At 70.8% G+C, this 226,646-nt stretch carries 214 protein-coding genes, 1 other RNA gene, 1 pseudogene and 1 riboswitch (1 of these 217 cut by a window edge); of the genes and pseudogenes, 140 read left to right on the top strand and 76 right to left on the bottom strand.

Features of this window, described 5'->3' with window-relative positions; translation table 11 throughout:
* Both SHK19_RS08915 and SHK19_RS08920 read right to left on the bottom strand, forming a co-directional pair.
* Positions 1-3 carry the 5' end (the start) of a DUF2252 domain-containing protein gene (locus SHK19_RS08915; RefSeq protein ID WP_322938432.1) on the bottom strand. 1,320 nt of this gene lie to the left of the window's left edge, so only the first 3 of its 1,323 coding nucleotides appear in the window; its start codon is at positions 1-3; its stop codon lies off the left edge, out of view.
* A 50-nt stretch (positions 4-53) separates the two neighbouring features.
* Positions 54-1,511, bottom strand: a complete 1,458-nt coding sequence (locus SHK19_RS08920; protein ID WP_322938433.1) for a phospholipase D family protein — start codon at positions 1,509-1,511, stop codon at positions 54-56.
* Between the two features lie 112 nt (positions 1,512-1,623).
* On the opposite strand from SHK19_RS08920, the gene SHK19_RS08925 reads away from it, so the two are divergent.
* On the top strand, positions 1,624-2,097 hold the full coding sequence (locus SHK19_RS08925) for a GNAT family N-acetyltransferase (protein ID WP_322938434.1): 474 nt from the start codon (positions 1,624-1,626) through the stop codon (positions 2,095-2,097).
* A gap of 207 nt (positions 2,098-2,304) precedes the next feature.
* On the opposite strand, the gene SHK19_RS08930 is transcribed toward SHK19_RS08925, so the two are convergent.
* Both SHK19_RS08930 and SHK19_RS08935 read right to left on the bottom strand, forming a co-directional pair.
* Positions 2,305-2,772 (bottom strand): pyridoxamine 5'-phosphate oxidase family protein, encoded by a 468-nt coding sequence (locus SHK19_RS08930; protein ID WP_322938435.1) that lies wholly within the window; start codon positions 2,770-2,772, stop codon positions 2,305-2,307.
* A 292-nt stretch (positions 2,773-3,064) separates the two neighbouring features.
* Positions 3,065-4,543 (bottom strand): CYTH and CHAD domain-containing protein, encoded by a 1,479-nt coding sequence (locus SHK19_RS08935; RefSeq protein WP_405030466.1) that lies wholly within the window; start codon positions 4,541-4,543, stop codon positions 3,065-3,067.
* 130 nt (positions 4,544-4,673) lie between these two features.
* Between SHK19_RS08935 and SHK19_RS08940 the strand changes: the two genes are divergently transcribed.
* The 4 genes from SHK19_RS08940 to SHK19_RS08955 all read left to right on the top strand — a co-directional run bounded on the left by SHK19_RS08940 (position 4,674) and on the right by SHK19_RS08955 (position 8,455).
* Positions 4,674-5,792 (top strand): Nif3-like dinuclear metal center hexameric protein, encoded by a 1,119-nt coding sequence (locus SHK19_RS08940; protein WP_322938437.1) that lies wholly within the window; start codon positions 4,674-4,676, stop codon positions 5,790-5,792.
* Complete coding sequence (locus tag SHK19_RS08945; RefSeq protein ID WP_322457368.1) at positions 5,789-6,532, top strand: zinc ribbon domain-containing protein; 744 nt, start codon at positions 5,789-5,791, stop codon at positions 6,530-6,532. Before SHK19_RS08940 ends, SHK19_RS08945 begins: the two co-directional genes overlap by 4 nt.
* 1 nt (position 6,533) lies before the next feature.
* Positions 6,534-7,754 carry a bifunctional RNase H/acid phosphatase gene (locus SHK19_RS08950; RefSeq protein WP_322938438.1) on the top strand — a complete coding sequence of 407 codons (1,221 nt, stop codon included), beginning with the start codon at positions 6,534-6,536 and terminating at the stop codon, positions 7,752-7,754.
* Between the two features lie 65 nt (positions 7,755-7,819).
* Positions 7,820-8,455: a hypothetical protein gene (locus tag SHK19_RS08955; protein WP_322938439.1), complete on the top strand. Its 636-nt coding sequence runs from the start codon at positions 7,820-7,822 to the stop codon at positions 8,453-8,455.
* A 17-nt stretch (positions 8,456-8,472) separates the two neighbouring features.
* On the opposite strand, the gene yaaA is transcribed toward SHK19_RS08955, so the two are convergent.
* The gene (gene yaaA / locus SHK19_RS08960) at positions 8,473-9,252 is read right to left on the bottom strand and encodes a peroxide stress protein YaaA (RefSeq protein ID WP_322457365.1); all 780 of its coding nucleotides are present in this window, start codon (positions 9,250-9,252) and stop codon (positions 8,473-8,475) included.
* 115 nt (positions 9,253-9,367) lie between these two features.
* Between yaaA and SHK19_RS08965 the strand changes: the two genes are divergently transcribed.
* The gene (locus SHK19_RS08965; protein ID WP_322938440.1) at positions 9,368-10,804 is read left to right on the top strand and encodes an RNB domain-containing ribonuclease; all 1,437 of its coding nucleotides are present in this window, start codon (positions 9,368-9,370) and stop codon (positions 10,802-10,804) included.
* The gene (locus SHK19_RS08970; protein WP_322457363.1) at positions 10,797-11,327 is read left to right on the top strand and encodes a bifunctional adenosylcobinamide kinase/adenosylcobinamide-phosphate guanylyltransferase; all 531 of its coding nucleotides are present in this window, start codon (positions 10,797-10,799) and stop codon (positions 11,325-11,327) included. Before SHK19_RS08965 ends, SHK19_RS08970 begins: the two co-directional genes overlap by 8 nt.
* Here SHK19_RS08970 and SHK19_RS08975 read toward each other — a convergent pair.
* Positions 11,324-12,091 carry an adenosylcobinamide-GDP ribazoletransferase gene (locus tag SHK19_RS08975; RefSeq protein ID WP_322938441.1) on the bottom strand — a complete coding sequence of 256 codons (768 nt, stop codon included), beginning with the start codon at positions 12,089-12,091 and terminating at the stop codon, positions 11,324-11,326. The genes SHK19_RS08970 and SHK19_RS08975 overlap by 4 nt on opposite strands.
* Positions 12,088-13,146: a nicotinate-nucleotide--dimethylbenzimidazole phosphoribosyltransferase gene (gene cobT, locus SHK19_RS08980; RefSeq protein ID WP_322457361.1), complete on the bottom strand. Its 1,059-nt coding sequence runs from the start codon at positions 13,144-13,146 to the stop codon at positions 12,088-12,090. The genes SHK19_RS08975 and cobT overlap by 4 nt, the downstream gene beginning before the upstream one ends.
* Before the next feature lie 294 nt (positions 13,147-13,440).
* On the opposite strand from cobT, the gene SHK19_RS08985 reads away from it, so the two are divergent.
* From SHK19_RS08985 to SHK19_RS08995, 3 genes are all read left to right on the top strand, one after another.
* Positions 13,441-13,977 (top strand): 2'-5' RNA ligase family protein, encoded by a 537-nt coding sequence (locus tag SHK19_RS08985; RefSeq protein WP_322938442.1) that lies wholly within the window; start codon positions 13,441-13,443, stop codon positions 13,975-13,977.
* Between the two features lie 88 nt (positions 13,978-14,065).
* The gene (locus tag SHK19_RS08990; RefSeq protein ID WP_322938443.1) at positions 14,066-14,275 is read left to right on the top strand and encodes a hypothetical protein; all 210 of its coding nucleotides are present in this window, start codon (positions 14,066-14,068) and stop codon (positions 14,273-14,275) included.
* Entirely contained in the window at positions 14,272-14,412 is a 141-nt protein-coding gene (locus tag SHK19_RS08995) for a hypothetical protein (RefSeq protein ID WP_322457358.1), read from the top strand. The genes SHK19_RS08990 and SHK19_RS08995 overlap by 4 nt, the downstream gene beginning before the upstream one ends.
* A gap of 865 nt (positions 14,413-15,277) precedes the next feature.
* Here the strand turns inward: SHK19_RS08995 and rnpB are convergent.
* Positions 15,278-15,645: RNase P RNA component class A (rnpB, locus tag SHK19_RS09000), an RNA gene on the bottom strand.
* 74 nt (positions 15,646-15,719) lie between these two features.
* On the opposite strand from rnpB, the gene SHK19_RS09005 reads away from it, so the two are divergent.
* From SHK19_RS09005 to SHK19_RS09025, 5 genes are all read left to right on the top strand, one after another.
* Positions 15,720-16,139 carry a tetratricopeptide repeat protein gene (locus SHK19_RS09005; RefSeq protein ID WP_322938444.1) on the top strand — a complete coding sequence of 140 codons (420 nt, stop codon included), beginning with the start codon at positions 15,720-15,722 and terminating at the stop codon, positions 16,137-16,139.
* A 47-nt stretch (positions 16,140-16,186) separates the two neighbouring features.
* Positions 16,187-16,369, top strand: a complete 183-nt coding sequence (locus tag SHK19_RS09010; RefSeq protein WP_322938445.1) for a hypothetical protein — start codon at positions 16,187-16,189, stop codon at positions 16,367-16,369.
* 3 nt (positions 16,370-16,372) lie between these two features.
* Positions 16,373-16,681, top strand: coding sequence for a hypothetical protein (locus tag SHK19_RS09015; RefSeq protein ID WP_322938446.1), 309 nt, complete (start codon positions 16,373-16,375; stop codon positions 16,679-16,681).
* A 256-nt stretch (positions 16,682-16,937) separates the two neighbouring features.
* Positions 16,938-17,564: a TetR/AcrR family transcriptional regulator gene (locus SHK19_RS09020; protein ID WP_322938447.1), complete on the top strand. Its 627-nt coding sequence runs from the start codon at positions 16,938-16,940 to the stop codon at positions 17,562-17,564.
* Positions 17,565-17,638: 74 nt separating this feature from the next.
* Positions 17,639-18,097 carry an SRPBCC family protein gene (locus SHK19_RS09025; RefSeq protein ID WP_322457353.1) on the top strand — a complete coding sequence of 153 codons (459 nt, stop codon included), beginning with the start codon at positions 17,639-17,641 and terminating at the stop codon, positions 18,095-18,097.
* A 1-nt stretch (position 18,098) separates the two neighbouring features.
* Here SHK19_RS09025 and SHK19_RS09030 read toward each other — a convergent pair whose 3' ends face one another.
* Together SHK19_RS09030 and SHK19_RS09035 are read right to left on the bottom strand one after the other, a co-directional pair.
* Positions 18,099-19,694 carry a phytoene desaturase family protein gene (locus SHK19_RS09030; RefSeq protein ID WP_322457352.1) on the bottom strand — a complete coding sequence of 532 codons (1,596 nt, stop codon included), beginning with the start codon at positions 19,692-19,694 and terminating at the stop codon, positions 18,099-18,101.
* On the bottom strand, positions 19,691-20,872 hold the full coding sequence (locus SHK19_RS09035; protein ID WP_322457351.1) for a zinc-dependent alcohol dehydrogenase: 1,182 nt from the start codon (positions 20,870-20,872) through the stop codon (positions 19,691-19,693). Before SHK19_RS09035 ends, SHK19_RS09030 begins: the two co-directional genes overlap by 4 nt.
* A 190-nt stretch (positions 20,873-21,062) precedes the next feature.
* On the opposite strand from SHK19_RS09035, the gene SHK19_RS09040 reads away from it, so the two are divergent.
* The 10 genes from SHK19_RS09040 to SHK19_RS09085 all read left to right on the top strand — a co-directional run bounded on the left by SHK19_RS09040 (position 21,063) and on the right by SHK19_RS09085 (position 31,634).
* Positions 21,063-21,710 (top strand): hypothetical protein, encoded by a 648-nt coding sequence (locus SHK19_RS09040; RefSeq protein ID WP_322457350.1) that lies wholly within the window; start codon positions 21,063-21,065, stop codon positions 21,708-21,710.
* 25 nt (positions 21,711-21,735) lie between these two features.
* Positions 21,736-22,296 carry an HhH-GPD-type base excision DNA repair protein gene (locus SHK19_RS09045; RefSeq protein WP_322457349.1) on the top strand — a complete coding sequence of 187 codons (561 nt, stop codon included), beginning with the start codon at positions 21,736-21,738 and terminating at the stop codon, positions 22,294-22,296.
* A 71-nt stretch (positions 22,297-22,367) separates the two neighbouring features.
* Positions 22,368-23,054 carry a TetR/AcrR family transcriptional regulator gene (locus SHK19_RS09050; protein ID WP_322457348.1) on the top strand — a complete coding sequence of 229 codons (687 nt, stop codon included), beginning with the start codon at positions 22,368-22,370 and terminating at the stop codon, positions 23,052-23,054.
* Positions 23,051-23,857 (top strand): alpha/beta fold hydrolase, encoded by an 807-nt coding sequence (locus SHK19_RS09055; protein ID WP_322457347.1) that lies wholly within the window; start codon positions 23,051-23,053, stop codon positions 23,855-23,857. Before SHK19_RS09050 ends, SHK19_RS09055 begins: the two co-directional genes overlap by 4 nt.
* Positions 23,854-25,299, top strand: coding sequence for a flavin-containing monooxygenase (locus tag SHK19_RS09060; protein ID WP_322938448.1), 1,446 nt, complete (start codon positions 23,854-23,856; stop codon positions 25,297-25,299). Before SHK19_RS09055 ends, SHK19_RS09060 begins: the two co-directional genes overlap by 4 nt.
* On the top strand, positions 25,299-26,969 hold the full coding sequence (locus tag SHK19_RS09065; protein ID WP_322457345.1) for a GMC family oxidoreductase: 1,671 nt from the start codon (positions 25,299-25,301) through the stop codon (positions 26,967-26,969). The genes SHK19_RS09060 and SHK19_RS09065 overlap by 1 nt, the downstream gene beginning before the upstream one ends.
* Before the next feature lie 11 nt (positions 26,970-26,980).
* The gene (locus SHK19_RS09070; RefSeq protein ID WP_322938449.1) at positions 26,981-27,520 is read left to right on the top strand and encodes a DUF4334 domain-containing protein; all 540 of its coding nucleotides are present in this window, start codon (positions 26,981-26,983) and stop codon (positions 27,518-27,520) included.
* A gap of 3 nt (positions 27,521-27,523) precedes the next feature.
* Entirely contained in the window at positions 27,524-28,324 is an 801-nt protein-coding gene (locus SHK19_RS09075) for an enoyl-CoA hydratase/isomerase family protein (protein ID WP_322938450.1), read from the top strand.
* Positions 28,325-28,441: 117 nt separating this feature from the next.
* On the top strand, positions 28,442-29,941 hold the full coding sequence (locus tag SHK19_RS09080) for an RNA polymerase sigma factor (RefSeq protein WP_322457342.1): 1,500 nt from the start codon (positions 28,442-28,444) through the stop codon (positions 29,939-29,941).
* Between the two features lie 1,150 nt (positions 29,942-31,091).
* Positions 31,092-31,634, top strand: a complete 543-nt coding sequence (locus SHK19_RS09085; RefSeq protein ID WP_322938451.1) for a hypothetical protein — start codon at positions 31,092-31,094, stop codon at positions 31,632-31,634.
* 9 nt (positions 31,635-31,643) lie between these two features.
* On the opposite strand, the gene SHK19_RS09090 is transcribed toward SHK19_RS09085, so the two are convergent.
* On the bottom strand, positions 31,644-32,474 hold the full coding sequence (locus SHK19_RS09090; RefSeq protein WP_322938452.1) for a DMT family transporter: 831 nt from the start codon (positions 32,472-32,474) through the stop codon (positions 31,644-31,646).
* A 67-nt stretch (positions 32,475-32,541) separates the two neighbouring features.
* Positions 32,542-32,772, bottom strand: coding sequence for a DUF7455 domain-containing protein (locus SHK19_RS09095; RefSeq protein WP_322457339.1), 231 nt, complete (start codon positions 32,770-32,772; stop codon positions 32,542-32,544).
* 210 nt (positions 32,773-32,982) lie between these two features.
* Between SHK19_RS09095 and SHK19_RS09100 the strand changes: the two genes are divergently transcribed.
* Complete coding sequence (locus SHK19_RS09100) at positions 32,983-35,100, top strand: DNA gyrase/topoisomerase IV subunit B (protein WP_405030492.1); 2,118 nt, start codon at positions 32,983-32,985, stop codon at positions 35,098-35,100.
* 18 nt (positions 35,101-35,118) lie between these two features.
* Here SHK19_RS09100 and SHK19_RS09105 read toward each other — a convergent pair whose 3' ends face one another.
* The 5 genes from SHK19_RS09105 to SHK19_RS09125 form a co-directional block, all read right to left on the bottom strand.
* Positions 35,119-35,991, bottom strand: a complete 873-nt coding sequence (locus SHK19_RS09105) for a helix-turn-helix domain-containing protein (protein WP_322457338.1) — start codon at positions 35,989-35,991, stop codon at positions 35,119-35,121.
* A 175-nt stretch (positions 35,992-36,166) separates the two neighbouring features.
* On the bottom strand, positions 36,167-36,661 hold the full coding sequence (locus SHK19_RS09110; protein ID WP_322457337.1) for a beta-class carbonic anhydrase: 495 nt from the start codon (positions 36,659-36,661) through the stop codon (positions 36,167-36,169).
* 9 nt (positions 36,662-36,670) lie between these two features.
* Entirely contained in the window at positions 36,671-38,413 is a 1,743-nt protein-coding gene (locus SHK19_RS09115) for an MFS transporter (RefSeq protein ID WP_322457336.1), read from the bottom strand.
* 13 nt (positions 38,414-38,426) lie between these two features.
* Positions 38,427-39,179 carry an LppX_LprAFG lipoprotein gene (locus tag SHK19_RS09120; protein WP_322938453.1) on the bottom strand — a complete coding sequence of 251 codons (753 nt, stop codon included), beginning with the start codon at positions 39,177-39,179 and terminating at the stop codon, positions 38,427-38,429.
* 4 nt (positions 39,180-39,183) lie between these two features.
* The gene (locus SHK19_RS09125) at positions 39,184-41,673 is read right to left on the bottom strand and encodes a DNA gyrase/topoisomerase IV subunit A (RefSeq protein WP_322938454.1); all 2,490 of its coding nucleotides are present in this window, start codon (positions 41,671-41,673) and stop codon (positions 39,184-39,186) included.
* Between the two features lie 408 nt (positions 41,674-42,081).
* On the opposite strand from SHK19_RS09125, the gene SHK19_RS09130 reads away from it, so the two are divergent.
* The 3 genes from SHK19_RS09130 (at position 42,082) to SHK19_RS09140 (ending at position 45,297) form a co-directional block, all read left to right on the top strand.
* Entirely contained in the window at positions 42,082-43,323 is a 1,242-nt protein-coding gene (locus SHK19_RS09130) for an HNH endonuclease signature motif containing protein (protein ID WP_322938455.1), read from the top strand.
* Positions 43,324-43,398: 75 nt separating this feature from the next.
* Complete coding sequence (locus SHK19_RS09135) at positions 43,399-44,052, top strand: DUF4304 domain-containing protein (RefSeq protein WP_322938456.1); 654 nt, start codon at positions 43,399-43,401, stop codon at positions 44,050-44,052.
* Positions 44,053-44,823: 771 nt separating this feature from the next.
* Positions 44,824-45,297 carry a VOC family protein gene (locus SHK19_RS09140; RefSeq protein ID WP_322938457.1) on the top strand — a complete coding sequence of 158 codons (474 nt, stop codon included), beginning with the start codon at positions 44,824-44,826 and terminating at the stop codon, positions 45,295-45,297.
* Between the two features lie 5 nt (positions 45,298-45,302).
* Here SHK19_RS09140 and SHK19_RS09145 read toward each other — a convergent pair whose 3' ends face one another.
* On the bottom strand, positions 45,303-45,539 hold the full coding sequence (locus SHK19_RS09145; RefSeq protein WP_322457330.1) for a hypothetical protein: 237 nt from the start codon (positions 45,537-45,539) through the stop codon (positions 45,303-45,305).
* A 109-nt stretch (positions 45,540-45,648) separates the two neighbouring features.
* Between SHK19_RS09145 and SHK19_RS09150 the strand changes: the two genes are divergently transcribed.
* The 7 genes from SHK19_RS09150 (at position 45,649) to SHK19_RS09180 (ending at position 53,843) form a co-directional block, all read left to right on the top strand.
* Positions 45,649-48,357 carry a bifunctional acetate--CoA ligase family protein/GNAT family N-acetyltransferase gene (locus tag SHK19_RS09150; RefSeq protein ID WP_322457329.1) on the top strand — a complete coding sequence of 903 codons (2,709 nt, stop codon included), beginning with the start codon at positions 45,649-45,651 and terminating at the stop codon, positions 48,355-48,357.
* Between the two features lie 51 nt (positions 48,358-48,408).
* Positions 48,409-49,002 (top strand): DUF5998 family protein, encoded by a 594-nt coding sequence (locus SHK19_RS09155; RefSeq protein ID WP_322457328.1) that lies wholly within the window; start codon positions 48,409-48,411, stop codon positions 49,000-49,002.
* Positions 48,999-50,135 carry an alkaline phosphatase family protein gene (locus tag SHK19_RS09160; protein ID WP_322938458.1) on the top strand — a complete coding sequence of 379 codons (1,137 nt, stop codon included), beginning with the start codon at positions 48,999-49,001 and terminating at the stop codon, positions 50,133-50,135. Before SHK19_RS09155 ends, SHK19_RS09160 begins: the two co-directional genes overlap by 4 nt.
* A gap of 97 nt (positions 50,136-50,232) precedes the next feature.
* The gene (locus tag SHK19_RS09165) at positions 50,233-50,766 is read left to right on the top strand and encodes a SigE family RNA polymerase sigma factor (protein ID WP_322938459.1); all 534 of its coding nucleotides are present in this window, start codon (positions 50,233-50,235) and stop codon (positions 50,764-50,766) included.
* On the top strand, positions 50,763-51,929 hold the full coding sequence (locus tag SHK19_RS09170; protein WP_322938460.1) for a hypothetical protein: 1,167 nt from the start codon (positions 50,763-50,765) through the stop codon (positions 51,927-51,929). Before SHK19_RS09165 ends, SHK19_RS09170 begins: the two co-directional genes overlap by 4 nt.
* A 24-nt stretch (positions 51,930-51,953) precedes the next feature.
* The gene (locus SHK19_RS09175) at positions 51,954-52,610 is read left to right on the top strand and encodes a thymidine kinase (protein WP_322457324.1); all 657 of its coding nucleotides are present in this window, start codon (positions 51,954-51,956) and stop codon (positions 52,608-52,610) included.
* A gap of 60 nt (positions 52,611-52,670) precedes the next feature.
* A complete protein-coding gene (locus SHK19_RS09180) occupies positions 52,671-53,843 on the top strand; it encodes a hydroxymethylglutaryl-CoA reductase (protein WP_322938461.1) in 1,173 nt (390 codons plus the stop codon).
* An 11-nt stretch (positions 53,844-53,854) separates the two neighbouring features.
* Here the strand turns inward: SHK19_RS09180 and SHK19_RS09185 are convergent, their stop codons facing one another.
* On the bottom strand, positions 53,855-55,576 hold the full coding sequence (locus SHK19_RS09185; RefSeq protein ID WP_322938462.1) for a BspA family leucine-rich repeat surface protein: 1,722 nt from the start codon (positions 55,574-55,576) through the stop codon (positions 53,855-53,857).
* A gap of 101 nt (positions 55,577-55,677) precedes the next feature.
* Between SHK19_RS09185 and SHK19_RS09190 the strand changes: the two genes are divergently transcribed.
* Complete coding sequence (locus tag SHK19_RS09190; RefSeq protein ID WP_322938463.1) at positions 55,678-57,702, top strand: M3 family metallopeptidase; 2,025 nt, start codon at positions 55,678-55,680, stop codon at positions 57,700-57,702.
* 11 nt (positions 57,703-57,713) lie between these two features.
* On the opposite strand, the gene SHK19_RS09195 is transcribed toward SHK19_RS09190, so the two are convergent.
* Both SHK19_RS09195 and SHK19_RS09200 read right to left on the bottom strand, forming a co-directional pair.
* Positions 57,714-58,520 (bottom strand): LLM class flavin-dependent oxidoreductase, encoded by an 807-nt coding sequence (locus tag SHK19_RS09195; protein WP_322938464.1) that lies wholly within the window; start codon positions 58,518-58,520, stop codon positions 57,714-57,716.
* Complete coding sequence (locus SHK19_RS09200) at positions 58,517-59,332, bottom strand: alpha/beta fold hydrolase (protein ID WP_322938465.1); 816 nt, start codon at positions 59,330-59,332, stop codon at positions 58,517-58,519. Before SHK19_RS09200 ends, SHK19_RS09195 begins: the two co-directional genes overlap by 4 nt.
* Positions 59,333-59,406: 74 nt before the next feature.
* Between SHK19_RS09200 and SHK19_RS09205 the strand changes: the two genes are divergently transcribed.
* Complete coding sequence (locus SHK19_RS09205) at positions 59,407-60,303, top strand: LysR family transcriptional regulator (RefSeq protein WP_405030467.1); 897 nt, start codon at positions 59,407-59,409, stop codon at positions 60,301-60,303.
* Positions 60,304-60,306: 3 nt separating this feature from the next.
* On the opposite strand, the gene SHK19_RS09210 is transcribed toward SHK19_RS09205, so the two are convergent.
* From SHK19_RS09210 to SHK19_RS09220, 3 genes are all read right to left on the bottom strand, one after another.
* Complete coding sequence (locus SHK19_RS09210; RefSeq protein WP_322457317.1) at positions 60,307-61,491, bottom strand: PQQ-dependent sugar dehydrogenase; 1,185 nt, start codon at positions 61,489-61,491, stop codon at positions 60,307-60,309.
* A gap of 88 nt (positions 61,492-61,579) precedes the next feature.
* Complete coding sequence (panB, locus tag SHK19_RS09215) at positions 61,580-62,407, bottom strand: 3-methyl-2-oxobutanoate hydroxymethyltransferase (protein WP_322938467.1); 828 nt, start codon at positions 62,405-62,407, stop codon at positions 61,580-61,582.
* Positions 62,408-62,528: 121 nt separating this feature from the next.
* Complete coding sequence (locus tag SHK19_RS09220) at positions 62,529-63,023, bottom strand: VOC family protein (protein WP_322457315.1); 495 nt, start codon at positions 63,021-63,023, stop codon at positions 62,529-62,531.
* A 61-nt stretch (positions 63,024-63,084) separates the two neighbouring features.
* Between SHK19_RS09220 and SHK19_RS09225 the strand changes: the two genes are divergently transcribed.
* The 7 genes and pseudogenes from SHK19_RS09225 (at position 63,085) to SHK19_RS09250 (ending at position 71,307) form a co-directional block, all read left to right on the top strand.
* A complete protein-coding gene (locus SHK19_RS09225) occupies positions 63,085-65,142 on the top strand; it encodes an NAD(+) synthase (RefSeq protein ID WP_322938468.1) in 2,058 nt (685 codons plus the stop codon).
* A 20-nt stretch (positions 65,143-65,162) separates the two neighbouring features.
* Complete coding sequence (locus SHK19_RS09230) at positions 65,163-66,500, top strand: glutamine synthetase family protein (protein ID WP_322457313.1); 1,338 nt, start codon at positions 65,163-65,165, stop codon at positions 66,498-66,500.
* A 166-nt stretch (positions 66,501-66,666) separates the two neighbouring features.
* Positions 66,667-66,744, top strand: a pseudogene (locus SHK19_RS22100) (hypothetical protein); the annotation flags it as partial.
* A gap of 52 nt (positions 66,745-66,796) precedes the next feature.
* Positions 66,797-67,183, top strand: a complete 387-nt coding sequence (locus SHK19_RS09235; protein ID WP_322938469.1) for a type 1 glutamine amidotransferase — start codon at positions 66,797-66,799, stop codon at positions 67,181-67,183.
* Entirely contained in the window at positions 67,180-70,152 is a 2,973-nt protein-coding gene (locus tag SHK19_RS09240; RefSeq protein WP_322938470.1) for a bifunctional [glutamine synthetase] adenylyltransferase/[glutamine synthetase]-adenylyl-L-tyrosine phosphorylase, read from the top strand. Before SHK19_RS09235 ends, SHK19_RS09240 begins: the two co-directional genes overlap by 4 nt.
* Before the next feature lie 127 nt (positions 70,153-70,279).
* Positions 70,280-70,840, top strand: a complete 561-nt coding sequence (locus tag SHK19_RS09245) for a manganese efflux pump MntP (protein ID WP_322457303.1) — start codon at positions 70,280-70,282, stop codon at positions 70,838-70,840.
* A 344-nt stretch (positions 70,841-71,184) separates the two neighbouring features.
* Positions 71,185-71,307, top strand: a complete 123-nt coding sequence (locus SHK19_RS09250) for a hypothetical protein (RefSeq protein ID WP_322457302.1) — start codon at positions 71,185-71,187, stop codon at positions 71,305-71,307.
* A 10-nt stretch (positions 71,308-71,317) separates the two neighbouring features.
* Here the strand turns inward: SHK19_RS09250 and SHK19_RS09255 are convergent, their stop codons facing one another.
* Positions 71,318-72,691, bottom strand: coding sequence for a helix-turn-helix domain-containing protein (locus SHK19_RS09255; RefSeq protein WP_322457301.1), 1,374 nt, complete (start codon positions 72,689-72,691; stop codon positions 71,318-71,320).
* A gap of 156 nt (positions 72,692-72,847) precedes the next feature.
* Here SHK19_RS09255 and SHK19_RS09260 point away from each other — a divergent pair, with 156 nt between their 5' ends.
* Together SHK19_RS09260 and SHK19_RS09265 are read left to right on the top strand one after the other, a co-directional pair.
* Complete coding sequence (locus SHK19_RS09260; protein WP_322938471.1) at positions 72,848-73,726, top strand: Gfo/Idh/MocA family protein; 879 nt, start codon at positions 72,848-72,850, stop codon at positions 73,724-73,726.
* Positions 73,727-73,767: 41 nt separating this feature from the next.
* Positions 73,768-74,223, top strand: a complete 456-nt coding sequence (locus SHK19_RS09265; RefSeq protein WP_322938472.1) for a DUF4383 domain-containing protein — start codon at positions 73,768-73,770, stop codon at positions 74,221-74,223.
* 1 nt (position 74,224) lies between these two features.
* Here the strand turns inward: SHK19_RS09265 and SHK19_RS09270 are convergent, their stop codons facing one another.
* The 3 genes from SHK19_RS09270 to SHK19_RS09280 form a co-directional block, all read right to left on the bottom strand.
* Entirely contained in the window at positions 74,225-75,268 is a 1,044-nt protein-coding gene (locus SHK19_RS09270) for an NAD-dependent epimerase/dehydratase family protein (RefSeq protein ID WP_322938473.1), read from the bottom strand.
* Positions 75,269-75,304: 36 nt separating this feature from the next.
* Entirely contained in the window at positions 75,305-76,018 is a 714-nt protein-coding gene (locus tag SHK19_RS09275; RefSeq protein WP_322938474.1) for a hypothetical protein, read from the bottom strand.
* A gap of 62 nt (positions 76,019-76,080) precedes the next feature.
* The gene (locus SHK19_RS09280) at positions 76,081-77,037 is read right to left on the bottom strand and encodes an NAD(P)-dependent alcohol dehydrogenase (protein WP_322938475.1); all 957 of its coding nucleotides are present in this window, start codon (positions 77,035-77,037) and stop codon (positions 76,081-76,083) included.
* 144 nt (positions 77,038-77,181) lie between these two features.
* Between SHK19_RS09280 and SHK19_RS09285 the strand changes: the two genes are divergently transcribed.
* From SHK19_RS09285 to SHK19_RS09320, 8 genes are all read left to right on the top strand, one after another.
* On the top strand, positions 77,182-78,324 hold the full coding sequence (locus SHK19_RS09285) for a serine hydrolase domain-containing protein (protein WP_322938476.1): 1,143 nt from the start codon (positions 77,182-77,184) through the stop codon (positions 78,322-78,324).
* Between the two features lie 64 nt (positions 78,325-78,388).
* A complete protein-coding gene (locus SHK19_RS09290; RefSeq protein WP_322457294.1) occupies positions 78,389-78,970 on the top strand; it encodes a DUF6529 family protein in 582 nt (193 codons plus the stop codon).
* A 185-nt stretch (positions 78,971-79,155) separates the two neighbouring features.
* Complete coding sequence (locus SHK19_RS09295) at positions 79,156-80,043, top strand: LLM class flavin-dependent oxidoreductase (protein WP_322457292.1); 888 nt, start codon at positions 79,156-79,158, stop codon at positions 80,041-80,043.
* On the top strand, positions 80,040-80,534 hold the full coding sequence (locus SHK19_RS09300; protein ID WP_322938477.1) for a DUF3108 domain-containing protein: 495 nt from the start codon (positions 80,040-80,042) through the stop codon (positions 80,532-80,534). Before SHK19_RS09295 ends, SHK19_RS09300 begins: the two co-directional genes overlap by 4 nt.
* 69 nt (positions 80,535-80,603) lie before the next feature.
* A complete protein-coding gene (locus SHK19_RS09305; protein WP_322938478.1) occupies positions 80,604-80,984 on the top strand; it encodes a cupin domain-containing protein in 381 nt (126 codons plus the stop codon).
* Positions 80,981-81,355: a hypothetical protein gene (locus tag SHK19_RS09310; protein ID WP_322938479.1), complete on the top strand. Its 375-nt coding sequence runs from the start codon at positions 80,981-80,983 to the stop codon at positions 81,353-81,355. Before SHK19_RS09305 ends, SHK19_RS09310 begins: the two co-directional genes overlap by 4 nt.
* A 65-nt stretch (positions 81,356-81,420) precedes the next feature.
* Complete coding sequence (locus SHK19_RS09315; RefSeq protein ID WP_322938480.1) at positions 81,421-83,103, top strand: hypothetical protein; 1,683 nt, start codon at positions 81,421-81,423, stop codon at positions 83,101-83,103.
* A gap of 41 nt (positions 83,104-83,144) precedes the next feature.
* The gene (locus SHK19_RS09320) at positions 83,145-83,960 is read left to right on the top strand and encodes an isocitrate lyase/PEP mutase family protein (protein ID WP_322938481.1); all 816 of its coding nucleotides are present in this window, start codon (positions 83,145-83,147) and stop codon (positions 83,958-83,960) included.
* 28 nt (positions 83,961-83,988) lie between these two features.
* Here the strand turns inward: SHK19_RS09320 and SHK19_RS09325 are convergent, their stop codons facing one another.
* A complete protein-coding gene (locus tag SHK19_RS09325; RefSeq protein WP_322457286.1) occupies positions 83,989-84,330 on the bottom strand; it encodes a metallopeptidase family protein in 342 nt (113 codons plus the stop codon).
* A gap of 68 nt (positions 84,331-84,398) precedes the next feature.
* Here SHK19_RS09325 and SHK19_RS09330 point away from each other — a divergent pair, with 68 nt between their 5' ends.
* On the top strand, positions 84,399-84,740 hold the full coding sequence (locus tag SHK19_RS09330) for a DUF1801 domain-containing protein (protein WP_322938482.1): 342 nt from the start codon (positions 84,399-84,401) through the stop codon (positions 84,738-84,740).
* A 19-nt stretch (positions 84,741-84,759) separates the two neighbouring features.
* Here SHK19_RS09330 and SHK19_RS09335 read toward each other — a convergent pair whose 3' ends face one another.
* Entirely contained in the window at positions 84,760-86,718 is a 1,959-nt protein-coding gene (locus SHK19_RS09335) for an acyl-CoA dehydrogenase family protein (protein ID WP_322938483.1), read from the bottom strand.
* A 176-nt stretch (positions 86,719-86,894) separates the two neighbouring features.
* On the opposite strand from SHK19_RS09335, the gene SHK19_RS09340 reads away from it, so the two are divergent.
* The 8 genes from SHK19_RS09340 (at position 86,895) to SHK19_RS09375 (ending at position 94,771) form a co-directional block, all read left to right on the top strand.
* Positions 86,895-87,116 (top strand): hypothetical protein, encoded by a 222-nt coding sequence (locus tag SHK19_RS09340; RefSeq protein ID WP_322938484.1) that lies wholly within the window; start codon positions 86,895-86,897, stop codon positions 87,114-87,116.
* Positions 87,117-87,215: 99 nt separating this feature from the next.
* Positions 87,216-88,016, top strand: coding sequence for an SDR family NAD(P)-dependent oxidoreductase (locus tag SHK19_RS09345; RefSeq protein WP_322457282.1), 801 nt, complete (start codon positions 87,216-87,218; stop codon positions 88,014-88,016).
* Positions 88,017-88,036: 20 nt separating this feature from the next.
* Positions 88,037-88,885 (top strand): DUF72 domain-containing protein, encoded by an 849-nt coding sequence (locus SHK19_RS09350; protein ID WP_322457281.1) that lies wholly within the window; start codon positions 88,037-88,039, stop codon positions 88,883-88,885.
* Between the two features lie 20 nt (positions 88,886-88,905).
* Positions 88,906-89,694 (top strand): ammonia-dependent NAD(+) synthetase, encoded by a 789-nt coding sequence (gene nadE / locus SHK19_RS09355; RefSeq protein ID WP_322938485.1) that lies wholly within the window; start codon positions 88,906-88,908, stop codon positions 89,692-89,694.
* Between the two features lie 85 nt (positions 89,695-89,779).
* A complete protein-coding gene (locus SHK19_RS09360; RefSeq protein ID WP_322938486.1) occupies positions 89,780-90,769 on the top strand; it encodes an iron-containing redox enzyme family protein in 990 nt (329 codons plus the stop codon).
* Complete coding sequence (locus tag SHK19_RS09365; RefSeq protein ID WP_322457278.1) at positions 90,766-90,945, top strand: CDGSH iron-sulfur domain-containing protein; 180 nt, start codon at positions 90,766-90,768, stop codon at positions 90,943-90,945. The genes SHK19_RS09360 and SHK19_RS09365 overlap by 4 nt, the downstream gene beginning before the upstream one ends.
* A 54-nt stretch (positions 90,946-90,999) precedes the next feature.
* Positions 91,000-91,215, top strand: a riboswitch (cobalamin riboswitch).
* A 206-nt stretch (positions 91,216-91,421) separates the two neighbouring features.
* Positions 91,422-93,758: a ribonucleoside-diphosphate reductase subunit alpha gene (locus SHK19_RS09370; RefSeq protein WP_322938487.1), complete on the top strand. Its 2,337-nt coding sequence runs from the start codon at positions 91,422-91,424 to the stop codon at positions 93,756-93,758.
* The gene (locus SHK19_RS09375) at positions 93,755-94,771 is read left to right on the top strand and encodes a ribonucleotide-diphosphate reductase subunit beta (protein WP_322457276.1); all 1,017 of its coding nucleotides are present in this window, start codon (positions 93,755-93,757) and stop codon (positions 94,769-94,771) included. The genes SHK19_RS09370 and SHK19_RS09375 overlap by 4 nt, the downstream gene beginning before the upstream one ends.
* Positions 94,772-94,931: 160 nt before the next feature.
* Here the strand turns inward: SHK19_RS09375 and SHK19_RS09380 are convergent, their stop codons facing one another.
* A complete protein-coding gene (locus SHK19_RS09380) occupies positions 94,932-95,849 on the bottom strand; it encodes a LysR family transcriptional regulator (RefSeq protein ID WP_322938488.1) in 918 nt (305 codons plus the stop codon).
* 83 nt (positions 95,850-95,932) lie between these two features.
* Between SHK19_RS09380 and SHK19_RS09385 the strand changes: the two genes are divergently transcribed.
* A complete protein-coding gene (locus tag SHK19_RS09385) occupies positions 95,933-97,183 on the top strand; it encodes a nuclear transport factor 2 family protein (protein WP_322938489.1) in 1,251 nt (416 codons plus the stop codon).
* Between the two features lie 423 nt (positions 97,184-97,606).
* Here the strand turns inward: SHK19_RS09385 and SHK19_RS09390 are convergent, their stop codons facing one another.
* Genes SHK19_RS09390 through SHK19_RS09400 form a run of 3 tightly spaced genes read right to left on the bottom strand, consistent with a single transcriptional unit; the run spans position 97,607 to position 99,543 of the window.
* Positions 97,607-98,728 carry a calcium:proton antiporter gene (locus SHK19_RS09390; RefSeq protein ID WP_322938490.1) on the bottom strand — a complete coding sequence of 374 codons (1,122 nt, stop codon included), beginning with the start codon at positions 98,726-98,728 and terminating at the stop codon, positions 97,607-97,609.
* Positions 98,729-98,786: 58 nt separating this feature from the next.
* Positions 98,787-99,155, bottom strand: a complete 369-nt coding sequence (locus SHK19_RS09395; protein WP_322457271.1) for a hypothetical protein — start codon at positions 99,153-99,155, stop codon at positions 98,787-98,789.
* Between the two features lie 25 nt (positions 99,156-99,180).
* Positions 99,181-99,543 carry a nuclear transport factor 2 family protein gene (locus tag SHK19_RS09400; RefSeq protein ID WP_322457270.1) on the bottom strand — a complete coding sequence of 121 codons (363 nt, stop codon included), beginning with the start codon at positions 99,541-99,543 and terminating at the stop codon, positions 99,181-99,183.
* A gap of 106 nt (positions 99,544-99,649) precedes the next feature.
* Here SHK19_RS09400 and SHK19_RS09405 point away from each other — a divergent pair, with 106 nt between their 5' ends.
* Positions 99,650-100,762, top strand: a complete 1,113-nt coding sequence (locus tag SHK19_RS09405) for an acyl-CoA dehydrogenase family protein (RefSeq protein ID WP_322938491.1) — start codon at positions 99,650-99,652, stop codon at positions 100,760-100,762.
* Positions 100,763-100,774: 12 nt separating this feature from the next.
* On the opposite strand, the gene SHK19_RS09410 is transcribed toward SHK19_RS09405, so the two are convergent.
* Entirely contained in the window at positions 100,775-102,103 is a 1,329-nt protein-coding gene (locus SHK19_RS09410; protein ID WP_322457268.1) for an FAD-dependent oxidoreductase, read from the bottom strand.
* A 69-nt stretch (positions 102,104-102,172) separates the two neighbouring features.
* Here SHK19_RS09410 and SHK19_RS09415 point away from each other — a divergent pair, with 69 nt between their 5' ends.
* The 14 genes from SHK19_RS09415 (at position 102,173) to SHK19_RS09480 (ending at position 115,560) form a co-directional block, all read left to right on the top strand.
* Positions 102,173-103,744 carry an MFS transporter gene (locus tag SHK19_RS09415; protein WP_322938492.1) on the top strand — a complete coding sequence of 524 codons (1,572 nt, stop codon included), beginning with the start codon at positions 102,173-102,175 and terminating at the stop codon, positions 103,742-103,744.
* A complete protein-coding gene (locus SHK19_RS09420) occupies positions 103,737-104,537 on the top strand; it encodes an SDR family NAD(P)-dependent oxidoreductase (protein WP_322938493.1) in 801 nt (266 codons plus the stop codon). Before SHK19_RS09415 ends, SHK19_RS09420 begins: the two co-directional genes overlap by 8 nt.
* A 79-nt stretch (positions 104,538-104,616) precedes the next feature.
* Positions 104,617-105,405, top strand: a complete 789-nt coding sequence (locus SHK19_RS09425) for an enoyl-CoA hydratase/isomerase family protein (RefSeq protein WP_322457265.1) — start codon at positions 104,617-104,619, stop codon at positions 105,403-105,405.
* Positions 105,406-105,407: 2 nt separating this feature from the next.
* Positions 105,408-105,812 (top strand): Zn-ribbon domain-containing OB-fold protein, encoded by a 405-nt coding sequence (locus SHK19_RS09430; RefSeq protein WP_322457264.1) that lies wholly within the window; start codon positions 105,408-105,410, stop codon positions 105,810-105,812.
* Positions 105,809-106,960: a thiolase family protein gene (locus SHK19_RS09435; RefSeq protein ID WP_322938494.1), complete on the top strand. Its 1,152-nt coding sequence runs from the start codon at positions 105,809-105,811 to the stop codon at positions 106,958-106,960. Before SHK19_RS09430 ends, SHK19_RS09435 begins: the two co-directional genes overlap by 4 nt.
* A gap of 1 nt (position 106,961) precedes the next feature.
* Positions 106,962-108,155, top strand: coding sequence for an acyl-CoA dehydrogenase family protein (locus SHK19_RS09440; protein ID WP_322938495.1), 1,194 nt, complete (start codon positions 106,962-106,964; stop codon positions 108,153-108,155).
* Positions 108,152-109,120 carry a phosphotransferase family protein gene (locus tag SHK19_RS09445; RefSeq protein WP_322938496.1) on the top strand — a complete coding sequence of 323 codons (969 nt, stop codon included), beginning with the start codon at positions 108,152-108,154 and terminating at the stop codon, positions 109,118-109,120. Before SHK19_RS09440 ends, SHK19_RS09445 begins: the two co-directional genes overlap by 4 nt.
* Before the next feature lie 48 nt (positions 109,121-109,168).
* Positions 109,169-110,392 (top strand): acyl-CoA dehydrogenase family protein, encoded by a 1,224-nt coding sequence (locus SHK19_RS09450; RefSeq protein ID WP_322938497.1) that lies wholly within the window; start codon positions 109,169-109,171, stop codon positions 110,390-110,392.
* The gene (locus tag SHK19_RS09455; RefSeq protein WP_322457259.1) at positions 110,389-111,162 is read left to right on the top strand and encodes an SDR family NAD(P)-dependent oxidoreductase; all 774 of its coding nucleotides are present in this window, start codon (positions 110,389-110,391) and stop codon (positions 111,160-111,162) included. Before SHK19_RS09450 ends, SHK19_RS09455 begins: the two co-directional genes overlap by 4 nt.
* The gene (locus tag SHK19_RS09460) at positions 111,162-111,929 is read left to right on the top strand and encodes an SDR family NAD(P)-dependent oxidoreductase (protein ID WP_322457258.1); all 768 of its coding nucleotides are present in this window, start codon (positions 111,162-111,164) and stop codon (positions 111,927-111,929) included. Before SHK19_RS09455 ends, SHK19_RS09460 begins: the two co-directional genes overlap by 1 nt.
* A complete protein-coding gene (locus tag SHK19_RS09465) occupies positions 111,926-112,981 on the top strand; it encodes an alcohol dehydrogenase catalytic domain-containing protein (RefSeq protein WP_322457257.1) in 1,056 nt (351 codons plus the stop codon). The genes SHK19_RS09460 and SHK19_RS09465 overlap by 4 nt, the downstream gene beginning before the upstream one ends.
* Before the next feature lie 34 nt (positions 112,982-113,015).
* Positions 113,016-114,530 (top strand): class I adenylate-forming enzyme family protein, encoded by a 1,515-nt coding sequence (locus tag SHK19_RS09470; RefSeq protein ID WP_322938498.1) that lies wholly within the window; start codon positions 113,016-113,018, stop codon positions 114,528-114,530.
* A 54-nt stretch (positions 114,531-114,584) separates the two neighbouring features.
* Positions 114,585-115,202, top strand: a complete 618-nt coding sequence (locus tag SHK19_RS09475) for a TetR/AcrR family transcriptional regulator (protein ID WP_322457255.1) — start codon at positions 114,585-114,587, stop codon at positions 115,200-115,202.
* A 25-nt stretch (positions 115,203-115,227) separates the two neighbouring features.
* Entirely contained in the window at positions 115,228-115,560 is a 333-nt protein-coding gene (locus SHK19_RS09480; RefSeq protein WP_322457254.1) for an EthD family reductase, read from the top strand.
* A 23-nt stretch (positions 115,561-115,583) separates the two neighbouring features.
* Here SHK19_RS09480 and SHK19_RS09485 read toward each other — a convergent pair whose 3' ends face one another.
* Positions 115,584-116,357: an SDR family NAD(P)-dependent oxidoreductase gene (locus SHK19_RS09485; protein ID WP_322938499.1), complete on the bottom strand. Its 774-nt coding sequence runs from the start codon at positions 116,355-116,357 to the stop codon at positions 115,584-115,586.
* A 60-nt stretch (positions 116,358-116,417) separates the two neighbouring features.
* On the opposite strand from SHK19_RS09485, the gene SHK19_RS09490 reads away from it, so the two are divergent.
* From SHK19_RS09490 to SHK19_RS09555, 14 genes are all read left to right on the top strand, one after another.
* Positions 116,418-117,449, top strand: coding sequence for an NADP-dependent oxidoreductase (locus tag SHK19_RS09490; RefSeq protein ID WP_322938500.1), 1,032 nt, complete (start codon positions 116,418-116,420; stop codon positions 117,447-117,449).
* 30 nt (positions 117,450-117,479) lie between these two features.
* Complete coding sequence (locus SHK19_RS09495; protein WP_322938501.1) at positions 117,480-118,670, top strand: acyl-CoA dehydrogenase family protein; 1,191 nt, start codon at positions 117,480-117,482, stop codon at positions 118,668-118,670.
* Positions 118,667-119,686, top strand: coding sequence for a phosphotransferase family protein (locus SHK19_RS09500; RefSeq protein ID WP_322457250.1), 1,020 nt, complete (start codon positions 118,667-118,669; stop codon positions 119,684-119,686). The genes SHK19_RS09495 and SHK19_RS09500 overlap by 4 nt, the downstream gene beginning before the upstream one ends.
* A gap of 246 nt (positions 119,687-119,932) precedes the next feature.
* Positions 119,933-121,009 carry an ABC transporter permease gene (locus tag SHK19_RS09505; RefSeq protein WP_322938502.1) on the top strand — a complete coding sequence of 359 codons (1,077 nt, stop codon included), beginning with the start codon at positions 119,933-119,935 and terminating at the stop codon, positions 121,007-121,009.
* 1 nt (position 121,010) lies between these two features.
* On the top strand, positions 121,011-122,558 hold the full coding sequence (locus tag SHK19_RS09510; protein WP_322457248.1) for a sugar ABC transporter ATP-binding protein: 1,548 nt from the start codon (positions 121,011-121,013) through the stop codon (positions 122,556-122,558).
* A 65-nt stretch (positions 122,559-122,623) separates the two neighbouring features.
* Positions 122,624-123,466 (top strand): mycofactocin-coupled SDR family oxidoreductase, encoded by an 843-nt coding sequence (locus SHK19_RS09515; RefSeq protein ID WP_322457247.1) that lies wholly within the window; start codon positions 122,624-122,626, stop codon positions 123,464-123,466.
* 97 nt (positions 123,467-123,563) lie between these two features.
* Positions 123,564-124,694: a sugar ABC transporter substrate-binding protein gene (locus tag SHK19_RS09520; RefSeq protein WP_322938503.1), complete on the top strand. Its 1,131-nt coding sequence runs from the start codon at positions 123,564-123,566 to the stop codon at positions 124,692-124,694.
* A 111-nt stretch (positions 124,695-124,805) separates the two neighbouring features.
* On the top strand, positions 124,806-125,813 hold the full coding sequence (locus SHK19_RS09525; RefSeq protein WP_322938504.1) for an alpha/beta hydrolase: 1,008 nt from the start codon (positions 124,806-124,808) through the stop codon (positions 125,811-125,813).
* A gap of 145 nt (positions 125,814-125,958) precedes the next feature.
* Positions 125,959-127,512 carry an aldehyde dehydrogenase gene (locus tag SHK19_RS09530; protein ID WP_322457236.1) on the top strand — a complete coding sequence of 518 codons (1,554 nt, stop codon included), beginning with the start codon at positions 125,959-125,961 and terminating at the stop codon, positions 127,510-127,512.
* Between the two features lie 10 nt (positions 127,513-127,522).
* The gene (locus SHK19_RS09535) at positions 127,523-128,428 is read left to right on the top strand and encodes an alcohol dehydrogenase catalytic domain-containing protein (protein ID WP_322938505.1); all 906 of its coding nucleotides are present in this window, start codon (positions 127,523-127,525) and stop codon (positions 128,426-128,428) included.
* Positions 128,429-128,430: 2 nt separating this feature from the next.
* Positions 128,431-128,634, top strand: a complete 204-nt coding sequence (locus SHK19_RS09540; protein WP_322938506.1) for a hypothetical protein — start codon at positions 128,431-128,433, stop codon at positions 128,632-128,634.
* An 89-nt stretch (positions 128,635-128,723) separates the two neighbouring features.
* The gene (locus SHK19_RS09545; RefSeq protein ID WP_322938507.1) at positions 128,724-130,664 is read left to right on the top strand and encodes an oxidoreductase; all 1,941 of its coding nucleotides are present in this window, start codon (positions 128,724-128,726) and stop codon (positions 130,662-130,664) included.
* Between the two features lie 65 nt (positions 130,665-130,729).
* On the top strand, positions 130,730-131,200 hold the full coding sequence (locus tag SHK19_RS09550; RefSeq protein WP_322457233.1) for a nuclear transport factor 2 family protein: 471 nt from the start codon (positions 130,730-130,732) through the stop codon (positions 131,198-131,200).
* Positions 131,201-131,306: 106 nt separating this feature from the next.
* On the top strand, positions 131,307-131,927 hold the full coding sequence (locus SHK19_RS09555; protein ID WP_322457232.1) for a TetR family transcriptional regulator: 621 nt from the start codon (positions 131,307-131,309) through the stop codon (positions 131,925-131,927).
* A gap of 8 nt (positions 131,928-131,935) precedes the next feature.
* Here SHK19_RS09555 and SHK19_RS09560 read toward each other — a convergent pair whose 3' ends face one another.
* The 3 genes from SHK19_RS09560 to SHK19_RS09570 all read right to left on the bottom strand — a co-directional run bounded on the left by SHK19_RS09560 (position 131,936) and on the right by SHK19_RS09570 (position 134,962).
* On the bottom strand, positions 131,936-132,136 hold the full coding sequence (locus tag SHK19_RS09560; RefSeq protein ID WP_322938508.1) for a ferredoxin: 201 nt from the start codon (positions 132,134-132,136) through the stop codon (positions 131,936-131,938).
* On the bottom strand, positions 132,133-133,380 hold the full coding sequence (locus SHK19_RS09565; RefSeq protein WP_322457230.1) for a cytochrome P450: 1,248 nt from the start codon (positions 133,378-133,380) through the stop codon (positions 132,133-132,135). Before SHK19_RS09565 ends, SHK19_RS09560 begins: the two co-directional genes overlap by 4 nt.
* Before the next feature lie 922 nt (positions 133,381-134,302).
* Positions 134,303-134,962, bottom strand: coding sequence for a hypothetical protein (locus tag SHK19_RS09570; RefSeq protein ID WP_322938509.1), 660 nt, complete (start codon positions 134,960-134,962; stop codon positions 134,303-134,305).
* Positions 134,963-135,136: 174 nt separating this feature from the next.
* On the opposite strand from SHK19_RS09570, the gene SHK19_RS09575 reads away from it, so the two are divergent.
* Positions 135,137-136,231 carry a sensor histidine kinase gene (locus tag SHK19_RS09575; protein ID WP_322938510.1) on the top strand — a complete coding sequence of 365 codons (1,095 nt, stop codon included), beginning with the start codon at positions 135,137-135,139 and terminating at the stop codon, positions 136,229-136,231.
* 11 nt (positions 136,232-136,242) lie between these two features.
* A complete protein-coding gene (locus tag SHK19_RS09580) occupies positions 136,243-136,887 on the top strand; it encodes a response regulator transcription factor (protein WP_322938511.1) in 645 nt (214 codons plus the stop codon).
* Positions 136,888-137,057: 170 nt separating this feature from the next.
* Here SHK19_RS09580 and glnA read toward each other — a convergent pair whose 3' ends face one another.
* Complete coding sequence (glnA, locus tag SHK19_RS09585) at positions 137,058-138,476, bottom strand: type I glutamate--ammonia ligase (protein WP_322457226.1); 1,419 nt, start codon at positions 138,474-138,476, stop codon at positions 137,058-137,060.
* Between the two features lie 227 nt (positions 138,477-138,703).
* Between glnA and SHK19_RS09590 the strand changes: the two genes are divergently transcribed.
* On the top strand, positions 138,704-139,144 hold the full coding sequence (locus SHK19_RS09590) for an RDD family protein (protein WP_322938512.1): 441 nt from the start codon (positions 138,704-138,706) through the stop codon (positions 139,142-139,144).
* 9 nt (positions 139,145-139,153) lie between these two features.
* On the opposite strand, the gene SHK19_RS09595 is transcribed toward SHK19_RS09590, so the two are convergent.
* From SHK19_RS09595 to SHK19_RS09610, 4 genes are read right to left on the bottom strand one after another with little or no spacing between them, the layout of a single operon-like run.
* Positions 139,154-139,864 (bottom strand): DUF4191 domain-containing protein, encoded by a 711-nt coding sequence (locus SHK19_RS09595; RefSeq protein WP_322457224.1) that lies wholly within the window; start codon positions 139,862-139,864, stop codon positions 139,154-139,156.
* A 51-nt stretch (positions 139,865-139,915) separates the two neighbouring features.
* Complete coding sequence (gene lipA / locus SHK19_RS09600) at positions 139,916-140,863, bottom strand: lipoyl synthase (RefSeq protein WP_322457223.1); 948 nt, start codon at positions 140,861-140,863, stop codon at positions 139,916-139,918.
* Between the two features lie 42 nt (positions 140,864-140,905).
* Positions 140,906-141,892, bottom strand: a complete 987-nt coding sequence (locus SHK19_RS09605; RefSeq protein WP_322457222.1) for a hypothetical protein — start codon at positions 141,890-141,892, stop codon at positions 140,906-140,908.
* Positions 141,889-142,827 (bottom strand): ABC transporter ATP-binding protein, encoded by a 939-nt coding sequence (locus SHK19_RS09610; RefSeq protein ID WP_322938513.1) that lies wholly within the window; start codon positions 142,825-142,827, stop codon positions 141,889-141,891. The genes SHK19_RS09605 and SHK19_RS09610 overlap by 4 nt, the downstream gene beginning before the upstream one ends.
* Positions 142,828-142,951: 124 nt before the next feature.
* Here SHK19_RS09610 and SHK19_RS09615 point away from each other — a divergent pair, with 124 nt between their 5' ends.
* Positions 142,952-143,521, top strand: coding sequence for a DinB family protein (locus SHK19_RS09615; protein ID WP_322457220.1), 570 nt, complete (start codon positions 142,952-142,954; stop codon positions 143,519-143,521).
* A 6-nt stretch (positions 143,522-143,527) separates the two neighbouring features.
* Here the strand turns inward: SHK19_RS09615 and lipB are convergent, their stop codons facing one another.
* Positions 143,528-144,259, bottom strand: a complete 732-nt coding sequence (gene lipB / locus SHK19_RS09620) for a lipoyl(octanoyl) transferase LipB (protein ID WP_322938514.1) — start codon at positions 144,257-144,259, stop codon at positions 143,528-143,530.
* 86 nt (positions 144,260-144,345) lie between these two features.
* On the opposite strand from lipB, the gene SHK19_RS09625 reads away from it, so the two are divergent.
* Positions 144,346-144,960: a hypothetical protein gene (locus SHK19_RS09625; RefSeq protein ID WP_322938515.1), complete on the top strand. Its 615-nt coding sequence runs from the start codon at positions 144,346-144,348 to the stop codon at positions 144,958-144,960.
* Here SHK19_RS09625 and SHK19_RS09630 read toward each other — a convergent pair.
* The 3 genes from SHK19_RS09630 to lpdA all read right to left on the bottom strand — a co-directional run bounded on the left by SHK19_RS09630 (position 144,906) and on the right by lpdA (position 149,264).
* Positions 144,906-145,802 (bottom strand): TIGR01777 family oxidoreductase, encoded by an 897-nt coding sequence (locus tag SHK19_RS09630; RefSeq protein ID WP_322938516.1) that lies wholly within the window; start codon positions 145,800-145,802, stop codon positions 144,906-144,908. The genes SHK19_RS09625 and SHK19_RS09630 overlap by 55 nt on opposite strands.
* 152 nt (positions 145,803-145,954) lie before the next feature.
* Positions 145,955-147,769: a 2-oxoglutarate dehydrogenase, E2 component, dihydrolipoamide succinyltransferase gene (sucB, locus tag SHK19_RS09635; protein ID WP_322938517.1), complete on the bottom strand. Its 1,815-nt coding sequence runs from the start codon at positions 147,767-147,769 to the stop codon at positions 145,955-145,957.
* A gap of 52 nt (positions 147,770-147,821) precedes the next feature.
* The gene (gene lpdA, locus SHK19_RS09640; protein ID WP_322938518.1) at positions 147,822-149,264 is read right to left on the bottom strand and encodes a dihydrolipoyl dehydrogenase; all 1,443 of its coding nucleotides are present in this window, start codon (positions 149,262-149,264) and stop codon (positions 147,822-147,824) included.
* 130 nt (positions 149,265-149,394) lie between these two features.
* Here lpdA and SHK19_RS09645 point away from each other — a divergent pair, with 130 nt between their 5' ends.
* Complete coding sequence (locus SHK19_RS09645) at positions 149,395-149,754, top strand: hypothetical protein (RefSeq protein ID WP_322457214.1); 360 nt, start codon at positions 149,395-149,397, stop codon at positions 149,752-149,754.
* Here SHK19_RS09645 and SHK19_RS09650 read toward each other — a convergent pair.
* Positions 149,751-151,253, bottom strand: a complete 1,503-nt coding sequence (locus SHK19_RS09650; RefSeq protein WP_322938519.1) for a leucyl aminopeptidase — start codon at positions 151,251-151,253, stop codon at positions 149,751-149,753. The genes SHK19_RS09645 and SHK19_RS09650 overlap by 4 nt on opposite strands.
* Positions 151,254-151,309: 56 nt before the next feature.
* Between SHK19_RS09650 and gcvT the strand changes: the two genes are divergently transcribed.
* From gcvT to SHK19_RS09670, 4 genes are read left to right on the top strand one after another with little or no spacing between them, the layout of a single operon-like run.
* A complete protein-coding gene (gcvT, locus tag SHK19_RS09655) occupies positions 151,310-152,437 on the top strand; it encodes a glycine cleavage system aminomethyltransferase GcvT (protein WP_322938520.1) in 1,128 nt (375 codons plus the stop codon).
* Positions 152,437-152,706 (top strand): hypothetical protein, encoded by a 270-nt coding sequence (locus SHK19_RS09660; protein WP_322457211.1) that lies wholly within the window; start codon positions 152,437-152,439, stop codon positions 152,704-152,706. The genes gcvT and SHK19_RS09660 overlap by 1 nt, the downstream gene beginning before the upstream one ends.
* Before the next feature lie 39 nt (positions 152,707-152,745).
* Positions 152,746-153,540: a thymidylate synthase gene (locus SHK19_RS09665; RefSeq protein ID WP_322457210.1), complete on the top strand. Its 795-nt coding sequence runs from the start codon at positions 152,746-152,748 to the stop codon at positions 153,538-153,540.
* Entirely contained in the window at positions 153,537-154,043 is a 507-nt protein-coding gene (locus SHK19_RS09670; RefSeq protein WP_322457209.1) for a dihydrofolate reductase, read from the top strand. Before SHK19_RS09665 ends, SHK19_RS09670 begins: the two co-directional genes overlap by 4 nt.
* 164 nt (positions 154,044-154,207) lie before the next feature.
* Here the strand turns inward: SHK19_RS09670 and SHK19_RS09675 are convergent, their stop codons facing one another.
* Positions 154,208-155,566 (bottom strand): pyridoxal phosphate-dependent decarboxylase family protein, encoded by a 1,359-nt coding sequence (locus SHK19_RS09675; protein ID WP_322938521.1) that lies wholly within the window; start codon positions 155,564-155,566, stop codon positions 154,208-154,210.
* A gap of 55 nt (positions 155,567-155,621) precedes the next feature.
* Here SHK19_RS09675 and SHK19_RS09680 point away from each other — a divergent pair, with 55 nt between their 5' ends.
* On the top strand, positions 155,622-156,566 hold the full coding sequence (locus SHK19_RS09680; RefSeq protein WP_322938522.1) for an LLM class F420-dependent oxidoreductase: 945 nt from the start codon (positions 155,622-155,624) through the stop codon (positions 156,564-156,566).
* An 18-nt stretch (positions 156,567-156,584) separates the two neighbouring features.
* On the opposite strand, the gene SHK19_RS09685 is transcribed toward SHK19_RS09680, so the two are convergent.
* Complete coding sequence (locus SHK19_RS09685) at positions 156,585-158,048, bottom strand: sulfatase-like hydrolase/transferase (protein ID WP_322938523.1); 1,464 nt, start codon at positions 158,046-158,048, stop codon at positions 156,585-156,587.
* Positions 158,049-158,176: 128 nt separating this feature from the next.
* Here SHK19_RS09685 and dapA point away from each other — a divergent pair, with 128 nt between their 5' ends.
* Together dapA and SHK19_RS09695 are read left to right on the top strand one after the other, a co-directional pair.
* Complete coding sequence (dapA, locus tag SHK19_RS09690) at positions 158,177-159,067, top strand: 4-hydroxy-tetrahydrodipicolinate synthase (protein ID WP_322457205.1); 891 nt, start codon at positions 158,177-158,179, stop codon at positions 159,065-159,067.
* The gene (locus SHK19_RS09695; RefSeq protein ID WP_322938524.1) at positions 159,064-160,749 is read left to right on the top strand and encodes a ribonuclease J; all 1,686 of its coding nucleotides are present in this window, start codon (positions 159,064-159,066) and stop codon (positions 160,747-160,749) included. The genes dapA and SHK19_RS09695 overlap by 4 nt, the downstream gene beginning before the upstream one ends.
* An 84-nt stretch (positions 160,750-160,833) precedes the next feature.
* Here SHK19_RS09695 and SHK19_RS09700 read toward each other — a convergent pair whose 3' ends face one another.
* Entirely contained in the window at positions 160,834-164,016 is a 3,183-nt protein-coding gene (locus SHK19_RS09700) for a M4 family metallopeptidase (RefSeq protein WP_322938525.1), read from the bottom strand.
* Positions 164,017-164,248: 232 nt separating this feature from the next.
* On the opposite strand from SHK19_RS09700, the gene SHK19_RS09705 reads away from it, so the two are divergent.
* The 7 genes from SHK19_RS09705 (at position 164,249) to SHK19_RS09735 (ending at position 179,946) form a co-directional block, all read left to right on the top strand.
* Complete coding sequence (locus SHK19_RS09705) at positions 164,249-166,837, top strand: DNA translocase FtsK (RefSeq protein ID WP_322938526.1); 2,589 nt, start codon at positions 164,249-164,251, stop codon at positions 166,835-166,837.
* A 1-nt stretch (position 166,838) separates the two neighbouring features.
* Positions 166,839-168,587, top strand: coding sequence for a helix-turn-helix domain-containing protein (locus SHK19_RS09710; RefSeq protein ID WP_322457201.1), 1,749 nt, complete (start codon positions 166,839-166,841; stop codon positions 168,585-168,587).
* A gap of 207 nt (positions 168,588-168,794) precedes the next feature.
* Positions 168,795-170,174 carry a 30S ribosomal protein S12 methylthiotransferase RimO gene (gene rimO / locus SHK19_RS09715; protein ID WP_322938684.1) on the top strand — a complete coding sequence of 460 codons (1,380 nt, stop codon included), beginning with the start codon at positions 168,795-168,797 and terminating at the stop codon, positions 170,172-170,174.
* Positions 170,171-170,824: a CDP-diacylglycerol--glycerol-3-phosphate 3-phosphatidyltransferase gene (gene pgsA / locus SHK19_RS09720; RefSeq protein WP_322938527.1), complete on the top strand. Its 654-nt coding sequence runs from the start codon at positions 170,171-170,173 to the stop codon at positions 170,822-170,824. The genes rimO and pgsA overlap by 4 nt, the downstream gene beginning before the upstream one ends.
* A gap of 221 nt (positions 170,825-171,045) precedes the next feature.
* Positions 171,046-179,007 (top strand): ExeM/NucH family extracellular endonuclease, encoded by a 7,962-nt coding sequence (locus SHK19_RS09725; protein WP_322938528.1) that lies wholly within the window; start codon positions 171,046-171,048, stop codon positions 179,005-179,007.
* 75 nt (positions 179,008-179,082) lie between these two features.
* Complete coding sequence (locus tag SHK19_RS09730) at positions 179,083-179,574, top strand: CinA family protein (RefSeq protein ID WP_322457198.1); 492 nt, start codon at positions 179,083-179,085, stop codon at positions 179,572-179,574.
* 63 nt (positions 179,575-179,637) lie between these two features.
* On the top strand, positions 179,638-179,946 hold the full coding sequence (locus tag SHK19_RS09735) for a helix-turn-helix domain-containing protein (RefSeq protein ID WP_438862049.1): 309 nt from the start codon (positions 179,638-179,640) through the stop codon (positions 179,944-179,946).
* Positions 179,947-180,073: 127 nt separating this feature from the next.
* Here SHK19_RS09735 and htpX read toward each other — a convergent pair whose 3' ends face one another.
* Genes htpX through SHK19_RS09750 form a run of 3 tightly spaced genes read right to left on the bottom strand, consistent with a single transcriptional unit; the run spans position 180,074 to position 186,356 of the window.
* Positions 180,074-180,961: a zinc metalloprotease HtpX gene (htpX, locus tag SHK19_RS09740; RefSeq protein ID WP_322457196.1), complete on the bottom strand. Its 888-nt coding sequence runs from the start codon at positions 180,959-180,961 to the stop codon at positions 180,074-180,076.
* A 43-nt stretch (positions 180,962-181,004) separates the two neighbouring features.
* Positions 181,005-181,799, bottom strand: coding sequence for an Fpg/Nei family DNA glycosylase (locus SHK19_RS09745; RefSeq protein ID WP_322457195.1), 795 nt, complete (start codon positions 181,797-181,799; stop codon positions 181,005-181,007).
* 15 nt (positions 181,800-181,814) lie between these two features.
* Positions 181,815-186,356, bottom strand: a complete 4,542-nt coding sequence (locus tag SHK19_RS09750; protein ID WP_322938529.1) for an ATP-dependent helicase — start codon at positions 186,354-186,356, stop codon at positions 181,815-181,817.
* 71 nt (positions 186,357-186,427) lie between these two features.
* On the opposite strand from SHK19_RS09750, the gene SHK19_RS09755 reads away from it, so the two are divergent.
* The gene (locus tag SHK19_RS09755) at positions 186,428-186,841 is read left to right on the top strand and encodes a VOC family protein (protein WP_322938530.1); all 414 of its coding nucleotides are present in this window, start codon (positions 186,428-186,430) and stop codon (positions 186,839-186,841) included.
* A gap of 9 nt (positions 186,842-186,850) precedes the next feature.
* Here the strand turns inward: SHK19_RS09755 and SHK19_RS09760 are convergent, their stop codons facing one another.
* Complete coding sequence (locus SHK19_RS09760) at positions 186,851-187,183, bottom strand: TfoX/Sxy family protein (RefSeq protein WP_322457189.1); 333 nt, start codon at positions 187,181-187,183, stop codon at positions 186,851-186,853.
* Between the two features lie 67 nt (positions 187,184-187,250).
* Between SHK19_RS09760 and SHK19_RS09765 the strand changes: the two genes are divergently transcribed.
* Both SHK19_RS09765 and SHK19_RS09770 read left to right on the top strand, forming a co-directional pair.
* Positions 187,251-187,904, top strand: coding sequence for a class F sortase (locus tag SHK19_RS09765; protein WP_322457188.1), 654 nt, complete (start codon positions 187,251-187,253; stop codon positions 187,902-187,904).
* Between the two features lie 14 nt (positions 187,905-187,918).
* On the top strand, positions 187,919-188,323 hold the full coding sequence (locus tag SHK19_RS09770; protein WP_322938531.1) for a VOC family protein: 405 nt from the start codon (positions 187,919-187,921) through the stop codon (positions 188,321-188,323).
* On the opposite strand, the gene SHK19_RS09775 is transcribed toward SHK19_RS09770, so the two are convergent.
* Genes SHK19_RS09775 through SHK19_RS09785 form a run of 3 tightly spaced genes read right to left on the bottom strand, consistent with a single transcriptional unit; the run spans position 188,310 to position 189,780 of the window.
* Positions 188,310-188,894, bottom strand: coding sequence for a TIGR03086 family metal-binding protein (locus SHK19_RS09775; RefSeq protein WP_322938532.1), 585 nt, complete (start codon positions 188,892-188,894; stop codon positions 188,310-188,312). The two genes, SHK19_RS09770 and SHK19_RS09775, sit on opposite strands and share 14 nt — an antisense overlap.
* Positions 188,891-189,394, bottom strand: a complete 504-nt coding sequence (locus tag SHK19_RS09780; protein ID WP_322457185.1) for an SRPBCC family protein — start codon at positions 189,392-189,394, stop codon at positions 188,891-188,893. Before SHK19_RS09780 ends, SHK19_RS09775 begins: the two co-directional genes overlap by 4 nt.
* Positions 189,391-189,780, bottom strand: coding sequence for an ArsR/SmtB family transcription factor (locus SHK19_RS09785; RefSeq protein ID WP_322938533.1), 390 nt, complete (start codon positions 189,778-189,780; stop codon positions 189,391-189,393). Before SHK19_RS09785 ends, SHK19_RS09780 begins: the two co-directional genes overlap by 4 nt.
* A gap of 187 nt (positions 189,781-189,967) precedes the next feature.
* Here SHK19_RS09785 and SHK19_RS09790 point away from each other — a divergent pair, with 187 nt between their 5' ends.
* Positions 189,968-190,639: a Type 1 glutamine amidotransferase-like domain-containing protein gene (locus SHK19_RS09790; RefSeq protein WP_322938534.1), complete on the top strand. Its 672-nt coding sequence runs from the start codon at positions 189,968-189,970 to the stop codon at positions 190,637-190,639.
* Positions 190,640-190,704: 65 nt separating this feature from the next.
* Here the strand turns inward: SHK19_RS09790 and pdxR are convergent, their stop codons facing one another.
* On the bottom strand, positions 190,705-192,033 hold the full coding sequence (pdxR, locus tag SHK19_RS09795) for a MocR-like pyridoxine biosynthesis transcription factor PdxR (protein WP_322938535.1): 1,329 nt from the start codon (positions 192,031-192,033) through the stop codon (positions 190,705-190,707).
* 68 nt (positions 192,034-192,101) lie between these two features.
* Between pdxR and SHK19_RS09800 the strand changes: the two genes are divergently transcribed.
* Together SHK19_RS09800 and SHK19_RS09805 are read left to right on the top strand one after the other, a co-directional pair.
* Positions 192,102-192,782: a pyridoxamine 5'-phosphate oxidase family protein gene (locus SHK19_RS09800; RefSeq protein WP_322938536.1), complete on the top strand. Its 681-nt coding sequence runs from the start codon at positions 192,102-192,104 to the stop codon at positions 192,780-192,782.
* The gene (locus SHK19_RS09805; RefSeq protein ID WP_322938537.1) at positions 192,779-194,104 is read left to right on the top strand and encodes an APC family permease; all 1,326 of its coding nucleotides are present in this window, start codon (positions 192,779-192,781) and stop codon (positions 194,102-194,104) included. Before SHK19_RS09800 ends, SHK19_RS09805 begins: the two co-directional genes overlap by 4 nt.
* Here the strand turns inward: SHK19_RS09805 and SHK19_RS09810 are convergent.
* The 5 genes from SHK19_RS09810 to SHK19_RS09830 form a co-directional block, all read right to left on the bottom strand.
* On the bottom strand, positions 194,036-194,434 hold the full coding sequence (locus tag SHK19_RS09810) for a hypothetical protein (RefSeq protein WP_322938538.1): 399 nt from the start codon (positions 194,432-194,434) through the stop codon (positions 194,036-194,038). The two genes, SHK19_RS09805 and SHK19_RS09810, sit on opposite strands and share 69 nt — an antisense overlap.
* A complete protein-coding gene (locus tag SHK19_RS09815; protein WP_322457178.1) occupies positions 194,421-194,615 on the bottom strand; it encodes a helix-turn-helix transcriptional regulator in 195 nt (64 codons plus the stop codon). Before SHK19_RS09815 ends, SHK19_RS09810 begins: the two co-directional genes overlap by 14 nt.
* Positions 194,616-194,822: 207 nt before the next feature.
* Positions 194,823-195,536 carry an NUDIX hydrolase gene (locus tag SHK19_RS09820; protein ID WP_322457177.1) on the bottom strand — a complete coding sequence of 238 codons (714 nt, stop codon included), beginning with the start codon at positions 195,534-195,536 and terminating at the stop codon, positions 194,823-194,825.
* Positions 195,533-196,108 (bottom strand): isochorismatase family protein, encoded by a 576-nt coding sequence (locus tag SHK19_RS09825; RefSeq protein ID WP_322457176.1) that lies wholly within the window; start codon positions 196,106-196,108, stop codon positions 195,533-195,535. The genes SHK19_RS09820 and SHK19_RS09825 overlap by 4 nt, the downstream gene beginning before the upstream one ends.
* The gene (locus SHK19_RS09830; RefSeq protein WP_322938539.1) at positions 196,105-197,415 is read right to left on the bottom strand and encodes a nicotinate phosphoribosyltransferase; all 1,311 of its coding nucleotides are present in this window, start codon (positions 197,413-197,415) and stop codon (positions 196,105-196,107) included. The genes SHK19_RS09825 and SHK19_RS09830 overlap by 4 nt, the downstream gene beginning before the upstream one ends.
* Before the next feature lie 99 nt (positions 197,416-197,514).
* Between SHK19_RS09830 and SHK19_RS09835 the strand changes: the two genes are divergently transcribed.
* Entirely contained in the window at positions 197,515-198,984 is a 1,470-nt protein-coding gene (locus SHK19_RS09835) for an N-6 DNA methylase (protein WP_322938540.1), read from the top strand.
* Positions 198,981-199,343 (top strand): VOC family protein, encoded by a 363-nt coding sequence (locus SHK19_RS09840; protein WP_322938541.1) that lies wholly within the window; start codon positions 198,981-198,983, stop codon positions 199,341-199,343. Before SHK19_RS09835 ends, SHK19_RS09840 begins: the two co-directional genes overlap by 4 nt.
* 105 nt (positions 199,344-199,448) lie before the next feature.
* Here SHK19_RS09840 and SHK19_RS09845 read toward each other — a convergent pair whose 3' ends face one another.
* The gene (locus SHK19_RS09845) at positions 199,449-199,961 is read right to left on the bottom strand and encodes a TOPRIM nucleotidyl transferase/hydrolase domain-containing protein (protein WP_322938542.1); all 513 of its coding nucleotides are present in this window, start codon (positions 199,959-199,961) and stop codon (positions 199,449-199,451) included.
* A gap of 55 nt (positions 199,962-200,016) precedes the next feature.
* Here SHK19_RS09845 and SHK19_RS09850 point away from each other — a divergent pair, with 55 nt between their 5' ends.
* From SHK19_RS09850 to SHK19_RS09865, 4 genes are all read left to right on the top strand, one after another.
* On the top strand, positions 200,017-201,012 hold the full coding sequence (locus tag SHK19_RS09850) for an ABC transporter ATP-binding protein (protein WP_449867067.1): 996 nt from the start codon (positions 200,017-200,019) through the stop codon (positions 201,010-201,012).
* Positions 201,012-201,827 (top strand): ABC transporter permease, encoded by an 816-nt coding sequence (locus SHK19_RS09855; protein WP_322457171.1) that lies wholly within the window; start codon positions 201,012-201,014, stop codon positions 201,825-201,827. The genes SHK19_RS09850 and SHK19_RS09855 overlap by 1 nt, the downstream gene beginning before the upstream one ends.
* A 70-nt stretch (positions 201,828-201,897) precedes the next feature.
* A complete protein-coding gene (locus SHK19_RS09860) occupies positions 201,898-202,722 on the top strand; it encodes an ABC transporter permease (RefSeq protein ID WP_322457170.1) in 825 nt (274 codons plus the stop codon).
* Positions 202,723-202,735: 13 nt separating this feature from the next.
* On the top strand, positions 202,736-203,314 hold the full coding sequence (locus SHK19_RS09865; RefSeq protein WP_322457169.1) for a DM13 domain-containing protein: 579 nt from the start codon (positions 202,736-202,738) through the stop codon (positions 203,312-203,314).
* Here the strand turns inward: SHK19_RS09865 and ligD are convergent, their stop codons facing one another.
* From ligD to SHK19_RS09895, 6 genes are all read right to left on the bottom strand, one after another.
* A complete protein-coding gene (ligD, locus tag SHK19_RS09870; RefSeq protein ID WP_322938543.1) occupies positions 203,315-204,883 on the bottom strand; it encodes a non-homologous end-joining DNA ligase LigD in 1,569 nt (522 codons plus the stop codon). It lies immediately after the preceding gene.
* Positions 204,884-205,275: 392 nt separating this feature from the next.
* Positions 205,276-206,007, bottom strand: coding sequence for a DinB family protein (locus tag SHK19_RS09875; RefSeq protein ID WP_322457167.1), 732 nt, complete (start codon positions 206,005-206,007; stop codon positions 205,276-205,278).
* Between the two features lie 130 nt (positions 206,008-206,137).
* Positions 206,138-206,971, bottom strand: coding sequence for an NHL repeat-containing protein (locus tag SHK19_RS09880; RefSeq protein WP_322938544.1), 834 nt, complete (start codon positions 206,969-206,971; stop codon positions 206,138-206,140).
* 284 nt (positions 206,972-207,255) lie between these two features.
* Positions 207,256-208,005 (bottom strand): IclR family transcriptional regulator, encoded by a 750-nt coding sequence (locus SHK19_RS09885; RefSeq protein WP_322938545.1) that lies wholly within the window; start codon positions 208,003-208,005, stop codon positions 207,256-207,258.
* Positions 208,005-208,985 (bottom strand): TIGR03086 family metal-binding protein, encoded by a 981-nt coding sequence (locus SHK19_RS09890; RefSeq protein ID WP_322457164.1) that lies wholly within the window; start codon positions 208,983-208,985, stop codon positions 208,005-208,007. The genes SHK19_RS09885 and SHK19_RS09890 overlap by 1 nt, the downstream gene beginning before the upstream one ends.
* Complete coding sequence (locus SHK19_RS09895) at positions 208,982-209,284, bottom strand: ArsR/SmtB family transcription factor (RefSeq protein ID WP_322457163.1); 303 nt, start codon at positions 209,282-209,284, stop codon at positions 208,982-208,984. Before SHK19_RS09895 ends, SHK19_RS09890 begins: the two co-directional genes overlap by 4 nt.
* A gap of 121 nt (positions 209,285-209,405) precedes the next feature.
* Between SHK19_RS09895 and hutH the strand changes: the two genes are divergently transcribed.
* The 5 genes from hutH to hutI are packed head-to-tail and all read left to right on the top strand — an operon-like array spanning position 209,406 to position 216,127.
* Entirely contained in the window at positions 209,406-210,965 is a 1,560-nt protein-coding gene (gene hutH, locus SHK19_RS09900; RefSeq protein ID WP_322938546.1) for a histidine ammonia-lyase, read from the top strand.
* Positions 210,962-212,623 (top strand): urocanate hydratase, encoded by a 1,662-nt coding sequence (hutU, locus tag SHK19_RS09905; RefSeq protein ID WP_322938547.1) that lies wholly within the window; start codon positions 210,962-210,964, stop codon positions 212,621-212,623. Before hutH ends, hutU begins: the two co-directional genes overlap by 4 nt.
* Positions 212,620-213,789, top strand: coding sequence for an allantoate amidohydrolase (locus SHK19_RS09910; RefSeq protein WP_322938548.1), 1,170 nt, complete (start codon positions 212,620-212,622; stop codon positions 213,787-213,789). Before hutU ends, SHK19_RS09910 begins: the two co-directional genes overlap by 4 nt.
* Entirely contained in the window at positions 213,786-214,940 is a 1,155-nt protein-coding gene (locus SHK19_RS09915) for a formimidoylglutamate deiminase (protein WP_322938549.1), read from the top strand. The genes SHK19_RS09910 and SHK19_RS09915 overlap by 4 nt, the downstream gene beginning before the upstream one ends.
* 11 nt (positions 214,941-214,951) lie before the next feature.
* Entirely contained in the window at positions 214,952-216,127 is a 1,176-nt protein-coding gene (gene hutI, locus SHK19_RS09920) for an imidazolonepropionase (protein ID WP_322938685.1), read from the top strand.
* On the opposite strand, the gene SHK19_RS09925 is transcribed toward hutI, so the two are convergent.
* Both SHK19_RS09925 and SHK19_RS09930 read right to left on the bottom strand, forming a co-directional pair.
* Positions 216,105-216,641, bottom strand: a complete 537-nt coding sequence (locus SHK19_RS09925; protein ID WP_405030468.1) for a GNAT family N-acetyltransferase — start codon at positions 216,639-216,641, stop codon at positions 216,105-216,107. The two genes, hutI and SHK19_RS09925, sit on opposite strands and share 23 nt — an antisense overlap.
* A 36-nt stretch (positions 216,642-216,677) precedes the next feature.
* A complete protein-coding gene (locus tag SHK19_RS09930) occupies positions 216,678-217,448 on the bottom strand; it encodes a class I SAM-dependent methyltransferase (protein ID WP_322938551.1) in 771 nt (256 codons plus the stop codon).
* Positions 217,449-217,579: 131 nt separating this feature from the next.
* Here SHK19_RS09930 and SHK19_RS09935 point away from each other — a divergent pair, with 131 nt between their 5' ends.
* Entirely contained in the window at positions 217,580-218,806 is a 1,227-nt protein-coding gene (locus SHK19_RS09935) for a TolB family protein (RefSeq protein WP_322938552.1), read from the top strand.
* Here the strand turns inward: SHK19_RS09935 and SHK19_RS09940 are convergent.
* Positions 218,781-219,950 carry a helix-turn-helix transcriptional regulator gene (locus SHK19_RS09940; RefSeq protein ID WP_322457154.1) on the bottom strand — a complete coding sequence of 390 codons (1,170 nt, stop codon included), beginning with the start codon at positions 219,948-219,950 and terminating at the stop codon, positions 218,781-218,783. The genes SHK19_RS09935 and SHK19_RS09940 overlap by 26 nt on opposite strands.
* Before the next feature lie 180 nt (positions 219,951-220,130).
* Between SHK19_RS09940 and SHK19_RS09945 the strand changes: the two genes are divergently transcribed.
* Together SHK19_RS09945 and SHK19_RS09950 are read left to right on the top strand one after the other, a co-directional pair.
* Positions 220,131-220,478 (top strand): hypothetical protein, encoded by a 348-nt coding sequence (locus tag SHK19_RS09945; RefSeq protein WP_322938553.1) that lies wholly within the window; start codon positions 220,131-220,133, stop codon positions 220,476-220,478.
* A gap of 69 nt (positions 220,479-220,547) precedes the next feature.
* Positions 220,548-221,399: an SHOCT domain-containing protein gene (locus SHK19_RS09950; protein ID WP_322938554.1), complete on the top strand. Its 852-nt coding sequence runs from the start codon at positions 220,548-220,550 to the stop codon at positions 221,397-221,399.
* A gap of 25 nt (positions 221,400-221,424) precedes the next feature.
* On the opposite strand, the gene SHK19_RS09955 is transcribed toward SHK19_RS09950, so the two are convergent.
* Positions 221,425-222,306: a carbon-nitrogen hydrolase family protein gene (locus SHK19_RS09955; protein WP_405030469.1), complete on the bottom strand. Its 882-nt coding sequence runs from the start codon at positions 222,304-222,306 to the stop codon at positions 221,425-221,427.
* A gap of 250 nt (positions 222,307-222,556) precedes the next feature.
* Here SHK19_RS09955 and SHK19_RS09960 point away from each other — a divergent pair, with 250 nt between their 5' ends.
* The 6 genes from SHK19_RS09960 to SHK19_RS09985 all read left to right on the top strand — a co-directional run bounded on the left by SHK19_RS09960 (position 222,557) and on the right by SHK19_RS09985 (position 226,646).
* Positions 222,557-223,108 carry a DinB family protein gene (locus SHK19_RS09960; RefSeq protein ID WP_322457150.1) on the top strand — a complete coding sequence of 184 codons (552 nt, stop codon included), beginning with the start codon at positions 222,557-222,559 and terminating at the stop codon, positions 223,106-223,108.
* Positions 223,105-223,299 carry a DUF3046 domain-containing protein gene (locus tag SHK19_RS09965; protein ID WP_322457149.1) on the top strand — a complete coding sequence of 65 codons (195 nt, stop codon included), beginning with the start codon at positions 223,105-223,107 and terminating at the stop codon, positions 223,297-223,299. The genes SHK19_RS09960 and SHK19_RS09965 overlap by 4 nt, the downstream gene beginning before the upstream one ends.
* On the top strand, positions 223,296-224,585 hold the full coding sequence (locus SHK19_RS09970) for an MFS transporter (RefSeq protein ID WP_322938556.1): 1,290 nt from the start codon (positions 223,296-223,298) through the stop codon (positions 224,583-224,585). Before SHK19_RS09965 ends, SHK19_RS09970 begins: the two co-directional genes overlap by 4 nt.
* 218 nt (positions 224,586-224,803) lie before the next feature.
* A complete protein-coding gene (recA, locus tag SHK19_RS09975) occupies positions 224,804-225,856 on the top strand; it encodes a recombinase RecA (RefSeq protein ID WP_322457147.1) in 1,053 nt (350 codons plus the stop codon).
* A gap of 29 nt (positions 225,857-225,885) precedes the next feature.
* Entirely contained in the window at positions 225,886-226,410 is a 525-nt protein-coding gene (locus SHK19_RS09980) for a regulatory protein RecX (RefSeq protein ID WP_322457146.1), read from the top strand.
* Between the two features lie 98 nt (positions 226,411-226,508).
* A complete protein-coding gene (locus SHK19_RS09985; RefSeq protein ID WP_322457145.1) occupies positions 226,509-226,646 on the top strand; it encodes a hypothetical protein in 138 nt (45 codons plus the stop codon).

Here is a 226,646-nt window from a genome sequence, read left to right on the forward strand (position 1 = left end):
CATCCACTCAGCCTAGGAGCCCGCTGAACAATCCGCCCATGGCCGTCGTCGCCTCAGAAGTGCGTCGTGCCGCGCAGCTTCCGCGGCCTCCCGTCGGGGTCGTAGAGCGTGCGGTACGCCGCTCGTGCCCACAGCCGGGTGCGGGCCGGGAGCACGCTCGGTACGTGCGGCCGGATCCGGCTGCCGGGCGCGCCCACCTGGCCGTTCCACAGGTCCATCGCCCCGGCCAGGTCGGTCAGCCGCGGGTCGTCGTCCCGGAGGCCGAGGTGCTCAGCCCACAACGACGCACGGACGCTGCGCGGCAGCTCGCCGTCCGGATCGACGATCGCGCAGGTGAGCTCCGAGTCGTGGGTCCAGGAGCGCAGGTTGAGGTTGTCGGAGCCGATGGTCATCCAGTGGTCGTCGACCACGCACACCTTCGCATGCACGTAGATCGGCGTCCCGGCGGCGTTCTCGATGTCGAACATGGCGAACCGCTCACCGCCCGCGGCGTTCAGCGCCTCCCACGCCTCTCGTTGGCCGTAGATCATCGGCGGCCCGCCGATCCGGTTGTCCTCCTCCGGATAGCGCGGGATGACGGCGATCACGTGCAGGTCCGGCTCGCGTCGGAGGGCGTCCGCGAGCGCGGTGGCCACGACCTCGGACCAGAAGTACTGGTCCTCGATGTAGATCAGCCGCCGGGCCCGGTCGAAGGCGCGCGAGTAGCCCCGCGCGATCGTGCGCTCTCCGTCGGGCGCGAAGGGGTACGGCGGCCGCTTCGACGGATAGGTGCGCAGGAGCTGGACCTGGTGCGGGCCGACCTCGGGCGGCGGGTCCCACCGCTCCGGAAGTTGCTCGGGGTGCCGTGGCATCTTGACCAGCCGGTGCATGACCGCGCGGTAGGGGTTGCGGTGGTCGAGCGGCGTGGGGTCGTCCCAGCGCTCAGCGAAGGTGTCGAGCACGTGCGCCACCGCGGGTCCGCGGATCTCCGCCATCGCGTCGTGCCATGGCGGGGTCGGGCCGTACCGCTCGTCCAGCGGCGGTGCCTGGGGATCCCCTCCGTGCTCGGCGTCGTCACGACGACCGTGACAGAGATCGATGCCGCCGACGAACGCGACGTCCTCCTCCGGCCTGCCCTTCCGCCGCATGACGAACAGCTTCTGGTGGTGGGACCCGCCTCGGCGGATCCTCTCGTCGAGGAGCGCCTCGCCGCCGGCCTCGTTGATCACGGCACCGAGGTGGTCGTTCTCCTCGCTGTTGAGCTTGCCCGGGTGCGAACGCCAGAGCAGCGCCCGGACCTCGACGCCGCGCCGCGACGCAGAGGCCAGGACATCGCCGACGGTCGGGCCGTCCTTCGTCATCTTCTCGTCCGCGTCGCCGCGCCAGTCGGTCAGGAAGATCCGGTCTCCGGGCTCGGTCGCCCCGATGACTTCCAGCAAACGTGCGAAGTAGTTGGCCCCGTGCACGTGCGGCACCACGAGATTCCCGGAGGTCCATGCGCGCTCCGCTGTGGGAAGGAACCAGTCACTCACCCGCTCAGGTTCGCAGCAACGGTAAAGATCGTCCACGGCAAGGTGTGAGAAGGCGCACGAACGGCGGGTGTGATTGGCCAGCGCGCGGTCGATCCCCGTAGCGTCGCGAGCAATGAGCCCAGTCGAAAATCCTGTCATCCGCCCGATTGAGCACCACGACCTCGACCCGATCGTCGATCTGAACCAAGCCGCCCTGGAGGGCGTCGGCCCGCTGGACCACGAGTCCCTGGCACTCCTGGTGAAGAAGTCCGACCAGGCACTCGTTCTCGACGACGGCGGCCAGATCGGCGGCTTCGTGATCACCTTGCCGACCGGCGCCACCTACGACTCGAGCCGTTACGAGTGGTTCGAGGACCGGCTCGAGGAGTACGTCTACCTCGACCGGATCGTCGTCGCGGAGACGCACCGCCGCAAGGGAGTCGCGTCGCGGCTGTACGACGCGGTGGAGACCGACCTGCCGGTCGCCCTCGAGGTCTACGACACCAACGCGCCGTCGCTGGAGTTCCACCGGCGCCGCGGGTACCAGAAGGTCGGAGAGCTCGAGCACGCCGGCAAGCGGAACCTGATGCTGCTCAAGGCCAGCTGACCGCGACCTCGGTCGGGAGCACTACTTCTGGTGCTGGGCGATCAGGTCCTCGACCGCCTTCGGGATCGTGGTCTCGAAGTCGAGGAGCCTGGCCCATGTGTCGGTGTGATCGTGATCCGGGCCATCTGCTGCGGCGCTCTCACGGAGGGGGACGGAGCTGATCCGTGGATCTCGACATCGGTGTCCAGTCATCGGGTCGCTCGGCGCTCAGAGCCGGACCGGCACCCGCTGGTCACAACCGGAACCGTCGCCGAAGTCACGCCCGCGCACATGGGTCTCCGCCGCCGTGATCCGCGCCTGGTAGAGCACGAACGGCTGGTCCCGCAGGGACTCCGGAGTGAAGGACAGCTCGGGTTCGACGCCCTCGAACGCCCGGGCGCAGGCCCCCGCGAGCTCGTCCTCCGGAACCCGCCCCGCCGTCGCCTCCAGGTAGACGGCCTGACCGGTGTGCGGAGCGGCGCTCGAGTCGAACACGACGATGCTCACCTCTGGACGGTCCTGGACGTTTCGGGAGTGGTGGGCACCGGGCGACGAGAGCCAGTACACCTCTCGGTGGTCGACCAGAGAGAACCACACCGGGGACACCCGCGGCCGACCGGACGGGTCGACCGTCCCGAGCACCATGAACCTGTTGCGTGCGAGTGTCGTGCGCGCCAGCTCTTCGAGGTCAGTCATCGCGCCAGTCTGGCTCATCGGCCACCCGCATCTGCACCGCCTTCAGCCCGTGACGTCGCCACCGCCGGTGACGTTGTCAGGGAGCCTCGCGCTGGTCAGCGGACCCGGACCTGCACGGGCGCGGCAGGCCAGGCAACCAACCTGGCCACGCCGGGTCTCGCATCGACGGGTACGGCGACGGTCCACGTCACTCGTCCGGCGCGGCGCATGCTTGGTGGGACGGTCGGGTCGAATGTCTGGTTCCGTCGAACCCGGGTGCGCGCGGTTCTGCAAGACGGCACCCGAACGGCGCTCACCGCAGCCAGCGGCGCCGCTTCTTGGCCTTCGCGCGCGACCAGGCCTCGTGGTAGCCGGCGCGCAGGCTCGCGGCCAGCGCCTGCTGGCGGCCGTGCAGGCGGCCGTAGGTGAATGCGTTGTCGCCGTCGAGATGGGCCTGCACTGCCAGCTGACGCAAGGTCGGCTGGGTGACCACGGCGTCCTGGTAGTCACCGAGGACCGACTGGAGCTTCTTGGTCGCCTTCACGAATCGCTCGGCGTCCCGGCCGACGACGGGGACGAGCGGCTCGGCGGCGTACCGGGCGCGCTTGGCCGCCTTGCGGACCTCGTGCAGGCGGTGGTCGCGCGTCTGCCGGTCCGGCGCCTCCGCCACGGCGTCCACCCGACGACGCAGCCGCTTGAACGCCTTGGCCACCCGCGCGGGGAGTACGTCGGCAGCGGGCTGCCGGGCCCGGCTGGTCCACCGCGGGTTGGTCACCAGGGCGTCGAGGTCGTCGATCAGGGCGTAGTACCGCGGTGACTCGATCGCCTCGACCGCGCGCCGGTGGGCGAGGCGGTAGGCAGCCGCGAGCTGACGGTCCACCCGCTGTGCGACCGGGCCCATCACGAGCTCGACCGGCTCCTCGGAGATGAGACGCGAGAGCCGTGCCTGCATGACCTCGGTGTCCCGGGCGTCGCCGAGGACGCCCGCGATCCACTTCAGCTCGTCCCGGCGGGGTTCCGTCCGGTTGCGGTCGAGCAGGGGCCGGTACGAGGCCAGGTCGCTGCGAAGCCGCCGCATCGCCACCCGCATCCGGTGCACGGCGTCCGGCGCGTCATGGCGGACCAGGGGGTCGCGGTACTTCAGCTCGGAGACCTGCTCGCGCAGCCGGGCACCGAGCACCTCGGCTGCCGAGCTCTTCGGGCCCGGCGGCTCGTCGGGGTGGATCAGGCTCTTCGGGATGCGGTTGCCGAGGGCGCGGGCCAGCTTCGACGGCCCCGCTGCGGGACGGGCGCCCGTCGCCTCCAGCAGCGCACCGGCCGTCTCCAGCAGTGCCTCGTCACCGTCGACGAGCTCGACCTCCCACTCACGCCACGACGACGCGCTCCGTCCGTCCAGGTCTCCCGGGGTGTCCGCGGTGACCAGGTCGTCGCACAGCTCCGCCATGGTCCGTCCGTCGGCATCGCAGAGGCGGTGGATCCGGCGTCGGGTGCGGATCTCGGCCACGGGGCGCAGGGTCTGGCCGCGGGCGTAGAGCTGGACCGCCCGTTCCAAGGAGGTCGGCACCACGTCCGCGGCGTGGCCGCCCACCGGCTCCCGCAGCTCGTCGAGACCGCCGTCCGGGGACGGGACCTTCAGGTGCCAGCCCGCGTCGCCGCCGCCCGTGCGCCGTCGCAACGTGAGGCCGGCGGCGGCCAGCGCCAGGCGGTCGGTGTCGAAGTACGTCGCGCCCAGCTCCTGCGTCTCCGGGCCGGCCACGCTCGCGATGCCGTCCAGCGCCGTGAGATCGGGCATTTCAGCTTCGGCAGCCGGCTCGTACTTGCCTTCGAGCTCTCGCACCACCGCTCCCATGGGGATGCGCTACCCACTCCGGCCACGGGGACACGGAGCCGGCCCGTCAGCCGTGGCCAGTAGCCTGACCAGCATGCCCAGACTCGCGGACATCGTCAGCCTGATCCACGGGTGGTACCCCCCGGCCACTGCGGAGGAATGGGACGCGGTCGGCCTCGTGTACGGCGATCCGGAGCAGCAGGTCAGGAAGGTGATGTTCGCCGTCGACCCGTCACCGGCGGTCGCGGCGGAGGCGGCCGACTGGAGGGCCGACCTGCTCGTCGTCCACCACCCGCTCTTCCTCAAGCCGGTGCACGGGTTCGCGGCGACCACGCCGAAGGGCCGCACGCTGGCGACCCTCGCGGGCGCCGGCTGCGCCCTGCTGACGGCGCACACCAACGCCGACCAGGCTGCGGGTGGCGTCTCGGAGGCCCTGGCCCAGGCGCTCGGTCTGAGCGACCTCGAGCCGCTCGTCCGGGGCATCGGCGAGCCGATCGACAAGCTCACCGTCTTCGTGCCCGAGGACGCGGCGGCCCCGGTGCGGGCGGCTCTCGCCGAGGCCGGCGCCGGCCGGATCGGCGACTACGACTTCGCGTCCTTCACCAGCCACGGCGAGGGTCGGTTCCGGCCGCTGGCGGGAGCGGAGCCGATGATCGGCACCGTCGGCGAGATCGAGACCGTCGCCGAGGTGCGGATCGAGGCGGTCCTCGCCCGGCACCTGCGGCGTGGGGTGGTCGAGGCGATGCTGGCCGCACATCCCTACGAGGAGCCGGCGTACGACCTCGTCGAGCTTGCCGACCCCGGCATCCTCACGACCGGCACCGGGCGGGTCGGCACCATCCCGACACTCACCCTCGCGGAGTTCGCCAAGGCCGTGGCCGACGCGCTCCCGGAGACGCAGCACGGCGTGCGGGTGGCCGGTGACCCCGAGCGGACGGTGCGGAAGGTCGCCGTGTGCGGGGGAGCGGGCGACTTCCTCCTCGACCAGGTCGCGGGGTCGGATGTCGACGTCTACCTGACCAGCGACCTGCGGCACCACCCGGCGGCGGAGTTCATGGAGAAGAACGGTCCGGCCCTGGTCGACGTCGCCCACTGGGCAGCCGAGTGGACCTGGCTGCCTGTGGTCGCCGCGCGGCTGGAGGAGGCGCTCGGTAGCGACGTGGACACCCGGGTGAGCACGCTCTGCACGGACCCCTGGACAATGAGGTTATGAAGGCCGACCCTGACGCCCAGCTGAAGCTGCTCGACCTCCAGAAGCTCGACGCCGCGGCCGACCAGCTGCGCCACCAGCGCGCCCACCTCCCCGAGGACACCGAGGTCTCCGCGCTCGACGTCCGCCGCGCCGACGTGCTCGGCCGCAGCCGCGACCAGCAGATCGTCGTCGACGACCTCACGGCCGCCCAGGAGAAGGCGGACGCCGACGTCGAGCAGGTGAAGGCGCGGCGCAAGCGCGACCAAGACCGGATGGACCAGGGACTGATCGGCAACCCCAAGGACCTCGAGCGGATGCAGCACGAGCTCACCTCACTGGAGCGTCGGATCGCGACCCTCGAGGACGAGGAGCTCGAGGTCATGGAGGACCTCGAGGCCGCGCAGACCGAGCTCACCGCGATGCGCAACGACCTCGCCGAGACCGAGGAACGGCTGGCCAAGGTCACCGAGGCGCGCGACCGGAGGTATGCCGAGATCGATGCCGAGCTCGCTCGCATCGCCGGTGAACGCGAGCCGGTCGTGGCCGCGGTGCCCGCCGACCTGCTCGCGCTCTACGACCGCCTGCGCACGAGCAAGGGCGGCGTCGGCGTCGCCGAGCTCCGCGCCCGCCAGTGCGGCGGGTGCATGCTCAGCCTCGACAACGCCGACCTCGCCGACATCCGCAGCAAGGCAGACGACGAGGTCATCCGTTGCGAGCAGTGCCAGCGGATCCTGGTCCGGACGAGCGAGAGCGGTCTCTGACGTGCCGGATCGGTCGTCCGGTCCGAGGTCGGTGATCATCGAGGCCGACGGCGGCTCCCGCGGCAACCCGGGGCCGGCGGCGTACGGCGCGCTGCTCAAGGACGCCGACACCGGCGAGATCATCGCGGAGGACGGACAGACGATCGGGGTGGCGACCAACAACGTCGCGGAGTACTCCGGTCTGATCGCCGGCCTCAAGCTCGCCGAGCTCTATGCGCCGGGCGCCGACATCGAGGTCCGGATGGACTCCAAGCTGGTGGTCGAGCAGATGAGCGGCCGCTGGAAGATCAAGCACCCGGACATGCGCCCGCTCGCGATGGAGGCCAACCGGCTGGCTCCCTTCGGTACGACGTACACGTGGGTGCCGCGCGAGCAGAACAAGCACGCCGACCGGCTCGCCAACGAGGCGCTGGACGGCAAGCGCGACGGGGTCACCGTCGCCGCGGTCGAGCCGGGTGACTCCGGTGAGTCCCTCATCGAGGAGATCGAGAGCCCGGCCGCGACGGCCGCGGTCGACCAGGCCGGGGAGGCGCCGCCGTCGGGCGACGCCCCGACGACGCTCATCCTGCTGCGCCACGGAGTCACTCCCCACACGTCCGGTCGCCGCTTCTCCGGCGGCCTGGGTGGGGACAACCCCGGTCTCAGCAACGAGGGCCGCGAGCAGGTCCGGGCAGCGGCCGCGTGGCTGACCGAGCTGAAGGACAAGATCGACGCCGTCGTGTGCTCGCCGGTACGGCGCACCCGCGAGTCCGCCGAGATCGTGGCTGCCGAGCTCGGACTGCCGCTGGAGGAGGAGCCCGGCTTCGCCGAGATGGAGTTCGGCGCTTGGGACGGGCTCACCTTCATGGAGGTCGCCGAGGAGCACAAGGAGACCTTCGAGGCGTGGCTGGGAGACCTCGACACGGCGCCTCCCGGGGGCGAGTCGTTCAACGTCGTCGAGGCTCGGGTCCGGGCCGGGCTCGACCGGGTGCTCGAGCAGCACGCGGGACGGACCGTGGTGGTGGTCAGCCACGTCACGCCGATCAAGACCCTGGTCGCCAACGCGCTGAAGGCGCCGCTGGAGGCGGTGTTCCGGATGGAGCTGAGCCCGGCGTCGGTCTCGGTCATTTCCTTCTACCCCGACCGCTCGGCGACCGACGGCACCGGCTGGCACGGATCGCTGCGTCTCTACAACGCCCTGCCGCCGGGTGATCGCACCCTGCTGGAGTCCGGGCGCTGGTGAGCCGGGCCTCCGCCGGAGGGCTTTCCCTCTGACGGCGACCGGAGATCAGCCCTAACCTCGAGAGCATGAGCTACCCGCCGCCGCCGCCTGGCCAGCCGGGACCCGGTGGACAGCCGCCCTACGGGCAGCCGCAGCCGCCCTACGGGCAGCCGGCGCCGTACGGGCAGTATCCGGCGACACCGAGCAAGAAGGGCAAGGGCTGCCTGATCGCCGGGATCGTGGTGTTCGTCGTCCTGCTCGTCGTCTGCGGCGTGGGCGGCTTCCTCGTGTGGAAGCTCTACGACACTGTCAAGGACAGCGTCCCGGGCCTGGGCGGCGCGGAGTGCCCCACCGAGGACGAGGTCTCGGACGTCGTGGGCTCGGACGTCGAGCTGCTCCTCGACGCCGACATCGTCGTCGCCGCCGGGTGCAACTACAGCGGCAGCGGCGTCGGGGTGGTCATCGCCGAGGGCGCCGGCGTCATCGCCGATGAGGAGATCGAGGCGTTCCGCACCGAGGCCCGGAACGCAGGGACCGAGGCCGAGTCGATCGATGCCGGAGACGACGGGCTCGCCTTCGGGTCGTCCCAGCGCAGCCAGGCGATCGCGAAGAACGACGGCACGGTGGTCGAGGTCGAGATCTTCGGGGAGAACGGCCAAGGCATCGGCAACCAGAAGGACGCGGCCGTCGAGCTGCTGGAGCTGTACATCGACGTCAACTGAGGGGCCGCCGTCCGGGATCAGACCTCGCTGACGACCACGTCGAGCTGGGTGCCCCTCTTCGTCGGCTCGCCCGGCTCGACCCGCCAGCCGAGGTCGGTGAGAAGGGTCGCCAGCCCGGCAGGCGTCCGCGGGTCCGCCCCGTCCTCGAGGAGGTCGCGCACGAGGCGCCCCTTGGTCGCCTTGTTGAAGTGGCTCACGACCTGGCGGCGGCCGGCGACCTCGTGGAGGACCCGTACGGTGGCGACCCGGGGTGCGAGCTCGGCAGGCGGGCGCCAGAAGCCGGCGTACATGCTGGACCGGAGGTCGACCAGCAGGCCCCGGCCCATGGCGTCGAGCACAGCAGGACCGAGCGAGTCGCGCCACAAGCCGGCCACCGGGCCGAGGCCGGGCACGGTCGCGTCGCCGGAGAGCCGGTAGGCCGGGATCCGGTCACCGACCCGCACCAGGCCGAACAGGCTGGACGTGATCGCGAGCCGCGACGCCGCTCGCCGCTTGGCCGGGGGAGTGAGCGAGTCGAGCCCGAGTGCGTCGTAGAGAACGCCGTCGTAGATCCGGTCCGCTCGTGCGGTCGGGGCGTCGTTCAGCGTCGCGTTGCGGGCGACCAGGTCGAGCTGGGTGCGGGAGAGACCGAGCACGGTGGCCGCGTGGTCCGGATGGTCCCGGCACAGGGCGACCAACGCGTCGAGAACCCGCTCCCTGGCCGGAGTCAGCGACGGCAGCGACATCGTCGTCAGCTCGAGCGGCTTGCCCCGTCCAGGGGCGGCTTTGCCCTCGCTCGGTGGCAGCAGGATCAACATCGGGACCCAGCGTAGTAGGCGGACGTCAGCCGTCCATGGGGTGATCCGTCAGTGAACACATGCCGTCCGGCCGGCTCCCGGTCCTGGCTCCCCGCCACCCGGTTAGGGTCGGAGCATGCCGAGCAACCTCGTGGTCCGGGTGGGGGACAGCTCCGATGCCCTGCGGGATGCGCTGGCAGAGGTCGAGCGGGAGCTGGAGCTGCCGGGCGAGTTCCCTGTCGAGGTGCAGCAGGCAGCCGAGCTGGCTGCGGCGGCGCCGACGCTGCCCGAGCTCGACCGCACCGACATCGAGCTCCTCACCATCGACCCCGAAGGCTCGATGGACCTCGACCAGGCCCTGCACCTCGAGCGGCACGGCGACGGCTACCTGGTCCACTACGCGATCGCCGACGTCGCGGCGTTCGTGCGGCCCGGCGACGCGGTCGACCTGGAGGCGCACGCCCGCGGCGAGACCCTGTACGGCGCCGGCAGCCGGATCCCGCTCCACCCGCCGGCGCTCTCCGAGGGCGCTGCGTCCCTGCTGCCCGACCAGACCCGACCGGCGGTGTTGTGGTCCATCACGATCGACGGGGCCGGCACCACCACGAACGCCGCGGTCGAGCGGGCGATGGTGCGATCCCGCGAGCGGATGACCTACGACGGCGCGCAGGCGGCACTCGACGCCGGCACCGCCGGCGAGGTGCTGCAGCTGTTGCGCGAGGTCGGGCAGCTGCGCGAGCAGCAGGAGGGGGCCCGCGGTGGGATCTCGCTCCCGCTCCCCGAGCAGGAGGTCGACGTCGCCGACGAGGGCACGTTCCACCTCGAGTTCCGCCGGCAGGTGCCGGTCGAGCTCTGGAACGCCCAGATCTCCCTGCTCACCGGGATGGCAGCCGCAGGCCTCATGATCGCGGGCGAGGTCGGGCTGCTGCGCACCCTGCCACCCGCCGACCCGCGCGACGTCGCCCGCCTGCGCCGGGTCGCCAAGGGGCTCGGGATCGAGTGGCCCGAGTCGACGACGTACGACGCCCTCATCCGCTCGCTCGACACCGGCCAGCCGTCCCACCAGGCGATGGTGGTCGCCTGCACCCGGCTGCTGCGCGGGAGTGGCTACGTCGCGTTCGACGGCGAGGTGCCGACCGAGCACGAGCACGCCGCGATCGCCGCGCCGTACGCCCACGTCACGGCACCGCTCCGCCGTCTCGGCGACCGCTACGCGCTCGAGGTGTGCCTCGCTCTGTCCGCAGGTCGGTCGGTGCCGGAATGGGTGCTGGCTGCGCTGCCCGACCTGCCGAAGACGCTGGAGGAGTCCGCCCGCCGCGCCGGCTCCTACGAACGGGCGGTGCTCGACGTGATCGAGGCCGGTCTGCTGGCCGATCGGGTCGGCGAGGAGTTCGCGGGTGTGATCACCAGCGTCCGTGAGGACGACCCGCGCAAGGGCGTCGTCGTGCTGTCCGAGATCGGGGTCGAGGCGCCGGTCACCGGAGACCGCGACCTGCCGGTGGGGACGGAGGTCCGGGTCCGGCTCGAGACCGCGGACCTGGCGGCGCGGAAGGTGGCGTTCCGCCTTGGCTGACGGACGGGTCCTCGTCACCGGCGGCGTCCGGTCCGGCAAGTCCGCGCACGCCGAGGGACTGCTCGCCGACCAGCCGACCACGACGTACGTCGCCGCCGGCCCCTCCTACGACGACGCCGACTGGCAGGCGCGCATCGCCCGCCACCGCGAGCGCAGACCAGCGACCTGGTCGACGCTCGAGACCGTCGACCTGGAGGTCGCCCTGGCCGAGATGACCGGTCCGGTGCTCGTCGACTGCCTCGGCACCTGGCTCGACGCGATCATCGGCGGAGCCGGGCTGTGGGAAGCGCCGGTCGACGAGGTCGAGGACTACGTCGCCACCCGCACCACCGGACTCACCGCGACCCTCCGTGCCGCCGTCAATCCCGTCGTGATCGTGACCAACGAGGTCGGCCTCGGGGTCGTCCCGGAGCACCGATCGGGGCGGCTGTTCCGCGACCTGCTAGGCACCATCAACCAGCGCGTTGCCGCCGTCTGCGACGAGGTGCACCTCGTGGTGGCCGGGCGGGTGCTGCGGCTCTAGTTGTGATGCCCAGCCAGCGCCAGGAGCAAGGTCGCCAGCGCCAGCTCGATCGTCGCACCGAAGACGTCGCCGGTGACCCCGCCGAACCGGCGGACCGCGCGCACCACCAGGAGGAGCACGACGAACGCGGCCAGGCCGACGGCCAGCGGACCGCGCCACGGGTGGACCAGCGCTGCGGCGCCGGCCAGTGCGGCCCAGCCGAGCAGCGTCCACCAGACCGGCGCCCGGCGGGTGAAGGTCGAGCCGAGCCCGTCCGGCCGCGCCGGTGGCACGGGACCGGCGCAGGTGATCCACAGCGCCGCCCTCGAGGCGCACACCGCGGTACCCGCGATCACCGCCGATCGGGCACCGCCCACGAAAGTCGCGAGGGCCGCGGCCTGGACGCCGAGCACCAGCACCACGGCAACGACACCTGCCGGGCCCGCCGTACCCCCCTTCATCACGGCGAGCGACCGCTCCCGGTCGTAGGACGCCGTCAGTCCGTCGGCGACGTCGGACAGGCCGTCGAGGTGCAGGGCGCGGCTCCCGAGCGCGAGGAGTGCCAGCGCGACGAACGCGACCGCCAGGGACGGGACCGGCGTCTCGCCGCCTGCCCACACGGCCAGGCCGACCAGCGCGCCGAGCGGCAGCACCGCGAGCGGAGCGAGCACCAGGGCACCGGTCGCGACGCCCGGGGTGACCCGCAGCACCGCGGGCACCGGGAGCGCAGTCAGCGTCCCTAGCGCCAGCCGCAGGCTGCGGCCGACGACCGCCGGCCGGCTCACCGGGAAGGAAGCAGGTCGGCGAGCAGCGCGACGTCGCGGAGCACCGCGACCGCCGACCGCAGCACCGGGACCGCCGCCACCGCACCTGACCCCTCGCCCAGCCGGAGCCCCAGATCGAGGACCGGCTCCAGGCCGAGCTTCGCGAGGGCCAGCGTCTGCGCGGGCTCGGTGGAGCGGTGGCCGGCGGCGAACCACGCCGCTGCGCCCGGCGCCAGCCGGTCGGCGGTCAGAGCGCAGGCGACGGACATCAGGCCGTCGAGGAGGACGGGTACGCCGCGCTCGGCCGCGCGGGCGAGGTAACCGGTCGCAGCTGCCAGGTCCGCGCTGCTCAGCGCGGTCAGGGTCTCGACGGGGTCCAGCGCCCGGTCGCCGGCACGGTCGAGCGCCGCCTGGACCACCTCGACCTTGCGATTCCACGTCGCGTCGTCGATGCCGGTGCCGCGGCCGGTGACCTCGCTGGCGGGCAGCCCGAGCGCGGCGGCGACGAGCGCGGCCGCCGGGGTGGTGTTGCCGATGCCCATGTCACCGCTCAGCAGGAGCTGCGCGCCGGCGTCGATCTCCTCGTCAGCGACGGCGCCGCCGGCGTCGAGTGCGCGTCGGGTCTCGTCGGGGGAGAGGGCGTCCTCGAGGTGGATGGCGCCGCTGCTGCGGCGTACCTTGCGTGCCCGGACGTCGGCGGGCACGCCCGCGAGGTCGTCGTCGACGCCGAGGTCGAGGACCCGCACGCGGACGTCGTGCGCCGCGGCCAGCGCCGAGACCCCGGCCTTGCCGGCGACGAAGGTGCGGACCATGGCCGCGGTGATCTCCGGGGGGTACGCCGAGACCCCGTGCCGCGCGACCCCGTGGTCCCCGGCGAAGATCACCAGCCGGATGTCGGTCAGTGGTATCGGCGGCACCTGACCCTGGGCGGCGGAGAGCCAGACGGCCAGGTCGCCGAGCCGACCCAGCGCACCAGTGGGCGTTGCGAGACCGGCAAGCCGTTCGGCCGCTGCGGCGGCGACGGCCGGGTCCGGCGGGGGTACGGGGGATCCGGTCGGGGAGGGGCGGCCTGCCATGGGGGGAACCTACCGCCCCGCCGACCCGGTCAGGCGAACAGCAGGACCAGCACGAAGAGGAACGCCATGACGGAGACGACCAGCACGATGCCCGGGAGCTCCGAAGGCTCGCTCGACTCGTCGACCTCGTTCGCATTGGCCGTCATCTGACCTACCCCATGTGTTGCAACCCGAGATGCCGTCGCGCGCCCGTGCGCTTGACTCCGGAGTGTCGACCTCTGTGGGACATTTCGGGCGAAAATGCGAAAGGTTGCCGGATTCGAGAAGCGCACCCCCGCCTGCGATGCTGGCGCGGTGACAACCGGCCGGGGACACACCGTGCTGCTCGTCCCTGTCCCCGAGCTCGAGCCGTTCGCCCGGGACCGCTGGGCGCACTACCTCGCGAGCTGGATCTCCCGCGACCCGGCGTTCACCCACGCCCACATCACCGCGCTGGCGCCATACCTCCCCGACCCGACGGCCGCCGACCTCGCGCAGGTCGCCGCCATCGCGCGCGCCACCCCGGCCTTCGACTACGTGCTGCGTGAGGTCGAGGAGCTGCCCAACGGGTTCATCCAGGTGGCGCCGGAGCCCGCCGCGCCGTTCACCGCGCTCACCGAGGCGCTGTGGGACGCGTTCCCTGCGTGCCCGCCGTACGCGGGGGAGTACGCCGCCGCCCCGCACGTCACCCTCGACCAGCGCTCGGAGTCGGTGTCGGTCGCGAGCACGCGCGCGCTGCTCGGCCACCTGCTGCCGGCGCGGTGCCGGGCGGACCGGCTCGAGCTGCACTGGTACGAGGAGGGCAACTGCCACGTGCTCGCCGACTGGAAGCTCGGCAGCGCATCGGTCTGACTCGGCCCTGTGGTGAGTCTCACCACGTGAGAAGGACGGGCGAACCCGTATGGGCCGACGCGTGCGGGGCATTCGACTCTCCATGTTCATGGGACTCGGCACCGGCCTGATCGTCGTGGGACTGATCATCGCCCTCGACCTCCTCACCGTCGACCTGGCGTTCGTCGACGACGGCGCGCTCGGAGCCGTCCTCCTCGTCGCAGGCCTCCTGCTCCTCGGCCTGTCTCTGCTCTACGCACCGCCGCACCGCCGGGTGATGTACGTCCAGAGCTCGCGCGACGACAGAACCGCGCGATGAACCGGCCAGCGGGTGCCGCGGTGGCGCCCGCGGAGCACGACCATGCCTGGCAGCTGGTGAGCGTCGAGAGCGACGGCGGGGTCGAGGTGCGGGAGCTGCTCTGCACCACCTGCCAGGAGGTCCGGATCACCGGTTAGCCGGGGACGGGCCGACCTGTAAGCCGGGATAAGGTCCCGCGTGAGTGACACCGTTGGTCAGCGTTGGCTATACGCGTCTCTTCTCGGGAGACGGGCAGCAGGCTAGGGGCATCGAGACGATCGTGTCGAGCGGCATGCGTGAGGTGGCCCCGGGGGCCGGGCGGTTACGCCAAGCTTGCTGGGGCGAGGACGAGCGCTGGGAGCCACTCGGTAACGATCCTGCCGTCGACCTCGTGACTGACAAGGCCCTCCCATACGGCGCCGCGCCGACGCCACCTCACCACTAGACCGTCGCTGCCGTCGGCGCTCTCAGGCCGGTCGACGATGACTTCGTGTACGCCAGAAAAGATGTCTTGATCCGCCATGATGGCCGGTCCCTAGTGAGCCTCTGATGGCTCTGGCTTCGCCGCAATAGGCGGCATTGGTGCCGGGGGACGAACCGGGGTCTCGGGCCAGTCGGGCGACTTGGACTTTCGACTGTACGCCTACTCGCCGGATGGAGGGTCAGGGGTCGGGTACTGCTCAGCCAGCCAGCCCGCACTTGCGCGCACCGTCGACGGGCCCGGGGCCGGCTAGGTCCCGGAAGGTTCAGACGAGTTGCCCCCGGGACCGCCCGGCGGCTTTCATGGGGCGCACGCCGCGCAGGCTCACTCAATGACGCGAAGGTGGCCGCCCGCAGCCTCGTGGGCGTCCAACAGGGTCGCCTCCATGATGCCCCGGCCGAACACGGCGAAAATCTCGTCGGCGTCTTCTCCCGCCGCCAGCGACGCGGGATGCGATCGACAGCGTTCTCGGGACTGCTGCGGACTCCCTGCGGACTGGTGGAGGTTGAAATGTGCTCCATCGCAGGTCAGAGAGGGGGTAGGGGACGGGCCGACCTGTAAGCCGGGTTCTGTGATCGGTGACCATCCATCTACGACCGCCGTTGCCGGCGGCCTCCAGCGGCCTACCCGTGTGCTCGGGCGAGCAGCCCTCGAGCGCACACTGTCTGGCCTTGCTCCAAGTGGGGTTTGCCGAGCCGTCCCGGTCGCCCGGGGCGCTGGTGGTCTCTTACTCCACCGTTTCACCCTTACCCCGTCCCTCGAGAGGGACGAGGCGGTCTGTTCTCTGTGGCACTGTCCCGCGGATTGCTCCGGGTGGGTGTTACCCACCACCTTGCTCTGTGGAGCCCGGACTTTCCTCGGGACCCGACCCTGTCGCCAGGGCAGGTCACGCGGTCACCCGGTCGGCCCGTCCACGACCCAGGGTAGTGCTTGGGAGATGAGTACGGCGGAATCACCGCCTCCGTGGCATCGTTGTCCACACCCATGAGCGAGCCGGAGATCCCCCTGCGAGCCCCGGGCGTCGTGTTCCCGGCAGCGGTCGCGCGTCCCGAGAGCGCCTACCGGACCGCCCACGACCTGCTCGAGCGGCGCGCGCCCAGTGAAGCGCTCAAGGTCCTCGAGCCCGCGCTGGAGCAGGAGCCGGCCAACCGCGGCCTGCGGCTCCTCCGGGCCTGGGCCTACCTGATGCGCGCGCAGCTGGTGAAGGCCTCCGACGAGCTCGCCGAGCTGGTCGAGGACGACCCGTCCGACGTCTGGGCCCAGCACGCGCTCGGTCGCGCACTCGAGCGGCAGTCCCGGCACCGCGAGGCCCTGCCGCACCTCCGACTGGCCGCGGCGATGAGCGGCGACGTCGAGCACGAGCTCGCCGTGCTCCGGGTGGAGCGGCTGGCGGGCGACCTGTAGGCGCCCTGCGCTCGCACCTCGGCCGGCGGCGGCGATAGGTTCACGGCATGGCGTACTGGTTCTGTCTGACGCACCACGTCGTGGAGCCCGACGAGGGCTGTCCCAACAAGGACCGGCTCGGGCCCTACGAGACCGAGGCCGAGGCGGCGCGCGCGATCGAGAAGGCGGCAGAGCGCACCGAGGCCTGGGACGAGGACCCGATCTGGAACGACGACGTCGAGGACAAGTAGGCGTTGGCCGCCTTCCAGCGCCGGCGCCGGATCAAGCCGGTCGCCGACGGTCCGCGGGGTGAGGTCTCGTTCACCCCGTGGCTCGGGATGATCCTGATCGTCTCGTCGTTCTTTCTCTACGCCGCCAGCGGTCTGATCGCCCCGTGGTGGGGCGTCGTCGTCATGGTCGTGATCTGGCTGGTGCTCTTCATCCTCTGCTGCGTGTGGTGGAGCCCGCATCCCAGGCGCCTGGTCTGGATCGGCGCGCTGTCGTACCCGCTGTGGTTCTGCCTCATCGTCGGCGGTGCGATCGCCTTCGGCTGGCAGGCCTAGCGAGCCGCCTGTGACCCGCTCGGGCCACAAAAGCAGGACTGCGGAGGACGAACGGATCTTCGAGGTGGCTCCAACACCTCAGACGATCAACGCCCGACCCCCGCAGTCCAATCGCGTCACGTGGTTGGGGGACCAGTTCATGACGAGCACATTTCAGCGGCACACCTTGACGTGTGTCAAGTTCCGACTGGTCAGGTGACCAAAGTTTTCTGTCCGGTTGTCACAATTGTCAGAAGAATGGGATTACGCTCCCGTCATGGGGAATGCGTCGGGTCGCAGATCGCCAGCTGACAAGTACGACGAACGCCGTCGAGCGCTCGCCGAATCGGCGCTGAAGACGCTGGGTCAGCTGGGCTACGCCCGGGCGAGCCTCCGGGAGATCGCCCACAACTCCGACTTCAGCCACGGCGTCGTCCACTACTACTTCGAGGACAAGCACGACCTCATCGTCTACTGCGTCCGGGAGTACAAGACGATGTGTGTGCGCCGCTACGACGGCGTGGTCGCCGAGTCCACGACGCCCGAGGAGCTGCTGGAAGGCTTCGCCGACCAGCTGGTCCTGACCCTCGAAGAGGACGCCGCGATGCACCGGCTCTGGTACGACGTCCGCACGCAGGCCATGTTCGAGGCGCGTCTGCGCGACGTCGCGGTCGAGATCGACGGCTGGCTCGAGGCCATGATGGCGCGGATCGTCTCCCGTTATGCCGAGCTGGCCGGCGGCCAGCCGGCGATGAGCCCGCCCATGGCCTACGCGATCTTCGACGGCATGTTCCACCAGGCGCTGATGAACCTCACCCTCGGGAATGACGAGGCGCTCGACCAGATCCGCACCGTCGTGCACCAGCTGCTACCGACGATGATCGAGGCTCCCGTCAGGGTCTGAGCCGTTGCGCGTCCGCGGGGCGGGTATCGGGGGTCCATGACCCGAGTCGTGTCGACCACCGCCGAGGACCGCGCATGAGCGACTTCGAGAAGAAGGCAATTTCCGTCAGCCGCGAGGTCGACGCCTCGCCGAGCGACGTGTGGGCCGTGCTGAGCGACGGCTGGCTCTACCCGTGCTGGGTGGTCGGCGCCGCTCGTATGCGCGACGTCGACCCCCGCTGGCCGGAGAGGGGATCACTGCTGCACCACTCGGTGGGGAACTGGCCGTTCCTCATCGACGACAAGTCGGAGGTGCTCGACATGGTGCCGGAGAGGTCGCTCCGGCTGCGGGCGCACGGGTGGCCTGCCGGTGCGGCCGAGGTCCTGATCGAGATCGAGGAGCAGGGCGACGGTTGCCTGCTGACCATCCGCGAGGACGCGGTGGAGGGTCCTGCGACGCTGGTTCCGCGCCCGGCTCGACAGGGAACCATCGCGCCCCGCAACCGCGAGGCGCTGCGCCGGCTCGGCTTCCTCGCCGAGGGACGCCGGCGCTGACTCAGCGTCCGGGTCGCTCGAGGAGCCGCGCCCAGGCCGTGCTCAGCAGCCGCTTCCGGACGATGCCCGAGCCACCGAGGGCGGACCGCGCGGCGTTCCACCCGCACGCACCGTGCACGCCCCCGCCGGGGTGCGCCGAGGCACCGGCCAGGTAGAGGCCCTCGATCGGTGTCTCGGGACGGCCCAGCCCGGGGGTCGGTCGGAAGATCAGCTGCTGGTGGATCCCCGACGTGCCGGCGTTGAGCGCCCCGTCGACCAGGTTGGAGTCGGCCTCCTCGAGGTCGTGCGGTCGTTGCACCTGCTCGGCGAGGACGGTGTCCGCGAATCCCGGTGCGTGGGTCTCGATCAACTGGCGCACCTGCTCCGCCACCGCGTCGACCGCGTGCGGGTCGCTGGCGACCCGGTGCGGGAGGTGGGTATAGGCCCAGGCGCTCTCGGTGCCCGGCGGTGACCTGGTCGGGTCGGCGGTGCTCATCTGGCCGAAGAGGACGAACGGCGCACGCGGCGCGCGCTGGTTCGACAGGTCGGCCGCGAAGTCCACGAACCCTGCCTCGTCGACCCCGACGTGGACGGTCCCGGCGCCGCGGGCTCCGGCCGCGGTCCACGGCACCGGCTCGCGGAGGGCCCAGTTGAACTTGAGGGTGGGGTTGTCCCAGTGGAAGCGCTCCAGGGCGGCGAGGAACCGCGCCGGGAGGTGCTCTGCATCGACCATCTCGCCGTACAAGGTCGGGGCGTCGACGTCGGCCAGCACGGCCCGCTTGGCGTCGACACGAGTGCCGTCGGCAAGACGTACGCCGGTCGCGCGCCCGCCGCTGACCTCGATGTCGGTCACGCGGGTGCCCGTCAGCAGCTCGCCGCTGTTCGCGCGGAAGCGGGACGCGAGAGCGTCGGCCAGCCGTTGCGCGCCGCCCTGCGGGACGGGGAACCCGACGTCCTGGCCGAGCATGCACAGCAACCAGCCGTACATCCCGCTGCCGGCCGAGTCCGGGCCGACGTCGGAGTGCATCGCGTTGCCGGTGAGGAGGACCGCAGCGCCTTCCCCGTTGAACCGCTCGTCGGCCAGGCGATGGACCGGGAGCACTGCCTGCCGTAGCAGGTCGAGCGCGTCCGCTGTCCCGAGCGCGCGCAGCAGGCGCACGCTCGGGCGGATCGGCGGGAACGGGGTGAAGAGTGCGTCCAGGAGCGGATCGCGCACTCGTTGCCACTGCTCGCAGAGCTCCAGCCAGGCGTCGCCGTCCCCGGCTGCGAACTCCTCGAGACCCGCGGCCGTGTCCTCGGGTCGGCGATGGAGCACCGCCGCCCGGTCGTCCGGCAGCACGTGGGTGAGGACGTCGGGCGCCTGCGTCCACTCGAGACCGTGTGCCTGCAGGTCGAGGCCCTGGATCACCGGAGATGCCGCCGCCAGCGGGTAGAACGCGCTGAACAGGTCGTTGCAGAACCCTGGTGCGGTCACTTCCGCGCTGCGGACGGCACCGCCGACGACGTCGTTCGCCTCGACCAGCAGCACCTCCCAGCCGGCGTCGACCAGGGCGTTGGCGGCGACCAGCCCGTTGGGTCCGGCTCCGATGACGACCGCGTCGACCGGGCCACGGGTCATGGCTTGAAGACGACCTTGATCATCCCGTCCTCCTTGTCGCGGAACTTCGCGTAGGCCTCGGGGGCATCGGTCAGGGGGAGTCGATGGGTCGCGAAGGTCTCGGTGCCTAGAGGATCGCTGTCATCGGTGAGCAAGGGCAAGATGTCGTCGCTCCAGCGACGCACGTTGGCCTGACCCATCCGCAGCTGGATCTGCTTGTCGAACATCTGCATCATCGGCATCGGGTCGGTGGCGCCGCCGTAGACGCCGACGACCGACACCGTGCCGCCGCGGCGGACCGCGTCGATGGACGCGTGCAGCGCCGCCAGCCGGTCGATGCCGGCGTTCACCATCAGCTTGCGGGCAGCGACGTCGGGAATCAGTCCGACCGCCTTGATCATCGTCTCGGCCACCGGGTTGCCGTGCGCTTCCATGCCGACGGCGTCGATCACGGAGTCGGCCCCTCGGCCAGAGGTGCGGTCGCGCACCTCGGCCGCGAAGTCGTCGACCTCGTCGATGTCGATGGTCTCCGCGCCGACCTCGCGCACCCGCTGCAACCGCTCGGGCACGCGGTCGGCGACGATCACGCGGTGTCCCTCGTGCAGGGCGATGCGAGCCGCCATGTCGCCGATCGGACCGGCACCCATGACGAGGAGCACGCCGTCGTCAGGCAGGTCGGCGTAGCGCACCGCCTGCCACGCCGTCGGCAGCACGTCGGACAGGTAGACGAACCGGTCGTCCGACGGGCCCTCGGGGACCTTGATGGGGAGGAAGTTGGCGAACTGTACGCGGAGGAGCTCGGCCTGTCCGCCCGGAACCTGGCCGTAGAGCTTGCTGTAGCCGAGCAGGCTCGCGCCCGTGCCGGACTCCCGGTTCTGGGTCGTCTCGCACTGGCTGTGCAGTCCCCGCCGGCAGGTCCAGCACTCGCCGCAGCTGATGTTGAAGGGGACGACCACCCGGTCGCCCACCTTGATCTCGGTGACCTCCGACCCGATCTCCTCGACGATGCCCATTGGCTCGTGGCCGACGATGTCGCCGGCCGTCATGAACGGCCCGAGCGGGTCATAGAGGTGGAGGTCCGAACCGCACAGGCCGGTCGTGGTGACCCGGATGATCGCGTCGGTCGGCTTCTCGATCGTCGGGTCGGGGACCTCCTCGACGCGCATGTCCTTCGGTCCCTGCCAGGTCACTGCCTTCACCGGTCGTCCTCCTGGTTGTGGTGCTGAAGCTCTGGATGTCCGGTCGTTACCCGGTTTCCCGGTCGCTAGTGGACTCCTCTCCGAACCGGCACGCGTGGCCACGGAACATCGTTCCGCGGCAAAGGAACGCCTTCAGGACATGAACCACATCCAGCGGCGCTGGTGCGGCGCCACACGAGAGGAGATCGTCATGTCGGACACCGTGATCAAGGAGTGGGCAGCCGCTCATGCCACCCGCCTCAGCCTGCGGTCCGTCGCGGTCGTCGTCGCCGCCACCTCGATGCTGCTTGTCGGCTGCTCCTCGGAGCCCGAAGATCGGACGAGCCCCACCGTGGGCTCTACGGAGCCGGACACCACAGAGGCCTCGGAGGCCCCGGAGGTCCCGCCGACCTCCGCGCCCGCGCCGACCTCCGCGCCCGCGCCGACCTCCGAGCTGGAGGGAACCTGGCGGGCCGGCCCGCTCTCACTCGAGGACACCGAAGCCACCATCCGCCGCTACGGGCTGGGCCGGTACGTGCAGGACTACCGGGAGAACGCCCCGTTCTTCGGCGACGACACCATGCTGACGCTCACCATCGAGCATGGCGCCTGGGATCTGTACGGCGAGTCGGGTGGCGGACAGCCGGTACCGATCGACTACAACGCGGAGTACGAGATCGACGGCGAGTCCGTGGTCTTCCACCACTCCGACGGCTCGAACACCTACCGCTGGCAGGTCCACAACGACACCCTGATTCTCCACTTCGTCAGGTCGACGTTGCCCGGCTATCGGGGGATCCCGGACGAAGTGTTCCAGCGCGCGCTGTACATGACCGAGGTGTTCTCGAGACAGCGCTGAGGGTCCGGTCGGGCAGGATGTCTGCATGACCATCCAGATCGCCCAGGACCCCGCCGCCGACAAGGTCTTGTCGGACGACTCGTTCGCGCTCCTCACCGGAATGCTGCTGGACCAGCAGTTCCCGATGGAGCGGGCATTCGCCGGCCCGGCGAAGATCCTCGACCGGTTCGGCACGCTCGACCCCGCCCGGATCGCCGCGGCCGATCCGGAAGCGTTCGCCGATCTCTGTGCGACCCCGCCCGCCATCCACCGCTACGGCCGATCGATGGCCGGCCGGGTGCAGGCCCTGGCCGCCCAGGTCGTCGAGGAGTACGGCGGGGACGCGAGCCGGATCTGGCGGGAACCCGCGAGCGGCGCCGACCTCCTCAAGCGGCTCCAGGAGCTGCCGGGCTTCGGCAAGCAGAAGGCGCAGATCTTCGTCGCCCTCGTCGCCAAGCAGCTCGGCGTACGTCCTGACGGGTGGGAGCAGGCGGCCGGCGACTACTCGTTGGACGGCTACCGCTCGGTCGCCGACGTGGTGGACGCGGCATCGCTCCAGAAGGTCCGGGAGTTCAAGCAGGCGAAGAAGGCCGCCGCGAAGTCCTAGTCCGAATTCCCGAAGGTAAAACCGGGAATCAACTGCTTCCGGGAATCGGGTGATTCCTGTATGGTCGGGTCATGGCCACCGAGACCATCGCCCCTGCCGCGGGGTCGGGCCGCCTCTGGCAGGGCCAGACACCCGATGCGCGGGCGGCCGACCGCCGGCAGCGTCTCGTCGAGGCCGGCCTCGAGCTGGTCGGCACCCAGGGCGTGACGGCGCTGACGATGCGGGCTGCGTGCCGGGAGGCGGCAGTCGGTCCGCGCTACTTCTACGACCTGTTCGCCGACCGCGACGAGCTGCTGGCCGCCGTCTACGACGAGGCCGTCGAGCGGATCCGTGAGCCGATCCTCGCGGCCGCCGTCGCGGTCAATGCCACCGACGGCGTCGCCGCAGCGCTCCTCGAGGCCTTCGACACCGCGGTCGCGGTGGTCGAGGACGATCCCAGGATCGGACGCGTGCTCTTCCGTGAGTCGGCTGCCGACGAGACGTTGCGGCCCCGGTCGCAGGCGGCGATGCCCGAGTTCGTGCTGTCCGTGCTGGCCGAGCTGGTGCCCGAGGAGGCCGAGGCGTTGCGGCAGCCGTCGCGGGCATGGACGGTGATCGGGTTCTCGGCGGCGATCTTCGCGCTGTTCCTCGCCTGGAGCGAGGGTGCCCGGCACACCCCCCGCGCCGAGTTCGTGCACCACTGCGCCCGGCTCGCGGTGGACCAGCTCGGGCTCGACATCGAGCTGCCGTCGGTCGCCCGGTCAGGCGGTCGGCGTTGATCTCCGTCGACCGCCGCGGCGCAGGCGACCCGATCGTGCTGGTCCACGGCATCGGCAGCCGCTGGCAGAGCTTCGAACCGGTCCTCGACCGACTTGCCGAGCACCACGAGGTGATCGCGATCGACCTCCCAGGTTTCGGCGCCTCCCCGCTCGTCGACGGCGTGCGGCCCGGCCCCCGCGGCTATGCCGACTGGCTCGCCGGCTGGCTCGCGGCCAACGACGTCGCCCGTCCGCACCTGGTCGGCAGCTCCATGGGCGGCGGGGTCGCCCTCGAGCTCGGCCGCGCGGGAGTCGCGTCCTCGGTGACGGCCTTCTCGCCGGTCGGGTTCTGGGGTACGGCGGGTCTGCGCTGGACCCAGAGCCTGCTGACCGGCCTGAGGACCGGTGCCCGGACCGCCGCACCGGTGCTGAACCGGATGCTCGACCACCCGGCCGGTCGCGCCGTGCTGCTGAGCAACATGTTCGGCCATCCGACGCGGATCCCGCCCGAGGTCGCGCGCGCGGACCTCGCCGGGCTGGCCGCGGCAACGGGGTTCGCCGCCGCGCGGAAGGACTTCGGGAGCTACTTCCTCGGCTCCGACGACGACCCGGGCGCGCTGGTCGACGTCCCGGTCACGATCGCCTGGGGCACGCGCGACGTCGTCCTCATCCATCGCTCGCAGAGCGCCCGGGCCCGCGAGGTGCTCCCGTTCGCCCGCCACGTCGACCTCGCCGGTTGCGGGCACCTGCCGTTCAACGACGATCCCGCGCGGTGCGTCGGGCTGATCCTCGAGAACGCCGCAGCCACGAAGGAGACGCGATGAACCCCTCTGTCGCCGTCATCGGCACCGGGTTCGGTGGCCTGGCCGCCGTCATCGAGCTGAAGAAGCGCGGCTTCGACGACATCGTCGTCTTCGAGAAGGCCGAAGACGTCGGCGGCGTCTGGCGCGAGAACACCTACCCCGGCGCCGCGTGCGACGTGCCCTCGCCGTTCTACTCGTTCTCGTTCGAGCCCAACCCCCGCTGGCCGCACCGGTTCTCCCGCCAGCCGGCGATCCTCGGCTACATGCGCCACGTCGCCGACAAGTACGACGTCCGTCGGCACGTCCGCTTCAGCACGGAGGTCACCGGAGCGTCGTACGACGCCGCCGCCCTGAAGTGGACGGTCGAGCTCAGCTCCGGCGCCCAGGTCGTCGTCGACGTGCTGGTGTCCGCCGTCGGGCAGCTCTCGCGGCCGTCCTACCCGGAGATCGAGGGCGCCGACTCCTTCGACGGGCCGATGTTCCACTCCGCCGAGTGGGACCACGACGTCGACCTGGCGGGCAAGCGGGTCGCGGTGATCGGCACCGGCGCGAGCGCCATCCAGTTCGTGCCGGAGATCCAGCCCGAGGTCGAGCACCTGACGGTGTTCCAGCGCACCCCGCCCTACATCATCCCCCGCTTCGACCGGGAGTTCTCCGGCACGCACCACAAGGTCTTCGAGCGGCTGCCAGCGACCCAGCTGGTCGAGCGCGGCACCTGGTACGGCGTCGTCGAGGGGCTCAGCGTCGCGTGGGTCTACTCCAAGCCGCTCGCCAGGACCATCAAGGCGATCTCGAAGTGGCACATGCGGCGGCTCACCAAGGCGAAGCCCGGGCTGTTCGAGAAGGTCTGGCCGAAGTACCAGATCGGGTGCAAGCGGATCCTGTTCTCCAACGACTACCTGCCGACCCTGGCCCAGCCCAACGTCGACGTCAGCACCCAGCGGATCACCGGGATCGTCCCCGCCGGGGTGCGGACGGTGGACGGAAAGGTGCACGAGGTCGACGTAGTCATCTGGGGCACCGGCTTCAAGGCCACCGAGTTCCTCGCGCCGATGTCGATCAAGGGCAGCGAGGGTCGCGACCTCCACGACGAGTGGCGCGGCGGCGCCCGCGCCTACTACGGCATGACCGTCCCGCACTTCCCCAACCTGCTCGTCATGTACGGCCCCAACACCAACACCGGCGGCGGGTCGATCATCTACTTCCTCGAGGCGCAGGCGAAGTACCTCGGCGACTACGTCGAGCACCTCGCCGCGGCCGGCGCCCCGCTCACCGTCAGGCCCGAGGTCGAGCAGGAGTACGACGACCGCATCCAGGGGCTGCTCTCCGAGAGCGTGTGGACCCAGTGCTCGTCCTGGTACCGCAACGAGGACGGCCGGATCACGACGAACTGGCCGACGCTCGGGGTCCAGTACAAATCGCAGGCGAAGTTCGACCCTGCCGACTACGAGGTGGTGTCCTGATGACTCCCTACGACTACGACGTGATCGTTGTCGGGTCCGGCTTCGGCGGCAGCGTGACGGCGCTGCGGCTCACCGAGAAGGGCTACCGCGTCGGCGTGCTCGAGGCCGGCCGCCGCTGGGACGCCGACAACCTCCCGAAGACCAACTGGAACGTCCGCAAGTCGATCTGGGCCCCCCGGCTGGGGTTGACCGGCCCTCAGCGGATCAGTGCTCTCGGCAAGTGCCTGGTCTTCAGCGGGGCGGGTGTCGGCGGCGGTTCGCTGATCTACGGCAACACGCTCTACGAGCCGCTCCCGGAGTTCTACCGCGACCGGGCGTGGGCACACATCACCGACTGGCGCGACGAGCTGGCGCCCTATTACGACCAGGCGAAGCGGATGCTCGGCGTGGTCGAGAACCCGCGGACCGGTCCCAAGGACGACCTGCTGCTGCAGGTCGCGCGCGACCGCGGGGTGGCCGAAACCTTCCACAAGACCCAGGTCGGCGTCTTCTTCAACGAGGGCAGCGAGGGCGAGGAGGTCGACGATCCCTACTTCGGCGGGGCCGGACCGCGCCGGGCCGGCTGCATCCACTGCTCGGACTGCTTCACCGGCTGCAAGCACAACGCGAAGAACACCACGACGATGAACTACCTCTACCTGGCCGAGGAGCACGGCGCCGAAGTCCACCCGCTCACGACCGTCACGTCGGTGGAGCCCGACGGGGCCGGCGGCTACGTCGTCGAGACCGAGCGCTCCAACGGCAAGCTGCGGAACGGGCGTCGTACCTTCACTGCGGAGCACGTGGTCTTCGCCGCGGCCGCGCTCGGTACCCAGAAGCTGCTCCACAAGCTGCGTGACGACGGGACCCTCCCCGGCCTGTCGCCGCGGCTGGGCGAGCTGACCCGCAGCAACTCCGAGGCGATCCTGGGCGTGCAGAGCCGCAGCCGCGACGACTTCGCCCAGGGCGTCGCGATCACGTCGTCCATCCATCCCGAGCCGCAGACGCACGTGGAGGTGTGCACCTACGGCAAGGGGCACAACTCGCTGTTCGCGCAGACCGTGCCGATGGTCGACGGAGGGGCTTTCCGGTTCCTGCGGTTCCTGCTGACCATCGTGCTGCACCCGCTGCTGTTCCTGCGGTCGCTGAACCTCAGGAGCGCCTCCGAGCGGTCCGTCATCCTGCTGGTCATGCAGTCGCTGGACAATTCGCTGACGTCCTACCTCAAGGGCGGCCAGCTCAAGACGAAGCAGGGGAAGGGCGAACCGAACCCCGACTGGCTCCCGATCGCCCACGAGATCGCCAGGGAGTACGCCGCCAAGGCCGATGCCGACACCGGCAACATCGCCACCGACATCTTCAACATCCCGGCCACCGCGCACTACATCGGAGGCTGCACGATCGGTGACTCCCGCGACACCGGCGTGATCGACCCCTATCAACGGGTCTACGGCCATCCCGGGCTCCACATCGCTGACGGAAGCGCGATCACCGCCAACCTCGGCGTCAACCCGTCGCTGTCCATCACCGCCCAGGCCGAGCGCGCGATGGCGTTCTGGCCCAACAAGGGGGAGTCGGACGCCCGGCCGGCCCTCGGTGCGCCGTACCAGCGGATCGCGCCGGTCATGCCCAACCACCCCGTCGTCCCCACGTCGGCGCCCGGCGCGCTGCGGCTCCCGGCGAGCGCCTGAGAGGAACCACGATGACCACGACGAACCCAACCGGCCGGCTCGAGGCGCTCGGAACCGCGTGCGACGCGGCCGAGGCGCAGGCATTGTTCGACAGCCTCTCGGCCGTCCGCCCGGAGGAGCTCACCGGCCGGTTCAGCGGCCGTGAGCTGGCGACCGGCCACCCGATGGACGGGCTCCTCGAGGCATCCGGGTGGTACGGCAAGCAGTTCGACGGCGTCGACCACGTGCACCCGCTGCTCTTCCGTGATCTCGGCGGCGCGATCTTCCCGGTCGAGCCGCGGAAGGTGCCGCTGGGCATCGTGCCCAAGCTGCCGGCGGCCGTGGTCGCCCGGTCAAGGGCCGCGGTCGGGGCCCTCAAGCCGGTGCTGCGCACGAAGAAGCACCGCGCCCGGCTCCGCGCGGTCGAGCACCGTGGCGTGGTGACGGCCGCGATGGTCTACGACCACCTGCCGATCATCGACGTCTTCCGCCGGGTCGACGCCGACACCCTGCTGGGCGTGATGGACCTGCGAGGCGCCCCGCCGTACTACTTCGTCCTGACGAGGGACTGAGGCATGACTCCTGCGGAGCTGAGCCACGCCGACCTGCGCCTCGAGGTCGGGGGTGGGGTCGCGACGATCACGCTGGACCGGCCCGGCGTGCGCAACGCGCAGCGGCCCCGGATGTGGGCGGGCCTCGCGCGGATCCTGGACGAGCTCGACGAGTCGGTGCGGGTCGTCGTGCTGCGCGGTGCGGGCGGCACGTTCTCGGCCGGGCTCGACCTGTCACTGCTCGACCCGGCGCAGCCGGACGAGGAGGGCAATTTCGTCGCCACCCTGGCGCTGGACGACCGGGCGATCATCGACCAGATCGACGTGTTCCAACGGCCGTTCGCGATGCTGGCGGACCCGCGTTTCATCACCGTCGCGGTGGTCGAGGGCCACGCCATCGGCGCCGGCTTCCAGCTGGCGCTGTGCTGCGACCTGCGGATCGCCACCGACGACGCCCGGTTCTGCATGAAGGAGCCCGCCCTCGGGCTGGTGCCCGACCTGGTCGGCACCAAGCCGCTGGTGGCGGCCGTCGGCTATGCCCGCGCGCTGGAGATCTGCGCGACCGCGCGGACCGTCGCCGGCACCGAGGCGGGCGAGATCGGCCTGGCCCAGGTGGTCGTCCCCGCCGCGGAGCTGGACGCTGCCCTCGCGGCGACCGTCCACGCGCTCACGGCGCACCCGCACGGCGCGGTCAGCGCGACCAAGGCGCTGCTCCAGGCGGCCCCCGCGCGGAGCCTGGACGATCAGCGTCTCGCGGAACGGACCGCCCAGGTCGCGCGCTTCCGCGACCTCGCCGCCGCGTTCGCGCCGGCCGCGGGGGAGTGAACGGTCACACCGCGCCCGGTGTGCGGACGATGTCCAGGTGCGTGGCAGAATGGCCATTGCGGTCTTGACGCCTCCGGGCTGTGCCGCGCCCTACTGCCAGTTCTGCCGTATCGAGAGGTGTTCGTGTCGTCGAACGCACGCAAGGTCCCCGCTGCGGTGCTCGCGCACCCATCCATCGTCGCCCTGGTCGATCGGGCCACTCCGATGGGCAGTGTGAGTCCCGAGGAAGTGCGGCAGGCGTGCGCCGACGCTGACGTCGCCGCGCCGCACCTGAAGTCGCTCCTGGGCCATCTCGCGGGCCTCGGCATCACCGTTGCGATGCCCGCCAGTGGACGCGCCGTAGCCGCGTCCGGCAGGAGCAAGACCGCGACCAGCCCCGTGAAGAAGGCGCCCGCCAAGAAGGCACCGGCGAAGGCCGCCGCTGCCAAGTCGGCCGCGCCGGCCAAGAAGGCCGCCCCGGCGAAGAAGGCCGCGCCGGCGAAGAAGGCCGCTGCGAAGGCTGGCGAGGCCGCTCCCGAGTCTGCCGCTCCGGTCATCGGCCCCGACGGCAAGAAGATCCTGCCCGATCTCCCCGACGAGCAGTTCGAGAAGGACGTCAAGGCCGACCCGACCATCGTCGAGGACGAGAAGGAGGCTGCGTCGGCGTCGTTCGTCGTCTCGGCCGCCGACGACACCGACGAGCCCGAGCAGCAGGTCATGGTCGCCGGCGCGACCGCCGACCCGGTCAAGGACTACCTCAAGCAGATCGGCAAGGTGCCGCTCCTCAACGCCGAGATGGAGGTCTCGCTCGCCAAGCGGATCGAGGCCGGTCTCTTCGCCGACGAGAAGCTCGCGCGCGGCAACAAGATGTCCGCCAAGCTGCTCGAGGAGCTGGAGTGGATCGCCGAGGACGGCCGGCGTGCCAAGAACCACCTGCTCGAGGCCAACCTCCGGCTCGTCGTCTCGCTGGCAAAGCGCTACACCGGCCGCGGGATGCTGTTCCTGGACCTGATCCAGGAGGGCAACCTCGGTCTGATCCGGGCGGTCGAGAAGTTCGACTACACCAAGGGCTACAAGTTCTCGACGTACGCCACCTGGTGGATCCGGCAGGCGATCACCCGCGCGATGGCCGACCAGGCCCGGACCATCCGGATCCCGGTGCACATGGTCGAGGTCATCAACAAGCTCGCCCGTGTCCAGCGCCAGATGTTGCAGGACCTCGGCCGCGAGCCGACCCCGGAGGAGCTCGCCAAGGAGCTCGACATGACTCCCGAGAAGGTCGTCGAGGTCCAGAAGTACGGGCGTGAGCCGATCTCCCTGCACACTCCGCTGGGCGAGGACGGCGACTCCGAGTTCGGTGACCTGATCGAGGACTCCGAGGCGATCGTCCCGGCGGACGCGGTCAGCTTCACGCTCCTGCAGGAGCAGCTGCACGCCGTGCTCGACACGCTGTCCGAGCGCGAGGCCGGCGTGGTCTCGATGCGGTTCGGTCTGACTGACGGACAGCCGAAGACGCTCGACGAGATCGGCAAGGTCTACGGCGTGACCCGCGAACGGATCCGTCAGATCGAGTCCAAGACCATGTCGAAGCTGCGGCACCCGAGTCGGTCCCAGGTCCTGCGCGACTACCTGGACTGACCGCCTGGGGCGTGTCGGCCTGTTGTCCACGACAGAGCGCTACCAGATCCGGCGCGCTCGACACCCGTGCGTGATGCGCGATCGCTCGGACCTGCATAACGTGGGCGTCGCGACAGAGGGGCTTCGTTTGGAGCGCGGACCCCTGCCGCGGCCCAGCTTCTCCCTTGTCCTGGTGCTGCTGATCGCGACCGAACCGGTCGCGGCGCTCAGGACGTCCCCCCCAGCCGCCGGAGCGCCGCGGCTGGGGGCGCTCTCTTCAGGACCGGTTGTCTACGCCGGTTGCGATCCGTTCGCAGATCTGGCACCGCGCGTTTCCCGATTCGGTGGGGGCGGCGGCCCAGTCGGCCATACCGTCGGTATTTCGGGAGACGCCCCACCTGGTCACCCCCACCCGGTCATGCCGGGACCAGGTGGGGCACGTCTGCGTCAAAGTCTCGCCGACCCCCATGTGGGTCTGGCGTGGAGGGGCGGTCCCCCGGCGAGGGCTTCTGCGCGCGGCACGTGGCGAACCGGGTCAGGTCCTCAGCGATGTCAACCATCGGAGGCAAACCTTCTGTGCAAGCACCTGGAGCGACCCGCTTCTCCGGAGGTCTTGGTGCGGGTTCCAAACTAAGCCCGCTCGACCCGTCCGCGAGACTCCGGCGACATCGCTAGTGCGGTTTGGAGTTCCGACCTAGGCGATGCGCGCCGGACGCGTCGTGCGTCCCCAAGCTGCACGGCGCGGGTTGGGCCTCGCAGCGCCGTCAGCGTCTCGATGGCGTCGGTCACGACCCGCACTCAGTTCCTGTTCGTGAGACGTGGCTCGGCCTGCTGGCGTACCGTCTGCCGCACGCTAGTTCTCGTAGGCGCCTACGAATTCTCGCGAGGCCCCGTCGGTTCACAAGCCAGCCGCGGGGCCGCCCGCATTTCCGACCGGAATCACCTGGCACTCGTCGGGTACCGGACATGCGACCGCCCCGCCCGGCAGAGCTACCGGGTGGGGCGGCCTCTGGTCCCGGTCGAGGTTCGGTGTGCGGCGCCGAGCGGATTGGTCCAAGATGGCAGCAGTCCCGGGATCGCTGTCTCGGGTGGTCCGACTGCGACCCGTTGCAACCCGAAGGCTCCCGGTCGCGTCTCCTGTTCGCCAACACTCGCACCTGAGGAGATCACGATGAACAAGCTGATCCGGGCTGCCGCGGTCCTTGCTGCCGGCGCTGCGCTTCCGCTCCTGCACAGCCCGTCCGCCCACGCCGAATCGGTGGCAGTCGCCGATCCCGCCGACGCGGCTGCGTCGGACGCGGACATCCGCAAGGTGCGGGTCAACCACGCCGCGCGCACGGTCTACACCCGGATCGAGGTCGAGGACCTCGACATCGCGTCCTCGCAGGCAGGCGTGACCATCTGGTTCGACGCCGACGGGAGCCGCCCCGGACCCGAGTACCAGATCGGCGTACCGCTCTTCGAGGGTGCGGACTGGGCGGTCACCCGATCGAGCCGCTGGCAGTCCGTCGGTGAACCGCGCAGCTGTCGCTCCGACCTGACCTTCCTCCCCGGCCAGGATGCGGTGCGCGTCGAGGTCGGTCGCGGCTGCCTGGGCAGGCCCAACAACCTGCGCGTCAGCGTCCGGATGACCGAGCAGGTCTCCCCGTCCAACGTGGTGAGGGACTGGGTGCCGTCCCGCCGCCACTTCCTGCCCTGGGTCGTCAGGGACTGACCCCTCCGGTCAGCCGGAGGCGACGAAGGCGACCGCCGCGCCGCAGAGGACGAGGCCCAGACCCTGGGCGCGGTAGATGTGCTCGCGGAGCACGACGGCTGCGAGCAGGATCGTGAACGCGGGGTAGAGCGACGTCAGGACGGCGGCGACCGTGAGCAGGTCGGTCTGGGTCGCGAGGAGGAACATCAGCACCGCCGCGGTCGCCACGAGGCCGGCGACGGCTCCCCACAGCTCTGAGCGCGCGGTCGGGAGCCACGGCGCCCGGAGCGCGACGGCGATCGCGCAGATCGTGACCAGGGCAGCGGCCTGGCTCGCCGCCAGCGGCCAGAAGCCGGCGCCGTCCGGCACCTGGCCCAGTGCGACGAAGAGCACACCGAATCCGAGGCCGGCGAGGAGGCCGTCGGCGAGGCCGCCGGTCCGGTCGTCCCCGGCCGTGTCGGGCACGCGTGCGACCAGCCAGATGCCCGGCATCGCGACGGCGATGCCCACCGCGACCAGCGTCGAGGGGCGCTCGCCGGAGGCGATGCCGACCACGACGGGCACGACGGCCGCACCCACCGCGGACACCGGCGCCACGACCGCCATCCGGCCGTTCGCGAGCCCGCGGTAGAGGAAGACCGTGCCGACGCCGCTACCGAGCCCGGACGCGGCGCCCCAGAGCAGGTCGGCGGTGGTCGGGTCTCCCACCACCACCAGCGACAGGACCGAGGCGCCGGCCAGGGCGCCGATGGCCCCGAGGAGCGCAACCGGCCACGGCGTCGTACGCCGTGACGCGAGGCCACCGATGAAGTCGGACAGGCCGTAGGCCATCGCAGCGCCCAGAGCCAGCACGATCCCCATCAGCAGGCACCAAAGGCAAAGGCCCCGGACAGGTGTCCGGGGCCTTCGACGAGGTAGGGGGAGCGTCTCAGCGCTCGTCCTCCGAGGCGACGGCCGGCGTGCTCGCGAGCTTGTGCGTCTCGTCGTGGACCACGATCGCGACCTGCTTCAGCTTGTCGCCGTGCTCACGGGCGTGGTGGGCGCAGAACAGGAGCTCGCCGCCGGAGGCGAGCTCGACGCGAAGATAGGCTTGGGCACCGCAACGGTCGCAACGATCTTCGGCGGTCAGGGGTGCGCTGGGGGCAACAGCAGTGTTCATGTTGTGCCTCTTTCTTCGGTCGGTGCCTGATCAACGTAGCGAGTGGTCCCAAGATTCCCGCTCACGTGTGGTCCACGGCACTTCCATCCTGTCACGGCATCCACTTTGCCGATCGGGATTTCCACGCCCCGAAACATCCTTGTTACCAACGGCATCTGCTGCTCACATCGTTGCCCTGCGCAAGACCGTGTGCCTGCATCGAACCCCGGCGTGTCGCGGGTAGATTCTTACCCAGATCGCCGCAGTTTCAACCAGGAGCACGCCATCACCGACAAGACCTACAACGCCGCCCACCTGCTGGTCCTCGAGGGCCTCGAGGCCGTCCGCAAGCGGCCGGGCATGTACATCGGGTCCACCGACACCCGGGGCCTCATGCACTGCCTGTGGGAGATCATCGACAACGGCGTCGACGAGGCGCTCGGCGGTCACGCGCGCCGGGTCGAGGTGACGCTCCACCCCGACGACTCGGTCGAGGTCTACGACGACGGCCGCGGCATCCCGACCGACAAGGAGCCCAAGACGGGTCTGCCCGGCGTCGAGGTCGTGGCGACCAAGCTGCACGCCGGCGGAAAGTTTGGCGGCGGGTCCTACAACGCGTCCGGCGGTCTGCACGGCGTCGGGTTGTCGGTGGTCAACGCCCTCTCCTCACGCATGGACATCGACGTCGACCGGTCGCCGTCCCAGCAGGGCATCTCGTTCCAGCGCGGCATTCCCGGAGTGTTCGACGGCAACGGTCCGAAGGCGGCCTTCCAGCCGAAGTCAGGGCTCAGCCGCAAGGGCAAGCGGGTCGGCAAGGACCGGTCGGGCACCCGGATCAGGTTCTGGCCGGATCGCCAGACCTTCACCAAGGACGCCCGGTTCGAGCTCGACGGCCTGGTCGGGCGCGCCCGGCAGACGGCCTACATCGTGCCCGGCCTCGAGCTGGTCGTCCGCGACCTGCGCGGACCGGAGCTCTTCGAGGAGAAGATCCGCCACGACGGCGGCATCTCCGAGTTCGCCGAGGCGCTCAGCCACGGTGAGCCGGTCACCGACGTGATCCGGATCACCGGCACGGACACCTTCACCGAGACCGTTCCGATGCTCGACGAGCAGGGTCACATGACGCCCCAGGACGTCGACCGGGAGCTCACGGTCGACATCGCAGCCCGGTGGGACACCGGCTACGAGACGGAGGTCCGCTCGTTCGTCAACGTCATCGCGACCCCGAAGGGCGGCACCCACGTCGCGGGGTTCGAGGCAGCGCTGACCAAGACCTTCAACGACGCGATGCGCGCCTCGAAGGCGCTCAAGGTCAACGACGACGACGTGATCAAGGACGACATCCTCGAGGGCCTCACCGCGATCGTCACCGTCCGGCTCGCCGAGCCCCAGTTCGAGGGCCAGACCAAGGAGATCCTCGGCACTCCCGCCGTACGCGCGTCCGTGCGCAAGGTGGTCGCGGCCCAGCTGAAGGACTTCCTGACCTCGACGAGGCGTGCCGAGAAGGCCCAGGCGAGGCTGCTGATGGAGAAGGTCGCCGGCGCCGCCAAGACGCGGATCGCGGCTCGCCAGCACAAGGAGACCCAGCGCCGTAAGAACGCGCTCGAGTCCTCGACCCTGCCGGCCAAGCTCGCCGACTGCCGTGCGTCGGGCGCCGATCGCAGCGAGCTGTTCATCGTCGAGGGAGACTCGGCGCTCGGCACCGCCAAGCTGGCGCGCAACTCCGAGTTCCAGGCGCTGCTCCCGATCCGCGGCAAGATCCTCAACGTCCAGAAGGCGTCCATCGGCGACATGCTCAAGAACACCGAGTGCGCCTCGATCATCCAGGTCGTCGGCGCCGGCTCCGGCCGCACGTTCGACCTCGACGCCGCCCGCTACGACCGGATCATCTTCATGGCCGACGCCGATGCCGACGGCGCCCACATCCGGTGCCTGCTGGCGACCCTGTTCTTCAAGTACATGCCGCAGCTCGTGGAGAAGGGCCGGGTCTACACCGCGGTGCCGCCGCTCCACCGGATCGAGATCTCCAACCCGCGCAAGGGGCAGGACAAGTACATCTACACCTACTCCGACGACGAGCTGCAGCGGAAGCTGGCGGAGCTGAAGAAGAAGAACGTGCGGTGGAAGGACCCGGTCCAGCGCTACAAGGGCCTGGGTGAGATGGACGCCGACCAGCTGGCCGAGACGACCATGGACCCGCGGCACCGCACCCTGCGCCGGCTGACCGTCGACGACGCGGAGGAGGCGGCCCAGGTGTTCGAGCTGTTGATGGGTTCCGAGGTCGCCCCGCGCAAGGAGTTCATCGTCCAGGGCGCCTACGAGGTCGACGTCGAGGCCCTCGACGCGTAGCCGGGGCCAGAGAGACGCTCAGCCCGACTGACGCTGCGCGTGGGCGACGCGCCGGATCCGCAGCAACATGGCGGCGGACGGGATCACCCGACCGTTGACGTAGGTCGAGAGCCGGGAGGGCGAGGTCCCGATCAGGGAGGCGAACTGGCGCTGGGTGAGTCCGCTGATGGCGACCAGTCGCCGGATCTCGCGCGCGATGGCGTCACGCTCCCGCTGCTCCTGGCGGTGTCGGTAGACCTTCCGGCACTCCTCGAGGACCTCCGCGATCACGTCGAGCTCGGCTTCCTTGACGAGCCGGAGGATGTGCGTGCCGTACGGCCCCCAGGGGCTGTCGATCAGCGGCAGCAGGGCTGCCCGCCAGCGGCGGGCGTTTCCGTGGTGGATCAGGTCCATCAGCTGGTCGGTGGTCCGGATCGTGGGCGTCCGGGGCAGGTCCTCGGCGCCGGCGAGCAGCAGCCAGAACGTCTGGTGGTGGGTGCGCGTGACGATCGCCGAGACCTTGGCCGCAGACAGGCCGGTGCGCGCGAGCCGCTCGCGGAGCTGCGCGACGTCGCCGAGCAGGCGCAGCGCGGCGGTGGTGATCGGAAGGTCGGGGCCGAGGCCGAGCAGCTCGTCGAGCTCGCCCTGGATCGCCGCGGTCCGCTCCGCACCGATCGACCGGATCAGCGAGTCGAGGGTCACGATGTCCTCGGCCTCGCCGTACAGGACCAGGGCGACGAGGTTGCTGAGCACGGCACTCCGGGTCTTGTCCTTCTGCCAGGCCGGAGTCGTCGTCAGGGCGAGGAAAGGGGTCCAGATCGCGCCCGCTTCGGCGTGTGCTGCACCGTCGGATCGAGCTGCGAGACGGGACTGCGCCTGGCTGATCCGATCGATGTCGTCCCGCGCGGGCATGGTCCTCCGAGCCGCTTCCCCCTCAGTCAGTTGGAGCCCGACCAAGGTCCGTCCGTGCGGCAGCGGACGGCCTAGGAAAATCAGGCTACCGGGGGGTAGGCACGCGGTCGTAGGAAGCCAGCGGGTGAGGCTCTCAGATCTGGCAACGTTGTCAGCTCCGAGAAGCCGCTGCGGGTCAGACCTTCTGCGTGAGCAGACCGGTGTCGACGTCGTAGAGGAAACCGCCGACCTCGACCGTGTCCGGGATCAGGGGGTGCGACCGCACCTTCTGGACGTCCTCGGCGAGCGCCTGGGCCTGGTCCTCGATCACGTGGAAGGCCTGCCACGAGGCGTCCTGCCCGGCCGACGCGGACACTCGTGCGCGGAGCTCGCCCTCGGAGCTGGTGGCGACGGCGCACCGGGTGTGCGGCACCACCATGATCCGGTCGACCTCGAGCAGGTGGACGCCGAGGACCAGGGCCTCCAGCGCCGCCTCGGTGACCCGGGCGCCGGGGTTGCGGAAGATCTTCGCGTCGCCGGGCTTGAGCCCGATCATCCGCAACGGGTCGATCCGCGAGTCCATGCAGGTGACGATCGCCAGTCCGGCGTGCGCGACACCGTCGAACCCGCGAAGATCGAAGTCGACCGCGAAGTCCCGGTTGGCGGCCAGCAGGTCGTCGAAGTTGCCCATGGGGCCAATTTATCCTCCGGTTCGGAGGACCTCCGCCGTGTCCAGGCCTCGGGTGGGTGCCCGCCGGAACAGCACGAGGGCGAGCGCGGCGGCGAGCACCGCCGCCACCGCCGCCCCGGTGAAGACCGACTGCTCCTGCACGATCGCAAGGTCGACCAGCCCGAGGTCGGGGTTCCTCTCGTGCTCTCGGTGCAGCTGGTGCAGACCCCAGGTGGTGAGCACGGAGATGCCGACCAGCATGCCGACCATCCGCGCGACCACGACCAGCGCGCTCGCGAGCCCGTGCGTGTCGTGGGTCGTGGTGGACAGGATCGCCGCGTTCACGGGCGCCAGCGCGAGGCCGAACCCGAGCCCGCCCACGATCAGCGGCACGTTGGACGCGAACCCGTCGAGGCTGGTCGCGTCCCACTGGGCCATCCAGAAGAACCCACCGGCCGCCAGCAGCATCCCGACCGCGGTGATGACCCCGGCCGGCAGTCGCCGGACGAGGTAGCCACCGACGACGGCCCCGACAGGCAGCGCGGCGAGGAACCGGAGCAGGACCAGGGCCGCACCCAGCTGGGAGTCGCGGTGGGTGGTCGTGCGCGCGAAGAGCGGGATGTCGACCAGGGCGGCGATCAGCGCCCACCCGACGAGGAAGCTCACCAGGAGCGAGCCCCACGCCGGCACCGCGGCCATCGCGGCGCGGGGGATGATCGGTGCGTCGGCTCGGACCAGGTGCACGACGAACGCCGCCGCCGCGAGGCCGGCGCCGAGGAGGAACCAGCCGCCCTTCGGGTTGAACACGGCCACCTCGGGGTCGGCACTCGCGAAGGCGAGGACGATGCCGCCGAGCGCCACCGCCAACAGGGTGGCTCCGACCAGGTCGGCCTCCTGTGCGGAACGGAACCAGCCGCGGACGTCCACGAGCGGGTGGCGGGCGAAGACGCACCGGAGGGCGAGGATCACCGCTGCGCCGACGGCGATGACGCCGACCGGCGTCACCCAGCGGCTGCCTCCGTCGACGTACGGGATGAAGAGCTGGCCCCAGGTCAGGTCCCGCTTGAGCTCCGCGGGCTGGAGGAAGACGAGGAATCCGGCCGCCAGGAGCACGACGGCCGCGACCCAACCGAGCAGATCGGTCCTACGCTTTGCCGCCTCCGCAACCCCAGGGTGCGGAATGGGCTGGCGCCACAGGATACGGACGGCCACGACCAGAAGCACACCGACCGCGAGGTTGATCGCGAAGATGGTGCGCCAGGTCCCGAACGAGAGCACCAGGGCACCGAAGAGCGGACCGAGCACGCTGCCGATCTCCTGGACGCCCGACACGATCCCGAGCGGCAGACCGCGCCGCTCCACGGGGTAGAGGGCGGCGACGAGCGCCATCGTGGCCGGCACCAGGCCGCCGCCGCCGGCGCCCTGGAGGAACCTGCCGATCACCATCGTCGTGAGGTCGTAGGAGATCGCCGTGAGGAGGGAGCCGACCGCGAACACGGCGAGCGACGCCGCGAGCACCGGGACCTGGCCGCGGAGGTCGGCGATCCGTCCGATGAGCGGGAGCATCGCCACGTAGCCGAGCAGGAAGCCGGAGACGATCGGCGCGGCGCGCTGGAGCTCGTCGACCGGGATGTCGACCGCCGCCATCATCTCCGGCAGCGCCAGCACCACGACATAGGTGTCGATCGCGGCGAACGCGACGGCGGCCGCGCAGAAGCCGAGCAGCAGGCGGGACCGCCTGTCCAGCCCCATCATCGGGTCGGGCCCCGTCATGCCGAGCTGGTCATCAGGGAGCCGTGATCTCCTGCTCGACGCCGTAGTCCTGCACCTCGATCACGTAGGTGATCTCGTCCATGCCCGCGAAGAACTCGCCGGTGAGCTCGGCCTCGGTGAGGTAGCCGTCCGCGTCGATCCGGTAGGTGGCGTCGAAGTCGTCGCCCTCGGCGCAGGGGAGGATGTTGCGCACGGCGTCGCCCGGCAAGGTGCCCGTGAACGGCGTCACCGTCTCGTCGTTGTCGTCGCCGCCGAGCTCGCTCTCGCCCTCCTCCAGGTCCTCTGTCTCGGTCAGGATGGGGGAGACCCCGTTGTCGGGGTCGAGCAGCATGCCGGGGTCGGGGGCGCAGAACTCGTCGGGGTCGAGCTCCTGCCAGCCAACGACCGGCACCTCGACGTAGAGGTTGCCGTCCGCGGAGATGACGGCGATGTCGCTCGCGTCGGTGCCCATGACCCGGCCGGCGACCTCGCCCTCGAACGACGGCGGGTCGGCGATGAGGGTGCCCGCGGCCGACGCCAGGAAGTCGCCATCGTCGGGCTCGTCGTCGGTGCTGAGGGTGATCTCGACACCGGTCGTCTCGTCGAGCTTGGCCTTCGCGGCGGCCATCACCTCCTCGGGCGAGACCTCCCCGTCGCCGTCGTCGTCGAGGTCCTTGTTGTCGGTGACCGGGTCGTCGCCGCCGGAGCAGGCGGCGACCGAGACCACGCTCAGGGCCCCGACGAGGGCGGCCGCGGCCAGACGACGGAGGGGATGCGCAAGCGTCATGGCGTCACCCTGACACAGCCGCGGTGAGCACCGCCGCGAGCGGTCCGGCGCACGCGGCCAGTGGCTGGCTGCCGGGGACGCCCGAGCCGTCACGTCGTCCGGTCGCGGGTGGCAGGTCGACCGGTGCGCCGCTGGCGGCCGCTGCGCGGGCCGGTGTGGGGCCGGCCCAGGCGAAGACGAGGGCGTCGTCGCCCTTGAGGAACCGGTGGCAGCGGACACCGCCGGTGGCCCGGCCCTTGGGCGGGTACTCGGCGAAGTCGGTCACCTTGACCGCGCCGGGCTCGGTGCCGGGGAGCGCGGTGGACGAGCCGGAGGCGGTGACCAGCACCGCGCCGTCGTCGTACGACGGGAGGTCGAGGGCCCCGAACCAGACCACCCGCTCGCCGGTGGTCACGCGGACGCCTGCCATGCCGCCGCCCGAACGGCCCTGCGGGCGGACCCCGGACGCGGGGTAGTGGAGCAGCTGGGCGTCGGAGGTCACGAAGCAGAGCTCCTCCTCGCCGGTGCGCAGCTCGATCGCGCCGACGACCTCGTCGCCCTCGGCGAGACGGATGACGTCCCACTCGTCCCTCCCCAGCACCTCGGGGTTGACCCGCTTGACCACGCCCTGGCGGGTGCCGAGCGCGAGGCCCGGCCCGTCGGTGGCGAGGGTGCACAGCGCGAGCGCGCGCTCACCGGCGCCGAGCGAGAGCAGCTCGGACAGCGGGACCCCGCCCTGGAGGTTGGACTCGTTGGCCGACGGCGGGATGGCCGGCAGGTCGAGCACGCCGAGACGGAGGAGGCGACCCGCCGACGTGAGGACGCCGATCTCTCCGCGCGCGGTCGTGCGGACAGCGGAGACGACCACGTCGTGGTTGGCGCGGGCGCCGCCGGTTCCGACCGGCTCGGCGCTGTTGGTGCGGGCGAGGAGGCCGGTGGACGAGAGCAGCGCGAAGCAGGGGTCGTCGGGCACCTCGAGGGGCGCGGCGGACGCGGTCACCGCGCCGGTGCCGGCCGACTGGAGGAGCACGGTGCGGCGCGGCGTACCGAACGTCTTGGCGACCTCGCCCAGCTCGTCGCTGACGACCCGCTTGAGGAGGCCCTCGTCGGCGAGGATCGCTTCCAGCTCCTCGATCTCCCGGCGGAGCGTCTCCTGCTCCTTCTCGAGCTCGATCCGGGAGAACCGGGTGAGCCGGCGCAGCTGCATCTCGAGGATGTAGTCCGCCTGGGCCTGCGACAGGTCGAAGACCGAGATCAGCCGCTCCTTCGCAGCCGCCGAGTCGTCGCTGGTGCGGATCACCTGGATCACCTCGTCGATGTCGAGGAGCGCGATCAGCAGTCCGTCGACCAGGTGCAGCCGCTCGGCCTTCTTGTTGCGGCGGAACTCCGAGCGGCGGCGTACGACGTCGTAGCGGTGGTCGAGGAAGACCGTGAGCATCTCCTTGAGGCCCAGCGTGCGCGGCTGGCCGTCGACGAGCGCGACGTTGTTGATGCCGAAGGTGTCCTCCATCGGCGTCTGCCGGTAGAGCTGCTCGAGCAGCGCCTCGGGCACGAAGCCGTTCTTGACCTCGATCACCAGCCGCAGGCCGTGTGAGCGGTCGGTGAGGTCCTTCAGGTCGGCGATGCCCTGCAGCTTCTTGCCCTGGACGAGGACCTTGATCCGCTCGACGACCTTCTCGGTGCCGACGCCGTAGGGCAGCTCGGTGACGACGATGCCCTTGCGTCGGCCGACGGTCTCGACGCGAGCGGTCGCGCGCATGCGGAAGGTGCCGCGGCCGGTCAGGTAGGCGTCGCGGATCCCGTCGAGCCCGACGATCTTGCCGCCGGTCGGGAGGTCGGGGCCGGGGATGAAGCGCATCAGGCCGTCGACGTCGGTGCCCGGGTGCTTGATCAGGTGGCGCAGCGCCTGCACCACCTCCACCAAGTTGTGCGGCGCCATGTTGGTGGCCATGCCGACCGCGATGCCGGTGGTCCCGTTGACGACCAGGTTGGGGATCGCCGAGGGCAGCACCGACGGCTCCATCTCGCGGCTGTCGTAGTTGGGCCGGAAGTCGACGGTGTCCTCGTCGATCGACTCGGTCATGACCGCGGCCGGCGGTGCCATCCGACACTCCGTGTACCGCATGGCTGCCGGCGGGTCGTCGCCGCCGGGGGAGCCGAAGTTGCCGTGGCCGTCGACCATCGGGAGCCGCATCGCCCACGGCTGCGCCATCCGCACCAGGGCGTCGTAGATCGCGCCGTCACCGTGGGGGTGCAGCCGACCCATCACCTCACCGACGACCCGGGCGCACTTGACGTGGCCGCGATCGGGCCGGATGCCCATGTCGTTGAGCGTGTAGAGGATCCGGCGCTGCACCGGCTTGAGGCCGTCGCGCGCGTCCGGCAGCGCGCGGGAGTAGATGACGGAGTAGGCGTACTCGAGGAACGACGACTCCATCTCGTCGCGGATGTCGGTGTCGAGGATGTGCTCCTCGAAGTCGTCCGGAAGGTCCTGCTTCGTGGTACGCCGTGCCATGCGGGCCATTCTCCCCGGCGGCCCCGACGGGCGAAGGGAGGGCTCGCCGACCTGGGCCGGGAGAGTGCGAATGCTCGGGTCGCAGAGCGTCGTTCCGGAGCCCCGGTGGCCGTGACGAAACCACTCGTGGCAGCGGGTTGCGCGACGCGGGGGTTGCGACCGAAAGGCTTAGGACGGGGAGCGGAGTCACGGGTCGAGCGCCGCGCCCATCTCACGGATCCAGATGGAGAAGCCTGAAAACCAGCCCGATCGTTCAAGTTCAACTTGTCAGGATAGTCGAACTGGTGTACGATTGACCGTAGGTCGCAAGACCCATGTCGTCCACGAGACTCAGCTCTAGGACACCCCGGCACCAGGCCACCGGACACACCCATTCACGTGTGCCCGAGCAGCCGAGAGGGGGTCCGGATGACCAGCCTGCCGCAGACCGCCCACCCGATCGTGGGTGCGGTCGCGACGGCCCGGGACGCGTTGAAGACCGTCCGCGACGTGCAGCCGACGTTCATGGCACCGGCCCAGAAGCAGGCCGCGGTCCTCGAGCTCGACGCGCTGGAGGCGACGCTGGCCGAGCTGCGGCTCCGGGTGCTTGCGAGTGCCGCCGATGCCGCCGAGGAGGCCGGTGCCCGCGACGTCGGTGCCTGGACCGCGCAGCTGACCCGCGCCGATGTGTCGTCAGCCCGGGCCGATGCGCGGTTGGCCGAGGCCCTGGACCGCCGGTGGACCCAGGTCGCGGCCGGGATGGCCGACGGCAAGGTCTCGCTTGCCCAAGCCAGAGTCATCGCCCACGCGTTGGAGGCGCTGCCCGCCGATCTGGACCCCCGCCTGGTCCTGGACGCGGAGGCGCAGATGGTCGCCTACTGCGCGGAGTTCAACCCCACCGAGCTCCGCCGGCTCGGCCGCTACCTCCTCGAGGTCGTCGCCCCGGACATCGCCGAGGCCGAGCTGGCCAAACGGCTCGAGGGTGAGGAGCGCCGGGCGCGGGAGAAGACCAGCCTGCGATCCCGGCTGATCGGCGAGGGCCTGGCCCGGACCACCATCGTCCACCCCGTCCTGGACCGAGACCGGCTGCTGACCTACCTCGAAGCCTTCACCTCACCCCGCAAACACCACGACGCCCTCAGCGGGGAGGAGGACCGGATCCCCTACCCCCGCCGCCTCGGCCAAGCCTTCTGCGCCCTCCTCGAACACCTCGACCCGACCAAGCTCCCCCAACACGGTGGCGATGCGACCACGGTGATGGTCACCATCGGCCTCGACTCCCTCCGCGCCGAACTGGGCGCCGGCAGCATCATCGGCGGCGAACCCCTCTCCGCCACCCAAGTCCGGCGACTGGCGTGCAACGCGGACATCATCCCCGTCGTCCTCGGCGGGAACGGCGAGATCCTCGACCTCGGCCGCACCCGGCGGTTGTTCTCACCCGCCCAACGCAAAGCCATGCGGCTACGCGACCAACGCTGCCGGAGCGAGGGCTGCACCGTCCCCGCCGCCTGGACCGAAGCCCACCACCTCAAACCCTGGGCCACCGGCGGGAACACCGACCTCGACGACGGCATCCTCCACTGCAACTACCACCACCACCTCGCCCACGACCCCAACCACACCACCGAACGACTCCCCAACGGCGACATCCGCTACCACCGCCGCACCTAAACCGACGACTCCGTAGGAACGCCCCCATTGCCGAGAAGCGGTCGGGCGCGTCGGCGGCGTGGCATCGTTCTGCCGGTGACTGCCCAGGACGCCCTCAAGTCCGCCCTTCGTGAGGTCCTGAGTCCGGTTGCCCGTGACCACGGCTACAAGGGGTCGTCCCCCAACTGGCGCAAGTCGTCTGCTGCCGGCGACTGGGCAATAGTCAATGTTCAGTCTTCATCATCGAGTAGCGCCCGCAGTTTGTCCTGCGTCATCAATCTCGCCTTCGCTCCAGAGCCGTGGCTCAGGTGGCACCGATCCCGGCGCGCCCACATGCCGAAAGCAATACCTGAGTCTCTCGGCCTCTACCGGCAGCGCCTCGGGCCAGTCTCAGGACCCACTAGCTCCAGAGGTTGGTGGGAGGTCGTCGACGCCGAGTCGGCCGGAGCTGTCGTCACGGACATGTGCGCCCAGTTGGACCGCGCTGGATGGCCGGTACTGGACGAGATGTTCTCTCGAGAAGCACTGAAGACTCGGCTCGAGGAGGGCGACCTCGGGTTCATCAAACGTGCGCACTTCGAGTACCTCTTCTCGGACGCGGAAGCACTCCTACTCATGGACTCCGGCATGTCAGACGAGTTGGAGTCGCGGCTCGACTCGGCAATGAGCCACGTACCGCGCGAGAAGCGAGACAGTACCCTTCAGTTCGTCGCGTGGGTGCGCTCGCAGGCGGTACGCGGACACGGGTAGGTCGCCCGCTAATTGTGATGCCCTGCGTGCGCGCGCAGCGGCACGCTGTTGCCGCGAGGCGCGCGCGCTCGCGTGTCAGTCGACGCTGACCCGATTCAAGACGGTCACCGCACGCCGCGGTGAAACCCCGCCCCATCCGATGAGCAGGTCGCATCCTTCGGCTTGGCCGGGCACCGGCCATAGGACGTGAGTCAGTCGGCCAAGCACCTGGGTCGGCGCCGAGTAGAAGAGGTCCGCTGTGCTTCCCTGGATTCTGACTTCGCGGTGGGTGCCGCGAGGTCCGTCGCCCTGTAGAGCGTCCCTCCCCGTCAGCGCCACCCAGAACTGGATGTGTCCGTTTGCTCGGTAGCGCGTGTAACTGGACCTGGGGAAGCCCTGGAGCGGCTTGTCGAATCCGGACTCCTGAGTCCACCCAGGGACGTCCGGCACGTTCACGTTGGGGCACTCAGCGCGTCGCGAGGCCGCGCTGCTGGGCGCAGCGGTTGGGGAACCGCTGTTGCCGCTTTCAGAGTCGTCGGAAGGTTCGGACCCGCTGCAACTAGCGGTCAGCAGGGCGACCGCCACGACGCCGACCACCGGTACTCGCATGCCCACGACCTCCACTCGTTCATCAAGTGTGACGCTTCATTGCGCCCCTCGGTTGCACCGCAACGTCCGCTACCGCTGCGCTGAGCGCGCACTCGTGCCGACATCGCCGATGAGTCGGCTGCGGCCGCGCGGTCGGTCTTGGCAACGACCCTCGACGGGAGGGTCCGTCACGAGGAGGTCTCAATGCCATCGGTACGCACCCACCTGTGGTTCGGGAACGACAAGGCCGTCGAGGCGGCGAACTTCTACGCGGAGAACATTCCGGACTCGGCCGTCAACCGGGTCTTCACGGCACGAACCGACCCCGACAGCCCGGTCGCCGAGGTCGTCGAGTTCACGGTGGCCGGGCACGAGGTCGTCGGGCTCAACGCGGGGCCGGAGTTCCACCTCGACGAGGCGTTCTCGTTCTATCTCCGTGTCGACGGACAGCAGGAGGTCGACCACTACTGGGCGATCCTCACTGCCGACGGCGGCGAGGCGGGCGCGTGCGGCTGGTGCAAGGACAGGTACGGCGTGTCCTGGCAGGTCATCCCACGCGAGCTGGAGGAGCTCTCCGGCGACTACAGCACCGAGGCCAACCGGCGGGTCTGCCAGGCGATGCTGAAGATGGGCAAGATCGACGTCGCCGAGCTCCAGGCCGCCTATGACGCCGCCTGATCAGGTCAGGAGTAGCGGTGGCTCTTCGCCGCGTGCCCGTGCTCGCGGGTGCAGGTGCGGCCGTTCATCGAACGGTGTCCGCACAGCTGGTCGGCGGGGGAAGCCGGTGCGACGGGGTCGGTCGGCTGCGGCTCCACCGCTCGGAGCGCTGGTCTGGCGGGCCGAGCGGCCGCGGTCGATCTGGTCGCCCGTTCGTTGTAGCGGGCCTCTCGCATCGCGCGCAGGGCGGCTTCCTTGCTCATCGTCGCTTCACCCGACTCACTCTAGGCGGGACCTCCGACGGATCCGGGATTTGCCCGGCGGTCCTCATCCGGAAGGTCTGCCTTCACCGTTAGCCACTAGCCTCGTCGTGTGACCGAGTCCGGGACACCCACCGAGGAGATCGGGCCGCCGCCCACCCACTGGGAGGCCGACGTCCTGCTGCGCGACGGTCGTACGGCGCACATCCGGCCGATCCGGTCCGACGACGAGCAGCTGATGGTCGAGTTCTACGCGCGGGTCTCGGACGAGTCGAAGTACTACCGGTTCTTCTCGCCGATGCCGAAGCTGTCGGAGCGCGACGTGCGGCGGTTCACGCACGTCGACCACCGCGAACGGGTGGCGCTGGTGATGATCCTCGGCGGGCGGATGATCGCTGTCGGCCGGTTCGACGTGGTCCGACCGTCGGAGGCAGAGGTCGCCTTCCTGGTCGAGGACCAGCACCAAGGCCGCGGCATCGGACAGCTGCTGCTCGAGCACCTCGCCCAGGCCGGCCGGGAGCGCGGGGTCGAGCGGTTCGTCGCCGAGGTGCTCCCCGACAACAGCCGGATGATCCAGACCTTCCGCGACGCGGGCTACCGCGTGGCGAGTGAGTACGCCGACGGCGTGGTCACCCTCGAGTTCCCCATCGACCCCACCGACACGGCCATCGGCGTGATGCACGACCGCGAGCACGTGGCTGAGTCGGCGTCCATCCACCGCTTCTTCCACCCGGAGTCGGTCGCGATCATCGGCGCGAGCCGCCGGCAGGACACGATCGGCCAGCTGCTCGTCCGCAACCTGGTGACGGCGGACTTCACGGGCCGGGTCTACGTGGTGAACCCGTCGGCCACGGCGGTCAGCGGCATGCCGGCGTACAAGTCGGTCAACGAGATCCCCGACGACGTCGACGTCGCGATCGTCGCCGTACCCGCGGAAGCCGTGACCGACGTGGTGCTCGACTGCGCGGCCAAGGGCGTGCACGGCCTGATCGTGATCTCGTCCGGCTTCGCCGAGACCGGCGAGGAGGGCCGGCACCGGCAGCGGCACCTGGTCGGGCTGTCCCGTTCCTACGGACTCCGGCTGATCGGGCCCAACTGCCTCGGCGTCATCAACACCGACCCCGGTGTCTCCGTCAACGCGTCGCTCTCGTCGGTGATGCCGGCACGTGGTCGGGCCGGGTTCTTCTGCCAGTCCGGTGCCCTCGGCTCCGCGATCCTGGAGAAGGTCAAGAACCGCGGCCTCGGCATCTCGACGTTCGTCAGCGCCGGCAACCGTGCCGACGTCTCCGGCAACGACCTGCTCCAGTACTGGGAGGAGGACGAGGCCACCGAGGTCGTGATGATGTACCTCGAGTCGATCGGTAACCCGCGCAAGTTCTCCCGGATCGCCCGGCGGGTCTCGATGCGCAAGCCGATCGTCGCCGTGCGGTCCGGCCGCACCACCCAAGGCGTCCCGATGGGCCACACCGTGCGTCAGATCTCCGCTCCTCAGGCTGCCGTCGACGCGATGTTCCGCCAGGCCGGGATCATCCAGGTCGACACCCTCGAGGACATGTTCGACGTCGCGCAGCTGCTCGCCCACCAGCCGCTGCCACGCGGACGCCGGGTCGCGATCGTCGGCAACTCCGACGCGCTCGGACTGCTCGCCGCTGATGCCGCCTCCGCGGTCGGCCTGCTGGTCAACCGCTCGGTCGCACTCGGGTCCGACGCGACCGCCGAGGACTTCGAGGACGCGCTCGACGAGGCGATCGACGACCCTGACATCGACTCCGTGATCGCCGTCTACATCCCGCCGCTCAACGTCTCCGGCGACGAGGTCGCCAACGTGCTCGCCGCCGTGGGGGAGCAGTCCGACAAGCCGCTCGTGTCGTCCTTCCTCGGCGCCGAGGGCATCCCCGAGCTGCTCCGCGTGCCCGACGTCGCCGGCTCGACGGCCGGCAGGGGATCGGTGCCGTCGTACCCGGCGGTGGAGGCCGCGGTGCGCGCGCTCGCGCTGGTGGTCGAGTACGCCGTGTGGTTGCGCGCTCCTGACAGCCTGCCGTCCGACCCGGGCGACGTGCAGCCGGCCGTCGCCCGGCAGATGGTGCAGCGGTTGCTCGTGGACCGGCAGGAGGAGGTGCAGCTCGATCGGGACCAGGTCACCGAGCTGCTCGCTTCGTACAACATCGACCTGTGGCCGGCCGTCCCCATCTCGTCCCTCAAGGAGGCGAACGCCGCCGCTAAGCGCCTCGGGTGGGACGTCGTGCTCAAGGCGACCCGGGAGTCGGTGCGGGAACGACCCGACGCCCAGCACGTCTGGCGCAACATCGACAGCACCACGGAGATGAAGGAGGCGTGGGGGACCCTCAACGGAATGGTCCCGGACCCTGCCGACGCGGCGTTCGTGGTGCAGAAGACCGCGCCGGCCGGCGTGCCGGTCTCGATCCGGTCGTTCGAGGACCCGCTGTTCGGGCCGGTGGTCTCCTTCGGCATCTCCGGCCCGATCGTCGAGCTGCTCGGCGACTGGTCCTACCGGATCCCGCCGTTGCGGGAGCACGACGTCGCCGCGATGGTGCGCGAGGTCAAGAGCTCACCGCTGCTCTTCGGTTACCGCGGTGCCGAGCCGGTCGACATCGGGTCAATCGAGCGACTGATCACCAAGGTCGCGCACCTCCAGAACGACCTGCCGGAGGTGAGCGCCCTCGAGCTGTCGCTCGCGCTGGCGGGCGTCGACGGGGTGACCGTGCTGACGGCGGCCGCAAGGCTGGCGCCGGTGCGTGACCCGCGCCCCGACTCGCTGGTGCGGCGGCTGCCCGACGTCACCCTCACGCTGCCTGGGTGAAGAACCGGCCGTGCTGTGGGTGGTCGCCCGTTGCCGTGACAGGATGCGACCATGCCTGACGTCCGTTCCCGAACCTCCGAAGACCGGGACCGCGCGCCCGAGCTCCGCGAGGCGCTCGACCGCACCGGCTACTACCCGGAGGTGGTCGCGGACGCGGTGGCGGAGGCGGTCGGGGGCGAGCACGTCGTGTCCTTCTACGTGCACCACGAGCCGACGTTCGAGCGCGACGAGGTACGCCGTCACCAGAGCGTGATCGTCCTGACCCCGAGCCGGCTGATCCTCGCCCACACCGACGAGCACGCCGGCGACGACCTGCTCCCGGAGCCCTACACCTCGACCTCGACGGAGGCGGTCAATCTCAGCGCGGTGTCGTCGGTGGTCGTGACCCGGATGACGGCCAACCCGACCGCGGGCCCGCAGCCGCCGGTCGAGGCGGTGCTCACCATCGGATGGGGCGCCGTGCACCGGGTCGACCTGGAGCCTGCCGGCTGCAACGACCCCCAGTGCGAGGCCGACCACGGCTACACCGGCACCCTGTCCTCGGACGACTTCTCGCTCCGGGTGTCGGCTGCCGCGGACGGCTCGGACGCCGTCGGTGGCCTGTTGTCCTTCGCCGCGTCGCTCTCCGCCCGTACCCGCGGATGAGCGACATCCGGACGATGGAAGAGTTCTGCGAGCCCGCCTACGGCGAGCGCTCCCTCGGCGACGTGGTCCCGGCGGTGGCGGCCGCGCTCGGCCACACCCTCGACGGCGATCCGCGCGGGCTGGACCTGCCCGGTGCGTCGTCGTACGTGGTCTTCCTCATCGACGGCCTCGGCGCCAACTTGTTGCGTCGGCACGCGGAGGTGGCGCCGTACCTCGCCTCGCTGCTGCCGACCTCGACCATCGGCACCGCCGGCGTGCCGTCCACCACCTCCACCAGCCTGACCTCGTTCGGCACCGGGCTGGTGCCCGGCGGCCACGGCCTGGTGGGATTCACCACCCGGGTGCCCGGCACCGAGAACCTCCTCAACGCGCTGATCTGGGACGCCGACGTGGATCCCATCGAGTGGCAGCCGCACACGACGACGTTCACGCGGTTGCAGGCACTCGGTGTGCGGGTCAGCGTCGTCAACAAGCGGGAGTTCCTCGGCAGCGGGCTCACGGTGGCGGCCCACCGCGGCGCCGACTACGTGGGCGTCGATCGCGTCGGGGAGCGGATCGCGGCCGTGGTGGCGGCGTCCGCCGAAGCCCCTTCGTTGACCTACGTGTACGACGGCGACCTCGACTGGACCGGGCACCGGTGGGGCGTCGACTCCAGCCACTGGCTGCAGCAGCTGGCGATGATCGACCACGAGGCCGAACAGCTTCGTGAGGCGCTGCCGGCCGACCGTCGGCTGCTGGTCGTGGCCGACCACGGCATGGTCGACGTGCCCCAGGACGACCGGATCGACGTCGCCGCGGACGATGCGCTCGGCTCGGGGATCTTCCTGATCGGCGGCGAGGCGCGTTTCCGCCACCTCTACTGCGTCGGCGGAGCGGTGGCCGACGTGGTGGACACGTGGCGGGCCACTCTCGCCGACCGCGCCGAGGTGCTGACCCGTGCGGAGGCGATCGGCCGCGGGTGGTTCGGCCCGGTCGACCCGGTGGTGCTGCCGCGGATCGGTGACGTCGTCGTGGCCTGTCGCGGCACGTCGGCGGTGCTCTCCACCGACGGCTTCCCCTACGAGACCCGGCTGATCGGCATGCACGGCTCGCTCACCGACGACGAGATGCTGATCCCGCTCCTCGTCGACTGACAGCACCGGACCTGGGCAACGAACCTTTCCGACGGGTGGCGTCGTCAGGGAGGGTGAGCAGGGCGGCACGGAGCCGCCCTCGGGAGTCGGAGGCACGATGGCTGCTCGGGACAGGTCCGCTTTCGCGGAGTTCGTCGCGGCCCGGTCGGGCGCGCTGCACCGTGCCGCCTACCTGATGGTCGGCGACGTCGGGCTGGCCCAGGACCTGGTCCAGGAGGCGCTCACCAAGACCTACGTCGCGTGGCCTCGGCTGCGCGACCCCGCCAATGCCGAGGCCTACACCCGCAAGGCGATCACCACCACGGCGATCACCTGGTTCCGCAAGAAGAGCTGGTACGGCGAGCGCACGGCCGAGCACGTGCCGGAGACCGCCGACGCGGGTCATGCCGACGCGGTCGCCGCACGGACCTCGCTGATGCAGGCGCTCGCGCAGCTGCCGCCCCGGCAGCGCGCGGTCATCGTCCTCCGCTACTACGAGGACCTCACCGAGGCGCAGACCGCCGCGATGCTCGGCTGCGCCGTGGGCACCGTGAAGAGCCAGGGCTCCGCCGCGCTCAGCAAGCTGCGTGACCTGATGGGCGACCAGCTCGACGTCACCGACCTGATCAACAACGAGGAGGTGCCGGCATGACCGAGCAGCTCAAGACCATGATGGATCGGGCGGCCGACCAGGACTTCGCCGCGGTCGACCTCGACGCGATCACCGGTGCCGGGGAGCGGACCCTCCGCCGCCGGCGCGTCGCGACCGGCGTCGCCGGTGTCGCCGTACTGGCGGTCGTCGCCACGGTCGCTGCCGTCTTCGGAGGTGACGACGGCGACCGCAAGACCGACTTCGTCGACGAGCCGTTCCGCACGGACGTGCCGATGTGGACCGAGGGCAGCACCCTCCACACACCGGAGGCGACGTACGACCTCGGTGTCGACGTCGCCAGCTTCGTCCGCACCAGCGAAGGCATCGTGTTCCTCGGGTGGGACGGCAACCGGGAGGGGCGGTTCGGCGTCTACTCGTTCGCGGGTGAGGGTGAGCCGAAGCAGATCGGCGAGACCCAGGACTCGCGGCTGCGGTCCGACCCGGAGGCGCCGTATGTCGGCTGGCTCGATGGGACCGGTGACGATCCCGAAGCTGTTGTCTTCGACGTGAGCGGCAACGAGCTGGTCTGGAGCGAACCAGCCGGGATCGAGGAGAACTTCCCGTTCGTCGCCGTGGACGGCGACCAGACCTACCTGGAAGGCTCCCCGCTCCGCGTCGTCGACCTGACGTCCAGGACCGTCACCGAGCTACCGGACGTGGCGGCGTGGACTGAGGTGGTTTCGATCGAGGACGACCTGGTTGCTCGCGCGGAGGGCACCCGCGACGAAGGCGAGGGGACACTTCTCGTAGGCCCCGGTGGCGAGGCGCGGGTCAGGATCCCTGGCGTCGCGACCGAGGCCGGTCTCCTCTCGCCCGATGGTCGCTGGATCAGCGTGTTCGACGAGCAGGTGCAGGTCTACGACACCCGGACGGGGGAGCGGGTCGCGGTCGACGCCGGTCATCCCGCCGGTCTCGGGTACGACTGGTTGGACGGTGACACGCTGCTGGCGATCGCCGGCGCGGCGAACCCCGAGCAGATCGACCTGCTCCAGTGCGAGATACCTGCGGGCGGCTGCGAGCAGGTCGCCTCCCTCGGCGGGTTCGAGGCCGGCGAGCTGTACTCCATCAGCTTCGGGGAGGCGATCTGGGGGATCGCGGCTTCAGCCGAGGGCTCGGACGTCGACGTCACCTCCACCGTCAGCACGGCAGAACCACCCGAGTAAGCGCCGTCTGGCATCCTTCACCGGGTGGCGGAGCTGACCTTCTGGACGGGCACGATGGACGCGGGGAAGTCGACGCTCGCCCTGCAGACCAACCACAACCACGCCGCGCGTGGTCGGGTCGGGCGGCTGTACACGTCGCACGACCGGGCAGGGGTGGCGACGGTGTCGTCCCGGCTCGGTCTCACCGCCGAGGCGCACGAGGTCACGCCGGACTTCGACTTCTGGCGGACGACGGTCGACGCGCTCACCCAAGGAGCGCGGATCGACTACTTCGTGTGCGACGAGGCGCAGTTCTACACCCGTGACCAGATCGACCAGCTCGCCAAGATCGTCGACGAGCTGCAGATCGACGTCTTCTGCTTCGGGATCCTCACCGACTTCCGCACCAAGCTGTTCGAGGGCTCGGCCCGGCTGGTCGAACTCGCCGATCGCACCGAGGTGCTCCAGGTCGAGGCGCTGTGCTGGTGCGGCAAGCGCGCCACCCACAACGCCCGCACCGAGGACGGCGCGATGGTCACCGAGGGTGAGGTGATCGTGGTGGGCGACGTCGACGTACCACCGGTCGACGAGCCGACCGTCGTGTCCTACGAGGTGCTCTGCCGCCAGCACCACCGCCGCGGGCTCACCGCGGCCCGGGCGCGTGCAGTCTCGCTGGCACCCGACCCGCTCCCGTTCGGCTGACCTGCTGGGGTCTCGAGACAGTCGCTGCGCGACTTCCTCGACCACCGGTTTACTAGGGGCATGGCTGACCTGAGGATCCCGCGGGACCGGGACGACGACTACTCCGCCGCCGCGATCAAGGCCCGGCAGGAGCTGGTGCGCTCCCGCACCGGCAGCGCGGTCGAGCACGTCGGGAGCTACTCGCTGGATCCGTCCACGCTTCCCGGCAACATCGAGAACTTCTTCGGCGTCGCGCAGGTGCCGATCGGGCTGGCCGGTCCGCTGCTGGTCAACGGCGAGCACGCTCAGGGGGAGTTCCTGGTCCCGCTCGCAACCACCGAGGGCACGCTGGTGGCGTCGTACAGCCGGGGCATGAAGCTGTGCCGGGAAGCCGGTGGGGTCACCACGACGGTGCTCGACGACCGGATGCAGCGAGCGCCCGTCTTCAGCTTCGAGAGCGCCCGCGAGGCGAAGGCGTTCTCTGCCTGGCTCGACGACAACTTCGAGCCGATCGCCGCCGCTGCCCAGACGACGACCAGCTCGGGCAGGCTGGTCGAGATCCAGAAGTTCTCGGTCTCCAAGCTGCTCTACACCCGGTTCAACTACACGACCGGCGACGCGGCCGGGCAGAACATGACGGGCAAGGCGACGTTCGCCGCGTGCGCGTGGATCAAGCAGAACTACCCGGGCGAGCTGCACTTCCTGCTCGAGGGACAGTTCGCCACCGACAAGAAGACCTCGGTCGTCAACATGCTCCACACCCGCGGCAAGCGGGTGGTCGCCGAGATCACGCTCCCTGCCGGACTCGTCGAGGAGCAGATGAACGTCACGACCGACAAACTCTGGGCGGCGCGACTCCGGGGCCAGCTCGGCGCGATCATGTCGGTGACGAACAACAACGGCAACCACTCCGCCAACGGCATCACCGCGATGTTCATCGCGACCGGACAGGACGTCGCCAACGTGGCCGAGTCATCCGCCCTCTACGGGTTCTCGGAGCTGCTGCCGAACGGCGACCTCTACGCCTCGGTCACGCTGCCGTCACTCATCATCGCGACGTACGGCGGCGGCACCGGGCTGGCCACGCAGCGCGAGTGCCTCGAGATCATGGACTGCTACGGCACCGGCAAGGTCCGAAAGCTCGCCGAGATCATCGCCGCGACCGTGCTCGCCGGCGAGCTGTCGCTCGGGTCGGCCGTCGTCGCGGAGGAATGGGTGCAGGCGCACGACGACCTTGGCCGCAACCGCCCTTAGCCACCCTCCGGTCAGGAGACCGTGACCTCCCGCCAGGGGCGTGGTTCGGCGTTCGCGATGCCCCAGGTGTCCTTGACGAAGAGCGCGACGCCGTACCGGCCGGGAGGCAGTGCGCGACGGATCTTCCACGCGGTGGAGGTCGCTCCCGGGTCGGTGAGCACCGTCCAGATCTTCTCGTAGGCACCCCACGTCCCGTCCCGGTGCAGCCACTGGCCGGTCGCGAGGTCCCGGATGCCGACCGCGACGGCTTCGACCCCGTGGTCGGGAGCCGTCGCCGTGCCTTCCGCCACGATGGCGCCGCCGTCGTCGGTGACCGACGTGAACGTCCCGGCCGGCCGGTAGTCCGGGTTGCCCGGGCAGGTGCCCCAGACGGGACGGGGGAGTACCCAGGCAGTCGCGAAGCTGTCGAACTCCCGCGGGGCTGACTTGATCGAGGGGACGCACCAGCCCGACAGGTCCCGGTTGAACTCCCGCGCGCCCTCGAAGACCTCCTGCATGTCGCCCTCGTACCTGATGCCCGACACGTCCCAGTTGCCGATCGGCTGGTTGAAGCGCGAGCCGGCGAACATCCCGGTCATCTCGGTCAGCCCAGACGTGTCCCAGTCCGCGATGGGCTGGTTGAACGGCGACCAGCCGAACATGTAGACCATCCTGCTCACGTTGGAGACATCCCAATCGGCGATCGGCTGGTTGAACCGCGAGAAGAGAAACATCCAGGTCGTGTTCGTGACGTTGGAGACGTCCCAGTCGCCGATCGGTCGGTTGAAGACCGACCGGTTGAACATGGAGGCCATCGACACCACGTTCGACACGTCCCACCCGCCGATGGGCCGGTTGAACCGGTTCGTCACCTGGTCGCCCCCGCCGAGGTTGTTGCCGCTGAACATGCCGGTCATGGACGTCACGTTGGAGACGTCCCAGTCGCCGATGAACCGGTTGAAAGAGGAGCCCTCGAACATCCCGCTCATGTCGGTGACGTTCGAGACGTCCCAATTCCCGATCGGCTGGTCGAACGAGTTGTAGCCGCCGTTCCCGCTGAACATCGACGCCATGTCCGTGACCTGCGAGACGTCCCAGGACCCGATCGGTTGATCGAACGGCGATCCGGCGAACATCGCAGACATGTTCCTGACGCGGGAGACGTCCCAGGTCCCGATGGGTTGGTTGAAGGAGCTCTCCGCGAACATCCCCTCCATGTCCTTGACCCGCGAGACGTCCCAGTCGGCGATCGGCTGGTTGAAGTCGTCGGCGGCGTAGAACATGTGGTCCATGTCGATGACACCGGCGGGGATCTCCGCGACGTTGGTGAGGGACCTGGCCTCGGCGAACGCGCCGGACAGGTCGGTCGTGCCCGTCGGGCCCCACTCGTCGACGGTCAGGAGCCCGGTCGGGACGAAGTCGTAGTTGATCGGGAACCGGCCGAAGCGGGTAAAGGTGCCGGTGACGACCACTTCGGCCCGACCGACAGCCGGATCGTAGGTGTGCTGGACCGGGGGGTGCGTACGCGGCAACCGTTCGCCGGAGACCACGGTCTGCGTGCCGTCGCCCCAGTCGACCGTGACGTCGACGCTGCCGTAGAGGTGCAGCGCGACCCGGTGGTGGAACGAGGTGTTCCAGGTGGTGACGAACCGACCACCCGCAGCCGCTTCGGACGGCGTGGCCGGCGCGAGCGCGACCAGTGGTGCGATCAGCAGTGCGGACAGGGCGCTGACGGCAGCGCGACGTAATGACATGGCGATCCCCTTCGGCCGACGGGTGTTGGAGCCACGGCGTCGGGCCCTGCGATGGTCACACGGGTCTCCTTTACTCGTCAACGCGCACGTAGGGTTTCGTCATGCACCCACTGCTCCTCCCCAGTGACCTTCCCTACCAGCTGCCGAGGTTCTCCGACTTCACCGACGACGACTTCGCCCCGGCCCTCGACGAGGGGATGGCTGCCCAGATCGAGGCCGTCTCCGCGATCACCGCGAACCCGGAGCCGGCCACCTTCGACAACACCCTGGTGCCGCTCGAGCGGAGTGGCGAAGGGCTGTCCCGCGTGCTGCGGATCTTCTCGAACAAGGCGAGCGCCGACACCAACGAGCAGGTCGACGAGCTGCGCGCGGCGTACGCCCCGAGGCTGGCGGCGCACTCCGACGCCATCGCGCTCGACCCCGACCTCTACCAACGGCTGCTGGCCGTGCACGAGCAGCGCGACGCGCTCGACCCCGAGGCGCGCTACCTGGTGGAGCGCTACGTCGTCGAGTTCACCCTCGCGGGTGCGGCGTTGGGGGAGGACGACAAGGCCCGGCTGCGCAAGCTCAACGAGCAGATCTCGGCGCAGGAGACGGCCTTCGAGATCACGCTCCAGGCCGACACCAACGATCTCGCCGTCGTGATCGACGACGAGTCCGAGCTCGCCGGGCTGACGCCGGGCGAGATCTCCGCCGCGGCTGCCGCGGCGGCATCCCGCGGCCTTGACGGCAAGTGGCTGCTCACGCTGGTGCTGCCGACCGCGCACCCGCACCTGGCGGCGCTCACCGACCGCGACGTACGTCGCCGGCTGTCCGAGGCCCAGCGGGCACGGGGGAATCGCGGCGGCGCACACGACACCCGGCAGATCGCGCTCGACATCCTGCGGTTGCGCGCCGAGCGGGCCCAGCTGCTCGGCTTCGCCAACCACGCGGAGCTGGTCACCAAGGACAACACCGCAGGCACCCCGGCCGCGGTACGCGGGATGCTCGCCCAGCTGGCGACGCCTGCTGCCGGCAACGCGAGACGTGAGCAGGCAGCCCTCTCCGCCCAGGCCGGATTCCCGGTCGAGGCGCACGACTGGGCGTTCTACGCCGAGCAGGTGCGCTCGGCCGAGTACGACGTCGACCTGGCCGCGCTGCGCCCCTGGTTCGAGGTGGAGCGGGTGCTCCGCGATGGCGTCTTCTTCGCTGCCAACCGGCTCTACGGGTTGACCTTCGCCGAGCGCAGCGACCTTGAGGGCTACCACCCCGACGTCCGCGTGTTCGAGGTCGCCGACGAGGACGGGGGCCCGGTCGGCCTCTACCTGCTCGACCTCTACACCCGCGACTCGAAGCGGGGCGGCGCCTGGATGAGCAGCTTCGTCAACCAGTCCGAGCTCCTCGGCATCGACACCGCGGTGGTCTACAACAACCTCAACGTGCCCAAGCCGGCCCCGGGTGACGCGACGCTGCTGACCTACGACCAGACCCGCACCCTCTTCCACGAGTTCGGCCATGCGTTGCACGGCCTGCTGGCGCGGGCGACGTACCCCCGGTTCGCCGGCACCGCCGTCTTCCGCGACTTCGTCGAGTACCCCTCGCAGGTCAACGAGATGTGGATGCTCTGGCCCGGGGTGCTGGCCAACTACGCGGTCCACCACGAGACCGGCGAGCCGATCCCGGCCGAGGTGATCCAACGGATCGAGGCGTCCTCGACCTTCAACGAGGGCTTCGGGACCAGCGAGTACCTTGCCGCCGCTCTGCTCGACCTCGCCTGGCACGAGCTCGGTCCCGACCAGGTGCCGACCGACCCCGCCGAGGTGCTGCGCTTCGAGGCGGCGGCGCTCGCGGCGGTCGGGCTCGACAACCCCGCGGTGCCGTCGCGTTACTCCACGCCCTACTTCGCGCACAGCATGAGCTCGGGCTACGCGTCCGCGTACTACTCCTACATCTGGAGCGAGGTGCTCGACGCCGACACCGTCGCCTGGTTCAAGGACAACGGAGGACTCACCCGCGAGAACGGCGACCTCTACCGGAAGCACGTCATCGGCATCGGTGGCACCAAGGATCCGCTCGCGTCGTACGTCGAGTGGCGCGGGCGGCCGGCGCCGATCGAGCCGCTCCTGGAGCGGCGCGGGCTGGTGTAGCCCCGACGCAGCTACCTGAACGGTCCGTCGGCGATGAGGCCGCGCACGGTGTCGAGGGTCAGGCCTTCCGCCTCCGTGTCGGTCACGCACCAGGTGGCGCCGGCGTCGGCGTACGGCGAGGGGTCGGCGCCGGGCGCGACCGCCGCGATGACGTCGTACGGCGCCGTCGGGTCGTCGCGCAGCGCCGTGACGGCGGCGACCTCCTCGGCGAGCTGGTCGGGGTCGGCGAGGTTGACCGGGAAGAATCCGTCGTTGCGCGCTGCCCGCTGTCGCGGACGGGCCTTCCCGGGGAACCCGGCCACCCAGATCGGGATGGTGCGCTGCGTCGGCCGGGGGAGGAAGCGCACACCGTCGACGGCGTAGTGGTCGCCGCGATGGTGCACCGGCTCGCCGGACCAGGCGCCGCGCAGGATCTCGAGCGCCTCGTCCAGCATGGCCGCCCGGGCGCGTTCGTCGGTCTCTTCGCCGAAGAGGGAGAACTCACCGCCGAACCGGTCCGACCCGAGGCCGACGCCGAGGCTCACCCGCCCACCGCTCAGCAGGTCCAGAGCCGCGGTCTCACGCGCCAGCTTCGCCGGACGGCGGCGCGCGACCGCGGTGACCAGGGTGCCCAGCCGGATCCGATCCGTCGCCGCTGCGATCGCTGCGAGCGCGACCCACGGATCGCCCGCGCTGACGACCGGCTCGTGCCAGCGGAGGTGGTCCCACACGAAGAAGCCGTCCCATCCGGCCTCCTCGGCGGCGACCGCGAGGTCCACCGCGACCCGGGGATCGGCGAGGTCGTCGAAGAGCGGCACCCACACCGCGGACCGGGTCATGACGTGTGCTCAAGGAGCGCGGGGACGAACAGGTCCCAGACCGGTGGCGGGACGTCGTGGCCGGTGGCCGGCAGCACGAGCAGCCGCGCGCCGGGAACGGCGTCCCGGAGTGCCTCACCATGGGAGAGCGGAAAGGCCGGGTCGATCTCCCCGTGCACGACGAGCGTCGGCACCGCGACGTCGCGGAAGCTGCCGTTCCTCGGCGCGTCGAAGTCGATGAGGTAGTGGTTCAGCATGGTCGACGCGGCCGACTTGCCGCGAGCGACGTCGCGCTCGGCGAGAGCGCGAGCGGCCTCGGGGTCGAAGTGGGGCGATCCGCCGGCGTACGCCGCCACTGCGGCGACCACGTGGTCGACGACCTGTTGGACGTCGTCGTAGTCGGGCGGTGGCGGGAACGCGACCTGTCCCATCTCGAGCTCGCCGGTCGTGGTGGTCACGAACGTGACGGTCTCCACCCGAGCAGGATGATCGACGGCCAGGGCCAGCGCCGTTCCACCGGCCATCGACCGACCGACGACGTGCGCCGTCTCGACGCCGAGCGCGTCGAGGACGCCGACGGCGTCGGCCACCATGTCGCTGAAGGCGTACCCGGGCTCGCCCGCCGGCCAGTGCGTCGACCGTCCTGTGTCGCGGTTGTCGAACCGGATGACGAACCGGCCGCCGTCTGCCAGGCGCCCGCACAGCTCGTCCTCCCACCACAGCATCGACGCCGATGCGCCGTGGATCAGCAGGATCGCGGGGTCCGTGGGGTCGCCGAAGGTCTGCACACACAGCTCGACGCCGTTGATCTCGAGGAGTTGCTCTGGGTTCATGGCCTCGACGCTAGGCCTCGTCGACGTTCGTGAAAAGCGATCAATAGCGATCAAGAAGATCGGGCGATACGATAATGTTCGTGATCGAGCTCCGCCACCTCGCCGCCCTGGACGCGGTGGTCGCCGAGGGTACGTTCGGCCGGGCCGCAACCCGCCTGGGGTACACGCAGTCCACGCTCAGTCAGCAGATCGCAGCGCTGGAGCGGTCCGTCGGCGGCGCCGTCTTCGACCGCCCCGGCGGGCCGCGGCCAGTGCGGATCACCCCACTCGGGCGCGTCGTGCTGGAGCACGCTCAGGGGATGCTCCGCTCCGCGGCCGACGCCGACGAGGCGATCGCTCGGTTCCACGCCGGCGGCGGCAGGGTCGACATCGGCACCTTCCAGACCGTCACCAACGTCGTGCTGCCGCCGGTGGTCGCCGCCGCCCGGGCCGAGCACCCCGACTGCGACATCCGGCTGGTCGAGGACGAGTCCGAGGAGCCGTCCCTGACCGGGCTCGACCTGATGTTCTTCGACGGCCCGGGAGGCCCGGATCTCGATCGGGTCCGACTGCTCGCCGACGAGCACGTCCTGGTCGCGCCGCGCTCGCTGTTCCGTCGCGGCCCGGTCGCAGTGGAGCGGCTCGACGGCGCCCCGATGATCGGGCTGCCGCGGATCTGCGACCAGCGGCGGGTCGAGGACAGGTTGGCCGAGCTGGGTGTCCGCCCTCGTTTCGTGTTCCGGACGGCCGACAACCAGGCAGTCGTCTCGATGGTGCGGGGCGGGCTCGGGTGCGCGGTCCTCCCGGTACTGGCGACGAGATCGGTCGGGAGGGACGAGGAGGTGGTCCTGCACAAGATCCGACCGGCCCTGCCGCCACGCGAGATCTACCTGCTCTGGCAGGGCACCCTGTCGCCGCTGGCCGCCCGCGTGCGCGACCTCAGCATCGACGCCAGCCGAGCGCTGACGTCCTCGGGCGCGTGCCGGCTGTGACGGTCAGCGGACCGGCCGGACCCGCAGGATCCGGTCGTCGCCGCCGCCGTTCGACGTCGTGACGAGCAGCGATCCGCGATAAGCGGTCACGCCGCGCAACCGGCCGGGGTTGCGGAGGCGTTCGGGCGCCCGGGTCCACCGCAGGTCGCCGCTGGCGTCGAACTTGACGAACATCAGCCGTTCGCCGGCGAGGCACGCAACCGCGAGCGTGCCGGCGTACGAACCCCAGCCCCGCCCGCTGACGAAGGCGGCGCCTGACGTCGCGATCGTGGGATTGCCGGACCGCCACTTGGCGCTCCACTGCCGCCCGGGCAGGGAGTGGTCGGTCATCGGCACCGACTCGTCGTAGCCGGGGACCGGGTTCCAGCCGAAGTTGCGGCCGCGGCCGAGCTTGTTGATCTCGTCGTCGCGGAAGCTCCCGTGCTCGACCGACCACAGGCTGCCGTCGCGTCGCTGGGCGAGGCCCTGCACGTTGCGGTGGCCGTAGGTGTAGATGTAGCGCTTCCTGCCGTCCGCGCCTGCCCACGGGTTCGTCGGCCACGGCCGTCCGGTTGCAGGGTCGAGGCGCAGCGTCTTGCCGCCGAACGAACGCAGGCTCTGCGGGTTCCTGCCGACGGCGGCGTCACCCGTGCCGACGAGGAGCGCGCCGTTGCGGGCGATGAGCAGCCGGCATCCGCCATGCCGGCCGGAGGTGGTCGGCAGGCCCTTGAGCAGCACGTCAGGACGGCCGACCGCGGTGAGGCCGGGATCCAGCTTCCATCCGATCACCCGGATGTCGTGCCTGCCGCCCGGCAGCTTCCAGCCCTGACAGGTGTAGATCCGCCGGTTCTCGGCGAAGTCGGGATCGACCGCAAGACCCATCAGCCCGGTCTCGCCGGACACCCACACCCGCCGGCTGGGGAACGCGACCCGGCGCTTGTCGCCGTCGGCCTGGATCAGCGTGAGGTTTGCTCGGTCGCGTTGGGTGAACAGCAGCCGACCGTTGCCCACGGGGCGCACGTCCCACGGGTGGTCGAGGTCGTTGGCGACCGTCGTCACCCGCAACGCGGGCGCGGCACGGCGCGGGCTGTCGTCGTAGCCGGCATCCCGGTCGCGGATCGGCGATGCGGGCGACCCGGACGCCGGGGAGGACGCGAGGGTGGTGAGCAGAAGGGCCAGGGCGGCGAGGGGGGCACCGAGTTTGCGCATGGCCACCAACCTAACGCCGTGCGTCGCGGGCCGTCCAAGGGTGTCGAAGCGTGTCGAAGGCCGTCGATCGGGTGTCGAAGGGCCAGGGTCAGAACGTGTGCTCCGGTCCGGGGAACTCGCCGGTCTTGACCTCGGAGTCGTAGGCGCGGGCGGCGTCGAGCAGGACCGACCGGACGTCGGCGTACTGCTTGACGAAGCGCGGCATCCGCCCGGTGCGCAGGCCGAACGCGTCCTGCCACACCAGCACCTGGCCGTCGCACTCCTTGCCGGCGCCGATGCCGATCGTCGGGATCTGCAGCTTTCGCGTGACCTGGGCGGCGACGTCGCCGGGGACCATCTCCATGACGACGGCGAAGGCCCCCGCCTCCTGGACCGCCTCGGCGTCGCGCAGCACCCGTTCCGCCGTGTCGCCGCGACCTTGCACCCGGTAGCCGCCGAGCGCGTGCTCCGACTGCGGGGTGAAACCGATGTGCGCCATGACCGGGATGCCACCACGGGTCATCCGCTCGATCTGCGGGGCCATCTCGACCCCGCCCTCGAGCTTCACGCAGTGCGCGCGGCCCTCCTTCATGAACCGGACGGCCGTGAGGTAGCCCTGCTCTGGCGACGCCTGGTAGGACCCGAAGGGCAGGTCGCCGACGACCATCGCCCGCTCGACCGCGCCGCTGACTGCGCGCGTGAGCGGGATCAGCTCGTCGACGGTCACCGGCAGCGACGTGGCGTTGCCGAGGACGTTGTTGGAGGCGCTGTCGCCGACGAGCAGGATCTCGATGCCTGCCTCGTCGAAGACCTGCGCGGTGAGCATGTCGTAGGACGTCAGCATGGAGAAGCGCTCGCCGCGCTCCTTCATCTCACGCAGGTGGTGCGTGCGGATCCGCTTGATCGTCGGTCCGTACGGCGCGGTTTCCTCGCTCATCGTCGAGCTCCGTCTCCTCGTGACTCGCGGCCCTGGTGAAGGGTCCACGTTCCTGGATGGACGAACACGAGGCTAGCCCCGGAGCAGCCGGATCCGCGCTGTGTGCTGCATCACTCAGGCTTCAGCTGACGGCGGCCGCGTCCGCCGCCGCCTCGAGCTGGGCGATGACGATCCGGCGCATGCCGAGCATCGCCTGCGTCGCGGCCTGCGCCCGCACCGGGTCGGGGTCGGACACCAGCTCGTAGAGGCGGGTCGGGACGATCTGCCACGACAGGCCGTACCGGTCCTTGAGCCAGCCGCACACCGACTCCTCGCCGCCGTCGACCAGCGCGTCCCAGTAGTAGTCGACCTCCGTCTGGTCGCGGCAGGCCACCGAGAACGAGACGGCCTCCGAGAACGCGAACGGCGCGGACCCGCCGTTGATGCCGCGGAAGGTCATCCCGTCGAGCGTGAACTCGCCGGCCATCACCGTCCCGGGCTTCCCGGGTCCGGCGTCGTTGTAGCGGGTGAGGTGGCCGATGGAGGAGTTCGGGAAGATCCCGGTGTAGAAGCGGGCAGCTTCCTCGAGGTTGTCGTCGAACCACAGGCAGGGCGAGATGCTGGACGCGATCGTCATGTCGATGATGACCAGCCCGCAGCGTCGTACTCATCGGAAGCCCGATCCCTAGACTCCCTCCGTGGACTTCTACTCGGCCTATGCCCACGGCTTCGCTCGGGTCGCGGCCGGCACGGTGCCGGTCGCGCTCGCGGATCCGGCGACCAACGCGGCACGGACGCTCGAGCAGGTACGAGCGCTGCACGAGCAGGGGGTCGCGGTGGCGGTGTTCCCCGAGCTCGGGCTGACCGGCTACGCCCTCGACGACCTGTTCCTCCAGGACACGCTGCTCGAGTCCGCCCGTACGGCGATCGACGAGCTCGTCGATGCGTCGGCCGACCTGCGCACGGTGATGGTGGTCGGGGCGCCGCTGGAGCACGGCAACCGGGTCTACAACTGTGCCGTCGTGATCCACCGCGGCCGCGTGCTCGGGGTGGCGCCGAAGTCCTACCTCCCGAACTACCGGGAGTTCTACGAACGTCGCTGGTTCGCGCCGGGCGACGACGTCCGCGGAGAGACGGTCGAGCTCGCCGGCCAGGAGGTGCCGCTGGGGCCGGACCTGATCTTCACGGCGACCGACGTCCCCGGCCTCCACCTGCACGTGGAGATCTGCGAGGACATGTGGGTCCCCGTGCCGCCGAGCGCACAGGCCGCTCTCGCCGGCGCGACCGTGCTCGCCAACCTCAGCGCCAGCCCGGTCACGGTTGGTCGCGCCGAGGGGCGGCGGCTGCTCGTCCAGTCGGCCAGCGTCCGCTGCAGCGCTGCGTACATCTACACGGCCGCCGGCCAGGGGGAGTCGACGACCGACCTCTCGTGGGACGGCCAGTCGATGGTCTACGAGTGCGGCGACCTGCTCGGAGAGAGCGAGCGGTTCCCGGACGGCCCGCGGGCGATGGTCGTCGACGTCGACCTCGACCGGCTGCGCCAGGAGCGGCTGCGACAGGGGAGCTTCGACGACAACCGGCGCGGCGTCGGTGTCGTGACCGACGACTACCGCCGGGTGGAGTTCGTGCTGGACCCGCCGACCGGTGACATCGGGCTGCTCCGCAAGGTCGACCGCTACCCGTTCGTCCCCGACGACCCCGCCCGGCTGGCGCTCGACTGCTACGAGGCCTACAACATCCAGGTCTCCGGGCTGGAGCAGCGTCTCACCTCCATCGGTCAGCCGAAGGTGGTCATCGGCGTCAGCGGCGGTCTCGACTCGACGCACGCGCTGATCGTCGCCGCCAAGGCGATGGACCGGCTCGGCCGCCCCCGCAGCGACATCCACGCGTTCACGCTGCCGGGCTTCGCGACCGGCGACACGACGAAGTCCTACGCGACCCGGCTCGCGACCGCCCTCGGCTGCACCTTCGCCGAGATCGACATCAGGCCGGCCGCCGAGCAGATGCTCAAGGACCTCGACCACCCCTACAGCGAGGGTGACGCCGTCTACGACATCACCTTCGAGAACGTGCAGGCCGGGCTGCGCACCGACTACCTCTTCCGGATCGCCAACCACCGCGGCGGCATCGTGCTCGGCACCGGCGACCTGTCCGAGCTCGCGCTCGGCTGGTGCACGTACGGCGTAGGCGACCAGATGTCGCACTACAACGTGAACGCCGGCGTCCCGAAGACGCTGATCCAGCACCTGATCCGGTGGGTGATCGACAGCAAGCAGCTGCACGGGGGCGACTACGACGACCAAGCGGATGCGGTGCTGCGCGAGATCCTCGAGCAGGAGATCACCCCCGAGCTGATCCCGACGACCGAGGGCGTCAAGCCCCAGGCGACCGAGGACTCGGTCGGCCCCTACGCGTTGCAGGACTTCACGCTCTTCCACGTCATCCGGCTCGGCTACACCCCGAGCAAGATCGCGTTCCTCGCGTGGCACGCGTGGAAGGACCCGGCGGCGGGGGATTGGCCACCGGGGTTCCCGGAGGAGGCGCGTACGTCGTACGACCTCGCGACCGTGCGGCGTTGGCTCGAGGTCTTCGTCAAGCGCTTCTTCGCCAGCCAATTCAAGCGCTCGGCGCTGCCCAACGGGCCGAAGGTGAGCAACGGCGGCACCATGTCGCCGCGCGGCGACTGGCGGATGCCGTCGGACGCCAGCGCGGCCGCGTGGCTGGCTGAGATCGAGGCCAACATCCCTCGCGACTGATCAGCCCCTAGGCTCTCCCCATGGGCAAGCAGGAAGACTTCGTACTCCGCGCTCTCGAGGAGCGTGACGTCCGGTTCGTCCGGCTCTGGTTCACCGACGTGCTCGGCTTCCTGAAGTCGGTCGCAGTGGCGCCGGCGGAGCTCGAGGGCGCGTTCGCGGAGGGCATCGGGTTCGACGGCTCGGCGATCGAGGGCTTCGCGCGGGTGTACGAGTCCGACATGCTGGCGAAGCCCGACCCGGCGACGTTCCAGATCCTCCCGTGGCGGGGCGAGGGACCGTCGACCGCCCGCATGTTCTGCGACATCGTGATGCCCGACGGCTCGACGTCGTACGCCGATCCCCGCAGCGTGCTCAAGCGCACGCTCGGCAAGGCAGGGGAGCAGGGCTTCACGTTCTACACGCACCCCGAGATCGAGTTCTACCTGTTCAAGGACGACCCGCAGCCGGGGGTCGAGCCGGTGCCGATCGACCGCAGCGGCTACTTCGACCACGCCGCCCACTCCGACGGCTCCGACTTCCGCCGCGAGGCGATCACGATGCTCGAGGCGATGGGGATCTCGGTCGAGTTCAGCCACCACGAGGGCGGTCCGGGCCAGCAGGAGATCGACCTCCGCTACGCCGACGCGCTGTCCACGGCCGACAACATCATGACCTTCCGCACGGTGATCCGGGAGGTCGCGCTCGGCCAGGGCATCTGGGCGACGTTCATGCCGAAGCCGTTCACCGACCAACCGGGGTCCGGGATGCACACCCACGTCTCGCTCTTCGAGGGCGACCAGAACGCCTTCTACGAGCCAGGCGCCGAGTACCAGCTGTCGAAGATCGGCCGCCAGTTCATCGCGGGCGTGCTCCACCACGCGGGTGAGATCAGCGTCGTGACCAACCAGTGGGTCAACTCCTACAAGCGGATGATGTTCGGCGGTGAGGCTCCGTCGTACGTCTGCTGGGGCCACAACAACCGGTCCGCGATGATCCGAGTGCCGATGTACAAGCCGCTCAAGGGCCAGTCGACCCGCATCGAGCTGCGCACCATCGACGCTGCCTGCAACCCCTACCTCGCGTTCGCGGCCGTGCTCGCGGCCGGGCTCAAGGGCATCGAGCAGGGTTACGACCTGCCGCGCGAGGCAGAGGACGACGTCTGGGCGCTGACCGAGGCCGAGCGCCGGAGCCTCGGTATCGCACCGCTGCCCAAGAACCTCAACGAGGCGATCGAGATCGCCGAGCGGTCCGAGCTGCTCGCCGAGACCCTCGGGGAGCAGGTCTTCGACTACTTCCTCCGCAACAAGCGCGCCGAGTGGGACGAGTACCGCGGCCAGGTGTCGGCGTTCGAGCGTGACCGCATGCTGCCCGTCCTGTGAGATGAGGGTCCTGGTCGTCCAGCACGAGGACGGCTGCCCTCCTGCCCGGCTCGGGGTATGGCTGGTCGATGCGGGCTGCGAGCTCGACGTACGACGGCCGTACGACGGGGAGGGCTTGCCCGGTGGCCTCTCCAGCCACGATGCGATGGTCGTGCTCGGCGGCGAGATGGGCGCCGACGACGATGCCGTGCATCCGTGGCTGACCCCGACGAAGGAGCTGCTGCGCCAGGCGGCCCGCGACGCCGTGCCGACGCTCGGAGTCTGCCTCGGCCACCAGCTGGCCGCCGTCGCCCTCGGTGGGCCGGAGCGCCCGCGGCCGCCAGATCGGCGTACTGGAGGTGGGGTGGACCGGTGCGGCCGCCACCGACCCGCTCGTGGCGAGCCTCGCCACGCCCCGCCGAGCTATCCAGTGGAACGAGGACCTGGTGCTCGATCCGCCTCCCGGAGCAGTGCTGCTGGCTGCGACGGCGCTCGGCGAGATCCAGGCGATGCGATTCGCTCCGACGGTGTGGGGCGTTCAGTGGCACCCCGAGGCAACGCTGGAGATGATCAAGAGCTGGGCGGCGAACGAACCCGGCCCACGCGCGGACGCGGGACTGATCGCAGTCCGGGATGCCGAGGCCGAGCTCGAGCTGTCGTGGCGCGATCTGGGCAAGGCGTTCGCCGCTACCGTGACCGCATGAACCGGGCGACGCTGCGCAGCGAGCTGCGCCGGCACGGGTTCGTCGAGGTCGATCGGGCGCTGGAGGAGCTTGCCGAGCTGGGCACTGCCGGGCAGGAGCTGGTCGCCATCCTCGGCAGGACGGCCGAGCCGAGCGCCGCGTTGTCGGCCCTGGTGCGGCTGGCCGAAGCCGTCGACGACCGCGACGGCCTGCTCTCGGCGCTCGCGGCCGACGAGGGCACGGCGATGCGCCTCCTCTGCATCCTCGGCGCCAGCGCCGCGCTGGCCGACCACCTCGTCGGCCACCCGGACCACTGGCGGATGCTCACTGACCCGACGCTCGGCACCACCCGTCCGGCCGCGTGGGCGCTCCGGGCGGCGCTGCTGGAGGCGGTGGGTGCGGACCCCGGCGACCCGGCGCCCGTGGCGACCCTCCCCGAGGCCGAGGCGGTGGATGCGCTGCGGGTCACCTACCGCCGGCTGCTGCTGCCGCTCGCAGCGCGCGACCTCGCCCACGATCTCGGCGTCGACGACATCGCTGCCGAGCTCTCCGACCTGGCGGCCGGCACCCTCGACGCCGCGCTCGCGGTCGCCCGCGCCCAGCTGGGTCAGGAGTCGGCGCTGGCCCGGCTCTCGGTGATCGCGATGGGCAAGTGCGGTGGGCACGAGCTCAACTACGTCTCCGACGTCGACGTCATCTTCCTCCACGAACCTGCGAACGGCGCGGACGACGTAGCGGCGGCCCGCGTCGCTGCCCGCCTCGCCTCGGGCTTGATGAACGTCTGCTCGGCCCACACGGCCGAAGGCACGATCTGGCCGGTCGACGCGGCGCTCCGCCCGGAGGGCAAGGCCGGCGCGCTCAGCCGCACCCTCGCCGGCTACCGCGCCTACTACGAGCGCTGGGCCGCGGCCTGGGAGTTCCAGGCGCTGCTCAAGGCCCGCCCTGTCGCCGGCGACATCGAGCTCGGCCGGGAGTTCGTCGCCATGGTCTCCCCGATGGTCTGGTCGGCGGCCGATCGGGAGGGCTTCGTCGACGCCGCCCGCGCGATGCGACGTCGCGTCATCGACCACATCCCGGCCAAGGAGGCCGACCGTCAGCTGAAGCTCGGCGAGGGCGGACTGCGCGACGTCGAGTTCGCCGTCCAGCTGCTCCAGCTCGTGCACGGCCGGGCCGACGAGCAGGTCCGGCCACCGGCGACGTTGAGCGCGCTCGCGCAGCTGACCGAGGCCGGGTACGTCGGGCGTGAGGACGGCGAGGCCCTGCACACCGCCTACGCCTTCCTCCGCCAGCTCGAGCACCGCATCCAGCTGCACCGGTTGCGGCGTACCCACCTGGTGCCGGACGACGACGCCTCCCTGCGGCGACTCGGTCGCAGCCTCGGCTTCACGAAGGAGCCCGATCGACGACTGGTCCGCACCTGGCAGCACCACCGGCGCGAGGTCAGCCGACTGCACCAGAAGCTCTTCTACCGGCCGCTGCTCTCGGCGGTCGCCCGGATCCCCGGCGACGACGTCCGCCTGTCGTCCGAGGCGGCGCAGGCCCGGCTCGCTGCGCTCGGGTACGACGACCCGGCCGCGGCGCTGCGCAACCTCGAGTCGATGACCGCCGGTGTCACCCGTACCGCCAACATCCAGCGGACGCTGCTGCCGGCGATGCTGCAGTGGTTCGCCGACGGCGCGGACCCGGACGCCGGCCTGTTCGGGTTCCGGAGGATCAGCGAGGCCCTCGGCCGCACCCCGTGGTTCCTCACCACGCTCCGCGACGAGGGCGAGATCGCCGAGCGACTGGCCCACCTGCTGGCGACCTCCCGCTACTGCTCGGACCTGCTCGAACGCGAGCCGCAGGGGATCAAGCTGCTCGGCGGCGAGCTGGCGCCGCAGTCCTCCGACGTGCTCACCGAGGAGATGCTCGCGACCGCCGGGCGACAACCCGACGCCGACAAGGCGGTCCGCGCGGTCCGCGCCGTCCGGCGTCGCGAGCTGCTCCGAACAGCCGCAGGCGACGTGCTCGGGCTGACCGACGTCGCGGACGTCGGCAACGCGCTGTCCCGGATCACCGACGCCACCCTCGAAGCCACGCTCGCGGTGGCGGGCGAGAGAGTCCGGCTGGCGCGCGAGCTGGACGCGCCACCCACCCGGATCGCGATCATCGCGATGGGCCGGTACGGCGGGTTCGAGCTCTCCTACGGCAGCGACGCCGACGTCCTCTTCGTGCACGACCCCGAGGACGGGGTCGACCAGCACCAGGCAGCGTCGTACGCCCAGGCGGTTGTCGAGGAGGTGCGCCGCACGCTGGCGCTTCCCGGCGGCGACCCCCCGCTCGTGGTCGACGCCGACCTGCGCCCGGAGGGGAAGCAGGGACCACTGGTCAGGACGCTCGACGCCTACGAGGCCTACTACGCCAAGTGGTCGAAGGTCTGGGAAGCACAGGCGCTGCTGCGGGCGGACGCCGTCGTCGGCGACCTCGACGTCCGCGAGCGGTTCACCACGATGATCGACCCGCTGCGGTACCCGGCGGCCGGACTCGCCGAGGACGACATCGTCGAGGTGCGCCGGATCAAGGCGAGGGTGGACAACGAGCGGCTCCCGCGTGGCGCGGACCCCGCGTTGCACTTCAAGCTCGGCCGCGGCGGCCTCGCCGACATCGAGTGGACGGTCCAGCTGCTGCAGCTCCGGCACGGCGCCGAGGTCCCCGGCCTCCGCACCACCCAGACCCTCGCGGCGCTGGCTGCGGCGACCGAGGCCGAGCTGCTTGCCGCCGACGACGCGGACGTGCTGGCGGAGGGCTGGCGCACCGTCAGCAAGGTGCGGAACGCGGCGACGCTCGCACGCGGAAAACCGGTCGAGCAGATGCCGCGGCCGTCGCGTGAACGCCGCGCCGTGGCAGGGATTCTCGGCTATCCGCTCGACCAATCCGACGCGATGGTGAACGACTATCTGCGGGTCACCCGGCGCGCCCGCGCGGTCGTCGACAGGGTTTTCTGGGAATGACCGATGAGGGTCGCGGGGGAGTGACAGGTCCCGCTCCGGGGTGTGTACTGTTGGGCCAGTCGGGCCGTGGCCGACCCCCCCAGAGGTCACGGTCCGGCGTCTATTTCCCGGTTAGAACGGTGCTCTCGTGACTCCCGCCGAGGTCGTCGTGCTGGCGTTCGCGCTGGCGATGGACGCGGTCGCGGTGTCGTTGGCGGAGGGCCTCCGGCTGCGTCGCCCGCGCTTCCGTGACGCGTTCCTCATCGCCGGGATGTTCGGGCTCTTCCAGGGTCTGATGCCGGTGCTCGGGTGGCTGCTGGCCTTCGGGTTCGCCGACGCCGTGAGCTCGGCGACGCCGTGGATCGCGTTCGGCATGCTCGCCCTGATCGGTGCCCACATGATCAAGGAGTCGTTCGAGGACGACGACGACCACGGTGCGACGTCGGTGGTCACCGTCCGGACGGTGACGCCGCTCGCGATCGCCACCTCGATCGACGCCGCCGCCGTCGGAGTGACCTTCGGCGTGCTCGAGGTCCAGGTCGCGCCCGCGGTCGCCGTGATCGGGGTTATCACTTGCGTGCTGTCGCTCGGAGCTGTCTACGTCGGCGCGCGCGTGGGGGAGCGCCTCGGCCGCTGGGCGACGCTGGTCGGCGGCGTGATCCTGGTCCTGATCGGCCTCCGGATCCTGCTCGCCCACCTCCTCGGCTAGGCAGGCAAACCGCCTTCGTGAGTGGCACGGACGCCCGCTCCAGGCGTCTTGACGCCGCCAGGAGTTATCGGAACCGGTGCCTAAAAACTGTCGACCCCCTGCCGGCTCCAACGGCAGGGGGTCGATCTCCGGACTGGGGGAATAGCCCGGCCGGAACAGCCTACTCCGCGTAATCGCACGCCCGCGGGGGGAGCGCTGACGGCGATCGTTGGAGGCTTTCCGTTCCGATGAAGCAGACGCTAGCACGATTTGACTTGCCAATGTGACCAAATGTGACAGTCTTTAGCCATGGCTCGGAAAAATTTCGGGCTCCACCCATCGCTCCAGCACAGGGGGAAGTTCAAATGAACAAGACCATCAAGCTCACCGTGGCAAGCCTCATCGTCGCGCTGGCCACCACCGTTGGTATGGCCGCGCCGGCTGACGCTGCTAAGTCGCCGACCAGCAGCAGGGTTCTTTGCTGCTGACCTGTTCGGGTTAGGTCTTCACCGCCGCGTTGCTGGTGGCTGCATGACGGCTCGCACGATGCCGTGGGGAGAGTCCGCTGGTCGCGGCTGCACTTCGGTAGGCCTCGCGAGCACCGTCCAGATCGCCGACCTCTTCCAACAGGTCTGCGAGCTCGAACCACAGTTGCGCCGCGTCACGGTCCGCGCCGGCGCCTGACAGGACATGGACGGCGTCGACGTACGACCGCCGTGCCTCTTCCTGGAGACCCATCGCCGCGTGTGCCTGCCCGCGCACGACGATCGCGCCGGCCCTGACCAGGTGACCGCTCGGACCAGCCATGGTTTCGGCCAGGTCGGCAGCCTCGAGCGCGCGATGCGGGTCGCCGGACATCAGATGCGCATGCGCCATCGTCACTTCGTTGTAGGCGCGGTCCACGTCGCTCGCGCTCGACGACACCAGCTCTTCGCGTGCCTGGGAAAGCTGGGCGAGGGCGAGATCGATCTCCGGTGGGTCGGACTGCAGCTGCAGCTCTCCCACCCGGATCCGCAGGCGGGCGAGGTTTCGACCGTCTCGTCCTTCGGCGAGGATCGAGAGCGCACGCGAAGCCATCGGCAGCGCACCCTGGACGTCGCCGCGCTCGGACAGGATGTAGCTGGAGTTCCAGTACGCGCCGGCACGGGCACCCGGGGTGGCCAGCCGCTCCGCGCGCTCGATCGCGGTCATGCAGATCCGGTTGGCGCGATGGAGATCGCCGCGTTCGATGTACGCCGCGGCGACCGTGAGAGAGAGCTGGACGGCTTCGTCGGTCGCGTCGAGCCCGGTCTCGGCGATGGCAGCCTCGATCCGCTCGCCTGCTTCGATCGCGAGCGCGAGGTCACCGGTCTCGCGGTAGCAACGGCTCAGCGCGATGCCGCCCTGGATGAGATAGAGGCCCGAGGCGTCCTGAACGAGTTCTTCGAGCTGGAGAATGGCCGCGTCGAGCTCTCCGTTGGCTTCGAGCGCGCGGGCATACAGGTACCGGCCTCGGCTCCTGAGTTCGGGGAGTGAAGCCTGGACCGCGATGCCGAGGTACTTCTGCGCCTGCCGCTCGGCGTCGAGCGCCTCGCCCGTCTCGAGCGCGAGCTCGGCGTAGTCCAGTCCGAGGCGGATCTCGTCATACTGACTCGCCGTGACGCCTTGGAGCAGCTGCTCGATCGGGGTCTCCAGGCGAGAGGCAAGACTGGTCAACACCGCCAGGTTGGGCCGGCGGGTGCCGCTCTCGATACGTGAGACGTAACCGACGGAGATCTCTTCGCCGGCGAGATCGGCCTGGGTCCAGCCCCGCGCGACGCGCGCCGCTCGCACGCGCGACCCGAGAGTCTTCAGGTCGACCGAGTGCAAGAGTTCGGCGTTGCTCGGATGCATGTGACTCATTGTGACCCATATCTGGCTATTTCGGTCAAAGAGGATGCCAACCAACTTATCCGAATGGGAAATTTGACTGTTTCGACAAACGTCCCATTTCTGTCGACGGTTCACGCCTGCGCCGGCCCGTGGGCACCGGTGCGGAAGAGTGGGGACATGCGATTCGGACTGATCGGCACCGGACCCTGGGCGCAGCGCGTGCACGGTCCGGCGCTGGCGGCGACCCCGGACATCGAGCTCGTCGGAGTCTGGGGACGGTCGGAGGAGCGTGCCGCGACGCTCGCGACGGCGCTGCGGACCACGGCGTACACCGACCTCGACGCGCTGGTCGGCGACGTGGAGGCAGTGGCGTTCGCGGTGCCGCCCGACGTGCAGGCCGAGCTCGCGATCCGGGTGGCGGGAGCGGGACGGCACCTGCTGCTCGAGAAGCCGGTCGCGACCGATCCGGGTCGGGCGCGGGAAGTGCGCGACGCCGCGGCCCTCTCCGGCGTGAGCTCCGTCGTGTTCTTCACCGACCGCTTCGTCGAGGCGCAGCGCTCGTGGTTCGCGGAGGTCAAGGAGCACGAGCTGCGCGGCGGGTGGCTGCGCTGGTTCAGCGACCTGCACGCGGCCGACAACCCGTTCGGAGCCTCGCCGTGGCGTCACGAGCAGGGCGCCCTGTGGGACATCGGCCCGCACGCGATCTCGACGCTGACGGCAGCCCTGGGACCGATCGAGACGGTGTGGGCGACCGGGGGAGAGCGCGACCTGGTCATCCTGGCGTTCACGCACGCGTCCGGCGCGACCAGCACGGCGACCCTGTCGGCCTACGCGCCGCCGGCGGCCGTCGGGTTCGAGGCGGCGGTCTGGGGCGAGCACGGCGTACTCCCGATGCCACCTCGCCCCGAGGGCGCCGCGGTCGACGCGTTCCGGACGGCAGCACGCGAGCTGGTGGCGGCCGCCGGGTCCGGTACGCCGCACCCGCTCGACGTGGCGTTCGGCGTGCACGTCGTCGAGCTCCTGGCAGACGCCGCGGAGCAGGTCACGACTCGGTGACGCGCCCGTCTCGGAATACCGGGTACGGGTACCGCCGGGGCATGACTCACCAAGTAGAGGGCGCCTCGTCGACCCTGTTGCAGAAGGCCGCGCTTGCTGTGGCGGCCACCTTCGCCCTCGTCGGCATCCTCGGCTTCATCCCGGGAGTGACGACGAACTTCGACAAGATGGAGTTCGCGGGCCACCACTCCGGCGCCGAGCTGCTCGGCGTCTTCGCGGTCTCCGTGCTCCACAACATCGTGCACCTGCTGTTCGGGATCGTCGGATTCCTGCTCGCTCGCACGTGGAGCGGCGCCCGCGCGTTCCTGATCGGCGGCGGCGTCGTCTACCTGGTCCTCACGGTCTACGGCCTGCTCGTCGACCGGCACGACAAGGCCAACTTCGTCCCGCTCAACGACGCGGACAACTGGCTCCACGTGGTGCTCGGGCTGGCGATGATCGGGCTCGGTCTCGCGCTCGGGAAGCCGGTCCACGACCGGGCCCACCACCGGGTCTGAGTCACGGACGGGCGCCGATCCCGGTCCGAAACTCGTGGCTACGGAACCGGCCGCTCGTGCCCGGCGCGAGCGGCGGGTTCGGGCCGCCCTCCGCTGACTGGAACCCCTCCCACAACGTCATGAAGGTCGCGAAGGCGTCGAGCTCCGGCTCCCAGCCGAGCTCTGCCCGAGCGCGGTCCGTCTTCATCACCGGGATCTGCGCGAGCAGGTCGAAGAGGCCGGGGGAGGCCGGCACCAGCCGGGCACCCCAGGCAGCCGCAACGGCTCGACGGGTCAGTCCCTTGGGCACGCGGAGCACCGGCCGGCCGAGCAGGTGTCCGATCGAACCGACGTTCAGCGTGGGATCGGTGGCGATGTTGAAGGCGCCGTCGACCTTGCGGACCAGCGCGAGCCGGTAGGCCTCCACGACGTCGTCGGTGTGCACCACCTGCAGCGTCACCCCGGGATCGGGGAGGGCAGGTGGGCCCACGCTGGCGAGCAGCTTGGTCGGCGCCAGCGGTCCGGCGAACAGGCGCCGCTGCTGAACCGCCGACTCGCGGCGGAAGATGAACGCCGGGCGCAGCCGGACGACCCGCGTCGCGGGATGCCGTGCCTCGAAGGCGTCGAGCATCCGCTCGACGTACGCCTTCTCCCTGCTGTACGCCGCGGTCGGGACGCCGTGTGTCGGCCACGACTCGTCGACGGGGTACGCCGGACCCGGGCTGTAGGCGCCGACGGACGAGGCCTGCACGAAGACAGGGACGCTCGCCTCGGAGACCGCGTCCAGGAGGCGGCCGGTGCCGGTGACGTTCGCCTGCCAGGTCATGGCGGGGTCTCGCGTCGGCTGGAACAGCCAAGCCAGGTGGACCACGGCGTCGGCGCCGCGGAGCAGGTCGGTCGGGACGCTCTCCCCGACGTCGACCCGCCGCCAGTCGGCGCCCTCGGGCAGGGCGTCCGGCTCCCGGCGGGACACCCCGAGGACGTGGCTGACCTCGACGTCTCCGGCCAGCCGCTCGACCAGCCGGGACCCGACGTTGCCGGTCGCTCCGGTGACGACTACTCGCATCGAGGACCGGTTCCCGATCCGCGGGGGAGCAGACGGTTACCGGCCGGTCGCCCGACCGCTCGCATCGCGCGCCGCGTGGTAGGCGGGCTCCCGGAGCCGCTGGACCCATCCGTAGAACTCCAGCCCGGGAAGGGGATTGCGCACCGGGTCGAACGAGATCGCCGGGTCCGGTCCTGCGGCGTCGGACACCGTCAGGCGGGCGAACGGCACCCACTCACCCAGACCGCGGGACCACAGGAGGTCGAACGAGAGGGCCGGGTCGACCGGGTCGGACAGGTCGACCGGGTCGGCCGCCGCGCGCGCGGCGACGAGCACCGGCCCGTACGGGCCTCGATAGGGCAGAAGGGTGGTCAGTGGTCGCCGCCCGACGTCGAAGCCCGCCGTCAGGACGAATCGCGTGAACCGGCCGAGTCCGGTGCTCGCCAGCAGCAGGTCGGCGAAGCGGTCCTCCACCGGGATGCGCACCGCGATCCCGTGGATGTCGGGTAGCGCGCGCGGCAGCCCGATAGCCCGCGAGATCCTGACGAGCACCTCGTCGTCGCCGGGCGAGTCCAGCCACGGGACGCCGGCGGGCTCGTCGCCCCCGGTCCGGACCAGGCGTCCCGTCACCACGTCGCCTTCGGGGTGGAGCGGTTTCCGCGACCCACGCGACCAGGTGATCGCGCGGGACGCCCCGGCCAGGACGCTGCCCGCGGCGGAGGCGGCACCCTCGGCGAGCGCGGACACCTTCGAAGCGGGGACCTGGTTCATGCCTGCGTGGTACCCGACCGGCCCGCCATGATGTCGTGCCTCCGCGCCTGAGCCTTCCGACCTCAGGGATGGATGACCAGGTCGCCCACCTTGCGACCCGAGTCGACCCGCGCGTGCGCGGCGACGAGCGCCTCCAGCCCGTCCTCGGCGACGGCGTCGTCGATCACCGCAGTGAGGTGCCCGTCGGCCACCAGGCCGAGCAGCTCCGCGAAGTCCTCGGCCCGCTCGGGAGGCGTACCCGCCTTAGCGTTGCCGCGTGCCCGGAGCAGGTCCCAGAAGTCGGCGACGACGAGCAGCAGCACGCCGTGCTCGGTGAGGAGCCGCCGGCCCGCGGCCAGACCGATGTTGCCGACCGCGTCCATGACGACGTCGTACTTCGTGGTGAGCTCGGCGGCCGGCGTGGCGGTGTAGTCCACGACCTCGTCGGCGCCGAGCTTGCGGACCAGCTCGACGTTCGCGGTGCTCGTCACCGCGGTGACGGTCGCGCCGAGGTGCTTGGCCAGTTGGACGGCGGCACTGCCGACGGCGCCGGAAGCACCGTTGACGAGGACGGTGGCGCCCGGTTGCACGGCGGCCTTGCCGCGGAGATAGGCCAACGCAGTGCTGCCACCGAACAGCACAGCGGCCGCCTCGTCGTGGCTGACCCCTGCCGGCTTGGGCACGACCTTGGTGGCCGCGACGGCGACGTACTCCGCGTGTGCGCCCATCCCGAAGCCGGTCATGCCCGCCACCGCGTCGCCCACCGATAACCCCTGCACCTCGGAGCCGAGGGCCTCGATCGTCCCCGAGAACGCCATGCCGAGGACGGGGCGGCGCGGCCGGAGGATGCCGAAGGCGGCGCGGGCGAACGGCGTGAACCCGCGCGGGTATCGCGAGCCGCGCACCCGGGCGTCGGCCACCGTCACGGCGACCGACCGCACCCGCACGAGCACCTCGCGCCGCCGCGGCGCCGGCATCGGCATCTCGACGATCCTGACGACCTCGGGTGGTCCGTAACGCTCCGCGACTGCTGCCCTCATGGTTGCTCCCCTTGCTCGGTGTCCGTGGACCTCCACCCTAACCTTACGGCGTAAGGAAGCAAGCCGTCGTCACAGGAACCAGGGGTGGCTCAGGGATGTCCCTGACGGTCCCGGTCATTCACCGACCTCTGTCATGGTGGAGCGGTGACCTCGTTGCAACCTCTGGTCGACGCCGCGTGCGTGTCCCCGGCGATACCCGGCGCGGTCGCGCTGGTGTCCCGCGGTGGCGAGACAGAGGTGGCGATCACCGGACAGCGCACGCTCGGCGGTGAGCCGATGACACGCGACACGGTCTTCCGGATCGCCTCCCTCACCAAGCCGATCACGGCCGCGGCCACGATGGTCCTCGTCGAACGTGGTCGACTCGGTCTCGACGAGTCGGTCGCCTCGTTGCTGCCCGAGCTCGCACGGCCGTCCGTGCTGCGATCGGTCACCGGTCCGGTCGACGAGCCGAGCAACCTGGTGCCGGCGAAGCGCCCGATCACGGTGCGCGACCTGCTGACGTTCCAAGCGGGACACGGCATGCCCGACAGCTTCGACGCTCCGATCGTCAGCGTGCTCTCCGAGCGGTTGGGCGAGGGACCGCCCCGCCCGCAACAGCGCCCGGCGCCGGACGAGTGGATGTCCCGCCTCGCCGGGGTGCCGATGGTGCACCATCCCGGCGAGGGCTGGACCTACAACCTCGGTTCGGAGATCCTCGGCGTCCTCCTCGCCCGGGCGAGTGGCCGGACGCTGGGCGAGGTGCTGACCGACACGGTCCTCGGTCCGACCGGGATGGACGACACCGCCTTCTGGACCGACCGGACCGACCGGCTCGCGTCGCTCTACCTCCGCGACGGGACCGACCTCGAGCTGGTCGACCCACCCGAGGGGCAGTGGTCACGCTCGCCGCCGTTCGAGTCCGGCGCCGGCGGGTTGGTGTCGACCGTCGACGACTGGCACGCCTTCGGCCGGATGCTGTTGGCCGGCGGCGTCCACGACGGGCACCGCGTCCTCGCGGAGGAGTCCGTCACCGCGATGATGACGTCGTACATCGACGGCGGGCCGGGCCATCCGTTCCTCGGCGGCCAGGGGTGGGGCTTCGGAGGGTCGGTGGACATCCGGCAGATCGACCCCTGGAACGTGCCCGGCCGGTACGGCTGGGTCGGTGGCACCGGTACTGCCGGCTACGTCATCCCGTCGTCCGACACGGTCGTGGTGTGGTTGACCCAGGTCGAGCTCCGGAGTCCCGAGGACTTCACCGCGATGGGTGAGGTCCTCACCTACGCCGCCGATCCGGACGCCTGAGCGAGGGTGCGCTCACCCGTTCGGGCCATTCACAACCGGGCGGGCTGCAGTGGATGCTGGTCCGATGGCAGAGACCGTTGACACCGCTGACCGGAAGAGCATCGCGATCCCCCTGGGCGCCTTCGCCGCGGGCGCGGTCGTGGCGTTGCTGCTCGGGGTGTTCAGCAAGGTGCACGACCCGACCCTCGACGGCACGACGACCCTCGGCTTCAACGACGTCCGCGACATGAAGGTGGTGGTGTCGACGGTGATCGGGGTGCTGGCCGTCGGCCAGCTCGTCGGAGCGCTCTGGATCTACGGCAAGCTCGGGATCAAGGCGCCGTCCTGGCTGGGCACGGCGCACCGCGCCTCAGGGGCGCTCGCCCTCCTGCTCGCGGTGTTCGTCGGCTATCACTGCATCTGGGCCTTCGGCTTCCAGACCGGGACGACGGCGCACGGCTACGAGGTGCCCGCCCGGGCGATCGTCCACGAGGTCCTCGCGTGCATGGTGTTCGGTGCCGTCGTGGTGAAGGTCGTCGCCGTCCGCTCGAGGCGCGCGCCGGGGTGGTTCCTGCCGATCGCCGGAGGACTGCTGTTCTCGCTGCTCATCGTCGTCGTGCTGACCTCGGCGGGCTGGTACATCGACGAGAAGGGCTGGCCGAGCTAGGCGGCACCAGCGGGCGCTACGCCGTCCGCGGCCTCGGTCTGGGCTGCCGGGGCAAGCGCGTAGCCCGGACGATGCACACCGAGTTCGTGGTAGTCCTCGTGGCAGCCGCAGGCATTGCGCGGATCCATGACGATCCACTACCCAGCCCGCTGAAAGTCACTCCCAGAAAAGCCGAGAGGATCCGTATGCAGATCGGTGTCGCCCTGCCGCAGATGGCTCGCGACTACGGCCCGGGGACCACGGTGGAGTGGTCGAGGGCCATCGACGAAGGACCGTTCTCCAGCGTCTCCGCGGGGGAGCGGGTGACCTTCTCGAACCCCGAGATGGTGGCGTCCCTGGCGGCGGCGGCCGCGGTCACTCGCCGGGTGCGGATCATGGCCAACGTGTGGGTGCTTCCTGCGCACCCGGCGGCGATGGTGGCCCAGCAGGTCGGCACCCTCGACCAGCTCGCTCCGGGCCGGCTCTCGCTGGGCGTCGGGGTGGGCGGGCGCGAGCACGACTACCAGGCGCTCGGGGCTCCGCTGGATGCCCGGCACGCCCGGCTGGACACCAAGGTCGCAGAGCTCCGACAGCTGCTGGCGGGCGAGCCGCCCTTCCCCGGTGCCGACCCGGTGGGTCCCGCGCTGACCGGGGCGATCCCCGAGATCCTGGCGGCGGCGATGGGCCCGAAGTCGATGGCCAGGGCCGCCCGGTGGGCCGACGGGGTCACCGGGTTCACGGTGACGGGGCGTCGAGCCGAGATGGAGTCGACCAACCAGCGCGCCGACGAGGCCTGGGCGGCCGCGGATCGACCGACGCCTCGCAAGGTGACCGGGTGCTTCGTCGCGCTGGGCATCGACGATCCCCAGGCCACCCTCCGGGACTACGTGTGCCGCTACCTCGCCTTCGCCGGCGACGAGATCGCGGCGGCGATGGCCGACGAGGTGACGATCAGCTCGCCGGACGCAGTCGCCCGGCTGCTCGACGACGCCGAGGGCGCCGGCTGCGACGAGCTGATCCTGGTCCCGGCGACCGCCGACCGCCGCTGCCTGGATGCGATGGAGGCGCTGGTCAGCCGGCGCGGCGGAGCATGACGTCGCGTTCGGAAGGCGGAGACCCGCACGTCCTCGCGCCCGGTCAGGCGCCCACCCCGTTCACCGCCGCCGAGATCCGTGAGCGGTGCGCGGTCGGGAAGACGATCCGGGTCCTGGTCGAGATCGAGGGCGAGGCGCCGTACCACCGGGTGACGACGTACGTCGAGTGCGACGACTCCGGTGCCACCATCCGGCGATCAACGCTCGCGCTCGACCACTCACCCCTCGCCGAGCCCGAGATCGAGCACGTGACCTGGCTCGGTCTCCAGAGCCACGCGTCGTTCCCCGCCGCCGACACCACGATCGAGTCCGAGCGCATCGAGACCGCGCTCGGTGAGCTGGACTGCCTGCGCTACACCGTCCGCGAGGGCGAGGGCGAGAAGGTCCTCTGGTTCGCGAAGGACCTTCCCGGCATGCCGGTCCGGTTCCTGACCCGCGCCGGCGGCGAGGTCGTGATGACGGTGTCCGTGGTCGAGAGCAGCTTGCCCTGAGGTCACGGTGTGATTCGAGAAGTCACGCCTCCTGGGTGAGTTCAGCTCCAACCAAACCAGGAGGTAGTCGTGCCCAGTGCCAACAAGATGACCACGCCGGTGAGCGTGGACCTGCCGGTCCTCAAGGGCCGGTACGCCGAGCTCGACGGATACACCGTCGGGTTCGAGTCCTACCCGGAGGACGTCGATCCGGCTCCGCTCTTCGCCGGGCTGCCGGAGGACCGGTGCCAGTGCACCCATTGGGGTGTGGTCCAAAGCGGTCAGGTGACCTTCCGCTGGGCCGACCACGAGGAGACCTACGGCGCCGGCGACGCCTACCACGCGCCGCCCGGTCACCTGCCGTTGATCTCGGGCGGCACCAGTCTCGTCGAGTTCAGCCCGACCGACGGTCTCGAAGCGACCATGGCCGTCATCGAGGCCAACCTCGCGACGGCGGGTGACCTGTCATGACCACCATCGCGAGCGAGATTCCGGCCCACGTCCGAGCTAGCGTCGACCGGCTCGTCGTGTTCCTCGAGACGGGCGCGACCGACGGGCTGTTCGCACCCGACGTCTTCGCCGACATCACGCTTCCGCACTGGCGGGTCCAGGCGCACGGCGCCGAGGATGTTGCGTCTTCGAAGACACAGTCCCACCCACCGTCCGGGCGGACCCGGGTCGAGAAGGTGCTGGCCGGAGCCGACGGTTACACGGTCAAGGTCGAGGAGCGGTGGGAGGACGGGGGGGCAGCAGTGGTACTGCCGCGAGGCGTTCGTCTGCGATCTCGACGAGGAAGGCCGGATCACCGAGATCAGCGTCTACTGCACTGGCGACTGGGATGAAGCGGCCGTCGCGCGGCACGCCGAAGCAGTGACGCTGCTGCGGCCCTGATGTCACGATGACCGCCATGGACGCTGACGAGGTCGAGGCGCGCACGCAGGCGGCGCTCGACCTCGCCAGGACCTATGTGTTCGGCACCGATCCGGGCCGCATTCCCGCCGTCCTCTTCGAGGCATACGTCGCCGGCGCTGCTGACCTGGACCGCGCTCTCCTCGGTGCCGCGCTGGCCCGCTGCTGGGCCTACGCGGGGGAGCACAAGCGTGCCGTGCCGTTCGCCATCGCTGCCGTGAAGCATGCCGAGGCCACCGGCGATCCGGCTGTCCTGGCCAGCGCGCTCGACGCCGCGCTCGCCACACACTGGGGGCCGGACGAGCTCGAGGTCCGGGTGGATCTCGCCGGCAAGCTCGCCGACGCGGCGGCGCACCTCGGCGACGCCGACGCGCGCACGACCGCACACCTGTGGCTGCTGACCGTGGCCGCCGAGACTCTCGACCTGTCCGAGCTCAACCGACAGCTGCACGCTCTCGAGCGGCTGGGCGAGGAGTCGAGGAAGGCCCTCTTCTTCGCCGCTACCCGGCGGTTGATGCTCGACCTCATGCGGGGCCGGACCGACACCGTAGCGCCGCTGGTGTCGCTCGCCGAGGAGACGATGGATGAGCTTCCCGACGGCTACTTCGTGGTGAGTGCGCTCATCGGCTATTGCGGTGTCCAGGCCGGCGACCGGAGCGAGCCTCTCGTCGCGCGGATGCGCGAGGGCGAGGCAATCGCGGAACGAGAGGGGATCCGCGAGATCTACGCCGAGATCGCGTGGCTGTATCGCGAGATCGGGCTGGTCGACGACGCTCGACGCCTCGCCTCGATGTTCGACGACCGAGTGCTGGCCAAGCTGCCCCGCGACCACAACTACCTCCTGGTCCTGCATCTGCTGCTCGATGTCGCTCTTGCGACCGGCCTCGACGACATGGTCGAAACGATCACTCCGCTCCTGCTCCCGTACGCCGGCCGGTCCGTCATCAACGCTGGAGCGGTGACGTTCCACGGGGTCACCGACGACACCCTCGCCCGGGCCTGCGCACGTCTCGGCGACGCCGAGCGGGCAGCTGCACTACGTGAGAAGGCGCTGACGACGTACCGACGGATCGGCGCGACCTGGTGGCGCGAGCGTCTCGAGGCGGCTGCGCCGGCCGCGGTCGAGGCCTTCCGGTCCACCAGAATGACCCTGCGACCCGGACCCGCCGGAGTGTGGCTGGTCGGGCGTGGAGTCGACGAGGCGGCGATCCCGGCGCGCCGCGGGCTCGAGCACCTGCACGTCCTGCTGTCGAGCCCGGGCCGAGAGGTGTCCGCACTGCGTCTAGCCGGCGGAGGGGAGACGGTGGAGCAGTCTGGGCTCGGGGAGGTCGTCGATGCGCAGGCGCTGGCGTCCTACCGCCGCCGCCTCGCGGATATCGACACCGAGCTCGACGAGGCCGACGTGTCGGGCGACGCAAGGCGCGGCGAACAGCTGACCGCCGAGCGGCAAGCCCTGCTGGCGGAGGTCTCCGCTGCCACCGGCCTCGGCGGTCGACCACGCAGCGCCGGCAGCGGCGCAGAGCGCGCCCGGATCGCGGTCCGCAAGGCCATCGCCACCGCGCTGAACGCGATCCACAGCGCCGACCCGGTGGTCGCGCGCCATCTCACTTCCCGCGTGCGTACCGGCCTGTGGTGCAGCTACGAGCCTGACCCGGACGCCCAGGTCGACTGGCGACTGTGATTCCGGCGCGGGTCGCTCCCGCGCGGGTGATGATGGGGACCATGGACGACCACCGCGACCGGATCTCCGCATTCCACGACCTGCACACCGCGGGTTGCTTCGTGATGCCGAACCCGTGGGATGTCGGCACCGCGCGAGCCCTGGAGCGGCTGGGCTTCCCGGCGCTGGCGACGACCAGTGCCGGCGCGGCCTGGACGCTCGGGCGCACGGACAACGAGCTGACCCTGGAGCAGTCGCTCGCGCACCTGCGGGCGATCGCCGGGGCGGTCACGGTGCCGGTCAACGCCGACTTCCAGGGTGGGTTCGCGGTGGAGCCGGACCAGGTCGCCGAGAACGTCAAGCTGGCCGTAGCCACCGGGGTCGCCGGTCTCTCCATCGAGGACTCGTCCGGCGACGAAGCGGATCCGCTCTACGACTTCGACCTCGCGGTGGAGCGAGTCCGCGCGGCGCGGCGCGCGATCGACGAGACCGGCACCGGCGTGCTGCTGACCGGCCGGTCCGAGGGCTTCGTGTGCGGCCGGCCCGACATCGACGAGGCGATCCGACGGCTGCAGGCGTACGCCGCAGCCGGCGCGGACTGTCTCTACGCCCCTCGGATCGAGTCCGCCGAGCACGTCACGGCCATCATCGGCGCCGTCGCGCCCAAGCCGGTGAACCTCCTGATCAACGCGCCGTTCATCTCCGTCGCCGAGGCCGCTCGGCTGGGAGCCCGGCGGATCAGCGTCGGCGGCACGCTCGCCCGCGTTGCCTGGGGCGGGGTGCTCGAGGCCGCGAAGGAGCTCGTGGAAGCCGGCACGGTCTCCCGGTTCGTCGACCTCCCGAACGTCGACGCGCTCTTCGAGGCGGACGACGCCTGACGGCTCGTCCGGAGACCTCCGCGCGTCGTCACCAACCGAACTCGCGCAGGCGCGCGTCGCCGATCCCGAAGTGGTGGCCGACCTCATGGATGACGGTTCGGCGGACCTGTTCGACGACCTCCTCCTCGGTGGAGCAGCGGGCGCAGATCGCCCGCCGGTAGATCGTGATCCGGTCCGGCATGACGCCGGCGTAGGACGAGGTGCGCCGCGTCAGTGGGATGCCCTGGTAGAGCCCGAGCAGGCCCGGCCTGCCTCCGTGGAGGTCGACGGTGACGGCGACGTTGCTCAGGATCTGACCCAGGTCCGCGGGCAGTCCGTCGAGCGCCGAGCGGACCATCTCCTCGAACCGCTCTGGCTCCACCTCGATCACGAGACCAGTCTCCTGCGGAGCACCAAAACTGAGCGGTCCGCCCGGGGGAGCGCAGGTATGGTCCCGGCATGGCGGATGACTGGCGGAGCGACATGGTCGACCGGCTGCGTGCCCTCATCACGAAGGCCGAGCCCGACGTCGTCGAGGAGGCGAAGTGGCGCAAGGAGTCGAACCCTGACGGCGTGCCGACCTTCTCCCGTTCGGGCCTGATCTGCACTGTCGAGACCTACGGGGATAAGGTGAAGCTCACCTTCGCCAGGGGTGCCGCGCTGGACGACCCCGCCGGGCTGTTCAACGCCAGCCTCGATGCCGGCACCAGGCGGGCGATCGACATCCATGAGGGGGACGAGATCGACGAGGACGCTTTCGTCGCCCTCGTCCGCGAGGCGGTCGACCTCAACCAGTCATGAGGCTGCTCGGTCCTGGTCGTCAGCGGTAGCTGCGGTGGACCGTCTCGTGCTCGCTGGGTCCTGCCGCCCAGGGCGCGATCCACGGACCGGTGCCCTCCGACTGGTCGATCACGCCGTCCTCGACCCAGGCGTAGTCACCGTCGAGCACCTGGCGGGCGACCCGTCGGTCGGTGTCGTCGGTGTTGGCCCACAGTCGGTCGAACAGGTGCTCCGCGCGCAGGCGGGCCTGCTCGCAGAACGCATCGGCGAGCGCGAACGCCGCGTCCCCCTGCGACGGATCGTCGGCGCGGATCATCGCGGCCCGCGAGCACGCGGCAGTCATGGCGAACAGCTCGGCACCGATGTCGACGATGCGGCCGAGGAAGCCCTGCTTGTGCTCGAGCTTCGCCTGCCACCGTGACATGCCGTAGAACGTCTGCCGGGCCAGCTTGCGCGAGGACCGTTCGACGTACCGCAGGTGGCCGGCGAGCGGTCCGAACTCGCCGTACGCACCGGGGACGGTCCCCTTGCCGACCGCGAGCTGCGGCAGCCACCTCGCGTAGAAGCCGCTCGCCTTGGCCGCGGCCCTCGCCTTGCGCTGGGCACTCGCATCAGCCACTGCCAGGTCGCCGGCAGCGGCGAGGTGGGCGTCGACCGCCTCGCGAGCGACGATCAGGTGCATGATCTCGGTCGAACCCTCGAAGATCCGGTTGATCCGCAGGTCCCGCAGCACCTGCTCGGCGTTGACCGCTCGCTCGCCACGCGCCGCGAGTGACGCAGCCGTTTCGTAGCCACGGCCCCCGCGGACCTGGACCAGCTCGTCGGCCACCCGCCACGCCATCTCGCTGGACCACAGCTTGGCGAGCGCGGCCTCGATCCGGATGTCCTTCGAGCCGGCGTCCGCGAGCTCCGCGGACAGCTCGAGCACCGCCTCCAGAGCGAACGTCGTCGCTGCGATGAACGAGATCTTCTCCGCCACCGCGCCGTGCTGACCGACCGGCTTTCCCCACTGCACCCGCTCGGCCGACCACTCACGAGCGATCTTCAGCGACCACTTGCCGGCGGCTGCGCACATCGCCGGGATGGACAGTCGGCCGGTGTTGAGGGTGGTGAGCGCGATCCTGAGCCCGTCACCCTCACGACCGAGCAGGTTGCCGGCCGGCACCCGCACCTGGTGGAACCGGGTCACGCCGTTCTCGAGACCCTTGAGGCCCATGAACGAGTTGCGCCTCTCGACGGTGATGCCCTCGGACGCGGCGTCGACGACGAAGGCGCTGATCCCGCCGCGACCGCCCTCGTGCTCGGGCACCCGGGCCATCACGACGACCAGCTCCGCGATGACGCCGTTGGTGGTCCACAGCTTGACGCCGTCGAGGAGGTAGCTGCGGCCGTCCTCGGAGAGCGTGGCGGTGGACGACATCCGGGCCGGGTCGGACCCGACGTCGGGCTCGGTCAGGAGGAAGGCGGTGATCGCGCCTCCGGCGCAGCGCGGCAGGAACTCCTGCTTCTGCTGCTCGCTCCCGAACATCTTCACCGGCTCCGGGACCCCGATGGACTGGTGCGCGGAGATCAGGGCGCCGAGGCTCGGGTGGACCGACCCCACCAGCATCAGTGCGCGACCGTAGTAGGCCATGGTGAGCCCGAGCCCGCCGTACTGCTGGGGGATCTTGATGCCGAAGGTGCCGATGTCGGCGAGCGCCGCGAGGTAGTCGTCGGGGATCCGGTCTTCGCGCTCGATCCGCTGACCGTCGAGCGTCTCGCACACGGCGCGCAGCCGGTCGAGATACGCCTCTCCCCGCTCGACGTCCGCGGCTGCGCCGCGCGGGTGCGGGTGGACCAGGGAGAGGTCGAACCGGCCGAGGTAGAGCCCCTTGGCGAAGCTCGGCCGGCGCCACTCCGCCTCGCGCGCGGACTCCGCCAGCTCGCGAGCCTCGGCTTCGGTCGCGTGCACGCGGGTGCCCGGTGCATCGGTGGCGTTGTCGGTCAGGTGTGAAGTCATCCGGGCCTCCGGTTCTCGGGCCCCCCAGTGTTGCTCCGAAGTAGTGAGCGAGGGAAGAGGGAGGAGCTCCGATCGCGGGGCGGGGCCCGCGAGCGTCGGTCGGCTCCGATACTGTGCAACGGCCACCGCGTCGAGAACAGGCGCTCGGGTGGCCGTGCGCGGCGGAGGATCTCCTCTTGGCGAAGTATGTGCGGGTGACGGTCCATCACGTGGACGGGCCCGTGATCGGACTGATTCTCGACTGGCGGAAGGTCGACGGTGCCCTCCAGGGCCTGGTGACCTACGAGCTGCGGGACCGGGTCGTCACCGACTGGGTGCCGGCGATGTCGCTCTCGGTGGTGGACGACACCTCGTGGGACGAGGAGAGCGACGGAGACGCCGTGCCCTCGCCGGGGTAGCCGGAAGCAGCGCCGGCACGCCGGCTGCGGTCCTGGACGTGACTGACTCCACCGGGCCCGGGTACCGACGGAGCATCGATCGACTTGTGAAGGAAACGCATGAACCACACCGCAGCTCGACCACCGCTCGCTCTCGTCACCGGCGCATCGACCGGCATCGGTCGCGCCCTTGCGCGTCAGTTCGCTGAGCACGGGTACGACGTCGTGGTCGCCGCCGACGAGCCGGAGATCGAGCGGACCGCCGACGAGATCGCCGCCGTCTCGGGCCAGCTCGTGACACCGGTGCAGGTCGACCTGAGCACGGCCGACGGGGTGCAACGGCTCTACGAGGCGGCGACCGGCAGCGACCGGGCGCTGGATGCCGTCGCGCTGAACGTCGGCACCGGTGTGCACGGCCGCTTCGACACCACGGACCTCGACGAGGACCTCCGCCTGGTCGACCTCAACTGCCGTTCGACGGTCCACCTCGCCAAGCTCGTGGTCCGCGACATGGTCACGCGGGGCGAGGGACGCGTTCTCGTCACCGCGTCCATCGCGGCCAGGGCGCCCGGCCCGTTCCATGCGACGTACGCGGCGTCGAAGGCGTTCGTGCACTCGTTCGCGGAGGCGGTCCGCCACGAGCTCGACGGCACGGGGGTCACCGTCACCTCACTGATGCCGGGGCCCACGGACACAGCCTTCTTCGAGCGCGCACACTACGAAGACACCCAGGTGGCCACCGGTCCCAAGGACAGCCCCGACCAGGTGGCCGCGGACGGGTTCGCGGCGCTCATGGCAGGACGGGCCCACGTCGTCCCCGGCTCGCTGAGGAACAAGGTCATGGCGGCGGGGTCGGCCTTGGTGCCGGACGCGCTGGCGGCCAAGGTCGCGGCACGCCAGACCAAGCCCGGGTCGGCCTGACGCACGGGAGCAGATGGGTGATGTCCGGCCGGTCGAAGAGCGTCCGTGATGTCCGCATCGGTCTCTCGGGCTGGGACTACCCCAAGTGGCAGGGGGACTTCTACCCCCCGACGCTTGCTGCGCGACGGAGGCTGGAGTACGTCGGCCAGCACTTCGACACCGTCGAGGTGAACGGCTCCTTCTACTCGCTGCAGCGGCCGACGTCCTACCAGCGGTGGTACGACGCTACGCCCGCCGGCTTCGACCTCGCGCTCAAGGGCGGACGGTTCATCACCCATCTCAAGCGCTTGCGCGATGTGGAGCAGGGGCTCGCGAACTTCTTCGCGTCCGGTCCTCTCGTCCTGGCCGAGAAGCTCGGCCCGGTGCTGTGGCAGCTGCCGGCCACCATCACGTTCGACGAGGCGCTGATCGACGGGTTCCTCGCCCGGCTGCCGCGCACGACCACTGCTGCCGCCGACCTGGCCCGGCGGCACGACGCCAAGCTGCGCGGCCGGGTGGCGCTGGATGCCGGCGACGAGCGGCCGATCCGGCACGCGCTCGAGGTCCGGCACCGCTCGTTCGACGACCCGCGCTTCTACGACCTCCTGGCCCGCCACGACGTCGCGAACGTGGTGTCCGACAGCCCGACCTGGCCGATGCTGGATCGCCGGACGACCGACCTGGTGTACGTCCGGCTGCACGGCCACACCGAGCTCTACCACAGCGGCTACAGCGGCGCTTCTCTCGACGCCTGGGCACGTCGCTGCCGGGGCTGGGCCGAGCACGGGCCCGTCTACGTCTACTTCGACAACGACGCCAGGGGTCGAGCACCGCACGACGCCCTCGGCCTCCGGCGGCGGCTGGGGCTGGAGAGCCGTCTGGCGGGCTGAGAGCGGGGTACCGCGAGGCCATGACCAGTCAGGCGTCCATCCGGCAGGCCCTCGGCGTACCCGACGACTTCGATGCTGCGGCCGACGCAGAGCGCCGCATCCAGTTCCTCTCCGACTACCTGGAGGAGAGCGGCGCGACGGGCTACGTGCTGGGGATCAGTGGGGGGCTCGACTCGACCGTCGCCGGACGACTCGCCAGCCTCGCGTGTCAGCGCGTCGGCAAGACGTTCACCGCGATGCGCCTGCCCTACGGGCAGCAGAGCGACGAGTCCGACGCCGCCGAGGCGATCGCCTTCATCGAGCCGTCCGAGACGGTGACGGTCGACATCAAGCCGGCCGTCGATGCACTGCACGAGGCGACGACGAGCGCGGACCTCGACCCCGCGAAGGCGGACTTCGTCAAGGGCAACATCAAGGCGCGCCAGCGCATGGTCGCGCAGTACGCCGTCGCCGGCCGCTGGGGCGCCCTGGTCGTGGGGACGGACCAGGCGGCCGAGGCGGTGATGGGCTTCTTCACGAAGCACGGCGACGGAGCATGTGACGTCGTGCCGCTGGCCGGCCTCACCAAGAGCCGGGTGCGCGAGGTCGGCCGTCAGCTCGGGGCGCCGGACCGCCTCGTGGAGAAGATCCCGACCGCTGACCTGGAGGAGCTGCGCCCGTCCCTCCCCGACGAAGAGGCCTACGGCGTCACCTACCAGGAGATCGACGCGTACCTGGTCGGCGACCAGGTCAGCGACCACGCCCAGGACGTCATCGAGACCGCCTACCGCAAGACCGCGCACAAGCGCGCGCTCCCGCCCGGGCCGTGACGACGCCGACACCCAGCCAGCCACCGGGCGATGTCATGCCCGCACGCGCAATGGGTATCGAAGGCGCACACGAGACGGAGGTGACATGGAGCTGCCTGAGCCCCGCGGAACACTCAGCGCCGAGCTGACGACGGCGCTGCGCGACGGGATCACACGCGTGTCTCGCGCCGCGCCCGACGACGACGAGGACCTGCACCTCAGCCTGTGGATGCTCTACGAGCTGCACTACCGAGGCTTCGCCGGGGTGGACGAAGCACGAGAGTGGGACCCCGACCTGATCGCGGTGCGCGGGCGCCTGGAGGCCCAGTTCGAGACCGAGCTCCGGGCCGCCTGCCAGCCGATCATCGCGCTGGCCGACGACCAGGGGACGGTGCCGGACCAGCTGGTCGCCATCACCGCGTACGACACCGGGATCTCGCTCCCGCAGTTCCTCCAGCGTGAGGCCACCACTGCTCAGTACCTCGAGTTCCTGGTCCAGCGCAGTCTCTACCACCTCAAGGAGAGCGACCCCCAGGCATGGGCGCTCCCTCGCCTCGAGGGTCCGGCCAAGGTCGCACTCGCCGAGCTGTTGTACGACGAGTTCGGGGGAGGCCGTCCGGAACGGCTGCACAGTCGCCTCTACGCCGAGGCCCTCCAGGCGGTCGACCTGGATCCGTCGTACGGCGCCTACGTCGACCGGGTGCCGGGCTACACGCTCGCCGCCAACAACGCGATGTCGCTCTTCGGTCTGCACGGCAGGCTGAGAGGCGCGGCGATGGGCCACCTGGCGGCCTTCGAGATGACCAGCTCCCTGCCCTGTCGCCGGTTCCTCCAGGGGGCACGGCGGCTCGAGCTCGGGGGTCCCGTCGAGCGGTACTTCGACGAGCACGTCGAGGCCGACGCCGTGCACGAGCACCTCGCGGCGCGCGCGATCTGTGGTGCACTGGTGGACGCCGAACCGCAGCTCCGGTCCGCCGTCCTGTTCGGTGCGGCTGCATGCGTCCACCTCGATGCCGTCGCGGCAGACCAGGTGATCGGCGCCTGGACCACCGGACGCTCCGCGCTGCTGCCGGCTCCCGACCGGGAGGTCGCGTGAACGAGTGCCAGGTCACCGTGATCCCGGACGGCCCGGCGCTGATCCGCGGAGCAGACCGCATCCTCGACGACGAGGGCCGCGCCCACGAGGTGGAGCGACCGGTGGTCGCGGTGTGCCTGTGCGGCTTGACCCAGCGCCCGCCGTGGTGCGACGCGACCCACAAGGTCGCCCAGTGAGAGCAACACGCCGACACCAGATGTAGGTCCCACAATTCTGCGTTGCCCCTACATATGGTGGCGCACGCAGCTGGTTCGACCGGTCAGCCAGATCGGTGGAGGCAAGAGGGAACCCGGTGTGAGTCCGGGACTGCCCCGCAGCGGTGAGTGGGAACGACCGTCGTCATCAGCACTGGATCGGTACGACAGCGATCTGGGAAGCGGCGACCAGTAGGCGTCCGACAGGACGGGCCCGCGAGTCCGAAGACCTGCCAGCGCGCCGCACCCGCCGGGTGCGGTGGTCCGAGGCCTCGTGGGACGGCTGACGGCTGGTACGACGGGGCTCCCGCGCTCGACCACAGGGACAGCCCGCCCGACGTACGACCGTCTCCGCTCGCGACCGTCCGGACCCGAGGACCGAGTCTCGCGAGGAGAGAGCAATGACGGTCACGATTTCGGCAGGCTCAACCAGTAGTACGACGCGCGCCACGATGACGGTGCGCAAGCGAAACGGCGACACGGAGAACGTCGACGTCACCAAGATCGTCCGTGCGGTCGACCGCGTCAGCGGCGACCTGGCGGACGTCGACCCGATGCGGGTGGCGACCCGCACCATCAGCGGGCTCTATGACGGCGCGACGACGGCAGAGCTGGACCGGCTGTCGATCCAGACCGCGGCCGAGCTGATCAGCGAGGAGCCGACGTACTCGCGGCTCGCTGGGCGGCTGCTGGCCGGTTACATCGACAAGGAGGTCCGCAACCAGGGCGTCGCGTCGTTCAGCCAGTCGGTGTCGCTCGGCCACGCGGAGGGCCTGATCGGTGACGAGACCGCGCGCTTCGTGAAGGACAACGCCCGCAAGCTCGACTTCGCGATCGATCCCGCCGCCGACCGGCGCTTCGAGTACTTCGGGCTGCGCACGGTCTACGACCGCTACCTCCTGCGCCACCCCATCAGCCGCCAGGTCCTCGAGACACCGCAGTACTTCCTGCTCCGTGTCGCGTGCGGACTCGCGCAGAGCCCGTCGAAGGCGATCGACTTCTACCGGCTCATGTCCCGGCTCGCGTACCTCCCGTCGAGCCCGACGCTCTTCAATTCCGGCACCCGCCACACCCAGATGTCCTCTTGCTACCTGGTCGACAGCCCGCGGGACGACCTGGAGTCGATCTACGGGCGGTATGCCCAGGTCGCGAAGCTGTCCAAGTTCGCCGGCGGCATCGGGCTCGCGTTCTCCCGGGTGCGGTCACGCGGCGCGCTGATCCGCGGCACCAACGGCCAGTCCAACGGGATCGTGCCCTTCCTCCGAACCCTCGACGCGAGCGTCGCCGCGGTCAACCAGGGCGGTCGGCGCAAGGGAGCGGCGTGCGTCTACCTCGAGCCGTGGCACCCCGACGTCGAGGAGTTCCTCGAGCTGCGGGACAACACCGGCGAGGACGCGCGGCGAACCCACAACCTCAACCTCGCGAACTGGATCCCGGACGAGTTCATGCGCCGTGTGGAGGCGGACGAGGAGTGGTCACTCATCGACCCCGACGTCGCCCCGGACCTGCCCGACCTGTGGGGCGAGGCGTTCGACCGTCGCTACCGTGAGCTGGAAGCCGAGGGTGCTGTCGTGCGCACCATGAAGGCGCGGGACCTCTACGGCAAGATGATGCGCACGCTCGCCCAGACCGGCAACGGCTGGATGACCTTCAAGGACACCTCCAATCGGCTGTGCAACCAGACCACCGATCCTGTCCTGGGATCGGCGGGCGGCCCGGTCGTGCACCTCTCCAACCTGTGCACGGAGATCGTCGAGGTGTCCTCCGACGCGGAGACCGCGGTCTGCAACCTCGGCTCGATCAACCTCGCCCAGCACCTCGTGGGCCAGGGCATCGATTGGGACGCCCTGCGAGCGACGGTGCGTACGGCGTTGCCGCTGCTCGACCGGGTGATCGACATCAACTACTACCCGAGCGCGGAAGCCGCGCGGTCGAACCCGCGATGGCGGCCGGTCGGCCTCGGCCTGATGGGCCTCCAGGACGTCTTCTTCGCACTCGGGCTGCCTTTCGACTCCGAGGAGGCGCGTGAGCTGTCGACGCGGGTGCAGGAGGAGATCTACCTGACTGCGTTGGAGGTGTCCGCCGACCTCGCGGAGGAGTACGGCGCGCACCCTGCGTACGGCGAGACCCGTGCGGCCGGCGGTGCGCTGCAGCCCGACCTGTGGGGAGTCACGCCCACCCAGACCGAGCGCTGGGATGCGCTGAGGGCCCGGGTCGCGGAGCACGGGCTGCGCAACTCGCTGCTCATCGCGATCGCGCCGACGGCGACCATCGCGTCGATCGCCGGCTGCTACGAGTGCATCGAGCCGCAGGTGTCCAACCTGTTCAAGCGGGAGACGCTGTCCGGAGAGTTTCTCCAGGTGAACTCTGCGCTGGTGCGGGAGCTCAAGTCCCGGGGGCTCTGGACACCGGAGGTGCGCGAGGAGATCAAGAAGGCGGAGGGGTCCATCCAGGGGATCCCCGCGATCCCGGAGGACATACGCGAGCTCTACCGGACTGCATGGGAGCTGCCGCAGAAGGCGCTGATCGACATGGCGGCCGCGCGGGCGCCGTACATCGACCAGAGCCAGTCCCTGAACCTGTTCCTCGCCGGTCCGACCATCGGGAAGCTGTCGTCGATGTACCGCTATGCCTGGCAGTCGGGGCTGAAGACGACCTACTACCTGCGGTCGCGTCCGGCGACCCGGATCCAGCAGGCGACCGTCGCCGTCGCCGAACCCACCACGACCGTGAGCGATGAAGCGGCGATCGCCTGCTCGCTCGAGAACCCCGAGACCTGCGAGGCCTGCGAATGAGCACCCAGAACGAGCAGATGTTGCTCGACCCCGGCATGAACCTGACGCTGCGCCCGATGCGGTACCCGCACTTCTACGAGCGCTACCGCGACGCGATCAAGAACACCTGGACCGTCGAGGAGGTCGACCTCCACTCCGACCTCAAGGACCTCCACCGGCTCACGGACGCAGAACGCCACCTCGTCAGCCGGCTGGTCGCGTTCTTCGCCACCGGCGACACCATCGTGGCGAACAACCTGGTGCTCAATCTTTACCAGCACATCAACTCTCCGGAAGGCCGGCTCTACCTGAGCCGCCAGCTCTTCGAGGAGGCGGTGCACGTGCAGTTCTACCTGACCCTGCTCGACACCTACGTGCCCGACGAGAAGGAGCGGAACGAGGCGTTCGCCGCGGTCGACAACATCCCGTCGATCAAGCACAAGGCGGACTTCTGCTTCCGGTGGATCGACTCGGTCTTCGACAAGCAGGAGCTCGAGGACCGGGACGACCGGAGAGCGTTCCTCCTCAACCTCATCTGCTTCGCGGCCGTGATCGAGGGCCTGTTCTTCTACGGCGCGTTCGCCTACGTCTACTTCCTGCGGTCGCGCGGCCTGCTCAACGGCCTGGCGTCCGGGACGAACTGGGTGTTCCGCGACGAGTCGATGCACATGGCGTTCGCGTTCGACGTGGTCGACACGGTGCGGAAGGAGGAGCCGGACCTGTTCGACGACGAGCTCGCCGCCCAGATCCGCCAGATGCTGGTCGAGGGGGTCGACGCCGAGGCGCAGTTCGCCGAGGACCTGCTCGGTCACGGTGTCGCGGGCCTCTCTGCCGCCGACATGCGCAGCTATCTCGAGCACGTCGCCGACCGACGAATGCAGCGGCTCGGCCTGGAGCCGATCTACGGATCGCCGAATCCGCTGGCGTTCATGGAGCTGCAGGACGTCCAGGAGCTCTCGAACTTCTTCGAACGCCGGGTCTCGGCGTACCAGGTCGGCGTCACGGGATCGGTGGGCTTCGACGAGGACTTCTGACCCGGAGCGGGGCACACCCTGGTCGCCGAGGTTTAGGACCCGGTGCTCCTGGGGAGACTCTTGTCTGGCATCTGTGCTGGCGCCGGTCGGTGATCCCCTTTCCGATCGGCGCCGCGGCTGGGGTGGACCTCGTTGGAGCCGGGGGACGTCTGATCTCGGGCTAGCCCGCCGCCTTCCCGACCATCGGGTCAGCATCGCTGACCGCGATCCTCAGGGCGTCGATCATCGCGCGCACGAGCGTTCCGGCTGGAGCGGGTCCGCGCGGAGTGACGGCGTAGACGCCGCGGGTCGGCGCGTCCTCGATGGCCACCGCGACGACGTCCCTGCGCAGCGCGCGGCCCAGCAGGCCGGGTACGAGCGCGACCGCGTGGCCCGCGGCGACCATCGCCGCCTTTCCGGTCAGGTCGGCGGCGGTGACGTCGATCCGGGGGTCGAAGCCGGCGCGCGCTGCGGCGGTCCGCAACAGGATCTCGGATCCTTCGTTGTCCTCGACCCAGGTCGCGTCGGCGAAGTCGGCCAGTGACAGCGGCCCGCGGGCGGCTCTGGCGGGATGCTGCTCGGGGACGATCACGCACATCGCGTCGGTGCCGAGGGGATTGCGCTCCACGCGGTCGTCGTCCGGCAGGCCGGGCGGCGCATCCGTCACCACGGCGACGTCCAGCGTGCCGGCCGCGACGGCTTCGGTGAGCTCGCGCGTGAGCCCGGTGACGAGCGTCCACCTCACCGCGGGGTGCTCGTCCCGGACGGTCCGAAGTGCCGACGGCACCACTCCGGCAGCGGCCGACGGGGTCGCGCCGAGGGCGATGGGCGCGGTCGTCGTACGAGCATCGCGCGCGGCACGCACCGCCCGATCGGCCTCGGCGGCGATGGCCCGGGCGTGGTGGCGGAACGCGTCGCCGGCAGCAGTGGGTACGACGCCTCGGGACCGCCGCTCCAGCAGCGGCACGCCGACGTACTGCTCGAGGGCTGCGACCTGGCGCGACACCGCTGACTGGGTGTACCCCAGCTCCGCCGCTGCGCTCGACAAGGACCCGAGACGACAGACCGCGAGGAACGTCCGGACCGTTGTCAGCTGCATGCGCTCAGGGTATGCGCTCCGCGCATGGCAGGTGTGCGACATGTTCGCTTGTCGCACGGCTCGGTGACGCGAACGATGGCCTGGTGACTCGTTCAGAAACCAGCTCCCTTCCTTCCGTCGCCGTGCTCGGTCTGGGTCGGATGGGCGCCGCGATGGCCCGTCGACTCCACAGCCGGGGCCACCCGGTGGTGACCTGGTCCCGCTCCGGACGCATCGTCGACGACCTCACCAGCGTCGCGAGCCCCTCGGCCGCGGTCGGGACTGCGGACGTCGTCCTGCTCTGTCTCTTCGACGGCCCCGCCTGCTCGGCCGTCGTCACCTCGGTCCGCGACCATCTCGATGCCGGCACGGTCGTGGTCAACACGAGCACCGTGGGTGTTCACGAAGCGGTCGCGCTGGACGCGGACGTCCGGGGGAGCGGTGCCGCCTACGTGCACGCACCCGTCATGGGATCCGTGCCCGCCGTGCAGAGCGGCGCCCTGACGGTGCTGGTCGGCTCCGGCGAGGCGTACGCCGCGCCCGCGTCCACCGTGCTCGACGGGCTCGGCGATGTACTGCGGTGCGGTGCGGTAGCCGATGCCGCTGCCGCCAAGCTCCTTGCCAACGGAGTGCTCGGCGGCGCCGTGCTCAACCTGCGTTACGCCCTGATCCGTGCCGAGGAGCTCGGGATCCAACCGGGCCCGGCGTTGAGCGTGCTCGAGAGAACCATCCTCGGACGGCTGGTCGGCGGGAAGCGGGACGCGCTCGAGAAGGGCGACTTCTCCGACGCCGACTTCACGGTCGGCGCGCTGGCCAAGGACCTGACGCTCCTCGCTGCCCACGCTCGGTCAGCCGAAGGCCTGCGGGACTCCGTGGTCGGCGCACGCGATCGTGGCGTGGCGGGACCCGACGACGACATCGTCGCTCTGTGCGCGGTCGAGCCGGAGGTCGACCGGCCGCACCGACTCTCGATCGCGCCCGGCGTCACCGCCGCACCGGAGGTGCTCGCCCCGTTGGAGGCGTACGTCGCGGGCCACGCGACCGGTGACGCCAGCCACCACCGCCGCGCATTCCTGCCCACCGCGCACATCGAAGGCGTCAGGGACGGCGAGCTCGTCTCCTGGCCGCTCGAGGACTTCTGCACCCTGTTCAAGGGTCAGCCCGCCGCCGACGAGACGCAGCGACGGCGCCGGATCGACCGCGTCGAGGTGGCCGGCAGTGTCGCCAACGCGACGCTGACGCTCCATCATGGCGCCGACGTCTTCACGGACCTGTTCCTTCTGGTGCGCGTCGGCGAGGGATGGAGGATCGCCAACAAGGCGTACCACCGCTCGCCGTCGGTGATCGACGGCTAGCCGGAACCGCGCCGACGCTCAGGCGTTGGCGGTGAGCCACCTCACGGAATGCATCGCCCCTTATTTACGCTACGTCGTATGAAGCGTAAATAAGGAAGATGGCCATCGCCATCACGGTGGCCCGGACCTGAGGAGGCTGGTTCTCGTGAGCGACCCGGCGCACATCATCTGGGTGTTCGGGACCGCGATGCTCGTGGTGCTCCTGCTGGCGATCGGAGCACTCGCGCTTGCCGACGCGTTCGGACGGGAAGCGCAGAGCGGTGGTCGCGGACGATCGACAACCAGGGATGGGAGGACGCCATGCTGAACGCGGCGACCTGGCACAGCTTCAATGAGTTCTTTCGGATGGCGGGTCTCGTCACGGTCAGCATCGCCGTCGCCGGCCTGCTGATCGCGGGTGTGATCCGCGTGGCCGTGGCCGTGTCACGGCTGCACGGAGAAGAACAGGAACGCGGCGAGCAAGGTCAGGTGCACCACGCCCTGGAGCGCGTAGGCACGCCCCTGCAGGATCGTGAAGGCCGTGATCACAACGGTCAGCAGGAAGAGGACCATCTGCGTCGGCTCGAGGCCCAGTTCGAGCGGGCCGGTGAGCCAGATCATCGCCACCGCCACAGTGGGGATGGTCAGCCCGATCGACGCCATCGCGGAGCCGTAGGCGAGGTTGAGACTGAGCTGCACGCGGTTGCGAGCGGCGTTGCGCACCGCCGCGATCGACTCGGGCGCGAGGATCAGAAGCGCGATCACGACGCCGACCACGCCGTACGGCAGGTCAAGGTCCCTCACGACGTCCTCGATCGTGGGTGATACCAGCTTCGCGAGCCCCACGACGGCGACGAGCGAGGCGACCAGGAGGCCGAGGCTGAGCCACGCCTGCCGGGCTTCCGGAGGATCCGGGTGGCCGTCCTGGTCGAGGTCGAGCAGGCCGGTCGCCCGCCCGCGCTCGTCGCTGGCGACCGGCAGGAAGAAGTCTCGGTGTCGGATCGTCTGCGTGAAGACGAAGGCGCCGTACAGGCCGAGCGACGCGACGGCCGCGAAGCCGAGCTGGGACGGCGAGTACTCGCGGCCGGCGCCGGAGGTGGTGAAGCTCGGGAGGACCAAGCAGACCCCGGCCAGCGTGATGACGGTGGCGACCGCGGAGCCGGTGCCGGCGGCGTTGAAGCTCACCAGGTTGTGCTTGAGCGCTCCCGCCAGGAGCGCCAGCCCGACGATGCCGTTGAGCGTGATCATCACCGCGGCGAAGACGGTGTCGCGGGCGTACGTGCTGCTGCCGGCTCCGCCACTCGTCATCAGCATCACGATCAGGCCGACCTCGATGACCGTCACTGCGACGGCCAGGATCAAGGAGCCGAACGGCTCGCCCACCTTGTGTGCCACGACCTCGGCATGGTGGACGGCCGCGACGATCCCGCCGATCAGCGCCACCGCCAGGACCACGAGGGCCGCCCAGTGGTCGTGACCGAACGATCCGGCGCCGAGCACGAGGAGTGCTGCGACCGGCGTCGCCACCGGCCACCGGGTGCGCACCTGGGCGAGGAGCGAGGCCATGCGCAGAACCTAGCGGTGGGTACGACGAGAACGCCGACGACCCCGAGGGGGTGTGGTGTCAGGCGGTGAACCGGACCCAGGGGGTTCGGCAGATCAGCAGGCGTCGCACCTTCTCGCGGTCCTCCGACAGCTGTGCGCTCGCGTTGAAGGAGGCCTCGAACCCGCCGTCGCGCCGGGTCTCGCCGAGGACCAGCTCGGTGCCGTCCACGAGCGCGCCCTGCAGGACGTGATGGGTCAACACACTCACCTCGCGCTGGGCGAGGTAGACCACGAGGCCGGCTCGGTCACCCTCGAACTCCGCAGTCTGGTCACCGGTCGAGAACAGGATCGACAGCCGGAAGTCCTCGGTGACCATGTCCAGCACCCGCTCGGGTGTGGTCGAGTCCATGATCTCGAACCAGGCCTGCAGCAGGGGAGTGGCACTCATCGTGGATTCCCTCCGGGTCGGCGGCTCATGCGTCGTCGAGCAGGGCGAGCTCGGGGTCGAAGGCCACCTGGTAGCCGCTGACGAGGCCGTCCTCGCCCAGCCTGGCCGCGGCGATGAAGTGGCCGGTCGTGGTCGTCCCGTCGTCGACCACCGCGCCATAGACGAGCTCGAGGCCGTCGACGACGCTCTCCCGGAGCAGGACATGCCGGCGGAGGACGTTGCCGCGTCCGGAGAGGTAGTCGCGCAGCGCCTGCCTGTCCTTGCCGCGCACGACGCCGCCGGGCAGCTGGATGGCGGACCGTACGTCGGGGGCGAGCAGCGCCATCGCCGTGTCGAAGTCGCCGGCATCGACGGCGGCGTAGTACCGGGACAGGGTGGTGCTCGTCACGATCTGAACCTAATTCAATTCGCACTCGGTGTCCAGACTCTTGCCTGCGGTGGAGATGCGCCGTAACCTGAACTGAGTTCAATCCAAGTCAAGCGAGAGGCGCGCCATGCATGCCTGGCCCGAGCTGCACCCCGAGCTCCTGGCGCCGGTGCCCGAGCGCGAAGAGCTGCGGCACATCGTCCGTGAGGTCCTGGCGAAGCACGCAGACCACGAGCAGGTCCGCGCGTCCGCCGACTCCGCCACCGGCTACTCCGAGGACCTCTGGCGGCTGCTCAACGCCGAGCTCGAGGTCGGCAGGCTGGCCGTTCCCGAGGCGCTGGGAGGCAACGGTTTCGGGCTGCAAGAGCTGTTCGTCGTCGTCGAGGAGTGCGGCGCAGCACTGGCGCCCGAGCCGGTCCTGAGCTCAGCAGTGCTCGGCTGTCAGGCGCTGTCGGCCGCCGATGACCCGGACAGCATCGAGGACCTCCTCGAGCCGGCGCTTCGCGGGGAGCTCGTCGTGACGGTCGCCACCGGGCCCGCTCCGCTGGCTGCCGTGCAGGACACCGATGGCGGGTGGCGCGTGTCCGGCACCCGGACCAGGGTGCTGCACGGGACGGCGGCGGGGCTCGTCGTGGTCGACGCCACCACGCCGCAGGGCACCGTCCTCCTCGCGGTGGCGGCGACCGACCTCACGGTCGAACCCTGCGTGGCCGTCGACCTGACCCGGCGCCAGGCCGACCTGGTCCTCGACGCAGCTCCGGCGCGGCCGCTGGTCGGCGTCGCTCGCGCGACCACCGTGAGGGACCGGCTGGCACTGATCGGGCGCGCCGCGCTCGCGGCCGAGCACACCGGCATCGTCGGCGAGCTCCTCGACCGGACCCGTGAGTACGTGGTTCAACGCGACCAGTTCGGCCGCCCCATCGGCTCGTTCCAAGCGATCAAGCACCGGCTCGCCGACGTGCTCGTCGACCGGGAGCGCGCCCGCTCCGCCAGCCGGTACGCCGCCGCCGTCCTCGACGGCGAGCCGGAGACCGCAGCCCTCCCGGTCGCCGTCGCTGCTGCCGTCTGTGCCGACGCGGCGATGCGCACGGCGCACGAAGCGGTGCAGCTCCACGGCGGCATCGGGTTCACCTGGGAGCACCGCGCCCACTACTACGTCCGCCGGGTGCTCGGCGACGAGGGCCTGTTCGGCGCGACGCGTGAGCAACGGGCCCGCATCGCCGAGCTCGTCGGCGTCTGACCAGGCGCTCGGTCAGACCACGATCTCGGCCGACGCCGTCGCGGAGGCGGTCAAGCCGAACACGAGGGCCGAGGCGAGTCCGCCGGCGTATGCGCGGTTGTAGACGCCGCCCGTGTCGGAGCCGGCGCAGAGAAGCCCGGGTACGGCGACGCCGTCCCGGCCGAGCACGCGGGCACGATCGTCGATGCGGATGCCGTGGAACGGGAAGGTCAAGGCGGGAACACACTCCACGACGTACCACGGCCCTTCGTCCAGCGGTGCCCCGTCGCGCGCGCGAGCGGGCTGCTGCTGCTTGCCGGCCGACGCGGCGCGGTTGTAGCTCTCGACCTGGGCCCGGATGGTCGAGCCGTCGTAGCCCCAGTCGTCCGGGAGGTAGTCCAGCTCGTCGAGCGAGTCGGCGACGCCCACCCGCCCGCCACGCTTGCTGGCCAGCGCGAACTTGTCGACGGCGATCGCGCCCTCGACGTACGACGTCACGATCCATTCGCGGTGCACGCGGGCGTCACAGACCAGCAGTCCGCGGGACTCGGGCTGCTCCAGCAGCGCCATCGTCGTCAGGTGGTCGCCGAGGGTCTCGTCGGTGAAGCGCTGGCCGTCGACGTTGAAAAGGAGGGCGTGCTCGCTGTAGTAGAGCGACAGGTCGACGAAGTCGGCCGGATCCGTGAAAGGAACCCCGCTGGGGATCAGGTGGCCGTAGAAGCCCGCGTCGTCCGGACCGGTGGCGGCGCCGACGGAGGACGCCAGTCGGTATCCGGCGCCCGTGCTGCGCGGGTTGGACCGCAGCTGCATCCCGGCCGCACGCGGGTGGATCCTGCTCGCGACCAGCTCGGGGTCGCCCTGGAATCCGCCCGTCGCCACGAGCGTCCATGCCGCCCGCACCTCCTGAGTCCCCTCAGGCACTGAGAGCTCGGCGCCGAGGACCCGCCCGTTCTCGGTGAGGAGGCGCGAGGCCTGCGTCCGCAGCAGGATCTCGCCTCCGGCATCGACGACGATCCGGCGGCACAGGTCGAGGTACTGGTTGGTGTCGAACTGGTGCCCACGCCCGAACCCGAGCACCGGCACCGCCGGCCGCACGTCGACGCCGACCGAGCGGATCCACTCGACGCCCTCGGAGAACCTGTCGACCACGGCGTGGCGCAGTGCCTCGTCGCCTCCCGGATTGACGTCGTCCATCACCTGACGGCTGGGCGCGGTCCAGATGTAGCCCGCGAAGCGCGCGGACCCACCCACGTCCTCGCCCACCTCGACCACCAGGACACGCCTGCCGTCGCGGGCGGCGCGGGCGGCGGCGGTCAGGCCCGCCATCCCGGCGCCGATCACCAGTAGGTCCGTCTCGCGCATCTCGGGCTCCTTCCCCAGTGACGCCCGTTACCCTAAACTAAACTCACTTCAGTTCAAAGGGGTAGAGCCGTGGGACGGTTGTTCAGGCTGCTCCTCGGCGTGCAGTTCATGAACGCGACGGCAGTCTGGGTCCACGTCGTCGCCGTCCAGTGGATCCTGACCGAGCGCGGGGAGCCGGCGACGGTGGTCGCGCTCGCGCCGACGGCGGTCGCCGTCCCCTTTCTCGTCCTCGCCCTGCCGGTCGGCGTGATCGTCAGCCATGCAGTGCGGGAACGGCTGATCGCACGCGCGGCCGCGGTCGCCGGGCTCGCGGGCGCCGCTGCCGCCCTGCTCGTCGTCTCCGGCACCGATGCTGCGCTGCCGCTCCTGGCCACGATCGTCGTGGTCGGCGCGGCGCTCGTCGTGGTCGGCGTCGCCTGGCAGTCGCTGCTCCCGGAGATCGTCGACAGAGAGGCCCTGCCGTCGGCAGTGCTGCTCGACGGCGCGATCTTCAACCTGGCCCGCGCGGTCGGCCCGCTCGTCGCCGGCGTCGTGCTCGGACTCGGACTCCCGGGTGTGCTGTTCGGCGCCGTCGCGGCCATGTTCGCGGTCTGCTCGTTGCTGCTCCTCCTTCTCGGTCCTGCGACGGCCGCACGCCCTCGTCGGACGGAGTCGGTCGTGACGGCGATCGGAGGGGCGCTCCGTTTCGTCCGCCACTCACCATGGACCACCGGGCTCCTGGTGCGGCTGGTGATGTTCGGCCTGCCCTCGAGCGCGCTGTGGGCGCTCGTCTCCCTCGTGGTCCACGAACGGCTCGCCCTGGGCGGATCGGGCTTCGGTGTCGCGATGGCGCTGATCGGCGCCGGATCGGTGGCGGCTGCGGTGACGCTCGGGCGCCTGCGGGCCCGCGTGAGTGCCCATCTGCTCGTCGCGACGTTCTCGTCCTGCTACGCGATCAACCTCGCTGCTCTCGCACTGCTCGGCGAGCTGTGGCTGCTGGCGCCGTTCCTCGTCCTCGGTGGCATCGCCTGGGTCGTTGTCCAGAGCACCTGGATGATGCTCGCCCACCAGGCGCTGCCGGACTGGGTCCGGCCACGGGTCGTCGCGTTCCTGCTCATGCTCTTCCAGGGAACCCAGGCCGTCGGCGCGTTGGCCTGGGGCGCGGTGGCCGACGTCGTCGGCCTCGAGCGCGCCTTGGGCCTCGCCGCGACGCTCCTTCTCCTCTACGCCGTCACGCTCCTGGCTGCCGGCCTGCGGACGAGCGTCGGCATCGAGCCGGTGCCGGCGACGCCGGACGCGGCGATCGCCGAGCTCGTCCGCGAAGCCGCCGAGGGCGAGCTCCTCGTCCGCTTCGAGTACGCCGTCGCCGCCACCGAGCAGAGCCCCTTCCGCGATGCCATGGGCGACCTGCGTCGCTCCCGGTTGCGACTGGGTGCTCGGTCCTGGTCCCTCGAGCCCGACCCCGCCCGACCCTCCACGTTCGTCGAGAGCTACCGCGTCCGCGACCGCAGCCTGCTGCTGGAGCAGGAGACCACGCGGCTCACCGTCCCCGAGCAACGCCTGCGCGACGTCGTACGGGCGCTGACCTCGCGTGCCACGGGACCCACACTCACCCCGGTGCGGGCGGATCGATCCATCACTGAGGAGGCCATGCATGACTGACATCCCGACCGGGACCGGACGGTTCGCTGGTTGCACCGCGCTTGTCACCGGTGGGGGTTCCGGCATCGGCGCGGCTGTGGTCCGGCAGCTCGCTGCCGAAGGAGCGGCCGTTCACGTCGCCGACGTGGTCGCTGACAACGCCGCCGCGGTCGCCGCTTCCGTCGGCGCCGTCGCCCACGCCGTCGACGTGACCGATGCGGTCGCCGTGGATGCCGTTGTCGCCGCGGTGGTCGGCTCTGCCGGGTCGCTGGACGTCGTCGTCCACACCGCCGGCGTCGACGACCCGCAGGCCAAGGCGTGGATCCGTGAGGCGGGTGAGTCGGGCGGTCCCGTGGACGTCATCGGGCGGCTGACCGACGAGGCTTGGCGGCGGGTGATCTCGATCAACCTCGACGGCACGTTCCACGTGCTCCGTGCCACGGTACGCGCGATGCGCCCGCAGGGGCGCGGCGCGATCGTCACCGTCGGCTCGTCGGCGTCCTTCGACACCCTCGTCGGCTATCCGCACTACGCGGCGTCCAAGGCGGCGGTGCACGCCCTGTCCCAGTCAGTCGCCAAGGAGGCGGTCGGCTTCGGGATCCGGGTCAACACCGTCGCTCCTGGGCCGGTCGACACCCCGATGGCCGGCCGTACGCCACCGTCGGTTCGGGCGGCCATGGAGGCCGCCGGCGCCCTCGGCTACGCGAGTGCTGAGGAGCTCGCCGACAACATCTGCTACCTCGCCTCTCCGCAGGCGTCGAACGTCGTGGGGGCGGTGCTGTTGAGCAACGGCGGGCGGTTCACCGTCTCCTGAGCGTCGTCCCGCTTGACAGTTGACTGAACTAAGTTCAAACTAAACTGAATCCAGTTCGGTTCTGAAAGGACTATCCCTCATGGTGGACACCGATCACGTCCTGCTCGAAAAGGACGGCAACGTCGCCCGGGTGTGGCTCAACCGCCCGCACAAGAAGAACGCGGTGACCGTCGAGCTCCTGCACCGCCTCGACGAGATCATCAAGGAGGTCGACGACGACCCCGAGCTGAGGGTGCTCGTCCTGCGCGGCGTCGAGAACCAGTTCTGCTCCGGCTTCGACCTCGACGAGCTGCTCTCGGACTACATCGGTTCCACGATGGCGATGGACGTCGCCGTGCTCTCCGCCGAGGTCTGCGACCGCCTCTACTCGATGAAGACGCCGTCGATCGCCGTCCTCGAGGGATTCGTGACCGCCGGCGGCTTCGAGCTGATGATCTCCTGCGACTTCGCCATCGCCTCCGACGACGCGCAGATCGGCGACTTCCACATCCGTCGCGCCCTGTTCGGCGGAGCCGGCCCGATCTACCGCCTGCCCCGCATGATCGGCCTCCGCAAGACGAAGGAGCTGATGCTGACCGGCAAGCTCCTCTCCGGCCAGGAGGCGAAGGACTTCGACCTGATCAACGACTCGGCGCCGGCCGACGAGCTCGACAAGCGCGTCGAGGAGTTCATCTCCACGCTGACCGACAAGAGCCCGTACATGATGCGGCTCACCAAGATGGCGATCAACCAGGGTCTCGACGCCGACGTCCGCTCGCTGATGATCATGGAGCACCTCGCCGTTGGCAACGCACTGCAGTCCGAGGACGGCCGCGAGGGCGTCCGGGCGTTCCTCCAGAAGCGCGAGCCCAAGTGGGTCGGTCGCTGACGATGGCGGTCGAGCCGGCCCTGCCGCTGCTGGGGAGCCGATGCTCCCCGTGCGGCAACGTCGCCTACCCCGCCGCCGCGGGATGCCAGCGATGCGGCAGCTCCGACCTGGTGGCGGTCGAGCTGGCGAGGACGGGCACGGTCTGGGCGCACACGGTCCAGCGCTTCGCGCCCAAGTCCCCGCCCTACGTGCCGCCGGCCGAGGGCTTCACGCCGTACGCCCTGGGGTACGTCGACCTCCCGGAGGGGGTCAAGGTCGAGGCGGTCATCGAGGCCACCACGGTCGACGATCCGGCCGAGCTCGTCGACGCACGGGTGACGCTCGTGGCCACCGAGCCGGTGCCGCGGTTCGCGACCGACGGGTGGCTCGCCACCCGGCCCTCCGCCGAGGCGGTGGGCGGCCGATGAGTCTTGATGTCTCGATCATCGGCGCCGGGCTGTCGCGGTTCGGTCGTCAGCCGGGCGTCACCGGACGGCAGCTGGCGGTGCAGGCGATCCACGCCGCGCTCTCCGACGCGGGTATTGCCTGGGCCGACGTCCAGGTCGCGTTCGGCGGCAGTGACGGAGCGGGTCTCGCGGACACGCTGGTCGCCGAGCTCGGACTGACCGGCATCCCCTTCACCAACGTCAAGAACGGCTGTGCGACGGGAGGCAGCGCCCTCGTCGCGGCCGTCAACGCCATCCGGTCCGGTTCGGCCGAGATCGCGCTCGCCGTCGGGTTCGACAAGCACCCCAGAGGCGCGTTCGACCCGCGCCCCGAGGACTGGGGCCTCCCCGCCGGGTACGGCGAGGCCGGACTCATGGTCACCACCCAGTTCTTCGCCGTGAAGATCGCGCGCTACCTGCGCGAGCACGGCATCGACGAGGGCACGCTCGCCAAGGTCGCCGCCAAGGCGTACCGCAACGGTGCCCTCAACCCGAACGCCTGGCGCCGCGAGCCGATGAGCGAGGAGCAGATCGCCGGCGCCGCCATGGTCAACGACCCGCTCACCCAGTACATGTTCTGCTCGCCCGGTGAGGGTGGCGCGGCGATCGTCGTCGCGAGCCCGGCAGCCGCGAGACGCCTCGAGGCGCGGGCCGTCCGGCTGCTCGCCGTGGCGCCCCGGACCCGGGCGTTCGGCTCGTTCGAGGTCTTCAGCCCCTCGATCCAGGGGACCGGCACTCCCACGAGCGTCAGCACCGACGCGGCCCGGGCCGCCTTCGAGCAGGCGGGCGTCTCGCCCGAGGACATCGACGTCGCGCAGCTCCAGGACACCGAGAGCGGCGCTGAGATCATGCACCTGGCCGAGTGCGGCTTCTGCGAGCACGGCGAGCAGGAGAAGTGGATCACCGCGGGCGAGACCGAGATCAGTGGCCGGCTCCCGGTGAACACCGATGGCGGCTGCATCGCCAACGGCGAGCCGATCGGTGCGTCCGGACTCCGGCAGGTCCACGAGATCGTGACCCAGCTGCGCGGCGAGGCCGGCGACCGACAGGTCCCCGGCTCGCCGCGGCTGGGCTTCACCCACGTCTACGGCGCGCCGGGCATCAGCGCGTGCACGGTCCTGGGGGTCTGACGTGACCGCTCCCGACCTCGACGGCTTCGTCGCCGACGCCCGCGCGTGGCTGGGCGGCGTCGCCGAGCCCCGCACCCGCCGTTCCTGGGGCGAGGGCTCCGACTCGGTGGCCGTCTTCGAGAACTGGACGGCCGAGCAGGAGCGCGAGGAGACCGACCGGGTCCGCGCCTACGAGCAGGCCAAGTTCGACGCCGGCTTCGGTGCCATCACCTGGCCGCCGGAGTACGGCGGCCGCGACCTGCCGCCGTCGTACCTCCTCGCGTTCCGGCGGGTCGAGGCGGAGTACGACGTGCCGCGGCGCACCGAGATGTTCCCGGTGACCCAGCAGCTGATCGCCCCGACCATCGCTCAGTGGGGCACCGCGGAGCAGCGGGCGACGTACGTCCGGGCGATGCTGCGGACCGACCTCATCGCGTGCCAGCTGTTCTCCGAGACCGAGGCGGGCTCCGACCTCGCGGCGGTCCGCACCCGTGCGGTGCGCGTCGGTGACGGGTGGGTGCTCAACGGTCACAAGGTCTGGACCTCCGGCGCCCCGGTCGCCGACTACGGCCTCGCGGTGACCCGCACCGACCCGACCGCCGCCAAGCACGCGGGCCTCACCGCCTTCCTCGTGCCGATGGACGCCCCCGGTGTCACCGTGCGCCCGATCCGCCAGATGACCGGGGGCGCCTCCTTCAACGAGGTGTACCTCGAGGAGGTCCGCCTCGGCGACGGCTACCGGATCGGTCCCGAAGGCCAGGGTTGGAAGGTCGCACTGACCGTCCTCGCGTCCGAGCGGCTGGACTCGGGCGCCCTGGGACTCGAGAACGCCGACCAGGCCGTCGAGCTGGCCCGCAACCTCGGGCGACCCCTCACCGAGCTGGAGCGCGACAAGGTTGCGGACCTGGTGACGCGCAGCTACGTCCAGCGTCTCACCGGCATGCGGGTCGCCGCTGCCGTCGTCGCCGGCGACGACCCCGGGCCCGAGGCCTCGGTCGGCAAGCTGCTCGCCACCGACACCATGGCTCGAACGTCAGAGGTGGCGCGGATGCTGCTCGGTCCCGACCTCACCGTCCGGAGCGACAAGTGGGGGGCCTGGGCGTGGAGCGAGCACGTGCTCGGCGCACCCGGGTACCGGATCGCCGGCGGCACCGACGAGATCCAGCACAACATCCTCGCGGAGCGGGTGCTCGGGCTGCCGAGGGAGCCACGATGACCGCCACCACGGCGACCGCCCTCGAGGACCGGGTCGTCGACGCCCTGCGTGCTGCCGGTCATCCCGGCGAGCCGACGGCGCTCGAACCGCTGCTGGGCGGCCACTCCGGACTGACCTACAAGATCGCCCTCGGGGAGGAGTGGTTCGTCGTCAAGGCGGTGCCTCCCGGCCAGCGATCGATCGGCCGGCACGACATGCTGCGCCAGGCGCGGATCATGTCCGCGCTCGCCGGCTCCGGCGTCCCGGTGCCGGCGATCAGGGCGACCGACGACGTCGAACCGGCCTGGTTCGCGATGGAGCTCGTCGCCGGCGACTCCCTCGAGCCGGTGCTCGATGATCCCCCGTTGGACCCGACGCTGGCTGCGGCGCGGATGCGGCGAGCCGCCGCGATCCTCCCGCGCCTGCACGCCGTGCCGCTGTCGGCGCTCCCTGTCGACGGCGAACCGCTCACCCCCGCCGACGAGCTGGCCCGGTGGAGCCGCACTCTGGCCGCGGTCCCGCCCGAGCTCGTCCCGGGAGCCGAGCGGCTGGAGAAGCTGCTGGCCTCGTCGGTCCCGGAGGCCGTCGACCCGGTGCTCGTGCACGGGGACTACCGGCTCGGCAACCTCATCTCCGTCGGCTCGGAGCCGGCCGCGCTGATCGACTGGGAGATCTGGAGCCCGGGTGACCCGCGGGTCGAGCTCGGCTGGTTCCTCGTCTTCGCCGACGGCACCAACTTCCCCGGCGTAGGGAGGGAGGTCCCCGGACTTCCCGACCCCGTCGAGCTGGTCGAGCGGTACGCCGACGGCGGCCCGGTGCCGCGCGACCTCACCTGGTTCGACGCGCTCGGCCGCTTCAAGATGGCCGCGATCATGGGCCACAACCTCCGTCGGCACCGCGAGGGCAGGCACCACGACCCCGACCAGGAGCGCCTGCCGGCCACGATCGACCGGCTGATCCGGACCGGCACCGAGCGGCTCTGCTGACCCAGACCGGCCATCCATCCGCAATGACGCGCACGAGAGGCAACCTTCGTGGACTTCGAATTCTCCGACCGCACCGCCGAGCTGGTGGTCCGGCTCGAGGCCTTCATGGCCGAGCACGTCTACCCGGCGGAGGCGGTGTTCGACGCGCAGGTCGCTGCCAACAGCAACCCGCACGAGCAGCCGCCGGTCATGCGCGAGCTCCAACGGATCGCCCGCGAGCAGGGCCTGTGGAACCTCTTCATGACGCACGGCGACCGCGGCGCCGGGCTCACCAACCTCGAGTACGCGCCGCTCGCCGAGATCGTCGGCCGGTCGATCATCGGCAACGAGGCGATCAACTGCTCGGCCCCGGACACCGGCAACATGGAGATCCTGGCGATGTACGGGACGGAGCAGCAGCAGAAGGAGTGGCTGGACCCGCTGCTGGACTGTGAGATCCGATCCGCATTCGCGATGACCGAGCCGGAGGTCGCGAGCTCCGACGCCCGCAACATCACCTCCACGATCCAGCGCGACGGCGACCACTACGTCCTCAACGGCCGCAAGTGGTACACCTCCGGGATCCTCGACCCGGACTGCAAGCTGATCATCTTCATGGGCAAGTCCGATCCGACCGCGACGACCTACCGGCAGCAGAGCATGGTCCTGGTCCCGGCCGACGCGGCGGGAGTCGAGGTCGTGCGTGACCTGCCGATGTTCGGCTACCGCGACCGGCTCGGCCACGGCGAGGTCACCTTCACCGACGTCCGGGTTCCGGTCGAGAACGTCCTCGGTAAGGAGGGCGGAGGCTTCGCGATCGCCCAGGGCCGTCTGGGGCCCGGCCGGATGCACTACGCGATGCGCGCGATCGGCATGGCCGAGCGAGCCCTGGACCTGATGTGCCAGCGCGCGAGCGTCCGCGAGGCCTTCGGCGGCCCGCTCGCCGAGCAGGGCGTCGTGCGCGAGTGGATCGCCCGCAGCCGGATGGAGATCGACCAGATCCGGCTCTACACCTTCAAGGCCGCCTGGCTGATGGACACCCGCGGCAACGCGGCTGCCCGCACCGAGGCCGCCGCGATCAAGGTGGCCGCGATGGAGGTCGCGCACAACGTCGTCAACCGCGCCGTCCAGACGTGGGGGGCCGCCGGCGTCAGCGACGACACGGTGCTCGCCCGGCTCTTCTCCATCACCCGCGCCCTCCAGATCGCGGACGGACCCAGCGAAGTGCACCTCAGGAGCATCGCCCTCCAGGAGCTCAAGAAGCACGACGTCCCTAAGGAGCCGGTCCCGTGAGCGGCCCGACAACCGCGGGCGCCCTGCTCGACGGCAGGGTCGCGCTCGTGACCGGAGCCACCCGCGGTCTCGGCCGGTCGATCGCGGACGCGCTTGCCGAGGCGGGCGCCACCGTCATCGTGTCCAGCCGCAAGGCCGACGCGTGCGAGGAGGTGGCCGCAGGGATCACCGCGGCCACCGGCGTCAAGGCGTACCCGCTGCCGTTGCACGTCGGGGACTGGGACGCCATCGAGCCCGCTGTCGACGGTGTCGTGGAGCGCCACGGCCGGATCGACGTGCTCGTCAACAACGCCGGCATCGCGCCGCTCGTTCCGTCGGCCATGGACGTCACCGAGGCCCTCTTCGACAAGACGATCGACGTCAACCTCAAGGGTCCGTACCGTCTGATGGCCGTGGCGGGCGCTCACATGTTCCGGGCCGGACGCGGGTCGATCATCAACATCTCCAGCATCGGCGCCGAGCGGCCCAGCCCGCCGGAGGCGACGTACGCGGCCTCGAAGAACGGGCTCAACGCGCTCACCCGCGCGTTCGCGCAGGAGTACGCACCCCACGTGCGGGTCAACTGCGTGATGCCCGGAGCGTTCGCGACCGACATGGCGAACGAGTGGGACGACGAGTTCATCGGCCTCGTCACGAACCGGCTGCCGTCCGGGCGCCTCGGCGATCCTCGCGAGCTCGCCGGCATGGTCGTCCACCTCGCGTCCGACGTGGCGGGCTACACCACCGGTGCCCTGATCCCGGTCGACGGCGGACGGACGGCGGTCTACTGATGTCCGACTTCCCCTTCGACGCCTTCGACCTGACCGGTCGCGTCGCGGTCGTCACCGGTGCCTCCGCCGGCCTCGGCAACGGCTTCGCCCGGACCCTCGCGGGCGCCGGAGCCACCGTGGTGGCTGCCGCCCGCCGGAAGAGTCGTCTCGAGAAGCTCGCCGCGGACGTGCCCGGACTGGTCCCCGTCGAGTGCGACGTCACCCGAGCGGACGACCGCGAGCGGTTGATCGCGACCGCCTCCGCGATCAACGGCGGCATCGACGTCCTGGTGAACAACGCCGGGATGGCCGGCCCGCCGGACGCCCTGACCGAGACGGCCGAGGAGTTCGGCGCGATCATCGATCTCAACCTCACCGCCGGGTTCCGCCTCGCCGTCGAGATGGTGAAGTCGCTCCCCGAGGACCGGGCCGCCTCGATCATCAACATCTCCTCCGTCGTCGGCCTGGTGTCGACGGCGCCGATCGGCGGGGCGGGGTACGCCGCCTCGAAGGCCGCCGTCATCGGCATCACCCGCGAGCTGGCCGGGCAGTGGGGCCGCCGCGGCATCCGCGTCAACGCCCTGGTGCCCGGGTGGTTCGACACCGAGATGACCGACGGACTGTTCAGCAACGAGAAGTCGGCCGGATGGGTGCGCCGGAACACCATGCTGGGTCGCGGGGGTCGCGAGGGCGAGGTCGACGGCGCGCTGCTCTTCCTCGCGTCCGACGCCTCGAGCTACGTCACGGGGAACGCGCTCGCCGTCGACGGAGGATGGACCGCACGATGACGGGGACGCCGTCCACGATGCGCGCGCTGCGCCTGCTCGCCTGGGGCGCGCCGCCTGAGCTCGTCGAGGTGCCGGTTCCCGTGCCGAGCGGGACCGAGCTGCTGCTCCGCGTCGACGCGGCCGGGCTCTGCCACTCGGACCTCCACATCATGGACGCCCCTGCCGGTGCCCTGCCCTACGAGCTGCCGTTCACCCTCGGGCACGAGGTGGTCGGGTCGGTGGTGGCGGCCGGTGACGACGCCGAGCCCGGGTGGCTCGGTCGGCGGGCCGCCGTCCACGGGGTGTGGTCGTGCGGCCGCTGCCGCCAGTGCCGGCGTGGTCGCGAGAACTACTGCTTCGCGCTGACCGGCCCGATCGGTGGCGGGATCGGCCGCGACGGAGGGCTGGCGGACTACATGCTGGTGCCCGCCGCGCGTCACCTGGTGGGGGCCGAGGGCGTCGATCCCCTGGCAGCGGCGCCGCTCACCGACGCCGGCCTGACCGTGCAGCACGCTCTCGACACCCACCGGGAGCTGCTGCCGCACGCCACGGTCGTCGTGATCGGCGTGGGCGGGCTCGGTCACCTGGCGTTGCAGCTGCTCGCCGGCCACGACCCGGCCTGCGTGGTCGCGGTCGAGCCGCGGAGGGCGGCCCGTCAGCTGGCGATGAAGCTGGGCGCGGACGCCGTCGTACCTGCGGTCGCGAACGCGGCCGCCTGGCTGGACGGCTGCGACGGGGGGCATGGCGCCGACGTCGTCCTCGACTTCGTCGGCACCCAGGAGACCCTGGCGGTGGCCGGCACGTTGCTGGCACCCGGCGGGCGCCTCGTGGTGGTCGGCTCGGCCGGCGGGTGCCTCGAGGTGGGCAAGTCGGCAGGACTGGAACGTGGCTGGGGCGTCAGCGCTCCGTTCTGGGGCACCCGTCGCGACCTCACCGCGGTCATCCGGTGCGCAGAAGCCGGACGGATCCGGGCGGAGATCGAGACCTACCGCTTGGATGACGTCCTGACCGCGTACGAGTGCCTGCGAGCGGGCCGCGTGCAGGGCCGGGCTGTCGTGGTGCCCGGCCAGTGAGCACAATCGAACCGAGGAAGCAGGAGAGAGCGACATGAGGAAGCTCGCGCAGGAACTCGTCGAGCGAGCCGAGCGCGCGCCGGACGTCGTCGCCGTCATCGACGGTGAGGGCGAGCACACGCTGCGCCAGGTGGTCACCCGGGCCGGCGAGATCGTCGCCCGGCTGGACGCGTGCCAGAGCGGTCCGCCCACCGTCCTGGTCCAGGCCGACAACTCGTGGCGGACGCTGGCCGCGGCGGTCGCCGTGGGTCTCCGCGGCGGGCTGATCGCCGTCGTCAGCGGCCACGCCGCGCGGTCCGAGTACGAGCTCGCCCTCGAGGACATCCAGCCCGATGCCGTCGTCGCATCCCCCCAGGCGTTGGCCACCTGGCAGGTGGACGACGCGTCCCTGCCCGCCGCCGGCGAGGTGCTCGACGGTTGGCAGCTCCGTGCGACCTCCGGTCCGACCAGGGGGGTGGATCGCTGGGCGGGTGGCGTCGTCATCGCCATGACGTCGGGGTCCACGGGTCGGCCGAAGTGCGTCGTACAGTCCGAGGCCGCGCTGCGGTATGCCGGTCGGTCGACCATCGATGCGGTCGGTCTGCGGCCCGGCGATCCGGTGGGCGCCCTCGTTCCGCTGTCGAGCGTGGCTGCCTTCTGCTTCGGGATGCACCTGCCGGCGATGCTCGGCAGTCCGATGGTCTGCCTGGACAAGTGGAGCCCCGAGGACGCGGTCGCGCTCCTCCGTGACCGCCAGGTCGGGTGGACGATGCTGGTGCCGACGATGGCTCTCCAGCTCTCCCTGGTCCCGGGGTCGGAGGGCGCGCTGTCGTCGCTGAAGGCGATGACGGTCGGCGGTGGGCCGATGAACGCGAGGGCCCTCGAGAACGCAGAGCGCCACCTGGGCACGCGCTTCCTCCGCGTCTTCGGGATGTCCGAGGCCCTCGGCCACACGACACCGCTGCCGTCCGACCCGGCGGACGTCCGCCTCGGACGCGACGGCCGCCCCTTCCCCGGCACCGAGGTCAGGGTGGTCGACGCCGACGGCCGGCCGGTGCCGGACGGCGAGGTGGGCAACGCCCAGGTCCGCGGTCCCTCGCTGTTCGTCGGGTACGCCCGCGACGGCGTGCCGCGACCCCCCGCAGTCACGGCCGACGGGTTCTTCCCGACCGGGGACCGCGCCACGATCAACGACGACGGCACCATCAACATCCGCGGCCGCGAGAAGCAGATCATCATCCGCGGCGGCCGCAACATCGACATCAACGAGGTCGAGGCGTCGGTGGCGGCGATCCCTGGCGTCGCCCAGGTGTGCGTCGTGCCGGTACCGGACGACCTGCTGGGGGAGCGGGCCGCAGCGCTGGTCGTCTTCACCGGCACCGAGCTGGGTCTCGACGACGTGCGCGAGCAGCTCCGGGCAGCGGACGTCCCGAAGTTCAAGTGGCCGGAGTTCGTGTACGCCGTACCCGCGCTCCCGCAGAACCGGGTGGGAAAGCTCAACCGCAACGAGGCGGCCGCCCTGGCGACGCAGCTCGCCACGGCCGACGCCGGAGGCGATCGTCCACGTTGAAGGCACGTGCGCAGGTATCCTGATCTGAATTCACTTAGTGACGAGGACGCTCCCATGACGGTAGAGACCACGCGGACCGAGAGTCCGCGATCGAAGCGGCGGATGATTCTCGACGCGGCCATCGACAACTTCGGCAAGGTGGGCTTCGAGCACACCAAGTGGGCCACGATCGCGGACGACGTCGGGATCGGGCAGACCGCGCTCTACCACTACTTCGAGTCCAAGGTGCACTGCCTGCTCACCATCATGAGCACCGAGCTCGAGCGCTCCTTCGAGCGGACCCAGGCGGTCACCGCGGAGATCGACGACCCGGCCGAGAAGATCCGGGTCGCCGTCCTCGCTGCGTTCGACGTGACCCCGCGCGAGGCCCTGCAGGCACGGATCCTGATGAGTCACCAGGACCTGCTGGTCGGGCAGCGGTCGTCGGTCCGCGAGGAGGACGAGCGCCAGCGGGCCCGCGGACTCGTGCGCGACATCGAGCACGAGTGGGCCGAGCTGATCCGCGACGGCATGTTCGCCGGCGCGTTCGAGCGACGTGACGAGCTGGTGCTGTCCCGGCTCCTGCTGGGCATGGTCAACAGCGTGTGGCGGTGGTACCGGCCCGATGGTGCCCACACGCTCGAAGAGATCGCCCAGCTGACCGCCGGGGCCTGTGTCCGGCTGGCCCGCTAGTCCCCAGCACAAGGAGCATTTTTCCGTGTACAACCTGATCGTCCTCGCGTCCAAGCCCTCTGCCTGGACCCACGAGCACTTCATCGAGTGGTGGCGCGGCGAGCACGCCGAGGTGACCTATCCGCTGCCCGGTCTGCGCCGATGGCTGCACACCGAGGTGCTCGAGGGCATGAGCGGCGAGCGGTCGGACGGCTGGGACGGCCTGTCCGTCCTGAGCTTCGACAGCAAGGAGGCGCTCGAGACCGCGTTGGCGAGCGATGAGTGGCAGCGAGCGGTGGCGCACGTCGGTTCCATGGGGGGCCGGAGCATCATCGTCACCGGCGACGAGATGGTGATGGTGCCCGAAGCCCGGGTCTGACGAGCGAGGACGCCGTACGCCGCTCAGCGGGCGGTCCAGCCCCCGTCGGCGTACAGCTCGGCGCCGGTCATGTAGCCGGCGTCGTCACTGCCGAGGAAGGCGACCGCCCCTGCGATCTCCGCGGGTCGACCCAGGCGGCCCATGGGGGTGTTCGCCACCATCGCCCGGTGCCGCTCGCTACCTCCGTAGCGTTCGAGCAGCTGGGCGGTCTCGATGAAGCCGGGGTGCAGGGAGTTGACGCGGACGCCCCGCGTCGCCCAGTGCAGCGCCGCGTTCTTCGTCATCGTCCGGACCGCGCCCTTCGCGGCGTGGTAGGCGACGCTGTTGCCGAGGCCGCCGGTGCTGCCGAGGATCGAGGCGACGTTGACGATCGCGCCACCGCCGGACCGCTCGATGAGCGGGCCGGCGTGCTTCATGCCCATCCAGACGCCGGTCGCGTCGACCGACATCACCTGGTCCCAGTGCTCCCGGTCCTCGTCCTCGACGGTCTTCAGCGAGCCGATGGCGGCGTTGTTGACCAGGACGTCGAGCCCGCCGAGCTCCGCCTCGACCCGGTCGACCGCCGCGCGCCAGGCGTCCTCGTCGCTGACGTCGAGCGCGACCGCCAAGTGGTCCCCGTCCGGGAGGCCGTCGAGTGCGCTGTCGAGAGCGGCGCCGGGAAGGTCGGCCGCGATCAGTCGCGCGCCCTCGGCAGCCAGGCGCTCGCAGATCACGGAGCCCAGGCCCCCGCCTGCTCCGGTGACCAGGACCCGACGCTCGCGGTAGCGACCAAGGGCTCGGTTGGACTCATCCAGCATGAACTGAACTTAGTTCAGGTAGGGTGGTGCTGTCCACCGCGGATCGAGGGAGGTGCTCGGGTGAAGAGCGCAGAGCTGCAGGTCGCGAGCTACCCCGACGGCGAGGTGGGGCCGCAGCACTTCGTCATGGTCAAGAGCGCCGTCCCCGACGACGTCGGCGGATTGGCCGAGGGCGAGGTGCTGGTGCGCAACACCTGGACCTCCGTGGATCCTGGGCTGCGGCTCCGGCTCCGGGCCGCGGCGCCGGCCGGCTACTTCCAGGCGTTCCCGCTCGGAGCACCCATGGACGGGATCCTGACCGTCGGCGAGGTGGTCGCGTCGCGCGCCGCCGGGTTCGCGACCGGCGACACGGTGTGGCACTCCCTCGGCTGGCGGGAGTACTCCGTCGTCCGGGCGTCGGACGTGGCCATGAACGGCATCGGCACGCTGCGGCGGCTCGACCTCGACGGCAACGAGCCGCAGTCGTTCCTCGGTGCGCTGGGCCCGATGGGACTGACGGCGTACAGCGGGCTGGCGGTGGCAGGTGCGCTCGGCGGCGGCGAGGTGGTCTGGGTGTCCGCCGGTGCCGGCGCGGTCGGATCGCTGGTCGCCCAGTTCGCTCGGCTGCTCGGGCACCGCGTGATCGCCTCGGCGGGTACGCCGGACAAGGTCCGCTGGCTCCGCGAGACGCTGGCGGTCGACGCCTTCAGCTACCGCGAGGAGGAACTGGCGGCCGCATTGAGGCGGCTGGCGCCCGACGGGATCGACGTCTACTTCGACAACGTCGGTGGCGACCATCTCGAGGCAGCGCTCGCCGCGCTGCGGATGCACGGCCGTGTCGCCCTCTGCGGTTCGGTCTCGGACTACCAGTCCGAGACCCGCGGCCCGCACAACCTGTTCCTCGCGACCGCGAAGCAGCTGACGCTCTCGGGCTTCCGCGGAAGCCTGCACCTGGACCGTCTGCCGGAGATGCAGGCGCGGGTGGGTCGGTGGCTCCGTGACGGCGAGCTGGTGTGCCCGGAGACCGTCTACGACGGACTGGCGGGGGCGCCGGCGGCCCTCGCCGACATGCTGAACGGCCGGACCCTCGGCAAGACCCTGGTGCGGCTCTAGATGAACAAGCCCGAAGAGTGAGGACGAACAATGCAGGCTGACCACGACATCGCGGCCATCGTCGCGGCGACCACGGCGTTCGTGCGACGCGAGGTGTTACCGGTCGACGACGAGCACGACGGTGACATCGAGGCGGCGGGTGGTGAGACGTTGCGCGAGCGGCTCCAGTCCGCCGCGCGGGCCGAAGGCCTGCTCTCACCCCACGGCCCGGTCGACTGCGGTGGCCTCGGTCTGGGAATGGCGGACCGGGCTCCGGTCTTCGAGGCCGCGGGCTGGTCGTTGTTCGGCCCGGTGGCGCTGAACATCAACGCCCCGGACGAGGGCAACGTCCACCTCCTCGACAACGTGGCGTCGGATCCGCAACGGGCCCGTTACCTCGCTCCGCTCGTCAGCGGCCAGGCCCGGTCGGCCTTCGCCATGACCGAGCCGGCGCCGGGCGCGGGTGCCGACCCGACGATGCTGACCACCACTGCCGCGAAGGTCGACGGGGGGTGGTTGGTCAACGGCCGCAAGTGGTTCATCACCGGAGCGGACGGTGCCACCTTCTACATCGTGATGGCGCGCACCAGCGGTCAGCCCGGCGCGCCGGGTGGAGCCACGATGTTCCTCGCTCCCAGCAGCGCGGCCGGCATCGAGGTGGTCCGGCACATCGAGACCGTCGACCGGTCGATGCTGGGCGGTCACTGCGAGATGCGGTTCACCGACGTGTTCGTCGCGGACGAGGACGTGCTCGGGGGAGTGGACGAGGGATTCAGGTACGCCCAGGTGCGGCTGGGCCCCGCGCGCATGACGCACGTCATGAGGTGGCTGGGTGCGGCGTCCCGCGCCCACGAGGTTGCCGTCAGGTACGCCGCCGGCCGGCCGGCGTTCGGCGGACGGCTCGCGGACCTCGGGATGATGCAGCAGATGATCGCCGACAACGAGATCGATCTCGCGGCCACCCGAGCGCTGCTGATGGAGGCGTGTCGCGAGCTCGACGCCGGCAGCCGGGCGTCGGAGTCGACGTCCATCGCGAAGACCTTCGCTGCCGAGGCCCTGCACCGGGTCGTCGACCGGGCGACCCAGATGTGCGGCGGGCTCGGTGTCTCCCGCGAGCTGCCGGTCGCGCGCATCGCGCGGGAGATCCGCCCGTTCCGGATCTACGACGGCCCTTCCGAGGTCCACCGGTGGTCCATCGCCCGGCGTGCCGTCCGTCGCGTGGCGGGTTCCGAAGCCTCGTGACGACGCCGAGTCGCCACGAGCTCGCACTCGTCGCTCGAGCACTCTCCGGGGCGGGGGTCGAGGTCGCCGGGCCGCTCGAGGCGGAGCCGATCTCGGGTGGTCGTTCCAACCTCACCTCGGTGATCTCGGACGGCCGGTCCCGGTGGATCCTGCGCACGCCGCCGCGCGCCGGCCGGACCGCGTCGGCCCACGACGTCGCACGCGAGCACCGGGTGACGGCGGCGCTGGCCGACTCGGGCGTCCCGGTGCCCCCGGCCCTCCTGCTGTGCGAGGACGAGTCGCTGCTCGGTGTCCCGTTCACGGTGAGCGGTCACGTGGAGGGTGCAGCCATCAGGACGCAGGCCGACCTGGCGGAGCACGACGACCAGGCGGTCGTGGCGATGACGAGCGATCTCCTGTCCACGCTCGCGGCACTGCACCGGGTGGACCACGTCGCCGCCGGACTCGAGGACTTCGGTCGCCCCGAGGGGTACGCCGCGCGCCAGCTGAACCGGTGGAGCCGACAGTGGGACAGCGTGGGTCTCTCGGACCTCGACTCGTTGGCGCGCGCGGTCATGGCGCGGCTGGCGGCCCGGGTGCCGCCGCAGCGCGCGACGTCGGTCGTGCACGGCGACTTTCGCATCGACAACACCTTGATCGCCGTGGACGGACCCTCGTCCCGGGTGGCCGCCGTCATCGACTGGGAGCTGTCGACGATCGGCGACCCGGTGGCCGACGTCGCGATGATGTGTGCGTACCGGCATCCGCCGTTCGACCTCGTGATGGGGGCTCCGAGTGCCTGGACGAGCGATCGGCTCCCTTCCTCGCGTGAGCTCGCCGCCGGCTACGAAGCGGCTGGGGGAGTGCCGCTGGAGGACTGGGGGTTCCACCTGTCTCTGGCGTGCTTCAAGGTCGCCGTGATCGCGGCCGGCATCGACCACCGGAGGCGAGCCGGCGCCGGCGCGGGCCCAGGGTTCGACACCGCCGGTGAGGCCGTCGCGCCCTACCTGGAGCTTGCGCTCCGCGACCTCGGCTGAGCCGAACTGGCCTCGGTCCTAGGGCGTCCAACTATTTTTTCGAACGCCCGCCAGGCGTGGACCACGATGCCCAGGAGCTGGTGCGGCCGCAACGGAATGCCGTGCTGACCTGCGCAAACGCGTGCGTTTCTCCCCGAGCCGCGGGCAGCGGGTCTCGGTAGCCCGGCGTCGATGTGACGCTTGACACGAGTTCAATTCAGTTCTAGGTTTCGAGAACTGAAGCAGGGCCTCTGTGAGGAGATCGATGTGGCACCAACGCAGCAGTTCGTCCCGGTGGATGAGCCGGTCGACCAACTCGCCGAGCCGGAGACCCGGTCCCGGCGGATCGAGCCCGGCCGGATCCTCGGCAAGCTGGCCCCTCGTCGGATCAGCGCCATCTACCTGCTGGCCTTCTTCGTCGTGCTGTTCGGCGTGCTCAGCCCGGACACGTTCCTGACCGAAGTGACGTTCACGCTGGTCTTCCGCTCCGGGGTGGTGACCTGCATCCTGGCGCTGGCCTTCCTCGTGCCGCTCACGGCGGGGGTCTACGACCTCTCGATCGGCGCAGTCATGGCGCTCGGCCTGGGCATCGTCGTCTACCTGTCCCTCCACACCGACCTGCCGATCCTGGTGACCGCACTGATCGCGATCGCCGCCTCTGCCCTCAGCGGTGCTGTGTCGGGGTTCATCGTGGTCAAGCTGCACGTCGACTCGTTCATCGCGACCCTCGGCGTCAGCCAGGTGCTCGCCGGCGTCCTGCTGCTGATGTCGAACAACACCCAGCTGATCGGTCAGTTCCCCGAGGGCTGGGGTGAGCTCGGGCGCGGCGACTTCGTCGGCATACCCGTCGTCGTCTGGATGCTCCTGCTGCTCGCCCTGGTGATGTGGTACGCCCTGGAGTTCACCGCCGTCGGCCGTCATCTCCTGGCGACGGGCGGCAACCGCGAGGCGGCCCGGCTGGCCGGCGTACCGACGCAGCGGATCCTGTTCGGGGTGTTCGTCGCCAGCGGCGCGATCTCCGGTCTCGCCGGCGTGGTCTTCTCGATGCAGAGCCCCGTGTTCTCGTCCAGCGTCGGCCCTGGCTACCTCTTCCCGGCGGTCGCGGCGGTCTTCCTCGGCGCCTCGCAGCTCTCACAGCGTCCGAACGTGTGGGGCACCCTCATCGCCTACTTCGCGCTCGCCTTCGGCATCCAGGGCCTGGCGCTCTCGGCTTCGTCCGCCTCGGTCTGGAGCCAGCCGATGTTCCAGGGTGTGTCGCTGATCATCGCGGTGGCGGTCGCCAGCCGCCCGGTCCTGCGCAAGCTGCGGGCCTCGCGGGAGCAGGCTCCGGAGCCGGTGAGCTGACGTGACGCTCTCGCAGCTGGCCACCGACGGCGTCGGGTCGGGGCACCCGGTGCTGACGGTGCGCGGCCTGTCGAAGACCTTCGTCTCGACCCGGGCGCTCAACCAGGTCGACTTCGATCTGCGAGCGGGCGAGATCCACGCACTGGTGGGCCAGAACGGCTGCGGCAAGTCGACGCTGATCAAGGTCCTCGCCGGCTTCCACCAGCCCGACCCGGGCGTGGAGATCAAGCTGGGTGGTGCGGAGATCGATCTGTCGAGCACGGCGGATGCTCACCGTGCGGGGCTGCGCTTCGTGCACCAGGACCTCGGCCTGGTGGGGACGCTGAGCACCGTCGAGAACCTGATGCTCGGCCGCCGGCTCTCCACCGGTCGTGGCGGACGGATCCGCTGGGCCGCAGAGCGCCGCGACGCGGTGCGCCGGATGAGGGACCTGGGCTACAGCTTCGACGTCGAGCGGCCCGTGGCCGCGCTCGGCGCTGCCGAGCGCACCGGCGTGGCCATCGCCCGAGCCCTGTGGGACTGGGAGGCCGCGCGGGTCCTCGTGGTCGACGAGCCGACCGCGTCGCTGCCGCGGGAGGAGGTCGCGGTGCTGTTCGCCGCACTCGAACGTGTCCGGGAAGCCGGACTGGGCGTCATCTACGTGTCGCACCGACTCGACGAGATCTTCGCGATCGGTGACCGGGTCACCGTCCTGCGTGACGGCGTTCGCGTCGGCACCTGGGACGTCGACGCGATCGACCAGGACGGCCTGGTGCGCTCGATGATCGGTGACGAGAAGCTACGTCCTCCGCATGACCACACCGTCGACCCGACGGACGGCGAGGTCGCCCTAGCGGTCACCGGCCTGAACGGAACGGTCGTCGAGGACGTCGACCTCCGCGTACGCCGCGGCGAGGTCGTCGGGATCGCCGGGCTCACCGGCTCCGGACGCGAAGAGCTGCTGTCGTTGATCTTCGGCGTCGCGTCGAGATCGGGCGACGTGCGGCTCGACGGCCGGCCGGTGCCGGCGAACCCGCGCCGCGCGATGAGGGCGGGCCTCGCGCTCGTGCCCGCGGACCGCCGAGGTGAGGGCGCCATCCTCGAGATGCCCGTCCGGGAGAACTTCGGCCTCACCGACCTGCGCCGCTTCGCGACCCGCTTCGGATACCTGAGCCGGGGGCGCGAGGTGAAGGAGGTCAAGGAGTGGATCCGGCGTCTCGACGTACGCCCGCCGCTCCCCGAGGCCCTCTTCGGCGCGCTCTCCGGCGGCAACCAGCAGAAGGTGGTCCTGGCGAAGTGGTTGCGCCGGCAACCCGCCGTGCTCCTGCTCGACGAGCCCAGCCAGGGGGTCGACGTCGGCGCCAAGGCCGTCATCCACGCGCTCGCGCGCGAGGTGGCAGCGGACGGTGCCTGCGTCGTCATCGCGTCGTCCGACGACAGCGAGCTGTGCGACACCTGCGACCGGGTCGTCGTGATGCGCGACGGCCGCATCGTCGCGGAAGTGGCGGGGTCCCGCCTCACCACCGAGGAGCTCAGTCGCCTGCAGCTCGGTCTGGCAGCGACCGCCTAGTCGAGGCGCGCGGCCCGATGGGCAACACGGACACGAACACCGAACCAGCACGAGGAGAAGCGCAGATGGGCACACTCGAGGGCAAGGTCGCCTTCATCACCGGCGCCGGTCGCGGCCAGGGCCGCTCGCACGCCCTGCGGCTGGCAGACGAAGGGGCGGACATCGTCGCCCTGGACATCTGTGCCGATGCCGTCGAGAGCGTCCCGTACTCGCTGGCGGATCGCGCCGACCTCGACCAGACGGTCGCGCTCGTGGAGGCGAAGGGCCGTCGCATCGTCGCCGAGGAGGCGGACGTCCGCGACCTCGGCCAGGTCCAGAAGGTCGTCGACGCCGGGCTCGGCGAGCTCGGCCGGATCGACGTCGTCTGCGCGAACGCCGGCGTCGGCTCGTGGTCGGTCAGCTGGGAGATGTCCGAGCAGGTCTGGAAGGACATGATCGACGTCAACCTCACCGGGGTGTTCAACACCGTCCGGGCAGCGCTCCCGTCGATGGTCGAGCGAGGGGAGGGCGGCTCGGTGGTGCTCACCAGCTCCACGGCCGGCCTGATCGGCTACCAGAACACCGCCCACTACACAGCGGCCAAGCACGGCGTGATCGGTCTGATGAAGGTGCTGTCCCAAGAGCTGGGCCCCCACCGGATCCGGGTGAACGCCATCTGCCCGACCACGGTCAACACGCCGCTGGTGGTGAACGACGCGACGTTCCGGCTGTTCGCACCCGACGTCGCCCAGCCCGGCCCTGACGACGTCCGCGAGGCGTTCGCCGGGCTCAACAGCCTGCCTGACGTGCCGTGGATCGAACCCCTCGATGTCTCCGAAGCAGTCGCCTGGCTCTGCTCCGATGCGGCCCGGTACATCACCGGGATCGCCCTTCCCATCGACGCGGGGAACACCGCGAAGAAGGGCTGACAGGCACCAACCGGGCACGACCTGCCCGGGTTCCAGAGATCTCGGACGTTCATATCCATTCAAACTGAACTGAATTCAAGTTTACTTAGGAGTTCCGATGAAGAACTGGCAGCGCATTGCGCGCATGTCGCTCGCCGTGCCGCTGCTGGCCCTCGGGCTGGCTGCATGCGGTGATTCCGACGCGGAGTCGACCTCGCCCGAGGCCTCGGCTGCGGCCGAGGCAGCGCCGGACCCGGTGACGACCCCGCCGACCGAGATCACGATCACCACCCCGCTCGAGGCGCCTCCGGAGCCCGGGAAGACCTTCTTCTGGCTGCAGTGCGAGCTGCCGATCTGCGGGAAGATCGGGACCGGGGTCGAGGCCGCGGTCGACGCTGCTGGGTGGAACTACGAGAACATCGTCTTCAAGGCCACTGACCCCGGCGGCGCCATCGAGTCGGCGATCCAGCAGAGCCCCGACGTCATCGGCATCACCGGCATCCCCTCGGCGGCGATCGAAGCCCAGCTCGCCAGCGCCGCAGAGGCGGGCATCCCCGTGGTGACCTGCTCACCGGGTCCCGAGGACCCGTCTCCCGAGACGTACGCCGCGATCTGCAGCCAGACCACGCAGCCGGACGGGGAGAACCTGGCGCTGTGGGCGATCAAGGACTCCAGCGGCGGCGCCAACATCGTGACCGTCACGATCCCGAGCTTCCCTTCGCTGCAGACGACCGTCGACGGCGTGCACAAGATGGTCGACGAGCACTGCGCTGACTGCTCGGCCGACGAGCTGGAGCTGACCGTCGAGGACCTGGCCGGCGGCCAGGTGGCGTCGAAGCTCGTGGCCTACCTCCAGTCGAACCCCGACACCAACTACGTGCTGTTCAATTTCGCGGACCTGGAGATCGGAGTTCCGGAGGCGCTCCAGGTCGCCGGGTTCGAGGACAAGGTGAAGCTGATCGGCAACGGCGGCGGGCCCCAGCAGTTCGAGGCGCTCGTCGAGGGTGGCGGGATGGATGCCGCCTGGGTGGCTTACCCGAGCCTCTACTCGGGGTGGCAGATGGTGGACGCGGCGCTCCGACTCGTCGACGGCGGCACGCTGCCTGACGGTTACCACGAGGAGATGGAGTCCCTGCCGACGTACATCGTCGACACGCCTGAGGCGGCGGAGGCGCTGGCGCCGTCGTACGACTTCGCCGGCCCTGCGGGCTACGAGGAGCAGTTCACCGAGCTCTGGCAGCTCAACTGAGGCATGCGGGGGCGCCGGCCACATCGCCGGCGCCCTCCGCATCCACCTTCATCTGACATGTCATCGACTCGGCGCCGGCCCGGCCGGCGCCCCACGGGAGAGGAAGCTCCGATGCAGCTGCAGAAAGAGGCCGGCCCCAGATCGCGGATCGACCTCAGCCTGGCCCTGCCTTCGTCGGCCACGCCTGATGGCGTCGGAGAGCTGGCGCTCGCGGCCACCTTGTTCGTTCCGGACGAGATCGCTGACGATGTCCGCGTTCTCGTCTGCTGGCCGGGCGGGTCGTACGGAAGGGACTACTGGGACATCCGGATCCCGGGCCACGACGGCTACAGCTTCGCCGAGCACATGACCTCGTGTGGCTTCCTGGTGCTCGCGGTCGACCCGCTGGGCGTCGGAGGCAGCGGACGGCCCGCGGACGGCACCGTCTGCACGTACGAGGCGTTGGCCGCCGCGGCCCACGGCGCGGTAGAAGTTCTTCGCGCCCGTCTGGCGGACGGGTCCCTCGCCGCCGGGCTGCCGCCCATCGCCGAGCCGAGAGTGGTCGGCGTCGGGCACTCCATGGGCGGTGGCCTCGTCGCCATCCAGCAGGCGCAATGGGGTAGCTACGACGGGATCGCCGTCCTCGGCTACACGCACGGAGTCAAGACTCGCTCCGTCGACCATGGGGACGACGCGACGATGCGCTCCACCGCCGTCGAGCTCGCCAAGGGCTTCTGGGGATCGCAGTGGGAGGCGGGCTACGGCGTCGTCGACAAGGTGCCTCACCAAGCGTGGCTCAACGGTCCTGACGTGCCGGCTGAGATCATCGCCGCGGACAATGCGAACCCGGTGGTCTGGGCAGCCTGGCCCTACGTCGATGCCCTCCACGTCGGCTACACGGCTGCGCACGCGGCTCAGGTCTCGTCACCGGTGTTCCTCGCGTTCGGTGAGTTCGACATCAGTGAGCAGCCGCGGGGCGAGGCGGCGTTCTACGAACGGGCGGACGACATCACGCTGTTCGTGCTGGCAGGCAGCTATCACTGCCACAACTTCCAGGCCGGTCGCGCAGATCTCTGGGATCGCATCGGCGGATGGGCGACGGGCGTGGCCGGATCGCGGCCGTCGGCCGGGTCGTCCTGATGCGCCGAAGCGTCCCGGAGCCCTTGTGGCCCCGATCACTTTGGCGTAAATTGAATCGAACTGGGTTCACTTCCATTCCGGGATCGGAAGCAGCCGAGTTCTCAGCCGGGCTCAGGCCCGAAACCGAGTGGAGGACACGTCCCCAATGAACACCGAGCACCACAACTTCTTCATCGACGGGGCCTGGCGGCCCGCCCAGTCGGACGACCACTTCGACATCATCTCGCCGCGGTCCGAGGAGCGGATCGGCCGCGTCCCCGCCGCCTCCACCGCCGACATCGACGCGGCCGTCGCCGCCGCGCGCCGGGCGTTCGACCAAGGAGAGTGGCCCCGGCTCACGCCGGCAGAGCGCGCCGACTACCTGACCCGGATGGCGGACGCGATCGCCAGGCGTCAGGAGGAGCTCGCGCCGCTCATCAGCGAGGAGCTCGGGTGCACCTTGTTCCTCTCGCAGGTCTACCAAGTGGTCTCGCCGGTGATGAGCCTCAACTACAACGCCGAGATCGGCCGCAGCCTGGACACCTCCGAGGTGCGGCTCAGCGACCTCGGCCCGCTCGCAGCGAGCTCCGAGGGCGGCAGCATCATCCCGATGGCCGGAGCGAGCCTGGTGGTCCAGGAGCCGGTCGGCGTGGTCGCCGCCTTCCCCGCCTACAACTTCGCCTTCCCGGCGGTGCCGCAGAAGGTCGGCCCGGCGCTGATCGCGGGCTGCACCGCGGTCGTCAAGGTGACCGAGCCCAACCCGCTGGCGACCTTCATCTACGGAGACATCTGCGAGGAGGTCGGCCTGCCGCCGGGCGTGATCAACATCGTGGCCGCCCGGGCGCCGGAGGCGGAGTACCTCGTACGCCACCCGGGTGTCGACATGGTCAGCTTCACCGGCTCGGTGCAGACCGGAGCCCGGATCGCCGCCGCGTGCGGCGAGCTGATCAAGCCGTGCGTGCTGGAGCTGGGCGGGAAGTCGGCGGCGATCGTCCTCGACGACGCCAAGCTCGAGGACGCGCTGCCGGTGCTCATCGGCGCCAGCGTCGGGACGAACGCCGGGCAGAGCTGCGTCGCGCTGACCCGCCTCGTCGTTCCCGCCGCGCGCTACGACGAGTACGCCGAGGCGCTCGTCGAGGGCTTCAGGTCGCTGAAGATCGGCGACCCGATGGAGGCGGACACGGTCATCAGCCCCCTCGTGACCGAGCGCCAGCGCGACCGGGTCGAGGAGTACGTCGAGCTCGCCCGCAAGGAAGGCGCCACCGTCGCGACGGGCGGCCGCCGGCCGGCCGGTCTCGACCGCGGCTGGTACTTCGAGCCCACCCTGATCACCGACGCTGACAACGACATGCGCGTCAGCCGGGAGGAGATCTTCGGTCCCGTGGCCTCGCTGATCCCTCACCACGGCGAGGACGACGCAGTGCGCATCGCAAACGACAGCGAGCTCGGGCTCTCGGGCGCGGTGTTCACCGCGGACGACGCTCACGGCTTCGAGATCGCGCGGAGGGTGCGGAGCGGGACGTTCTCGGTCAACACCTTCGCGGCCGACCTCGGCTCGCCCTTCGGCGGCTACAAGCGGTCCGGTATCGGCCGCGAGCACGGCCCGACGGCGTACCAGGAGTTCCTGCACTACAAGACCATCTCGGTCGACCCCAGCCGTCAGCTCCCCGAGGCGGTGACCGCGGGCGTACGACGCGGAACCGGTCCGGGCACGTCCTGAGGCGACGACGATGAAGGTGCGCGCCGCACTGCTCCGGGAAGTGCCGGGGAAGTGGGAGGTCAACGAGGTCGAGCTGGACCCGCCCCGCGAGGGCGAGGTCCTGGTCCGGATCGTGGCGAACGGTCTCTGCCACTCCGACGACCACTTCGCAACCGGGGACATCCCGGTGGGGCACCTCCCCCTGTGCGGAGGGCACGAAGCGTCGGGAGTCGTGGAGGAGGTCGGTCCCGGGGTCCGGACCCTCAAGCCCGGCGACCACGTCGTGACCGCCTTCGTGCCTGGGTGCGGCCGGTGCCGTTGGTGCGCCGGCGGGCAGCAGAACCTCTGTGACAACGGGGCCTTGATGCTCGAGGGTCATCAGCTCGACGGCAGCTATCGCATGCACCTGGACGGCGAGCCGGTGGCGCAGGCCGGCCTGGTCTCCGGCTTCGCCGAGTACAGCGTCATGCCCGAGTACAGCTGCGTCCCCATCGGAGCCGACATGCCACTCGAGCTGGCCTCGCTGCTCGGCTGCGCCGTGCCCACGGGCTGGGGGTCTGCCGTCAACGCGGCAGCCGTCCGGCCGGGCGACGTCATCGTGGTGATGGGCGCGGGCGGGATCGGCATCGCTGCGGTGCAGGGCGCGGCTCACGCAGGGGCGGCGCGGGTCGTCGTCGTCGAGCCGGTGACGTCCAAGCACGATCTCTGTCTGGACCTCGGAGCCACCGACGTGTTCACGTCGGTGGACGAGGCCACGGAGCTCGTCCGAAGCCTGACCAACGGACAGGGTGCCGATGCGGCAATCATCTGCGTCGGCGTGCTCACCTCCGCGGACGTCGGCGCCGCCTTCGTGCGATCCGGAAGGCCGGGACGGTGGTCGTCACTGCCGCAGCCCCCGGCCACACGACCTCGATCGACGTGGCGCCGCTCGAGCTGACGATGTACCAGAAGCGCGTGCAGGGCTCGATCTACGGGATGATGTCGCCCTCCAAGGACGTCCCCCGCCTCGTTGACATGTGGAGGTCGGGCGCGCTGAAGCTCAGGGAGATGATCACCCAGACCTACGGGCTCGACGAGATCAACCAGGGCTACGCCGACATGCACGCGGGCTTGAACTTCCGCGGCGTACTCGTGCCCGCCTAGAAGCTCCGCGCCGGCCCGGACCCTCCTTATCGCTGCCGCGGCCGGCGCGGCTCCAACTGAAGTGACCGACACGGAATCGGAGGCTGAGAATGGACGACGCGTTCCCCCACGTGTTCTCTCCGTTCCGACTCGCCGGCTTCGACCTGAGGAACCGGCTGGTCGCGCTTCCGGCGGGGACCAGCCTGGTCGAGCGCGGGGTCCCGACCCACGGCGACATCGAGCACTTCGAGCGGCTGGCCGCTGGGGGCGTCGGGCTGATCATCGGCGGCGCCACGGTGGTCCACTCCACGTCGGCGTTGCGGTCGGGCAAGCTGGTCGAGGGATACCTCGACGCCGTCGTGCCGGCGATGAAGGAGAAGGCGGACGTCGTCCACCGGCACGGCGCCCGTCTGGTCGGGCAGCTGGTCCACCTGGGCCGGGAATTCATCGGAGGGGAGTCCGACCAGCCGCCGATGGCACCGTCGCCGGTCAAGACCGTCCGCGACGCCTACCCGCCCCACGAGCTCACCGTCGGTGAGATCGACGAGATCGTCGAGGGCTGGCGGGTGTCGACGGAGAACCTGGTCAAGGCCGGGCTCGACGGGGTCGAGATCCACGCCGCGCACGGCTACCTCGTCGCTCAGTTCCTGTCGCCGCTCACCAACCAGCGGACCGACGACTTCGGAGGATCCTTCGAGAACCGGATGCGCTTCCTGCAGCTGGTGATCGAGGCGATGCGGTCCGTCACTCCCGACGGGTTCGCGCTGGGCGTCCGGCTCAGCGGCGAGGAGGAGATCCCCGGCGGGATGGGGATCGACGACTGCGTGCGAGTCTCCGAGGCGCTCGCTGCTGCGGGCGGTGTGGACTACCTGAGCATCACGCACGGCACCCGGGGGACCTACGTCAAGGACTCCACCGGGCCGGACGCGGTGGCGGTCCCGTCCGCGTCCCGGGTCCGCGCCGCCACCGGCCTTCCGGTCCTGGTCGGGCAGCGGATCCGCGACGTGGGCACCGCCGAGCACGTCGTCAAGGCGGGCCACGCGGACCTGGTCGGCATGGCCCGGGCCCTGCTCGCCGACCCGGACCTGCCCGTCAAGTCACGCGAGGGGCGGCTCGACGAGATCCGGGGCTGCATCGGCGTCAACCAGGACTGCCGGGCCTTCGACCCACACCTGCACTGTGCGGTCAACGCGGAGATCGGACGCGGTCGGCTGCCGACCGTCGGGGTGCGGGTCGCGTCGCCGAAGGACGTCTACGTGATCGGCGGTGGTCCGGCGGGTCTGGAGGCCGCCCGGGTCGCAGCCGAGCGTGGTCACCGGGTGTCGCTCTTCGAGGCCGAGACGTCGCTCGGGGGAGCGGTGCGGGTCGCCGCGGCGTCACCGCACCGCGCCACCCTGATCGACGTCGTCGACTACCTCGCGCGGGAGACGCGCAGGCTCAAGGTCGACGTCAACCTCGGCGCTCCGATCTCGACGGACGACCTCGCGGAGATCAGAGGTCTCGCCGACCACGTCATCGTGGCGACCGGCTCGAGGCTCAGCCCGCTTCCGCCCGCCCCGCTGGCCAGGGGTGCAGTGGCCGTAGACCAGGTCCTCTCCGGCGGCGTCGCCCACGAGCCCGGCACCGCGGTTGTCTACGACGAGAGCGACGGGTTCTGGCCGGCGTACAGCGCGGCGGAGGCCCTGGCTGCGCGCGGATGGCAGGTGACTTTCGTGACCGCGCTGACCGGGCTGGCGCCCCGGGTCCCCGCGGAGAGCGCAGGCCCACTGCTGCGTCGACTGGGCGACGCCGGCGTGGTCCTCGAGGTCGCGCACCGGGTGGTCGTCCCCGACGACCCGGCCGCTCCGCTGGTCGTCCGACCGGTGTTCGGCCGGACGGACCGGGAGGTCGACCCCGACCTGCTGGTGTGGCACCAGCCGCGCATCGGGGACGACGCACTGCTGCGTGCGACTCCTGCCGACGCGACGGTGACTGCGATCGGCGACTGCGTGACCCCCCGCCGGATCAGCCATGCCATCGCCGAGGGATACCGCGCCGGAGCAGGCGTCTAGCGCACGACCGACCAGGACCTACCAGGACCTACCAGCACCACCGAACCAGGGAACGAGGAACACCCATGACCACTGTCGAAGAGCGGATGCTCATCGAGGACACGCTGTACCGCTACGCGTCGAGCATCGACTCGGCCAATCTCGACCAGCTCACGGACGTGCTGCACCCCGATCTGTGGGCCCAGTACGGCAACGCCGAGCCGGCCGAGAGTGCGGACACGGTGATCGGCTGGATCCGCGAAGCGACCAAGACCTGCGTCTGGCAGCACCACCTGCTCAGCGTCTACCACGTGGACGTCCAGGGTGACACCGCGACCGCGCTCGTCTACCACACGTCGTACCAGAAGTTCGAGGGCGACGACGAGGTCTGTGTGCTGGTCGGTCGCTACCACGACGAGCTGACCAAGCACGACGGCAGGTGGAAGATCTCCCGGCTGGTCTTCGAGATCATGTGGGGAGAGCGCCGGGCCGACTCGGCGGGCTACCTGGAGGCGGTCGGGGGCCGCGGTCCGAAGGTACCGGGCTGGCCGGCCTGACCGGAGGAGTGACCTGAGTTCATCTCGTCCTGCATAGGATGACCCCACCCGACCACGGACCTGGCTCCACGCCTGGGCTCGACGACCAGACAGACGAGGTGGACACATGGCGCAGGCCTTGCCGGAGACGGAGGGCCCCCGTTCCAAGCGGGCCCTCATCCTCACCGCGGCGATCGACAGGTTCGGCCAGGACGGCTACGAGCACACGAAGTGGGCCGAGGTCGCCGACCAGGTCGGCATCGGGCAGACCGCGCTCTACCACTACTTCGAGTCGAAGGCGCACTGCCTGCTGACGATCATGAGCCTGGAGCTGGACCGCTCGCTCGAGAAGTTCCGCGAGGCCACGGCGGCTGCCCCGGGGGCGCGCGAGGCGCTCGAGGCGGCGATCGCGGCGGCGTACGACGTGACCCCGCGCGAGGTGTCGCAAATGCGCATCCTGCAGAGCCACATGGACCTCCTCGCCACGCCCCGGCCCAGTGAGAAGGAAGAGGCCGAGCGCCAGCGTTCCCGTGAGCTCGTGCGGCAGATCGAGAGCGAGTGGACCGCGCTGCTGCAGCGCGGCATAAAGGCGAAGGAGTTCCCGAAGCGCGATCCGCACGCGATCGCCACGGTCGTGCTGGCCATGATCGTCAGCGTCTGGCGGTGGTACCGGCCGGGCGGGCGGATGACGCTCGACGAGGTGCGCGAGCTGATCACCGGCGCGTGCCTGCGGGTCGTCGGCCCTTAGCTCCTCGCTCAGGCCTCGATGATGGTGATGGCGCCCTCGGGACAGGATGCCGCCGCGTTGCGGACGTCCTCCACATGGTCGGCCGGTACGTCGACGGTCTGACCGCGCACGGTCACGAAACCCTCGTCGTCGTCCTCCAGGAAGTCCTCGGCGAGGTCGTAGCAGCGGCCGTGTCCTCGGCAGAGGTCGCTGCGGACGGTCATCTTCATGCCGGGACCTCCCAGCGGAGCGGGAGGCTGAGCAGGGTCATCATGGCGCCGCCACCGCGTTCCATCAGCGGTTCCTCACTCGCGACCTCGAAGGCGGGGATGACCTTCAGCCACTCCTCGACCGCGACCCGCATGACCATCCGGGCCAGGTGCGCCCCGAGGCAGCGGTGCGGACCGCCCGCGAAGCCGAGGTGGTTGTTGGCCTTGCGGTCGACGACGAACTCGTCGGGACGCTCGTAGACGCGCGGGTCCCGGTTGGCGCCGGAGACCAGGCCGTAGACCATGTCTCCCTTGCTGAGGGGGCAGCCGTGGAAGTCGGTGTCCTGCGCGACCTTGCGGCCGTCGCCGAAGATGATCGTGTAGAGGCGGAGCGACTCCTCGACCGCCGACGGGATCAGCTCCGGCTCCGCCAGGAGCCGGTTGCGGTCGTCGGGGTGCTCGGCGAGGTGACGGAACAGGTAGCCCAGCTGTCCTCGCGTCGTGTCGAGTCCGGCGAGCACGAGCACGGTCAGGATGTCCAGGATCAAGGCGTCGTCGAGCGGTTCGTCGTCGATCTCGGAGTGCAGCAGCAGCGAGACGAAGTCGTGCTCGCGCGGTGTGGCCTCGCCGCGGCGGGCCTCGAGCACCGCCACCCAGTACTCCCGGATGCCGCCCAACGCTGCGCCCATCGCCTCCTGCTGAGCGAGGTCGCCGCCGAAGCCGGCGAAGAAGTCCTCGACCCACGGGACCATCAGGTCTGCGTCGGAGCCGGGGACGCCGATGATGGTCAGGAAGATCTCGGTGGGCAGCCGCATCGCGAAGTCGGTGACGAAGTCGCACTCTCCGTTCGGCGCGAGATCCGCGACCAGGCGGGCCCCGATCTCGTGGGCCTGCGGGGCGATCCGGTTGATCGCGTTCGGGGCGAACCAGCGGCTGATCAGCTGGCGGTACTTGCTGTGATCGGGCGGGTCGATCTGGGTCGGCACGAACCGGTAGACCGGGTCCGGTTCCCACGGCGTGATCGACTCGCTGGAGAAGATCTCCGGGTGCTGGTACATCTCCCGGACCTCGTCGTACCGCGTGAAGACCCAGTAGCCCTGGGCGTGGGTGTTGAAGAAGGCCGGGCTCTCTTCCCTCAGCTCGTTGGCCTTCTGCCAGTGGCTGCCCACCTCGAGGGGGGCAGATGCGTCCAGGTGAATCACCGGACAGGTTCCCGGCACCCGCTCGGACGCCTTCACCTCGTCTCTTGACGACAGGTTGGTCATCGCGGCCCTCGATCCCTGCGTGGTGGCACTGAACAAACTGAGTTTGGTTCAGTTTCGCGCAAATGTAACGCACCTCACGACCCGCCGCAATACCGCTGGAGGACTTTGAAGACGGTCGATGTGTCACCCGCGGTCCGCCGCATCCGCGTGCACGTGCATCCGTTCGCCCGGCCGTCCGGTCAACGCTTGTCGGCCCCGCCCGGTACCCAGTTGACCCACCTTCGAGGACGACCGGGTGGGGATGGCCGGGCGGGGCCGATCCCGACGTTAGGCGCTGCCTGGCGGGCCGCGACCCGATTGGCCCAAGGCGATCCCACTTGTGCGAACTCCACCCGGAAGGAACGGCCTCGGCCGCCTGTCTGCTCAGGCGGGCCGAGGCGAGCACCCTGATGTATGGCGCCCCCTGGCCCAGTTGGGAGGGGGGTCAAGGGGCGTCGCGCAGCCGATCCCAAGGAATCGCCGCACTCCTACTTAACGAACGCGGTAGCGCTGCGTCACGGCCACGGGACACGACACCAGCCAGTTCGAACGCGGGTCGGGGATCGCTTTGCGCCGGACGCTAGCCGTTGTCTCTCGACGTGGGCCGAGCGCGTCTCTTCTCGGGAGACGGTCAGCAGGCTAGTGCTAGCGACCGAGACTATCGAGGGACGTGGGGGCGCCAGCTGCGGGGTGACGCTCCCCACCCGGTCCCGGATGACCGGGTGGGGGCGACCGGGTGGGGGCGTCTCCCGCAGTACCGACGGTATGCCGACCGGCGGGTACTCACCCACGATTCGGGAAACGCGCGTTGCCACTTCTGCGATCGGCGACGTAACGGCTGATGCTGCTGTCCGGTGGGTCGTTGCCACTAGGGTGGGCGGCCAGCTGCGCGCGCTGTTCCGGCCGGCGCCGGGGAAGGACCGGTAGCTCTGGCGACGGAGACCTAGGCCGAGGACTCCACGGCTGCCTTGTGGACATGGGTCCGCGAAGTGGAACGGGACCAGAGACCTTTCGCCGCGAGAGCCATGCCCAGCCAGGTAAGCGCGAACGCCGCGGCCAGCGGCCAACGGCCGGCATCTGCCACGGTCAGGGCGACACCGGCGAACAGCGCCAGCGGAATGCCGATCGACCACCCTGCCCGCCAGAGACCGATACCGATCACGAGCGGTCCGAGGGTCCAGCCGACGAGCAGCAGGATCACCCAGAAGGTCACCACGGGTGAGCTCTCGTAGCGATCGGTCAGGGCGATCATCTCCGAACGGTCGGCGGAGGCGGCCACCATGGCGTTGGTCACCGGCCCGGAGCCCATGAGAGCGACGAGCGCCAGGAGTCCGGAGATGCTCATCATGAGCCCGATTAGGCCGGACCGTCGGTCCCGGATCGGCGCAGCCAGGGCCAGGAATGCGGGGATGTAGCAGAGCAGACCGACGAACCCGATCACGAGTGCGACGTCGGCCCGCCCAGGAGCCTCCGCGACAGCGGCGAGCTCGGAGGCGGTGTCGTGCTTCTCAGGTGTCAGCTGGGTCAGGTGGCCGGCCAGCATCAGGCCGGGCGCAGTGACCAGCGCGAGGGCGCCTGCCTTGAGGCGAAGGTCGTTGGACATGGTTGCTCCTGGGTGCTCGGTCGGGGTTCTGCGTGAGAATCACGCTAGAGATCACCGAGTCCCCGGTCGTCCACCCTGGCGCCAGGCTTCGTACGTCTGGGCGCTGAGATCAGCCGGCCGGATCTACGCGCTGAAGCAGATGTGGGGCCGTCGACGGTGTCCTAGGGTCGGGGAGTGCTGCGGTTTCGAGTCGTCGACCTGGTGCTTGTCGGAGCGCTCACCGCTCTGGCCTGCGTCGAGTCGCTGTCGAGCCTCGTGACGCCCAGGTCCCCGGCGTACGTCGCGCTCACGGTGCCATTCGTCACCGTGCCGCTGCTCTTCCGACGGAGTCGACCGGAGGCAGCCGGAGCCGTTCTGCTGGGCGCGCTGGTCCTCCAGGCGGCGCTCGGCTCCGACCTGCCCGGAGGCGTGGCGGAGCCGATCGCCCTCGTGGTCATGCTCTACTCCCTCGCGGCGCACTTGCCAGTGCGCCGGGCACTCGTCGTACTCCTTGGCGCGGCGGCGGCCCTTGCGGTTGTCGTGGCTCTCGGGGACGCCCGCGCGGGGAACTTCGTGTACGCCGAGATGGTCGTCGTGGTCGCGTGGCTGTCCGGCCGGGGGGTTCGGCTGGCTGAGGAGCGCAGCTCACTGCTCAGCGAGAACCGTGCGATGCAGGAGCGTAGCCGGATCGCCCGCGAGCTTCATGATGTCGTGTCCCACAATGTGTCGGCGATCGTGGTTCAGGCAGGCGCCGAGCGTCGCGACCTTGCCGCCGATGACCCGGTGGCCTCCGCCCTGGCCGACATCGAGCAGCACGGACGCGAGACGTTGCAGGAGCTCCGCAAGCTTCTCGGCCTGCTCCGTGTCGACCCCGATGCCGCGGCCCCGCTGGCACCGCAGCCGGGTCTCGGTGATCTGCCGGGGCTCATCGAGTCATCGGGCGGGAGGGGGACGCGGGCCGCGCTCGTCGTCGAGGGGGAACCGCGCGAGGTGGGCGACGGCCTGGGGCTCGCTGCCTACCGGGTTGTGCAGGAGTGCCTAACCAATGCCGGGAAACATACGATGAACGGACAGGCTGAGGTAAGGCTTCGCTGGGGTCAGCAGAGCCTGCAGATCGACGTCCTGAGCAGCGGTGAACCGGCTCTGCGGAGTCGCAGCGTGCCCGGTGCCGGCTACGGCCTCCAGTCGATGGCGGAACGGGTCCGCGCCGAGGGCGGGGAGATGCTGGCGGTGCCGGGGCCCGACGGCTTCGCCGTGCATGCCACATTCCCGCTGGAGGGACGGTCGTGACCAGGGTTCTGGTGGCTGATGACCAGGAGGTCGTTCGAGCCGGACTCTGTCGGATCCTCGACGGCGAGGAAGATCTCGAGGTGGTGGCCGAGGCGGGCGATGGCGAGGAGGCGGTGCGCCGGGCGGGAGCGACCCGGCCCGATGTCGTGCTCATGGACATTCGGATGCCGGTCATGGACGGGCTGGCTGCGGCACGCCGACTGCTGGCTGAGGACTCCTCGGTCAAGGTGGTGATCCTGACGACGTTCGACCTCGACGAGTACGTTTACGAAGCCATCAAGATCGGAGCGAGCGGTTTCGTGCTGAAGGATGCGCCAGCCGACGAAATCGTCCGTGCGGTCAGGGCGGCGGCCGCGGGAGACGCCTTGGTTTCCCCTTCGGTCACCCGACGCCTCCTGGCCGAGTTCGCCAAGGTGCGGACCCGGGACAACCCGAGCGTGGCGACCCTCACCGAGCGCGAGCTCGACGTCCTGCGGCAGCTGGCGATGGGGCTGAGCAACTCGGAGATCGGTGTCCGACTCTTCATTTCGGAGGGGACCGTGCGGACCCACGTGACACACCTTCTCTCCAAGCTGGATGCCCGCGATCGGGTGCAAGCGGTCGTACTCGCGTACGAGACGGGCCTGGTCAGCCCCGGTCACACCGAGGACCGCTGAACACGCGGTCTTCAGGACGTGCGCCACCAGTGGCGGGCGCGTCACTCGCGGCGGAGTATGCGGGTCCCTGCTGGAACCATCTCGGCCGGCCTGTCCTCGAATGACGATGGCCCCGGGGGAGTCCCGGGGCCATCAGCGATCGAAAATGAGTTATTCGACCAATGTACTAACTAGATGTCGTAGTAGAGCTCGAACTCGTGCGGGTGGGGGCGCTGCTGCACGGGAGCGATCTCCTGGTCGCGCTTGTAGGTGATCCAGGTGTCGATCAGGTCGGGGGTGAAGACGTTGCCGACCGTCAGGAACTCGTGGTCGGCCTCGAGCGCGTCGAGGACGGCGCCGAGCGACGTCGGGACCTGGTCGATCTCGGCCATCTCGTCCGGCGGGAGCTCGTAGATGTCCTTGTCGATCGGCGCGGCGGGCTCGATCTTGTTCTGGATGCCGTCGAGGCCGGCCAGCATCAGCGCCGAGAAGGCGAGGTAGGGGTTCGCCGACGGGTCGGGGAAGCGGGTCTCGATCCGCTTGGCCTTGGGGTTGGTGCCCGTGATCGGGATCCGGACCGAGGCGGAGCGGTTGCGCGAGGAGTAGACCAGCGAGATCGGCGCCTCGAAGCCCGGGACCAGGCGGTGGTAGGAGTTCACGGTCGGGTTGGTGAACGCCAGCAGTGCCGGGGCGTGCCTGAGGATGCCGCCGATGTACCAGCGGGCCAGGTCGGAGAGACCGCCGTAGCCGGTCTCGTCGTAGAACAGCGGATCGCCGCCCTTCCACAGCGACTGGTGCACGTGCATGCCCGAGCCGTTGTCACCGAAGATCGGCTTCGGCATGAAGGTGACCGACTTGTTCTGCTCCCACGCGGTGTTCTTGATGATGTACTTGAACTTCATCACGTCGTCCGCCGCCTTGAGCAGCGTGTCGAACTTGTAGTTGATCTCCGCCTGGCCGGCGGTGCCGACCTCGTGGTGACCGCGCTCGACCTGGAGGCCGACGGCCTCGAGATTCTTGACCATGTCGTCGCGCAGGTCGCCGTAGTGGTCGTAGGGCGCGACCGGGAAGTAGCCGCCCTTGAAGCGGGTCTTGTAGCCCTTGTTGTCGCCCTCCTGGCCCGAGTTCCACCAGCCCTCGACGGAGTCGATGTGGTAGTAGCCCTCGTTGGCGGTGGTCGAGTAGCGGACCGAGTCGAAGATGTAGAACTCGGCCTCGGGCGCGAAGTAGGCGGTGTCCGCGACGCCGGTGGTGTTGAGGTAGGCCAGCGCCTTCTTCGCGATGTTGCGCGGGTCGCGTGAGTAGGGCTCGCCGGTGATCGGGTCGTGGATGAAGAAGTTCAGGTTGAGCGTCTTCGACTTGCGGAACGGGTCCACGTACGCCGTCGTCGGGTCCGGGAAGAGCGCCATGTCCGACTCGTTGATCGCCTGGAAGCCGCGGATCGACGAGCCGTCGAAACCGAGGCCGTCGTCGAACACCGACTGGTCGAACGACGAGACCGGCACCGTGAAGTGCTGCATGATGCCCGGCAGGTCACAGAAACGGACGTCGACCATCTCGACGCCCTCGTCCGCGATGAACTTGAGCAGCTCTTCGCTGTTGCTGAACATTCGTTCCTCCTCGGCTGACCCAGGGTCAGCCACCAGTCTGGATCCGGCACTCCGGAAATCGAGGGTGATCGCGGCATCGTACCTACGCAACGCTGCGCGACGACCGCCTGTCCAGCAACCTACGGAGGGGCCGTTTCTCGACCATGACCACTTTGTTTCAGGGATGTAACAGGTTTCCCGGGACCGCGGTTCGGCTGCCGGGCTGGCCGGTCACTAGGGTGACGGCGATGCCCGACCAGCCCACCCCACCCGTCTCCACCGTCCCGTTCCCGACCGCGTCCTGGGGTCGGCGGATCCTGGCGCTCTTCGTCGACTGGGTTGCCTCGACCCTGGTCGTGATCGTGTTCGTCGGCCTGGACGAGTACGGCGAGCCCGGCTCGCCCGCCCAGCTCTACACGCTGGTCGTGTTCGTGCTCGAGGCGGCGCTGTTCACCTGGCTCCTCGGCGGCTCGTTCGGCAAGCTCCTGACCGGCCTGCGCGTCGTACCCGCCGCCGGTCGGGGTCGGCTTTCCAACCCGCTGCCGCTGCTGGGCCGCCAGGTCGCGATCGCGCTGGTCATCCCGCCGCTCGTCTTCCGGTCGGACGGCCGCGGCCTCCACGACCTCCTCGCCGGCACGGCGACGGTCACCATGGACACCTACCGCCGGCTCACGACCACCGGCGTCTAGCCAGCAGGGTCAGCGGCCCTTGAGGTTGCCGCGCATGCCTTTCATGCTCGTCGGCACCGGGCCGCGGGGGAGCGGCACCTTCGGGCGCTGGGCGTCGAGCGCCTTGAGCCGCATCAGGAGGTCGGTCTGCTCGGCCGGCTTGACCTGGCGGCCGAGCTTCTGCACGTGCTTGACCAGCTTGGGCAGCGGGACCTGACCCTCGTCGTTGCCGACGAACACCTCGTGCACCGGGAAGTCGGCGGCGACCCGCTCGTGCTTCCTGCGCTCGCTCGCCATCAGCTGGCGCAGCCGGTTGGGGTTGCCCTCGCCGACCAGCACGATGCCCGGGGGCCCGACGACGCGGTGCACCATGTCCTGCTGCTTGGTGAAGCCGACGACCTCCTCGAGCTTCCAGCCGCGGCGCAGCATCGACAGCGCGCGGGCGCCGCCGCCGACCTGGCCGTCGAGGCGCGCGTACGCCGCCTTCTGGGCGCGCCGGCTGAAGACGATCATCATGCCGAGGAAGCCGAGCAGCAGACCGCCGACGATCGCCATGATCAGGCCGATGGTCCCCTTGCCGGGGAGCAGCCAGAAGATGCCGAACCCGACGCCCCCGAAGACCAGGAACGCGAGGAGCATCCACCAGCCGACCGCGCGGTCGACCTGCTTGGTCATCTTGAAGGTCTCGATGATCTGCCGACGTCGACTCATGGTCGACGGGTCGAGGGGCTCGTTCGACATCGTGCGGTGCTGCCTGCCTGTTTCGTTGATCTGCGGTGGTGGTCGACGCGGCTAGGCCGAAGCCGAGGTCTCGGCCGCGCGGGCGTCCATCGCCTGACGGTACAGGCGACCGGCACGGTACGACGAACGCACGAGGGGCCCTGAGAGCACCCCGGCGAACCCGAGCTCGATCGCCTCCTGCTGGAGCTCGACGAACTCCTCCGGCTTCACCCACCGCTCGACGGGGTGGTGACGCACCGACGGGCGGAGGTACTGGGTGATGGTCAGCAGCTCGCAGCCCGCGTCGTGCAGGTCGCGCATCGCCTGGCTGACCTCCTCGCGGGTCTCGCCCATGCCGAGGATCAGGTTGGACTTCGTCACCAGCCCGAAAGCGCGGGCCTGGGTGAGCACGTCGAGCGACCGGTCGTAGCGGAACGCCGGCCGGATCCTCTTGAAGATCCGGGGCACGGTCTCGACGTTGTGGGCCAGCACCTCCGGCCGGGACTCGAACACCTGCTCCAGCAGCTCGGGGATGCCGTTGAAGTCGGGGATCAGGTTCTCGACGCCCGTGCCGGGGTTGAGCTCGTGGATCGCCCGCACCGTCTCGGCGTACAACCAGGCGCCGCCGTCGTCGAGGTCGTCGCGGGCGACACCGGTGATGGTCGCGTAGCGCAGCTCCATCTTCTTGACCGACTCCGCCACCCGCCGCGGCTCGTCCCGGTCGAGCGGCTGCGGCTTGCCGGTGTCGATCTGGCAGAAGTCACAGCGCCGCGTGCACTGGTCGCCGCCGATGAGGAACGTCGCCTCGCGGTCCTCCCAGCACTCGAAGATGTTGGGGCAGCCCGCCTCCTGGCAGACCGTGTGCAGACCCTCGGACTTCACCAGGCTCTGCAGGGCGGTGTACTCCGGCCCCATCTTCGCCCGGGTCTTGATCCACGAGGGCTTCCGCTCGATCGGGGTCTCCGCGTTGCGGACCTCGAGACGGAGGAGCTTGCGGCCTTCAGGGAGGGTGGCGGACACGCCCGCCAGCCTACCGCGCAGGGGGTCGAGAGCCCTCTTCGGTCAGGGCACGTCGCGACGGTGGAACGACGCGAGCGACGCGGCGGCGAACAGCACCAGCCCGGTCCCGAGGAACAACAGCGCACGTCCGATCGGCAGGGTCTTCTCGACCGAGCAGAAGCCGATTTCCTCATTGCCCGGGCACGGGGCGTCGGCCCAGTAGGGCGCGCCGTCCAGGATGACCGCCGCGATGTTGAGCCCTGGGTTCCAGACCGAGCCGACGCCGATCACTGCGAGCACGATGCCGCCCGCGACACTGGCGGCGAGGAGCACGCCGAGCGCGGCGACCGTGCTGCGGAACAACATCGTCAACGCGTAGCCGGCGAGCGCCGCGCCAGCCGCGATCCCCGCGCCGCGCCATCCGCTCTGGAGGCAGTCGAGCAGGAGCCCGTCACCGATCTCGATGTCGCGCGAGCGCGCGACCAGGCCGAGCAGCAACCAGTACGCCGTCACCACAACGCCTGCGAACAACCCAGCCGCCACTGTGACGACCGTGCCCTTGGCGGCCCAGACGAGTGGCCGCCGCGGCTCGAACAGGAGCTGGTTGCTCACCGACCCGCTGGCCCAGTCGTGACCGGCGAAGGTGGTGCCGACGAGCATCATCAGGATCGCCAGCACGATCACGACCGCGAGGCCCGACCCCTCGTCACGCTCGCCGGCGAGATCCAGCGGCTCCCAGTAGACGAACCACTCGGGCTGCGGGAGGTAGCTCTCGTTGCAAGCCGCCTCGACATCGTCCGGCAGCGGTTGACCGAGGTGCCGCTCGGGGTTGTCGAGGCACCTCTCGTAGCCGCGCTCGACACGCGGGTTCTGCATCTCGATCGCGACCTGCTCCTCGGCGTACGCGAGGTCCCCGGCCGAGGGCGGCCGGGTGTTCAGGACGGTCGCGACGCCGATCACCACCGGGATCGCGACCGCGACCGCGAGGATCACGAGCACGGCCCGGCGGCACAGGAGCCGGGTCAGCTCGACCTGCAGCAGCCGGCTCACGCCACGACCTCAGTCGTGTCGTGGCCCAGCTCTTCGGGTTCGGTGAGCTGGAGGAAGTAGGCCTCGAGGTCGGCCCGCAGCGGGGTCAGCTCGGTCAGCCAGATGCCGGCCTCGCCGAGGGCTCGGGTGATGTCGGCCGGCTGCTCCGCGTCGACGTGGAGCTCGCCGTTGATGCTGGCGGGCGCGAATCCAGCACCGATCAGTGCCTGGGCGGCGGCGCTCGGGTCCGGCACGAGGACGCGGTACGACGTACCGCTGCCCAGCAGCTCGTCCACGGTGCCCGACGCCAGCAGCTTGCCGTTGCCGATGATGGTGGCCGAGGTGCAGACCTGCTGCACCTCGGCCAGGATGTGCGAGCTCAGCAGCACGGTGACGCCGGACGCGCCGAGGTCGCGGATGGTCTCGCGGATCTCACGGATGCCGGCGGGGTCGAGGCCGTTTGTCGGCTCGTCGAGGATCAGCAGGTCCGGGTCCTTGAGCAGGGTCGCCGCGATGGCGAGCCGCTGCTTCATGCCGAGCGAGTAAGCCTTGTAGCGGTCCTTCTCGCGTCCGGCGAGCCTGACCGTCTCGATCGCCGCGTCGACGCGAGCAGGCGGTGCACCGATCGCGCCGGCGAGGAGCTGGAGGTTGCGGCGACCGCTGAAGTTGGGCGAGAACTTGGGCGACTCGACGACCGCGCCCACCCGACCGATCACCTGCGGGAGCCGGTGCGGCACGGGCTGCCCGAACAGCCGCATCGTGCCGCGGGTCGGACGGGCCAGTCCGAGCAGCATCCGGATGGTCGTGGTCTTGCCGGACCCGTTGGGCCCGAGGAAGCCGTGGACGCCGCCGGCCGGCACCGCCAGGTCCAGGCTCTGCACGGCGACCCGCAGCTCGCCGCGGACGCTGCGGAACTCCTTCCGCAGGCCCGTCGTCTCGATGACGAGGTCGCTCACCCGAAATGTCCCCTGTCTGCCTGGTCTGCCGTCCCCTTCGGGGGATCAGACGATCCGACCACGCAAAAGGTTGCCCGGCCCGCCGGACACGCCGGTGGGGTAAAGGGGTGATCAACTGGGGCCTATGGAGATGAAGGACGTGTTGGTCAGCTACCTCACCGAGCAGCGGATGTCGCTGCTCCAGAAGCTCGACGGGCTGTCGGAGCGTGAGCTGCGGACGCCCCGCACCTCGACCGGCACCAACCTGATCGGCATCGTGAAGCACTGCATGAACGTCGAGTACGGGTACTTCGGCCCCACCTTCGGCCGCACGATCGACGATCCGGCGGGCCTGGTGCCGGAGGACGCCTATGACACCGATCCGCAGGTGGACTGGTACGCGACAGCGGAAGAGACGTGTGCGGGGATCGTCGACAATTATCAACGGGTGCAGGCCTTCTGCGACGAGACGATCGACCTGCTGTCGCTCGACGCGCAGGGACGGGTGCCGTGGTGGGGCGACCACGGCAGCGTCACGCTCGGGCGGATCTTGGTCCACGTGATCGTCGACCTGGCGCGGCACGCTGGCCATGCAGACATCCTTCGGGAACAGGTCGACGGGGCCGTGGGCTGCACCGCGCCGGGGGACAACCTCCCCGAGATCGACTTCCCGGCGTACGTCGCCAGGCTGACCGAGCTCGCCGACCGGTTCTGAGGCGGCTCAGGCGCCGGGCGTCAGGACCGGGATCCGGGGTCCGCGGCCGGGCTCGGGACGCGGTTCGTAGTCGGGGGTGGCGTCATAGGGCTGCCAGGCCAGGAGCTCGGCGAGGTGTCGCCGTACGGACGGAAGAACCTCGGTGACCGGTACGTCGCGGCCGAGCTCCTGCGAGAGGGAGGTGACGCCGGCGTCGGCGATGCCGCAGGGGACGAACCGGTCGTACCAACCGAGGTCGACGTCGCAGTTGAGGGCGAAGCCGTGCATGGTCACGCCGCGGCCGACCCGGATGCCGATCGCGGCGAGCTTGCGCTCCGGCCCGCGCGCGTCCGCGCGGAGCCAGACGCCGCTGCGGCCGGGCACCCGGGCGGTGGTGACGCCGAAGTCGGCGCAGACCGCGATCAGCGCCTCCTCGACCCGACGGACGTAGTCGACGACCTTGACGTGGTCAGGGAGGCGGACGATCGGGTAGCCCACCAGCTGGCCGGGTCCGTGGAAGGTGATCTTGCCGCCGCGGTCGACGTCGATCACAGCCGCGGTGCCGGGGTCGGCCGGGCGTTCGTCGGGGGTGGTGCGCTTGCCGGCCGTGAAGACCGGCGGGTGCTCGAGGAGCAGCACGGTGCCGGGCCGGTCGCCGGCGGTGACCTGCGCGTGCACCTGCCGCTGGAGCTCCCACGCCTCGACGTAGTCGATCGCGTCGTCGCCGAGGCCGGCCTCCTGGAACTGCAACTCGATCACGGACCGAGCCTACCTGCGCGACCGAGAGCGCCGGCCCTGTGGAGAGCCGGATGCGCCGGGCCGGTCGCACGGGTAGGACTGAGCCCATGACCGCCGACCGCGACTCCGTGTCGCCGCCGCCGCTGCGAGTGACGCTCGCCGTGGCCGCGGTGATCGTGGTGGCCGTGGTCGCGCTGGTCATCACCGGGCTGCTGCGGTCGACACCGGGGGAGGACCGCAGCAGCCCGGACCCGGCCGGCCCGCTGCCGCGGGTCGCGCCGACGGTGACGGTCACCGAGGCCGTGGCGTCCCTTGCCGTGCTGCGCGACTGGGACCGCGCCCGATCGGCGGCCTGGGCACGCGGCGACGTGCCGGCGCTCCGGCGGATCTACCTCCCCGGGTCACGGGCCGGTGCTCGGGACGTCGGGATGCTCAACCGGTGGGTCCAGCGTGGCCTGCGGGTGCGCCGGATGACGATGCAGGTGCTCTCCGTCGAGCTGCGGGTGCGGACCGAGCGACGGATCGTCCTCGACGTGACCGATCGGCTCGCCGACGCGATCGCGGTGCCGGTCCGTGGGGGCCAGCGGCAGCTGCTGCCCCGCGACGGGCTCACGACGCGGCGGCTCGCGTTCCGGCTGACGGGGACGGGCTGGGTGCTCGCGGCGGTCTACGAGAGGCCGCTGGCCAGCACCGCGCTCACGTCGGGATCGGCGAACTCGTAGCCGAGGTCCAGGAGGGCCTGCGGCCGGATGTTCATCGACCCCAGGAGCTCGGGCGAGAGACGGCCGCCGGCGACCTTGAGGACCGGCGCGGGCACCGTCGCGACCGCCGGCCGGTGCAGCCATTGGGCGAGCGCCTCAGTGAACTCGGCGTTGGTCGGCGTCGTCACGCAGGACAGGTTCACCGGCCCGTCGGCGGTCGGGTGCTCGACGAGGTACGACGTCGCGCCGACCCAGTCGCGCAGCGAGATCATCGGCATGTGCTGGCGGCCGTTGCCGAGCCGTCCGCCGAGTCCGGCCTTGAACAGAAGCCGGAGCTGCTGCAGCGGCGCGCTCGACTTGTCCATGATGGGCGACGTCCGCAGGACGACGACGCGACCGCCGGCGTCGACGGCCGGGCGCGCGGCGGCCTGCCAGTCGCGGCACACGTCGATCATCAGCGTGTGGCCGCGGCTGTCGGCCGCCTCGGTCAGCACGGCGGCGCCGTGGTCGCCGTACCAGCCGACGGCGTTGCCCGCGACGAAGTACGGCGGCTGCGGCGCCGCTGCGACCGCCTCGGCCAGCAACCCCGTCGTCCGCACCCGGGAGTGCCGCAACGCGGTCGACCACTTCTTCGAGTGCGGGTTGCCGATGGTCGGGGAGCCGGCGAGGTTGACCACGACGTCGGCCGACGCCACCAGATCCCGGTCGACCTCGCCCGCGTCGGGATCCCAGCGGGACTCGTCCGGCCCCGCCGCCGGCCGTCGGACGAGCGCCGTGACCCGGTGCCCGCGGCGCTCCAGCTCCTCGCGGAGGTGGGTTCCGAGGAAGCCGGAGCTGCCGGCCATGACGACGTGCAGGCTCATGGCTCCAGCGTGTCACGGGCCGCAACCTCGGCTTTTACGATGGAACTGGACCGGCGGGACTGACCGAGGCCGACATGGAAGGCCAGGTCGACCGAGACTGACGGACGCCGGGCCCCCATGAGGGACCCGGCGCCTTGTCGTGCTGCTGGCGCTCAGACCTCGAACTGCGCGGCCTCGAGCCGGCTCTTGACCTCCTGGAGGAAGCGGCCGGCGTCGGCGCCGTCGACCAGCCGGTGGTCGTAGGTCAGCGCGAGGTAGACCATGTGGCGGACGGCGATCGTCTCGCCGAGGTCTTCGTCGTCGATGACGACCGGGCGCTTGACCACGGTGCCGGGACCGAGGATCGCGACCTGCGGCTGGTTGATGATCGGCGTGTCCCAGAGGGCGCCGACGCTGCCGAGGTTCGTGATCGTGAAGGTGCCGCCGGAGAGCTCGTCCGGCCCGATCTTGTTGGCGCGGGTGCGGCCGGCGACGTCGGCGATCTTCTTCGCCAGCCCGGACACCGACAGGTCGCCGGCATCCTTGACGACCGGCGTGAGCAGGCCCTTCTCGGTGTCCACGGCGAACGCGATGTTCTCGCGGTCGTGGTAGGTCACCTCGCCGGCCTCGAGGTCGAGGGTGGCGTTGAGCGACGGGTGCTGCTTGAGCGAGTCGATCGCAGCCTTGGCGAAGAATGGCAGGTAGGACAGCTTCACACCCTCGCGGGCGAGGAAGTCCTCCTTCGTGGCCTCCCTCATCCGGGCGATGTTGGTGACGTCGACCTCGACCACCTGGGTGAGCTGGGCCGAGATCTGCACCGACTCGACCATCCGCTGGGCGATGATCTTGCGCAGCCGGCTGACCTTGACGGTCTGACCGCGCAACGGGGACGGCGTGGACGACCTCTGCGCGGGCGCCGAGGACGCAGCCGGTGCGGACGTCGCAGCCGGCGCGGCCGCGGCGGGCTTCTGTGCCTCAGCGGCGTCGATGACGTCCTGCTTGCGGATCCGCCCGCCGACGCCGGATCCCTTGACCGACCCGAGGTCGACACCGTGCTGGGCCGCGAGCTTCCGCACCAGCGGAGTGACGTAGCCGGGACGGTCGGTGCCGCCGGCGTCCGCCGCCGGGGCCTCCTTGGCAGCCTCGGGCTCCTTCTCGGCCTCGGGCTCCTTCTGGGGCTCCGGTTCCTTCTCCGGCTCCGGCTCCTTCTCGGGCTCCGGTTCCTTCTCCGCCTCCGGCTCCGGCTTCTTCTCAGGCTCCGGCTCCTTCTCGGGCTCGGGCTCGGACTGGGACTCCGCCGGCGAACCGGATCCGATGAGGGCGAGCTCGGCGCCGACCTCGACCGTCTCGTCCTCCTCGACCTTGATCTCGAGCAGGGTGCCGGCGACGGGGGACGGGATCTCGGTGTCGACCTTGTCGGTGGACACCTCGAGCAGCGGCTCGTCGACGGCGACGTCGTCGCCGACCTTCTTCAGCCAGCGGGTGACGGTGCCCTCGGTGACCGACTCGCCGAGTGCTGGGAGCGTGACCGGCGTGCTCTCGCCCGAGCCGCCCGAGCCGCCGGATCCCCCCGACTCCTCGGCGGCCGGCTTCTCCGGCTCGGACTCCTGCTCGGTCTGCTCCGGCTCGGACTCCTGCTCGGAGGCTTGTTCCGGCTCCTGCGGCTCCGGCTCGGGCTCCGCCTCGGCCTCCGGTGCGGACTCCTCGGACGAACCTTCCTCCGGCGACTCGCCTCCACCCGAGCCCTCGCCCTCGTCACCGATCACAGCGAGCACGGCGCCGACCTCGACCGTCTCGTCCTCCTCGGCCTTGATCTCGAGCAGGGTGCCCGCGACCGGCGACGGGATCTCGGTGTCGACCTTGTCGGTGGAGACCTCGAGGAGCGCCTCGTCCACGGCAACGGAGTCGCCGACCTGCTTGAGCCAGCGGGTGACAGTGCCTTCGGTGACGGACTCGCCGAGTGCGGGGAGGTTGACTTCGGTGGCCATGAAATCCTCGTCTTCGCTTGGTGTTGTGACTCTGCAGGAGCAGGAAGGTGGGTCAGCTGTGGGTGTGCAGGGGCTTGCCGGCCAGGGCGAGGAACGCCTCGCCGAGGGCCTCGTGCTGGGTGGGGTGCGCGTGGACCAGCGGCGCGACGTCGTCGGGATGCGCCTCCCAGCCGTAGACCAGCTGCGCCTCGCCGATCAGCTCGCCGACCCGCTCGCCGACCAGGTGGACGCCCACGACCGGCCCGTCGGCCTGGCGGACCAGCTTGACGAACCCCTGGGTACGCAAGATCTGCGACTTCCCGTTGCCGGCGAGGTCGTACGTGAGGGTGGTGACCGCGTCGTGGCCGTACTCCTCCTTGGCCTGCTCCTCGGTGAGGCCCACCGACGCGACCTCGGGTCGGGAATAGGTGACCCGCGGGATGCCGCGCTCGTCGATCGGTCGCGGGGACAGGCCGCCGATCTGCTCGGCCACGAAGATGCCCTGCTGGAAGCCGCGGTGCGCGAGCTGGAGCCCGGGCACGATGTCGCCGACGGCCCAGATGCCGTCGACGCCGGTGCGGCAGTGGTCGTCGGTGGTGACGAACCCGCGGTCGAGGGTGACGCCCTGCTCCTCGTAGCCGAGACCCTCGGTTCGCGGCACCCTGCCGACAGCGACCAGGAGTACGTCGGCGCGGACCTCGGTGTCGTCGGACAGTGTGACCACGACCCCGCCGCCGTCGTCGTCGCTGGTGACGGTGACGCCGGTGACCGACGTGCCGGTGCGGGCGGTGATGCCCCGCTTGCGGAACGCGCGCTCGAGGGCCGCGGACGAGGCGGCGTCCTCGGGCGGCAGCAGCCGGGGGAGCGCCTCGACGATGGTGACCTCGGCGCCGAAGCTGCGCCACACGCTCGCGAACTCGCAGCCGATGACCCCCCCGCCCAGCACGATGGCTGAGCCCGGCACCCGGTCGAGCCGGAGTGCCTCGTCCGACGTGAGCACGCGGGTGCCGTCGATCTCGATGCCGGGCAGCAGCCGCGGTGCGGAACCGGTCGCGAGCACGACGTTGCGTCCGGTCAGCGTGACCGTGCCACCGGGGCCACCAGGGCCACCAGGGCCACCAGGGCCCTCGACGGTGACCTGATTCGGACCGGTCAGCGTGCCCCGGCCCTCGACGACCCGGATGCCGCGGCTCTTGATGAGCCCGGTGAGGCCCTTGAAGAGCCGGCTGACCACGCCGTCGGCGTAGTTGCGGAGGCCGGCGGCGTCGACACCGTCGTACTTCGCCAGGACTCCGAACGTCTCCGCCTCCCGCGTCGCGTCGGCGACCTCGGCCGCGTGCAGCAGCGCCTTCGTCGGGATACACCCGACGTGGAGGCAGGTGCCGCCGAGCTTCGACTGCTCGACCAGCGCAACGCTGAGGCCTAGCTGGGCGGCGCGGAGAGCACAGGCGTAGCCGCCCGACCCCGCGCCCAAGATCAAAACGTCGACTACGTCGTCGCCGTCGGCCTCGGCCACCACAGTTCTCCCTGTCACTCGGGTGCGCGCCCATCCTTGCACCACGGGTGTTGCCGAGCGCAACGCCCCTGGCTCATCAGGCACACTTGGGGCCATGGCGTTGTGGGATCGGTTCCGGAAGGGGCCGAAGATGAGCGGTCCGGCGCGTGACGCGGCCCGGACGGGCTCGACGCGCGTGCGCGCGGCCGACAAGGTCGACGAGGCCCACCTGCACGAATGGGTCGTCGCTCGGCGCGGCGTCGAGGGCTTCGTGGAGCCCCGCACCGCGGTCAGCGAGGTCACCTTGCTGCTGGTCGCCCACGACGGCGAGTGGACCCGCCGTCGGGTGCCCGGCGTGAAGTGGGCGCACGACTTCTGCAACAAGCACCAGGTCCCGTCGTACGACGCCGCCGTGGTCGGGATCCCGCAGCGGATGCGCGACTACAACTCGCGGATCCGCAAGGAGCAGAAGGCCGCCGACTACCCGCAGTACAAGCCGCGCGAGTCCTAGTCCTCGGGCCGGTCGGCCAACGAACGCGCGAGCTCGACCAGGGTGGCGACGCCGTAGCCGGTCGCACCCGAGGTCCAGTGGCCGGCGGGGCCGCCCTTGTTGAAGGCCGGCCCGGCGATGTCGAGATGGGCCCACGGGAGACCGCCGGTGAACTCGCGGAGGAACGCCCCGGCGAAGAGGCCGCCGCCCCAGCGGATCCAGTCGTGCTGGGACAGGTCGGCGATCCTGGAGGTGCGGATCCGCTCCTCCATGTGCTCGGGGATCGGCATCGGCCACGCTTCCTCGCCGCCGGCGACGGCCGCGGCGAGCACCTGTTCGACGATCGCGTCGTCGCCCATCACGGCGCACATCTTGTCGCCGAGCGCGAGCGACATGTGCGCGGTCAGGGTGGCGATGTCGACGATCAGGTCGGGCTTGCGCTTGACGGCGCGACCGAGCGCGTCGGCAAGCACGAGCCGGCCCTCGGCGTCGGTGTTGGTGATCTCGACGGTCGTGCCGTCGTACGTCGTCAGCACGTCGCCGGGACGGAACGACGCACCTCCGACCATGTTCTCCGCGAGGGCGGCGATGGCGGTGATCCGCACCGGCAGCTTGAGGCGTGCGGCGGTGAGCACCGCCTGCACCACCGCGGCCGCGCCGGCCATGTCCTCCTTCATCGTCGGCATGCTCGCGGCCGGCTTGATCGTCAGCCCGCCCGAGTCGAACGTGATGCCCTTCCCCACGAGCGCCAGGTGGGTGGTGGCCCCCTTGGGGCGGTAGTCCAGCTCGACCAGCCGCGGCGGTGCGTCCGATCCGGCGCCGACACCGAGGATCCCGCCGCACCCGAGCTCGGCGAGCTGGGCCTCGTCGTACACCTTGGCCGTGACGCCGGCGACCCGCTTCGTCGCGGCGACGATCTCGTCGGCGAAGAGGGCCGGCGTCAGGTCGCCCGGCGGGGTGTTGACCCAGTCGCGCGCGGTGACCACGGCGTCGACCACGAACTGCGCCTCGTCGAACGCCGAGATCGAGTCCTTGCGCCGCGCGACCGGCGAGAGCACGACGATCTCGGCCGGCGCCGACCCTGACGAACCGCTCTTGTAGCGGGTGAACGTGTAGCCCCCGAGCCGGTAGCCCTCGAGCGCGGCGCGCAAGAGTTCGGGGGTGTCGGCCGGTAGCGCAAGTGCCACCGAAGCGGAGTTGGTGACCGCGCGGGCAGCGGCACCGGCAGCCCGCCGGACCGCCAGCGGGTCGGGGTCGGCACCGAGGCCGACGAGGACGAGGAGCGGCGACGCGATGGCGCCGTTGGTCGGCACCTTGGCGACCTCGCCCGGCTTGCCGCTGAGGCCGAGCGACGCGAGCAGCGGCGAGAACCGCCGGCCGTAGGCCTTCGCCACGTCCTCACCGCCGGGCGCGAGCCGGGCGGTGCCCTTCCGCCCGCCCTCCCCGGGCACCACGCCGACGACCACGGCTTCCGCCCGGGTCTTGGCGGGGCTGGCGGTGCGCAGCGCGAAGGACGTCATACGCCGGAAGCGTAGACGTCGGCTCTGTCGGAAGGTCCGTCGGTAGAGTCCCCGTCATGCCCGACGGAAGTCAGTCCGCGTCGCCGCCCGCCCTGTCCCGATCGCCGTTGCACGAACGGCACGAGGCACTCGGCGCGAAGTTCGCCGAGTTCGGCGGCTGGGAGATGCCGCTCCAGTACTCCGGGATCGTCGAGGAGCACACCGCGGTGCGCTCCGCGGTCGGCATCTTCGACGTCAGCCACCTCGGCAAGGTGGTCGTCCGCGGCCCCGGCGCCGTCGCGTTCGTCAACGCGACCCTGAGCAACGACCTCGGTCGGATCGGCCCCGGCCGCGCGCAGTACACGCTGTGCCTCGACGCCGACACCGGCGGCATCGTCGACGACATCTTCAGCTACTACCGCGACGACGAGCACGTGCTCCTCGTCCCCAACGCCTCCAACAACGCCGAGGTCCACCGGCGGCTCGCGGCGGCCGCCCCGCACGGCGTCGAGGTGGTCGACCACCATGCCGACTTCGTCATCCTCGCCGTCCAGGGCACCCGGTCCGACGACGTGCTGTCCAAGGTCGGCCTCCCCGTCGGCCACGACTACCTGACGTTCGGCGAGGCCGACTTCGCCGGCGATACGGTCATCGTCTGTCGCACCGGCTACACCGGCGAACGCGGCTACGAGCTGATCGCTCCCAGCACCGTGGCGCTCCCGCTGTGGGACGCGGTGATGGAGGCCGGCGAGGAGTTCGGCATCCTCGCCTGCGGGCTCGGCGCGCGAGACACGCTCCGCACCGAGATGGGCTATCCCCTGCACGGGCAGGACATCGGCCCGACGGTCACGCCCAACGAGGCCCGCCTCGGCTGGGCGGTCGGCTGGAAGAAGCCCGAGTTCTGGGGGCGCGAGGCGGTGCTCGCCGAGAAGGAGAAGGGCGCCCGCCGCAAGCTGGTCGGCCTGGTCTCGACCGGCCGGGCCATCCCGCGTCCGCACATGTCCGTCTCGCTGGTGCCCGACGTGCTGCTCGGCGAGGTCACCTCCGGCACCTTCTCGCCGAGCCTGAAGCAGGGCATCGGCCTGGCCCTGGTCGCCAGCGTGGTCGCCGACGACGCCGAGGTCGCCGTCGACGTACGCGGCCGCCGCGAGGTCTTCAAGATCGTCAAGCCGCCCTTCGTCGACCCCTCCGTCAGGGAGTCCTGATGAACCTCCCCGAGCCCCCGCCGGTCTTCCGTCAGGCCACACCCTCCGAGCGGCCCTGGTGGTGGCGGCTGGAGGACGACGACGGTGCCGAGGTGACGCTGACCGGCGAGGCAGCCGAGGAGTACGGCGACCGCCGGTTCGCGACCCAGGCGGACGCCGAGTCCTGGATCGGCGAGACCTGGGCGCCTCTCAAGGAGGCCGGCGTGGCCGCGGTGACCCTCATCGAGCTCGACCGGGTCGTCTACGGCCCCATGTCATTGAGCGCGTGAGACGCCGAGGAGTCGGTGCGCTGACCTAGGCTGAGCCACGTGCAGGCTTATCTCGATCTCGTGCAGCGGATCCTCGACGAGGGAGTGGAGAAGGGCGATCGCACCGGCACCGGCACGTTGAGCGTCTTCGGCCACCAGATGCGGTTCGACCTCAACGCCGGCTTCCCGCTGGTGACGACGAAGAAGATCCACACCCGCTCCGTCTTCGGCGAGCTGCTGTGGTTCCTCCGGGGCGACACCAACGTGAAGTGGCTGCAGGACCGGGGCATCACCATCTGGGACGAGTGGGCCGACGACAACGGCGACCTCGGCCCGGTCTACGGCGCCCAGTGGCGGTCGTGGCCGACGCCCGACGGCCGGCACATCGACCAGCTCGCGCAGGTGATCGACGAGCTTCGCAACAACCCGGACAGCCGGCGGCACATCGTCTCTGCGTGGAACCCGGCCGACATCCCCCAGATGGCGCTGGCGCCGTGCCACACCCTCTTCCAGTTCTACGTCGCCGAGGGCCGGCTCAGCTGCCAGCTCTACCAGCGCTCGGCCGACGTGTTCCTCGGCGTGCCCTTCAACATCGCGTCCTACGCCCTGCTCACGCACATGGTCGCCCAGGTCACTGGGCTGCAGGTCGGCGACTTCGTGCACACCCTCGGCGACGCCCACCTCTACTCCAACCACCTCGACCAGGCCCGGCTCCAGCTCACCCGCGACCCCCGGCCGCTCCCCAAGCTGGTGCTGGACCCCACGGTCACCGCGATCGACGCCTTCGACCTCGAGCACATCCAGGTCGAGGGCTACGACCCGCACCCGGGCATCAAGGCGCCCATCGCTGTATGACGACTCCCGGCGGCAAGAAGGTGACCATGGTCGCCGCGGTGGCCGAGAACGGCGTGATCGGGCTCGCCGGCAAGATCCCGTGGCACCTGCCCGAGGACTTCGCCCACTTCAAGGAGACGACCTCCGGGCACCTCCTGATCCTCGGCCGCACCACGCACGAGGGGATCGGCAAGCCGCTTCCCAACCGCACCACGATCGTGCTGACCCGCGACCCTGCGTGGCACGGCGAAGGCGTCTACGTGGCGCCGACGCTGCCCGACGCGCTCAGGCTCGCCGACACGATGGACGGCGACGTGATGATCGGCGGGGGAGCGGTGGTCTACGAAGCAGCCCTGCCTTACGCCGACGTGCAGATCATCAGCGAGGTGCATGCCTCTCCCGAGGGAGACACCCGCTACCCGGAGTTCGACCGCGGCCGCTGGCGCGAGGTCGCCCGCGAGCCGCGCGAGGGGTTCGACATCGTCCGGTGGGAGCGGACCTTCGCCTGCGGTGGCGACGCCTAGGGCGTCTCTCTCTATCCCGCGCCTGCTGCGCGACGCTTCCGACTCGATCTGGCTGCGTTGGCGTCGCTCGACGTGCGCCCAGCAGGCCAGCGCTCCGCCGCCTTGCCAGATCGGCCGGATGCGCCGCTCGCGACGGCGCCGGACAGAGAGACACGCCCTAGCCGTCACCGACCCGCGGCCCGGGCGCGCGTCGCGCACTCCAGGATCACTCCGGCGACCGCCTCCGCGTCCTCCGGACCGGACTTCCACGACGACACGCTGATCCGCATCGCGGGAGCGCCGTGCCACTGGGTGGCGCCGCACCAGATCCGGCCGTCGGCCTGCACGGCGGCCACGAGTGCGTTGGTGGAGGCGGCGTCGTCGAGCCGCACCAGCACCTGGTTGAGGACGGCGTCGTTGACGACGTCCAACCCGCCGGCACGGAGCCGGTCCGCAAGCGCGGCCGCGGTGTCGCAGGTGCGCTGGACCAGCTCGGCGACGCCGGTCCGCCCGAGCGCGCGCAGCACCGCCCACACCTCGATCTGACGCGCCCGCTGGGACGACTGCGGCGTGTGGTGCATCGTCTCGAAGCCCTCGTCGCCGGGCAGGTAGCCCGCCACCGCCGTGAACGTCCGCCGCAGCGCGGTCACCTCCCGCACGAACGCGATCCCGCAGTCGTAGGTGACGTTGAGCCACTTGTGCCCGTCCGTCGCCCACGAGTCGGCGCGGTCCAGCCCTGCGACCAGAGCGGCGCGGGTCGGATCCGCGAGCGCCCAGAGCCCGAAGGCGCCGTCGACGTGCACCCAGGCCTCCCGGTCGGCTGCCCAGTCCGCGATCGCGTCGAACGGGTCGAACGCGCCGCTGTTGACCTCTCCGGCCTGCGCGCACACCAGCACCGGACCGGAGACGTCCGGCAGCTCCTCGGCCCGTAGCCGCCCCTGGTCGTCCGCGGGGACCACGACCACCCGCCGGCGGCCGAGGCCGACCAGCCCGAGCGACTTCGACAGCGTCGAGTGCCGGTGGGCGCCGACGACGACGGTGACCGGCGGCGCGCCGAAGAGCCCGTCCGCCTGGACGTCCCACCCGGCACGTTCGAGCAGCGAGTCGCGCCCAGCCGCGAGACAGGTCGCGTTGGCCACGGTGGCGCCGGTCGTGAACACCACCCCGGTCTGCTCCGGCAGCCGCAGGACGTCGACGAGCCAGCGCCGTACGACGTCGTGCAGCCGGGCGGCCACCGGCGACATCACCGGCAGCCCCGCGTTCTGGTCCCAGGCGTCCGCCAGCCACGCCGCACCGAGCGCGGCGGGGTGGACGCCGCCGATCACGAAGCCGAAGTAGCGGTCGGCGGTGGTCGCGACGGTCGCGGGCGATCCCGCGGCGTCGAGCAGCCGCAGGGTCTCGGCGACGTCGGCGCCGGTCTCGGGGAGCGGCTCGTCGAAGGCGGTGAGGCCGGCGATGGCCTCGGGCGTGGGGAAGGCGGGCCGGTCGTCGACCGACGCGGCGTAGTCGAGGGCGGCATCGGCAGCAATGCGGAGGGCGTCCATCCGCCAGTCGTACCACCTTCGCCGGCCGGTTGGGGAGGGCTGGGAAAGTGAGGGCATGACAGTCGAGCTCCGTGTCTTCACCGAGCCCCAGCAGGGCGCGTCGTACGACGACCTCCTCGCGGTCGCCCGCACAGCCGAGCAGCTCGGCTTCGGTGCGTTCTTCCGCTCCGACCACTACCTGACGATGGGCGGCGACGGCCTCCCCGGACCGTCGGACGCCTGGACCACCCTGGCCGGGCTCGCGCGGGACACCTCAACGATCCGGCTCGGCACCATGATGACGAGCGCGACCTTCCGCCATCCGGGCGTGCTCGCGATCCAGGTGGCGGGCGTCGACGCGATGAGCGGCGGCCGGGTCGAGCTGGGCATCGGAGCGGGCTGGTTCGCCGAGGAGCACACCGCCTACGGCATCCCGTTCCCCGACACCAAGGAGCGGTTCGAGCGGTTGGCCGAGCAGCTCGAGATCCTCACCGGGCTGTGGTCGACGCCGGTCGGCCGGACCTACGACTTCGCCGGCACCCACTACCAGCTGTCGGACTCGCCGGCCCTGCCGAAGCCGGTCCAGTCCGTCGGCCACCGCGGCGGACCGCCGGTCCTCATCGGCGGCAAGGGCAAGAAGCAGACGCCCGCACTGACCGCGAGGTACGCCGACGAGTTCAACCTGCCGTTCCTCGACGTGGAGACCACCGAGACCCAGTTCGCGCGGGTACGCGCGGCGTGCGAGGAGATCGGTCGCGACCCGGGAGACCTGACCTGGTCCAACGCGCTCGTGCTGTGCGCCGGACGCGACGAGGCCGAGGTCTCCCGCCGCGCCGAGGCGATCGGTCGCGAACCGGGGGAGCTGCGCGTCAACGGGCTGGCGGGCTCCCCGCAGGAGGTCGTCGACAAGATCGGCCGGTACGCCGCGCTCGGATCCCAGCGGATCTACCTGCAGGTCCTCGACCTGGCCGACCTCGAGCACCTCCACCTGGTCGCCGACGAGGTCATGCCGCACGTCTGAGGGGCACCCGGGACTGCCTCAGCCAGGTTCCGGTAGCGCACCGAACGCCTGGTTGCACTCGGCCTGGCCGGAGCAGACCGCGAGCAACCGGGTCCGCCGCATCAGCTCACGCCTGACCTGCGCGTACGCCCGCCGGTGGAACTGGTTGACGGTCGCGTGCGGGTCGCGTCGGCGGTCGAACAGGATGCCCCTGTTCGGGTTGCTGGCGTGGGTCGCGAAGAGGTAGCGGCGAGTCGTCACGCCCCGGTACTTCCAGCCGTCGGAGGCGTCGCTCGCGGAGTCGCCGATCTGCACCAGGAGCGTGTCCCGCGGGTGCTTGCGCCCGATGTGGCGCAGCGGGAGCCCGTCGAGCGGACGCCCGGGCGCCACCCCGCCCGCCCAGTCGAGGAAGGTCGCCCCCATGTCGACGAGTGTGACTGGTTCGTGGATGCGCTCTCCAGCGGGGATCCCCGGACCGCGGATCACCAGCGGGATGTCGAAGGACTCGTCGAACGGCAGGTTCTTGCCGACCTGCCGGTGCTCGCCGATCTGGAAGCCGTTGTCGGACGTGAAAACGACGTAGGTGTTGCGGAGCTCGCCGAGCGCGCGCAACCGGCGGATGGTGCGGGCAACTGCGTCATCGACCGAACGCAGAGCCCGGGCCCGGGCCCGGGCCATCCTGATGAGCGTCCTGGTCAGGATCGGCGGCTGCTGCAGATCGGACGGCAGGTCACGGACGTTCCTCTCCTGGAAGGCCGGGTCGTCGTACGACGGAGGCAGCAGGTCGGGGTACGCGTCGCTGTACTGGCGTTCGGCGCGGGGCAGCGTCCAGCGCCCACCGTGATAGGCACCGTGCGGGGCCACATGGTTGATGAAGGTGAAGAACGGGCCCGCCATGCGGGAGAACTTGGTCAGGACACGGTTCGTGCGCCGACGGACGACGTCGGCGATGTAGTCGCCCTCGTACCGGTCGCCGTCGGCGAAGAGCGCCCGCCCGTCGTAGCTGTACTCACCGCCGATCTGCGTGTCCCAGCGGGTCCAGCCGGGCTCGTGGGGCGAGCTCACCCGACGGTAGCCGTTCAGGTACTTGCCATGGTGCGCCGTCAGGTAACCGGTTGCCTGCAGCCAGGCAGCGACGGTGTTGTCGGGCTGGTCGAGTGCCTTGTAGCCGCCCCACGGGCCCTTGTTGTTCTGCACGCCGTTGTTCTGTCCGAACTGGCCGGTGAGGAGCTCGGCGCGGGCGGGGCAGCACACCGGGTGCGGCGAGATCGCGTTGGTGTAGCTGGTGCCCTTCCGGACGAGCAGGCGCTGCACGTTGGGCATCAGGCGCAGCTCGTCCGCGCGCATGTCGTCGGTCAGGATCAGCACGATGTTGGGCCGGGCGGCAGCGGTCGCCGGCGCGTTGGCGACGGCAGTCGCCGGTGCGGCTGCGTCTGGAACGACCGTGATCCCCGATAGGACCAGGGCCATCGCCGTCCCGAGGACAGCGAGCGGCCAACCCATGCTGGAGCGCAACCTATGAATTCTTTCCTTCGACATCGGACGGCGAGCATTACAGCAGACCGCGATGGCCGGCGCACGTACGCGCGCCGCCGGTCCGGTGCCCCCGGGCGAGGGGATAGCCTTGCTCCATGAGCTCCGCCCCCTTCGGCACCGTGCTGACCGCGATGGTCACGCCCTTCCGCGAGGACGGCTCGGTGGACCTCGACGCCGTCCAGCGGGTCGCCCGCCACCTCGTCGACCACGGCCACGACGGACTGGTGATCTCCGGGACCACCGGCGAGTCCGCGACCACGACCAAGGAGGAGGACGGTGAGACCCTCGCCGCGGTGAAGGACGCCGTCGGCGACCGCGCCAAGCTGGTCGCCGGCGTCGGCACCAACGACACCAACACCTCGATCTGGCTGGCCCAGCAGGCGGCCAAGATCGGCGCCGACGGCGTGCTGCTGGTGACGCCCTACTACAACAAGCCCGGCCCGCGAGGGATCCTCAACCACTTCCGCCAGGTCGTCGACGCCGCTGAGCTCCCCGTGATGCTCTATGACGTCCCGGGTCGCACCGGCACCCAGATCGCGTTCGAGTGCTACGAGGAGATGGCGAGCTGGGAGCCGGTCGTCGCGCTGAAGGACGCGGTCGGTGACTTCGCCCGCGGCGTCCGGATCCGCGAGCTGGGCTACGCGGTCTACTCCGGGGACGACGTCGCCAACCTGGGCTGGCTGGCGCACGGAGCCGTCGGTTTCGTGTCCGTCGCCGGCCACGTCGTCGGTGACCGGTTGCGCGCGATGTACGACGCCTTCCACAACGGCGACCCGATGGCCGCGCTCGACATCTACACCGGCATGCTCCCCGCGGTCGACGCGATCATGGGCGCTGCCAACTACGGCGCCACCACCGCGAAGGCATCGCTGGAGATGCTGGGGATCCTGGAGAACCGCCGGGTCCGCTCGCCGCTGGTCGAGCTCGACGACACCGAGCTCGTCGCCCTGCGTGCCGGGCTCGAAGCGGCGGGAGTCCTCGGTTGAGTCACCCGCATCCCGAGCTGGGCGCACCGCCCGAGCTCCCCACCGGAGGCCTGCGGGTCATCCCCCTCGGCGGCCTCGGCGAGGTCGGCCGCAACATGACCGTCTTCGAGTACGACGGCCGCCTGCTCATCGTCGACTGCGGGGTGCTCTTCCCTGACGAGCACCAGCCCGGTGTCGACCTGATCCTGCCCGACTTCGCGCCGATCCGGGGGCGTCTCGACGCCATCGAGGCACTGGTGCTGACCCACGGGCACGAGGACCACATCGGCGCCACGCCGTACCTCCTGCGCGAGCGCGGCGACATCCCGCTGGTCGGCTCCGAGCTCACCCTCGCCCTGCTCAACGGCAAGCTGCGGGAGCACCGGCTCAAGCAGCCGGTGTCCCACACGGTCAAGGAGGGCGACCGGATCAGCTTCGGGCCGTTCGACCTCGAGTTCATCGCGGTCAACCACTCGATCCCCGATGCGCTGGCGGTCGCCATCCGCACCGGCGCCGGTCTCGTGCTCCACACCGGCGACTTCAAGATGGACCAGCTGCCGCTCGACGGCAGGATCACCGACCTCCGTGCGTTCGCCCGGCTGGGGGAGGAGGGCGTCGACCTCTTCCTCACGGACTCGACCAACGCCGAGGTGCCGGGGTTCACGACGGCGGAGCGGAAGATCACGCCGGTCCTCGACCAGGTCTTCCGCGAGGCCGATCAGCGGATCATCGTCGCCTGCTTCGCCTCGCACGTGCACCGCGTGCAGCAGATCCTCGACACCGCGGTCGCCCACGACCGCAGGGTCGCCTTCGTCGGCCGCTCCATGGTCCGCAACATGGGGGTGGCGCGGGACCTCGGCTACCTGACCATCCCGTCGGGCGTGATGGTCGAGGCCAAGGAGCTCGCGGACCTTCCGGTCGACCGGCAGGTGCTGATCTCGACCGGCTCGCAGGGCGAGCCGATGAGCGCCCTGGCGCGCATCGCCAACCGCAGCCACCACTTCGTCAACCTCGAGGCCGGCGACACCGTCGTCCTCGCCTCGAGCCTGATCCCCGGCAACGAGAACGCCGTCTACCGCGTCATCAACGGCCTGTCCCGCTGGGGTGCGCGCGTGGTGCACAAGGGCAACGCGCTCGTCCACGTCAGCGGTCACGCCAGCGCCGGCGAGCTCCTGTACTGCTACAACATCGTCCGCCCGCGCAACGTGCTGCCCGTGCACGGCGAGGTCCGCCACATGCTCGCCAACGGCGCGCTGGCCAAGCAGACCGGCGTTGAGAACGTCGTCTATGCCGAGGACGGCGTCGTCGTCGACCTCGTCGACGGCGTGGCGTCGGTCACCGGGAAGGTCCCGGTCGGCTACGTGTTCGTCGACGGCCCGTCGATCGGCGACGTCACCGAGTCCGAGCTCAAGGACCGCCGGATCCTCGGCGAGGAGGGCTTCATCTCCGTGATCGTGGTCGTCGACTCGGTCGCCGGGAAGGTCTCCGCCGGCCCCGAGATCCACGCCCGCGGGCACGCCTGGGACGACACCATGTTCGAGGCCATCAAGCAGCCGATCGTCGACGCGGTCAACGGTCTGCTGTCGGAGGGCGTCGACGACACCTACCAGCTCCAGCAGTCCGTACGACGCACGATCGGCCGCTGGGTCAGCAGCACCCACAAGCGCCGGCCGATGATCATCCCGGTCGTCGTCGAGGCGTAGTCGCAGCTCGACCAACAGGCGGCAAGACAGCCGGTCCCCGTCCTCCTGAGGAGGACGGGGACCGTTGCCCTTGCTGCTAGCCGATCATGGTCGGACCACGCGGATCGTGAATCCCTGGCGGCTCGGCCGGAATAGCTCCGACCCGTTGTACCGCGCGAGCAGGTCGTGCGAGCCGACCCGGAAGATCCGCAGCACCGTGATCTCGGCGACGCCGTTCCCGTTGAGCGTGTCTCGTCCCAGCTTCGCCGCTCCGACGAAGAGGGCGACGCGCCCGGTCGGGGTCTTGCCGTTGTTGGCGGTGACCTTGACCTTGACCGTGAACGCCTTGCCCTTGACCACCGGACGCGGGTCGACATCCACGACCTTCGTGTCCGTCCCGACCGGCTTGGGTGCGCAGACCTGGACCTTCACGTTGTCGACGTACCAACCGTCGACGCCGTTGCAACCGTCACGACCGAAGTCGAACCGGAAGTTCACGGTGTCGCCCGCGTCCGCAAGCCCGCGGAGGTTGATGATCGACTTGCCCCACGAACCGGTCAGCTGACCGCCGTCGGTGCCCGTCCAGGCGAGCTCGCCGCCCATCGACGTGCCCTGGGTCGGGTCGAGCTCGCGACCCGGCGCGTTGAACAGGTACGCGTCGGCCGGCACCAGCTCGAAGGCCCCGCCGTTGACGCTGACCTTGACGTTGCCGCCGTCCCACGTCGCCTCCGACGCCATGTAGTGGCGGAAGGTCAGCCGGGGGACCCGGCCACGAGGCACCTGGATGTCCGGGCTGATCAGGCCGTTGCGGCTGGTGAGGTCGCCAGGGGCGCCGCACGTGCCGGTGACGGGGTCAGGGGCGAACGCGGCGTTGCTGCCCTGTCCGGCCGGACCGTCGTTCTCCTCCGCGACCTCCCACGGGATGCCCTCGCTGAATGCGAAACCGAGCTCCTCGTCCTGGCTCCAGCCCGCGAGGCCGTCCTCGAACTTCTCCACGTAGGTGGTCTTGGTCAGGAACTTGTCACCGCAGACCGACGGGTTGCCGGGCTGCAGCAGCGGCTGCCAGTCGCACTGCTCCTGCGGGTCGAGCCGCAGCTCGGTCTCGGCGATGGCGTCCTTGACCCTGTTGCAGTCGGTGGCGGTGGTGCCGCCCTCGACCAGCTCCGGGTCGACCACGCCGCCGTCGGACCCGTCGGGATCCGACGGGTTGCCGAGCGTGACCTTCTCGAAGGTGACGCCCTGCAGTGCCGCACAGGACGCCTCGAGAGCGTCGGCCAGGTCGGGGAAGTACGACGACGGCGTCAGGTAGTGGATCTGGGAGTACCAGAACAGCCACGCTGCCTTGTCGAGACCGATCGGGGCGACCTTGCCGTCCAGACCGTCCACGAGGATCGCGAACGTCCGGTTGACCACACCCGAGTTGGAGTGCACGCCGCCGGAGTCGCTCTCGTCGCAGTGGTACTCGGCGTCCGAGACCGCGCCCGGATGGCCATAGCAGTTCGGGTTCCACATGTCGCGGATCGCACCGCCGAAGGCGGGGTCGGCCTCGCCCGACAGCCACCGGTAGGTGTCGTCCGTCGGCGCGGGAACCGCGGCGATGTCGAAGCTCACCGGGCCACCGGCCGTCTTGAACCGCTCGCCGTCCTCGAGGGTGACCATCACTCCGTAGATGTCGGAGATGCCCGACATCGAGATCGGGTCGCGACCCGCGACGTTGTCGCCGACGACGATGCCCTCGGCACCGGCGGCGTCCGCGTTGTCGGCCTTCGTCTGGAACGTGCAGGAGCCTCGGTCGACGTAGACCCACTGTCCGGCGATGTCGCCGGCGTTGGTGAACGGCAGGCAGCCGTTGCCCGTCGAGCTGTCGGGCGTGCCGTCCGGCAGGGTTCCGACGCCGTCAACGCCGACGATCGCGGTGCCGGACACACCGGCCTGCGTGATGACCGGGCCGAACGACGCCGGAGCGGCGGTGCAGGGTCCGTCGACGCTGGCGGGCGCGGTGATCTCCATCGTCACCGCGGAGCGGGTGTGCACCGAGCACACCCCCTCGGTGCGCTCGATCTTGTCGGCCTGCGTGTCGCCGCCCTCGTTGTGCCGGGTGTTCAGCATGTCGACGGTCTCGCCCCAGATGTCGGAGTACGCCTCGTTCATCGCACCCGACTGCCACTGGTAGATCAGGCCCGAGGTCGACTCCGTGTAGGCGTGGGCCCACTCGTGCGCGACGGTGTCGTCACCGGTGACGCCGGTGCAGTAGTTGGTCGAGAAGCCGTTCCAGTTGGCGTTGGGGCAGCTGATCCGCGGGTCGTTGTTCGTGGTGTACATGGTCCCGCCGGTGCCGTCCCACGAGTTGTAGCCGAACGTGTTGCGGAACATCCAGTAGGACTCACCCGCGCCCAGGATCTCGTTCTCCTGGTCCTCGGTCAGGCCGGCGGGGAAGGGGTCGCCCTCGCTCCAGACGTGCGTGTAGGTGCCGTCTTCGTTGCCCTCGAACAGCTCACGGTCGAGGGCGTGCGCCATCATCGACCAGCGGTTGAGCGGCTTGTTGGTCTCGGCGTCGAGGATGACCGTCTCGCGGATGGTGGACTTGTTCCACACCTCGGCAACCCAGGCGAGCCTGTTGACGCCGTCGATGCCGCGCGGGGTGCCGGTGCGGTAGATCATCAGCTTGATCGACCGGACCTCGAGGCCCTTCGTGAAGCCCTCGGGCACACCGCCGTCCTCGTGGCCCTCGGGGCTGGCCTTGACCAGCTCGAGCGCGCGCGCCGACGCCTGGCTCTCGGAGAACCGGGGTGAGGTCGAGAGCGACAGGCCGGGAGCGGCGAAGCCGTTGACGGAGGTCAGCGCGCCCTCGCGGTTGACCTCGGCCTTGAGCTCGGCCGCAAAGACCGGGATCCCCTTGTAGGACTGGGTGAAGGTGACCGAGTGGCCGCCCCGGTCGGAGTAGACCTCGGTCTGCTTCAGCTCGCTGGCCCGGGCGCCGAAGGCTCCGGCGAACCGGTCGAGGTAGCGGGTGGCCTTGTCGATCGCGCCCGCGCGACCCTCGGCGGCGACGCCGGGGAGCAGGTCGGGGTCGGCCCCGTTGGCGCGCGCGAAGCCGACCTTCCCAGTGGCGGGGTTGTTGCGCAGGGCGAGCTTTCCGGACGCCTCGTCGCGCATCTCGGCGACGAGGGACGGGTCGGGCTGCGTTGTCGGAGCAGCGGAGGCGCTGACTGCTGGAGGGGCCGCCAAGCCGGCGGCGACAAGGGCGAGGCCGACAGCAAAACTGCGGCCTCGGTTGAAGTTCTTCACCGAGATTCCCTTCGAAGGAACGAATTTCCTGAAGCCGCACCCGAGAGTGGCGCGCCATCCGGCACCCTAAGAGCACGGCACGCTTTGGTCCACCCCCCAATTCGTCGGCGTGTCGTCTGGCCGTTGCCTTGCGCTCAGGATCATGGGCCCGCGTGAATCAAGGGGTGTTTGGGACGCCGACACGCTCCCGTGATGCATGGGGCGGATGTGACGAATGAGTAGGGTCATCAGCATGGCGACCCGTACGTCTTCCCCGACGCGGTCGCGCAGCCGGAGCACGTCCAAGAGCCGCGGTAGCGGTAGCAGCAAAAGGGCCAGCACCAGCTCGCGATCGCGGAGTACAGCCAAGAAGCGACCGACCTCGAAGAAGCGGAGCACCGCGAACCGACGGCCGGCGCCCCGTGCTGTCCGCAACGGAACCGGTCCGGTGGCGCACGCGTTCAGCGCGCTGGCCCGCGCGATCGCCGCGATCTGGCTGGGCATCGCGCACGGTGTGGGCGCTGTGGTGCGGGGGATCGTCGGGGGCGCCAAGGACATCGAGCCCGAGCAGCGCCGCGACGGGATCGGCCTGCTCCTCTGCGGACTTGCCCTCGTGGTCGCGGCCGGGGTCTGGTTCGAGGTGCCGGGCGGTGTCATGGACTTCGTGCGCACCGTCGTCGCGGGCACCGTCGGCAAGGTGGGATGGCTGGTGCCGTTCCTGGTGCTGCTGGCCGCCTGGCGGGTCATGCGCGATCCGGTCTCCAACGGGCCGGTCGGCCGCCAGGTGATCGGTTGGGCGGCGTTCGGCTTCGGCCTGCTCGGCATCGTGCACATCGCCAACGGCAGCCCGCAGCCGGTCAGCGGCGACACCACGCCGCTGCGCGACGGCGGCGGCGCCGTCGGGTACGTCGTGTCGGCGCTGCTGCTCGACCTGCTCCGCTCGTCGGCGGTCGTCGTGCCGCTGCTCGTGCTGCTCGCGTTCTTCGGCCTCCTGGTCATCACCGCCACCCCGCTCTACCGCGTGCCGGACCGGCTCCGCGAGATGGGCGACTCGCTCCTCGGCCGGCGCCCGACCGCCGACGGCGGCAGTGAGCCGACGCAGCCGATCCGGGTCAAGCGCGGATCCGACGACACGATCGACCCGCTCATGGGCGACCAGGCCTACGACACGCCGCTGCTCGCCGAGCCCACCAAGAAGCGACGGGGTCGCAAGGCCGCGGCCGCCGTCGAGGAGTCGATGGAGCTCCGCGAGCCGATCGACGTCTCCCTCACCGACCCGGCCGCGCCGGCGCCCGGCCAGGACGAGACCGGCGAGCTCGAGCCGCCGCCGCACACGCCGCTGCCCCAGCGGGTCGAGCAGCTCGCCCTGTCCGGCGACATCGCCTACACCCTGCCGAACGGCGACGCGCTCAAGCCCGGATCCCCGCACCGTGCCCGGTCGAAGGCCAGCGACGCCGTCGTCGAGCGGCTGACCCAGGTGCTCGACGAGTTCGGCATCGATGCCCAGGTCACCGGCTACACGCGGGGCCCGACCGTCACCCGCTACGAGATCGAGCTCGGCACCGGCGTGAAGGTCGAGAAGATCATGGGCGTCGCGCGCAACATCTCCTACGCGGTCGGCTCGGAGGACGTCCGGATCCTCAGCCCGATCCCCGGCAAGTCGGCCGTGGGTGTCGAGATCCCGAACACCGACAAGGAGATCGTGTCGCTCGGTGACGTGCTGCGGTCCAACGTCGCGCGCACCGACCACCACCCGATGGTCGCGGGGCTCGGCAAGGACGTCGAGGGCGGCTTCGTCGTCGCCAACATGGCGAAGATGCCCCACCTGCTGGTGGCCGGTGCGACCGGCTCCGGCAAGTCGAGCTTCATCAACGCGCTGATCACCTCGGTCCTGATGCGCGCGACGCCCGACGAGGTGCGGATGATCATGGTCGACCCCAAGCGGGTCGAGCTCAACAACTACGAGGGCGTCCCGCACCTGATCACGCCGATCATCACCAACCCGAAGAAGGCCGCCGAGGCACTGGCGTGGGTCTGCCGCGAGATGGACATGCGGTACGACGACCTGGCCAACTTCGGTTTCCGCCACATCGACGACTTCAACAAGGCGGTCCGCGCGGGCAAGGTCACGGTGCCGGCGGGGAGCGAGCGGGTGCTGACGCCGTACCCCTACCTGCTGGTGATCGTGGACGAGCTCGCCGACCTGATGATGGTCGCGCCGCGCGACGTGGAGGACTCGGTCGTCCGCATCACCCAGCTCGCGCGGGCCGCCGGCATCCACCTGGTGCTCGCCACCCAGCGTCCGTCGGTGGACGTCGTGACCGGCCTGATCAAGGCCAACGTGCCGTCGCGGCTCGCGTTCGCGACCTCCTCGCTCGCCGACAGCCGGGTCATCCTCGACCAGCCGGGCGCCGAGAAGCTGGTCGGCCAGGGTGACGGCCTCTTCCTGCCGATGGGTGCGTCGAAGCCGGTGCGGGTTCAGGGCAGCTGGGTGACCGAGGCGGAGATCCACCAGGTCGTCCGCCACTGCAAGGCCCAGCTCGAGCCGACCTACCGCGAGGACGTCACCGCGCCGCAGAGCAGCAGCAAGGTCCTCGACGACGACATCGGCGACGACATGGACCTGGTCGTCCAGGCGATCGAGCTCGTCGTGTCGACCCAGTTCGGCTCGACGTCGATGCTGCAGCGCAAGCTCCGCGTCGGCTTCGCCAAGGCCGGCCGGCTGATGGACATCCTCGAGAGCCGTGGTGTGGTCGGGCCCAGCGAGGGCTCGAAGGCGCGCGACGTGCTGGTGAAACCCGATGAGCTCGACTCCGTGATCGCGACCATCCAGGGGGAGTGACATGACCGACCAGACGCATGCGGAGACGGAGACGGCGGAGGCGGCCGGCCAGGTGGAGGTGCGCCGCAACGTCGTCCTCTCCGGGATCGTCGGCGCCGTTGCCGCCGTACTCACCATTGCGTTCGCGTTCCGCGCCTTCGGCGACGGGAGCGCGCTCGACTGGGCTCTGTTCGCCGTCCTCGGTGTGATCACCGTGCTGCACGTGGCCGCAGTGGCCGACGCCCGGGCACCGCTGCTCGTCGCGGACCGGCTCGGCGTCCGGCTGCGCCAGGGCGCGGACTGGCAGGGCATCGCCTGGGACGACATCGAGTGCATGGAGCACCTGCCGCGCCGGCTGCCGCTGCACGACGGGCACCTGCTGGTCGTGGGGGAGAGCGGCCAGCAGCTGATCGTGCCGCTGACCCTCGCGACCCGGGTCGTCGGCGTCGACGCGAGCACGATCAGCGACGAGCTGGCTGTCCTCGCCGACGGGCGCGCCGACGTGGTCGAGGTGGTGCCGGGCATCGAGGAGGACGTCGCCGACGATGTCGACCTCGATGACGCCACCGGTGCCGATGACGCGGTGAGCACGGCGGAGCCCGCCGTCGAGCAGAGCGAGATCGGCCCGCTCGCGGAGGACACGGCGAGGCTCGAGCGCCGTGGGATCGCGGCCGAGGTCGAGAAGCGCTTCCGCGACCCGCTGGCGCCGCCGTCCGGCGCCGCCGACGTCGACGAAGCCGACACCGGTGACTCCGACGACGACACCGTCGACTCGATCGACCCCGTCGTCGCCGACGCGTCGACCGACGAGATGGACGCGGTCCGGGACGACGACCCGACGCCGCCGCCCCCGGGACGCCCCGTGGCCTCGGCCGCGCGGGTGGAGGTGCAGCACACCGGCTCCGTGCAGGGATCCCGCGCCGACCACACCGGGCGGTCCCACCCGACCATCGGCGCCAACGCACTCCTCGCCGACCCGGCCGTCGGCGCGGGGGCAGAGCCGGACTCGGCCCAGCACAACCTGACCGTCGTCCTCGACGACCTCGCTGTGCACCCCGCGCCCGACCCGATCATCGGTCCGCAGCTCGAGGCCGCCCGCGAGCGGCTCCGGCTGACCGTCGACCAGCTCTCCGAGCGCACCCGGATCCGCCCGCACGTGATCGAGGCGATCGAGGTCGACGACTTCGGCCCGTGCGGCGGCGACTTCTACGCCCGCGGCCACCTGCGCACCCTGGCGCGGGTGCTGGGGATCGACGCCGGCCCGCTCGTGGCGTCGTACGACGAGACCTATGCCGACGCCCCCGTCGACCCGCGCCGGGTCTTCGAGTCCGAGCTGGCCACCGGCGTCGGGGGGTCGATCCGCGGCACCCGAGGCGGCCGGAACTGGTCGGTGCTGCTCGCCGCGGTGATGGCGGCGGTCCTGATCTGGTCGATCGCCCGGCTGGTGATGGACGGCCCGGTGGCGCTCGACGACGCCGCGCCGCTGCGGCAGACCGGCAGCGGTGGCATCGGCGGCGGCGCCAAGGCCGAGGCGGTACCGGTCACGCTGACTGCGACCGCCGGCGGCGCCCGGGTCATCGTGCGCGACGGCTCCGGGGAGACCGTCTTCAAGGGCCCGCTCGCGTTCGGACAGACGTCCGAGCTCGAGGTCGTCCCCCCGGTCCGCATCTGGACCTCAGACGGCTCGGTCACCGCCGGCGTCGACTGCAAGGACCCCCAGCCCCTCGGCGAGACCGGCTCCGAAGCGTCGAAGTCCCTCCCCGCCTGCTGACCGCGAATCGGGGGAGTTCGCCCGCCGAGTCGGGGAAGTTCCCCCGCCGAATCGGGGAAGTTCGCCTGGCGAAGCCGGCCGGTTCGCCGGGTGATTCCACCCGATTCGCGGGGGATTTCTCCCGATTCGCGGCCGCCGCCATACTTGCGGGTAGTCATGACCACCACTGAGACGCCTGCGCCCGCCGGTACCGAGGCCCCCTCGAACCTGTCGGTGGCACTGCTGACCCTCGGGTGTGCGCGCAACGACGTGGACTCCGAGGAGCTGGCGGGGAGGCTGGCCGCGGACGGGTTCGCGCTGGTGGACGACCCGGAGGACGCCGACACGGTCGTGGTCAACACCTGCGGGTTCGTCGACGCGGCCAAGAAGGACTCGATCGACACCCTGCTCGCTGCTGCCGATCTGAAGGACGCGGCGGGCGGGTCCCGCGTCAAGGCCGTGGTCGCGGTGGGCTGCCTCGCGGAGAGGTACGGCGCCGAGCTCGCCGACTCGCTCCCGGAGGCCGACGCGGTGCTCGGGTTCGACGACTACACCGACATCGCCGGTCGGCTGCGCGCGATCGTGGCCGGCGAGCGGCCGCACGCGCACACCCCGCAGGACCGCCGCAAGCTGCTCCCGATCAGCCCCGCCGAGCGTCCGGTAGCGGTGGTCTCGACCCGCACCCGGCTCGACTCCGGCCCGATGGCCGCACTCAAGCTGGCCAGCGGCTGCGACCGCCGGTGCACGTTCTGCGCGATCCCGATGTTCCGCGGCTCGTTCGTGAGCCGCCGGCCCTCCGACGTGCTGGCCGAGGCGGTCTGGCTCGCCGAGCAGGGCGCCCGCGAGCTGTTCCTGGTCTCGGAGAACTCCACGTCCTACGGCAAGGACCTCGGCGACATCCGGCTGCTCGAGACCCTGCTTCCCGAGCTGGCCGCGGTCGACGGGATCGACCGGGTGCGGGTGTCCTACCTGCAGCCCGCCGAGACCCGGCCGGGCCTGATCGAGGCGATCGCGACCACGCCCGGCGTGGCGCCGTACTTCGACCTGTCGTTCCAGCACGCCAGCAACGCGGTGCTGCGCAGGATGCGACGGTTCGGCGACCCGGAGAGCTTCCTCGGCCTGCTCGAGCAGGTCCGCGCCCTCGCGCCGGACGCCGGCGTCCGCTCCAACGTGATCGTCGGCTTCCCCGGCGAGACCGAGCGCGACCTCGAGATCCTCTGCGACTTCCTGACCGCGGCCCGCCTCGACGTCACCGGGGTGTTCGGCTACTCCGACGAGGACGGCACCGAGGCCGAGACGTTCGACGACAAGCACGACGAGGACGAGATCCGCGCCCGGCTCGCCCACGTGACCGACCTGGTGACCGCGCTCAACGGCGACCGCGCCGAGGAACGGATCGGCACCACCGTCGAGGTGCTCGTCGAGGACCTCGACACCGACCGTCCGGACCACGTGGAGGGCCGAGCCGCTCACCAGGGACCGGAGGTCGACGGCAGCACGCTGGTGCGCGGCTGCCCGGACGCCGGGGTCGGCGACCTGGTGCGCGCCGTGGTGGTCGAGAGCGACGGGGTCGACCTGGTCGCAGAAGCGACAGGAGAGAAGCGATGAGCAGCACCGACGGCGGTACGACGACGCCCGCTCCGGCGCCGAGCAACTGGAACCTGCCCAACGCGCTCACCACGCTCCGGATCCTGTCCGTCCCGTTCTACGGCTGGGCGCTGCTCGTCGACGGCGGCGACTCGGTCACCTGGCGCACGGTCGCCTGGGGGATCTTCGTCCTGGCGATGGTCACCGACAAGATCGACGGCGACATCGCGCGCAAGCGCAACCTGATCACCAACTTCGGCAAGATCGCCGACCCGATCGCCGACAAGGCGATCACCGGCATGGCGTTCGTCGGGCTGGCGATCATCATGGACACCTGGTGGATGTGGACGATCACGATCGTCGTACTGGTCCGGGAGTGGGCGGTGACGCTGCTGCGGCTCTCCGTCCTCAAGTCCGTCGTCATCGCCGCCGCCGAGATCGGCAAGTGGAAGACGATGGCGCAGGCGCTCGCACTGGGGTTCCTCACCCTGCCGCTGCTCGAGGTGGACGGCTGGCTGGACGTGCCGGGCGAGATCACCTACGTCGCCGCGCTGGTCCTCCTCGGCATCGCCTTCGTGCTGACGCTGGTGTCGGGGTACCAGTTCTTCCGTGACGTCTGGAAGCAGCGCCACACGATCCGATCCAAGGCGGTCCCGGCCGACGCCGGCTGACCCGAAAGTAAAATCTTTCCAAGCCGGTCTAGACAATTCACGCTGAAACTGACGTTTCGCTGAGAAATCTTTGCCTCACGTTTCGCCGAACATTGCGCATTCGTCGGAGATCCGCCTTAGGGTCCGTGTGACTTCCCCCACCACCTGACTCTTGCGACGCCAAGCAAACCGCCCGCGGATCAGGCCTCCTTGTTGTGCTCGTACCCGCGGAAAGTGCGTCCATGTCTTCACGCCCCAAGGTCCTGGTCGGTCTGCTCGGTCTCGGCCTGACCGTCGCAACGTTCTCTCTCGCCGCCCCGGCCGCCCCGGCCCAGGCCGCAAGCCCTGGCCTGATCATCAACGAGGTGTACGGCGGTGGCGGCTCAACCTCGGCGGCTGCGGCCTACAAGGCCGACTTCGTCGAGCTCTACAACCCGACCGGCGGCGCCCTGCCGCTGAACGGCCTGAGCCTGCAGTACCGCAGCGGCACGTTTAGCGGCACGGGCACCGTCAGCGTCCTCCCTCTTCCCGACGAGAGTGTCCCGGCAGGCAGCACCTATCTCGTCCAGGTGAGCAGCCCGCTCTGCTCGGGCAACCCGTGCGGGGGCGCCGACGTTCCGTCGCCCGACTTCTCGGGCACCACCCTGAACATGGCCGCGGGTAGCGGCCAGGTCATCCTCGCCCAGGGGACCACCGGCATCACGACCGTCGGCACCTCGATGCACAACGCAACGAACGTCGTGGACTTCGTCGGCTACGGCACGGCGACGTCCTCCGAGACCGCACCGACCGGGACCGCGCTGGTCAACACTCAGTCCACTCAGCGCAACGACTTCGTCGACAACGACAACAACTCCACCGACTACTCGGCTCCTGCGACTCCCTCACCGACCCCGGCCGAGTCCGAGCCGGCAGCGCTCGCCGCGACGAGCGAGCCCAACGCCGACGCGACCGTCAACGTGCCGATGAGCCCGGTCGTGCTCGAGGCCACCGGCGGCACGCCGCCGTACAGCTGGACCACAGCGAGCACCCTGCCGGCCGGCGTGACCCTGTCCACCGCCGGCGAGCTCAGTGGCACGCCGACCGAGACGGGCGCCTTCCCGATCACCGCGACCGTTACCGACGACGCCGCCGAGACCGACGACGTCACCTTCACGCTCACCGTGAACGAGCCGCTCGACATCACTCCGATCCACGAGGTCCAGGGAGAAGGCGCCGCCTCGCCGGAGGTCGGCAACGAGGTTGCGGTCGAAGGTGTCATCACCGCGCTCTACCTGACCGGCGGCCAGAACGGGATGTACATCCAGACGGCCGGCACTGGCGGCGCGACCGACGCGACTCCGAACGCCTCGGACGGCATCTTCGTCTACGGCGGCCCCACGCTCGCCAACCTCCCCGGAGGCCTCGCCATCGGCGACTCCGTCCAGGTCACCGGAACGGTCAGCGAGTTCAACGGCAGCACCCAGATCTCCCCCGCGAGCGCGTCCGACGTCGTCGAGCTCGGCGCCCCGTTGGCGCCGGTCACCGGTCTCGAGATCGCCTACCCGACGACCGAGGAGACCCGCGAGGCCCAGGAGGGCATGCTGCTCGCGCCGACGGACACCTTCACCGTCACCAACAACTTCAACACCAACAACTTCGGCGAGGTGGGCCTCGCCACGGGCGACGTCCCGCTCAAGCAGCCGACCGAGTTCGTGGCGCCCGGCGACACCGCCGGCATCAACGCGATCGTCGCCGAGAACACCGAGCGCGCCGTCATTCTCGACGACGCAGCCACCACCAACTACCTGCAGAACCAGACCACCAAGGCGATCCCGCTGCCCTGGCTGACGGGGACCGCTTCCCCGCCGCGAGTGGGCGCAGAGGCGACCCTGGTCTCGCCGGTGATCCTGGCGAAGGCGTTCAACGCGTGGCGGTTCCAGCCCACCTCGCAGGTCACCGACGACGGCAGCGATGTCGCCACCTTCGAGGACACCCGTGCGCAGAACCTGACCCCGGCGGACGTGGGCGGCGACATCGAGATCGCGACCTTCAACGTCCTCAACTTCTTCAACACCACTGGTGAGGCGTACGAGGACGCCGGTCCGCTCCAGGACCCGCCGCTCGACACGTTCTGCACGTTCTTCAGGGATCGGCAGAGCAACCCGATCGGCAACGACTCATGCGGGGTTCGCAACCTCGACAACCCGGACACGCCGGCGAACGAGGCGAACAGCAACAACGGCAGCGGCCCGCGTGGTGCGGCCACCGTCGCGAGCCTGACGCGTCAGGAGCAGAAGCTCGTCCACACCATCAACACCCTCGACGCCAGCGTCGTCGCGCTCGAGGAGATGGAGAACTCCATCAAGCTCCCGGGCGAGACCAACCGCGACGAGGCGCTGGCCTACCTGACGTTCCTGCTCAACGACGCCGCCGGCAGCGCCAAGTGGAAGTACGTCAAGAGCCCGAGCGAGGCCACCAACGCCGGTGCCGTCGCTGAGCAGGACGTGATCCGCAACGCGTTCATCTACCAGCCCGCGATCGTCACTCCGGTCGGCCAGTCGGACATCCTGTTCGGCACCACCCAGTTCGCCAACGCCCGCGAGCCGCTGGCCCAGGCGTTCAAGGCCGCCGGCGCTCCCAACAGCGACGCCTTCGCCGTCATCGTCAACCACTTCAAGTCGAAGGGCGACAACGCATCCCCGGCGCCGCCGGCCTCCGGCGACAACGCCAACAGCCCCCTCGTCGGCGCCTTCAACGGCGACCGAGTGCGGCAGGCCGACCGCTTGGTGGAGTTCGCCGACGACTTCGCCGCGGCCCGCGACATCGAGGCCGTGTTCTTGGCCGGCGACTTCAACTCCTACACGGAGGAAGCGCCGATCCATGCCCTCGAGGACGGTGGCTTCGAGCTCGTCGAGTCGACCGACGACCCGACGGAGGAGAGCTACTCCTTCAGCGGCCTCTCCGGCTCGCTCGACCACGTGCTCGGCAACGCCGCCGCGATCGACATGGTGACCGACGCCGACATCTGGCAGATCAACGCCAACGAGTCGGTGGCGTACCAGTACAGCCGCTACAACTACAACGCGACGATCTTCTTCAACCCGAACGACCCGTTCGCGACCTCGGACCACAACCCCGAGATCGTCGGGCTCGACCTGCCGGACTTCACGCCGGCTACGCCGAAGAAGATCCAGGTCCTCAGCACCAACGACTTCCACGGCCGGCTGCTGCCGGACGCCGGCAACGCCGCCGGTGCGGCGCCGTTCGCCACGGCCGTCGAGGAGCTGCGGGCGCAAGCACCGGCGGGCAATACGATCTTCGCCGCTGCCGGCGACCTGATCGGTGCCTCGACGTTCGAGTCGTTCGTCCAGGACGACAAGCCGACCATCGACGCCCTCAACGAGATGGGCCTCGAGGTCTCCTCTGTGGGCAACCACGAGTTCGACCAGGGTTACGACGACCTCGTGAACCGCGTGATGGCGCCGGAGACGGCGGAGAACCCCCTCGGCGGCGCCGAGTGGGACTACATCGCGACCAACATCGACGAGCCCGCGGGCGAGGACAACCTCGCCGAGAGCTGGGTCAAGACCGTCGACGGCGTCGACATCGGCTTCGTCGGGGCGGTGACCGAGGACCTCCCGGCCCTGGTCAACCCCGCGGGCATGACCGACGTCGACGTGCTGCCGATCGTCCAGGCCGTCAACGACGAGGCAGCCGCCCTCAAGACGGCGGGCATGGACATCATCGTGCTGCTGGTCCACGAGGGTTCTCCCTCGACCGACTGCATGTCGTCGAACTTCACCGACCCCGCAACCGTGTTCGGCAACATCGCCCAGAACACCTCGCCCGACGTCGACGCGATCGTGTCCGGACACACGCACCTCGCCTACGACTGCCGCTACACGGTGGACGAGTGGGTGACGGAGTCGCGTGAGGTGACGCGTCGTCCGGTGGTCTCCGCCGGTCAGTACGGCACCAACCTCAACCAGCTGGTGTTCAACTTCGACACCACCTCCGGTGAGCTGCTCGAGATCGAGCAGGACCTCGTCGGCACCGCCGGCGTCGGCTACCAGGCCGACCCCGAGGTGCAGGCGATCGTCGACGCCGCGGTGGTCTTCGCCAACGACATCGGCAACGACGTGCTGGGCCAGATGGATGGCCCGTTCAACCGCGCCGTCTACCAGCCGGCCTCCGGCACGACCGAGAACCGTGGCGGCGAGTCGACGCTGGGCAACCTGGTCGCCGAGGTGCAGCGGTGGGCGACCCAGTTGCCGGACCAGCAGGTCGAGGCCGACATCGCGTTCATGAACCCGGGTGGTCTTCGCGCCGACATGGCGGGCGTTGCCAACGGTGGGGTGCGTGACCTGACCTACCGCCAGGCCGCCAACGTCCAGCCGTTCGCCAACACGTTGGTCAACATGGACCTGACCGGTGCTCAGATCGAGACCGTCCTCGAGCAGCAGTGGCAGCGCACGGCGACCGGCAGCGTGCCGTCGCGGCCGTTCCTGCGGCTCGGTGTGTCCGAGGGCTTCACCTACACCTACGTGGAGACCCCCGAGACGGTGACCGCGCCGAACTCGGCCCCGGTCCTCACCCGCAAGGGCGAGGTCACGGGCATGTGGCTCAACGGTGTGGCGATCGACCCGGCAGCGACGTACTCGGTAACGGTGAACTCGTTCCTCGGCACCGGCGGCGACAACTTCTTCGAGCTCGCCAACGGCGCCAACAAGGTGGACACCGGCAAGGTGGACCTCGCGGCGATGGTCGAGTACATGGATCAGTTCACCCCGGAGGCACCGCTCGAGGTCGACTACAGCCAGCGGGCCGTCGAGGTCGAGTTCCCGGCCGCCGCGCCGTCGGTCTACGGAGAGGGCGACACCGTCGAGTTCGACGTCGCGTCGTGGACCATGTCCAACGGCAGCGACGTCAAGGACACCAACCTGCAGGTCAAGCTGGGCGACACCGTGCTCGGCACGGAACCCCTCGACAACGCGATCGGGATCCGGCCCTACGACGACTACGGCACCGCCTCGGTGAGCGTCACGCTCCCCAACGAGCTGGCCGACGGGACCACCGAGCTGACCCTGGTGGGCGAGCAGACCGGCACCGAGGTGCCGGTGCTGATCGAGACCCAGGACGGCATCATCGACATCCAGATCCTGGGTACGAATGACTTCCATGGTCGTTTGGTGCGGGACGAGACGGTTGCGGGTCTGCATTGTGATGAGTCGCAGGCCACGCCTCCGGCCGGCAACGTGCTGTGTCCGGCTGCTGTGTTGTCGAGCGCCGTTAAGCAGCTGCGTGGTGAGAACCCGAACACGGTGTTCGCTGCGGCTGGTGACTTGATCGGTGCGACGACGTTCGAGTCGTTCGTGCAGGATGACGAGCCGACGATCGAGGCGTTGAACGAGGCTGGTCTTGAGGTCTCGGCTGCTGGTAACCACGAGTTCGACCAGGGTTATGAGGACCTGGTGGGTCGGGTGGACGATCTGGCGGACTGGGAGTACATCGCTGCGAACGTCGAGGAGCCGGCGGGTCGTGACGACCTGGCGGAGACCTGGACCAAGACCATCGACGGTGTCGATGTCGGGTTCGTGGGCGCGGTGACCGAGGACCTGCCTGCGCTGGTGTCGCCGGATGGCATCGAGGGTGTCACGGTGACTGACATCGTGGACGCGACGAACGCGGCGGCGGCCGATCTGAAGACCGCTGGTGCGGACATGGTCGTGCTGCTGGTGCACGAGGGTTCGCCGAGCACGTCGTGTGCGTCGCCGAACTTCACCGACGAGAGCACGGTGTGGGGCAACATCACCCAGAACACCTCGGCGGACGTGGACGCGATCATCTCGGGTCACACGCACCTGGCCTACAACTGCTCCTTCCCGGTGCAGGAGTGGGTCGACGAGGACCGTGCTGTGACCGAGCGGCCGGTGGTGTCGTCTGGTCAGTACGGGCAGAACCTGAACCAGCTGGTGTTCACCGTGGACGCGGCGACCGGTGAGGTTGCGGCGAAGACGCAGTCGATCCTGGCGTTGACCGAGGCGAACTACCCCGAGGACCCGGCTGTGGTCCAGATCGTGGAGGACGCGATCGACTTCGCGTTCCCGATCGGGCAGCAGGTGCTGGGTGAGATCGAGGCGCCGTTCAACCGGGCCAAGCTCGCCAACGGCACCACGGAGAACCGTGGTGGGGAGTCCACCTTGGGCAACTTGGTGGCCGAGGTGCAGCGCGAGCAGACGCCGGCCGACCAGGGTGGTGCGCAGATCGCGTTCATGAACCCCGGTGGCCTGCGGGCCGACATGGTCGGGACCCTGAACGGCGACGTCCGTGAGCTGACCTACCGGCAGGCGGCCAATGTGCAGCCGTTCGCCAACGGTCTGACCAACATGGACATGACCGGCGCCCAGATCGAGACCGCGTTGGAGCAGCAGTGGCAGCGCACGGCGGACGGGCCTTCGGGCACGGTCCCGTCGCGGCCGTTCCTGCGGCTGGGTGTCTCGGAGGGCTTCACCTACACCTATGTCGAGACTCCGGTCACGGTCAACGGGACGCCGACGTTCGAGGGCGAGATCACCGGGATGTGGCTCGACGGGGTCGCGATCGACCCGGCGACGTCGTACTCGGTGACGGTGAACTCGTTCCTGGCATCCGGTGGTGACAACTTCCGAGCCTTCGCTGCTGGTACGGGCAAGGCCCAATGGGGTGTCACCGACCTGCAGGCGATGGTGACCTACATGGATGAGAACACCGGTGTCGATCCGCTGCCGGTGGACTACAGCCAGCGCGCGGTCGAGGTGGAGAACGTGGCCGCCAGCTACACCGCTGGTGAGAACGTGGAGTTCGATGTCGCCTCGTGGACCATGTCCGCCCCCGGCGACGTGAAGGACACCGAGATCCAGGTCAAGCTCGGCGACGAGGTGCTCGGCACCGCGACGCTGGACAACACCATCGGCACCGACGTCTTCGACCGGTACGGCACCACCCACGTCAACGTCGAGCTCCCGGACGGCACGCCGGCCGGCCCGGCGACGTTGACCCTGGTCGGCGCGAACACCGGGACCGAGATCCTGGTCCCGATCACGATCGACAAGGCGACGCCGACGGTGACCGGGACGGACGTGTCGGTCGAGTACGGCCAGGACACGACCATGCCGGTGACGGTCGAGGCTGACGGTGTCGTGCCGACAGGCACGGTCGAGCTCACGGTGGGCGACCTCGTGGTGGGGTCGGGGATCCTGGTCGACGGCGCCGTTGACGTGCCGATCTCCGTGCAGGTGCCGGTCGGCGTCCACACGGTGACGATCAGCTACTCCGGTGACGGGTCGGTCGAGGCGGCTCAGGGTGAGGCCACGCTGACGGTCACCAAGGCGACGCCGACGGTGACCGGGACGGACGTGTCGGTCGACTACGGCCAGGGCACGACGATGCCGGTGACGGTCGAGGCCGAGGGTGTGGTGCCTTCGGGCACGGTCGACCTCAAGGTCGGCGACCTCGTCGTGGGATCGGGAACGCTGGTCGACGGCGCGGCCGACGTGGCCATCGCCGCCAACCAGGTGTCGGTCGGCGTGCACACGGTGACAGTCGTCTACTCCGGTGACGCTTCGGTTGCGACGGCTCAGGGCACGGCCACGCTGACGGTCACGAAGGCGACGCCGACGGTGACCGGCACACGGACCGTGGTGGAGTACGGCCGGGCCACGACCATGGCCGTCGAGGTGGGCGCCACGGGTGTGGTCCCGACCGGGCAGGTCGTACTCAAGGTCGGCGACGTCCGGCTCGGCAGCGGAACGCTGACTGACGGTGCCGCGGATGCGACGATCGGCGCCAGGAAGTTGATCCCCGGCACCTACGTGGTGACGATCCGGTACGACGGCGACGAGTTCGTCGAGGCGGCGACCGGCACTGCCACGCTGGTGGTCAAGAAGGCGACGCCGACGGTGGTGGCGCCGAACACCTCGATGACCTTCGGCCAGACCGGCACCATGACGGTCAAGGTCAAGGCGACCGGAGTGGTCCCGTCCGGGACGGTCCGGGTGTTCAGTGCCGAAGGTAAGGCTCTGAGCGCGGCGACCGCTCTGGTCAACGGTCAGGCCGTGGTGACACTGACGGCGAGGAAGCTGCCGGCCTCGAGCACGCCGCACACGGTGACGGTCAAGTACTCGGGCGACGAGTTCGTCAAGCCCGGTACGGACACCGCATCGCTGAGGGTGAAGAACCCCTAGCAGGCACCAGCACGACGGGGGCCGGTCCGCACCACAACGGGCCGGCCCTTGCCGTGCCCACTAGCATCCGGATGCATGACCGACCCCGATCCCGTCGTCGACCGGCTCATCGACGCCGGCGCGACTGTCGCGACCGCCGAATCGATCACTGCGGGCCGGCTCGGCGCCCGGCTGACGGACGGCGCCGGCGCGTCGTCCGCCTACCTCGGCGGGGTCATCACCTACGCCACGGAGGTCAAGATCTCCGTGCTCGGTGTGCCCGAGGCCCTGGTCGACGACCACGGGGTCATCTCTGCGGAGTGCGCTCGCGCCATGGCCGAGAGCGTCCGGACCATGATGGGTTCGACGTACGGCGTCAGCACCACCGGTGTCGCGGGACCCGACACCCAGGAGGACCAGCCTGTCGGCACCGTCTTCGTGGCGGTCGCGGGGGCGGACGGTACTGACGTCCGCCGGCTCGCCCTCGACGGTGATCGGATGGAGATCCAGAAGCAGACGGTCGCCGAGGCGATGTCGGCGCTGACTGCGGTGGTGGACGCCGAGGAGCGGTCTGCGGCCGGTCGCTGACTGGAACATCGGGGGCTCGGGTAGCGTTGGGCCCAGAGATCGGCTCAGGAGATGCGGAAGGAGATCGGCATGGCGCTGTTTCGTCGGATGCTCGGTGATGTGCTGCGCGAGCGCCGCTCCGAGCTCGGCCTGACCCTTCGTGAGGTCTCCGGCGTCGCCCGGGTGAGCCTCGGCTACATCTCCGAGATCGAGCGCGGTCAGAAGGAAGCCTCGTCCGAGCTGCTGGCGTCGCTGTGCGACGCGCTCGAGGTGCCGCTGTCGCAGGTGCTGCGCAACGTCGCCGACGCCGTCGCCGTCGAGGAGCACGCGGTCGCCCCCACGCCGATCGGGTCGCTGCCGCAGCCCGACCAGGTCGTGGCCTCCGCCGCGTGACCTAGCGGCTACTCGAGACGCCGTGACGTGCCCGCCGACGTTGGGGACGGTCGGCGGTCGGGTGCGGGCGTCTCGATACGCCCTCGCCTAGCGGCTCGGGCTACTCGACGAGCGACGTCGCGAGCGATCAGCGCAGCTGCTGGCGCGCCGCGGCCTCGAGCCGGGCGATCCGGTCCGCCATGGGCGGGTGGGTCGCGAAGAGGCGCGAGACGTCCTGGGCGCGGAACGGGTTCGCGATCATCAGGTGGCTGGCGTTCTGCAGCTGGGGGGTCGGCGGCAGCGGCGCGTGCTGCGTCCCGAGCTCGAGCTTGCGCAACGCGGACGCGAGCGCGAGCGGGTCGCCCGTGAGCCGGGCGCCGTCCTCGTCGGCGTCGTACTCCCGCGTCCGGCTGATCGCGAGCTGGATCACCATCGCCGCGAACGGTGCGAGCAGCGCCATCGCGATCATCGCGAGCGGGTTGGGCCGGTCCTCGTCGCTGCCGCCGCCGAAGATCGACGTGAACGCCAGGAACTGGCCGACCGCGCTGATCACGCCGGCGACCGCGGCCGCGACCGACGAGGTGAGGATGTCGCGGTTGTAGACGTGCATCAGCTCGTGGCCGAGGACGCCGCGCAGCTCGCGCTCGTCGAGCAGCCCGAGGATGCCCTCAGTGACGGCCACCGCGGCATGCTCCGGGTTGCGCCCGGTGGCGAACGCGTTCGGAGCATTGGTCGGCGATACGTAGAGCCGCGGCATCGGCTTGCCGGCCGCGGTCGAGAGCTCGCGCACGATCCGGTACAGGTCCGGCTGCTGCTGCTCGGTCACGGGATAGGCGTGCATCGCCCGGATGGCGAGCTTGTCGGAGTTCCAGTAGCCGTAGGCCGTGGTCCCGACGCCGATCAGGGCGAAGACCCAGATGAAGATGGCGTTTCCGGTCGCCGCCGAGATGACGCCGCCGACGGCCAGGAGCAGGCCGATGATGGCCGCGAACAGGGCGGCCGTTTTCAGTCCGTTGAAGTGGTTGTGCACGTCCATTTCAACGTGCCTGCAAGGGGTGCTGTTCCCCGTGCGGGCGGGGTCACAGCGAACTCTCAGGCTGACACGAGGGGCACCAGTACGTCGTCCGCCGCTTCGTCTCGGGACCGACCTCGCCCACCTGGATCGGGGTGCCGCAGCGCAGGCACGACTGGCGCTGTCGGCGGAAGACCCACACCGCGCCCTTCCGCTCGCCCGCTGTGGTGGGCCGGCCGTAGTAGACGCCGTTGCGGAGCAGCTGACGGGCGCGCTGGAGCAGCCGTGCCGGGTCGCGGACGGCGCTGACCGGGCCGAGCGGGTGGGCGCCCTGGAGGAAGCAGACCTCGGCGAGGTAGATGGTGCCGATGCCGGCGACGACGGTCTGGTCGAGCAGCGCCTCGCCGAGTGGGCGTTCGGGGTCGGCAAGGAGCCGGCGGAGCGCCTCCTGCTCGTCGAAGTCCTTGGCCATCAGGTCGGGACCGAGGTGGCCGATGATGCTGTCCTCGTCCGCGGTCGCGACCAGCTCCACCACGCCGAGGGCGAAGCCCACCGCGTCCCTGTCCCCGGTCTTGAGCACGACCCGCGCCTCGTGCGCGGGCCGCGGCCACCGGCGTCCGGCGTCCACCACTCGCCAGACGCCCTCCATCTTCAGGTGGGTGTGCAGGGTCAGCGAGCGGCCGTCGTGCTCGAGGCGGGTGAGCAGGTGCTTGCCGTGAGTGCCGGTGCCGTGGACGGTGGCCCCGCCCAGGTCGACGGTCGCCAGCGACGGCCAGCGGAAGTCGGTCGCGGTGAGGATCTGCCCGGCGAGCCCGCGGTCGAGCCGACGCGCGGTCAGGAAGACGGCGTCACCCTCGGGCATGTCGGGCCGTCGTCCTCAGCCGCGGATCCGCAACCCACGCGGAGTCGCCACGAAACCCGCGGCGTCGAGTGCCGCCCGGAGCGCGCTCGGCCCGGAACCGAGCAGGGGAGCGCCGTCGGCCTTCTCGACCGTGAGCCGGCCGAGAGTGCCGCGCCGTACCGCCGTGGACAGGGCCTCCGCGGCCGGTCCGAGCAGTTCGGGATCGTCGCTCCACGTGAGCAGGGTGCGTCCGCCCCGCTCGACGTAGAGCGCCAGCGCGCCGTCGACGAGTACGACGAGGGCCCCCGCCTTGCGGCCCGGCCGGTGCCCGGTCTCGGAGTCGGTGGCCGTCGGCCAGGGGAGCGCGGCGCCGTAGGGGTTGGCCGGGTCGGTGGCCGCGAGTGCGATGGCGACCGGCTTGTCGTGCTCGGAGCGAGTGGAGAAGGTGCGGAGCCGGTCGATGGCGCCGGCGGTGCCGAACTGCGCGGCGCCGAGGCCCTCCACGAAGTAGCCCCGCCGGCAGCGGCCGGACTCCTCGAAGGCCGACAGCACGCGGTAGACCGCGGAGAACCCACCCGGGACCCGCTCGCTGACAACCGCGCCGCGGGTGACGACGCCGTGACGGTCGAGCAGCCGCTCCGCCGTCGCGTGAGCGCGCCGGGTCGGGTCGGTGTCGATGGCGGGGAGCAGCGCCCAGCGGCCCGCGGTCTCGGGCGGACCGGACCGGGCGACCCGGCCGGGTCGCGGGGCGCCCTGCCGGGTGCGGTGCGCCGGGCGGCCGGACCGGGTGAGCGAGCGGAGCGGGGCGAGAGTGTCGTTGCTGATCCGACCGGACCACACCAGCTCCCAGAGGGCGGTGCTGAGTGCAGAGTCGTCGAGGCTGCCGATCGAGTCGCTGAGCTGCCGGAAGAACCAGGCGCCGCCCGGCGCCAGCGCGGTCAGGACCTGACGCTGCAGCTCGTCGTCGACCTCGTGCAGCGGGTCGGGCAGGGTGAGGGGTGCCTGGTCGGCGAGGTGGAGCGACACCCAGCCGTCGCTGCCGGGCAGTGCCCCGTGCCCGGCCCAGACGACCTCGCCGGTGGCCGTGAGCTCGTCGAGATAGGCGGGCTCGTAGTCGCGGACCCGGGATGCCAGCACGAGTGGCTCGAGGGCGGAGGCGGGCACCGGCGCGCCGGCCAGCTGTTCGACGGCACGGAGCACGCCGTCGGTGCCGCGCAGGCCGCGTCCCCCGGGTGCTACCTGTTGCCACGCGGCCGAGAACCGGGCGAGCGCGACCGGCTCGACCGGCTCGATCTCCTGGCGCAGCTTGGCCAGGGACCGCCGCCGGAGCCGGCGGAGCACCTCGGCGTCGCACCACTCGTCCCCGAAGCCGGTCGGCCGGAACTCCCCGGTCAGCACCCGGCCCTGGGCCTCCAACCGGCGGAGCGTGTGCCGGACCACCGCCGCGCCGAGCCCGAGACGCTCCGCGACCTGCTGGTCGGTGAACGGACCGTGCGTGCGGGCGTAGCGGGCCACCAGGTCGGCGAGCGGGTCCTCGACCGGCTCGGTGAAGGTGGCCGGGGTGCCCGGCGGGACCGGGACGCCCAGCCCGTCCCGCAGGCGGGCGACGTCCTCGACAAGCGCCCACGCGTCGCCGTACGGCATCCGGACCTGGACCACCCGCCGGGTCGTCGCCAGGTCGGCCAGCCAGTCGTCGACCGGGGCGTCCGGGACCGCCCGGGCGACGGCCTCGTCGGTCGTCAGCGGGCCGAGCAGGCGCAGCAGGTCGGCCATCCCCTCGGCGTCACGTGCGCGCCGGTCGGGGGCGACCCGCTGCAGCTCGGCCTCGACCTCGGCGAGCACGTCGGGGTCGAGCAGCTCGCGCAGCTCGGCCCGGCCGAGGAGCTCGGCGAGCAGTCCCTGGTCGAGGGTGAGCGCGGCGGCGCGGCGCTCGGCGATGGGGGAGTCGCCCTCGTAGACGAACTGGGCGACGTAGCCGAACAGCAGCGTCCGGGCGTACGGCGACGGCGCGCTGGTCTCGATGTCGGTGACCGTGACCTCCCGCCGCTGAACGCGGGTCAGCAGCGCGGTCAGGCTCGGCAGGTCGTAGACGTCGTTGAGCACCTCGCGCACGGTCTCGAGCACGATCGGGAACGACGGGTAGCGAGCGGCGACCTCGAGCAGCGCAGCGGCCCGCTGCCGCTGCTGCCACAGCGGGCTGCGGCGGCCGGGGTCGCGGCGTGGCAGCAGCAGGGCGCGGCCGGCGCACTCGCGGAAGCGGCTGGCGAACAGTGCTGACCCGCCGACCTCGCGGGTGACGATCTCGTCGATCTCGTCGGGCTCGAAGACCACCAGGTCGGCACCCGGCGGCTCGGCGTCGGTGTCGGGGATGCGGATCACGATGCCGTCGTCGGACGCGATCGCCTGGCTGCCCTGGCCGGCCAGTCCGTAGCGCTCCCGGAGGCGGGCGTTGATCGCCAGCGCCCACGGTGCGTGGACGGCGGTGCCGTAGGGGGAGTGGAGGACCAGCCGCCAGTCGCCGAGCTCGTCGCGGAACCGCTCGACGAGCAGCGTGGTGTCGCTCGGGACCAGCCGGGTGGCGTCGACCTGCTCGCGGACGTAGCCGACCAGGTTGGCGGCGGCGTTGTCGTCGAGCCCGTCTGCGATGACGCGGGCCCGGGCCTGGTCGTCGGGCAGCGCGGCGAGCTCACGGGTGAAGGCACCGACCGCGGCGCCCAGCTCGGCGGGCCGGCCGAGCGTGTCGCCCTTCCAGAACGGCAGCCGGCCCGGGACGCCCGGCGCGGGCGAGACGAGCACCCGGTCGTGGGTGATGTCCTCGATCCGCCAGCTGGTGGCGCCGAGCGCGAACACGTCGCCGACCCGGCTCTCGTAGACCATCTCCTCGTCGAGCTCGCCGACCCGCCGCCCGGTGCCCTCACCGACCAGGAAGACGCCGTAGAGGCCGCGGTCGGGGATGGTGCCGCCGCTGGTGACGGCCAGTCGCTGCGCGCCCGGGCGGCCAGCGATCCGGCCGGTGACCCGGTCCCAGGTGATCCGCGGCCGGAGCTCGGCGAACTCGTCGCTGGGATAGCGGCCTGCCAGCAGGTCGAGGACCGCGTCGTAGGCGGACCGCGGGAGGTGGGAGTACGACGCCGCGCGGCGCACCGTGTCGAAGAGCTCGTCGACGTCCCACTCGTCGAGCGCGGTCGCGGCCACCACCTGCTGGGCGAGCACGTCGAGCGGGTTGGCGGGGATGCGGAGCGCCTCGATGCCACCGATCCGCATCCGGGCGACCGAGACCGCGGCCGGGGCGAGGTCGCCGCGGTGCTGGGGGAAGAACACGCCCTTCGACGTCTCGCCCACCTGGTGGCCGGCTCTGCCGACGCGCTGCAGCGCGCTGGCGACGCTCGGCGGGGAGGCGATCTGGAGCACCTGGTCGACCGCTCCCATGTCGATGCCGAGCTCGAGGCTGCTGGTGGCGACGACCGCGGGCAGGCGGCCGGCCTTGAGGTCGTCCTCGATCTGCGCGCGCTGCTCCTTCGATACCGAGCCGTGGTGGGCCTTGGCGAGGAGCGGTGCCGCGCCTGCGGAGGCGCCGGATTGCGCCATGACCTGCGCCGGGGGCGTCACCCCGTCGGAGCTCTCGCCGGTGGCGATCTCGTTGAGGCGGGCGGTCAGCCGCTCGGCGGTGCGGCGCGAGTTGGTGAAGACGATGGTCGCGCGGTGCTCGCCGATCAGCTCCGCCACCCGCTCCTCGACGTGGGGCCAGATGCTCGACCGGCGGCGGTCGACCGAGTCGCCGAGGTCGTCGTAGGTCTCCACCTCGGGCTTGCCCACGTCTGGCTCGGTCATGTCCTCGACCGGCACCACGACCTGGAGGTCCCACGACTTGTGGGCCGGCGGAGCGACGATCTCGACCGGAGCGTGGCCGCCGAGGAACCGGGCGACCTCGTCGGTGGGGCGCACCGTCGCGGACAGCCCGATGCGCTGGGCCGGGGTGGCCAGGAGCGCGTCGAGACGCTCGAGGGTGAGGGCGAGGTGGGCGCCGCGCTTGGTGCCGGCGACCGCGTGCACCTCATCGACGATGACCGTCTCGACACCCTGGAGCGACTCGCGGGCCCGGCTGGTCAGCATGAGGAACAGCGACTCGGGCGTGGTGATGAGCACGTCGGGTGGCCGGGTGGTGAGGGTACGGCGCTCGTTGGCCGGTGTGTCGCCCGAGCGGATGCCGACCCGGACGTCGGGCAGCCCGCTCGTGCCGGGCGAGAGCCGCTCGGCGGTCTGCCGGATCCCGGCCAGCGGCGCCCGCAGGTTGCGCTCGACGTCGACGGCCAGCGCCTTGAGCGGCGAGACGTAGAGCACCCGGGTGCGCTTCGTCTTGTCCTCGGGCGTCGGCGTCGTCAGCAGCGTGTCGATCGACGCGAGGAACGCGCTGAGGGTCTTGCCGGACCCGGTCGGAGCCACGACCAGCGTGTGGTGACCGCTCGCGATCGACGCCCACGCGCCCTCCTGCGCCGGCGTCGGCTCCGCGAACGCGGCCCGGAACCAGGTCCGGGTCGGCTCGCTGAACCGGCTCAGCGCGTCGGGGGTCTCAGGCACCCGTCCATCCTCCCGCACGCCACCGACAGGAGACCCCCTCACTGTCGGCCCAGTCTGCGACGGTGGAGGGCATGGCGGACTTTCCGAAGATCATGCACACCGCGATCGACACCACGGACTGCCGTGGACTCGCGGAGTTCTACCGGCAGTTCCTCGGCGCCCACTACCGGCCCGGCGACGAGCCGCCGACCGACGGCACACCGGACGATGCCGACTGGCTGGTGCTCGTCGACGACGACGGTCGCCGGCTGCTGGCCTTCCAGCAGGTCGACCGGCTCGAGCGCACGACCTGGCCCGAGCACGACGTACCCATGCAGATGCACCTGGACCTCTCGGTGCCGAGCAGCGAGGAGTTGGAGCGGCATCGCGGCCGGGCGGAGGCGCTGGGCGCCACCCTCGTGCTCGACAGGTCGGACGACGAGGACGAGCCGCTCTACGTCCTCGCCGACCCGTCGGGACACCCGTTCTGCATCTGCGTCATCTGACGCAGCGGGTTATTTCGCCGGGAGCGAGCCGGCGTACGACGCCCCGCGCTGCACCCACTCCTCGAGCGCGTCGTCGCTCGCGAGGTCGTCGGAATCGACGCGCAGCCAGCCGGACATCTCGCGGCCGCGCATCTCCATCGGCCGGGCCGCGGTGGTCGCGAGCAGGTGGTCGCCCTCCGCCGGATCGACCCGGACCAGCAGGCCGCCCTGGCCGCTCGCCGCCACTGCCATGTTGCCGCCGACCATGAACCCCAGGCCGCCGAACATCTTCTTCTCGGTGAGCAGGGGAGCGCCGTCGAGAAGTGCTCGGACCCGGTCGGCGAGAGCCTCGTCGTACGCCATGCGCGCAGCGTAGGGCGCGGCGCCGACAGTGGCCCACAATGGGAACCTCCGCCCCACCCGAGGTGCCATGAACCGCCGCCCGACCTGGATCGCGACCGTGACTGCCGCGGTCGTGCTGGTGGCGTGCGGGCTCGCCTGGTGGCTGCTGCGCTCCGATACCGGCTCCGGCCCGGCGCCCGACGCGTCGCCGTCGGCTGCCGCCTCCCGCTCGGCCGAGGCGGCGCCGACCATCGGGCCCGAGCCGGGTCTCTGCGACCGTGAGGTCGAGGAGCCGTTCACGCCCCACCGGATCGCGATCGAAGGGGTGGTCGACCGCGCCGAGGTGGTCGGGGTGGCCCGCGACGACCGGGGCGTGACCGGGGTGCTCCCGATCAGCAACAAGGCCGACGTCGCCTGGGACCTCGGCGGCATCCGTCCCGGCAGTCATCGGGGCAACGTGCTGCTCAACACCCACACCTGGCCGGACGGCTCGGCCCTCGGCAACGCCCTGCTCGACAGGCTCCGGGAGGGTGATCGGATCGTTCTGCGCGGGAGCAACGGCGTGCGTCAGTGCTACGAGGTCACCCGGGAGATCGAGGTGCTCGCGAGGGCGGGCTACCCGCCCTACTACCGGACCGACGGGCCGCACCAGGTCGCGATCATCGTCTGCTCCGGCACCCGGAGCGCCGCGGGGGAGTGGAGCCACCGGACCATCTGGTTCGCGCGCCCGGTGCGCACGTGAGGCACGATGGGGCCATGACCAGTGAGCTCGTTCCCTACCTCTGCGTGGCGGACGCCAGGACCGCCATCGACTGGTACGTCGACGTGCTCGGCGCGGACGTCGTCTACGACCCGATCGTGATGCCCGACGCCCGGGTCGGGCACGTCGAGCTGGCGATCGACGGGGCGCGCTGGATGATGGCGGATCCCTTTCCCGAGATGGGGGTCGAGCCACCGTCACCGGATCGAGGGACGGCGGTGAGCCTGCACGTCACGGTCCCGGACGTCGATGGGCTGTGCGCGGCCGTGACAGCGGCGGGCACCACGCTCGACCGCGGGCCGGAGGACAGTCCGCCGGTCGGCCGGGTCGCGGTGTTCCGTGACCCGTTCGGGCACCGGTGGTTCCTCAACCAGCCTGTCCCGGGCGTCACCCAGGCGTAGCCGGACGCCACTCCGGGTCGCGGCCGATGAAACCGAGCAGCTTCGTCTGCCAGTCCGCGTCGTCCGGGACGGGCACGCGGGCGCCGTACTGCCCGCTCTGGCGCAGCACCTCCTCCATCGGCACCATGCCCTCGTAGAGCTCCCGGCAGCGGTCGACGTCGAGCCGGTCGTCCTGGCCGGTGGCTCGGGCCAGGTCCCAGGTGTGCATGAAGACGTCGTTGGTGTAGAACCGCGAGACCGCCTGGGGGAGCGGCATCTCGGGCAGGTGGGGATGGGCGAACGTCGTCGTTGAGTTGGCGGGGTCGTCGAGGACGGCCTGCACCGCCGCCGCGTGCTGCTCCCAGGCCCCGATCGGGTCGTCATCGACCGACGGTCCCGGCTCGAGCTTGATGTCCGACCCGCCGGCAAGGAAGTGGGGGAACCACTCCACCAGGTGGCGTACGACGTCGCGGGCCTGCCATTCCTGCACGGGGCTCTGCGCGTCCCACGCGTCGCCGGCCACGCCGCGCACCCGCTGGGTGAAGGTGCCCGCGATGGTCCGGTGCCCCTCGGCCGGGTCGGCGGGGATCACGTGTCCGACCCCTGGAGGCCCGCGAGGATCTCGTCGAGCGCGGCGTACCCCTCGTTGATGCCGACCTCCATGCCGCTGGCCATCATCCCGGCCTGAGCCTCCATCGACTCGACGACGGACAGGATCTCGAGCCGGGTGCGCCCGTCGCCGAGGTCGTGGAGCTCGAGGGTCTCGAGGGCGACCGCGTCCGGCATCTCCTCGAACCCGAAGGTCTGCACGATCTTCTGGTTCTCCCAGACCCGGTGGAACGAGCCGTAGAAGCGGGCGACCTCCTCGCCGTCGCGCAGGGCGGTGTAGCGGTACTCGCCGCCGGTGCGCACGTCCCACGTCTCGATGTCCATGTCGATCGACCGCGGGCCCATCCACTGCTTCACGAGCTCGGGATCGACGTGGGCGCGGTAGACGAGCTCGACCGGAGCGTCGAACTCGCGCACGATCCGGACCGTGGGGATGTTCGGGTCGGCCTCGATGAGGGTCTCGGGGTGGGTCTGGGTGTTCATCCTGCTGCTCCCTTGTGCTCGTTCTTGTCGGTGTCTGTCCTGGCTGTGCTGTCGTCCCGGCTCTGGAGCCGGTCGAGGAGCGCGTCCAGCCGCTGATAGCGCTCCTCCGCCTGTTGGCGGTACCGCTCGATCCACTTCGTCATCAGGTCGAAGACCTCCGCATCCAGGTGCACCGGGCGCCGTTGGGCGTCCCGGCTTCGGCTGACCAGGCCGGCTTCCTCCAGCACCTGGATGTGCTTGGAGACCGCCTGCAGTGAGACGTCGTACGGCGCTGCCAGCTCGCTCACCGTCGCGTCGCCGGCCGCCAGCCGGGCGACCATGTCGCGCCGGGTGGGGTCGGCGAGCGCGGAGAAGACCCGCGACAGCCGGTCCTCGTGTTCAACCATGCGGTTGAGTACAGCACGGGGACGGCAGCGTTGTCAACCGTTTGGTTGAGTACGCCTCGGCGGCTGTGAACGGCGAGGGTCTCGGCGCCCTCACGTGAAAGTCGCCCTCACGTTCACCGATGAGTTCCCCGCTGGTTCGCGGTCGGTACGCCGTTGCCCAGACCGCACTCAACCGAGGAGGCACCCGTTGAAGCTCCTACTCACCTCTGGCGGGGTCACGAACGCGAGCATCGAGAAGGCGCTGATCGAGCTGCTGGGCAAGCCGATTGCCGAGTCCGATGCTCTCTGTGTCCCGACGGCGCAGTGGGGGCACCCGAACCCGATGTGCGGTCCCGCTGGCGTGCGGGATTTCGTCGTCGGTGAGCCGCCCCGGCTCATGGCCGGCATGGGCTGGAAGTCGGTGGGCGTGCTCGAGCTCACCGCGCTGCCCACCATCGGCGAGGAGCGGTGGGTGCCCTGGGTTCGGGAGGCCGACGTGTTGCTGGTGGACGGTGGGGACGCGACGTACCTGTGCCACTGGATGCGAGAGTCAGGATTGGCGGAGCTCCTGCCGTCACTGCCGGCCAAGGTCTGGGTGGGATTGAGTGCCGGCAGCATGGTGATGACGCCGCGGATCGGTGCCGAGTTCGTTGAGTGGCCGTCGGCGCCGGATGACCGCACGCTGGGTCTCGTCGACTTCTCGATCTTCCCCCACCTGAATCACGAGATGATGCCGGAGAACACCCTGCCCGTGGCTGAGAAGTGGGCTGAAGGGATCGATGGTCCGGCGTACGCCATCGACGACCAGACAGCCATCGTGGTGGCAGATGGCGCGGTCGAGGTTGTTTCCGAAGGGCAGTGGAAGCTACTGCACCCCTAGCTCGGCGAGGGAACGGGCGAAGCAGTTCCGGCACAGCGACATCCCTTGATGAACCTGCAGCGCCATCAACCTTTGAGGCCGCGGGCCATCGCCGCGAGCGCGCGATCCAGCTCGGCGTCGGTGACGCCGCCGAAACCGACGACCAAGCCGCTCATCCGGTTCGAGCGGCAGTAGTTGGCGATCGGAGCGACCTCGAAGCCGGCGTCGCGCGCGGCGGCGACCGCCCGGCGCACGGCGGGGGCGGGGAGCAACCAGGTCGAGTACATGCCGGCCGCGGGACCGGCCGGTTCGCCGTACGGCGCGAGCACCTCGGCCACCCGCGGAGCTCGGTCGGCGTAGACCCGCCGCGCGGTGCGCACCACCTTGTCGACCCAGCCCTCGCGGAGCAGGGCCAGCAGGGCGCGTTGGGCGGGCCAGGAGGGCATGTCGTAGGTGTGCTCGCGATGCTCGACGAGAGCGGAGAGGAGTCCCGGGGGAGGGACCATCCACCCCACCCGCAGGCCGGGACCGACCGACTTGGACGCCGTGCCGAGGTAGGCGACCCGGGTGCGGTCGAGGGAAGCGAGCGCCGGGATCGGCGCGACGTCGTAGCGGAACTCGGAGTCGTAGTCGTCCTCGACGACGAACGCGTCGTGGTCGCGCGCCGCGGCGAGGAGGGCGAGTCTGTCGGTTGCCGGCATCACGTAGCCGAGCGGGTGCTGATGGGCCGGGGTGACGTACGCGGCGGCCAGCCCCGGCATCGCGATCGGGCCGGTCGGCGGCAGGTCGACGACGTCGCGGCCGGCGACGCGGACGCACTCGACGGCTGCGCGGTAGCCGGGGTCCTGCACGCCGATCGGGCCCGGCGGCAGGTGGGGGAGCAGCTGGCGGAGGCCGTCGGTCGTGCCGGAGGTGAGGAGCACCTCGTCCGGGTCCACGGTCAGCCCTCGGGTGCGGCCCAGCCGCTCGGCGATCGCGTCCCGGAGCTCGACGATGCCGCGCGAGTCGGGATAGCCCAGCGGCGGTGTCGCCGCCGAGACCTCCCGCCAGGCGCGTCGCCAGCCGGCCGCGTGGCGCGGGTCGACCCACGGCGATCCGAGGTCGAGCGAGATCAGGTCCGGAGTGGTCGGTCGGTGGACGCGCCGCCGGGCGGCGGCCTGCGGAGCGCCACCCGAGGCCACGAAGGTGCCGGCTCCCTGCTGGGCGGTGACCCAGCCCTCGGCGAGCAGCTGGTCGTAGGCCTGCTCGGTGACCGACCGGGCCACCCCGAGGTCGGCCGCCAGTGCACGGGTGCTCGGGAGCCGGTCGCCGGGCGCGAGGGTCCCGGCGACGACGAGGTCGCGGACCTGCGTCGACAGCTGGACGCCGAGAGGCTCGGGCTGGTCGCGGTCCAGTCGGACCGGAAGCGTCTTCATGAGTGTCCTGTCAGAATCGATGAAAAGTGGCCCGTGACCACAGGCCAATACTTCGACAGGCTAGTCCCATGTCCATCCTGTCGCCCACCCAGCGGACCACCGTCACCCGGGAGACGAAGCGCGCCGTCGCGGGGCGGAGCCGGATGCTGGCGCTTCTCGGCGATGCCCTCGTCGCCCACCTCGGTGTCGTCGTGGTCCGCGACGGCGTGACCCATCCGGTGGTGCTGCCGATCGCCTTCGCCGTCGACCCGGACGGACCCGACGCCGACGGCACCCTCTACCTGCACGGCTCGACCGGCTCCGGCTGGCTGCGTTCCGCCCTCGACACCGACGTGTGCGTCACCGTCACCGAGCTGGACGGGCTGGTCGCCGCGCGGAGCGGGTTCAGCCACTCGATGAACTACCGATCGGCGGTGGTCATCGGCCGCGCGCGCGTCGTCGACGACCCGGCTGAGCGGGCTCACGCGCTGGACCTGATCGTCGACCACATGATCCCGGGTCGGGCCGCGACGCTCCGGCCCCCGACCCGCAAGGAGCTGGCCGCGACCGCTGTGCTCGCGCTCCCGCTGCGGGAGGCCTCGATGAAGGAGCGCGCCGGCGGTCCCGAGGACGAGCCCGAGGACGTGGCCTCCGGTGTCTGGGCGGGCCACATCCCGCTGCAGCGGGTCGCGCTGCCCCCGGTCAGCGCGCCCGACTCCCACGACGAGGCCCCCGTCGACGTCGTCGCGCGCGCGGAGGCGCTCGGATGAAGGCGCCGGCCGAGGGCGGCTCGCTGTCGGTCCTCCAGGGCACGGCGCTGACCCTGGCGGCGGTGCTCGGCACCGGCGTGATCTCGCTCCCCGCCCTCGCCATCGACGCAGCCGGCCCCGCGTCGCTCGTCGCGTGGGCGGCGCTGCTGCTGATCTCGGTGCCGTTGGCGGCGACGTTCGCGGCACTCGGAGCGCGCCACCCCGACGGAGGGGGCGTGTCGACGTACGCCCGGCTCGCGTTCGGTGAGCGAGCGGCGACCATGGTCGGTTGGGGCTTCTTCCTCGCGATCCCGATCGGGGCGCCGGTGGCGGCCGGCTTCGCCGCGTCGTACGTCGCCGACGCGGTCGGCGGCGGGCGGACGACCGAGGTCGTGGTGACCGCCGCAGTGATCGTGGTCGTCGCGGTCATGAACTGGATGGGCATCCAGGTGTCGGCCCGGGTGCAGCTCGGCATCGCCGCCGTGATCGCGACCCTTCTGCTGGTCGCCATCGTCGTCTCGCTGCCGCGGGTCGACGTCGACAACCTGACGCCGTTCCTGACCCACGGCTGGTCGGGCGTGGGGGCGGCGGCCGCGCTGCTGGTCTGGGCGTTCGCGGGGTGGGAGATCGTCAGCTCGCTGTCCGCGGAGTACCGCCACCCCCGTCGTGACATCGGCCGCGCCACCGCGACGACGCTCGCGGTGGTGACCGTGCTCTACCTCGGGATCGCGTTCGTGACCGTCGCCGTGCTGGGCGGCGCGGCCGGGCGGGCGCCGCTGGCCGACCTGCTGGCCGGCGCGTTCGGAGACTGGGCGCGACCGCTGACCACGGTGATCGCGGCGCTGCTCACCGTGGGCGCCATCAACGCCTACTTCGCGGGTGCGTCCCGGCTAGGGGCATCGCTGGCGATCACCGGCGCGGCGCCGCGGTGGCTGGGTTCCGACATCGGCGACGGTCGTCGTACGCCGCGGCACGCGCTGGCGTTCGTCGCCGGCCTGGGTCTGGTGGTGACCGTGGGCGAGGCCGTCCTCGGGCAGCCGACCGACGCCACGCTGCTGGTCACGACGGGGACGTTCGCGCTCGTCTACGTCGTCGGGACGGCGGCCGCCGTACGGCTCCTGCCCGGCGGCTGGCCCCGCGTCGCGGCGATCGTGTCGTTCGTCGCGTCGGTCGGGCTCGTCGTGCTGACCGGTCCCGCCGTGCTGCTGCCCATCGCGACCGGGCTGGCCGGGCTGTGCTGGACGCTGCGCCGGCCCTCGAGGGCGAGGGTCGCGTCAGCGGCGGAACCGGAGCCACACCAGGGACGCGACGTAGGCGAGGCCGCCTACTGCGCCGAGGGCTGAGTAGGGCTCGCCGTCGTTGCCGCGGGCGATCTCGACCACGAACATCACCAGCACCGCCGCGATGACGCACATGCCGGCGAACATCGTCGCGGAGCGGTCGATCGAGGTGATCCGCTCGTCGCGCCGGTCCAGGAGACCCCGGGCGGTCTCGCTCCATCGCGCGGCGACGACGAAGACGACCCCCGCCGCGAGCATGGTCAGCAGCCCGGTCACGGCGAACGCGGTGTCGTCGCCGACGAGACCGGCGACCAGATAGGCGATCCCGATCGCCACCGCCGTCGCAGGGACGATCCAGTAGGTCAGGGTCCGCTGGGACTCACGCGTCGACATCGAAGACCTCCTCGACGGTCGCTCCGAAGTGTCGCGCCAGGCTGATCGCCAAGGGGAGCGACGGCAGGTAGCGGCCGTTCTCGATCGAATTGATGGTCTGCCGCGACACGCCCATCGCCGTCGCCAGGTCGGCCTGGGACAGGCCAGCCTGGGTCCGGAGGGTGCGCACGCGGTTCTGCATATGACAAGTCTGCTTGACACACGATCCGATGTCAAGGTTGCTTTACATCGTTCGTTGAATCGGGGGAGTTTGCCCGGCGAGTCCGGCCGATTCGACGGGCCAACCAGGCCGATTCGACGGGCCGACCGGGCCGATTCGACGGACGGACCGGGCCGATTCGACGGGCCGACCAGGACGATTCGACGGGCGAAGGAGGCCGATTCGCGGTCAGCCGCGGACCATCGGGGGTTGTACGACGGTCGCGGGGCCGCGGCGGTAGAGGAGGGCGCGGCGGCCGCCGGAGCCGGTGGGGGAGCCGTGCGCGTCGGTGGGGATCACGAAGCCCTCGGTGCCGAGCACCTTGCGACGGAAGTTGCCGAGGTCGGGCGGGGTGCCCCAGACGGCGGTGTAGACCCGGCGGAGCTCGGGGAGGGTGAACGGCTCGGCGACGAACTCGGTGGCGAGAGTCGTGTACTCGAGCTTGGCGCGCACCCGCTCCCGGGCGTCGACCAGGATCTGCCGGTGGTCGAAGGCCAGCTCGGGAGCCTCCTCGGCGGCCGCGCCGGTGGGCTCGAGCAGGTCGTCGACGACCCACCAGCGGGCGTCGGCGGCGTCGGTGCCGGCGGTCGGCTCCGGGAGGTCCGGCGCCAGCGCGACGTGGGCGACCGAGACCACCCGCATCCGCGGGTCGCGGTCGGGCGCGGAGTAGGTCCGCAGCTGCTCGAGGTAGCCCGGGAACCTCTCCACCCCGGTCTCCTCGTGCAGCTCCCGCCAGGCCGCCTGCTCGGCGTCCTCGTCGGGCTCGACGAAGCCTCCGGGCAGGGCCCACTGCCCGGCGTACGGCTCCTCGCCCCGCTCGACCAGCAGCACCGACAGCGCGCCGTCGCGGATGGTGAAGATCGCGAGGTCGACGGCGACCGCGAACGGCGGGTGCTCGCTCATACGGCAACACCTGCTTCTTCCATCTCAGTGAGCGCCGCAGCGCTGGTCTCGGCCGCAACGCCGGCGTGCAGTCCGTCGAGGAGGCGTACGGCGAAGCCCTCCCGCCGCGCGTCGAGCGCGGTCGCCCGCACGCAGTAGTCGGTGGCGATCCCGGTGACCTCGACGTCGGTGACGCCGGCGGTGCGCAGGACGTCGGCGAGGGCCGCACCGTCGTCGGTGACGCCCTCGAACGCCGAGTACGCGGGGACGCCCTGCCCCTTGCGGACGTGGTGGGTGACCGCGTCGGTCACCAGCTCAGGCGCGTAGTCCGAGCCGGGTCCGTCCGAGACGCAGTGGACTGGCCAGGTCGTGACGAAGTCCGGCTCCTCGCCCGGTGCGGCGAAGTGGCCGCTGTTGGTGCCGTGGCCGTGGTGCCAGTCGCGCGACGCGGCGATCACGGCGTAGTCGTCCGCGTGCGCCGCCAGGTGCTCGCTGATCCGGGTCGCGACGTCGCGCCCGCCTGCGACGCCGAGCGAGCCGCCCTCGACGAAGTCGTTCTGCACGTCGACGACGATCAGTGCCTTGGTGGTCATGCTGTCTCCTCCTCGGTGGATGCGGCAAGGACGGTGAGGTACGGCGTGCCGGCGGCGACCGACAGCGCCTCGGGTGGCAGTCGGCGCAGTGCCGCCGCGGTGGAGGCCCGGATCTCCTCGGGGTCCGGCGCGTGGACGGTGGCCCCGCCCCGCATGACGGGGACCTGCACGCGCTGGGCGCCGGCCGGCGCGGTCGTCCCGGGCACGGTGAAGCACTCGCGGAGCAGCAGGCCGGCGTCGTCGTACTCCCGCCAGGCGGTCTTGTGGCCGCCGACCGAGACCTTGTCCTTCGACTTCTTCGAGACCGGTCGGAGCGGTCCGCCGACGTCGTCGCTGACGGCGACCAGCTTGTAGACCATGCTCGCGGTCGGGTGACCCGAGCCGGTCGCGACCCGGGTGCCGACGCCGTAGCCGTCGATGGGGGCGTCGGCCAGGGCGCTGATCACGAACTCGTCGAGGTCGCTGGTCGCGACCACGCGGGTATCCGTCGCGCCGAGCTCGTCGAGCAGGGCACGCGCCTTCGCGGCCTCGTCGGCCAGGTCGCCCGAGTCGATCCGCACCGCGCCGAGGGCGGGCCCGGCGACCCGGACCGCGGTGCGGATGCCGTCCGCGATGTCGTAGGTGTCGACGAGGAGCGTGGTGCCGGCGCCCTGTGCCTCGACCTGGCTGCGGAAGGCCGCCTCCTCGCTCTCGTGCGCGAGCGTGAACGCGTGCGCCGCAGTGCCGACGGTCGGGATGCCGTAGCGCAGGCCCGCGGCCAGGTTGCTGGTCGACGCGAACCCGGCGAGGTAGGCGGCACGGGCAGTGGCGATCGCCGCCTGCTCGTGGGTACGACGGCCGCCCATCTCGATGATCGGTCGGCCCGCCGCGGCGGTGACCATCCGAGCCGCCGCCGACGCGATCGCCGTGTCGTGGTTGAGCACGCTCAGGACCAGTGTCTCCAGGACGATGCACTCGCCCAAGGTGCCGCGGACGGTCAGCACCGGGCTGCCGGGGAAGTAGAGGTCGCCCTCGGGATAGGCGTCGATGTCGCCGCCGAACCGGAAGTCCCGCAGGTACGCCGCGGCCCCCTCGCCGACCACCCCCTGCTCCGTCAGCCAGGCGACGTCGTGGGCGTCGAACGTGAACGCCTCGATCAAGGGGAGCAGCCGTCCGAGCCCGGCGAGCACGCCGTACCTCCGACCCTCGGGCAGGCGCCGCGCGAAGACCTCGAACACCGCGCCGTGGCCCGCCGAGCCGTCCCGCACCCACGAGTCGAGCATCGTGAGCTCGTAGCGATCGGTCAGCAGCCCGGTGCGTTCGGTCACGGTTGCGCCCCTCGTTGTAGTCAATCTGACTATAACACACGACCCCCGGTGGTCGAGGACGTCGCGCAGCGACCGTCTCGAGACCCGTAGCCTTCGGACGTGACCATCGAGCGGGAGCGGGCGGAGTCGCTCGCCACCGCCTACGAGGACCGGCTCGCCGTGGACCTGACCGACCGACGACGGGCCCGGGGTGCGTTCTACACGCCACCGGACCTCGTGGGCTGGATCCTCGACCACGCCCTGGCCCCGGCTACGACCCGGGTGCTCGACCCGGCCTGCGGGACCGGCCACTTCCTGGTCGCGGCGGCCCGACGGCTCGGCGACGTGCGGGCGGTGCACGGCTCGGACCTCGATGCCGAGGCGGTCCGGATCGCCCGGCTGCGGCTGCGGGCCGAGGACCCGACCGTCCCGCTCGAGGAGATCGAGTCCCGGGTGCGGGTCGCGGACGGGCTGACGGCCTGGGAGGACGCGACGTTCGACGCCGTCATCGGCAACCCCCCGTTCCTCGGCCAGCTCAAGCGCCGGACGGCGGGCCAGCGCGGCGGACTTGCCGCCTACACCGATACGAGCGCGGCGTTCCTGCACCGGGCGCTCGATCTCGTCGTGCAGGGCGGCACGGTCGCCCTGGTCCAGCCGCTCTCCGTGCTCGGTGCACGCGACGCCGGACCGGTGCGCGAGCGGGTCGCCGAGCTCGGGGCGGTGACCGACCTCTGGGTCTCGGACCGGCCCGTCTTCCGCGGCACGTCGGTGCTCGCTTGCGTGCCCGTCGTGCGGAGCGGAGCGAGCGGTGGACCCGGTCCGGACCAGTGGGGGCGGCTCGCCGCGCCGTCCTTCGGGATCCCCGCCGTCCAGCTGGCAGCAGGCGCGGGGCGGGTGGGCGACCTGGCCGTGTGCACGGCGGACTTCCGGGACCAGTACTACGGGCTGGTGCCGCACGTCCGCGACGGCGGCGCCGGCGCGCCGCTCATCACCAGCGGCCTCATCGAGCCCGCCGCCTGCGACTGGGGCAGCAGGCCGACCCGCTTCGCTCGGCAGCGGTACGACGCGCCGGTGGTCGACGTCGCAGCCGTCCGGGCGGGTCCGCTCGGCTCCTGGGTCGATGCCCGGCTGGTGCCGAAGGTGCTGGTGGCCGGTCAGGGGCGGGTGATCGAGGCGGTGGTCGACGAGCGCGGGGAGTGGCTGCCGTCGGTGCCGGTGGTGACCGTGGTCCCGCACGACGCGAACGACCTGTGGCGGGTCCTCGCCGTGCTGCTGGCGCCGCCGGTCGTCGCGGACGCCGCCGCCCGCTACGTCGGCACCGGCCTCACGCCGGGCTCGGTCAAGGTGAGCGCGCGGCAGCTGGCAGGGCTGCCGCTGCCGGCGGACCAGGGGGCCTGGGCGGCCGGCGCGGAGCTCGCCCGGCGGGCGCAGCACGGGAGCGTCGCCGACCGGCCGGCCCTGCTGTCCGCGGTCGGCGAGGCGATGACGGCGGCGTACGGCGCCGGTGCGGCCTCGTTGGACTGGTGGCGCGCGCGGATCGGTCGCGGCGCCGATGAGTCTCCGGGGCGTCGCCGGTCGGCACCGGCATGAGCGAATTCCTCGAGGACGGCGTGGAGCTGTTCGCGACCAGCTGCGTGAGCGACTACGCCGCCGCCTACCCGTGGTGGGAGCGGCTGATGGGCGGCCCGCCGACGTTCAAGGCCCACGAGACGGAAGCGGTCTGGGAGGTGGCGGCGAGCCGCTGGCTCGTCGTCGAGGAACGGCCGGAGCGCGCCGGCTACGGGTCCGTGACGATCTTCGTGTCCGACCTCGACGACCGGGTGGCGGCGATCTCCGGTCGGGGGATCGAGCCGAGCGAGCGGGAGACCTACGACAACGGCGTGCGGAAGATCATCTACCGCGACCCCGACGGCAACGAGATCGGCTTCGGCGGCAGCCCTGCTGATTGATTGGCGCGAGCGTGTCGCGAACGGTGCATGCCGCACGGCCCATCGCAAGCTCGGGCCGCGGGCTGCGCACCGCGCGGCTTCGCCGCGGCGCGACACGCTGCCGCGCTACGACACGGCGGTCAGCACCCCCGCCAGCGGCGCGGGCACCCGCGTCGGCTCGAGCGCGGCGGTCAGGAGGGCGGCGTACTTGTCCTTGCGGCCGCTCGTCGTGCCCCAGAAGCGGCGCAGCACCGCGTCCTGCGGACGTGTCCGGTGGAAGGGCTGGTTGAGCAGGATCCGCCACGCGTCGAGGTCACCGGCGGCAGCGACCACGTCGAGGACGGCTGGGATCCCGAGCGCGCGGACCAGCTCGTCCTCGAGGTCGGCGTCGCACACGAACCGCGCGACATCGCCGTCGTGACCGGCGAGGGTGCGGTCGACGTACGTCGTCTCGCCGGCGTCGTGCAGCACCGCCACCGTGCGGTCCCCGGTCAGGTCGGCGAGGTGCCGCCGGAGGTTCGTGATGCCGCCCATGCTCACGACGTCGACGCCGCCGAGGTCGTGGCCGAGCCGACCGGCGAGGGTCAGGAGGGCGGTCCGGTCGCTGTCGCCCTCGACGAGCACGAGGGAACGGGGCATCGAACGCAACGATATTCGAGGGCCTCTGTCGCCGTCGGTCCCTAGGATCGGTCGAGTGAGCGAAATCCTCTCGGACAGCACGGCGGCCACCGCGGGGGAGACTCCGCAGCCGGACGACGCGATGATCACCGCTCGCGGGCTGCGGAAGGAGTTCCGCCAGGCTTCCGGCGACACGTTCGAGGCGGTCAAGGGCATCGACCTCGACGTGCGCAAGGGTGAGGCGTTCGGCCTGCTCGGCCCCAACGGCGCCGGCAAGTCGTCGACCCTGCGGATGATCGCCTCGGTGTCGCCGATCAGCGGCGGCGAGCTGCGCATCCTCGGCATGGACCCGGCCGTCGACGGTCCGGCGATCCGCGGCCGGCTCGGCGTGTGCCCGCAGGAGGACAACCTCGACCAGGAGCTCAACGTCTTCGACAACCTCTACATCTACGGCCGCTACTTCGGGCTGCCGAAGCAGGTGGTGCGCGAGCGGGCCGGGGAGCTGCTGGAGTTCGCGAAGCTCACCGACAAGGCGAAGTCGAAGGTCGAGGAGCTCTCGGGCGGCATGAAGCGGCGGCTCACGATCGCCCGCTCGCTCATCAACCGCCCCGACCTGCTGCTGCTCGACGAGCCGACGACCGGCCTCGATCCGCAGGCCCGCCACGTGCTGTGGGACCAGCTGTTCCGGCTCAAGCACGCCGGAGTCACGCTCGTGCTGAGCACGCACTACATGGACGAGGCCGAGCAGCTGTGCGACCGGCTGGTCGTCATGGACAAGGGCGTGATCGTCGCCGAGGGTGCGCCGCTCGAACTGATCCGGATCCATTCGACCCGCGAGGTGGCCGAGCTGCGGTTCGGCGCCGGCGAGCACGCCGACCATGCCGAGGTGATCGGCGACCTCGGCGAACGGGTCGAGGTGCTGCCCGACCGGCTGCTCGTCTACACCCACGACGGCGAGGAGGTCGTGGCCAAGACCCACGAACGCGGCCTGCAGCCGCTGGCCACGCTCGTGCGACGCTCCACGCTGGAGGACGTCTTCCTCCGCCTCACCGGCCGGACCCTGGTCGACTGATGGCGGCGATCCCGCTCCCCGCGCCGCGCGACCTCCCGTTCAAGGAGGGCGTGCTGCGGCAGGTCGACTACTGGGCGACCCTGTGGGCGCGCACCTGGCGCGGAGTCGTGGTCTCCTCGTTCCTGTCGCCGTTCCTCTATGTGCTGGCGATGGGCGTGCTGCTCGGCGGTTTCGTCGAGGCAGAGCCCGACACGCTGGAGGGGGCGACGTCGTACCTCGCCTTCGTCGTGCCCGGCCTGATCGCGTCGCACGCGATGCAGACCGCGGTCTCCGAGACCACCTGGCCGGTGATGGGCATGATCAAGTGGCAGCGGATCTACGAGTCGATGCTCGCCACTCCGCTGCAGCCGCGCCACGTCGTGGGCGCACACCTGGCTTCTGTCGCGCTGCACCTGACTGCGACGTGTGCGCTGTTCACGGCGGTGATGGCGCCGTTCGGCGTCTACGAGTCGTGGTGGGGGCCGTTCCTGGCCTTCGCGTCGCAGGTGCTCTGCGGGATGACCTTCGCGACCCTGGTCTACGCCTTCGCCACCCGAAGCCGGTCGGAGGAGAGCTTCGGTGTCCTGTTCCGGCTCGGCGTCTTCCCGCTGTTCCTCTTCTCGGGGGCGTTCTTCCCGGTGAGCAACCTCGGTGACGTCGGCTCGTGGCTGGCGCGGCTGACGCCGCTGTGGCAGGGCGTCAACCTGTCGCGGATGTTCGCCCTCGACAACGTCACCTGGTGGCTGGCCGGCGTCAACGTCGCCGTCCTCGTGGTGCTGATGCTGCTCGGGTGGCGGTGGTCGGTCTCCGGCCTGACGAAGCGGATGATCACATGATTCACCCCACGGACTTCTTCGCTTCCCCCGCTTCGCTCCTCCAGCGAACAACTCCGCGGGGACCCCGAAAATGACCGCGCCCCAGACGACACAGCTGCTCGAGTCCGACACCACCCAGGTCCATCCACTCGGCCCGGGAGCCGCCACCGGGCTGCTGGTGCTGCGCAACTACGTGGTCTACCGCGATGCGTGGAAGCTCTTCATCACCGGGTTCCTCGAGCCGGTCTTCTACCTGCTGTCGATCGGCATCGGTGTCGGTGCGCTGGTCGAGGGCTTCGAGGTCGGCGGCAAGGAGGTCTCCTACGCCACCTTCGTGGCGCCCGGGATGCTCGCCGCGTCCGCGTTCAACGGCGCGCTGCTCGACTCGACGTTCAATGTCTTCTTCAAGCTGAAGTACACCAAGCTCTACGACCAGATGCTCGCCACACCGCTCTCGACCGGCGACATCGCGCGCGGCGAGATCGCCTGGGGACAGCTGCGCGGGTCGTCGTACGCCGCGATGTTCCTGGTGGTCATGCTCGCGATGGGACTGATCGAGTCGTGGTGGGCGGTGCTCGCGCTGCCGGCGGTGCTGCTCATCGGCTTCGCGTTCAGCGCGGTGTGCATGGCGGCGACCACCTGGATGCGCAACTTCCAGGACTTCGACAAGATCACCCTGGTCCAGCTGCCCCTCTTCTTGTTCTCCGCGACCTTCTTCCCGGTCGACACCTACTCGGGCCCGGTGCGCTGGATCGTCGAGTGCACGCCGCTCTACCGCGGCGTCGTGCTGTGCCGGGAGCTCACGACCGGCACGGTGTCGGTCGCCTCGGCGGTTTCGGTCGTCTACCTTCTGGTCATGGGTGTAGTGGGCCTGATGGTCGTACGCCGGCGGCTCGACACCCTGCTGCTGACCTGAGGAGGGGTGGCCGATGAGCCGCAAGAAGGCGATCTGGCTGAGTGTCGGCGTCGTGTCCCTCGTGGTCGTCGTGGTCGCGCTGCTGCTCTTCCAGCCGTGGCTGCTCCTCATCGACGACGAGGTCGACGAGGCCGATGACGCCGGTGAGGTGGTCGGCACGGCCTCGGACGGTCTGTCCCAGACCGCGTTCCCCAGTGACCAGGCCGGCGACCAGGAGGGGGACGAGCCGCGCCGGGTCGAGCTGGCCGCGGCGGAGTTCATCGACGCCGAGCACGGCACCTCCGGCCGGGCTCTGCTCTACCTCCGTGAGGACGGCAGCCGCTACCTGCGGCTCGAAGGCTTCGAGACGTCCAACGGCCCCGACGTCCACGTCTGGATCACCGACCAGCAGAGCGGCGGCGACTGCGAGGGCTGCAGCGACTCCTGGGGCATCTACGACGACGGCGACTACGTGAAGCTCGGCGCGCTCAAGGGCAACATCGGCGACCAGAACTACGAGATCCCCGACGACGCGGATCTCTCCGGCATGAGGTCGGTCGTCATCTGGTGCGACCGGTTCAACGTCGCCTTCGGCACCGCCGCGATCGCCTGATCAGCTGATCTCGGGCAGGTCCTGCTCCACGCCGAGCAGCGCGCGGAACGGGTCGCCGCGGTCCTCGATCCGGTCGAGGACGGTGCGGATCGTCCACCGGTCCGGTCGCAGGTCGGGATCGTCGAGCTCGGCCCAGCCGATCGGCACGGAAACCGGCGCACCCGCCGCCGGACGCGTCGAGTACGGCGCCACCAGCGTCTTGTTGATCGCGTTCTGGGTGTAGTCGAGGCGGGCCAGGCCGCCGCGGGCCTTCTTCTCCCACTTCCAGCTGACCAGGTCGGGCAGGACCTTGCCGACGGTCTTCGACAGTCGCTCGGTCCATGCCCGGGTCTCGTCGAAGGTGTAGCCGGGGCGGATCGGGATCCAGACCTGGATGCCACGCTTGCCGGTCACCTTCGGTCGTCCGACGACACCGAGATGGTCGAGCGCTGTCCGGTGCAGGCGGGCGAGGTCGAGCAGCTCCTCCCACGAGGTCCGCTCACCCGGGTCGAGGTCGATCAGGGCGTACGTCGGCTCGTGCATCGCCGACGTCCGGGACGTCCACGGGTGCCACTCCAGCGCGCCGAAGTTGGCAGCCCAGAGGAGCGCGGCCGGCTCGTCGACCACGAGGTAGGTCGTCGTCTCGCCGGGGTCCGCCTCCGGGTTGTCCCATCGCGGCAGCCACTCCGGCGCGTGCTTCGGCAGCTCCTTGTGCCAGAACCCCTTCTTCCCCGCGCCGTCGGGGAAGCGGTTGAGGTTGATCGCGCGGCCCTCGAGGTAGGGAAGCGAGAACGGCGCGATCCGCGCGACGTACGCCAGCAGCTCGCGCTTGGTCACCGGCGGGTCGCCGGGGAACAGCACCTTGTCGAGGTTCGTGACCTTGAGCTGTCGGCCGAAGACCTCCCAGGTGCCCTGCTTGCCGAGCCCCTCGAGTGCCGCGATCGCCTCGTCGTCCACCGGCTCGGGGAGCATCGACACCTCCGCCTCGTCGGCGGGCGCGCCGGACCGCCAGATCCGATCCGGGTCGTCCTTCACCTCGTCGTTGGTGCGACCGGTCAGCACCGAGCGCGGGTGCTCCTCGGGGTCCCAGCCTGGCACGGCGTGCTCGTCCTTCTTGTGCATGAGCAGCCACTGCTCCTTGTCGCCCGACTTGTCGTCGCGCCGCACCAGCACCAGCCTTCCGCGCAGCTTCTCACCGTGCATCTCGGCGTGCAGCTCGCCCTGCTCGAGGGCCTGCGCCGGGTCCTCGGTCTTCGCCGGCTCCCAGGTGCCGGTGTCCCAGACGATGACGTCGCCGCCGCCGTACTGTCCGCTCGGGATCACGCCTTCGAAGTGCAGGTACTCGATCGGGTGATCCTCGACGTGCACCGCCATCCGCTTGGTCTTGGGATCGAGGGTCGGCCCCTTCGGAACCGCCCAGCTCACGAGCACTCCGTCGATCTCGAACCGAAGGTCGTAGTGCAGCCGGCTCGCGCGATGGCGCTGGACGACGAACCGTCGCTCACCGTTGCCGCGGGCCGCGTCCGCACCGGCGGGCTCCGGCGTATGACCGAAGTTCCGCATGCGGCGGTACGGCGCGAGGTCGCCCATGCCTCAACGGTGCCCCCTTCGCCAACGCTCACACGAGGGGGTGCCTCCCGGCAGGACCGCGAATCACAGGAACACGTTGAGCAGAACGGTCAGCGCCACGGACAGCGCGACCGAAATGAGGATCATCAGCAACAGCCCATCGCTCCGTCGACAGGCCGCACTCGAAGACTCATCCCTGCGCTGCTTCGGCGCGGCTGGTGTCGCCGGGCGCGCGAGAGCAATGGGGCACGATGGTCCTCCTGAGTGGTGAGGCCGCGATTCAGCGACCGGATGCCTGGGCCGGTACCCCGCGCCCGAGGACCAACACGTCCGGCCTGCTCCCGGTCGACGAGCTGGTCGAGCTGGGCGGCCGGACCTGGCGGTTCGTCGACACCGCGGGCATCCGGAAGCGCTCAACGCAGACGAGCGAGATCCCGTCGGATGTAGCGCAGGTGCGCCCACTCCTCCTCCAGGATCACGCGGATGCAGTCACCGACGCTCGGACGCCAGTCATCGCCGCCCCACGGGTTCTCGCGTTCCTCCGCGAGCAGCTCGGCAGTGGCCGTGGCCAGGAAGTCGGTCACCAGGCGCTGTCGCTCGGCACGGACCTCTAGGATCTCCTCGTAGGCCGGCGGTTCCACGCGGAAGATCGACATGTCGAAGCCCATCTCGTCGGCACCGGTGAAGATCTGGCCGACCTCGTGGAACGGCTGCTGCATCCGCAGGATCCCGCCGCGGAGCCAGGCGTCGGTCGCCAGGATGAGGTGCCGCAGGGTCTGGGCCAAGGACCACTCGTCCTCGACGTGGGCGTCCACCAGGTCCGGCGGCGTGCCCGCCACCGTCGTCTGCCACGCGGACTGCACAGCGACCCAAGCCTCGCGCAGGCTTTCGGGAGTCTCCGCCTTCTGCAGCTCGCGGCCTGGGAACTGCCGGTTGAGCTCGGCGTCCACGAGAGGCACCACGTCAACCCCATTGACGAAGAGGCTGCCGAAGAACAGGTCGTGGCTGTCGATGTCGAGTCCGTCCACATCGACGCTGCGCATCGTCACACCGCTGACATCGGAGAATCGCAGGGTGGCACCCTTGAAGCTCGCCTTGACGAAGGTCGCGCCTTCGAACTCCTTCGTGCCGGAATAGATCGTCATCGCTCCATCATCACCGACGCCGGGGACAGTCCTGATCGGCAGCCTCGCAGGAGCCAGCAGCGTGCCCTCTCGGGTGTGACCTCGGCGGTTCATCTAAGTGGCGACGAGGACCGGCGGAACGACCCTCGGCTCACGAAATGGGCAGGGGCAACGGCACCAGGTGCACCGCGTCGTGGTCGTGGTTGGTGATCACGAGGAGGTCGTCGGTCGCCGCTGCGCTCGCGCTGCCCGGCGGCAGGTCGATGACGTGGGTGACCGCATGGGTGCTCGGGTCGATCCTCGCGACCTGCGAGTCAGTGCGGAGCCACACCGCACCGGCTCCGACCGTGAGGTCGCCACCGCCGATGGGCTCGCCCGTGACCGGCAGTGTCTCGGCCGTGCCGGTCCGGGCGTCGATCCGGGTGACCGATCCGTCGCCCTGGTTCATCACCCACACTGCGCCGAACCCGACGTCGAGGAACCGGGGGTCCGGGCCGACCGCGATGGACTTCCAGGTCTCCTCCTTCAAGGAGTAGCGCTCGACGGTGTGGCCGGAAGTCGGGACCCACAGTGATCCGGACCCGGCGCGGACCGCGGTCGCACCGTCCGGCGCGGGGATCTCGTCGGTGATGCGATCGCCCTCGATGACGAGGATCCGGGGGTCGAGGACATCGACGAGGACGTAGCCCACGTCGCCGTCGATGCCCACTGCGCCCTCCCGCAACGGCTCGTCCGGCAGCTCCACCCGGGCGAGCACCTTCCCGGTGGTTCCGTCGAGCCGCAGCAGCTGGTCAGGGAAGACAACCGGGATGAGCACCTCGTCCTGGGTGGCCGCCAGAGCCTGGACCACCTCGCCGGGGACCTCGACCCGCGCCGTGATCGCGCCCGACGCGCCGTCGTACCGCACGGCGCCCGGGTCCACACCGGAGACCCACACTCCGCTGCCGGCGGCGACCGCGAAGTCCGCGAAGGGGAGGGCTTTCACCGTCCTCGCGTTGACGTCCTTGAGCCCGAGTGGGGCGGGGAGGTCGCCGGCGGGGAGGGACGACGGCAGCGGGGGCGACTCGGTGGTTGCGCTGGCCGACGGATCGGTCGAGGTCGAGGCGCTCGTCCTCGGCTCCTCGGTCGAGTCGGCGGGGTTATCGTCCGAGCACGGACCGAGAACGGCGGTCAGCAAGGCGAGAGCGGCAACTCGCGTTGCCCCCGGAGTCATGCCTCAGGATCCAGCGGGCCGGGTCCGTGCGCAACCGAGATGTGGGTCGAACAGGGTCAGCGCCCGCCGAGCCGACGGCCCAGCTGCTCCGCAGTGCGCGCCACCGCTGCGGCGAGTACGGCGACGTCGGCCACGTCCGCCGGGAACGTGACGGCGACGCCGGCCACCGGGTGCTGGTTGTGGTCGAGCACGGGCGCGGCCACGCTCGCGAGGCCGGGGGTGACCTCGCCGTCCTCGCGGGCATGCCCACGACGCCGGGTGTCGGCGAGGACCGAACGAAGCGCGGTGAGCGACTGCGGCCCGATGCCGGTGCGATCGACGAAGGCCGACCGGTCCGGGTAGAGCGCGCGCACCTGGGCGGCCGGCAGCCGGGCGAGGATCGCCCGGCCGCTGGCGGTGAGGTGGGCGGGCAGCCTGACGCCGACATCTGTCACCAGCGGCGGCCGGCCGGGCGCGCGCTCCTCGAGCACGTAGAGCACGTCGCGCCCGTGGAGGACCGCGAGGTGCGCCGACTGGCCGATCTGGTCGACCAGCATCGCGAGCGGTCGCCGGGCGATCCGCTGCAGGGGCTCCTGGCGGGCGTAGCCGGAGCCGACCTCGAACGCGGCCACGCCGACGCCGTACCTCCGCTCCTCGGGCAGGTGCACGACGAAGCCCTCCTCGACCATGGCGGTGAGCAGGTGGTAGGCCGATGAGCGCGGGAGCCCGACCGCGGCCGTCACCCGCTCCAGCGGGACCGGCTCCGGCTGCGCGGCCAGGAACCGCAGCACCCGCAGGGCGCGCGTTGCGGCCGGGACCTGGCCCATCAGCCGGCGACCGGCACCGGCTTCGGGCGCCCGGCGAAGGCCGCGAACCGGTCGAGCGGCGGGGCGTCGGCCGCAGCCGGTACCTCGTCGGCGAACGAGCGGCCGCGCGCCGTCGGCAGGATCGGCTCGGAGAGGCCGCGGATGTAGCCGACGACCTCGTCCGAGACCCGGACGGTCAGCCCCATGGCCTCGGCAAGGTCCCATCCGTGCAGGAGGATCTCCGCGCTCAGCAGGGCGGCCGCGACGCTCGCGGGCATCTCGCCGACCGGGCCTTCGACGGTGCCGTCGGGATCGATGGCGTGCCAGGCGGTGATCGTCTGGGCGGCGACGGTCGACACCCGGTGCTCTGCCGAACCCTCGGTCCGCTCGACGGTGGCGCCGGCCATGGCGCCGAGGCCGGCCATCGAGGTCTCGAGGTGGTCGACGAGCAGTCCGACCGGCAGCTCGGGGCACGGCGTACGGCGCTCCGCGTCGGCATCGGTGATCGCGCGCAGGACCGGCTGGATCGCCGCGAGTGCGGCCTCGGCGGCCACCACAGGAGTGAGGTCCTTCGGCGCCCAGTGCCACGGGTCCTGGCCCGCGTCGCCCGTGGCTCCGGCGGCTTCGAGCCGCTCGAGGAAGTGGGCCCACCCCTCGGCGTGTCCGGCCTCCTCCTCGGGCGTGAGGCCCTCGTGGACCAGGGTCACCCGGGAACCGTTGTCATCGGGCTCGACGGTCAGGATCACGGTGGACCCGTCGACGTCCGGCGTCGCATCGCCCACCCAGCCCCAGCCGAGCACGACCCGGCGCCCGGGCTCGACCTCCCGGACGGTGCCGCCCGCGCGATGGCCGGGGGAAACGGTCCAGCGGTAGTCGCCGCCCGCCCGCAGGTCGACGTACGCCGTCACGGTCATCCAGCGCCGCAGCCGCTCCGGCTCGGTGATCAGTGCGAACGCCTCGTCGGGTGTCACCGGCAGGACGACGGTCTTCGAGTAGGTCATTGCGTGCTCCTCAGGTGGTGGGCGTCGGCAACGAGCAGGTCGAGCTCGTCGGTCCAGAACCGGTCGATCTCGGCCTGCAGCGAGCGCAGGCCCTCGGGGTCGACGCGGTAGATCCGTTGGCGGCCGACCTTCTCGGCCGTCACCAGTCCGGCGTCGGCCAGCAGCAGCAGGTGCTGGCTGACGGCCGATCGCGTCACGGGGAACTCGGCAGCGATGTCGCTGACGGTCTGCGGCGCGGACGCGAGCAGCTGCAGGATGCGGCGCCGGTTGGGCTCCGCTGCCGCACTGAACGCGTCCATGCCAATACGTTAGTAGTCACTAACGCGTGCGACAAGCCCTGCGGTCAAGACGTCTCGTATCCGAGACGGCGACACCGGCAGGCCGCTGGTGGACCGGCCCCGAGGGGCGTTGGATGGGCGCATGGAGCACAAGTACGTCGAGGTCGGTGTCGGTCCGGTCTCGTTCGCCGACGTGGTCGCGGTCGCGCGTGACGGTGCCGCGGTCCGGCTGGCCCCGGAGGCACTGACGGCGATCGACCGGGCGCGGGGAGTGGTCGAGGAGCTCGCGGCGTCGGCGACGCCGGCGTACGGCGTCTCGACCGGCTTCGGCGCGCTCGCCACCCGGCACATCGCCCCCGAGCTGCGCACCCAGCTGCAGCGCTCGCTGGTCCGGTCGCACGCAGCCGGCTCGGGACCGGAGGTCGAGCGGGAGGTCGTCCGCGGCCTGATGTTGCTGCGGCTGTCGACGCTGGCGACCGGCCACACCGGCGTACGGCGGGAGACCGCCGAGCTGCTCGCCGGCCTGCTGACGAACGGCATCACCCCGGTGGTCTACGAGTACGGGTCGCTCGGCTGCTCCGGCGACCTGGCGCCGCTGGCACACTGCGCGCTCGCGCTGATGGGGGAGGGCGACGTCCGTGGCGCCGACGGCAACCTGGCCCCCGCCGCCGACGCGCTCGCCGCCGCCGGGCTCGCGCCGGTCGAGCTGGCCGAGAAGGAGGGCCTCGCCCTCATCAACGGCACCGACGGGATGCTCGGCATGCTCGTGCTCGCCATCACCGACCTCCGCCGGCTGCTACGCACCGCCGACATCGCCGCGGCCATGTCGGTCGAGGCCCAGCTCGCCACCGACCGGGTGTTCGCGCCGGAGCTCCAGGCGCTGCGGCCGCACCCCGGACAGGCCGACGCGGCCGCCAACCTGGTCGCCCTGCTCGCCGACTCCGGCGTCGTCGCCTCGCACCGTGGGCCGGACTGCAACCGGGTGCAGGACGCCTACTCGCTGCGGTGCTCCCCGCAGGTCCACGGCGCCGGCCGCGACACCGTGGAGCACGCCGCCGTCGTCGCCGGCCGCGAGCTGGCCAGCGCGGTCGACAACCCCGTGGTGGTCTTCGATGGGTCTCGTGACGGCCGGCTGGAGAGCAACGGCAATTTCCACGGCGCACCGGTCGCCTACGTGCTCGACTTCCTCGCGATCGTGGCAGCGGACGTCGCCTCGATCAGCGAACGGCGTACCGACCGGTTCCTCGACAAGTCCCGCAACCACGGACTGCCGCCGTTCCTGGCCGACGACCCGGGCGTCGACAGCGGGCACATGATCGCGCAGTACACGCAGGCCGCGATCGTCTCGGAGCTCAAGCGGCTCGCCAACCCCGCCAGCGTCGACTCCATCCCGTCGAGCGCGATGCAGGAGGACCACGTCTCGATGGGCTGGTCCGCCGCCCGCAAGCTGCGCCGCTCGGTCGACGGCCTCACCCAGGTGGTCGCCATCGAGATCCTCACCGCCGCCCGGGCGCTCGACATCCGGGCGCCGCTCGAGCCCTCGCCGGCGACCGCTGCCGTCGTCCGACGGCTGCGGGACGCCGGCATCGCCGGACCCGGGCCCGACCGTCACCTCTCGCCCGAGATCGCGACCGCCGTCTCGCTCGTCCACAGCGGCGAGGTGCTCGCCGCCGCCGCATCCGTGATCGGAGAACTGCGATGACCGCACAGCCGAACAACCCCCGACTGCCGATCCACGCCCCGCACGGCACCGAGCTCAGCGCCAAGTCCTGGCAGACCGAGGCGCCGCTGCGGATGCTCATGAACAACCTCGACCCCGAGGTCGCCGAGCGTCCCGACGACCTCGTCGTCTACGGCGGCACCGGCAAGGCCGCCCGCAGCTGGGAGGCGTACGACGCGATCCTGCGCACCCTGCGCGACCTCGAGTCCGACGAGACCCTCCTGGTGCAGAGCGGCAAGCCGGTCGGCGTGATGCGCACCCACGAGTGGGTGCCGCGGGTGCTGATCGCCAACTCCAACCTGGTCGGCGACTGGGCGAACTGGGAGGAGTTCCGCCGGCTCGAGGACCTCGGGCTGACCATGTACGGCCAGATGACCGCCGGCTCGTGGATCTACATCGGCACCCAGGGCATCCTCCAGGGCACCTTCGAGACCTTTGCCGCCGTCGCCGACAAGCGGTTCGGCGGGACCCTTGCCGGCACGCTCACCGTCACCGCGGGACTCGGCGGCATGGGCGGCGCCCAGCCGCTCGCCGTCACAATGAACGACGGCGTCGTGATCTGCATCGAGTGCGACCAGTCCCGGATCACGCGGCGGATCGAGCACCGCTACCTCGACGAGCAGGCAGCCGACCTCGACGACGCCGTCCGGCGCGCGCTCGCGGCCAAGGAGTCCCGCACGCCGCTGTCGATCGGCGTGCTCGGCAACGCGGCCGAGCTGCTGCCGCGACTGCTGGAGATGGACGTCGCCGTCGACATCGTCACCGACCAGACCTCGGCGCACGACCCGCTGTTCTACCTGCCGGTCGGCGTGGAGTTCGAGAACTGGGAGGCACAGCGCACCACCGACCCGGTCGGTTTCACCAAGGCGGCGCAGGCGTCGATGGCGACCCACGTCGCGGCCATGGTCGGCTTCCTCGACAAGGGCGCGGAGGTCTTCGACTACGGCAACTCGATCCGCGACGAGGCGCGCAAGGGTGGCTTCGACCGGGCGTTCGACTTCCCGGGGTTCGTGCCGGCGTACATCCGGCCGCTGTTCTGCGAGGGCAAGGGCCCGTTCCGCTGGGCCGCGCTGTCCGGCGACCCTGCCGACATCGCCGCGACCGACCGCGCCATCCTCGAGCTGTTCCCCGACAACGCACGACTGAGGAAGTGGATCACCCTGGCCCAGGAGCGGGTCCACTACCAGGGCCTGCCCGCGCGGATCTGCTGGCTCGGCTACGGCGAGCGGCACCTCGCCGGCCTCAGGTTCAACGAGATGGTCGCGTCCGGCGAGCTGAAGGCGCCGGTCGTGATCGGCCGCGACCACCTCGACTGCGGTTCGGTCGCCTCGCCGTACCGCGAGACCGAGGGCATGATCGACGGCTCCGACGCCATCGCCGACTGGCCGCTGCTCAATGCGCTGGTCAACACGGCGTCGGGCGCGACCTGGGTGTCGATCCACCACGGTGGCGGGGTCGGCATGGGACGCTCGATCCATGCCGGACAGGTGTGCGTCGCCGACGGCACCGAGCTCGCGGCGCAGAAGATCGAGCGGGTGCTCACCAACGACCCGGGCATGGGCGTGATCCGGCACGTCGACGCCGGCTACGACCGCGCGGACGAGGTCGCGGCCGAGCGGGGCGTGAAGATCCCCCGATGACGTTCGAGGCGATGTGGCGCGACCTCGCGCCGATCGGACGCTCCGCCTCCTCCGGCGGCTACTTCCGTCAGCCCTGGGCGAGCGCCGAGCTCGAGCTCCGGGCTTGGTTCCGCGAGCAGGCCGCCGCCCGCGGGCTCGCGGTCCACGAGGACCCCTTCGGCAACCTCGTGGCGTGGTGGGGCGACCCCGCCAGCGGCGGTGCCGTGCTCACCGGCAGCCACCTCGACAGCGTCCTCGACGGCGGTGCGTACGACGGACCGCTCGGTGTGGTCTCCGCGCTGGCGGCGATCGACCTGATGCGTGAGCGCGGTGTGGAGCCGGCGCGTCCCCTCGGGGTCGGGGTGTTCGTCGAGGAGGAGGGGTCCCGTTTCGGGCGGGCCTGCCTCGGCTCGCGGCTGGCCACCGGGGCGGCGGCCTGGGAGGACGTGGCAGGCCTGACCGACCGCGACGGCGTACGCCTCGGCGACCTGGTCACCGGCGGCCCGCCGACGCCGTGGCTGCAGCAGGTGGGGCAGTTCGTCGAGCTGCACGTCGAGCAGGGCCGCGGGCTCGTCGACCGGTCCGCGCCGGTCGGGGTGGCGAGCGGGATCTGGCCGCACGGGCGCTGGCGCTTCGACGTCACCGGTCGCGCCGACCATGCCGGGACCACCCGGATGGAGGACCGCGCCGACCCGATGCTCACCTACGCGATGACCGCGCTCGCCGCCAACAAGCAGGCCCGGCTGGCCGGTCAGCGCGCGACCTTCGGTCGGATCGAGGCCCACCCCAACGGCACCAACGCCGTACCCTCCCGCGTCACCGCATGGCTCGATGCCCGCGCCGACTCCGACGCCGCCCTCGCGGACCTCGTGGCTGCCGTCGAGAAACAGGCCGCCGAGCGGGCGGAGCGCGACGGCACCCGGCTCGACGTCACCGCGGAGTCGGTCACCGGAGAGGTCTCCTTCGACCCGCCGCTCACGGCAGCCGTCGCGGCGGATCTGCCGGTGCTGCCGACCCAGGCCGGCCACGACGCCGGTGTGCTCCAGGCCGCCGGGATCCCGTCCGCGATGCTCTTCGTCCGCAACCCGACCGGCGTCTCGCACTCGCCCGAGGAGTTCGCCGAGACCGCCGACTGCGAGGTCGGAGTGGAGGCGCTGGCGACCGCGCTGACGAGGCTCGTGTCGTGAGTGGATCGAGGGGGCTGACCGTCCCCGGGATGGCGAACGCCCACTCGCACGCGTTCCACCGGGCGCTGCGCGGACGCACGCAGCAGGGCACGGGCAGCTTCTGGACCTGGCGCGAGCAGATGTACGACCTCGCCGCGCGTGTCACGCCGGACCTCTACTTCGACCTCGCCCGCGCGGTGTACGCCGAGATGCTGGCCGGCGGGATCACCGCGGTGGGGGAGTTCCACTACCTCCACCACCAGCCCGACGGGACGCCGTACGAGGACCCCAACGAGATGGGACGCGCCGTGCTCGCGGCGGCCGACGACGTCGGCATCCGGATCCGGTTGCTCGACACCTGCTACCTGACGGCGGCGATCGGGCAGCCTGCGGAGGGCGTGCAACGGAGGTTCAGCGACGGCTCGGCCGACGCTTGGGCGGAGCGGGTTGCCGCGTTCGACGACGACCGGGTGGGCGCGGCGATCCACAGCGTGCGTGCCGTCCCCGCCGACCAGATGGGCATCGTCGCGGCGTGGGCGGCGGACCGCCCGCTCCACGTCCACCTGTCCGAGCAGCCGGCCGAGAACGACGCCTGCCGGGCGGCGTACGGCGTCACCCCGACCGCGCTGCTCGCCGACGCCGGCGTGCTCGGCCCGCGGACGACGCTGGTCCACGCGACGCACGTGACCGACGACGACGTCCGGACCATCGGCGACGCGGGGTGCTTCGTGTGCCTGTGCCCGACGACGGAGCGGGACCTGGCGGACGGCCTCGGCCGGGGTGCCGACCTCCGCGCCGCCGGGACCCGGATCTCCCTCGGCAGCGACAGCCACGCGGTCGTCGACCTGTTCGAGGAGATGCGCGGCGTCGAGATGCACGACCGGCTGCGGACGGGAGTGCGCGGGCACTGGACGGCCCGGGCGCTGCTCGACTGCGCCACGACGCACGGCCACGCCTCGCTCGGGCTCGACCCGGCCGGCGCCGGCGCTGTCGCGATCGATCCGGTCAGCCCCCGGACCGCCGGCGCCGGCGCCGACGAGCACGCCACCGTCTTCGCGGCCACCGCTGCCGACGTCGCGGAGGTGGTGGTCGACGGGCGCGTGCTCTTCGACGGCGACCATGCGCGGGTCGGCCATCACCTCGAGGCCGCGATCGAGAAGGTGTGGCAATGAACTCACCCCGGATGAGCACCCTCATCACCAACGTCGGCGAGCTGGTCACCAACGACCCGGACGCCGACGACCTGCTCGGCCTCCGCTCGGACGCCGCCCTGGTCCTCGACGAGGGGGTCGTCGCCTGGGTCGGCGACGCAGCCGACGCGCCCGCGGCGGACCAGGTCGTCGACGCGGGGGGTGGCGCGGTGCTGCCCGGGTTCGTGGACAGCCACAGCCACCTGGTGTTCGCCGGCGACCGGGCCGAGGAGTTCCGCGCGCGGATGGCGGGGGAGCGGTACGCCGCCGGCGGGATCCGCACCACCGTGGCGGCCACCCGCGCCGCCACCGACGACGCCCTCGCCGCCAACGTCGAGCGACTGGTGGCAGAGATGCGGCGGCAGGGCACGACGACGGTCGAGATCAAGTCCGGCTACGGCCTCACCGTCGCCGACGAGGCGCGGTCGTTGGAGGTGGCGGCGCGGTTCACCGACGAGACGACGTTCCTCGGGGCCCACGTCGTGCCGCAGGAGTACGCCGGCGACCCGGCCGGCTACGTCGAGCTGGTCACCGGCCCCATGCTCGCCGCGGCAGCACCGCACGCCCGGTGGATCGACGCGTTCTGCGAGACCGGCGCCTTCGACGTAGACCAGGCCCGTGCGGTGCTGGCGGCCGGAGCTGCGGCCGGCCTGCGCGGCCGTCTGCACGCCAACCAGCTCGGGCGCGGGCCTGGTGTCGCGCTCGCCGCCGAGCTCGGGCTGACCGCGGTCGACCACTGCACCTACCTCACCGACGCCGACGTCGACGCACTCCGGGAGTCGGGCACGGTCGCGACCCTGCTCCCCGGCGTCGAGTTCTCGACCCGGCAGCCCTACCCCGACGCCCGTCGCCTGCTCGACGCCGGCGTCCGGGTCGCACTCGCCAGCGACTGCAACCCGGGCTCGTCCTACACCAGCTCGATCCCGCTCTGCATCGCGCTCGCCGTGCGGGAGATGGGCATGACACCCGCGGAGGCCGTGCACGCAGCGACCGCCGGCGGCGCGGCCGCGCTCGGGCGCGCGGACGTCGGCGCGCTGGCGCTGGGAAGGCGGGCGGACGCCGTACTCCTCGGTGCGCCGAGCCACCTGCACCTCGCCTACCGGCCCGGCGTTCCGCTGGTGCGGCAGGTCTGGGTGGCGGGCGAGGCTACGCAGGCTCCATCGGGCTAGGCATCGGCGGCACCAGGTCCCGCTGCAGGATCGCAACGTCGTGCCACCCACCGAGCTTGAAGCCGACCCGCCGCAGCAGCCCGACCCGCTCGAAACCGAACCGCGCGTGCAGCGCGTTGCTCGCGTCGTTGGGCTGCGCGACCTTGGCGAACACGACGTGGAACCCGCGCGCCTGCAGCCGCTCGAGCAGCGCGGCGTACAGCGCGCTCCCGGTGCCCCCACCGACCCGCTCCGGGTCGAGGTAGACGCTCACCTCGCACGACCAGCGGTACGCCGGCCGCTCGGCGAAGCGGGTGCCGTAGGCGAACCCCGTGACCACGCCGTCGGTCTCCGCGACGAGAAAGGCATGACCCGCCTGGCACGCCGCGATCCGCCTGCCGATCTCCTCGACCGAAGGCGGCTCGAGCTCGAACGTCGCCGGAGTGACCCGGACGTAGTGCCCGTAGATCGCGGCGCACGCGGCGGCATCGACCGCGGTCGCGTCCCGGATCGTCGGCTCCACCACGTCGCACATCCTGGCAGGCGGACGCGCGCACGGAGACGTCGGCCATCAGCGGACCCGCACCCGGGCCAGGAGGTACTCCTCGCGAAGGATCAGCTCTCCGTCACCGTGCTCCGAGCACTCGTCCACGAGCGCTTGCAGGCGTTCACCCAGTTCGACGTACGCCGACCGCGTCAGTCTCGACCGGGCCGCCACGACGGGCGGTGCCGACGTGGAGGCCAGCTCCCACCACGCCGCCGCGCTGGGGAAGCGGTTCTCCAGCCGACCGCGACGTACCTCGACGTCGCCGGCCGGGGAGAGCGTCCGTCGGAGCGATTCGATGGAGGTCCACGCGGGCGGGATCTCTGGCACGTACTCGCCCGCCGCCGCCTCGGTCCGGGCCAGCAGAGCGCGAGCGCGGGGCTGGAAGCCGTCTTCGGCCCAGCTGCTGAGCGCGACGAAGCCCCCTGGTCGGCACACGCGGGTCGCTTCGCTCATCACGCGCGCGGGATCAGGTGCGTACACCATCCCGAACGTCGAGAGCACGTGATCGACCGCGTCTGACGCCAGCGGGAGCGCCATGACGTCGCCGACCACGGTGGGGACGCCGCCTGCGGCAGGCGGTGGCAGCGTCCGCAACAGCGCGATCTCAAGGTCGAGGGCCACCGCCCGGCACCCGCGTCCGGCGCAGGCAAGCGCGACGTTGCCCGTGCCGGAGGCCGAATCCAGGACGATCGACCCCGACTGAGGGTCGCACCAAGCGACCAGGTCGAGTGTGGCCGGACGGAGCCGTTCAGCGACGACTCGGTAGTCGCCCTGGGCGTAGTCGGTGTCGGCCACGACCTCGAGTGTGGCAGTCCGACGCCTGTTGTGAGCGCGAACCGGCAGTCGTCTCCGGAGCCACTTTGAGCGTTTCTTGAGCGCGGACGGCAACCCTGGCGAAGAATCGACCGCCGAAGGAAGGCATCGCCATGACACTCCGCCACCACGCCCTCGCCGGGGGAGCCGCCGTCCTGCTCGGCGCGGCATCGAGCACCCTCGTCCCGCTCTCGCCCGCGGTCGCCACGTCGCCCGGCGCCGAGGGAGTCATCGCCTACGTCGCGCAGAACCCCGACCACGAGGACACCCTGGACATCTACACGATCGCCCCCGACGGGACGTCGCGCACCAACCTCACCAACGACCCCGCCCGGGACCAGGACCTGTCCTGGTCACCCGACGGCACGCGGCTGGCCTTCTCCAGCACCCGTGACGGGGCGCACCTGGACATCTGGGTCGTCAACGCCGACGGCTCGGGACTCACCAACCTGACTCCGCTGGCCGACGGCACCGACTCCGGACAAGCGGGCACCGAGCCCACGTGGTCGCCGGACGGCACCAAGATCGCCTACGTCTACCAGGGCGACGTCTGGGTCATGGACGCCACGACGGGCGCCGGCAAGCGCAACCTCACCCATGATCCCGCGCTCCCGGCCGCCGGCATCAGCCCGGCCTGGTCGCCGACCGGCAACACGATCGCCTACGTGCGGGCAGGGGACATCTGGGTGATGAGCGCCAGTGGCGCCAACAAGCGCCAGCTGACGGCGACGTCCGGCGCCCTCACCACCGAGAAGACCCCGGACTGGTCTCCGGACGGCCTGCGGCTGGTCTACGAGCGCAGCGGCCAGATCTGGACCATGAACCGCAACGGGACCCAGCAGACGGCCATCGTCACGGGAGGCGGGACCGGCCCGGCCTGGTCGCCCGAGGGCGACCGGGTGGTCTTCTCCTCCAGCGGCTTCACCGCACCCAACGGCCCGGACCTCTTCACGGCGCGGCCCGACGGCCGCGACGTCCGGCGGGTGCCCAAGACCGGACCGGAGTCCGACACGGCCCCGGCCTGGCAACCGCTGCCCACCGCCGCCGCGGCGTCGTCGTACGCCTCGGTCAACGTCGCGGCGGTGACCGCAGCGAAGATCACCGTCCGGGGCGAGCTCTTCAACGCCAACCCCGGCCAGGTGGTGAGGGTCGACCTCCAGCGCCACGACGGCGTCAGGTTCCGCCTGGTCCAGCGGCTCGACGTCACGCTCACCACGTACGGCGACTTCTCGGCGACCTTCGCCAACCCGGCCGCCACGACGACCTGCCGCGTCGCCGCCCGCTATGCCGGTGACGCCGACAGCCTCGCCACCACTACGTCGGTGGTGTTCGACTGCTGACACGGGGGATGAGCGACCCGCCGGCGTCGAGCGGGGCGTGGCTCCCGATGGCGGGGAGGTACTCCTCGTAGAAGACCTTCGACCGCAGCTCCCGTCTGCTGTGGGTGCCGGTCTTCTCGAACGCGGCCTTGAGGTGGTCCTGCACCGTCCAGGGCGACAGTGACAGCTGTTCGGCGATGGTGGCGGTGGAGACGCCCGTCACCCCGAGCCACGCCACCTCACGTTCGCGGCCCGTCAGTCCGTACGCCTCCAGCTCGAGCCCGACGGACGCGCCGGCCCCCGCGGGTTGGATGACGACGGCCACATTGCCGTGGTCAGCGCCGCGGGGAACCGCCGCGTGCAGGGACAACCATCCACCCCCGGTCGGGACCTGGAGACTGGGTACCGGACCGGGCGCGTCCGACCGGGAGTTCCGGCGGGCCATCGCGGCCACGGTGAGCACGGGCAGCGGTACCGGCTCGAGCGTCGCCGGGCTCTGGCCTCCCAGCCGGTCCAGGAGCGCCTCGGCAGGCGGGGTCACGAGCTGGATCTCGTTCCTGCGTCCGAGGAGGACCATGCCGGGCGCGTGCCCGTGGTCGTCCCGCAGCGCCGCGTCGACCCGGAGCGAGGCGCGGAGCGCCTCGGCTATCGGGCGCGACTGGCGAGCCAGGGTGCGTACCTCCTGCGTTGAGAAGTCCGGACCGTCGGAGCGGTGGAGCACCACGCATCCCCAGGCCCGGCCACGGCTGACGAAGGCGACGCGCAGCTCGTACGGCAGGTCGTGAGGAGCCAGGTACTCCCGGAACCGCGCGCTGCGCTCCGGTCGACCCCGTGTGCTCTCGCTCAGCAGACCCACCGGTGCTCGGCGCCGGGCGAGGACAGCGAACCCGTTGAAGTCGTCGCGGTCGTACTCGCTGGCCAGGACCGCGCGCGCCGCGGCCGGCTCGTCCTCCGGGGCCAGGTAGCCCTTCCCGAGGAGCTCGACCGGGTCGGCCGTCGTCATCAGCAGGGTGCGGGGATCCAGGCCGTGCCAGCAGGCCGCGTCGACGCGGACCGCGCGGCGGATGCGTGCGGCCAGCTCGGCGTGGAGCTGGTCGCGGGGCAGCCCGCGGAGCGCCAGCCGCTCGACCTCGCGCGTCAGCCGATCTGCGTCCCATCCGGCCATCCAGGATTATCCGCACGGTTGCGGGGACGGCAACAAGTCACGTGCAGAAAACATCCCAGGTTCCGCGGGATGTGGCAGAGGGGTCCTGGCGCCGACGCTGGTCGTGGCCTCGCCCTCCGCGGGGACACACCGGACAGGCCGTCCCAGCCGTCCGACCGCTCGCAACCAGGAGGCAGTCCCATGAGCACCCAGAGCATCGCGTTCACCGTCCCGCTGTTGCCCGGCATGACCGACGTCGACCGCTCGGCGATGCAGTCGTGCTGGCACGGCGACCGCGCGGCGGACCACCAGGCATCCCGACGGGAGCTCGGCATCACGCGAGAGTCGGTCTGGATCCAACCGACGTCGGAGGGCGACGTCGCCGTGGTCCTCCTCGAGGCCGAGGACCTCGGCAAGGCGCTGGCAGGCATCGGCGGGTCCGACGAGCCGTTCGACGTGTGGTTCAGGGCGCACTGTCTCCATGTGCACGGGATCGACCTGGCCGCCGGCTTCCCGCCGCCCGAGCAGATCTTCGACTACCAGGCCTGACCGGACCGGTCGGTCACGCGGCACGCGAACACACAAGATGAGCCGCTCCGGCCGGTACCGTCTGCTGCCATGAAGCTGGCTGCACTCGGCGTGATCACCGCGCTCATCGGGATCGTGCTCGGCGCCCCTGGTCTGATCGGGATCGGCGCGTTCTGGATGCTGCTCGGTCCGCTGATGCGGATGTACGGGCAGCGGATCAAGGACCTCCAGGCGAGCACCCAGGCAGAGGCGACGTCAGAGGCCGCGGCAGGGACCACCGCCGAGGAGGGCTCCGCCCAGCGGCGTCCCTCGATCGACGGACGCACCTTCGCCGTCGGGACCATGCTGTGGCTGCTCCTGGGCATTCCTTCCCTGGCCGTCGGGATCCTGCTGCTCGGGATCGGCGGCGAGGACGAGAACTGGCGATGGCTCCCGATCGTCGTCGGTGGCCTGGCACTGGGCATCGGCGTCATCAGCGCGGCCATGTACCTCGCCGGCGCATCCCTCCAGGCCGTGGCCGAGCTGGCACCCGAGACGGAGGTCCCCGCCACGCTGTGGGTCAAGTCCGTGCGGGAGACCGGCACGTTCATCAACGAGCGACCGCGCCTGGAGTTCGAGCTCCGCGTCGAGCCGGACGGGGCCACCGAGCTCCCGCCGTACGACGTCACCAAGAAGGCCACCGTGCCGTTCACCGCGATGGGCTCGCTACGGGTCGGCGACGGGTTCCGGGCCCTGGTGGCCGGGCCCGACAACCCCACCGCGATGGAGATCCGCTGGGACGAGCCCGTGGCCGGGACCACAACGGCGGCTGCGCACGGCGAGCCGGCCCGGGTGCCGGACGTGTCCGCGCGGCTGGAGGAGCTCGACGCCCTCCACCGCGCCGACCAGATCACCGCAGATGAGTACGAGGCCCAACGAGCGCGGATCCTCGGTTCGATCTGACCCTCCCGACTGGAGAGGCAGCGGATCAGGCAGAAGAGCCCTCATCGAAGACGACCGAGCTCTTCGCCCGGGTGTCGACGTTGAGCGTGAAGACGTCGGGTCGCGAGTAGTGACCCACGGGGTCGAACATGCGCCGCTGCTGCTGCACGGCGGTCAGGTCCAGGTCGGCGTAGAGGATCTCCTCACGCTCCACGACCGGTCCCGCGATCACCTTGCCGCCCGGCGCAACGATGGTGGTGAGGCCGCGCGACATCCAGTCCTCCTCCAGGCCGTAGAGCGTCCCGCGCAGGTCCTCGGGCACGTCGGAGCCGCGCAGCAGCGGCGCCACACCGATGACGTACTGCCTGCCCTCCTTGGCGATGTGCTGCAGCGTGCCGACCCAGGTGTCGTCCCAGGTCGGAGCCAGGTAGATGTCGCAGTGCTGCGCGTAGATCGCCGCCCGTGCCAGCGGCATGTAGTTCTCCCAGCACAGCAGCCCTCCGACGACGCCGAACGGCGTGCTCACCACGCCGAGCTCGGAGCCGTCGCCCATGCCCCAGACCGTCCGCTCCCCGCCGGTCGGCATCAGCTTGCGGTGCCGCTGCAGGAGCCGCCCGTCCGGGCCGATGTAGAGAAGCGTGTTGTAGAGCGTGCCACCGTCGACCTCGGTCACGCCGACCACGACGTACGCGTTCGCGGCTGCCGCGGCCTCCCCGATGCGTTGCAGCACCGGGCCCGGGACGCTCACGGCATTCGCGTAGAGGCGCTTCACGAAGTCGGAGTCGCTCCATGCCGGGGTGCGCCACACCCAGTCGGGATAGGCAGGGATGAACGACTCCCCGAAGACGATGAGCTCGGCACCCGACGCGGCCGCTTCCTTGACCAGCGAGCACACCTTGTCCGCGGTCGCCTCGCGATCGAGGAACACGGGAGTTGCCTGTACGGCGGCCACGGTCACCATCACTGCCTCCAGTCGCGGCCATCGGGTCCGGCCTCGTTCACAGTGTGAGCCCGCGTCGCGTCCGTCGGCAGGGGTTTGCGGGAGCCCGCCGACGTGGGTCGGCCGACGAGGATCGGAGGCGCGTCGGCGGACGTGGTGCGGAGCCTTGGCAGTGGATCGTGGCCCGGTGGCGAGGATTGCGGTCGCGGCTGTCCCCGGGGGTTGCGAAGATGTGGGCGTGAGCACGCCCCCTGAGATCGCACCCGACACCAAGGACTGGACCTGGGTCCTCGACCGCGCCTGTGAGGACTGCGGATTCGACGCCGGCGGCGTCGACCGCTCCGACGTGGGCGCGATGATCCGCGACAACGCGGCCGCGTGGCAGCGGGTGCTGGCGACGCCGGAGGCGACGCAGCGGCCGGAGCCGACGGTGTGGTCGCCGACGGAGTACGCCGCTCACGTCCGCGACGTGCACCGGACCTTCGCCGGGCGGGTGGGCCTGATGCTCAGCGAGGACGACCCCACCTTCGCCAATTGGGACCAGGACGAGACCGCGCTCGCGGACCGCTACGACCTGCAGGACCCCGCCCGGGTGGCGCCCGAGCTGGTGGCGGCCGCCGAAGAGGTCGCGGCGGCCTACGACGGCGTGGCCGGCGACGACTGGGAGCGGCGCGGCACCCGGAGCAACGGCAGCGTGTTCACGGTCGACTCGCTGGGTCGCTACCACCTGCACGACGTGGTCCACCACCTGTGGGACGTGCGCTGGGTCGAGTCCGGGTCGTCAGGGTGAGGCACACCGAGTTCTGGGCCAGGCTCGACCAGCACCTCGGGCCGGCGTACTCGCGCACCTGGGCGGAGCAACAGGTCATCGGCGACCTCGGCCACCGGACGGCCGTCGAGGCGCTCCGGGCCGGGGTGCCACCGAAAGAGGTCTGGACCGCGGTCTGGCGGACCCTCGAGCTCCCCATGAGTGAGCGATGACCGCCGCGGCGCCCACACCGGTCGAGCAGACGGCGGAGATCGCCGTGGTGCAGCGCCGGACCGTCCGGGTGCTCGTGCTGACCCAGGCAGTGGGAGCCCTCGGCATCACGATCGGCATCGCCACCGCCTCGCTGCTCGCCAAGGACATCTCGGGCTCGGAGGCGCTCTCTGGGCTCGTCCAGACCGCGCAGGTGCTCGGCGCGGCGGTCATCTCGTTCCTGCTCGCGACCGTCATGGCACGCCGCGGCCGCCGGATCGGGCTGACCACCGGCTACCTCCTCGGCGCGGCGGGGGGCGGCCTCGCCGTGCTCGCCGGCGTGGTGGGCTCGATGGTGCTCCTTCTCGTCGGCGCCGTCCTGCTCGGGGCCGGGACGTCGGCCAACAGCGCGGCCAGGTTCGCCGCCACCGACCTCGCCGACGACTCCAACCGGGCGCGCTCGCTGTCGGTGGTCGTCTGGGCGACCACGATCGGCGCCGTCCTCGGACCCAACCTGACCGGTCCTTCCGGTGCCTTCGCCGACGCGGTGAACATCCCGGAGCTGACCGGACCGTTCGCGATCGGCGCCTTCGGCATGCTCGCCGCAGCCCTGGTCGCCTTCGTCATGCTGCGCCCGGACCCGCTCTTCGTGGCCCGCGAGCACGCCGGTGAGGTCAACGTCGGCCACGTCGCCGCGGGATCCTCGGCCTCGCGGGCGTGGCGGGCGGTGCGCGAGCGGCCGGTGATCGGGTTCGCGATCGCAGGCCTGTCCCTCGCGCACGCCGCGATGATCAGCGTGATGGTGATGACGCCGCTCCACATGCAGCACGGCGGCGCCGAGCTCGACGTGATCGGCCTGGTGATCAGTGTCCACGTCCTCGGGATGTTCGCGTTCTCCCCCCTGGTCGGCATGCTCGCCGACCGGGTGGGACGGCCGCTGGTGCTCGGCATCGGCGGACTGGTGCTGGTCGTGGCGCTCCTGCTGTGCGCCTCGTCGCCGGACGGGATGTCGTGGCAGGTCACCGCCGGGCTGTTCCTGCTCGGGCTCGGCTGGTCGTTCGCGATGGTCTCGGCGTCGACGATGGTCGCCGAGCACGCGCCGCTCGACTCGCGCACGCACGTGCAGGGCACCTCCGACCTGGTCATGGGCGTCACGGCGGCCTCGGCCGGGGCGCTCGCCGGTGTGGTCGTCGACCTTGCCGGCTACCCGGTGCTGGCGCTGGTGACGCTGGCGCTCGCGTTCGGGGTCGCCGGGTGCGCCGCGCGCGCCCAGACCGCGAGGACGACGGCGCCCGCGGTGGTCGAGTAGACGAGCCGCCGACACGCCGCTTCCCAATCCCAGGACTTCGAACAGGTGTTCGGTAGCGTCCGGATCACGACGTGTGGTGCTGGTCGCCAACCGTCCACAGGTACGACGTACTCCGGGCTTCTCCACAACCCCGATGCGGCTGATCAGGCTGTGTCGGACCCTCGCCCTAGCGTCGCCGATGTACCTGGCTCGACCACCAGACGAAGGACGTGAGGGACATGGCGGATGACCGCCTCAAGGCGCTCGACACAGCGCTGCTCAACATCGAGAAGCAGTACGGCAAGGGCTCGGTCATGCGCCTCGGCGACGACACGCGCGCCCCGCTCGAAGTGATCCCCACCGGCTCGATCGCGCTCGACGTGGCGCTCGGTGTGGGTGGCCTCCCGCGCGGCCGCGTCGTGGAGATCTACGGACCGGAGAGCAGCGGCAAGACGACCGTGGCGCTGCACGCGGTCGCCAGCGCTCAGGCTGCCGGCGGCATCGTGGCGTTCATCGACGCCGAGCACGCCCTCGACCCCGACTACGCCAAGGCGCTCGGTGTCGACACCGACGCGCTGCTGGTCTCGCAGCCCGACTCCGGTGAGCAGGCGCTCGAGATCGCCGACATGCTGATCCGTTCCGGCGCACTGGCCCTGATCGTCATCGACTCCGTGGCCGCGCTCGTGCCCCGGGCCGAGATCGAGGGCGAGATGGGCGACAGCCACGTCGGCCTCCAGGCCCGGTTGATGAGCCAGGCACTGCGCAAGATGACCGGTGCCCTCAACAACTCCGGCACCACCATGATCTTCATCAACCAGCTGCGCGAGAAGATCGGCGTGATGTTCGGCTCGCCCGAGACCACGACCGGTGGCCGGGCGCTGAAGTTCTACTCCTCGGTGCGCCTCGACGTGCGCCGGATCGAGACCCTCAAGGACGGCACCGACATGGTCGGCAACCGCACCCGGATCAAGGTCGTCAAGAACAAGGTCGCCCCGCCGTTCAAGCAGGCCGAGTTCGACATCATGTACGGCAAGGGCATCAGCCGCGAGGGCAGCCTGATCGACGTCGGTGTCGAGGCGGGCCTGGTCCGCAAGGCCGGCGCTTGGTACACCTACGAGGGCGACCAGCTCGGCCAGGGCAAGGAGAACGCCCGCCAGTTCCTGTTCGACAACCCCGACCTCGCCAACGAGCTGGAGAAGAAGATCCTCGAGAAGCTCGGCGTCGGCCCGCAGGTCGACAACGACGGCTTCGCCGACGCCCCTGACGAGCCCATCGGCGTGGACAGCTTCTGAGTTGAATGGCGCGAGCGTGTCGCAGATCGATGAGTGAGCCCGACACGGAGCGGGACCTCGGACCGGAGCCGGACCACGAGGCGGTCGCGCGCAAGATCCTGCTCGACCAGCTGACCGGTCAGGCGCGGAGCCGTCAGGAGCTCGCCGACCGGCTGGCCCGCCGCAACGTCCCCGACGAGGTGGCGGGCCGGCTGCTCGACCGGTTCGAGGAGGTCGGCCTGGTGGACGACGAGGCCTTCGCCCGGTCGTGGGTCGACAGCCGGCAGCGCACCCGCGGCCTGGCTCGACGGGCGCTGGCCCAGGAGCTGCGCCGCAAGGGCGTCGCCGACGAGACCGCCCGCGACGTGCTGGCAGAGGTCGACCCTGCCGACGAGGAGCAGGCGGCCAGGGCTCTGGTCCGCAAGAAGCTCCGCGGGCTGCGGGGCGTCGACGACACCGTCGCCGCCCGCCGCCTCGCGGGGTTGCTCGCGCGCAAGGGCTACCCGGCCGGCCTGGCCTACGCGGTGGTCAAGGACGAGCTCGCGGAAGTCGGCCGCGATGTTCCACTTGAATAGTCCTCCGCGCGACAAGCCGTGTAGTCTTTTGGAAGACGCCCCGCGGGCGTGACGTCGTGTGGCAACGTTCGTTGAAGAAGCGAACCGAGGGGATGATGATGACCGAGCAGCATGAAGAGCGCAGGCCGTGGACTGAGCCACGCGTCGAGCCGCTCGGCACCGCAGCCGACGCCCGTAACCAGCTCTTCAGCACGCCCGACGGCCAGAACCTCGGTCACAAGAAGCTTCCTTCCTGA

This window comes from Nocardioides bizhenqiangii (assembly GCF_034661235.1).
Classification (GTDB): domain Bacteria; phylum Actinomycetota; class Actinomycetes; order Propionibacteriales; family Nocardioidaceae; genus Nocardioides; species Nocardioides bizhenqiangii.

Bases quoted from the DNA above. Each gene is read 5' to 3' on its own strand.
- SHK19_RS09045 (WP_322457349.1), top strand. From the start codon at position 21,736: ATGACCATCCAGATCGCCCAGGACCCCGCCGCCGACAAGGTCTTGTCG.
- SHK19_RS09180 (WP_322938461.1), top strand. From the start codon at position 52,671: ATGGCTGACCTGAGGATCCCGCGGGACCGGGACGACGACTACTCCGCC.
- SHK19_RS09540 (WP_322938506.1), top strand. From the start codon at position 128,431: ATGTACCAGAAGCGCGTGCAGGGCTCGATCTACGGGATGATGTCGCCC.
- SHK19_RS09195 (WP_322938464.1), bottom strand. From the start codon at position 58,520: ATGACCCGGTCCGCGGTGTGGGTGCCGCTCTTCGACGACCTCGCCGAT.
- SHK19_RS09855 (WP_322457171.1), top strand. From the start codon at position 201,012: ATGGCGGCGATCCCGCTCCCCGCGCCGCGCGACCTCCCGTTCAAGGAG.
- SHK19_RS09550 (WP_322457233.1), top strand. From the start codon at position 130,730: ATGACCACTGTCGAAGAGCGGATGCTCATCGAGGACACGCTGTACCGC.
- SHK19_RS09840 (WP_322938541.1), top strand. From the start codon at position 198,981: ATGAGCGAATTCCTCGAGGACGGCGTGGAGCTGTTCGCGACCAGCTGC.
- SHK19_RS09525 (WP_322938504.1), top strand. From the start codon at position 124,806: ATGCAGCTGCAGAAAGAGGCCGGCCCCAGATCGCGGATCGACCTCAGC.
- SHK19_RS09170 (WP_322938460.1), top strand. From the start codon at position 50,763: ATGACCGAGCAGCTCAAGACCATGATGGATCGGGCGGCCGACCAGGAC.
- SHK19_RS09950 (WP_322938554.1), top strand. From the start codon at position 220,548: ATGAAGCTGGCTGCACTCGGCGTGATCACCGCGCTCATCGGGATCGTG.
- nadE (WP_322938485.1), top strand. From the start codon at position 88,906: ATGACCAGTCAGGCGTCCATCCGGCAGGCCCTCGGCGTACCCGACGAC.
- SHK19_RS09265 (WP_322938472.1), top strand. From the start codon at position 73,768: ATGACTCACCAAGTAGAGGGCGCCTCGTCGACCCTGTTGCAGAAGGCC.
- SHK19_RS09980 (WP_322457146.1), top strand. From the start codon at position 225,886: ATGAGTGAGCCCGACACGGAGCGGGACCTCGGACCGGAGCCGGACCAC.
- gcvT (WP_322938520.1), top strand. From the start codon at position 151,310: ATGCCCGACGGAAGTCAGTCCGCGTCGCCGCCCGCCCTGTCCCGATCG.
- SHK19_RS09430 (WP_322457264.1), top strand. From the start codon at position 105,408: ATGGCGGTCGAGCCGGCCCTGCCGCTGCTGGGGAGCCGATGCTCCCCG.
- SHK19_RS09220 (WP_322457315.1), bottom strand. From the start codon at position 63,023: ATGACGATCGCGTCCAGCATCTCGCCCTGCCTGTGGTTCGACGACAAC.
- SHK19_RS09420 (WP_322938493.1), top strand. From the start codon at position 103,737: ATGACTGACATCCCGACCGGGACCGGACGGTTCGCTGGTTGCACCGCG.
- SHK19_RS09595 (WP_322457224.1), bottom strand. From the start codon at position 139,864: ATGTCGAACGAGCCCCTCGACCCGTCGACCATGAGTCGACGTCGGCAG.
- SHK19_RS09310 (WP_322938479.1), top strand. From the start codon at position 80,981: ATGACCACCATCGCGAGCGAGATTCCGGCCCACGTCCGAGCTAGCGTC.
- SHK19_RS09555 (WP_322457232.1), top strand. From the start codon at position 131,307: ATGGCGCAGGCCTTGCCGGAGACGGAGGGCCCCCGTTCCAAGCGGGCC.
- SHK19_RS09165 (WP_322938459.1), top strand. From the start codon at position 50,233: ATGGCTGCTCGGGACAGGTCCGCTTTCGCGGAGTTCGTCGCGGCCCGG.
- SHK19_RS09185 (WP_322938462.1), bottom strand. From the start codon at position 55,576: ATGTCATTACGTCGCGCTGCCGTCAGCGCCCTGTCCGCACTGCTGATC.
- SHK19_RS09535 (WP_322938505.1), top strand. From the start codon at position 127,523: ATGAAGGTGCGCGCCGCACTGCTCCGGGAAGTGCCGGGGAAGTGGGAG.
- SHK19_RS09240 (WP_322938470.1), top strand. From the start codon at position 67,180: ATGAACCGGGCGACGCTGCGCAGCGAGCTGCGCCGGCACGGGTTCGTC.
- SHK19_RS09680 (WP_322938522.1), top strand. From the start codon at position 155,622: ATGACAGTCGAGCTCCGTGTCTTCACCGAGCCCCAGCAGGGCGCGTCG.
- SHK19_RS09670 (WP_322457209.1), top strand. From the start codon at position 153,537: ATGACGACTCCCGGCGGCAAGAAGGTGACCATGGTCGCCGCGGTGGCC.
- SHK19_RS09560 (WP_322938508.1), bottom strand. From the start codon at position 132,136: ATGAAGATGACCGTCCGCAGCGACCTCTGCCGAGGACACGGCCGCTGC.
- SHK19_RS09120 (WP_322938453.1), bottom strand. From the start codon at position 39,179: ATGACGCTTGCGCATCCCCTCCGTCGTCTGGCCGCGGCCGCCCTCGTC.
- SHK19_RS09110 (WP_322457337.1), bottom strand. From the start codon at position 36,661: ATGGGCAACTTCGACGACCTGCTGGCCGCCAACCGGGACTTCGCGGTC.
- SHK19_RS08990 (WP_322938443.1), top strand. From the start codon at position 14,066: ATGGGACTCGGCACCGGCCTGATCGTCGTGGGACTGATCATCGCCCTC.
- SHK19_RS09065 (WP_322457345.1), top strand. From the start codon at position 25,299: ATGACTCCCTACGACTACGACGTGATCGTTGTCGGGTCCGGCTTCGGC.
- SHK19_RS09010 (WP_322938445.1), top strand. From the start codon at position 16,187: ATGGCGTACTGGTTCTGTCTGACGCACCACGTCGTGGAGCCCGACGAG.
- SHK19_RS09190 (WP_322938463.1), top strand. From the start codon at position 55,678: ATGCACCCACTGCTCCTCCCCAGTGACCTTCCCTACCAGCTGCCGAGG.
- SHK19_RS09060 (WP_322938448.1), top strand. From the start codon at position 23,854: ATGAACCCCTCTGTCGCCGTCATCGGCACCGGGTTCGGTGGCCTGGCC.
- SHK19_RS09810 (WP_322938538.1), bottom strand. From the start codon at position 194,434: ATGTCGACGCGTGAGTCCCAGCGGACCCTGACCTACTGGATCGTCCCT.
- SHK19_RS09805 (WP_322938537.1), top strand. From the start codon at position 192,779: ATGAAGGCGCCGGCCGAGGGCGGCTCGCTGTCGGTCCTCCAGGGCACG.
- SHK19_RS09375 (WP_322457276.1), top strand. From the start codon at position 93,755: ATGAGCACCCAGAACGAGCAGATGTTGCTCGACCCCGGCATGAACCTG.
- SHK19_RS09780 (WP_322457185.1), bottom strand. From the start codon at position 189,394: ATGAACACCCAGACCCACCCCGAGACCCTCATCGAGGCCGACCCGAAC.
- pgsA (WP_322938527.1), top strand. From the start codon at position 170,171: ATGAGCAGCACCGACGGCGGTACGACGACGCCCGCTCCGGCGCCGAGC.
- SHK19_RS09615 (WP_322457220.1), top strand. From the start codon at position 142,952: ATGGAGATGAAGGACGTGTTGGTCAGCTACCTCACCGAGCAGCGGATG.
- SHK19_RS09095 (WP_322457339.1), bottom strand. From the start codon at position 32,772: ATGAACACTGCTGTTGCCCCCAGCGCACCCCTGACCGCCGAAGATCGT.
- htpX (WP_322457196.1), bottom strand. From the start codon at position 180,961: ATGGACGTGCACAACCACTTCAACGGACTGAAAACGGCCGCCCTGTTC.
- SHK19_RS09725 (WP_322938528.1), top strand. From the start codon at position 171,046: ATGTCTTCACGCCCCAAGGTCCTGGTCGGTCTGCTCGGTCTCGGCCTG.
- SHK19_RS09200 (WP_322938465.1), bottom strand. From the start codon at position 59,332: ATGAACCCAGAGCAACTCCTCGAGATCAACGGCGTCGAGCTGTGTGTG.
- SHK19_RS09125 (WP_322938454.1), bottom strand. From the start codon at position 41,673: ATGGCACGGCGTACCACGAAGCAGGACCTTCCGGACGACTTCGAGGAG.
- SHK19_RS09280 (WP_322938475.1), bottom strand. From the start codon at position 77,037: ATGAGGGCAGCAGTCGCGGAGCGTTACGGACCACCCGAGGTCGTCAGG.
- SHK19_RS09275 (WP_322938474.1), bottom strand. From the start codon at position 76,018: ATGAACCAGGTCCCCGCTTCGAAGGTGTCCGCGCTCGCCGAGGGTGCC.
- SHK19_RS08965 (WP_322938440.1), top strand. From the start codon at position 9,368: ATGCCGAGCAACCTCGTGGTCCGGGTGGGGGACAGCTCCGATGCCCTG.
- SHK19_RS09070 (WP_322938449.1), top strand. From the start codon at position 26,981: ATGACCACGACGAACCCAACCGGCCGGCTCGAGGCGCTCGGAACCGCG.
- SHK19_RS08930 (WP_322938435.1), bottom strand. From the start codon at position 2,772: ATGACTGACCTCGAAGAGCTGGCGCGCACGACACTCGCACGCAACAGG.
- SHK19_RS09405 (WP_322938491.1), top strand. From the start codon at position 99,650: ATGCATGCCTGGCCCGAGCTGCACCCCGAGCTCCTGGCGCCGGTGCCC.
- SHK19_RS09495 (WP_322938501.1), top strand. From the start codon at position 117,480: ATGCAGGCTGACCACGACATCGCGGCCATCGTCGCGGCGACCACGGCG.
- SHK19_RS09545 (WP_322938507.1), top strand. From the start codon at position 128,724: ATGGACGACGCGTTCCCCCACGTGTTCTCTCCGTTCCGACTCGCCGGC.
- SHK19_RS09460 (WP_322457258.1), top strand. From the start codon at position 111,162: ATGTCCGACTTCCCCTTCGACGCCTTCGACCTGACCGGTCGCGTCGCG.
- sucB (WP_322938517.1), bottom strand. From the start codon at position 147,769: ATGGCCACCGAAGTCAACCTCCCCGCACTCGGCGAGTCCGTCACCGAA.
- SHK19_RS09270 (WP_322938473.1), bottom strand. From the start codon at position 75,268: ATGCGAGTAGTCGTCACCGGAGCGACCGGCAACGTCGGGTCCCGGCTG.
- SHK19_RS09435 (WP_322938494.1), top strand. From the start codon at position 105,809: ATGAGTCTTGATGTCTCGATCATCGGCGCCGGGCTGTCGCGGTTCGGT.
- SHK19_RS09650 (WP_322938519.1), bottom strand. From the start codon at position 151,253: ATGACGTCCTTCGCGCTGCGCACCGCCAGCCCCGCCAAGACCCGGGCG.
- SHK19_RS08945 (WP_322457368.1), top strand. From the start codon at position 5,789: ATGAAGGCCGACCCTGACGCCCAGCTGAAGCTGCTCGACCTCCAGAAG.
- SHK19_RS08955 (WP_322938439.1), top strand. From the start codon at position 7,820: ATGAGCTACCCGCCGCCGCCGCCTGGCCAGCCGGGACCCGGTGGACAG.
- SHK19_RS09445 (WP_322938496.1), top strand. From the start codon at position 108,152: ATGACCGCCACCACGGCGACCGCCCTCGAGGACCGGGTCGTCGACGCC.
- SHK19_RS09475 (WP_322457255.1), top strand. From the start codon at position 114,585: ATGACGGTAGAGACCACGCGGACCGAGAGTCCGCGATCGAAGCGGCGG.
- SHK19_RS09030 (WP_322457352.1), bottom strand. From the start codon at position 19,694: ATGACCCGTGGCCCGGTCGACGCGGTCGTCATCGGAGCCGGACCCAAC.
- SHK19_RS09630 (WP_322938516.1), bottom strand. From the start codon at position 145,802: ATGAGCCTGCACGTCGTCATGGCCGGCAGCTCCGGCTTCCTCGGAACC.
- SHK19_RS09800 (WP_322938536.1), top strand. From the start codon at position 192,102: ATGTCCATCCTGTCGCCCACCCAGCGGACCACCGTCACCCGGGAGACG.
- SHK19_RS09140 (WP_322938457.1), top strand. From the start codon at position 44,824: ATGCCATCGGTACGCACCCACCTGTGGTTCGGGAACGACAAGGCCGTC.
- SHK19_RS09730 (WP_322457198.1), top strand. From the start codon at position 179,083: ATGACCGACCCCGATCCCGTCGTCGACCGGCTCATCGACGCCGGCGCG.
- SHK19_RS09320 (WP_322938481.1), top strand. From the start codon at position 83,145: ATGGACGACCACCGCGACCGGATCTCCGCATTCCACGACCTGCACACC.
- SHK19_RS09530 (WP_322457236.1), top strand. From the start codon at position 125,959: ATGAACACCGAGCACCACAACTTCTTCATCGACGGGGCCTGGCGGCCC.
- SHK19_RS09085 (WP_322938451.1), top strand. From the start codon at position 31,092: ATGAACAAGCTGATCCGGGCTGCCGCGGTCCTTGCTGCCGGCGCTGCG.
- SHK19_RS09145 (WP_322457330.1), bottom strand. From the start codon at position 45,539: ATGAGCAAGGAAGCCGCCCTGCGCGCGATGCGAGAGGCCCGCTACAAC.
- SHK19_RS09105 (WP_322457338.1), bottom strand. From the start codon at position 35,991: ATGCCCGCGCGGGACGACATCGATCGGATCAGCCAGGCGCAGTCCCGT.
- SHK19_RS09825 (WP_322457176.1), bottom strand. From the start codon at position 196,108: ATGACCACCAAGGCACTGATCGTCGTCGACGTGCAGAACGACTTCGTC.
- SHK19_RS09395 (WP_322457271.1), bottom strand. From the start codon at position 99,155: ATGAGTGCCACTCCCCTGCTGCAGGCCTGGTTCGAGATCATGGACTCG.
- SHK19_RS09925 (WP_405030468.1), bottom strand. From the start codon at position 216,641: ATGTGCGACGTGGTGGAGCCGACGATCCGGGACGCGACCGCGGTCGAT.
- SHK19_RS09230 (WP_322457313.1), top strand. From the start codon at position 65,163: ATGGGCAAGCAGGAAGACTTCGTACTCCGCGCTCTCGAGGAGCGTGAC.
- SHK19_RS09645 (WP_322457214.1), top strand. From the start codon at position 149,395: ATGAGCGGTCCGGCGCGTGACGCGGCCCGGACGGGCTCGACGCGCGTG.
- SHK19_RS09260 (WP_322938471.1), top strand. From the start codon at position 72,848: ATGCGATTCGGACTGATCGGCACCGGACCCTGGGCGCAGCGCGTGCAC.
- SHK19_RS08935 (WP_405030466.1), bottom strand. From the start codon at position 4,543: ATGCCCGATCTCACGGCGCTGGACGGCATCGCGAGCGTGGCCGGCCCG.
- SHK19_RS09940 (WP_322457154.1), bottom strand. From the start codon at position 219,950: ATGGCCGGATGGGACGCAGATCGGCTGACGCGCGAGGTCGAGCGGCTG.
- SHK19_RS09945 (WP_322938553.1), top strand. From the start codon at position 220,131: ATGAGCACCCAGAGCATCGCGTTCACCGTCCCGCTGTTGCCCGGCATG.
- SHK19_RS09705 (WP_322938526.1), top strand. From the start codon at position 164,249: ATGGCGACCCGTACGTCTTCCCCGACGCGGTCGCGCAGCCGGAGCACG.
- SHK19_RS09675 (WP_322938521.1), bottom strand. From the start codon at position 155,566: ATGGACGCCCTCCGCATTGCTGCCGATGCCGCCCTCGACTACGCCGCG.
- SHK19_RS09290 (WP_322457294.1), top strand. From the start codon at position 78,389: ATGGCAGAGACCGTTGACACCGCTGACCGGAAGAGCATCGCGATCCCC.
- SHK19_RS09330 (WP_322938482.1), top strand. From the start codon at position 84,399: ATGGCGGATGACTGGCGGAGCGACATGGTCGACCGGCTGCGTGCCCTC.
- SHK19_RS09760 (WP_322457189.1), bottom strand. From the start codon at position 187,183: ATGGCGTACGACGAGGCTCTCGCCGACCGGGTCCGAGCACTTCTCGAC.
- SHK19_RS09785 (WP_322938533.1), bottom strand. From the start codon at position 189,780: ATGGTTGAACACGAGGACCGGCTGTCGCGGGTCTTCTCCGCGCTCGCC.
- SHK19_RS08925 (WP_322938434.1), top strand. From the start codon at position 1,624: ATGAGCCCAGTCGAAAATCCTGTCATCCGCCCGATTGAGCACCACGAC.
- dapA (WP_322457205.1), top strand. From the start codon at position 158,177: ATGAGCTCCGCCCCCTTCGGCACCGTGCTGACCGCGATGGTCACGCCC.
- SHK19_RS09520 (WP_322938503.1), top strand. From the start codon at position 123,564: ATGAAGAACTGGCAGCGCATTGCGCGCATGTCGCTCGCCGTGCCGCTG.
- SHK19_RS09130 (WP_322938455.1), top strand. From the start codon at position 42,082: ATGACCAGCCTGCCGCAGACCGCCCACCCGATCGTGGGTGCGGTCGCG.
- SHK19_RS09210 (WP_322457317.1), bottom strand. From the start codon at position 61,491: ATGCGCAAACTCGGTGCCCCCCTCGCCGCCCTGGCCCTTCTGCTCACC.
- SHK19_RS09020 (WP_322938447.1), top strand. From the start codon at position 16,938: ATGGGGAATGCGTCGGGTCGCAGATCGCCAGCTGACAAGTACGACGAA.
- SHK19_RS09300 (WP_322938477.1), top strand. From the start codon at position 80,040: ATGACGTCGCGTTCGGAAGGCGGAGACCCGCACGTCCTCGCGCCCGGT.
- SHK19_RS09765 (WP_322457188.1), top strand. From the start codon at position 187,251: ATGAACCGCCGCCCGACCTGGATCGCGACCGTGACTGCCGCGGTCGTG.
- SHK19_RS09255 (WP_322457301.1), bottom strand. From the start codon at position 72,691: ATGCATCCGAGCAACGCCGAACTCTTGCACTCGGTCGACCTGAAGACT.
- SHK19_RS09865 (WP_322457169.1), top strand. From the start codon at position 202,736: ATGAGCCGCAAGAAGGCGATCTGGCTGAGTGTCGGCGTCGTGTCCCTC.
- SHK19_RS09410 (WP_322457268.1), bottom strand. From the start codon at position 102,103: ATGCGCGAGACGGACCTACTGGTGATCGGCGCCGGGATGGCGGGCCTG.
- SHK19_RS09710 (WP_322457201.1), top strand. From the start codon at position 166,839: ATGACCGACCAGACGCATGCGGAGACGGAGACGGCGGAGGCGGCCGGC.
- hutH (WP_322938546.1), top strand. From the start codon at position 209,406: ATGGAGCACAAGTACGTCGAGGTCGGTGTCGGTCCGGTCTCGTTCGCC.
- SHK19_RS09970 (WP_322938556.1), top strand. From the start codon at position 223,296: ATGACCGCCGCGGCGCCCACACCGGTCGAGCAGACGGCGGAGATCGCC.
- SHK19_RS09360 (WP_322938486.1), top strand. From the start codon at position 89,780: ATGGAGCTGCCTGAGCCCCGCGGAACACTCAGCGCCGAGCTGACGACG.
- SHK19_RS09570 (WP_322938509.1), bottom strand. From the start codon at position 134,962: ATGTCCAACGACCTTCGCCTCAAGGCAGGCGCCCTCGCGCTGGTCACT.
- SHK19_RS09875 (WP_322457167.1), bottom strand. From the start codon at position 206,007: ATGACGATCTATTCCGGCACGAAGGAGTTCGAAGGCGCGACCTTCGTC.
- SHK19_RS09895 (WP_322457163.1), bottom strand. From the start codon at position 209,284: ATGGACGCGTTCAGTGCGGCAGCGGAGCCCAACCGGCGCCGCATCCTG.
- SHK19_RS09685 (WP_322938523.1), bottom strand. From the start codon at position 158,048: ATGGGTTGGCCGCTCGCTGTCCTCGGGACGGCGATGGCCCTGGTCCTA.
- SHK19_RS09935 (WP_322938552.1), top strand. From the start codon at position 217,580: ATGACACTCCGCCACCACGCCCTCGCCGGGGGAGCCGCCGTCCTGCTC.
- SHK19_RS09075 (WP_322938450.1), top strand. From the start codon at position 27,524: ATGACTCCTGCGGAGCTGAGCCACGCCGACCTGCGCCTCGAGGTCGGG.
- SHK19_RS09845 (WP_322938542.1), bottom strand. From the start codon at position 199,961: ATGCCCCGTTCCCTCGTGCTCGTCGAGGGCGACAGCGACCGGACCGCC.
- SHK19_RS09205 (WP_405030467.1), top strand. From the start codon at position 59,407: ATGTTCGTGATCGAGCTCCGCCACCTCGCCGCCCTGGACGCGGTGGTC.
- SHK19_RS09425 (WP_322457265.1), top strand. From the start codon at position 104,617: ATGGTGGACACCGATCACGTCCTGCTCGAAAAGGACGGCAACGTCGCC.
- panB (WP_322938467.1), bottom strand. From the start codon at position 62,407: ATGAGCGAGGAAACCGCGCCGTACGGACCGACGATCAAGCGGATCCGC.
- SHK19_RS09890 (WP_322457164.1), bottom strand. From the start codon at position 208,985: ATGACCTACTCGAAGACCGTCGTCCTGCCGGTGACACCCGACGAGGCG.
- SHK19_RS09465 (WP_322457257.1), top strand. From the start codon at position 111,926: ATGACGGGGACGCCGTCCACGATGCGCGCGCTGCGCCTGCTCGCCTGG.
- ligD (WP_322938543.1), bottom strand. From the start codon at position 204,883: ATGGGCGACCTCGCGCCGTACCGCCGCATGCGGAACTTCGGTCATACG.
- SHK19_RS09515 (WP_322457247.1), top strand. From the start codon at position 122,624: ATGGGCACACTCGAGGGCAAGGTCGCCTTCATCACCGGCGCCGGTCGC.
- SHK19_RS09470 (WP_322938498.1), top strand. From the start codon at position 113,016: ATGAGGAAGCTCGCGCAGGAACTCGTCGAGCGAGCCGAGCGCGCGCCG.
- SHK19_RS09745 (WP_322457195.1), bottom strand. From the start codon at position 181,799: ATGCCCGAGGGTGACGCCGTCTTCCTGACCGCGCGTCGGCTCGACCGC.
- SHK19_RS09155 (WP_322457328.1), top strand. From the start codon at position 48,409: ATGCCTGACGTCCGTTCCCGAACCTCCGAAGACCGGGACCGCGCGCCC.
- SHK19_RS09040 (WP_322457350.1), top strand. From the start codon at position 21,063: ATGTCGGACACCGTGATCAAGGAGTGGGCAGCCGCTCATGCCACCCGC.
- SHK19_RS09335 (WP_322938483.1), bottom strand. From the start codon at position 86,718: ATGACTTCACACCTGACCGACAACGCCACCGATGCACCGGGCACCCGC.
- SHK19_RS09050 (WP_322457348.1), top strand. From the start codon at position 22,368: ATGGCCACCGAGACCATCGCCCCTGCCGCGGGGTCGGGCCGCCTCTGG.
- cobT (WP_322457361.1), bottom strand. From the start codon at position 13,146: ATGGCAGGCCGCCCCTCCCCGACCGGATCCCCCGTACCCCCGCCGGAC.
- SHK19_RS09115 (WP_322457336.1), bottom strand. From the start codon at position 38,413: ATGACGGGGCCCGACCCGATGATGGGGCTGGACAGGCGGTCCCGCCTG.
- SHK19_RS08940 (WP_322938437.1), top strand. From the start codon at position 4,674: ATGCCCAGACTCGCGGACATCGTCAGCCTGATCCACGGGTGGTACCCC.
- SHK19_RS09390 (WP_322938490.1), bottom strand. From the start codon at position 98,728: ATGGCCTCGCTCCTCGCCCAGGTGCGCACCCGGTGGCCGGTGGCGACG.
- SHK19_RS09380 (WP_322938488.1), bottom strand. From the start codon at position 95,849: ATGCAGCTGACAACGGTCCGGACGTTCCTCGCGGTCTGTCGTCTCGGG.
- glnA (WP_322457226.1), bottom strand. From the start codon at position 138,476: ATGTTCAGCAACAGCGAAGAGCTGCTCAAGTTCATCGCGGACGAGGGC.
- SHK19_RS09250 (WP_322457302.1), top strand. From the start codon at position 71,185: ATGAACAAGACCATCAAGCTCACCGTGGCAAGCCTCATCGTCGCGCTG.
- SHK19_RS09860 (WP_322457170.1), top strand. From the start codon at position 201,898: ATGACCGCGCCCCAGACGACACAGCTGCTCGAGTCCGACACCACCCAG.
- SHK19_RS09565 (WP_322457230.1), bottom strand. From the start codon at position 133,380: ATGACCAACCTGTCGTCAAGAGACGAGGTGAAGGCGTCCGAGCGGGTG.
- SHK19_RS09295 (WP_322457292.1), top strand. From the start codon at position 79,156: ATGCAGATCGGTGTCGCCCTGCCGCAGATGGCTCGCGACTACGGCCCG.
- SHK19_RS09005 (WP_322938444.1), top strand. From the start codon at position 15,720: ATGAGCGAGCCGGAGATCCCCCTGCGAGCCCCGGGCGTCGTGTTCCCG.
- SHK19_RS09090 (WP_322938452.1), bottom strand. From the start codon at position 32,474: ATGGGGATCGTGCTGGCTCTGGGCGCTGCGATGGCCTACGGCCTGTCC.
- pdxR (WP_322938535.1), bottom strand. From the start codon at position 192,033: ATGAAGACGCTTCCGGTCCGACTGGACCGCGACCAGCCCGAGCCTCTC.
- SHK19_RS09025 (WP_322457353.1), top strand. From the start codon at position 17,639: ATGAGCGACTTCGAGAAGAAGGCAATTTCCGTCAGCCGCGAGGTCGAC.
- SHK19_RS08995 (WP_322457358.1), top strand. From the start codon at position 14,272: ATGAACCGGCCAGCGGGTGCCGCGGTGGCGCCCGCGGAGCACGACCAT.
- SHK19_RS09350 (WP_322457281.1), top strand. From the start codon at position 88,037: ATGTCCGGCCGGTCGAAGAGCGTCCGTGATGTCCGCATCGGTCTCTCG.
- hutU (WP_322938547.1), top strand. From the start codon at position 210,962: ATGACCGCACAGCCGAACAACCCCCGACTGCCGATCCACGCCCCGCAC.
- SHK19_RS09315 (WP_322938480.1), top strand. From the start codon at position 81,421: ATGGACGCTGACGAGGTCGAGGCGCGCACGCAGGCGGCGCTCGACCTC.
- SHK19_RS09590 (WP_322938512.1), top strand. From the start codon at position 138,704: ATGCCCGACCAGCCCACCCCACCCGTCTCCACCGTCCCGTTCCCGACC.
- SHK19_RS09985 (WP_322457145.1), top strand. From the start codon at position 226,509: ATGACCGAGCAGCATGAAGAGCGCAGGCCGTGGACTGAGCCACGCGTC.
- yaaA (WP_322457365.1), bottom strand. From the start codon at position 9,252: ATGTTGATCCTGCTGCCACCGAGCGAGGGCAAAGCCGCCCCTGGACGG.
- SHK19_RS09160 (WP_322938458.1), top strand. From the start codon at position 48,999: ATGAGCGACATCCGGACGATGGAAGAGTTCTGCGAGCCCGCCTACGGC.
- SHK19_RS09345 (WP_322457282.1), top strand. From the start codon at position 87,216: ATGAACCACACCGCAGCTCGACCACCGCTCGCTCTCGTCACCGGCGCA.
- recA (WP_322457147.1), top strand. From the start codon at position 224,804: ATGGCGGATGACCGCCTCAAGGCGCTCGACACAGCGCTGCTCAACATC.
- SHK19_RS09755 (WP_322938530.1), top strand. From the start codon at position 186,428: ATGGCGGACTTTCCGAAGATCATGCACACCGCGATCGACACCACGGAC.
- SHK19_RS09625 (WP_322938515.1), top strand. From the start codon at position 144,346: ATGACCGCCGACCGCGACTCCGTGTCGCCGCCGCCGCTGCGAGTGACG.
- SHK19_RS09815 (WP_322457178.1), bottom strand. From the start codon at position 194,615: ATGCAGAACCGCGTGCGCACCCTCCGGACCCAGGCTGGCCTGTCCCAG.
- SHK19_RS09770 (WP_322938531.1), top strand. From the start codon at position 187,919: ATGACCAGTGAGCTCGTTCCCTACCTCTGCGTGGCGGACGCCAGGACC.
- SHK19_RS09660 (WP_322457211.1), top strand. From the start codon at position 152,437: ATGAACCTCCCCGAGCCCCCGCCGGTCTTCCGTCAGGCCACACCCTCC.
- SHK19_RS09910 (WP_322938548.1), top strand. From the start codon at position 212,620: ATGACGTTCGAGGCGATGTGGCGCGACCTCGCGCCGATCGGACGCTCC.
- SHK19_RS09885 (WP_322938545.1), bottom strand. From the start codon at position 208,005: ATGGGCCAGGTCCCGGCCGCAACGCGCGCCCTGCGGGTGCTGCGGTTC.
- SHK19_RS09820 (WP_322457177.1), bottom strand. From the start codon at position 195,536: ATGAGCGAGCACCCGCCGTTCGCGGTCGCCGTCGACCTCGCGATCTTC.
- hutI (WP_322938685.1), top strand. From the start codon at position 214,952: ATGAGCACCCTCATCACCAACGTCGGCGAGCTGGTCACCAACGACCCG.
- SHK19_RS09485 (WP_322938499.1), bottom strand. From the start codon at position 116,357: ATGCTGGATGAGTCCAACCGAGCCCTTGGTCGCTACCGCGAGCGTCGG.